This is a genomic window from Aeromonas sp. S41-2, assembly GCF_027705845.1.
GTDB classification, from domain to species: domain Bacteria; phylum Pseudomonadota; class Gammaproteobacteria; order Enterobacterales; family Aeromonadaceae; genus Aeromonas; species Aeromonas hydrophila.
Genome location: NZ_JAPDCG010000007.1, coordinates 1 through 198,768, shown reverse-complemented (window position 1 = coordinate 198,768; position 198,768 = coordinate 1). Strand labels below are relative to the sequence as shown.

The window sequence follows — 198,768 nt, the reverse complement described above, 5'->3', positions numbered from 1 at the left end:
GCGGTAGTTCAGTCGGTTAGAATACCGGCCTGTCACGCCGGGGGTCGCGGGTTCGAGTCCCGTCCGCTCCGCCACTACTTAAGAAGCCCAGTCTAACGACTGGGCTTTTTTTCGTTTCCGACACCGCACTCATTTTCCCTCACATCAACACCGCCATCATCCGATCATCGCCCCTGAGAGAGGTTGCCGCTATAATGGCCGCCCTCAAGCAAGGTGGTGGTATGAAAGCAGAGTATCTACAGCGATTCGGGGGCATTGCCCGTCTTTATGGTCAGAGTGCGCTGCATTCTTTTAGCCAGGCGAAAGTCTGTGTGGTCGGGATAGGTGGCGTCGGCTCCTGGGCGGCCGAGGCGCTGGCTCGGGCCGGCATCAACCAGATCACCCTGATCGACATGGACGATATCTGCATCACCAACACCAATCGCCAGATCCACGCCATGCAGGGCACGGTCGGCCGTCTCAAGACGGAGGTGATGGCCGAGCGCATCCGTGCCATCAATCCGGATTGCGAAGTGATCGAGGTGGATGATTTCGTCACCGCCGACAACCTGGCCGAGCACATCAAGCGGGAGTTTGACTATGTGGTGGATGCCATCGACTCGGTCAAGGCCAAGGTGGCGCTGATTGCCTTCTGCAAGCGCAACAAGATCCCGGTGATCGTGGCGGGTGGCGCCGGCGGGCAGATGGACCCGACCCAGATCACCGTGGCCGATCTGGCCAAGACCATTCAGGATCCGCTGGCCGCCAAGGTGCGCTCCGACCTGCGTCGGCTGCACAACTTCAGCAAGAATCCGGCACGCAAGTTCGGGGTTGAGTGCGTCTTTTCAACCGAGCAGCTGAGTTATCCGGATGGCAATGGCGGCACCTGTCAGGCCAAGGCGGCCAGCGACGGCAATATGAAGATGGATTGCGCCTCTGGCTTTGGCGCCGTGACGCCGGTGACGGCTACCTTTGGCTTGGTCGCGGCTTCCCGGGTATTGAAGAAGATTGCCGAGCGGGGAGCCCGTGCCGAGAAAGAGGCCGGGAATGAAGGCGCAGGGTCGATTGGCGAAGCCTAATCGACCACTGGGCAAGGCGGGTTAGACGGCCTGCTCCCGGATCGCCAACACGATAGCTCTGAGCCCGTTGCCCCGCGACGGGCTCAAGTGTTTCTCGAGTCCCAGTTCGCTGAAATAGCCCTCCATGTTGAAGGAGTGGATCGCCGCTGCGGGTTGGTGGTTGAGCGCCGCCAGCACGATGACGATAAGGCCCCGCACGATGCGGGCATCTGAATCGCAGGCAAAGTGCCAGTTACCATCCTCGCCTTTCTCCCCCTTCAGCCAGGCCTGGCTTTCACATCCCTTAAGGCGAAATGCCTCCTGCTGCCATTCGCCGGGTAGGGCTGGCAGCTGCTTGCCGAGCTGGATGATGAGCCGGTATTGGTTCTCCCAGCCGTGGGCTGCGGCAAATTGCTGACGGATGCTATTTGCGTCGGGCTCAACGCCTATCCGGGTATAGGTTGCGAGGCTGTTCATTGGATTGTCTGCCTTAGAAGAAGTCACTGAGTTTGTGCAGGGCGGCCAGCAGGGCGTCGACATCGTCCCGATTGTTGTAGCAGGCCAGCGAGGCGCGCAGGGTACCGCCGATACCGAGCGATTCCATCAGCGGCATGGCGCAGTGATGGCCGACCCGCAGCGCGATCCCCTGCATGTCGAGCAGGGTGGCGGCATCTTGCGGGTGGATATCCTCCAGCAGGAAGGAGACGGCGCCTGCGCGCTGGCCGGGTTCGCCGACCAGACGCAGCCCCGGCAACTGTTGCAGCCCGGCAACCAGATAGTCGGTCAGCGCCGCTTCATAACTGGCCAATGAGTCCCTGTCCTGCTCCATCACAAACTCGATAGCCACTGCGAGACCGATGGCACCGGCAATATGAGGGGTGCCGGCTTCAAACTTGAAGGGCAGGGTGTTGAAGGTGGTGCCCGAGAAGCTGACTCTGTCGATCATCTCGCCCCCCGCTTGCCAGGGCGGCATCCGCTCCAGCAGTTCGGTGCGGCCCCACAGCACGCCGATCCCGGTCGGGCCATAGAGCTTGTGACCGGAGAAGGCGTAGAAGTCGCAGCCGATGGCTTGTACATCCACCTCGAGATGAGCCACCGCCTGAGCGCCATCGATCAGGGTCAGGGCCCCGACCGCCTTGGCGGCAGCCACCATCTCTTTGACCGGATTGACGGTACCGAGGGCATTGGAGACGTGGGCCACGCTCACCAGCCGGGTGCGTGGCCCCAGCATGGCGTGATAGGCCGCCAGATCGAGATCGCCCCGCTCATCGAGGGGGATGACCCGGATCACGGCGCCGGTACGCTGGGCAATCAGCTGCCAGGGGACAATGTTGGCGTGGTGCTCCAGGGTGCTGAGCACTATCTCGTCCCCCGCCTTTAGTTCGCTCATGCCCCAGCTCTGGGCCACCAGGTTGATCGCCTCAGTAGTGCCACGGGTCCAGATCACCTCGCGACTGTGAGGCGCATTGATAAAGCGGGCAACCGTCTCGCGGGCGGCCTCGAAGGCACGGGTGGCGCGGCCGCTCAGGGCATGGGCGGCGCGGTGCACGTTGGCGTTGTCGGCCCGATAGTAGTGCGCAATGGCGTCCAGCACAGCCTGGGGTTTCTGGGTGGTGGCGGCATTGTCCAGATAGATCAGAGGGTGGCCGTTGACCTCTTGCGTCAAGGCCGGAAACTGGCTGCGCAGCCGGGCGTGCTGTTGCTGGTTCATGCTCCCCTCATATCATCTGGAAAAGTCGGCCATGATCCGGAAAATGGCGGTCAAACACAAGGCACAGTGGCGGGATATTGCCTGCGGTTTCGGCTGCCTGCGGGATCTCTGTTACAATGCCGCCCCTCATCATAAGCCAAGAGATCCGGCCCATGAAGCTCAACCCCAATCAGAACGAAGCGGTCAAGTTTGTCTCCGGCCCTTGCCTGGTGCTGGCGGGTGCCGGATCGGGCAAGACCCGCGTCATCACCAACAAGATTGCCTATCTGGTACAGCAGTGCGGCTACAACGCGCGCAACATCGCTGCCGTCACCTTCACCAACAAGGCCGCGCGGGAGATGAAAGAACGGGTCGGCCAGACCCTGGGTCGCAAGGAGGCGCGAGGACTGATGGTCTCCACCTTCCACACCCTGGGTCTCGAGATCATCCGCCGCGAGCACAAGAGCCTGAACCTCAAGGCCAATTTTTCCCTGTTCGACGACACCGACCAGCTGGCGCTGCTGAAAGAGCTGACCGAGGCGGAGCTCGACAACGACAAGGACAAGCTCTCGGCCCTCATCAGCCAGATCTCCAACTGGAAGAACGACCTCATCCTGCCGGCTCGCGCCATGCGCATCGCCCGCGGCCCGGAGGAAGTGTTGCTGGCCCAGCTCTATGAACGCTATCACCGCCAGATGGTGGCCTACAACGCGCTGGATTTCGACGATCTCATCGTGATGCCGACCCTGTTGCTCAAGAGCAACGAGGAGGTACGCACCCGCTGGCAGAACAAGATCCGTTATCTGCTGGTCGACGAATATCAGGACACCAACACCAGCCAGTACGAGCTGGTGAAGCAGATTGTCGGCGAGCGGGCCCGTTTTACCGTGGTGGGAGACGATGACCAGTCCATTTACTCCTGGCGTGGGGCCAAGCCGCAGAACCTGGTGCTGCTGAACGAGGATTTTCCCAGCCTCAAACTCATTAAGCTGGAGCAGAACTACCGTTCCAAGAAGCGCATCCTCAAGTGCGCCAACATCCTGATTGCCAACAACCCCCATGTCTATGACAAGGCGCTCTTCTCCGAGCTCGATGAAGGGGTGAAGCTCAAGGTGCTGTTTGCCAAGAATGAGGAGCACGAGGCGGAGCGTATTGCCGCCGAGCTGATGGGCCACAAGTTCATGAACCGCACCCGGTTCAAGGATTACGCCATCCTCTATCGGGGCAACCATCAGTCGCGCATCTTCGAGAAGGCGCTGATGACCAACCGCATTCCCTACCGTATCTCGGGTGGCACCTCGTTTTTCTCCCGCACCGAGATCAAGGACATCATGGCCTACCTCAAGCTGCTGGTGAACCCGGACGAGGACACTGCCTTCCTGCGGGTGGTCAACCTGCCGCGCCGTGAGATAGGCCCCACCACCCTCGAAAAACTGGGCCAGTATGCCAACCAGCGCGGCAAGAGCCTGTTTGCCGCCAGCTTCGAGCTGGGGCTGGAACAACACCTCTCCGGGCGCGGTCTATCCGCCCTGCAGGCCTTCACCAACTGGCTGGTTCGGCTCGGCGATCAGGCGCTGCGCGGCAATCCAGTGGAGGCGGTGCGGGACATGATCAAGGAGATCCACTACGAAGAGTGGCTCTACGAGACCTCTCCCAGCCCGAAGGCGGCAGAGATGCGGATGCAAAACGTCTCCACCCTTTACCGCTGGATCACCGAGATGCTGGAAGGGGATGAGCTGGAGGAAGCGATGACGCTGGCTCAGGTGGTAACCCGGCTCACCCTGCGTGACATGATGGAGCGCAACGAGGGAGAGGACGAGGCTGACCAGGTGCAGCTGATGACTCTGCACGCCTCCAAGGGGCTGGAGTTTCCCTACGTCTACATGGTGGGCATGGAGGAGGGCTTGCTGCCCCATCAGACCAGCATCGACGAGGATAACGTGGAGGAGGAGCGGCGCCTCGCCTATGTGGGCATCACCCGGGCCCAGACCGAACTGACTTTTACCCTCTGCAAGGAGCGGCGCCAGTACGGCGAGTCGGTGCGGCCGGAGCCGAGCCGCTTCCTGCTGGAGCTGCCGCAGGACGATCTGGAGTGGGAAAACCAGAAGAAGGTGACGGCCGAGGAGCGCCAACAGAAGGGGCAGGTCGGGGTCGCCAACCTGAGAGCGCTGTTCAAGAAGGATTGAGTGCTGGTTAGCCGCGCTCGTTCTTGGTCTGGGTGAGCAGGGGAGTGATATCGGCTCCGGGCATGGGGGGCGAAATATAGCGCCCCTGGCCCATCAGACAGCCGAGATCGATCAGTTTCTGCAGTTGTTGCTGGTTTTCGATGCCTTCCACCACCAGGGTGAAGTCCAGATCCTGGCAGATGTCGCGCATGGCACGAATGAGGGCGAGATCCTTGGGTGACTGCAGCATGCGATGGGTGAAGCTGTCATCCACCTTGATGTAGTCCACCGGGAAGTGGAACAGGGCATTGAGGGACGAAAACCCGGTCCCAAAGTCATCCAGACTGATCTGGATACCCTTGGCTCTCAATTCGTGCAACGAGGTGAGGGCATCGGAGTCCTGCCGTGACAGCTCCCGCTCGTTGAATTCGAAGATCAGATAGCCGGGGGCTATCCCCTCGGATTCGATGATTTCAACCAACTTCATGATCTGCTCATGGCTGACCAGATGCTTGCCGGACAAGTTGATGGCCACCTTGAACTTGCTCTGGCCTGACAGCGGCAGCCACTCCTTCAATTGTTGGCAGGTGTGGCTCAGGATCTGGTAGTCCAGCTCCTGAATCAGACCGCACTGCTCCGCCAGCGGGATAAAGTCGAACGCATCCTTGAGTACCCCCTCTTCGGTGATCCAGCGGGCCATCACCTCCAGCCCGGTCAGCCGGCTGTCCTTGAGCCGGATCACCGGCTGAAAATAGGGGACGATGCGCCCTTCGCGCAGCGCTCTTGCCAGCATCTCTTCCGGCGAGGCCCAGGTCTGGACCGAGCACTCTTCCGAATAGCTGACGATGCGACTGCGACCGTTGCGTTTGGCCTGATACATGGCCAAGTCGGCCTGATGGAGCAGCTGGCTGATGTCGGAGGTCTGTTCCGATACGCTGGCCACCCCCAGACTGACCGTGATGCCCAGCTCGTTGCCCATCAGTCGAAAAGGGTAGGAGAGGCGGCTGATGATGCGGTTGAGTACCGGGCTGATATCCTCCTCGGTCTTGCTGTTGTCCAGATAGATGACGAATTCATCCCCACCCAGCCTGGCCACCATGTCGTTCTGCCGAATGCAGGTCTGCAGGCGGCGGCTCATCTCCTTGAGCAGCTGGTCACCGGCGCTGTGGCCCAGAGTGTCGTTGACCTGCTTGAAGTGGTCTACATCGATGAAGATCAGCGAAAAACCCGGCGACTTGTAGCGGTGAAAGTGGGTCATGGCATGGTTGAGGTGATTCATCAGCAGGGCCCGGTTGGGCAGCTGGGTCAGCGGATCGTGCAGGGCGTCGAACTGCAGCCGCCGTTCCAGTTCCTGATGCTGCTTGAGCTGCTTTTGCAGTCGGAGGTTGGTCTGACGCAACTGCTGCAAGCGCTGGTTGATGGAATCTTCCGAGTTGATGTCGTGCAGCTGCTGGCGGATCCGCCTCAGCTCCAGCAGCAGGGTGAGTTGGCTGCGCAGGAAGTCGAGAAACAGCCGATCATCGGTTTCCAGCGGGTGCTGCAGGCTGATGAGAAAGTGGGCGAAGTACTGCTGCTGCAGGCGCAGCGGTTGGCTGTACCAGTAGAGCTGCTCCTTGTGCTGTTCCATGTTGTTGGTGCTGTGGCACAGCCCGGTGATGAACTCGTCGCTGTGGGGGGGCTGCTCCGGATAGATCTTCTCGAGTCGGTGGCTGTCGATGCGCACCAGCAGCATGTCCTGAATGGCCAGCATCTGGCGCAGGACTGCCTCGAGCTGGGAGAACAGCGCCTGACTGGGCAAGGTGTTGGCCAGCCGGATGATGCGGTTGATGCTCTCGATCTTCTTCTGCCAGTCAGGGTCTTTGCGGATCAGCGGTGAGGCCAGCTCCGACAGCTGGGAGCCTGCCTGGGTCTCGTTCAATCGCTTGGCCAGGCACTCCAGCAACAGGCGCAGGGTTGGCAGCTCCTTGGGCTGGCAGCAGGCCAGCAGCCACTGGACCTGACCATGCTCGACCGGCAGCGAGCACCAGCCATCGGCTTCATCGAGCTGGGTCAGTTGATCGGTGATACGCGACTCCTCCAGCCCCAGCTGCAACTTGAAGCTGTCGGAGATCTGGTATTCGCATACCCACTGCAGGCCGGCTTCCGACAAGCCGAGCATGCCGAAATGCTGCAGCGGGCAGAGCTGGTTCAGCTGCTGGATCAGGGTGTCGTAATCTTTGGAAGTGGCGGCGGAGGGGGCGGGGAAATCCATAATAGCGGAGACCAACGCCAGCAAGGGAGTCGAGTAATGGGGTGTTATTGGTTGCGCTGACATGAGTAACTCCCGGTTTGCCTACCCTACAAAGAGTAGCCGGAAGTCATCAGATTGAAAGGGCCGCAAATGCGGCCCTTTCAAACACTTAGAGCTTGTCGATCATGTAGTGAATGGCGTTTTCGATCTCTTCATCGCTACAGGTGGCGCAAGTTCCTCGTGGCGGCATCACACCGGTCTTGCCTGCGAAGCCGGCAATGGCGTGTTTCTTAAGCGTTTCAATACCTTGGGCGATACGTGGTTCCCAGGCAGCCTTGTCGCCACGCTTGGGGGCACCGGCGATGCCGGCATCGTGGCAGGCGAAGCAGGCGCCCTTGAACACGGCTTCGCCGTCGCGCGGACCAGATGCCGCTGCCGCCGCAGGGGCTGCGCCTGCGGTCGCAATCCCTTCCAGATCCTTGGCGGTATAGACTTGACCGACAGGCTTGATCCGCTCGGCAATTGCCTCCGGTGACATATCATCGGCAGCAAGCACTACGCCGGACAAACTGGCGGCCGTCATCCCGACCGCCAGCAAATAGCTCAGTTTTTTCAACACGCTCATGTACTCCCAGCAGGCTTTTATTATCCCTAGAAAACGACTGGATTATAACCGAATAGTTACAGCCATTTAAACGCTTGTGTGTGAAGTGTTAAGCACTCTGCGTGCAAAGTTTCTTCGTCAGATCACAAACTGGCGAGGCCGGCCCGAAAAAAAGAAACCCGGTTTTCACCGGGTTTCATCTCATGGGCGGGCCGAAAGGCTTATTTGTCCCAGCTGAGGATCACCTTGCCGGACTGGCCTGAGCGCATGGCATCGAACCCTTGCTGGAAGTCGTCGATGTGGAAGCGGTGGGTGATGATGGGGGAGAGATCCAGCCCGGACTGGATCAGGCTGGCCATCTTGTACCAGGTCTCGAACATTTCACGACCGTAGATCCCTTTGATAAACAGTCCTTTGAAGATCACCTTGCCCCAGTCGATGGCCATGGTAGCGGGGGGGATGCCGAGCATGGCGATTTTGCCGCCGTGGTTCATCTTGTCGATCATGTCCTGGAAGGCGCTGGGCACGCCGGACATCTCCAGCCCCACGTCGAACCCTTCGGTCATGCCGAGTTCGCTCATCACGTCGCTGAGCTGTTCCTTGGCCACGTTGACGGCGCGAGTAGCGCCCATCTTGCGGGCCAGCTCGAGCCGGTATTCGTTGACGTCGGTGATCACCACATGGCGGGCACCCACGTGGCGGCAGACGGCGGCGGCCATGATGCCGATGGGGCCGGCACCGGTGATCAGCACGTCTTCACCGACCAGGTCGAAGGAGAGGGCGGTGTGCACCGCGTTGCCGAACGGATCGAAGATGGCGGCCAGTTCATCGGGGACGTTGTCCGGCAGCTTGAAGGCGTTGAAGGCTGGGATCACCAGATACTCGGCGAAGGCGCCGGGGCGGTTGACGCCGACGCCTATGGTGTTGCGGCACAGGTGGGTGCGGCCAGCACGGCAGTTGCGGCAGTGGCCACAGGTAATGTGGCCTTCACCGGACACCCGGTCTCCGACCACGAAGCCGCGCACTTCCTGGCCAATGGCGACCACTTCCCCAACGTATTCGTGGCCGACCACCATGGGTACCGGGATGGTCTTTTGTGACCATTCGTCCCAGTTGTAGATGTGGATGTCGGTGCCACAGATGGCGGTCTTGCGGATCTTGATCAGCAGGTCGTTGTGGCCGAGTTCGGGGGCCGGTACGTCCGTCATCCAGATGCCGACTTCTTTGTGCAGTTTGGAGAGCGCTTTCATGGTTGTTCCTTCACGATGAATGCAGAAAGAAGGGGCGCCAGGCCCCTTGATTCAAATCAGATGATGTCGAGTTCGCGGCCGATGCGAATGAAGGCATCGATGGCCTTGTCCAGTTGCTCACGGGTATGGGCGGCGGACATCTGGGTGCGGATGCGAGCCTGGCCCTTGGGCACCACCGGGAAGGAGAAGCCCACCACGTAGATGCCGGCGGCCAGCATGCGGCTTGCCATCTCGGCGGCCAGTTTGGCGTCACCCAGCATCACCGGAATGATGGCGTGATCGGCCCCGGCCAGGGTGAAGCCGGCGGCGCTCATCCGTTCGCGGAAGTATTGGCTGTTCTCCTTGAGGCTGGAGCGCAGCGCATGCCCGTCGGCCAGCATGTCGATCACCTTGATGGTGGCGGCGACGATGGAGGGGGCCAGCGAGTTGGAGAAGAGATAGGGGCGGGAGCGCTGGCGCAACCAGTCGATCACCTCCTTTTTGCCGGAGGTGTAGCCACCGGAGGCGCCGCCAAGCGCCTTGCCCAGGGTACCGGTGATGATGTCGACCCTGTCCATCACGCCACAGTATTCGTGGGTGCCGCGGCCGTTCTCGCCGATGAAGCCGACGGCGTGGGAGTCGTCCACCATCACCAGGGCGTCGTATTTGTCGGCCAGATCGCAGATGGATTTGAGGTCGGCAATGACGCCATCCATGGAGAAGACGCCGTCGGTGGCGATCAGCTTGAAGCGGGCGCCGTCGGCGTCAGCCTGCTTGAGCTGGGCTTCCAGCTCGGCCATGTCGTTGTTGGCGTAGCGATAGCGCTTGGCCTTGCACAGCCGTACCCCGTCGATGATGGAGGCGTGGTTGAGAGCATCGGAGATGATGGCGTCTTCGGCACCGAACAGGGTTTCGAACAGACCGCCATTGGCATCGAAGCAGGAGGAGTAGAGGATGGTGTCTTCGGTGCCGAGGAAACCCGACAGTTTCTGCTCCAGCTCCTTGTGCTGATCCTGGGTGCCGCAGATGAAACGGACCGAGGCCATGCCGAAGCCGTGGCTGTCCAGCCCCTGATGAGCCGCTGCGATCAGGTCCGGGTGGTTGGCCAGCCCCAGATAGTTGTTGGCACAGAAGTTCAGCACCTGCTCGCCGCCCACCGCAATCCGGGCCTGCTGGGCCGAGGTGATGACGCGCTCCTGCTTGTACAACCCTTCAGCCTGCACCTGCTCAAGCTGCTCGGTCAGGTGACGATAGAATCCGTTAGACATCCTCGATCCTTATTGGCTATTTCAGCTGATTATCAACAATGGGCAGTATTTTACTGCAATCTGTTGCGGCGAATTCAAATGATTGTGCTGACATTCAACAATTGTGAAACAGATCTCACCCGGCTGGTTGGGCCAGTTGACGATAGTGCTGTTCCAGCTGTCGGATCTGGTCGGCCACCTGGGGCTGCACATAGGGGCGCAGCAGGAACAGTACCCGCAAGACGCCCTGATAGAGCAACGGTTTGGTGATGCGGGTGCTGGGGGCCTGGGCAATCTGGAACGGGATCCAGCAGGTGACCACCATCTTGATGGTCTGGCCCAGATCCGGCAGATCCTCGTCGCTGACATTTATGATGCCGCCCTCGCGCAGGCTTCTGAGCAGGGCCACCACGGCGGCGCGCAACTGCTCCTGGGCCTTGAGGTATTTCTGTTGCAGCGGCTCATCGCGGCTGAGGATGTCCGGCAGATTGGCGTAGAAGAAGCGAAACTGCCACATCAGATAGAAGATGGCATCCAGATAGCCCATCAGGTTTTCCAGCTTGATCTCGTCACTGCGCGCCGGCGTGAAGCTCTCGCTCAGATGGCGGGCGTACTGGTCGAAGATGGAGTGGATGATGTCTTCTTTATTGCGGAAGTGGTAATAGAGGTTGCCCGGGCTGATGCCCAGATGGGCGGCAATGTGGTTGGTGGTGATGTTACGCTCACCCTGATCGTTGAACAGCTCGGTGGCGCTGTGAATGATCCTGTCTCTGGTTTTCATCGCTGTTCCCTCTGCCGGGCCCCTGGCCGGTGAAATCGTCAAGGTCGAATCCCCTTGCGGCCCGTGATAAACTTTTCGGCAATTTCAAATTGGCTCACTATACACAGCTTTAACAGGCAGTCACACGTGGCCATCAACGTACGCGAGGCAAACTCCATGATCGTAGTAACTGGCGGTGCTGGCTTTATCGGCAGCAATCTGGTCAAGCAGCTGAACGCTCAAGGACGGACCGATGTGGTGGTCATCGATGACCTGACCGACGGCACCAAGTTCGTCAATCTGGTCGATCTGACCATTGCCGATTACATGGATAAGGATGAGTTCCAGGCGCGGATCGTCTCCGGCGACGAATTTGAAGAGTGGGATGGCGGCATCGAGGTGATCTTCCACGAAGGTGCCTGCTCCGCCACCACTGAGTGGAACGGCAAGTTCATCATGGAGGTCAACTACGAGTACTCCAAGGATCTGTTCCACTACTGCATCGAGCGGGAAATTCCGTTCATCTACGCCTCTTCTGCAGCAACCTATGGCGGGCGCAACGACAACTTCATCGAAGATCCGAAGTTCGAGCAGCCGCTCAACGTCTACGGCTACTCCAAGCAGCTGTTCGACCAGTACGTGCGTCGCTGGATGCCGGAGATCAACTCCCAGGTGGTCGGCCTCAAGTACTTCAACGTCTATGGCCCGCGCGAGCAGCACAAGGGCTCCATGGCCTCGGTTGCCTTCCACCTCAATACCCAGGTGAAGAAGGGCGAGAATCCCAAGCTGTTCGAAGGCTGCGACGGTTTCCCCAACGGCGGCCAGATGCGCGATTTCATCTATGTGGATGACGTCTGCAAGGTGAACCTCTGGTTCTGGCAGAATCCGCAGCACTCCGGCATCTTCAACTGCGGTACCGGCCGGGCCGAACCGTTCCAGAACGTGGCCGAAGCGGTGATCAAGCATCATCAGAAGGGTGCCATCGAGTACATTCCCTTCCCGGATCACCTCAAGGGTCGCTATCAGAGCTTTACCCAGGCGGATATGACCAAGCTGCGTGGCGTCGGTTATGACGCCGAGTTCAAAACCGTGGCCGAAGGGGTCGCGGATTATATGGCGTGGCTCAACCGCTAACGAGTGAGCTTTACACCGCCATATGCAGACAAGCCGGAAGCAGGCCATACCTGCTTCCGGCTCTGTTGTTTGTCACGGTTTTTCTCAGTTTCTACCGGGTAACCACGCAATGAACATATTGATGGCACTCTCCCAGCTCGAAGTGACGGGCGCTGAGGTCTATGCCACCACGGTCGGTAACGAACTGACCCGGCGTGGCCACCAGGTTTTCTATGTCTCGGACACCCTGACCAAGCCCACTCTGGGTGAGGTGTTCAAGCTGCGATTCAACAAGCGCAGCATTCTGCGCCGCTTCTGGCACGTGTTTTACCTCGTCTATCTGATCAAGAAGCATCATATCCAGCTGGTGCATGCCCACTCCCGCGCCTCTGGCTGGAGCAGCTATGTGGCCTGCAAGCTGACCGGCACCCCCATGATCACCACGGTGCACGGCCGCCAGCCGGTACATGCCTCCCGCAAGGCCTTCCATGCACTCGGCTTTCGAGCTGTGGCGGTGTGCGAGGATATCGCCCACCAGATCATCGACAATCTGGGGGTGGATCCGGCCATCGTGCAGGTACTGCGCAACGGCATCGAAACCGACAAGTTCCAGCCTGTGCATGCCCCGACCAATGCCAGGCCGGTGATCGCCATCGTAGGCCGGCTGAGCGGCCCCAAGGGTGAGCTCTGCTATCGGTTGCTGGATGAGGTGCTGGATCTGGACGCCTGCCAGGTGAAGGTGGTGAGCGGCAGCCAGCTGCCGGCGCGTTTCCAGCGTTTTCAGGAGCGGGTCGATTTCGTCGGCTACGTGGAGGATGTCCCTGCGCTGATGGCGCAATGCGATCTGGTGATCGGGGCAGGTCGGGTGGCGATGGAGGCCCTGCTGTGCGGTCGTCCCGCCTTTGCCATCGGTGAGGCCAAGGCCACCGGTCTGGTGACCGAGCACAATCTGGATGAGGCGCTGGCCAGCAACTTCGGCGATATCGGCCCCCAGGATCTGGCGATCGATTTTGCCGCACTGAAGGCGCAGATTGGCCCGGCGCTGGCCAGTGGCACCGTTTCAGACACAATTCGTCAGCGCATTCAGGCCGAATATGGCTTGGCGGGAGTCGTCTCCGGCCTGGAATCCATCTATCAGGATGCGGTGGTCGAGACCCTGCGCCGCGAGATGCCGGTCATCATGTATCACCGCTTCATCGAGCATGACAGCGAGAAGGGGGTACACGGCACCTGGATGCCGATCGCCATGTTCGAGAAGCACCTGCGCCTGCTGAAGTGGTTGGGTTATGAGACCCTGACGTTCCGCGATCTGGCGGATAAGGGCTTCATGCACCGGCTGCAGTACGGCAAGAAATACCTGATGATCACCGCCGACGATGGCTATCAGGACAACCTGACTCGCATGCTGCCGCTGCTGGAAAAATATGGTTACAAAGCCGTGGTATACGTGGTCACGGGGGAAGGGTATAACCGCTGGGATGTGGAGCATGCGAGCAACCCGGACACCCGGGTGGACCTGATGAATGGCGAGCAGCTCAAGGCGCTGACGGCCTCCGGTCATGTGGAGATCGGCGGGCATACCCTGACCCACCCCAGGTTGAGCAAGCTTGCACCCGAGCAGCAAGCTCATGAAATTCAAGAGAACAAACGACAGCTCGAAGCCCTGCTCGGCCACCCTCTGCTGTCATTCGCCTACCCTTATGGGGATATGGATGAAAGCGCAAAGGCGCAGGCGATGGCGGCGGGTTACCGTTTTGCCGTTGCCACCAACAGCGGGCCCAGAGCCATGCACCAGGACCCTTTCAGGATCCGCCGCATTGCCATTTTCCCGCGTACAGATGTTTTTGGCCTGTGGCGCAAAATCCGGGGTAACTATGTCTTCAGGAAGTCTTGATTGATGCTCAGCAGAAGCCTTGCCTTGCTCGATAGAACAACCACAGCCCTGTTTGCGCTGACCATCCTGTTCTCCTTTTGCGGCCTGTTTCTGGCCCCTTTCGGCCAGAGCATTCAATCCAATCTGCTGGCTGTGACCGGCATCTTCGGTTTGTTGAATTACTTTGTCGGCAAACAACGGGATGTGGGGCTCAAAGACCGTCGCATTCTCTGGGGGCTGCTGGTCTATGCCGCCATGATCTTCGTCAACCGGTTGATCCACGGTGATCAATACGGAGTCATGCGCGGGCTGTTTTATGTTGTCGTCTTTGCGCTGATGATGCCGCGCAAGCCGAGTCTGCTGGTGCTGGGTTATCTGGCCATCGTGCTGGGCGGGATGGGATTGGGCATTCTCAGCATCTGGCAATACCAGCACGGCATTGCCAGGGTGGAAGGGTTTACCAACGCGATCCTTTTCTCGCAGGCTGCGCTGACGCTGGCCATCCTCAACTGGTTTGTCTTCCAGCAAAAACAGTTGCCTGGATGGTTGAGGGGGGGGAGCCTGTTTGGCTTGATTGCGGCCCTGTTTGCACTTTATCTCTCCCAGAGCCGGGGGGTCTGGCTCGCCTTCGGGATTATTCTTGCCTACGTCATCTGCTACAAGGCCTACTTCAAACCGTGGAAATACATTGCGGTAGCCATATTGTGTACGGCCACAACGGGCGCCATTTATCAGACCAACCAGCTGGTTCAGGTTCGGGTCGCAGAGGCAGTCTCGGATCTCAACTCGGCAGAAAAAGGTTCGTACGACTCATCATGGGGCTTGCGCGTCATTGCCTGGCAGAGTGCTTGGCTGGGTTTTTTGGATTCACCGGTGGCAGGGGTGGGCACGGATGGCTTCGACGCATTGAAGATAAGCCAAGTTAGGAATGAATTAGTCCCTGCGTCAATTCTGAACCCAGTACTAACTCATGCCCATAATCAATATATGCAGAATCTGGTCGTGCGCGGCAGCATAGGATTTATTGCACTGGTGATCTTTCTTGGCCTGCCGCTCTATCTGGCGGCGAACAATATAAGCAGGATTTCTGCGGGTGTGCTGGTTCCCCTCGCGTTTGCCATTAACTCCCTAAGCGATGTGCCGTTTGAGCATCAAGGGGTGCTCTATCTGTACACGCTCAGCCTGGTTTTCATCTGGTTTTCCCATGAGTTTAAAAAGGATACCTGCACGTCATGATTCCGGTTTTTGTCATCAGTTTGGCTCGCAGCGTTGAGCGACGGGCGATGGTTGTTCAGCAGATGGCGCATTTGGGCATAGATTTCGAGTTTGTTGATGCTACCGACGGGAAGGCGCTGAGCAGTGCCGAGCTGGCCAAGGTGGATTTGGAACTGGCGAAAGAAGTGTGTGGCCATGAACTGAGTTTTGGCGAGATTGGCTGCGCCATGAGCCATATTCGAGTTTATGAGCGCATTGTCGCCGAGGGTATTGAACGCTGTGTGGTGCTTGAAGATGACATCTACCTGCACATGCACAGCAAGGCGATCATCGAGACGATAGTGCACTCCTGCCAGTCCGAGATCGTCTTCCTGCATCATGGCAAAGCTAAACGCTGGCCATTCCTGTCATCCCTGCCCGGTGGCTACCGGCTTGCTAGATACCTGACGCCCAGCAGCTCCTCCAAGCGAGGAGTGCTCTCTACCGCTGGGTATGTGCTGACCCTGGCCGGGGCGAAAAAATTATTGCAGTGTGCCTATCCGCTGCGGATGCCCTCCGACTATCTGACCGGCCGCTTGCAGCTCAATGGCCTGTCTGCCTCCGGGGTGGAACCCTGCTGTCTGGATGTAGATCTGTTCACCACCACCATCGATGACAGAGCTTACGGCCACTATCTGAAATAGCACTGGGCGTGCCGACGGTGGCTGTTGGTTGGCAGCCCAGTCAGCCTTGCCGACGCTGCCGGTCATACATGCTGGATAACCCATGAATCTCAAGAAGTTGCTTACCCACTCCATTGCCAGATGGCTGATCGGCAGAGCGCCTGACGCCGCCCCATGCCCTGCCGGAGCGGAGGTGAAGCGGGTGCTGGTGGTCGGTTATGACGCCATCGGCGATTTCATTCTCACCCTGCCCGCCATTGCCCGGCTCAGGGAGATCTACCCCGCTGCACGCCTCGAGCTGGTGTGCAGCCAGCGCAACCAGCTGCTGGCGGCGTCGGTCGCCGGGATCGATGAGTGTCACGTGATCACCCTGAACGACACCCTGTGGCCAGCGAGCATGTGGTGCAAGCTGCGTGAACTCAGGCAACGGCAGTATGACCTGGTGATCAATCTGTTTGACGAGCCCGACGATATCGCCATGGCCAAGTTGCTGTTGCTGGCCAACGGGCGCTTGCAGTCGTTGTCCCTGCGCTTCAAGAGCGAAGGGCAGCAGAAGTTGCTGCCGCTGTTCAACCAGAAGGCCACCATAGTGTCGTCACACCCAGTCCGGGATCACTTCGTCTATCGTATGCTCAGCGTGGCAGGTGATGCGGCTGGGGTGCCGGCCACAGTACCATCGCCTTGCAATGAGCAGCTCGATACCAGCGCGTATGGCCACTATCTGCTGGTCAACCTGACGGGTAGCCAGGTCGGCAACTCGATGACGGAGGCGCAGATCGAAGAGATCCTGGCTCAGTTGCCGGCCTATCAGGGGATCTCCTACCTGGTATTCTCCAGGCAGCCCGTGGCGTGCCCGCGGCAGGACATGAGAGTGCTGTTTCCCGACACCATTCTCGATGCCGCCAAGATCATCAAGGATGCGCGAGGGGTCATCTCGACCGATACCTCCATCATCCATATCTCCTCTTCCTTCGGGGTACCCACCCTGGTGCTGATGAACAACGAGCGCTGGCGCGATGCCTTCATTCCGCTGGCGGGTCGCAATATCATCCTGCGCTCGACCACGGACAAGCTGGCGGCCCTGTCACCGGCGGAGATCAGCCGCCAGGTCGATGCCCTGATGGCGCTCTAGTCGCGTCAGCCTGTTATCATCCTTTTTCCAACTCAACGGCCCTTCTGGTGGATTCATGTCATTAATCAACGATCTGCAACTCCAGCGTGACATTCTTCGCCGCAAGCTGGGGCAGCTGCTGTTCGATCGCAAACGGCCGGCCCCGCTGCATGAGCGTAAGGGGAAGATAGTGTTGCTGCGCTGGGATGCCAAGCTGGGCGATGCCATCGTCTCGTCCTGGGTGGCCCGTGAAATCAAGCGCGCCAGCCCGGAACGGGAAGTGTGGATCGTCACGACTGCGGCCATGGCTCCCCTGTTTCGCGATCATTTCGGCATGGACAAGGTGATAGAGGTGCCCAAGCGGCCGGGCTATAGCCAACTCAAGCGGCTGGCACACTCGCTGGGGGAGGTGGAGTGTCTGGTGCACTTTGGCAAGATGCTGAAAATGAAGGACATCTACTTCATCAGTCAGGTGAGGGCGGATTGGGTTGCCGGCATGGACGATGCCCTGCAGGCAGTCAACCTCAAGCTGGGCAAGGCCTCCAGCGGCATGCACTTCTCCGACAAGTTCGCCCTGCTGCTGCAGCGGCTCGGCGTGAGCAATCCGGACCAGCAGTACATAGTCCCGACCATGAGCCCGCCCGATGCGCTGGCCAGCTGGTGGCCGGCCGAGCCGGTCCTCTGTTTCAACCCGTACGGCAGTGGCAGCTCCCGCCGCCTGCGGCCTGAGCTTATCAGCCAGATGCTTGAGCAGATGCTGGCGGCCGGATCTTGCGCCATCTGCCTGCTCTATCCACCGGGTATGGAGGAGGAGGTGGCCGGGATCCGGGCCGGCTTGAGCCGACTGGAGCGCCTGCTGCTGTCACCGGATGCGCCCTCGCTGGCCGGGCTGTTCGCCCAGCTGCGCCAGTGTCAGGGGCTGATCTCGGTGGACACGGCGACGGTGCACATCGCCGCCGGGTTGCACAAGCCCATTCTTGGCCTCTACAACCCGGACATAGGTGGCGGCAACGAGAACTTCCTGGAGTGGCACCCCAACTCCCCATCAGCCACTGTGCTGTTCTCGACCAATACCCGGGAGCAGGATATCAACTCCCTCGATCTGGCCGAATTCGAGCGTACTTTCAGGGCGTGGCTGCTTGCCAACCAGGCAGCGCTGTCAGCCGTTCCATCACCAGCTCGGGCGTGATGGCGCGCAGCAGGGCTTCGTCGATGAAGTCCTTTTCCGCGTTCTGTGGCAACTGGAAGTCGGGTCCCTTGGCATCAAACACATCGATGGCCTGATAACGGGGGTGGTTGACCGGGTTGGCGATGATCTTGTCGCCACCGGGAGCCACTATGGTCAGCAGGGGCAGGTCGATGGCCTGTGCCATATGCCGGGGGCCGGTGTCATTGCCGACAAACAGCCGGCAGTGGGCGAACAATCCCACCAATTCCCGTACCGAGCGGGTCTTGATGTGGTCGAAGACGCTGGCTTGCAGGGCGGCGGGCAGCAGCGGTTTCAGGCCGCGGTTGTACTCCTCTTCCCCCGGTCCGCAGTAGATCAGGATCTGGGCATCGTGTTGCTCGATCAGCCACTGGGCGACCTTGGCGAAGCAGTCGATGGGCCAGCGCTTGTAGTGCCCGAGCGAGTTGACGCCCATGGCGATCAGCGGGCGGCTCAGGTCGACGCCGGCGGCCAGCAGGGCATCCTTGCCTTGTTGCTTCTCTTCTTCACTCAGCCAGAGGTAGTAGTTGCGATCCTCGCTGGCCAGCTTGAGCGGCTTGAGCAGCGAGAAGCGATCGTCAACCAGGGTGCTGTTGCCCTGGAATTCTGTGTCCTTGCGAAAACGCACGATGCGGTTGTGGCCGAGCCGCCAGGGGAAGGAGTCAAACCCGATGCGCAGGCGGGCACCGGAGAAGAGGCAGCTGAGCAGGCCGATCATCTGGCCCTGGCTGTTGACCACCACGTCGTAGCGTTCGCGGCGAATGGCCAGCAGTAGATCCTTCATGTAGCGCCACTGGTTGCGCCTGGCCTTCTCGATGATGATGAGCCGATCGATATTGGGATTGCCCTGCGCCATACCCGCGCAATAATCCATGACCAGATAGTGAACCTCTCCGCTTGGGTCATTCTGCTTGAGGTTGTTGCACAGCGCGGTGGAGATCAGCACATCCCCTATCTGTTTGGTTTGAACTACAAGGTATTTCATAAGGCAGGCCTCAACAGAGGTCATGGTTGATCGTCAGCGTGACAGCATACCGCACAAGTGAGTCAGATGCTGTCGGTGCAACGTGAAAATCCGATCTGGCGCAGGCCGTCAACCTGGCGCGTCGTCAAATGAAAGAAGCCCGTCGTTGACGGGCTTCTTGTATCGATTACTCGATGTTCTGAATTTGCTCGCGCATCTGCTCGATGAGCACCTTCAGCTCGACGGCGGACTGGGTCACCTCGGCGTTGATCGACTTGGAACCGAGGGTGTTCGACTCGCGGTTGAACTCCTGCATCATGAAGTCGAGACGACGGCCACAGGCGCCACCCTTCTTCATGATCTTGTTGGTCTCGCTGATGTGCATCTCCAGGCGATCCAGCTCTTCGGCCACGTCGATCTTCTGGGCCAGCAGCACGATCTCCTGCTCGATGCGGGCCGGGTCCAGCTCCACCTTGGCTTCGGCCAGCCGGTCGGTGAGCTTCTGGCGCTGCCACTCGATGATCTGCGGCAGGTGCACGCGCACCTTCTTCACTTCTACCTGAATGCCGGCCAGACGCTGCTCGATCAGTGCCTTGAGGTTGGCTCCTTCGCTGGCGCGGGAGGCGAGGAAGTCTTCCATGGTCAGGTCAAATCCGCCCAGCAGCTCGGTGGCGACCGCATCCATGTCCTGCTCGGCGGCAGCCATCACGCCCGGCCAGCGCAGCACGTCGACCGGGTTGAGCTGACCCTGACCCGCCTCTTTCATCACCCAGTTGGCGCTGTCGATGATGAGCTTGGCCAGCTCTTCATTGATATGCAGCTGGCTGGCAGCGGCTTGGGCGGCCTCGAACCGCAGGTTGCACTCCACCTTGCCGCGCTGCAGCTTGGCGCGGAAGCGCTCACGCAGAACCGGCTCCAGGCTGCGCAGTTGTTCCGGCAGGCGAATGTAGGTCTCCAGATAGCGCTGGTTGACCGAACGAATTTCCCAAACGGCTGTGCCCCAGTCGCCCTTGAGTTCCTTGCGGGCGTAGGCGGTCATGCTGTGAATCATTGATTGTTCCGGGCTTGATGAAGTGTGGGGCCAGTATACTCAGCCAGGCCTGCTCCGTCAGCCGACAGCGTGGTTTTAGCGGCTGATATTTGGGCTGGGATCACTTATACTCCTGCGCCAATTCAGCCAGCCCAGAGGTCCGTCCCATGTCACGTCCCAGCGATCGCACTGCCGCGCAGCTTCGTCCGGTCACCATTACCCGCCACTTCACCAAGCATGCTGAAGGGTCCGTGCTGGTGGAATTCGGCAACACCCGCGTGCTCTGCACCGCCAGCGTCGACACCAGCGTGCCGCGCTTCCTGAAAGGGAAGAATCAGGGCTGGGTGACCGCCGAATACGGCATGCTGCCGCGCTCCACCCACTCCCGGATGAACCGCGAAGCGGCCTCTGGCAAACAGAGTGGTCGCACCCTGGAGATCTCCCGTCTGATCGCCCGCTCCCTGCGCGCGGCGGTAGACCTGACCGCGCTGGGCGAGCACTCCATTACCGTTGACTGTGACGTGCTGCAGGCCGATGGCGGCACCCGCACCGCCTCCATCACCGGTGCCTGTGTGGCGCTGGTCGATGCGCTGAACTGGATGGTCGAGAAGGGCATGCTCAAGCAGAGCCCGCTCAAGCAGATGATTGCCGCCGTCTCCGTCGGCATGTATCAGGGCGAAGCCATCTGCGATCTGGAGTACATCGAAGACTCCGCCGCCGAGACCGACATGAACGTGGTGATGACCGAAGATGGTCGCATCATCGAGGTGCAGGGCACCGCGGAGGCCGAGCCCTTCACCCATGAAGAGTTGCTGGCGATGCTGGCGCTCGCCAAGGGCGGCATCGCCGACATCATCGCGCTGCAGAAGCAGTCGCTCTCCTGATTTTAAAAACGCGGCATTGACCGCGTTTTTTTATACCCCACGAAAGTAAACGACAAGCCAAGCAAGGAGCCAGAATGAAAGCCTACCAGCGTCAATTTATCGAGTTCGCCCTGGAGAAACAGGTCCTCAAATTCGGTGAATTTACCCTGAAATCCGGTCGTAAAAGCCCCTACTTCTTCAACGCCGGCCTGTTCAACAGCGGCCGCGATCTGGCCCGTCTCGGCCGCTTCTATGCCGCCGCGCTGATGGATGCCGGTATCGAGTTTGATGTGCTGTTTGGCCCGGCCTACAAGGGGATCCCCATTGCCTCCGCCACTGCGGTGCAGCTGGTTGAGCAGCACGACGTGGACGTGCCCTGGTGCTTCAACCGCAAGGAGGCCAAGGATCACGGCGAGGGCGGCAATCTGGTGGGCAGCCCGCTCAAGGGGCGCATCATGCTGGTGGACGATGTCATCACCGCCGGTACCGCCATCCGCGAATCCATGGATCTGATCCAGGCCAACGGCGCCTCGCTGGCGGGCGTGCTGATCGCGCTGGACCGTCAGGAGAAGGGCAAGGGCGAGCTCTCCGCCATTCAGGAAGTGGAGCGTGACTACGGCGCCCACATCATCGCCATCATCCAGATGAGCGATCTGATCCAGTATCTGGAAGAGAAGCAGGCCGAGCAGCCGGAGCTGGCGGCGCAACTTGTTGCCATGAAGGCTTACCGCGCCCAGTACGGTATCTGAGTCGCAGTTCACACCGCGCAATAGCTGAATGCGGCGCCCTTTTGCTCTCTGGCAGCAGACGGGCGCTGTTTTTTTCATCTGCAAAAAGTGGATCATGTGGCTTGAGCTTACCCTTACAGTAAAGGTTAGGGTTTGTTGGTCGGCGCACATTCTGGCCGACGGGTTCCGGGGAGGAACAACATGACCACTCATCTTCAATCACCGATTCATCTGCAGTTGCCGCTCAGCGGCATGAGCTGCGCCAACTGCGCCGGCCGCATCACGACCGCTCTCAACAAGCTCGACGGGGTGCAGGCCACCGTCAACTTCGCACTGGAGCAGGCCGCCATCGACCTTGCCAGCCCGGACCGTTTGCCGGCGGTGCTGGAGAGCATCAAGGCGCAGGGTTACGACTACGGCAGCGAGACTATCCTGTTTCAAATCACCGGCATGACCTGTGCCGGTTGCTCGGCCCGCCTGAACAAGATGCTGGCGGCGCTGCCCGGCGTCATCTCGGCCGACGTCAACTTCTCCATCGAGCAGGCCCGTATCGTGCTGGTACCCGGGATGCAGACGCCCGCAGGCCTGCGCGAGCAGATCGAGGCGCTCGGCTTTGGCGCCCAGCTGGCGCAGGGCTCGGCCAGTGGCCGCCGCCAGCAGTTGCTGGAGCGGGAAGCGCAGGAGGCCGCCAGCGCCCGTCAGGCGCAAACCAGGGTCATCGTCTCGGCCCTGCTGACCCTGCCGCTGCTGGCGGGCATGCTGGCCATGGCCGGTCTGCTGCCCTGGCATCTGCCCGCCTGGCTGGAGCTAGTGCTCGCCACCCCGGTGCAGTTCTGGATCGGGGCCCGCTTCTATCGCGGTGCCTGGCTCGCCATCAAGAACCGCTCCGCCAACATGGATGTGCTGGTGGCGACCGGTACCAGTGCGGCCTACTTCTACAGCCTCTATCTGCTGCTCAACCTAGGGATGGCCGCCAGCGGCCAGCTCTACTTCGAGGCGAGCGCCATCATCATCACCCTGATCTCCCTCGGCAAGTTGCTGGAGGCACGGGCCAGACGCAGCACCCAGTCCGCCATTCGCGAACTGATGGCGCTGCGGCCGGAAACCGCCACCGTCTGGCGTGGCGAGAGCTGGCAGAGCGTGGCCATCGACGAGGTGCTGCGCGGCGATCGACTGCGGGTGCTGGTGGGTGAGCGGGTGCCGGTGGACGGCAGAATCGTGAGCGGCGAGAGCGAGCTGGACGAGTCGATCCTCACCGGCGAGAGCCTGCCGGTGCCCCGTGGCGAGGGTGACAAGGTGCTGGGCGGAGCCATCAACCGCGCCGGCGTGCTGGAGATCGAGGCCACTACGGTGGGGGAGGACTCCAGCCTCAGCAAGATCATCGCACTGGTAGAGAATGCCCAGATGGGCAAGGCTCCGCTGCAGCAGCTGGTGGACAAGGTCTCCGCCGTGTTCGTGCCGGTGGTGATGGCCATCGCCCTGTTCACCCTGCTGGTGTGGTACGCCATCAGCAACGACTTCGGTCAGGCGCTGCTGGCGGCAGTGGCGGTGCTGGTGATCGCCTGTCCCTGTGCGCTGGGGCTGGCGACGCCGGCGGCCATCGTCACCGGTACCGGGGTAGCGGCGCGCCACGGCATTCTGATCAAAGATGTCGATACCCTGCAGAAGGCCCACGCCATCAAGGCGCTGATCTTCGACAAGACCGGTACCCTGACCCAGGGTCGGCCGGTGCTGGCCAGCTGGAGCGGCAACGATGAGCAACTGCGCCTCGCCGCCGCCCTGCAGCAGGCGAGCGAACACCCGCTGGCGCTGGCCATGCGCGAGGCGGTCGGCAAGGAGGCTGCGTTGCCCCAGCCGGAGGCGGTGGAGGTGCGGGTCGGGGCCGGTATTGTCGGTCAGGTCGCCGGCCACATGGTCGCCATCGGCAATGGATCTTTGCTGGCCCAGCTCGGTATTGAACCGCCACAACAGGATGAACAAGCCGCCGACGGCGCGACCCGGGTCTGGGTGGCCATCGACGGGGTGGTGGCCGGCATAGCCGCACTGGCCGATACCCTGCGCCCCGAGAGCCCGGATACCATCGCCACCCTGCGCCAGCGCGGCATCGCCAGCTGGCTGGTGAGCGGTGATGCGCCGGCGCCGGTGGCCCATATCGCCGCCAAGCTGGGGCTGGACGGGGCCTTCGACTCAGTCCTGCCGGCCGGCAAGGTGGAAAAAGTGGAGGCGCTGCGGGCGCAAACCAGCGGGCTGGTCGCCATGGTGGGGGACGGGGTGAACGACGCCCCGGCACTGGCGGCGGCGGATGTCGGCATCGCCATGGGCTCCGGCTCCGACGTGGCGATGGAGACCGCCTCCATCACCCTGATGCGGTCTGACCCGCGGCTGGTGGCCGATGCCATCGATATCTCGGCGGCCACCTGGCGCACCATCCAGCAGAACCTGTTCTGGGCCTTCGTGTTCAACATCATCGGCATTCCGCTGGCGGCGCTGGGTTACCTCAGCCCCGAGCTGGCGGGGGCGGCCATGGCCCTGAGCAGCATCACAGTATTGAGCAATTCCCTGTTATTGAAACGCTGGCAGCCGCGGGCTCTCGCCCAGGTCAGCCACAATCTCAGCACAGAATCGAACCGTTAAGGAGTCATCCATGAACATCAGCAAGGTAGCCAAGGCGACGGGACTGACCGCCAAGACCATTCGCTACTACGAGAGCATCGGCCTCATCTCGGCGCCGGTGCGCAGCGACAACGGCTACCGCAGTTACACCGAGGGGGCGCTGCGCGAGCTGCGCTTCGTCAAGCGGGCGCGGGAGACCGGCTTCAACCTGGAGGAGTGCCAGGAGCTGCTGGCGCTCTATCGGGACGAGCACAGAACCAGCGCCCAGGTGAAGAAGCTGGCGCAGGAGAAGATCGTCGATCTGCGCGCCCGCATCGCCGGCTTGCAGGCCATGCTCAGCTCCCTCGAGGGGCTGGTCGGCTGTTGCCACGGGGATGAAAACCCCGAGTGCCCGATCCTCGACGAGCTGGAGCGCGGCTGAGCCGTCTCTGCCGGCAGGCCGGGGCCTGGCATCATCGACTGACTAACCGCTTAATAACGGACGTTTTATTGTTGGCTCCGAAGGGGTAGTGGTAGACTGTGCGGCTCTTGTACAGGGAGTACGCAGTTGACCCAGAGTGTGACACGTCAGGTGAAGCAGGCCATCATGGCCCAGCTCTATACCCACGCCTCATTCAGCCTGCCTTGCCTGGGTCTGCTGGCGCTTGGCTGGAGCCTGCTGTTCCACGACTACCTGCCCGCCGCCGAAGCGCTCGGCTGGCTGGCCGGGGTGTTGCTGCTGCTGATCTGCCGAGGCTGGCACCTGCGCTGGCGTCAGCCCAGGCTGGCGCAGATCCCGCTGCCGGTGCTGGAGCGGGAGCTCTTCATCGGGGTGACCATCACCTCCATCATCTGGGCGCTGGGTGTGCTGCTCTACATGGACAAGCTGCCCGACACCTATCGCGCCGCCATGATGATGCTCTCCAGCCTGATCCTCACCGGCAGCGCCATCATGCTGTTTGGCAGCCGCCGCTCGCTTTACGGCGCCGTCTTGCCGCTCGGGCTGGCCATGCTGTTCGAGCTGGGGGCGGGCAACGAGCAGGAGCGGATCGTCTCCTGCATGCTGGCGGGCTATCTGTTTGTCTTCCTGCCGACCCTGCTGCGCCGCCTGCGGCGGGATCAGGTGGCCTCTCTCTACCACCGTTTCTCCAACGCCGATCTGGTGGCCGAGCTGAAGGCGGTCTCCGAGCACCTCAAGCTCACCTCCCGCTTGGACGGGCTGACCGGCATCGCCAACCGGGCCCACCTCGACTACTGCCTCGAGCGCGCCTGGCGTCGCTGTCACCGGGCCCGGGCGCCGCTGTCGCTGGTGCTGGTGGATGTGGACTACTTCAAGCAGTTCAACGACCTCTATGGCCATCAGCTGGGGGACGAGTGTCTGCAGCAGGTGGCGGGTCTGCTGGCCGAAGTACAGCGGCGCGAGGACGATCTCGCCGCCCGCTACGGCGGGGAGGAGTTCGCCCTGCTGCTGCCCTGTACCAGCATGCAGGGGGCGCTGCAGATCGCCGAGAACGTGCGGGTAGCGCTGAAGGATTTGAGCATTCCCCATCAGAAATCCCTGGTCTCCGGGCGGGTCAGTTGCAGCTTCGGGGTGGCAACCCTGGTGCCGGATCAGAGCCTCTCCATCAGCGAGCTGATTCAAAAAGCGGATGCGGCCCTCTACCAGGCCAAGCATAATGGGCGGGATCGTATCGAAGTAGCCTTGATGGGTAAGGTTGCCTGAGTTTCACAAGACAGATTAAAGAGGTCGTCTATGCAATGTCATCGTATCGAAGAGCTGCTGGAGTTGTTGCAGCCTGCCTGGATCAAGGAACAGGATCTCAGCCTGGTGCAGTTTGTTGCCAAACTGGCCGAGGAAGCGGGATTTGAAGGTCCTCTGTCCGAGCTGACCGACGACATGCTGATCTATCACCTCAAGATGCGGGAATCCGACAAGCAGGCGATGATCCCCGGCCTGGCCAAGGACCACGTGCCCGACTTCAAGGAAGCCCTGCTCAAGGCCCGCGGCATCAAGTAAAGATTGCTCCAGCTGGAGCCTTTATTGGTGTTCAAAAGAATCTCTCAAAAAGGCGTTTCGTCAACTGGCGATACGTCTTTTTTGTTGCTTGAAATTGCGACGCCACTCGAACATTAGATACATTTTACCCACACAATTAGCAGGCTGTTTAAGATATAATCCGCTCCATAACAATTAATGAGTGGAGCGAAGTGTTGCAATGGCCGACCAGGACAAGATCGATATCAAGGATGTCACCGGCGATGTAACGGGGACATACAACCCCAATACCTTCAAAGCGAGCGATGACAGGTTCAATCCCGGCAACCGCATCTACGTGAGGGCCCAGACCGGCTACTGGCAGCGGGTGCGCAAGGCCATGGGCTGGTTCTTCGTGGTGCTCTTCGTCGCCATTCCCTGGTTGCGTTATGACGGTCGCCAGGCCGTGCTGTTCGACATCGGTCACCAGCAGTTCCACATCTTCGGTGCCACCATCTGGCCGCAGGACCTGACCCTGCTGGCCTGGATCTTCATGATCGCCGCCTTCGGGCTCTTCTTCGTGACCACCTTCCTCGGCCGGGTCTGGTGTGGCTATCTCTGCCCGCAGACGGTGTGGACCTTCATGTTCATCTGGTTCGAAGAGAAGCTGGAAGGGGCGGCCAACAAGCGCCGCAAGCTGGATGCCTCGCCCTGGAACGCCGAGAAGCTGGCCCGCAAGGGGGCCAAGCATCTGGCCTGGATCCTGCTGTCGCTGGGTACCGGCCTCACCTTCGTCGCCTACTTCCAGGATGTGTTCCAGCTGGTGCCGGACTTCTTCACCCTGCAGGCCAGCGGCTGGGTCATCTTCTGGGTGGTGCTGTTCGCCGCCTGTACCTACGGCAACGCCGGCTGGATGCGCGCCATCATGTGCATTCACATGTGCCCGTATGCTCGCTTCCAGTCCGCTATGTTCGACAAGGACACCTTCATCGTCGGCTATGACGCCAAGCGCGGTGAAACCCGTGGCGCCCGGGCCCGCAAGGCCGATCCCAAGGCGCTGGGGCTGGGGGACTGCATCGACTGTGACCTCTGCGTGCAGGTCTGCCCGACCGGCATCGACATCCGCGACGGTCTGCAGTACGAGTGCATCAACTGCGGTGCCTGCGTCGATGCCTGCGATCAGACCATGGAGCGGATGGGCTATCCGAAGGGGCTCATCAGCTACACCACCGAGCACAAGCTGGCCAACGACTCCACCCACGTGGCGCGGCCCAAGCTGATTGGTTACGGCCTGGTGATGGCGGTGATGCTGGGGGTGTTCGTCTACAACGCCATGTCCATCATGCCGATGGGGCTCGATATCCTGCGGGATCGCAACCAGCTGTTCCGCGAGAACAGCGAGGGGCTCATCGAGAACACCTACACCCTCAAGATCCTCAACAAGACCCTGCATCCCCAGACCTATCAGCTGGATGTGGAGGGGCTGCCGGAGCACGAATGGTTTGGCCCGCGCGAGGTGACCTTGAAGGCGGGCGAGATCTTCACCCTGCCGGTGAGCGTGGCGGTCGACCCCTTCAATCTGAAGAAACCGACCCTGGACATCCGCTTCGTGCTCAAACGTGAAGGGGCGGCCGCGGACGACAGCAAGGGGATCCTGCGCCAGCCCAGCAAGTTCATCAGCCGGCTGTGACCGCCGCCACCATGGCCGGTTTTAGCCGGTCATCGGGCGCGGCAATGATAAGCAGTAGTGATAGAATGGGGCGCAACGGCGCCCCTTTCTCATGGTGGATGACATGCGTTTCAACTATTCCGACCTCAATCCCGATCTCATCATGGATGCGCTGGACCTCAGCGGCCTGCGTATCGACTCCGGTCTCATCGAACTCAACAGCTACGAAAACCGGGTCTACCAGTTTCAGGATGAAGATCGTCGCCGCTACGTGGTGAAGTTCTACCGTCCCGGTCGCTGGAGCCGGGCCCAGATCCTCGAAGAGCACGACTTTGCCGCCCGCCTCAATGAGGCGGAGATCCCGGTTGCCGCTCCCATCGCCTTTGCCGGCGAGACCCTGCTGGAGCATCAGGGCTACCCCTTCGCCATCTGGCAGAGCGTGGGGGGCCGCCAGTTCGAGGTGGACAACCTCGACCAGCTGGAGTGGGTGGGGCGCTATCTCGGCCGCATTCATCAGATTGGTGCCAGCCGCCCCTTCCATCACAGGGTCCGGCTCGATGTGGAGAGCATGCTGCACGAGCCGCGTCAGCTGCTGGCGTCTGGCGAGTGGCTGCCGAGCGGGCTGGCCAAGTCCTTCTTCGGGGTGCTGGACGAGCTGATCAAGCATGTCAGTGATGCCATGACCCTGGACGTGGCCCAGATCTCCCTGCATGGCGACTGCCATCCGGGCAACATCCTCTGGCGCGACGGCCCCCTGTTCGTCGATCTCGATGACTGTCGCAGCGGCCCCGCGATTCAGGATCTCTGGATGATGCTGAGCGGCGAGCGTCACGAGCAGCTGATCCAGCTCGATACCCTGCTGGCGGGCTATGAAGAGTTCATGGAGTTCGACCCGCGCGAGCTGGCGCTGATCGAGCCGCTGCGGGCCATGCGCATCGTCCACTACATGGCCTGGCTGGCCCGGCGCTGGGAAGACCCCGCCTTCCCGCGGCACTTCCCCTGGTTCAACACCGATCACTACTGGCGCCAGCAGATCGCGACCCTGCACGACCAGCTGGAAGCGCTCAAGGCACCGCCCCTGACGCTGACGCCTGGCTGGTAATGAGGGAAAGAGAGCGGGCGGCAGACGGGACTCGCGCACCCAGCTTGACCATTGACTGCGCAGTGGTGACGCAATAGGCTTGGCACTGCTTCGGTTCGCCGGGCGTGCCTCACAGTGATCCCTTAACAGGAAATGTCATGAAAAAAGTACTATTTTTCCTTGCTGCCATGCTGATGATCCCCATGGTTCACGCCGCCCCCGAATTCAAGGAAGGCGTCAACTACGATGTGGTCAAACAGACCGGTAGCGCCCAACCGGAAGTGCTGGAGTTCTTCTCCTACTACTGCCCCCACTGCGCCAAGTTCGAGCCGATTGCCGAGGATCTGAAGAAGAACCTGCCGGAAGGCGTGCCGATGAAGAAAAACCCGGTGGCCTTCCTGGGCCGCGAGATGGGTCCGGAGATGCAGCGTGCCTACGCCGTTGCCAGCCTGCTGAATGTTGAAGGCAAGCTGACCCCGGCCATCTTCGACAAGATCCACACCCAGCGTCAGTACCCGCAGAGCCGTGCCGACGTGAAGCAGATCTTCGTGGACAACGGCGTGCCGGCCGAGGAGTTCGACGGTGCCGTCGACAGCTTCGCCGTCTCCGGCATGGTCTCCCAGTTTGACCGCAACACCGAGAGCTACAACATCCGCGGTGTGCCGGCCTTCCTGGTCAACGGCAAGTACATGGTGAAGATCGAATCCATTACTTCCCAGGAACAGTTCAACCAGCTGGTGAAATTCCTGCTGGCCAAGAAAGACTGATCCCGCCAGACCCGATGAAAAAAGCCCGCCGGTGTAAACCGGCGGGCTTTTTGTTTGCCATCAGATTGGCACAAGTCAGACCCCGACGTGGAACGCCTGCTTGAGGTTGCGGATGAAGTCCGCATCCCGGCACAGGGTCTTGCCGGGGCTGTCGGAGATCTTGGCGACCGGGCCGCCGTTGCACTCCATCAGCTTGAACACGATGTTCATCGGGCTCACGCCGGGCAGATCGCAGGTGAGCTTGGTGCCGATGCCGAAGCTGGTGTTGATGCGGCCACGGAAGTGACGGAACAACTCGACCGCCTTGTCGAGGTTGAGGCCATCGGAGAACACCAGCGTCTTCTCGGTGGGGTCGATGCCGAGCCGCTGATAGTGGCTGATGGCCTTCTCGCCCCACACCACGGGATCGCCGGAGTCGTGGCGCAAGCCCTGATAGCGGCTGGCCAGCTCGAAGTCGAAGTCGCGCAGGAAGGCATCCATGGTGATGCAGTCGGTCAGCGCGATGCCGAGGTGATTGGTGAATTCATCCAGCCAGCTGGTGAGGGCGGCCCGCTGGCTGTGCTCGAGCGGGAAGCCGAGCTGCTGGTGGGCCTGGAACCACTCGTGGGCCTGGGTACCCACCGCCGGCAAGCCGTACTTCTGGGCCAGCAGGTAGTTGCTGGTGCCGCGAAACGCCGGCAGCCGCTCCTTGAGGCGACCCACCACCGCATCCTGCACCGCGAGGGAGAAACGGCGCCGGGTGCCGAAGTCGATGAGGTTGAACTCGCTCATCTCCTCCCGGCTCAGCTCCCGCTCCAGCTTGTCGATCTTCTGATCGAGCCGCTCCAGCGCCTGAGTGACGCCGAACTGGGGGTAGCGGAAGCGGTTGCGCATCTCGCTGATGATGGCGAGCACCGGGATCTCCCACAGGATCACGTCCTGCCAGGGGCCCTCGACCCGCACGTTGATGCGACCGTCCTGCTCGAACACCTTGAGCAGGGAGGCATCCAGCGGCTTGCGACGCAGGTGGTCGAGGTAATCGGCGGTAAAGAAGGGGCGCTCGGCCAGGAAGTTGAGCTCGGGCCTGGTCAGCCGCAGCGAGCCGGCGAGGTGCAGCTGCTCCTCGATCTGGCCCATCATGGGCAGCAGATCCTCTTCGTTGCGGCTGTGGAACTCGGCCACCACCTCGGCATCCGGATAGCGATGGAACACCGCCTGCTGCATGTGCAGCTTGTAAGCATCTGTATCGAGCAGGCTGTTGAGTATGGGTGGCATATCAGACTCCCCGCAGGCGGGTGAACGCAAGAGCGCTCCCCTGCCGCTTTTGTAGATTGCAGACGCCGGTATCGGGCAGGCTGATGAGAATGAGGGGCATATCAGGCGTCCAGCAGGCGTTGTACATCGATCAGGCTCTGGGCGAGTTCGGCGCCGGCCTCGATCATCTGGGTGTGGGCGCTGGCAACCGTCTCGGGAGCGATGCCACGACAGGCATCGAGATGGACGATCACCCGGAAGCCGGCGCGGCGCAGTTGCAGCACGCTGGTCTTGACGCAGTAGTCGGTGGCGAGGCCGCCGGCCAGCACGGTAGTGACGCCGCGGGCGTGCAGAAACTCGATGAGTCCTGTGCTGCGGCGCTCGGCCAGATCGTGGAAGCAGGTGCCGTAGGGGTGCAGATCCGGCTCGACCCCCTTCCAGACGAAGAAGTCGTAATCGACCGGGGCCGGCAGGCCGTCGAGCAGTTCGAAACCGCGGGTACCCGGCACGCAGTGCACCGGCCAGGTGAGGTCGGCGTTGGGCAAGTCCAGCGGCAGCAACATGCCGGCGGGATCGCTGACGGCCCAGGCGGCGTTGGCGGGATGCGAATCCTTGCTGCCGATCCGCAGGCTGGCGAGGGTGGCCTGAGCGTTGAGCGCAGCCACAATATCATCCCCGCCCGCGACGGGCAGTTCGTTCGGGCAGAGGGGGGTAAAGCCCTTCTGCGCATCAATATCCAGGCTGGCGACGGTTCCCATTGAGTGGCTCCTGCACATACTATTCGTGTGATATTATCTACCAAACATTAATCGAAGGCGAGCAGGGCGATCGGCATGTTGAGAATGAGTCTGGATATGGTGGTGCTGCGGTTGAACGAGGAGCGGCTCGAGCTGCTGCTTGAGACCCGTGATCGCCCACCCTTTGCCCACTGCTGGCAACTGCCGGCGCTGCGCATCGACGAGACCCGGGATCGGGATCTGGACGCGGCTCGCCATCGCCTGCTGACCGAGTGGGGGCTTGGCCACTGCTACAGCGAACAGGTCTGCACCCTCGGCAATCTGGAGCGGGATCCCCGTGGCTGGTCCACCACCCTGGTCTATCTCTGTCTGGTGGACTCCGAGGTCGAGGTCGTGCACGGTTGCTGGCATCCGCTCTGTGACCTGCCGGGGCTCAGCCTCGCCTTCGACCACACCCAGCTGATTGCCCGGGGGCTGGAGCGGCTGCGGATCAAGAGCCGTTACAGCACCTTGCCGCTGCAACTGCTGGGTGCCGAGTTCACCCTCTCCGAGGTGCAGCGGGCCTTCGAAATCATCCTGCAGACGCCGATGAACACGGCGGCATTTCGCAAGCGGATCCACCGTGCCGGCATCCTGCTGGATACCGGTCGCAAGCGTACCGGCAAGCAGCGCCCCGCCATTCTCTACCGGATGGAGAGCCCCTGCTGCGTGATGTTCGATCAGGTGATGAACGGAGCGGAAGCATGAGCTCATCCCCTGTTCGTGTGCTGGTCAGCGCTTGTCTGCTGGGTCCATGTTCGTTGCGCTACGAGGGACCAGGTTTTAGCCAGCGAGGGAGCAAAGCATGAGTGGGACCAGCGTACACAAGGTGCTGGTCAGCGCCTGCTTGCTGGGCCAGCCGGTGCGCTACGACGGCCAGAGCAAGGGCATTGTCAGCGACTGGCTGCGCGAGCTAGGGGCTGAAGGACGAGCGCTGGCGTTTTGCCCCGAGGTGGCGGGTGGCCTGCCGACCCCGCGCCCCCCTGCCGAACGGCAAGGCGAGCGGGTGGTGACCGAGAGTGGTGTGGATGTGACGGCAGAGTTCGCTCACGGCGCCCGGCTGGCGCTGCAACTCTGCCAGGCTCAGGGCATTCGCTTCGCCCTGCTGAAGGAGGGGAGCCCCTCCTGCGGCAGCGGCCGCATCTACAACGGCCGCTTCGAGGGTGTCTCTGTGGCGGGTGAGGGCATGACCACGGCCCTGCTGCGCCGCCACGGCATCCGGGTGTTCAGCGAGGCTCAGCTGCCCGAGCTGGCCTCGGCGCTCGCCTTGGCTGCCTGCGGCTCGGCCTGAGCCGCCGCATCGGCTGCCTGCCACTGCGCCAGCACGGCGTCTTTCTCCTGCCAGCGCTGGTTCAGCCACTGCTGGAAGCTGCGTTTGAACTGCTTGTCGTTGAAGTAATCCCCCACCAGCTGCTCATCCACCGGCAGCTCCTCGATCCGTACCCGGATGCGCTTCATCCGCCCCATCAGGAAATCCTTGAAGGGGGTTTCGGGGTTGTCCGGGTAGCTGATGGTGACGTTGATCAGGCTGTCGAACTGCTCTCCCATGGCCGCCAGGGTGAAGGCCAACCCGGCCGCCTTGGGCGACATCAGGTGCTGGTAACGGGAGCGGGAGGCGTCGCGCTTCGCCTCGGTGAAGCGGGTCCCCTCCACGAAGTTGATGACGGTGGTGGGGATGTGGCGAAACTTCTCGCAGGCGTTGCGGGTGGTCTCGATATCCTTGCCCCGCAGATGCGGGTTCCTCAGCAAAAACTCCCGTGAGTAGCGACGCATAAAGGGCATGTCGAGCCCCCAGCAGGCCAGTCCCAGCAGCGGGATGTAGATGAGCTCGTGCTTCATGAAGAACTTGGGCACCGGCAGCCGGTCGCGAAACAGATGACCCAGCACCACGATATCGGTCCAGCTCATGTGGTTGCTGACGATCAGATACCAGCCATCCTTGCGCAGCCGGGTGTCATCCTCCACCTGCCAGTCGATGCGGGTGGTGAGGCGGATCACCAGGGCGTTGCAGGCCAGCCACAGGCGCATGAAACGGTTGTTGAGGCGACTGCAGGCACGGCCAAAGGCCGGGATCGGCAGCAGCAGCTTGGCCAGTGACACCAGCAGGATCAGGCTGGCGCACAGGGCGGTAAACAGTATGGTCAGGCCGGCGCTGATGAGCAGCACCAGCGGACCCGGGAGCAGGGTTAGCATGGCGTCGTTGAGGGCGTCTTGTCCGCCAGCAGCTGATCCAGGGTTTGGTCCTTCTCGTGCCAGATCCCGTTCAGCCACTGTTGAAACTCTTGTTGGAACTCGGGGTCATTGAAGTAATCCCCCACCAGATTGCGTTCGATCGGCAAAAAGCGGACTCGAACCTTGATCTCCTTGACCCGACCGCACATGAAGTCCCAGTAACTGGGGATGCCGTCCGGATAGGCGATGGTCACATCCACCAGCTTGTGCAGCTGATCACCCATGGCCGCCAGGGTGAAGGCGATGCCGCCAGCCCGCGGGTGCAGCAGGTGGCGATAGGGTGCCGCCTGTTTGTCGTGTTTGCGGGCGGTGAAGCGGGTGCCCTCCACGAAGTTCATCACACTCACCGGAATATGGCGGAACTTGGCACAGGCCTGGCGCGTGGTCTCTATGTCTTTTCCCTTCAAATGCGGCTTCTTTTCCAGCAATTTGCGCGAATATCGCCGCATGAAGGGGAAATCCAGCGCCCACCAGGCCAGGCCGAGAAAAGGTACCCAAATCAGTTCTTTCTTGAGGAAAAACTTCAGGAAGGGGATTTTTTGATTAAAAATCCGCTGCAGTACCAGTATGTCGACCCAGGATTGATGGTTGGCAATCACCATATACCACTCATTCCGGCGCCCTTTGTCCACTCCGACCACATCGAAAGGGGTTCTGATGATGGTTTTCTGGATCAGGTTGTTGAAACCGATCCAGCAGCCGGCACTGCCATCCAGCAGCGCGTTGCAGAAGGTGCGCCAGCCCTTGAGGGGCAGCAACAACTTGAGCAGGCCCAGCGTGAGGATGGGGATAAACCAGAACAGGGTGTTGAGAAAATAGAGCAGGGTCGAGAGGCTGCCGCGCAGTCGCTCAATCAGCTTGTTGGGCATGGGTCGGGTCCGTCTTGCTGTCGATAAGGGGCCATCAAGTGGTCAGATCTGTGGCCATAATATCAGCCGATGGCCCGCGAGACCATGCGAGGGGCCATCGGGGTCGCTTCCTGCCCCGTATCAGCCGCTGCGCAGCCGTGACAGCAGCCGGTCCATGGCCCGGTAGCCGAGCGCCTCGATCAGGTGCTCCTTCTCGATGGCCTGTCGTCCTGCCAGATCGGCTATGGTGCGCGATACCCGCAGGATGCGGTGCCAGGCCCGGATGCTGAGCCCCAGCTTCTGGATGGCGTTCTCCAGAAACTCGGCATCCTGCGGCGACAAGCGGCAAATTTCTTCGATTTCACGGCTATCAAGCAGGTTGTTGAGTTTGCCGTTGCGGCTCAGCATGCGCTCCCGCGCCCCCAGCACCCGTTCGCGGATCTGCTGGCTCGACTCCCCCCGCTCCGACTTGCCGGTCAGGCTGCCCTTGGGCAGCAGTGGCACCTCCACCGTCAGGTCGAAGCGGTCGAGAAAGGGGCCGGAGAGCTTGCCGAGGTAGCGCAGGATCTGATCCGGGCTGGAGCGGGTCTGGCCATCGCCATAGTGGCCGCAAGGGCTGGGATTCATGGCGCCGACCAGCTGGAAGCGGGCGGGGAAATCGACCTGGCGGGCGGCCCGGCTGATGGTGATGTGGCCGGTCTCCAGCGGCTCGCGCAGGGAGTCGAGCACCTTGCGCTCGAACTCGGGCAGTTCATCCAGAAACAGCACCCCGTTGTGGGCCAGGGATATTTCACCGGGCCGCGGGTGGCTGCCACCCCCCACCAGCGCCACGGCCGAGGCGCTGTGGTGCGGCGTACGGTAGGGTCTGTGATGCCAGTGACCGGCGCGCGGGGTGAGGCCGCCGATGGAGTGAATGGCGGCGGTCTGCTGTGCCTCTTGTTCGCTCAGCGGCGGCAAGATGCCGGGCAAGCGGCTGGCCAGCATGCTCTTGCCAGTGCCGGGCGGGCCGATGAACAGCAGGTTGTGGCTGCCGGCGGCGGCGATCTCCAGCGCCCGTTTGGCCTGGGACTGGCCGATCACGTCCTGCAGGTCCGGCACATCGGGCAGGGTATCCGTGGTCTGGGGATCCGGCAGCGGCAGTTCGTACTGGCCCGCCAGCCAGGCGGTGACGGCCAGCAGCTGATGGGCGGTGCGCACCTCGGCATCCTGAATGAGGGAGGCCTCGGGGCCGTTTTCTCGCGGTACCAGCAGGGTGCGCCCCGCGTCGCGGCAGGCGAGCACGGCGGGCAGTACCCCGAGCACGGGGCGGATCTCGCCGGTCAGGGCCAGTTCGCCTAAAAATTCGTGATCGAGCAGGTATTTTGCGGGTATCTGCTTGGAAGCGGCGAGAATGCCGATGGCGATGGCCAGATCGAAACGGCCCCCCTCCTTGGGCAGATCGGCGGGGGCCAGATTGACCGTGATGTGTTTGCTCGGGAACTCGAAATTGCCGTTGAGCAGGGCGCTGCGCACCCGATCCCGCGACTCCTTCACCGAGGTTTCCGGCAGGCCCACCATGTTGAAGGCGGGCAAACCGTTGGAGAGGTGCACCTCCACCGTCACTTGCGGGGCCGCGACACCCAAGCTGGCACGGCTATAAACCACAGCTAATGACATAAATCCCGTCCTTGGTTTGATGTATGTGCTGGTTAACCGTTTTTTATTAGTTTTTTGTTCCAATCGACGCGTTCGGACTCAGTCAAAATCAGAGTCTTGTCAGGCAAAAAACGCTTGCCCAATAAAAATCACCGTGCTAGTTCTAATAGCCATTCGCGGTAAAAACCGCCCAATTTCACAGGATTTCCGGTTGTAACTATGAACATGGCCTCCCGTTTCGTCAGCATTATTGTGGTCCTAGTGGTGATTATTATCTCACCGCTCGGGGCTCGTTTAGCTGCACGGAACAAGGGATAGACCCACCACCGGACAGAACGAAACAAGCGACCCCCGAGCCTCACAGCTCGGGGGTTTTTTTTCGACCACAGGACAGGATTTTCCAGATGAACGGCGCGCAGTTTTTGGTACAGGCTCTCAAACAACAGGGTGTGACTCAGGTGTTTGGTTACCCGGGCGGGGCCATCATGCCGGTCTACGATGCCCTGTATGACGGTGGCCTGGCCCATCAGCTCTGCCGCCACGAGCAGGGTGCCGCCATGGCGGCGGTGGGTTATGCCCGCGCCTCCGGTCAGGTGGGGGTCTGTATCGCCACCTCTGGTCCCGGCGCCACCAATCTGGTGACTGGCCTCGCGGAGGCGCTGCTCGATTCGGTGCCGCTGGTGGCCATCAGTGGTCAGGTGCCCTGCGCCGCCGTCGGGACCGATGCGTTTCAGGAGGTCGACGTGCTCGGCATGTCTCTCTCCTGCACCAAGCACTCCTTCATGGTGACGGACGTGGCCGATCTGCCGCAGGTGATCGCCGAAGCCTTCGCCATCGCCAGTGAGGGGCGCCCGGGCCCTGTACTGATCGACCTGCCCAAGGATGTGCAACTGGCCAAGGTGCCAACCCAGAGCCCGCTGTTTGCGGTGGGAGAGCCCGAGCACCTGAGCCAGGCCGAACTGACTGCCGCCCGTACCCTGCTGGCCGCCGCCAAGCGCCCGGTGCTCTACGTCGGTGGCGGGGTAGGCATGGCCAATGCCGAGCAGCAACTGCGCGAGTTTGCCGCCGCCACCGGCATGCCTGCGGTCACCACCCTCAAGGGGATCGGTGCACTCGACCCCGACAGCCCCGTTTACCTTGGCATGCTCGGCATGCACGGTACCAAGGCTGCCAACTATGCGGTGCAGCAGTGCGACTTGCTGCTGGTGGTGGGTGCCCGTTTCGATGATCGGGTGACCGGCAAGCTGGAGGCGTTCGCCCCCGAAGCCAAGGTGATCCACCTGGATGTGGACGCCGCCGAGTTCGGCAAGCGCCGCGCCGCCGAGGTGGGCATCACCCAGGATCTCAAACAGGTGCTGCCGCGCCTCGCCATGTCCCTTGCCATCGACCCCTGGCGTGAGCACTGCGCGAACATGGCCCGCGAGTACGCCTTTCGCTACGACCATCCCGGCCAGCCCATCTATGCCCCGGCGCTGCTCAAGCAGCTCTCCGCCAGGTTGCCGGAGACCAGCGTGGTGGCCTGCGACGTGGGTCAGCACCAGATGTGGGTGGCCCAGCACATGCGCTTCACCAGTCCGCGCAACCACCTCTCCAGCGCCGGTCTCGGCACCATGGGCTTCGGCCTGCCGGCCGCCATCGGCGCCAAGATGTCGCGCCCGGAGGATGAAGTGGTGCTGGTGAGCGGTGACGGCTCTTTCATGATGAACGTGCAGGAGCTCGGCACCATCCGCCGGGCCCAGCTCAAGGTGAAGATGGTGCTGCTGGACAACCAGCGCCTCGGCATGGTGCGCCAGTGGCAGGAGCTGTTCTTCGACGGCCGCTACAGCGAGACCATCCTCTCCGACAACCCCGATTTCATCGCCCTGGCTGCCGCCTTCGGCATCCCCGGCGAAACCATCACATGCAAGGATCAGATAGCCGGTGCCCTCGATCGCCTGCTGGCCAGCGAGAGTGCCTACCTGCTGCATGTGGCCATTTCAGAGGAAGAAAACGTCTGGCCCCTGGTTCCGCCAGGAGTCGCCAACCACCAGATGATGGAGCAACGCCCATGAGTCAGTTCAATACCTTGCAAATCCATGCCCAGCCCAGACCCGAAGTGATGGAGCGGGTGCTGCGGGTGGTGCGTCACCGCGGTTTCAACCTCTGCGCCCTCAACATGGAGCAGGATTGCCAACAGCTGCGGATCACGGTTACTGTCGAGTCGGTGCGTCCCATCCAGCAGTTGTGGAGCCAGCTGGTGAAGCTGGTGGACGTTTCCCGGGTCGATGCACTGGAACAGCAACCCCGGATCAGAGCTTAAGGAGCCAAGCCAATGTCACAGCCTTCCCAATCCGCCACTCACCCGCAATACATCTGGTTCAACGGCAAACTGGTGCCCTGGCAGGATGCCCAGGTGCACGTGATGAGCCACGCCCTGCACTATGGATCCTCGGTGTTTGAAGGGGTGCGCGCCTACGATACCCCCAAGGGTACCTGCATCTTCCGCCTGCAGGAGCACACCCGCCGCCTGTTCGACTCCGCCAGGATCTACTGGATGGACGTTCCCTACAGCGAGGCCGATGTGAATGAAGCCTGCCGCACCGTGGTGCGCGAGAACGGCCTGAAGAGCGGCTATCTGCGCCCGCTGGCCTTTGTCGGCAACGTGGGGCTGGGGCTGCATCCGCCGCTGGATGCCAAGGCCGACCTGATGGTGGCCGCCCTGCCGTGGGGCGCCTATCTGGGGGAGGAGGGGCTGAAAAACGGGGTGGATGTCTGCGTCACCTCCTGGAACCGGCTCGCTCCCAACACCATTCCCACCGGTGCCAAGGCGGGCGGCAACTATCTCTCCTCCCAGCTGATCAGCCGCGAGGCCAAGCGCAACGGCTTCGCCGAGGGGCTGGCGCTGGACGTGAACGGCTACCTGAGCGAAGGGGCGGGGGAGAACCTGTTCCTGGTGAAGAACGGCGTGCTGTTCACCCCGCCCGCTACCGCCGCCATCCTGCCCGGCATCACCCGTGACACCATCATGACGCTGGCCCGCGATCTTGGTTACGAGGTGCGCGAGCAGGCGCTGCCCCGCGAGGCGCTCTATGTGGCAGACGAAATCTTCATGACCGGCACGGCGGCAGAGGTGACCCCGGTGCGCTCCGTCGATCGGATGAAGGTGGGCGCTGGTTGCCGCGGCCCGGTGACCGAACAGCTGCAGAACGCCTTCTTCGGCCTGTTCAATGGCCAGACCGAAGACAAGTGGGGCTGGCTGACGCCCGTCAACGACTGATGAGAGAGGGGAGGCGTCATGCCTCCCCGAGTCGCTTCCGGTCAGGGCACTGCGCTGTGTCCTCACCAGGATCGATTCCCGATCCGAGAGTCACTTTTTCATTTCCAAAGATAATGAGCCCGCTGGGCATTCAGGGAGTAGAGACATGCCGAAGTTGAGATCCGCCACCACCACCCACGGACGTAACATGGCCGGGGCCCGCGCCCTGTGGCGCGCCACCGGAATGACCGATCAGGATTTCGGCAAGCCCATCATCGCCGTGGTCAACTCCTTCACCCAGTTCGTGCCGGGCCACGTTCACCTCAAGGATCTGGGTCAGCTGGTGGCGCGCGAAATTGAAGCCGCTGGCGGCGTCGCCAAGGAGTTCAACACCATCGCCGTGGATGACGGCATCGCCATGGGCCACGGCGGCATGCTCTACTCCCTGCCGTCGCGCGAGCTGATTGCCGACTCGGTGGAGTACATGGTCAACGCCCACTGCGCCGACGCCATGGTCTGCATCTCCAACTGCGACAAGATCACCCCTGGGATGCTGATGGCCGCCCTGCGCATCAACATCCCGGTGATCTTCGTCTCCGGCGGCCCGATGGAAGCGGGCAAGACCAAGCTCTCCGACCAGATCATCAAGCTGGATCTGGTGGACGCCATGATCCAGGGCGCCGACCCCAAGGTTTCCGATGCCCAGAGCGATCAGGTGGAACGCAGCGCCTGCCCCACCTGCGGCTCCTGCTCCGGCATGTTCACCGCCAACTCCATGAACTGTCTGACCGAGGCGCTGGGTCTCTCCCAGCCGGGCAACGGTTCCCTGCTGGCAACCCACAGCGACCGCGAGCAGCTGTTCAAGCTGGCGGGCCAGCGCATCGTGACCCTGGCCAAGCGCTGGTATGAGCAGGACGATGCGTCGGCGCTGCCGCGCAACATCGCCACCAAGGCGGCGTTCGAGAACGCCATGGCGCTCGACATCGCCATGGGCGGCTCCACCAACACCGTGCTGCACCTGCTGGCGGCGGCCCAGGAGGCGGGCGTCGACTTCACCATGGCCGACATCGACCGCATGTCGCGCAAGGTGCCGCAGCTCTGCAAGGTGGCGCCCTCCACCCAGAAATACCACATGGAAGATGTGCACCGCGCCGGCGGCGTGGTGGCGATTCTGGGCCAGCTGGAGAAGGCGGGTCTGGTGCATGGGGATACCCGCAACGTGCTGGGCACTTCGCTGGTGGAGCTGCTGGCCGAATATGACGTCAGCCGCCAGCCGAGTCAGGAGGTGGTGGACTTCTACCGCGCCGGCCCGGCCGGGATCCGCACCACCAAGGCCTTCAGCCAGGATTGCCGCTGGCCCGAGCTGGATCTAGACAGAGCCGAAGGCTGCATCCGCTCGCTGGACAACGCCTACAGCCTGGAAGGGGGCCTGGCCGTGCTCGCCGGCAACCTGGCGCTGAACGGTGCCATCGTCAAGACCGCCGGGGTGGATGAGGAGAACCTCACCTTCCGTGGCCCGGCCCGGGTATTCGAGAGCCAGGACACGGCGGTTGCCGGCATTCTGGACGGCACCGTCAAGGCCGGTGAAGTGGTGGTGATCCGCTACGAAGGCCCGAAAGGGGGCCCAGGCATGCAGGAGATGCTCTATCCCACCACCTATCTGAAATCCATGGGGCTCGGCAAGGCGTGCGCCCTGATCACCGACGGTCGCTTCTCCGGCGGTACCTCTGGCCTCTCCATCGGCCACGTCTCGCCGGAGGCGGCCTCCGGCGGCACTATCGGTCTGGTGGAGGATGGCGACATCATCAACATCGACATTCCGGCTCGCAGCATGGTGCTGGAGGTGGCCGACAGCGTGCTGGCTGCCCGCCGCGTCGCCGTCGAAGCCCGTGGCTGGAAGCCGCTCGATCGCCAGCGTCCGGTCTCCTTTGCCCTGCGCGCCTACGCCATGTTCGCCACCAGTGCCGATAAAGGTGCGGTGCGCGATCGCTCGATGCTGGGGGAATAAACCATGGTCTCTGCGGCGGATTATCTACGCAAGGTGCTGCTTTCCCCCGTCTATGAGGCGGCGCGAGTCACCCCCCTGCAAACCCTGAAGAAACTCTCCGAGCGGCTCGGCAATCACGTCAGCCTGAAGCGGGAGGACCTGCAACCGGTCCACTCCTTCAAGCTGCGCGGCGCCTACCACAAGATCGCCACTCTGACCGAGGAGCAGAAGGCGCGCGGCGTCATCGCCGCCTCCGCCGGTAACCACGCGCAGGGGGTCGCCCTGTCGGCCGCCAAGCTCGGCATCAAGGCGATCATCGTGATGCCCAAGACCACGCCGGACATCAAGATTGACGCGGTGCGCCGGCAGGGTGGCAACGTCATGCTGTTTGGCAACAGCTTCGACGAGGCCTACGGCGAGAGCCGCCGCCTTGCCGAGTTGGAGGGCTACACCCTGATCCCGCCGTTTGACGACGTCGAGGTGATCGCCGGCCAGGGCACCATCGGCAAGGAGCTGCTGGAGCAGGATACCCACCTTACCCACGTCTTCGTGCCGGTGGGCGGCGGCGGCCTGGCTGCCGGGGTGGCGGTCTACATCAAGCAGCTGCTGCCGGATGTGAAGGTGATCGGGGTGGAGGCGGAGGGTTCCGCCTGTCTCAAGGCCGCGCTGGCGGCTGGCGAGCCAGTCAATCTGGAGCGAGTCTCGCTGTTTGCGGACGGGGTGGCGGTCAAGCGCATCGGCGAAGAGACCTTCCGCCTCTGCAACCAGTATCTGGACGAAGTGGTGACCGTCTCCAACGACCAGATCTGCGCCGCGCTGAAAGACATCTTCGACGACTGCCGTGCCATCGCCGAGCCGTCGGGGGCTCTCTCGCTGGCGGGCCTCAAGGCCTACAGCGAGCGGGAGCAGGTGAAAGGGGGGCGGATGGCGGCCATTTTGTCCGGTGCCAACGTCAACTTCCACAGCCTGCGCTACGTGTCAGAGCGCTGCGAGATCGGCGAGAAGCGCGAGGGCATGCTGGCGGTGACCATCCCCGAGCGCAAAGGGGCCTTCCTCGACTTCTGCCGTCAGCTGGGGCCCCGCATGGTGACCGAGTTCAACTATCGCTACGCCGATGCCGAGCAGGCGTCGCTGTTCGTCTCGGTGCGCCTCACCGGCGGTGACGAGGAGCTGGGCCAGATCATCGATCAGCTCGGTGGCAACGGCTATCCGGTGGTCAACATGACCGAGAGCGAGCTGGCCAAGAACCACGTGCGTTACATGATTGGCGGCCGCCCGGCCCGGCCCCTCGGTGAACGCCTCTACAGCTTCAAGTTTCCGGAGCAGCCGGGCGCTTTGATGCGCTTTCTGGAGACCCTCGGCTGCCGCTGGAACATCAGCCTGTTCCACTACCGCAACCACGGTGCCGACTATGGCCGGGTGCTCTGTGCCTTCGAGCTGCCGGACGAGGACGTGGCCGCCTTCCACGACTACCTGCACGAGATTGGCTACGGCTGGAAAGAGGTGAGTGACGACCCCGCCTACCGGCTGTTTCTGGCCAGCTAGGTGGGTTGCGAGCAACAAGAGGGAGGCCATCGGCCTCCCTTTTTCATGGCGCTGGCCAGCACATCCGCGGATACCCCCTGCATGGGGCGTTTTCCTGCCGGGAATGCCGGGCGCTTCACACTCTTGAGTCCCAAGTCATTTGAGGCTGGCAACAGATGGGATAACCTGATGGACGGGGCCGGGTTTGCCCCATCAGGGAAGAGAGGCGCAAGAGCGCCCATCACGACTCATTGCAGAGGCTTTCACCATGAACAAATCGATACTTGCCGTGCTGGTCAGCGGCCTGCTCGTCAGCGGGGCCGTGCAGGCTGCCGCTCAGGACAACACCTGGTACGCCGGCGGCAAGGCCGGCTGGTCCAAGTTCTTCGACGTGGATCAGAAGCAGGTCGTCTCCGACACCCTGGGGGCGCTGCAGAACACCAGCACCAGCAAGGATACGCTCGGGCTGGGCGCCTTTGCCGGCTATCAGCTCAACCCCAACCTGGGCTTCGAATTCGGCTATGACTGGTTCGGCAAGTACACCTCGTCCGGCGAATTGAGCGGGGTGAGGGTGGAAGGGGAAGCCAAGAGCCAGATGATCCAGACCACCATGAAGATAGGGTTCCCGGTCAACGATGTGCTGGATCTCTACGGCCGTATCGGCGGCGGTTACGCCTGGACCAACAGCGAACTGTCGGCCCAGACGGCCACCGACTTCATCAAGGATACCGGCAACAAGCATGGCGCCGTGTTCGTCGGGGCGCTGGGGGCCGAATACGCCATCGACCGTGACTGGGCCGCCCGCCTCGAATACCAGTACACCACCCCGCTCGGGGATACCTCCCTCGATCGTGCCGGCATCGAGATGGACAACGGCATGCTGGCGTTTGCCATGCTCTATCGCTTCGGCCAGCAGGGCGGCGAAGTGGCGGCGCCCGCACCGGCCCCGGCTGCGGCGCCTGCTCCCGCCGTGGTGGTGGTGCCCAAGACCTTCAGCCTGAGCTCGGACGTGTTGTTCGAGTTCAACAAGGCGACCCTGAAGCCGGCTGCCAGCCAGGCGCTCGACAACCTGTTCAGCCAGATAGTGGCGGCCAATCCGAAAGACGGGGTGGCGACCGTGATCGGCCACACCGATCGCATCGGCTCCGACGCCTACAACCAGGCGCTCTCCGAGCAGCGCGCCCGCAGCGTCGCCGACTACCTGATCGCCAAGGGACTGTTTGCCGACAAGGTGCGGGTTGAGGGGCGCGGCAAGTCCTCTCCGATCACCGGCAACAACTGCAGCAGCGGCTCCAAACCGGCGCTGATCGCCTGTCTGGCACCGGATCGGCGGGTGGAAGTGCGGCTGGAAGGGGTCTCCCAACCGGCGCAATGACCACGGTGGCAGCATGAACGACAAGGGAGGCCCATGCCTCCCTTTTCATTGCCGCCAGCGGGGGCGGTTATGTGCAGATGCCGATGCCGCAGCCCCCTGATATAGCCAATCGGTGTTAAGCCCCCCTCGGCAACTGGTCGATAACTGACCAGATGTATGGCGCCGAGGGCGAAGATATGCGCATCGATCACTACGACCTCCAGGGGGAGGTGCAATACCAGCAGCAACAGGCGCAGTCCCGCAAGGTGCGCCGGCTCGGCCCCGTGCCGGCTGCCAGCCAGGTGCAGTCCCCTGCCACGGTGCCGGCGGACTCGACGCCTGCGGCTGGCGGTGGCAGCCAGCTCACCTTCACCCGCAGCAGCCTGCTGACGCTGCAGATGGCCAGCCGTACTGCTGCCGGCCCGGTGCCAGCGGCCCCCACACCGGCACCCGCCAAGCCTGCCGAGACCGGCAAGGGCGAACAGGATGGCATTCCCAATGACGGGCTCGACAACCGCCAGCGGCTCATCAAGCTGATGATCGAAGCGATGCTGGGCCACGAGATAGAGTTGCCGGACCCGATCAAACCGGCCGAGCAGAGCGCGGAGGGAGTCCCCGCGCCGACGGGCGAGGGGACTCAGCCCGCCGCCGAGCCGGATCAGCTGGTGGAGGTGACCGACAGCCTGTTGCAAAAAGAGCAGCTCAACGTGGTAGCGGCGGCAAACGTGCAGACCCAGGATGGCCAGACCCTGCAGCTGGATCTCGGTTTTGTGCTGGACTGGCGCCAGCTCGACATCAGTCAGCGTCGCACCACCCTCAATGCCCTCAAGGATCCGCTGGTGCTCAGCCTGGACGGCAAGATAGCCGGCCTGACCGACGCCCGGGTCAATTTCGACATCGATCAGGATGGCAAGGCGGACAGCCTGCCCGGCCTGAGTGAAGGGAGCGGCTTCGTGGCGCTGGATCGCAACGGCAACGGCACCATAGATGACGGCGGCGAGCTGTTCGGGGCCCGCTCCGGCAATGGCTTCGGCGAGCTGGCGACCCTGGATGAGGATGGCAACGGGGTGCTGGACGAGCGGGACAGCCAGTTCTCGGCGCTGCAGTTCTGGCAGCCGGAGCAATCCCCCATCGCTCTGGTGGAGCTGGGGATCGGCGCCATCCTGCTGCATCCCCTCGACACCCCCTTCAACCATCTGGGGGAAAGCGGCAATCATGGGGTACTGCGCCAGTCCGGCCTCTATGTGACCGAACAGGGCAAGGGCGGCTGGGTGCAGCAGGTCGACCTGCGGGTCTGAAATCGGCACCCGCATGGCAAACCCGGTCGCTGACGCCGCGTGCCAGCGGGCGCTTCACCATCAGCGACCAGAGTCTGACTCAGTTCAGCTCGGTGGGGTCGATGTCGAGGCTCCAGCGTACCCGCTTGGTCTCGGGCCATCCCTCCAGCTCCTTCACCGCCCAATCCAGCAGCTGGGCCAGTGGCGCCCGGTTTGGCCCCTGCACCAGCAACTGCATTCGAAACTTGCCCGCCTTGCGCTCCATGAAGCCGCTGATGGGCCCCAGCACCTGAACATGGGGATAGCGGGCGCTGCGCAGGGTATCGGCGAGGCGGCTGAGGAACAGCTGCACCTCGTCACGGCCATTGGCCTCGGCCCGAAACAGCCCCTGATAGCTGAACGGCGGCAACCCCAGCAGGCGACGCTCTTTCAGCGCAGTGTCGGCGAAGTGGCCATAGCCGTTCTGGGTCAGATCCTGCAGCAGGGCGTGCTCGGGATGGTGGCTCTGCAACACCACCAGCCCGGGCTTGCTGGCGCGGCCGGCACGGCCCGCCACCTGGGTGTAGAGCTGGGCCAGCTTCTCGGCGGCGCGAAAATCGGCACTGAACAGGGCGCCATCCACATCCAGCAGCCCCACCAAGGTCACATCCGGGAAGTGGTGGCCCTTGGCCAGCATCTGGGTGCCGATCAGGATCTTGTACTTGCCCGCCTTGATGTCACCGAGGTGGGTCTCCAGCTCCCCCTTGCGACGGGTGTTGTCCCGATCGATACGTACCACCGGATATTGCGGGAACACGGTGCCGAGCAGCTGCTCCAGCTGTTCGGTGCCAACCCCGGAGCCGATGAGCTCGTTGCTGCCACACTCGGGGCAGTGGTGGGGCAGCGGGCGCACGCTGTCGCAGTGGTGGCAGTGCAGCCGTCGCCCGGCCTGATGCCAGGTGTACCAGGCATCGCAGCGTTCGCAGGCGGCGCTCCAGCCGCACTGGTGACAGATCAGGGCCGGAGCATAGCCACGGCGGTTGAGAAACAGCATCACCTGGTTGCCTGCCGCCAGATGCTCTGCCATCAGCTGCTCCAACTGGGGGGAGAGTCCGGCCTGCAGCCGCACATTCTTGATGTCCAGGATCACCTGACGAGCAGTCTGGGCGTTACCGGCGCGGCGAGTGAGCGTGAGGTGGTGATACTTGCCGCTGCGGGCGTTGTGCAATGTCTCCAGCGACGGGGTGGCCGAGCCGAGCAGGATGGGGATGCCGGCGCGATGGGCCCGCATCACCGCCAGATCCCGCGCATGGTAGCGAAAGCCGTCCTGCTGCTTGAAAGAGCCGTCGTGCTCCTCGTCGATGATGATGATGCCGAGGTTGTGAAAGGGGGTGAACACCGCGGAGCGGGTGCCGATCAGGATGGCGGCGCCGCCGTCGCGGCAGGCGAGCCAGGCATCGAGCCGCTCCCGATCGTTCATGGCCGAGTTCATCGCCACCACCGGCACGTTGAAGCGGCGACGGAAGCGGTTGATGGTCTGCGGGGTGAGACCGATCTCCGGCACCATCACCAGTGCCTGCTTGCCCGCCTTGAGCAGGGGCTCGAGGATGCTCAGGTACACCTCGGTCTTGCCGGAGCCGGTGATGCCATCCAGCAGGAAGGCACCAAACTGGTCGCTCTGGCTGGTGACGGCGGAGACCGCCAGCGCCTGTTCGCCGTTGAGGCGCAGCCCCTCACCCGGCTCGAAGCGGGCGACCCAGTCGCCGTCATGGCTCGGCTCCAGCGAACGCTTCTCCAGCAGCCCCTTCTTCTCCAGCGCGGTGAGCGCAGCGCTCGAAATCTCCTCCTGCTTGAGGGCGGAGGGGGTCTGCGGCCCCTTGCGCAGCAGGGCGAGCGCCTGCTGCTGCTTGGCCGCCCGCTTGAGCTCGTTGAGATCGACCGCCATGCCGGCCTCGGTGGCGAACCAGAACTCCAGCTCGCGATAGGCAGCGGGCTCCCCCTTGCGCACCAGCACCGGCAGGGCGTGGGGCAGCACTTCCCCCAGCGGGTGCTGGTAGTAGCTGGCGCTCCAGTTCATCAGCGCCAGAATGTCGGGCCCCAGCACGGGGGCGCCATCAAGCACGCGTTTGATCGGCTTGAGCTTGTTGCGCGGCACCTGGCTGTCGGCCGGGTGATCCACCACCAGCCCGACCAGGGTTTGCGGGCCGAACGGGATCTCGACCCGGCAGCCGGGAGCAGGCAAAGGTAGGGGGGAGAGATAGTCGAAGTGACGGCGTAACGGCACCGGCACAGCCACACGAACCAGATCCAGCGTTTGGGAAGAATTCACCAGAGATTGCCTATTTTTTCTGCGAAGCCACTTGCCTGAACTCAGGCATTTCCTATATTATTCGCAGCCTTTGAAACTGTGTTCAACAATCGTGTGGTGTCCGACAGAAGATCGGATAGCGACACGGCCTGATAATTGAGGTTGTCCATGAAAGCTGGTATCCATCCTGACTACGTAGCCATCACCGCCAAGTGCTCTTGCGGTAACGTCATCAACACCTTCTCTACCCTGGGTAAAGATCTGAACCTGGACGTGTGCTCCGAGTGCCACCCGTTCTATACCGGCAAGCAGAAAGAAGTTTCTAGCGGCGGCCGCGTAGACAAGTTCAACAAGCGTTTCGGTGCGATGACCACCAAGAAGTAATTCTACTTCTGAAGAATTCTGAAAAAGGCGCCCAATGGGCGCCTTTTTTATTGGTCGGCGTTCTGTAACGGCTCGCTTTGCCCTATGGTGGGACTCTCCTTTCTCCCTTCGCGGGAGCAGGGGCGAAGATGAGGGGCGGTAACATGGGCAAGACAGGGAGTGTGCAGATGCGTGATTGTCTGGTGATGGGGGCGGCGGGCTACATAGGTTCTTACCTGGTGCCCCATCTGCAAGAACTGGGTTATCGGGTGATTGCCGGGGCGCGGCGCCCCTGCCGTCTGCCACCCGGGGTGGAGTTTCGCCTTGCCGACAGCCTCAAGCCGATCACATTGCTGCCCGCCCTGGCCGGCATCGACACCGTCTTCTATCTGGTGCACGCCATGGGGGCGGGGGCCGATTTCCACCGGCTGGAGCAGCAGGGGGTGAAGAACTTCGCCGCCGCCGCCCGCGCCGCGGGGGTGCGTCGCATCATCTATCTGGGCGCCATCCAGCCGGCGCAGTGCAACAGCCGTCACCTCAACTCCCGCCGTTATTGCGGTGAGCTGTTTCGAGGCGCCGGTGTGCCGACGGTGGAGCTGCGCGCCGGCATCATAGTGGGGCCCGGCTCAGCGGCGTTTGAGGTGATGCGGGATCTGGTGTTCAACCTGCCGATGATGGTGACGCCCAAGTGGGTGCGCTCGCGTACGCCGCCCATTGCGCTCTCCAACCTGCTGCACTACTTGGGCGGGCTGGTGGAGGCCGACGGGGTGGACGGCCAGATCTTCAACGCCGCCGGCCCCGAGCTGCTCAGCTATCAGCAGCAGTTGCAGAAGTTCGCCGCCCACATCGGCAAGCGCTGCCCCATCATCCCGCTGCCGTTTCTCAGCCCGCGCCTCTCCGCCTGGTGGCTGCAGTTTGTCACCTCGGTGCCGCAGCCGGTGGCCAAGGCGCTGGTGGGTGGTCTCAAGCACGACATCCCGGCCGACGACGGCCCGCTGCGGGCCCTGCTGCCACAAACCCTGCTCAGCTTCGACGAGGCGCTGGCCGAGAGCCTCTCTCTGGAGCAGCAGCTGGGCGCCGAGCAGCAGGGGGAGGAGACCCCGCTCGGCCTGCGCTGGCGCCACCCCGAGTACGGCTTCTATGACCGCACCGCCAGCGGCGATGCCATCTGCCTCGCCTCGCCCGAGGTGGTGTGGCAGGTGCTGCAGCAGCTGGGGGGTGAGCAGCGCTACTTCTACATGAACCAGCTGTGGGTGGTGCGCGAATGGATGGATCACCTGATCGGCGGCCCGGCGCTGACCCGTGGTCGCACCAACCCTGATCGCTTCGTGAAGGGGGACATGCTGGACTCCTGGCAGATCCTCGGAGTGGACGAGGGGCGCAGGCTGGATCTGCTGTTCAACATGCGGGCCCCCGGCGTGGGCCGGCTGGAGTTCAACATACTGCCGGAGGAGTCGGGGCTGACCCGGCTCAAGGTGACGGCCCACTGGCATCCACAGGGGGCCTGGGGGCTGGCCTACTGGCTCGCCATGCTGCCGTTTCATCTCTTCATCTTCCAGGGGATGACGGAGGCCATCGCCAGGCAGGCGGAGGCGAAAGCGGGCATCCCTGTGATGGGGTGAAACCATATCTATAACTAAATGGGTATTCGTGGTTGGCATGACATGCTAATTACTGGCTTGTCAGTGGCTGGGTGACGATACTTTCCTCTGTGAAAGCCCGATGGTTTTCTTTATGATCCCCAGCCCTCGCCAGTGGGCGAGCCAATGCACCACTCAATTCACTACCGTATCGGGGTCCCCCATGTCCGATCAGCGTCACGATCTTCGTCAACAAGCACTCGATTACCACGCCCAGCCCGTGCCGGGCAAAATCGCCATCGCCCTCACCAAGCCGGCCGAGACCGCCCGCGATCTGGCGCTGGCCTACAGCCCGGGCGTTGCCGAGCCGGTGCGCGAGATCGCCGCCAACCCGGCCGATGCCTACCGCTACACCGGCAAGGGCAACCTGGTGGCCGTCATCTCCAACGGCACCGCCATTCTGGGACTGGGCAATCTGGGGCCGCTGGCCTCCAAGCCGGTGATGGAGGGCAAGGCCCTGCTGTTCAAGCGCTTTGCCGGCATCGACGCCATCGACATCGAAGTGAAGCACGAGACCAGCGCGCAGTTCATCGACACCGTTGCTGCCATCGCCGACACCTTCGGCGGCATCAACCTGGAAGACATCAAGGCCCCCGAGTGCTTCGAGATCGAGCAGGCACTGATCGAGCGCTGCGACATCCCGGTGTTCCACGATGATCAACACGGTACCGCCATCGTCACCGCCGCCGGCCTGCTCAACGCGCTGGAAGTGCAGGGCAAGCAGATTGGCGACAGCCGCATCGTCTGCATGGGCGCCGGGGCTGCCGCCACCGCCTGCATGGAGCTGCTGATCAAGTGTGGCGCCAAGCCCCACAACATCTTCATGCTGGATCGTCAGGGCGTCATCCACAGCGGTCGCACCGATCTGAACCAGTACAAGCAGCGCTTCGCCAACGACACTCCCCTGCGCACCCTGATGGAGGTGATCGACGGGGCGGATGTATTCGTCGGTGTCTCCGGCCCGGATGTGCTGCCCGCCGAGGCGGTGGCGCTGATGGCGCCCAACCCGGTGATCTTCGCCTGCTCCAACCCGGATCCCGAGATCAAGCCGGCGCTGGCTCACGCAGTGCGCGGTGACCTCATCATGGGCACAGGTCGTTCCGACTACCCGAACCAGATCAACAACGTGCTCTGCTTCCCCTTCATCTTCCGCGGCGCCCTCGACGCCCGTGCCAGCCGCATCAACGATGCCATGAAGATCGCGGCGGTCGAGGCGATCCGTGGTCTGGCCAAAGAGCCGGTACCGGCCGAGGTGCTGACCGCCGCCGGCGCCAGCGAGCTGGCCTTCGGCAAGGACTACGTCATTCCCAAGCCGATGGATGCCCGTCTGCTGCCGCGCGTCGCCCGTGCCGTGGCGCTGGCGGCGGTGGCCTCCGGGGTGGCCCGCATCGCCCTGCCGGCGGACTACATGCTGGGCTGAGCCAGGGCAAGCGCGCAGAAAACAGAAGGGGCCCCATGTCGGGGCCCCTTTTCATTACGGGAAGCTTGTTGGTCGATTACTTGGTCTTGGGAGCAACCTTGACGGCCGGCGCCTTGGCGTGGGTAGCCTTGTGGTGTTTTTTCACGACCTTGGTCTGGGTAGCCTGGGGAGCGGCAGCCTTGGTCGGGGTGGCAGCCATGGTGAAGCCGGAGGTCAGGGCGAAGACAGCAGCCAGGCTCAGGGGGATCAGCTTGTTCATATTCCAGTTCCTCATTCGGGTTGATGACATGGAGCGTTTCTCCATGACTTCATCCTAGGGCTGTTCGACCTGCGGTTCAGTGAGTGACTGGTGACGGTTTGTATCCAAATGTACAGGCAGCATCAGGCAGAAACGGGCACCGCTGCTGCTCGGTAGCAGTTGCACCTCGCCGCCGTGGTGGCGGGCGATGCTGCGTACGATGGCCAGCCCCAGCCCGGCGCCGCCGGTGCGTCGGTCGCGGCTCTGATCCAGCCGCACGAAGGGCTCGAAGATCTGCGGTGCCAGCGCGGGATCGATGCCGGCGCCGTCGTCGGCCACCTCCAGCAGATAGTGATCCTGCTGACGCGCCATGCTGAGGGTCACCCGGCCGGCGGCGTGGCGCAGGGCGTTGCCGATGAGGTTCTCCAGCGCTCGATCCAGCAGGCGAGTATCGCCGCGCCAGGGCAGGGCCATGGCCGGGCGCACGAAGTCGAGCCGCTTGTCCGGCCGCAGAGCCTGCCAGTCGGCGAGGCGGCTGCCGGCCCAGCTGCCGAGCTCCAGCTCGCTGCACTGCAGCGGCAGCTCGGGGCGATCGAGCCTGGCGTAGGTGAGCATCTCCTCGATGAGGGCGTCCAGCGCGCCGAGATCCCGCTCTAGCCCCTGTTGCTCCTCGGCCGAGGGCGCCGGATCCAGCATGGCGAGCCGGTAGCGAAGCCGCACCAGCGGGGTGCGCAGCTCGTGGGCGATGGCGTCGGTCAGCTGCTTGCGGCTGGCCAGCATGGCCTGCAGCTGCTCGGTCATCTGGTCGAAGGTGCGACCGACCCGGCCCAGGCTGCTGCCGGGTGGCAAACGGGTGCGGCAGGAGAGATCGCCGTCGCCGACCCGGCGGGCGGTCTGTTCGAGCTGTTGCAGGCCGCGCCAGTGCGGGCGTAGCCAGAGCAGGATCGGCAGCCCCAGCGAGAGACCGATGACCAGCAGCAGCCCCACGTCGACCCAGTGCAGCTCGTGCAGGTAGGAGAGATAGGGCACGGGGCCGACGATCAACACCTGATCGGTGCCCGGAATGCGCTGCAGGAAGGTGTCATCCTCCTCGACGATGACGATGTTGCCGGCCTCCAGGAAGGCCTGATCCTCGTTGGCCAGCGGCTGGTTGGCGAGGGCGCCGATCTGCAGCGGCAGGGTGAGCTGGCGGCTCTGCTCGGCCATGCGGGCGGGCCAGTGCTCCGGCGGCAAGCGGGCCAGCTCGCCGGTGAGTAGGCCGAGGGAGCCCTGCATCATCCGCTCCAGATAGCGATCTCCCGCCCGCTCGGCGGTGACCTGATAGACCATGCCGACCAGCAGGATGGCCAGGGTGAAACAGCCGATCAGCAGCAGATAGAACTGGATAAACAGGCGGCGCATGGGTGTGCTCTCCCGAGGTCAGTGGCGGATGGCCCTATTATTCCCAGGCGTGGGGCACCAGCAGGTAGCCTTTTTGGCGCACCGTCTTGATGCGGATCGGGTTGCTGGTGTCATTCCCGGGCTTCTGGTGTGCAGGCGTGTGAGACATCAGCTCATTCCCAAGCCTGAGGCACCAGCAGGTAGCCCTTCTGGCGTACTGTCTTGATGCGGGTCGGGTTGCTGGTGTCGTCCCCCAGCTTGCGGCGCAGGCGGGAGATGGCCACGTCCATGCTGCGATCCTGGCCGTCGTAGTCGCGACCGCGCAGGCTGCGAAACAGCGCCTCCCGCCCCAGGATCTGGCCGGCGTGGCAGGCCAGCTCCCACAGGAGATCGAAATCGGCGGTAGAGAGCGGAATGCTGTCGCCGTCGAGGCGCACGTCCCGGCCCGGGCCGTCGATCTGCAACCGGCCGAACTGCAGGCGCTGGGGCGGCGTGCTGGCGACCACGGGTTGTGGGACCTGTTGCCCCTGCTGGCGGAACTGGACCCGCAGCCGGGCCAGCAGCACGGGGGGTGGCGTGGTCTTGAGGATGTAGTCGTTGGCGCCCAGCTCCAGGCTCAGGATCTGGTTCATGTCGCTGTCCAGCGAGGTGAGCATGACGATAGGGCCGGCGAAGCGCGGGCGCAGATCCCGGCACAGGGAGAGACCATCCTGACCCGGCAGCATGATGTCGAGCAGCACCAGGTCCGGCTGCTCGGCCTCGACCCTGGCGAGCGCCAGATCGCCCCTCGGCTCCAGCAGCACTTCCATGTCGTGGCGGGCCAGCCAGCTGCTGATGAGCTGGCCTATCTCGGGATCATCTTCAACAAAAAGAATGCGTTGCATGGTGGCATGACACCCAGACTGTGGCGCGGATGCGCGTGCCGCCAGCATAGCGGCTCCGGCCGCCCCATGCACATGGTTAAATAATCAAACAGGGCCCGCGAGCCCTGTCTTGTTTTGCTGGTCTGGCTGGGAATTATGCCCCGGCGGCATCAACCCGTCTTGCGCTTGAGATAGACGCCGGCTTCCATATGGTGAGTCCAGGGGAATTGGTCGAACAGGGCGAAGCGGGCGATCTCGTGGGTGTCGCCGAGCACCGCCATGTTGGCCTGCAGGGTCTCTGGGTTGCAGGAGATGTAGAGAATGTTGTCGTAATCCTGCACCAGCTTGACGGTGGCGTCATCGAGGCCGGCCCGGGGCGGGTCGACGAAGATGGTGTTGCACTGGTAGGCGCCCAGATCCACCCCCTTGAGACGGTTGAACTCCCGCTCGCCGCGCATCGCCATGGTGAACTCCTCGGCCGACATGCGCAGGATGATCAGGTTGTCGACGCCGTTGGCGGCGATGTTGAACTGGGCGGAGTCCACGCTCGGCTTGGCGATCTCGGTGGCCAGCACCTTGCGGAAGTTCTGCGCCAGGGCGATGGAGAAGTTGCCGTTGCCGCAGTAGAGCTCCAGCAGGTCGCCCTCGCTCCCCTTGGTCACGTCCAGCGCCCAGCCCAGCATCTGTTCGTTGATGGCGGCGTTGGGCTGGGTGAAGCTGTTTTCCACCTGCTTGTAGACCAGCTCGCGGCCCTGCACATTCAACCGCTCGATGACGAACTCCTCCCCCAGGCAGATCTTCTGCTTGTGGGCACGGCCAATCAGCTGCAGCTCGAATCCCTTGGCCCGCAGGTCGGCCTGCAGCGCTTCGGCGGCCTGCTGCCACTCGCTCTCCAGCTTGCGATGGTAGAGCAGGCTGACGCAGATCTGGCCGGACTGGGTGGAGAGGTAGTCGATCTGGAACAGCTTGCGGCGCAGCACGGGGTGCGGGCGCAGCCCTTCCAGCAGCACCGGCATCAGCTGGTTGATGAGGCGGCTGGCAGTGGGGAACTGATCGACCCGGATGATCTCCTTGGTGGCCGGCGCATACATGCAGTGGTACAAGTCATCACCGTCGTGCCAGATGCGAAACTCGGCGCGCATCCGGTAGTGTTCGGCGGGGGAGGCGTGCACTTCCAGCGCAGGCAGGGTGAAGTCGGCAAACAACCCGCAGAGGCGCTCGCGCTTCTCGTCGAGCTGGGCCTGGTAATCGGCCGGGGTTCGAAGGGGCGCCGGGTCGGCGGAAACCTGCTGGGATTGGGTCATGATTTACCTCACATGCACACCGGTCTGGCCGGGTCGAAATCGGGGGAAGCCTGCAGCCACCCAAAGGGGCCCGATTTTAAAAGGCCGCCGCAGATTGTCCAGTATTTTGTGGTCAAGAAGTGTGCAGTCAGGCCGATAGCTGATCTACAGGCATGGTGGGAGGACACATTATGCAGATCGACGGAGTGGGCGCGGCCCAACCCAAGGGAGTGGGTGTTGCTCCCAAATCGCCCCAGCAGGCGGACTCGAAGCCGGTAAACAACGAGGACGAAGTCTCGTTGCACAAGGCGCCGAAATGGGCGCAGGTGCTGGTGCAGCAGGCGCTGCAGTTCGCGCTGGAGATCAATGGTCAGGGTTACAAGGCGCCCAAGGCGCAGGATCAGCCGGAGGCGGTGACCCCGGATACCCTGTTCGACTTTCAGTCGGTGGCCGACAACGTGCTGCAGTTCGTCACCGGCCGGCTGGGGGCTGCCCGGGCCGACGGCAAGTCGGATGACAGCCTGACCGGCATGATGGAGCAGGCTCGCAAGGGGGTGGACAAGGGCTTTGGCGACGCCAGGAAGCAGCTCGGCGACTGGGCGGACAATTCCGACATCAAGACCGGCATGGATCAGAGCTACAAGCTGATCCAGGAGGGGCTCGATCAGTTCGAGAAGGAGTTCTTCGGCAAGGTCTCCACCACCGACATGGGGCAGGCCGAAATGGCCAGTCGCCAGCAGGGTTCGCTGGAGATCCAGACCAAGGATGGCGACAAGGTGGTGCTGCGCTTCAACGACAGCTGGCAGACCAAGTCCCAGAAGGATGACAGCGGCAGCCAGTTCAGCCTCAAGTCGAGCCAGAGCTTCAGCTTCTCGCTGGAGGGCAACCTGAGCAGCGAGGAGATGGACTCCATCGGCAAGCTGGTCAAGGGGATCGACGATCTGGCCGGCAACTTCTTCTCCGGCAATTTCGACGACCTGTTGAAGAAGGCGGGCGAACTGAAGCTGGATGACAGCCAGCTGGCCTCCTATTCGCTCAAGCTCAAGCAGAGTCTCAAGCTGAGCCAGACCTATCAGGGGGCGCACTCCCTGCAGGAGATGCTCAAGCCGCTGGCCGACTACCTGCCCAAGCTGGATCAGGTGCAGCAGCAGGCGGATGCCCTGCTGCCGGCGTCCCAGCAGCAGGCGCTGACGCCGGCGGTGCTGGCGGCCCGTGGCCAGAGCGATCCGGCCCAGGTGGGCAGTTTCACCAGCTTCAACCAGCGGATGCTGGATGCGCTGCGGATGATCGGCCAGTTCCAGCCGGCGACGGATGCCAGCAGCAAGAGCGTCTGAACGGTTTCGAATCGAGGACCATGACCGGCCGTTTGCCAGCTCCTGCGGGGGCTGGCAAACTGGCCTTTTTCCCGATCCGGCCAGCCCATGAACCCGAAAAAGCCCAGAGACAAGCGCGAGCTTTGCTACCCCTTCATCTTCGAAACCCAGTTCCAGTGTGACTACGAGATCGCCACCGATGAGCTCTGCTGCCAGGTGGGCGCCGTGTTGTCACACCTGGCTCCGGATGCCGAGATTGCGCCCATGCTGGCGGATCTTGCGGCGTTGCAGCGGCTTATCTACAACCTCAACGGCTCGGTGCGCGGCAGGCTCGGCCTCTTCGAGGAGGATCTGGCATGGCTGAAGGGGCGTTACGATCACTACAACGAGGCGAGCCGCGGCCGGGTCACCGGTTTCGTGCTGCCGCAAGGGCCGCAGCCGATCCCGACCCTGCATCTGTGCCGCTGCGGCAGCAAGAAGGTAGTGCGGCTGCTGGTGCGACTGGAAGAGAGCGGGGTGCGCTTCGACCCCATCCTCTATCGGTTCGCCAACCTGCTGGCCAACTTCTTCTTCGTGCTGACCGTCTACCTCAAACAGCTGTGGCAGGTGGACGAGGTGCCCTACGTCAGCATCAACTACTGATGCTCAGCCGGGCTTGCTGGCGGTCTGCACAAGGCCACTGTAGGCCAGCTGTGGCGCATAAAATAATCGGAGCCTGTGGCTCCGGTTTTTTTATTGGCGAGATAACGTCAATCAGCTGGAGAGCAGCACTCTGGCCGAGTTGGCGGGGATGGTGAGCTGCACCTCGCCCTGTACCACTTCGAATTTGTCGCCGTTGAAGGCATCGGTGAAGCGGCTGGCGGGGCTCGCGGTCTGCCACAGGGGCAGGCTGATGGTGCGCGGCTCGCTGGGGTGACGGTTGCAGGCTACCACCACCTGATCGCTTTGCAGGGTGCGGGCAAACACATAGCTGTGCGGGCCGGCATAGAGGGTCTGGATGTCGCCGCGGCGCAGAGCCGGGCGCTGCCGGCGGATCTGGATCAACCGGCGGTAGTGGTCGTGCAGCACGTGATCCCAGGCGGTGGTCTCCCACGGGAAGCAGCGGCGGCAGTCCGGGTCATTGCCGCCAGAGAGCCCCACTTCATCGCCGTAGTAGATGGACGGCACGCCGATATAGGTGAGCAACAGGGTGGCCGCGAGCCGCATCCGCTGCTTGTCCTCCCCCAGCAGGTGAAGGAAGCGGGCAGTATCGTGGCTGTCCAGCAGGTTGAACTGGGCCAGCTGGTTCTTGAACGGAATGTGGGCCCGCGCCAGCTTGAGCCAGCGATCCAGCTCTTCGGCGCTGATCTTGATGGGGTGGTAGGCGATGTCCTGGCCCGCCAGGAAGGCGCGAATAGGGTGGGCGAAGCCGTAGTAGTTCATGGCGCCGTCCTCCTGATCCCCCTGCAGCCACTGGCTGGCCTCGAAGAAGTGCTCGCCCAGCACATAGGCGTCCGGGTTCTCCTGCTTCACCGCGCCGCGAATAGCGCGTACGTGGCCGCGGTTGCCCTCGGCAGTGCCACGCTCCCCCAGCATGTGGATGACGTCGAAGCGCCAGCCATCGATCTGGTAGGGGGCGCGCATCCAGTAGCGCAGAATGGCGTTGTCTGCCCGATAAACGGCGTCCTGCACCTGTTCGCTGGAGAAGTCGAGCTTGGGCAGGCTGCGGATGCCCTTCCAGCTGACGTAATCCCCGTCGTTGTCAAAGGTGTAGAAGCTGCGCCACGGTGAGTCCGGGTTGCGCTGGGCGCCCAGCGGCGGGCAGAACCAGGGGTGCTCGGTCGAGGTGTGGTTGACCACCGCATCCAGGATGATCTTCATGCCGCGCTGGTGCAGGTTGCGAGTCAGCTCGGCAAACTGGGCGTTGCTGCCGAGGTGCGCATCCACCTTGAAGTAGTCCTGAGTGTCGTACTTGTGGTTGCTCGGCGAGTCGAAGATGGGGTTGAGATAGAGCGCCGTCACCCCGAGGGATTGCAGGTAGTGCAGCTTGGCATCGATGCCCGCCAGGTCGCCACCGTAGAATTCACAGGCGCCATGGCCCTCTTCGTGGCGGCTGACCGGCTCGCCCCACGCCTTGCTGATCACCGCCTTGCCGCGGTACTCGTACTCGTGATGCTTGACGCTGAGCGACGGATCGCCGTTGCAGAAGCGATCGGGGAAAATCTGGTAGAACACCTGGTCCTGCACCCAGGCCGGTGGCTGGTGCAGGCTGTTGAAGCGAAAATGCTGTTCGCGCGGTGGCATGGCGGCACTGACGCCGGCCCCGTGCAGCCACCACTGCTCCTCATCGGTGATGCACTTGAAGCAGTAGAGGTGAATGTCCTGCCCCTTGATGAGCGGCAGGGTCGCCTGCCATACCTGCAGCCGGTCGCGGGTGGAGACCGCCGTCATCGGGATCAGGTACTCCTCGTTGTCCGGCTCGTGGCGCAGCCACACCTCGCGGATCGGGGCATCCAGCTCGCTGAACAGGGTCAGTTGCAGGGCATCGGCGCTCTCTTTGAACCAGGGCGCCACCTGGGGATGAAACAGAAATGGATGGGTCATGATGCTTATTGAGTCAGAAGATCGGCGAGGGCATTGCCCTGTTCATGCAAGGTTTCGAGCTGGCCGGCGAGCGACTTGGGATCCAGCCCCAGCTGGTCGGCCAGTGGCTTGGGGAAGCGGGCGATGATGGCCTGGGCAGGCACTCCCGCGTTCCAGGCGAAGGAGATGAAGACCGCCAGACGGATCAGCACCGCCTCCTTGCTGACCGGGTCGTGGGAGAGGGGATCCAGCTGCTGGGAGATTGCATCGACGAAGGCCTCGGAGAGGTTCCAGCGCCGTGCCAGCTCGGCGCCGAGCTGGGCGTAGTCGTAGCCCAGCATCTCGCGCTGGGCCTCGACCCGGCTGCTCCCCTTCTGGATCGCCAGACTGATGAGCTCCGCCTCTTCCGGCAAGGTGCTCTGGATCAGCAGCTCGCCAATGTTGTGGATGAGGGCGCAGGTAAAAGCGGTCTCGGGGTCGAGCACCTTGGCCTCCTGGGCCAGGGTCTTGGCGATGGTGGCGACCTGGAAGGTCTCGGTCCAGAACTTGTTCTTGTCGAAGCTGGGAGGCGCCTTGAAGCTGCCGATGATGCCGGAGGCGACCACCACAGAGCGCAGCCGGTTGAAACCGAGGCGGATGACCGCCTGTTCGATGGAGGTGACTTCGTTGCCACGACGCAGGGCGGCCGAGTTGGCCATTCGCAGCACCTTGACGCTGATCACCTGGTCCATGGCGATCTTGGCCGCGATCTCGTCGATGCGGGCATTTTCATCGCTGAAGCTCTGCATCAACTCATGCAGCAGTTGCGGGATAGTGGGGAGTTGTTTGATCTTGTCAAACAGACGGTCCATCGACATGGCTGAGGCAGCCTCCATTGCGAGCACTGCCTCATATTGTGCCACAGGCGGGGCACATGTTCCTGTTTGTGATGCCGGTTTGTGAGCCCTAGAGCACCCAGTCGCGCAGGGTGTATTCCAAACGATGCCGTTTGCCCTGCAGGATCAGGGTCTGGGTGGTGCCATCCAAGGTGGCACCTTCGGTGAGGGTGGTCAGCACCGCCTGCTCCACGGCATCGAGCGGGGCCAGACAGGCCATCTCGGTGCTGCCCAGACTGGTCACCCAGAACTTGTTCCCCTCGAGGTGGCCCTGCCCGAAGTAGCGGTTGCAACCGGCGATGCCGTTGACGGTGAAGTGCTCACCTATCTCGAAATCGGGCGGATTGTCTTGCGGCGCGGCAACGGGCTGGCCATCCAGCTTGTCGAGCACCCAGTGGTGGTGCTGCAGGTCTTGCGAGGCGAAGCGGGGAGTACTGCTGCAGGCGCTGAGCAGAAGCAGGGCGAGCAGCAGTAGCAAGAATCTGGGCATGAAAGGGCTCCGGTAGTGGGAGTGACAAGCATACCCTCTGTGCGCGCCCTCAGGCAGGGCGAGGGGGAGGGCCCCCGACTGCTTCTGTCGCCCTGTGGGTGGGGCCTGTGTCGTTAAATGGCAACACAGCCCCCATGCCTGGCTGCAGTTGGGTCAGATCGGGGTGGGTTGACCGCTGCCAAACAGCCGCTCGGCGTAACGGGCCAGACCGGAGGCGACCGAGCCGAAGTCATCACCCCCTTCCAGCGGCACCTGGGGCAGCTTCTGGCGGATGAAGGCCTGGATCAGCGGGGAGCGGGCGCTGCCGCCGGTGATGAAGACCCGATCCGGCTGCACGCCGGCGGCGGCGATGGCTTCATCCATCAGCTCGCCAATTTTCTCCAGCAGCAGGGCAGAGGCATTGGCCAGCTGTTCGCGGGTCAGCTCCGCCTCCAGCCCTTTTTCCAGCTCGCTCAGCGATTGGTGATTGGACTCCTGCGTCGAGAGGGCGATCTTGCCCTGCTCGGCACGCCACACCAGCTGGTGGCTCAGCTTGTGGGCGCGCAGGCTGGCGAGGCGGCCCAGCTTGCTGCCGGGCTGGCTGTCGAGCTGCAGATCCTGCAGCTGGCGGGCGGTATCCAGGCTGTAGAAGCGGCTCTGGGCGCTGACGTCGTTGATGGCGGCGGCGTCCCAGAACAGCGGGTGGGGCAGCGGTTTGCCGGTCTTGAGGGTCTCGTGCATGCCGAGTAGCGGCATCATGCCCTCCACCGTCAGCCGGATGTCGAAGTCGTTGCCGCCGATGCGCTGGCCGCTGTGGCCGAGCAGATCGCCGTCGCGATCGAGCCGGTCGCGGTGGCTTGGGCCCATCCGCAGCACCGAGCAGTCGGTGGTACCGCCGCCGATGTCCACCACCAGCACCACCGTATCTTCGGTCAAGCGGGCCTCGAATTCGAAGCCGGCCGCCACCGGCTCATAGAGAAATTCCACCTGTTCGAACCCGGCGAGGCGGGCCGCCTCGCTCAGGATGGCGATGGCCTGACGATTGCTCTCTTCCCCCGCCAGCCCCTGGAAGTTGACCGGGCGGCCGACCACGGCGCGGCGGATCGGCGCGCCGAGCTGCTGCTCTGCCTCGCGCCGCACGTGCAGCATCATGGCGCAGACGATGTCTTCGAACAGGGCGATATGCGGTGCCTTGAGGCCGTAGGCGCCGAGGAAGGATTTCGGCGACTTGAGGTAGTAGCCGTCGTCCGGCTCTTCCAGATAGCGCTCCAGCGCCGCGGCGCCAAAGCTGAGCTCGTCGATCAGCCCCTCTTCGCGCATCTGGCGGCGTACCGCCTGGGCCCGGGTCACCACGGGGCCGCGCAGTTTGAGGTACTCGCTCTGCTGGGCGGGGGCCAGCCCTTCGGCCAGCAGGCCGGCGATGGCATCCCGGTGAGGCGCGTGCAGGGTGGAGGGAAGGTAGTGGGCACCGCTCAGGTTCAGCAGCCTGGGGCTGCCTTGTTCCATCACGGCGACGGCACAGTTGGAGGTACCGTAATCAAATCCGATAAACATGGGCAGCCAGACTCCTGAGCAAAAAAGGGCTGGTAGCCTACCCGAAGGCGCCGGGTCTCACAACCCGGCGCCTCGCTTATTGCGCGGTGGTTTACTCCACCTCGTTGTCGCAGCGCCCCTGGCTGTCGATGGCGCGGATGTTGCTGAGGGTGGTGTCGGCGATGGCGTGCAGCGCCTCGCGGGTCAGGAAGGCCTGGTGACCGGTGAACAGCACGTTGTGGCAGGCCGACAGGCGGCGGAACACGTCATCGGTGATCACCTCGTTGGACTTGTCGGCGAAGAAGAGATCTTCTTCTTCCTCGTAGACGTCCAGCCCCAGCGCGCCGATGCGGGCGGTCTTGAGCGCCTCGATGGCGGCGTTGGAGTCAAGCAGGCCGCCCCGGCTGGTGTTGATGATCATCACCCCGTCCTTCATCTTGGCGAACGCCTCCTTGTTCAGCAGGTGGTAGTTCTCCTTGAACAGCGGGCAGTGCAGGCTGATGACGTCGGACTGGCGGAACAGGGTATCGAGATCCACGTACTCGGCACCGAGATCGATGGCCGCCTGGTTTGGATAGGGATCGCTCACCAGCAGGCGCATGCCGAAGCCCTTGAGGATGCGCAGGGTGGCGATGCCGATCTTGCCGGTACCGATGATGCCGGCGGTGCGACCGTGCATGTTGAAGCCGACCAGCCCCTCCAGCGAGAAGTTGGCGTCACGGGTGCGCTGATAGGCTTTGTGGATGCGACGGTTGAGGGTCATCATCAGGCCCACCGCGTGTTCGGCGACCGCTTCCGGGGAGTAGGCGGGCACTCGCACTACCTTCAGCCCCAGCTCCTTGGCGGCGGCCAGATCCACGTTGTTGTAGCCGGCGCAGCGCAGGGCGATCACCTTGGTGCCATTGGTGGCCAGCTCGGTCAGCACCTCGCGGTCGGCATCGTCGTTGACGAACAGGCACACCACGGGGAAGCCGTGGGCCAGCCGGGCAGTCTTGGCCTCCAGCCGCACGTCGAAGAACTCCAGTTCATAACCGTACTGGCTGTTGGCCTGATTGAAGTGCTCTTTGTCGTAGCTCTTGGTACTGAAAACGGCGACTCTCATGGTGCGCTCTCCGCAGATAATGATGTAGTTAAATTACAACAAATATGGGTCGTCATCACGGGATAAATGGTGGGGGGTCAGCCCCACGGCATGATGGGCACGGCGCTGACCGCACTCTTGTAAGAACCATCTACCAGCTTGGTGCTGTAAGTCAGATAGACCAGCGCGTTGCGCTTCTGATCGTAAAAGCGCACCACTTTCTGCTCCTTGAACACCAGCGAGGTGCTGACGTCGAACACCTCTTCCCCTGCCTTCAGCTTGGCGGGCAGGGTGATGGGGCCAATCTGGTAGCACGAGAGGGAGGCGTGGGAGGGATCTTCCGCCAGCCCGAGCCCGCCCTTGACGCCGCCGGTCTTGGGGCGCGCCAGGTAGCAGGCGACACCGTCGATGCGGGGATCGTCGAACGCCTCCACCAGGATCTTGTGGTTGGGGCCAAACAGCTTGAAGGCGGTGCTCACCTCGCCGACCGGGTCGGCCTTGTCGGCCTGCGCCGGGCCGGCAATCAGTGCGCCCAGCAGCAGCGGCAGGGCGCGAGCAAGGATCTGAGAATGTCTCATGGTCTCTCCTGTTGGCTTCCCTCAGTAGGGAATGCCCAAACGACGATAGAGGCTGGCCAGCACCCAGGCGGGGCCGATCAGCAAAAACTGCAGGTCGGCGAGGAAGGAGGGGCGCTTGCCCTCGATCTTGTGACCGACGAACTGGGCTATCCAGAGCAGCACGAACCCGGCCAGCGCCGGCCACAGCAAGGGGCCTTGCCAGCTGTGGCAAATGACCAGCCCCAGTGCGGTCAGCAGCGTCATGCCCACAAACAGCGCAAACGACAGCCGCAGGTAGAAGGCCAGCACCGGGATGGCGACCAGCGCGGCCCAGTTGAGCGACGGCGGCAGCGGCCCGGCCGGCAGGCACCAGAACAGGGCCAACGAGCAGAGATAGATACCGGGCACCGCCAGCTTGTGGATCGCCACATTGACCGGGTGCCGGTGGCTCTGGCCGTACAGTTCAAACCACTCCTCGATTCCCTTCATGGCACCTCCCTGGCGCGCTGTGGGTGCCACCCCGGTTGAGGTGGCCGACTCTTATCCCTGCGGGGGATACTCCCAATATTGGGCCGGAATGGATTTTAGCAACGGTGTCATGTCGGGATTGGGCAGGGAGATGGTGACCCGCCGTTCGAGATTGGCGCTGGCCAGGGCCTCGCGGATCTTGGGGTTCTCCCGGAAGAATTTCATGAAGCTGCCGTCGGCATAGGCCCGCTCAAGCCCGGTCTGGATCGCCTTGGCCAGCTTGGGGGATTCCGGGCTGACGAAGAAGAACTCGGCGAAGGGGTAGCGGATCAGCAGGTGCTGATCGATGACCAGGTTGGGATATTGCGCCACCAGCTCGCTGCGCTCGGCAAAGATCTCCACCAGATTGCGCGGGAAGAAGTCCAGCTTGTCGCCGTCGTTGATCAGCCGAAACAGGTTGCTGTAGCGCCCCGAATAGGTGGGGATGCCGGCGTTCTCGAGGATCTTGTTGTCGGCCCAGCCCACCCCTTGCGCCGCCTTCAGTTTCTTGAGGTCGGCCAGCGAGTTGATCTGGTTGAACTTCTCCTGGGCATCGGCGTGGATGAAGGAGAGCCGCAGCCCTTCCAGACCGCGAAACAGCGGGATTGGCACGGCGATGAGCGAGGATTCGAGGGCGCTGGAGGTACCCATCCAGAACACATTGATGGTTTGGCCCTTGCTCAGCTGTTGCTGCAGGCTGTACTGGTTGAGGTTGAGTTCGACCTGCTTGATGCGAAACGGCTGGCCGGCATGGGTCAGCGCCAGTTCCAGCAGCTTGAGTTGGTACTCTTTGTCGAGGTCGTTGATCGGCCGGCTGGGAACCTTGACCGTGAGGGTCTGTGCTTGTGCCAGCAACGGCAGACACAAGCACAGTTTGAGGAACCATTTCACTCTCTGCTCTCCTGTAGATTCCGGGCTTGCCCGGAGTCTAACAGAACTTGTCACTCTCTTGCTGCGTAGCCGTGATCCGCCAGGGTGAGCAGCCTGGTGTCCTCATTGTCACCTGCATGCCCACCCCGCTGGCGACGCTCGCCGAGCGAATGTGAGCAGGCAGCGAGGCGTCAGGCGACGCGACGATACACGTGGGTATCGTTGAACTCCTTGGTGCTCTGGCATTCAACGCAGAAGCGGGACTCGGGACGAGCCTGCAGCCGCTTGAGGGAGATCTCGTCACCGCAGGATTCGCAGTAACCGAAATCCCCTTCGCTGATGCGCTTGAGGGCACCACGCAGCTTGCGCAGATGCAGCTTGTCATGCTCGATGCGGTTCAGCTCCAGACGACGGGCTTCCTCGATGCTGGCACGGTCAATTTCATCAGCCATCTCGTTGGTATCGGTGGCGATGGCCTGGCTGGCCTGGGAGTTGAGGCGATCTTCGAGTTCGAGGATCTGGCGCTCGATCTGTCCCTTGTAAAAGGCCAGTTGGTCTTCAGTCATGAAATCACACATACGATTTACTACCAGTCAGTTTACTAACCCAATTATCCCTGTTTATGGGGGCTGTCTGCCTGCAGACCAAGCCCTGTGTCCTGAATTTGCACCAAATCCAAGCAGGAGAGTGCAAATCAGGGCGGGCCTTGTACCAAAAAAATGCAGGCATGCAAAGCAAAGAGGACAAGTATTGTGCGCCCTTGCAAAAAAATGACCCGATTCAGACAGGGTCTGACTGAGAACATGGGGGATCCTGCACGCTTGTTGGCACCGGGCTTGCAGTGAGTCGTTATCACGCCAGGGTGTTTAGTATTTGTCCCCGCGATGGTCATTATATGCGCCGTTATTTATAGTTTTTTAAACACCACCGCTTGACATTGCCCCTGATGGCGGGCTTTTATGGTGGTGTTGATTACAATTTGATAACAAGGGTGTTCCATATATTAGACACCCTTGCCAATGGCAACCGTAGAGTCGGGGTTTAACATGGACAGTATCAAGGGCTGGATGGAGAGCAATCGCATCACGGAAGTGGAGTGCCTGTTTCCGGATTTCACCGGCAATGCCCGAGGCAAGATCATTCCAGCCAACAAGTTTCTGCGCGAGGGGGGCATGCGGCTGCCCGAGGTCATCTTCACCCAGACGGTGACCGGCGAGTATCCGGATGACGACAGCATGATCGACCCGCTGGAGCGGGACATGCAGCTCTATCCCGATCCCAACACCATTCGTTTCGTCCCCTGGGCGCTGGAGCCGACCGCCCAGGTGATCCACGACTGTTTCGACATCAATGGCAAGCTGATCGACATCGCGCCGCGCTCCGTGCTGCGTCGGGTCCTGTCATTTTACGAGAAGCAGGGCTGGAAACCGGTGGTGGCCCCCGAGCTGGAATTCTATCTGGTCAAGCGCAACGAAGACCCCGACTATCCGCTGGTGCCGCCGGTGGGGCGCAACGGCCGCCCAGAGACGGCCCGCCAATCGTTCAGCATCGATGCGGTCAACGAATTCGACCCCATCTTTGAAGACATGTACGACTACTGCGAGGCGCAGGAGCTGGAGGTGGACACCCTGATCCACGAGTCCGGCGCCGCCCAGATGGAGATCAACTTCCTGCACGGCGACGCCGTCGATCTGGCGGATCAGGTGTTCCTGTTCAAGCGCACCATGCGGGAAGCGGCCCACCGCCACGGGATTTACGCCACCTTCATGGCCAAACCGATGAGCGACGAGCCCGGCTCCGCCATGCACATCCACCAGAGCCTGGAAGATGTGAACGGCCGCAACCTGTTCGGCACCGAGAACGGCGGCCACTCCGAGCTGTTCATGCACTTCATCGCCGGCCTGCAGAAATACACGCCGGCGGTGACCGCGCTGCTGGCCCCCAACGTCAACTCCTACCGCCGCCTCACCTTTGGCGAGAGCGCGCCACGCAACGTGCAGTGGGGGGTGGAGAACCGCACCTGCGGGCTGCGGGTGCCCTTCTCCGAGGCCAGTGCCCGCCGGGTGGAGAACCGCTTCGCCGGCGCCGATGCCAACCCTTATCTGGCGCTGGCCGCCACCCTGGCCTGCGGCTACCTCGGCATGATGGAGAAGCTGGAGCCGCTGCCGGAGATGAAGTCGAGCGCCTATGAGCTGCCCTACAGCCTGCCCCGCTCGCTGGAGGAGGCATTGAGCCACCTGGAGCAGTGCGACCCCATCAAGGAGATGCTGGGCGAGCGCTTTACCCGGGCCTTTGTGGCGGTCAAACGCAAGGAATATGAGACCTACTTCGGGGTGATCAGCCGCTGGGAACGGGAGTTCCTGCTGCTGAACGTGTGACCCAGATGCGCGCCGGTCGCGCATCACCCTGCCCGGAGGGGCCGCCGGCCCCTCCCGCATGAATCGAGACAGTTGGGGAGCAGGCACTGCACGACACTCGGTGCGTCACCGTGACCGGGGGAGTTGTCTGTACCTCCTCAACTGACCAACAAACATCGCTTAAATCGAAGGAACCGAGGAGCAAGCAATGCAGCATACCACCCGTGAGTGGCAGCAACTGGAAGCCAGCCATCACCTGCATCCGTTTACCGATTTTCAGGCACTGAACAAGAAAGGCAGCCGCATCATCACCCGGGCCGAAGGCGTCTATCTGGAAGACTCCGAAGGCAAGCGCATTCTGGACGGCATGGCCGGCCTGTGGTGCGTCAACCTGGGCTATGGCCGCCAGGAGCTGGTGGACGCCGCCACCCGCCAGATGCAGCAACTGCCCTACTACAACCTCTTCTTCCAGACCAGCCACCCGCCCGCTGCCGAGCTGGCGACCCTGCTGGCCGAGATCACGCCGCCGCACCTCAACCACGTCTTCTTCACCGGTTCGGGCTCCGAGTGCAACGATACCGTGCTTCGCATGGTGCGCCACTACTGGGCCAGCAAGGGGCAGCCGGACAAGCAGGTGATCATCAGCCGCCACAACGCCTACCACGGTTCCACCGTGGCGGGCGCCAGCCTGGGCGGCATGAAGGGGATGCACGCCCAGGGCGGATTGCCGATCCCCGGTATCGTGCACATCGACCAGCCCTATCACTTCGGCGAGGGGCAGGGGATGAGCGCCCACGAATTCGGGCTGGCCCGTGCCCGTCAGCTGGAGGAGAAGATTCTGGCGCTGGGGGTGGACCAGGTGGCCGCCTTTATCGGCGAGCCGATCCAGGGCGCCGGCGGCGTCATCATCCCGCCCGACAGCTACTGGCCCGAGATCCAGCGCATCTGCGACAAGTACGGCATCCTGCTGATCGCCGACGAGGTGATCTGCGGCTTTGGCCGCACCGGTCACTGGTTCGCCAGCGAAGGCTTCGGCATCAAGCCGGATCTCATGTGCCTGGCCAAGGGCATCACCTCCGGCTATCTGCCGATGGGGGCCGTGATGGTGGGGGACAGGGTCGCCAAGGTACTGGTGGAAGAGGGAGGCGAGTTCAACCACGGCTTCACCTATTCCGGCCATCCGGTGGCCTGCGCCGTGGCGATTGCCAACATTACGCTTATGCAAAACGAAAGCATAGTTAAGCGAGTTCATGATACCATCGGCCCCTATTTGCAGCGCCGCTGGGCGGAGCTGGCGGACCATCCGCTGGTGGGCGAAACCCGTGGCAAAGGCCTGGTGGCCGCGCTGGAAATAGTGCAGGACAAGCAGACCAACAGCCGCTTCCCGGCTGGGCTGCAGGCCGGTATGACCTGTCGGGAGTTCTGCTTTAACAATGGCTTGGTGATGAGGGCGGTCGGCGATACCATGATCATATCGCCCCCCTTGGTGATCACCGAGGAACAGGTGGATGAATTGGTCAATCTGGCCAGGCTCAGTCTCGATCTGACGGCGGCAAAGCTGCGGGGATAGGCGGGCGCCGGGCAGGTTGGCTTGCGCATACAATTTGCTTAGGAGACAAGGACGATGTCTTTCAAAACGGGAATGATTGCAGCCTCTGTGGCACTGGTCATGATGAGTACCGGGGCGATGGCCGAGGACAAGGTGTTGCACGTCTACAACTGGAGCGATTATATCGCGCCAAACACGCTGGAAGACTTCCAGAAAGAGACGGGCATCAAGGTGGTCTACGACGTGTTCGACAGCAACGAGGTGCTGGAAGCCAAGTTGCTGGCCGGCAGTTCGGGCTATGACATCGTCGTGCCGTCCAACCCCTTCCTGGCCAAGCAGATCAAGGCGGGCGTGTTCCAGAAGCTGGACAAGTCCAAGCTCTCCAACTGGCAAAACCTGGATACCTCGTTGCTCAAGGCGCTCGAACCGAGCGACCCGGGTAACCAGTACTCCATTCCTTACCTGTGGGGCACCATCGGTTATGCCTACAACCCGGAGAAGGTGAAAGCCGTGCTGGGTGACAAGGCGCCGGTGGATTCCTGGGATCTGGTGTTCAAACCGGAAAACATGGCCAAGTTGAAGGAGTGCGGTGTCTCCTTCCTCGACTCGCCGACCGAAATGCTGCCGGCCGCCCTGCAATACCTGGGCTTCAAGCCGGACAGCCAGAAGCCGGACGAGCTGAAGAAGGCGGAGGAGCTGTTCCTCTCCATCCGTCCCTATACCGCCTACTTCCACTCCTCCAAATACATTTCGGATCTGGCCAACGGCAACCTGTGCGTGGCGGTCGGTTACTCCGGTGACTTGCAGCAGTCCAAGTCACGGGCGATCGAGGCCAAGAACGGCGTCAACCTGACCTACGTGATCCCGAAAGAGGGGGCAGGCAGCTTCTTCGACATGCTGGCCATCCCGGCCGATGCCAAGAACGTGGAGGCGGCCCATGTGTTCCTGAACTACCTGATGAAGCCGGAGGTGATCGCCAAGATCTCCGACGCCGTCAGCTACCCGAGTGGCAACAAGGCTTCCGTGCCGCTGGTGTCCGAGAAGATCCGCAACGATCCGGGCATCTACCCGAGCGACGAGACGCTGGCCAAGATCTACACCTTCCCGGATCTGCCGGCCAAGGTGCAGCGTCTGATGACGCGTAGCTGGACCAAGATCAAGTCAGGCAAGTAAGTGACGAGTGCCCCTCCCGGTCCGCAGTTCGGCCGGGAGGGAGGTGACCCACCCGACAGGTTGGACGGCGCGTAAGGATGCGCGACTGGCAAATCACACATTAAGAGGACTGAGTAAGTGCACACAACCAAGATAGTGACGATGGCCCTGGCTCTGGGGTTGGCAAATGTGGCTCAGGCAGCCCCTGTAGTCCACTTTTACAACTGGTCCGACTATATCGGCGAGACCACCCTCAGCGACTTTCAGCGGGCGACCGGGATCCAGACCGTCTATGACGTGTTTGATTCCAACGAAACCCTCGAAGGCAAGCTGCTGACCGGACGCACCGGTTACGATCTGGTGGTGCCCTCCAACAATTTCCTGGCCAAACAGATCAAGGCGGGGGCCTTCCAGAAGCTGGATCCCGCCCTGCTGCCCAATCTGGCCAACCTGGATCCCGTGCTGCTCAAGCAGCTCGACAAGGTGGATCCGGGTCATCAGTACGCCGTGCCCTATCTGTGGGGCACCAATGGCATCGGTTACAACATCGACAAGGTCAAGGCTGTGCTGGGGGTCGACAAGATTGACTCCTGGGCCGTGATCTTCGAACCGGAAAACATGCAGAAACTGGCCCGTTGCGGGGTCGCCTTCCTCGACTCGGCAGACGAGATGATCCCGGCGGCGCTCAACTATCTGGGGCTCAACCCCAACAGCCAGGATCCGGCGGATCTCAAGCGCGCCGAGGAGCAGCTGCTCAAGGTGCGCCCCTACGTGGCCTATTTCCACTCCTCCAAGTACATCGGCGATCTCGCCAACGGCGACATCTGCGTGGCGGCCGGTTTCTCCGGCGACATCCTGCAGGCGGCGGCCCGTGCCGACGAAGCCGGCAAGGGGATCAAGATCGCCTACAGCATACCGAAGGAGGGGGGCAACCTCTGGTTCGACATGATGGCGATCCCGGCTGATGCCACCAATGTGAAAGAGGCGCACGCCCTCATCAACTACGTGCTGCAGCCAGAGGTGATTGCCCAGATCAGCAATCATGTGGGCTACGCGAACCCCAACGCCAAGGCGGGGGAGTTCATGGAGGAGCACGTGCGCAATGACGAGTCCGTCTATCCACCCCAGGCGGTGCTGGAGCGGCTGTATGTGCAGCAGGCACATCCCCGTGCGGTGCAGCGCCTGATCACCCGGAGTTGGACCAAGATCAAGTCCGGAACCTAACCTTGGCGCCCATCCCGGGGCGCCAGACTGTTTTATGGATCGGCCCCGGCCGGTATTACCTTTGGGAGTTTGGTAATGGCGATAGCCTCCAGTGCCTACAAGAAAGCCCTCGAGGGCAGCCAGCAACGCAAAGAAGTGCTGGTCAAGATAGACAGGGTAAGCAAGCAGTTCGATGAAACGCTGGCGGTCGACAACGTGTCCCTCAACATCCACAAGGGCGAGATCTTCGCCCTGCTGGGCGGGTCCGGCTCCGGCAAGTCGACCCTGCTGCGGATGCTGGCGGGGTTCGAGCGTCCCACCGAGGGGCGCTTGTTCCTCGACGGGGTCGACATCACCGACATGCCGCCCTATGAACGCCCCATCAACATGATGTTCCAGTCCTACGCCCTGTTCCCCCACATGACGGTGGCGCAGAACATCGCCTTCGGCCTCAAGCAGGATGGCCTGCCCAAGGCGGAGGTCGATGCCCGGGTGGAGGAGATGCTCAAGCTGGTGCAGATGACCCAGTATGCCCGTCGCAAGCCCCATCAGCTCTCCGGCGGCCAGCGCCAGCGGGTGGCGCTGGCGCGCTCGCTGGCCAAGCGCCCCAAGCTGCTGCTGCTGGATGAGCCCATGGGGGCGCTGGACAAGAAGCTGCGCTCCCAGATGCAGCTCGAGCTGGTCGAGATCATCGAACGGGTCGGGGTAACCTGCGTCATGGTGACCCACGATCAGGAAGAGGCGATGACCATGGCCGAACGGATCGCCATCATGCACCTGGGCTGCATCGAGCAGATCGGCAGCCCGATGGACATCTACGAAACCCCGGCCAGCCGGCTGGTGTGCGAGTTCATCGGCAACGTCAACCTGTTCGACGGCCTGCTGGTGGAGGATGAGCAGGACCACGCCACCATCGCCTGCGCCGATCTGGAGCAGCCCATCTATGTGGGCCACGGCATCAGCTCCCGCGCCGAGAACAAGAAGGTCACCTACGCCCTGCGGCCGGAAAAACTGCTGATGAGTCTGCAAAAGCCGGTGGAGATCGAGCATCCGGACTTCAACTGGACCAAGGGCGAAGTCTATGACATCGCCTATCTGGGCGGTCATTCGGTTTATCACATCCAGTTGCCTTCGGGCAAAATCGTTCAGGCTTTCATCGCCAATGCCGAACGCCACGGCAAGCGGCCGACCTGGGATGACCAGGTGTTCCTCTACTGGGAAGATGACAGCGGCGTGGTGCTGCAATCATGATGGCATTGAGACGACTGAAGGCACTGGGGGGGCGGCAGCTGGTGATCGGCATCCCGTTCTTCTGGCTGTTCCTGTTCTTCCTGCTGCCCTTCATCATAGTGGTGAAGATCAGCTTTGCCGAAGCGGACGTGGCGATCCCGCCCTACACCGACGTGGTGAGCTGGGCCGACGATCAGCTCACCATCTTGCTGCACATGGGCAACTACCTGCTGCTGCAGGAAGATGAGCTCTACATCGCGGCCTATCTCGGCTCCCTCAAGATGGCTTTCATCAGCACTGTGCTCTGTCTGCTGATCGGCTATCCGATGGCCTATTCCATCGCCCGGGCCAACAAGGAGACCCAGACCGTTCTGCTGTTGCTCATCATGATGCCGACCTGGACCGCGATCCTGATCCGGGTCTACGCCTGGATGGGCATTCTCAGCAACAACGGCCTGCTCAACAGCCTGTTGATGGGCATCGGCCTCATCAACGAGCCGCTGCAGATCCTCAACACCAACCTGGCGGTCTACATCGGCATCGTTTACTCCTACCTGCCGTTCATGGTGTTGCCGCTCTACGCCAACCTGGTCAAGCACGACCAGAGCCTGCTGGAGGCGGCCTCCGACCTCGGTGCCCGCAACCTGACCCGGTTCTGGCAGATCACGGTACCGCTCTCCAAGAACGGCATCATCGCTGGCTGCATGCTGGTGTTCATCCCGGTGGTGGGCGAGTTCGTCATTCCGGAGCTGCTGGGCGGCCCCGAGACCCTGATGATCGGCAAGGTGCTGTGGCAGGAGTTCTTCAACAACCGTGACTGGCCGGTGGCGTCCGCCCTGGCGGTGGTGATGCTGGCGGTGCTGATCATTCCGATCATCCTGTTCAACCGCAACCAGGCCAAAGAGCTGGAGGGGAAAGTATGAGGCGCTTTGGTTTTGCCAAGCTGATGCTGTGGCTGGGGCTGCTGTTCATCTACCTGCCGATGATCATCATGGTGATCTACTCCTTCAACGCCTCCAAGCTGGTGACGGTCTGGGGCGGCTGGTCGCTGAAGTGGTATTTCGGCCTGCTCGACAACAAGCAGTTGATAGGTTCGGTACTGCGTTCGCTGGAGATCGCCTTCTATACCGCCATCGCGGCGGTGGCGCTGGGGACGGTGGCGGCCTTCGTGCTGACCCGGATCCCGCACTTCCGTGGCCGGACCCTGTTCGGCGGCATGGTGACGGCGCCGCTGGTGATGCCCGAGGTGATCACTGGTCTCTCCTTGCTGCTGCTGTTCGTGGCCATGGCCCAGCTGGTGGGCTGGCCCGCCGAGCGGGGCATGGTGACCATCTGGATCGCCCACACCACCTTCTGTACTGCCTATGTGGCGATCGTGGTGTCGGCCCGCCTGCGGGAACTGGATCTCTCCATCGAGGAGGCGGCCATGGATCTGGGGGCCAAGCCTTGGAAGGTGTTCTTCCTGATCACCATCCCGATGATCGCCCCCTCGCTGGCGGCGGGCGGCATGATGTCGTTTGCCCTGTCGCTGGATGACCTGGTGCTGGCGAGCTTCGTCTCCGGCCCGGGCTCGACCACCCTGCCGATGGAGGTGTTCTCAGCGGTGCGGCTCGGGGTGAAACCCGAGATCAACGCGGTGGCCAGCCTGATCCTGCTGTCGGTATCGCTGTTCACCTTCGGCAGCTGGTATCTGATGGCCAAGGCGGAGAAACGTCGCCGCGCCGAGATCGCCATGACCACCCAGATGCAGGCAGTCGCCTGACCTCGTGTTAAGATCCGCATTCTCTCGTCAATCCGGAGGATGAGAATGCGGATCTCCATCTTTAGCGGCCAGGGTACCGAACTGGTTCCCGGCCTTGTCAGTGCCATCCACAAACAAGCCACCTCCATACCGCTCTGGTGCGGTCCCAATGGTCTGGCTGGCGACGAACAGTGCGACCAGCGCCACCATGGTGGCCCTGATCGGGCGCTGCACTACTATCCCGCCGATCACTACCCCTGGTGGCACAACTGGCAGACGGCGCTGGGCCTGCCGGCCCCGCGTACTCCCTGGCAACCGGCTGCCTTCGGCGAGAACCTCTCCGGGGTCGGGCTGACCGAGGCGCAGGCCTGCATCGGCGATGTCTATCGACTCGGCGAGGCGCTGATCCAGATAAGCCAGCCCAGATCCCCCTGCTTCAAGCTCAACCAGCGTTTCGGCTATGGCCAGATGTCGCAGGTGATGCAGCTCAGCGGCCGCTGCGGCTGGCTGTTGCGGGTGCTGGAGGAGGGAATGGTGATGCCGCAGGAGCGGCTGGAGCTGGTGGACAGGCCCTACCCTGAGCTGACGGTAAAGCGCACCGCCGACATCTTGTTCAACCAGCTGCGCAACGAGGCGGACCTGCTGTTGCTGCTGGAAAATCCGGCCCTCTCGCCCAACTGGCGCAAGCATGCGGCAGACTGGCTGGAGCATGGTGTGGTCGCTGACTGGCGTCGTCGCTTGCTCGGCCCGGCCGAATTCCAGCTCACTGTGTCATAAGCGTTGCCAGGCCATTTTTTGGCCGCTGACGGCTCAGGACGGATGGAACTGACGAATAGTTGAGCGAACAGCCATTTTTTTGCTTCCAAACGTAAAAAAGGCTTGTGTCGAGTCGGGGCTTTCGGTAAATTCCCGTCCCGCAGACATCGGTGTGTAGCGCAGCTTGGTAGCGCACTTCGTTCGGGACGAAGGGGTCGGAGGTTCGAATCCTCTCACACCGACCACATTAGAAAAGGCCGCTCAATAGAGCGGCCTTTTCGCATTTGGCGTTTGCGCAAGTGAAGGGAAATATTCAAGGCTGGCGGCTTGCTAGGGTAACTGCAATGCTCCTTTGTCTCTCTGGCCCTCTGTTTCATCCATCTCGTCAGTTCCGTTGCCCGGCGCTGGGCAATAAAAGGGCCACCGCTCGGTGGCCCAGGGTGGAGTCTGATCCTGACTCCGGCACTCTAGATTGTGGCAATCTCTGGTTGGGTTCTGTCTATGGTGCCCTCCTTGCGCGCTAGGCGCCTGTTAGATATGCCAGTGCTGATGCCGCAATGCCTTGAAGCCGTGCTGAGGTTGCAAGGCCGCGTGCTTGGGGTACTCACTAATGAAATGTTCGATTCCCTCCATCAGTTGTTCACGTAATGAAGACACGGGCTCATGCCAGGCTTGCAGGCATAGATGGCCGGGGATCAGCTGCTCCTGATAATCTTCCAGCAGCTGTTCTGGCCAGGGTTCAATACCGGAATTGCGTTGCAGCAAATAGTGGGCGGCGGGTTCACGGGCATAGATGAACTGAATTTGGGCCAGGTCGCGTTGGCTTAGCGTTTGACTGTTGATATGACAAGTCAGGTATTTTCCCGTCTTCAGGTCCAAGAAGTGACCGCGTTGCCGACAGGCTATGATGCGATACCAGGGCAGGGGCGAACAGAGAGAGTATCCCTCAAGCTCCTGTTCCAGCCAGTGGCGACACTCGGGTGTCTGCACCTCGTCGAGCATGGACTCGAGCTGCCTCAACAAGGCTCTGGATGGTTTGGTGGCCAGTTTCGCACTCATCGCCTGCAATCCTCCCTCTGCACACAATCCCGACTTTCAGTATGAACCTGGTGGCGGCAGAGGGGGTAAGGTTTCTAATGATTAAAATCAGATTAGCAGCGTGGTTTTTATGCAATAGGTTGGCTCAGCCTACCAGATAGGTGCCGGTACCGAAGGCGATATGAGTCCCTTCTTCGTTGTGCAGTTCCATGCGGGCAACCGCGACCTTGCTGCCGGCCCGGATGATGTGGGCGGTGGCGATGAACTCGTTGCCGCGCCCCGGCCGCAGGTAGTCCACCCGCAGATCGATGGTACCGAGGCGGGAGAAGCGCTCCTTGAGGTAGCTGGGGGAGAAGTCTTCCAGCTCGTCGATGCAGGAGGCGGCGACTATCATGCCGCCGGCCACATCGAGCAGGCTGGCGGTGACGCCGCCGTGCAGGATGTTGTGGAAGGGGTTGCCGATCAGCTTCTCCTCCATCTTGATGCGCAGCTCCACCTTGTCGAAGTCGTAGTGCGTTACCTGCATGCCAATCAGCTTGTTGAACGGCATCCTCTCGGCGAACAGGTTGGCAATGCCACTGAGCGCCATCTTCTTGAGCATCTGTTTCATTCCTTGAGTCCGATCCCTGGCAGTACGACCGAGTAAAAACTCCAGCCAGTCTGCAACACTTCCTTAACAGTCGCAATGGCAGGTTTATTGTGGGCGGCGGCTGCTTTAGAATGGCGACCCCAAAGGAGAGCCCATGACCGCCATTGCCGAAACCCTGCCTGACCCTCAGCCAGAGAATCCGCTTGCCCTGCTGCAGGCGGTGTTCGGCTATCAGCAATTCCGGCCGGGCCAGCTCGAAATCATCGAGCAGATTGTGGCGGGGCGCGATGCGCTGGTGCTCAAGCCCACCGGTGGCGGCAAGTCGCTCTGCTACCAGATCCCTGCATTGTTGCGCCCTGGGCTCGGGGTAGTGGTCTCTCCCCTCATTTCGCTGATGAAGGATCAGGTGGACAGCCTGCGCGCCAACGGCGTGGCGGCGGTCTACATCAACTCGGCCCTCAGCCGGGAGGAGATGATCCAGAATTTTGCCGCCATGCGGCGCGGCGAGATAAAAATCGTCTATGTCTCCCCCGAACGCCTGCTGCAGCACGAGTTTATGGATCGGCTGGCGGAGCTGCCGCTCGGCCTGTTTGCCATCGACGAGGCGCACTGCGTCTCCCAGTGGGGGCACGACTTTCGACCGGAATACGCGGCGCTGGGCCGGCTCAAGCAGTGGTTCCCGCAGGTGCCGGTAGTGGCGCTCACCGCCACTGCTGATGAGGCGACCCGCAGCGATATGCTACATCGGTTGGAACTCCACGACCCCTTTATCCACACCGCCAGCTTCGATCGACCCAACATACGCTACAGCCTGGTGGAGAAGTTCAAGGCGGCGGAGCAGTTGCTGCGCTACGTGCAGAGTCAGAAGGGCAACTGCGGCATCGTCTACTGCTCCAGCCGCAATCGGGTGGAGGAGGTGGCCGAGCGGCTCTCCCGCCACGGCTGCAAGGCGGCGCCCTATCACGCCGGCCTGCCGCTCGAGCTGCGCCAGCGCACGCAGGAGTCCTTCCTGAAGGACGACATCGAGATAGTGGTGGCGACGGTGGCGTTCGGCATGGGCATCGACAAGCCCAACGTGCGCTTCGTGGTGCACTACGACATTCCCAAGAACATTGAGTCCTACTATCAGGAAACCGGCCGGGCCGGCCGTGACGGTACCCCGGCCGAGGCGCTGCTGCTGTACGATCCCGCCGACATCGGCCGGGTGCGCCGGCTGCTCGACAACATCGAAAACCCCCAGCAGTTGCAGGTGGAGCAGTACAAGCTCAACGTGATGGCGGCCTTCGCCGAGGCGCAGACCTGCCGGCGCCAGGTGCTGCTCAACTACTTCGGCGAGTACAACGACAAGCCGTGCGGCAACTGCGACATCTGCCTCGACCCGCCCCAGAGCTATGACGGCACCGAAGATGCCCAGAAGGCGCTCTCCTGCGTCTGGCGGGTGGGGCAGAACTTCGGGGTGGGTTATGTGGTGGAGGTGCTGCGCGGGTCGCTGAACCAGCGCATCAAGGATCACGGCCACGACAAGCTGTCGACCTACGGCATCGGCAAGGATCAGAGCCACGAGTACTGGATGAGCGTCATCCGCCAGTTGATCCATAAGGGGCTGCTGACCCAAAACATCACCCGCAATCTGGTGCTGCAGTTGACCGAGGCGGCCCGTCCCGTGCTGCGCGGCGAGGTGAAGCTGGATCTGGCGGTGCCGCGCCTGCAGCCCATCTCCAGCCGCAAGGAGAAGCGCAACGGCCTGCTCGACAACGCCAACTACGACAAGCGGCTGTTCAAGGAGCTGCGCGCCCTGCGCAAGCAGATCGCCGAGGATGAAGAGGTGCCGCCCTACGTGGTATTCAACGACGCCACCCTGGTCGAGATGGCGCAGCTGATGCCGATGACCGAGGCGGAAATGCTGGCGGTCAACGGCGTGGGTCACCGCAAGCTGGAACGCTTCGGCGAAGCCTTTATGGACCTGATCATCGACTACTGCCGTCGGTAAAAGGTTGGTGAAGTAGAGCCGGGCAGAAGCTTCGCCAACTGGCGGCGCCCTTCTGCCGGGCGCGCCTGGTTATTTGAGACTGGCGTAATAGGCCGCTAGGTTCTCCATGTCCGCATCGGTGAGCGGCGCCATGAAGGGCACCATCAAAGGCTCCTTGCGGCTGCCATCCTTGAAGGCCTTCAACTGTTTCACCAGATAGGCGGCGTTTTGCCCAGCCAGATGGGGATAGTTGGGAATAAGAGCCTTGCCTTCGACCCCGTGACAGGTGGCGCAGACGGCGGCCTTGGCCTTGCCTGCCTCGATATCGGCCGCCTGGGCCGGCCCCCACAACAACAGCAACAGGGGCAGGGCGCCCAACCATCTTTGCATCTTCTTCTCCTTGAAATGAAATAGCGCATCGTCCGTTAGCCAGTGCTGGCCGACGGCGGTATAAAGAGTGACACGAGCATACGCAGGGACGAACCGCACCACCATGAAGCTGATCAACACTTTTGCCACCGAACTACCCTGGGCCTGCGAGCCTGTCGCACCCCAGCCACTGCATGCCCCCGGCCTGCTGCACCTCAACCGTGCGCTGCTCGGCGAGCTGGGGCTGGGGGCGGTGAGCGAGGCCGACTGGCTGGCCTGCTGTGGCCATGGGCAGCCCTTGCCCGGCATGCAGCCGGTGGCCCAGGTCTATGCGGGCCACCAGTTCGGCGGTTACAGCCCACGCCTTGGCGATGGCCGCGCCCTGCTGCTGGGGGAGCAGCTGGCGCCGGATGGCAGCCGCTGGGACCTGCACCTGAAAGGGGCGGGCAAGACCCCCTTCTCCCGTTTCGGCGATGGCCGCGCTGTGCTCCGCTCCAGTATTCGCGAGTATTTGGCCTCCGAGGCGCTGCATGCCCTCGGTATCCCCACCACCCGGGCACTGGTGCTGGTGGGCAGCCAGGAGCCGGTCTACCGCGAACAGGTGGAGACAGGTGCGACCGTGCTGCGTACCGCCCCGAGTCATCTGCGCTTCGGCCACGTCGAGTATTTCGCCTGGAGCGGGCAGGGGGAGCGGATCCCGGCCCTTATCGATTATCTGCTGCGCCACCATTTCCCCGAGCTGGCCGATGGTGCCGAGCTGTTTGCCGAAGTGGTGCGCCGCACCGCGCGGCTCATCGCCAAGTGGCAGGCAGCAGGCTTCTGCCACGGGGTGATGAACACCGACAACATGTCGCTGCTCGGGCTGACGCTGGATTACGGTCCCTACGGCTTCATCGATGCCTATGTGCCGGACTTTGTCTGCAACCACTCGGATCCGGGCGGCCGCTATGCGCTGGATCAGCAGCCGGCGGTGGGTTACTGGAATTTGCAAAAGCTGGCGCAGGCGCTGGCCGGCCACGTGGATGGGGACACGCTGGCAGCGGCCCTGGCCCAGTACGAACACCAGTTGATGCTGCACTACTCCGAACTGATGCGCGCCAAACTGGGGCTGGCGGTGTGGGAAGAGGACGATCCTGCGCTGTTTCGCGAGCTGTTCCGGCTGCTGGCGGCGCACGGGGTGGATTACCACCTGTTCCTGCGTCGTCTCGGTGAGGTGACGGGAGAGGGGGCATGGCCCGTCAGCCTGCTGGCCCTGCTGCCGGAGCCTGCCGCCTGGCAAGGGTGGCTTGAGGCCTATCGGGCGCGCCTGGCCCGGGAAGGGAGTGAGGATGGCGTGCGCAAGGGGCTGATGGATGCGGTCAACCCCAAGTATGTGCTGCGCAACGCGCTGGCCCAGCGGGTGATCGAGGCCGCCGAGCAGGGCGACATGGCACCGTTCGAGCGGCTGTTTGCGGCCCTGCAACGCCCCTATGATGAGCAACCCGAATACGAGGATCTCGCTACTCCGCAACCGGCATGGTATTGCGGTGGCGAGCTCTCTTGCAGCAGTTGAGGAGTCGCAGATGAACTGGCGTATCGCGCAGACAGACAGGGAAGCCGGGGTGGTGACGCTGGTGAACCCCGCGCTCGACTGGGACAGCTTTCCGACTCTGGCCGAGGCTCTGTTGCAGGAGTGGGAGCTGGTGGCGCTCGAGCGGGAGTGTGGTGCCGATCGTCACAGCTGGCTGCTGGAGTTCGAAGGGAGCCGCTTTCGGCTCGAATACGAACACTACAGCGGCTGCTGGCTGGCGGCGGAGCAGCCGGCCGATGCCGAGGTACTGCTCTGGCTGGCCCGCCAGCATCAGGGCTGAGCAGGGGCGGCAGCATCAAGCAACCGCATAAAGATTGAACTATCAGTGTGGGGGCGTATAATCTCGCCCCTCAATTATCGCCAATGGTGGCGGTATGGGTTCCCTAACCCCATTAACCAAAAAGGTCACAATATGAATCTGACCCCTGCTCAGCACCAGACGGCGCTGGTGCGCCTCTCGTTGTTCCACATCCTGATCATTGCCAGCAGCAACTACCTGGTGCAGCTGCCGATCACCATCTTCGGCTTCCACACCACCTGGGGTGCCTTCAGCTTCCCGTTCATCTTTCTGGCCACCGACTTGACGGTGCGGATCTTCGGGGCCGGTCTGGCGCGCAAGATCATCCAGACCGTGATGCTGCCGGCGCTGGCCATCTCCTATGCCCTGTCGGTGCTGTTCTTCGAGGGCAGCTTCCAGGGCGTCGGCAACCTGGCCGAATTCAATCTCTTTGTTGCCCGGATTGCGTTAGCCAGCTTTATGGCCTATCTGGTGGGCCAGTTCATGGACGTGGTGGTGTTCAACCGACTGCGGTTGTTGAAAGCCTGGTGGGTGGCACCGGCTGCCTCCACCCTGTTCGGCAACCTGGTGGACACCATCGCTTTCTTTACCATCGCCTTCTGGCGCAGCACGGATCCCTTCATGGCCGAGCACTGGGTCGAGATTGCCACCGTGGACTACGTGTTCAAGCTGCTGATAAGCCTGGGATTGTTTGTGCCGCTCTACGGCGTGCTGCTGCGTTATCTCAGCCGCAAGCTGGTGGGCGAGGCCGGATTGGCCAGCCTGCAAACGGCCACCCGGCAAGCCTGACGAGATTGACCACCCACTGCGGTGGTCAATTTTTTTGCATTTTTGGCAAATAAGAGTTGCCAAGTTAAATGAGAATGATTATTGTTACATTGTTTTCCGGGAAAGACTTCATTCGTTCCAACGTGATGGACTTCTTGTGAAGGCACGACATTGCTCACATTGCTTCCAGTTAAGGGGCCAGTTTTTACTGGCCCTCTTTTTTTGCATGTTTTCGGCCAGCGACGGGTATAAAAAATGGGAGCCTTGGCTCCCATTTTCACTCTGCTCTGCTTACTCGATGTCGAGTGCATCGGGGGAGAGGATCACCCCTGTGGTATCGGCGTAGAGGTGGTCGTCCGGCAGGAAGGTGACACCGCCGAAGTTGACCGGCAGATCGGTCTCGCCCACGTCCTTGCTGTCGGCACCCACCGGAATGGCTGCCAGCGCTTGAATGCCGATATCCAAGTCTTCCAGAATGTCGACCTCGCGCACGCAGCCGTAGCAGACGATCCCTTCCCACTCGTTTTCGGCCGCCGTGGTGGCGATCTCGCTGTCGATAAGGGCGCGGCGCATGGAGCCACCGCCATCGATCAGCAACACCCGACCGACGCCGTTCTCTTTGACGAGTTCACGGATCAGGCCGTTTGATTCGAAGCATTTAACTGTGGTGATGACGCCGCCGAACGAGGCGCGGCCGCCGAAGGAGCAGAGCATGGGTTCGAGCACATCCACCATGTCCTGATAGATGTCGCACAGTTCTGAAGTGTTGTATTCCATTGTGTCAAATCCACCGCTGGAAACAGGTGGGATCCAGTATAAGGAGTGGGACCGGCATTTCAATGAATATTCCTTGAACAACAACGGGGATAACGTTTTCCGCATAAGCTCAATGCAGTCCATCCCGTGCTTGTGAGAGGTTCATCGTGCTGATCCGTCATAAATTGATCCTGAATACCGCGCTGGTCGCCGTTGCCATGCTGGTATTGAGCGGCCTGTTTCTCTACTCCAACCAGGTGAGTCGCCATCTGACCGAGGCCCAGCGCAACGTGGACGGGCTCGAGATCGCCATGCTCAACCTACGACGGGCCGAGAAGGATTTCCTGATCCGCAAGGATCCGGCCTTCGTGACCCGCTTCAACGAGGTGCTGGCCAATTTTCACCAGCTCAACCAGACCCTGGGTCAGGATGACAACCTCAGCGCCGTGCAGGGCGAGCTGACCCGGCTGGATCAACAGATGGGGGCCTATGGCAAGGCCTTCAACGATCTGGTGGCCCAGCAGCAGATCATCGGGCTGGGGCCGGAAGACGGCCTCTATGGGCGTTTGAGAACCGCGGTGCATCAGGTGGAAGAGGGGCTCAAGCAGCTCGATGAGCAGGGGTTGCTCATCACCATGTTGCAGCTGCGGCGGGCGGAGAAAGACTTCATGCTGCGCTCGGACATCCAGTATCTGGAGCGCTTCCAGACCCTGCACAAGGACTTCCAGCAGCGGCTGGCAACCCTGCCGGAGGCTGATCGCGGCAAGCTGGAGCAGGCCAGCGAGCAGTACCGGCAGGACTTCGTCGCGCTGGTGCAGGGCATGCAAGTGCTCGGACTGAGTGAAGATGAGGGGCTGCGCAATGAGATGCGGGGCCTGGTGCATCAGACCGAGCAGGGCTTTACCGCCGTCGGCAAGCACATCGCCGACGAGCTGGTACGGCAGACCTCACGCCTCAATACCCTGATGCTGGTCTGCGGCGGCATCATCATAGTGCTGATCGGCATCATGAGCATGCTATTGGGCCGCAGCATCGACCGCCCCATCTCGCGGGTGAATGACACCGTCAACCGCATCCGGCAGGACAACGATCTGCGCCTCAAGATAGAGCTGCAGGGGGCGGACGAGATGGCCCAGCTGGCAGGCAATCTGGACGTGATGCTGGGGGGCTTTCGCCACCTCATCGGCGACGTGAAGCAGAGCGTACACACCCTGACCGAGGCGGCGGATCACCTCTCCGGCAACGTGCGCCGCACCAGCGAGGGGGCCGCTCGCCAGCTGCAGGAGACCGACATGGTGGCGACCGCCTCCACCGAGATGGGCTCCACCATAGAGGAGATCGCCCGTAACACCGAGCAGGCCGCCAACAATGCCCAGACCACCAACAACAAGGCGATGGAGGGACGCAGTGCGGTGGAGAACACCGTCAGCCAGATCCGCTCCCTGGCCGACAATCTGGAGAACTCCTCCCGCGAAGTGGCCCAGCTGCAGCAGGAGAGCGAAACCATCGGCTCTGTGCTGGACGTGATCCGCGGCATCGCCGAGCAGACCAACCTGCTGGCTCTCAACGCGGCCATCGAGGCGGCGCGGGCGGGGGATCAGGGGCGCGGCTTTGCGGTGGTGGCGGACGAGGTGCGTAGCCTCGCCATCCGCACCCAGAAGTCGACTCAGGAGATCGCCGGTATCATCAGCTCGCTGCAGAAGCAGACCGGCAACATAGTGGGCATGATGGCGACCTGCCGCGAGCAGGGCAACAGCAGCTCGGAGCAGGCCAGCATGGCGGGCGAACTGCTGGAGCAGATCACCCAGGACGTCACCCACATCATGGACATGAGCACCCAGATTGCCGCCGCCATCGAGCAGCAGAGCCTGGTGGCCAATGAGGTGAACCGCAACGTCAACAACATCCGCGACATCGCCCAGGAGTCGAGCCTGATGGCGGAGGAGAACGCCAAGTCGAGTCACGGCCTGACCGAGCAGGCCAAGCTGCTCAACCAGGCGGTGGCCAAATACCGGGTGTAGCGGCCGCGCCAAATGAACAAGGGAGCCATAAAGGCTCCCTTTTTATTGCTAAGCGGATTAAAGCAGGAACAGGGTGGCCAGCCCCAGGAAGATGAAGAAGCCGCCGGTGTCGGTGATGGCGGTGATCATCACGCTGGCCCCCACCGCCGGATCGCGGCCCAGCCGGCTCATGGTCATGGGGATGATGACCCCCATCAGCGCCGCCACCAGCAGGTTGAGCATCATGGCGAGCGTCATCACCGCGCCCAGCGCCGCATCCTGATAGAGGATGTAGGTGGCCACCCCCATGGTGCCGCCCCACACCAGGCCGTTGATCAGGGCCACCCCCAGCTCGCGCCACAGCAGGAAGGAGACGTTGCCGGTCTGGATATGCTGCAGCGCCAGCGCCCGCACTATCATGGTGATGGTCTGGTTGCCGGTGTTGCCGCCGATGCCGGCGACGATGGGCATCAGCGCGGCCAGCGCCACCAGCTGGGAGATGGTGTGCTCGAACAGACCGATCACCCGCGATGCCACGAAGGCGGTGCAGAGGTTGATGGCGAGCCAGGCCCAGCGGGTCTTGACCGCCTTGGAGACGGGCGCGAACACGTCCTCCTCTTCACTGATCCCCCCCATCCGGCGCAGGTCGGTGTCACTCTCCTCATAGACCAGATCCACCACCTCGGCGACGGTGAGCCGGCCCATCAGCTTGCCACGGCCGTCGATGACGGCGGCGGAGACCAGGTCGTCCCGCTCGAAGGTGCGGGCGGCGGCCTCATCGTTGTCTTCCGGATCGAAGGTGACCGGATCCTTCTCCATCACGTCGCGCACCAGGGTCTCGGGTCTGTGCAGCAGCACAGTGGTGAGCGGCAGCTCCCCCTGCAGCCGGTTGCGCCGGTCGGTGACGAACAGCTTGTCGGTGTTGGCGGGGATCTTGCCGCGCAGGCGCAGGTAGCGCTGCACCGTGGCCAGGCTCACCTCGGCCCGCACCGTGATGAGCTCGAAGTCCATCATGGCGCCGACCGTGTGCTTGCCGTAGCGGATCACCTCCCGCACCCGGTCGCGCTGGGCCGGGGCCATGGAGGTGAGCAGCCGCCCCATCAGGTTGCGGGGCAGGTACTGGCCCAGATAGATCTGATCGTCGATGTCGAGGGTGCGCAGGGCGTGCAGCAGCTCCTTGTCGCTCATGCCGCTGATGAGGCTGTCCCACACCGTCTCCGACGCCTCGACCAGGATCTGGCCGTGCTTCTCCTCGTCCACCTGCTGCCACAGCACGTGACGCTCGTCCGGCGGCAGGGATTCCAGCGCATCGGCGATATCGGCGGCGGGCAGGCTGTTGACCAGCCGGGTGAGCTCGCTGGTCTGATCCCGCAGAGTGGCATCCTGCACCCCTTGCGGGTCGAGCAGGCTGTCGGTGAGGGCATCATCGGCCAGCAGCAGGGTGAGAATGCGCGATCTGTCTTGTTCACGCTGTTTGGCGCTGTTCTTGGCGGGGAGGGACATGAAGCAGAATTCCTGAATTCGGTGGTCCGGCTGACACACCCCATAGGATACCAGACTCAAAACAAGAGGTTATGACAGTAAATGCAGAAAAAGAAACGCCACCCGAGGGTGGCGTTGGAATGGATGCCGCGATCAGGCCGAGGCGAGGGCCGCGTCGGCGGCGCATCCTTGCCCGAACCAGGCAAGCTGGTCCGCCAGGGTCACCACGGATCCCACCATGATGAGGGCCGGACTCTCGACCCCTACCGCCAGTTCGGGCAGCTGATCGAGGGTGCCGCGAATGACCCGCTGGCTTGGCTGGGTGCCGCGCTCGATCAGCGCCACCGGGGTGTCGCCCGCCTTGCCGTGGGTCAGCAGCTGCTCGCGGATGGTGGCACAGGAGGAGAGCCCCATGTAGAACACCAGGGTCTGCTTGTCTTTGGCCAGCAGCGGCCAGTCGAGATCCTGGGCGCCCCCTTTGCCGTGGGCGGTGACGAAGCGCACGCTCTGGGCGTGGTCGCGGTGAGTCAGCGGAATGCCGGCGTAGGCCGCGCAGCCGCTGGCCGCGGTGATCCCCGGCACCACCTGAAAGCCGATGCCGCTGCCGACCAGCGTCTCCAGCTCCTCGCCGCCTCGGCCGAAGATGAAGGGGTCGCCCCCCTTCAGCCGCACCACCCGCTGGCCCTTCTTCGCCTCCTCCAGCAACAGCTGGTTGATCCCCTCCTGCGGCACGCAGTGGTTGCCCGCCTGCTTGCCGACGAAGATACGCTTGGCATCCCGGCGCACCAGCGCCATCACCTCGTCGGAGACCAGCCGGTCATAGACCACCACGTCCGCCTGCTGCATCTGGCGCAGGGCGTGCAGGGTGAGCAGGCCCGGATCGCCGGGGCCTGCCCCCACCAGCACCACCTCGCCAGCGGTCTGGCTCTCGTCGGCAAACAGGCTGTCGGCCAGCTGATTGGCAGAGGCGCTATCGCCCCGTGCCAGCGCCTGCCCGAGCCGGTCCGCCCCGAGCAGCCGTTCCCAGAAGCGGCGCCGCTCGCCCATGCTGGCGAAGCGGGCCTTGACCCGCTCCCGCAGGCTGCCGGCGAAGGCCGCCACGGCGCCCAGATGCTGGGGCAGCAGGGCTTCGAGTTTTTCCCGCAGCAAGCGGGCCAGCACCGGGGCCTTGCCGCCGGAGGAGATGGCCACCATCAGCGGCGAGCGGTCGATGATCGACGGCATGATGAAGCTGGAGCGTTTCGGGTCATCCACCACGTTGGCAAAGATCCGTGCCTGATTGGCGCTCTGGTAGACCAGGGCGTTCACCTCGCGCCGATCGGTGGCGGCCACCACCAGCCACTTGCCCGTCAGTTGCTGCGGCGCGAATTCACCGGCCAGCCACTCGATGCTGCCGTTGGCAGCCAGTTCCGCCAGCTCGGGGTCGAGCTCGGGCGCTACGACTGTGAGCTGGGCACCGGCATCCAGCAGCAGGCGCGCCTTGCGCTCCGCTACCTCGCCGCCGCCGACCAGCAGCACGGGTTTGTTGTCGAGTCGGCAAAAGATGGGCAAGTAGTCCATGGGGCCTCCTGATCAGGCGGTTTGGGTCTGGCTGGCAGTGGTGGTGGTCTCGCTCACCGCGACCGGGCGCTCAGCCTTGGGGGTGGCATACCAGTAGCCGAGGCCCATGAAGAGGGCGCCGGAGACGGTGTTGCCCAGGGTTACCCACAGCAGGTTGTGGCCGATGCCGCCCAGGGTGTAGGCCTCGGAATGGGCACCGAACCAGGAGAGGGCGAACAGGGTCATGTTGGCGACCGAGTGCTCGTAGCCGGAGGCGATGAAGGCCAGCAGGCACCACCAGATGGCGATGAACTTGGCGGCACCCTCGGTGCGCAGCGCCATCCAGATGGCGAGGCAGACCAGCCAGTTGCACAGCACGCCCTTCATGAACAGGGTCAGCGCCGGTGCCTGGGTCTTGGCCAGCGCCACCTTGTGCGCCAGGCTGCCCGCGTCCGGCAGCAGGCTGCCGCCGTAGGAGTAGATCAGCGCCACCGCGATGGAGCCGAGCAGGTTGCCAGCCCAGGTCTGCGGCAGGATGCGCAGCAGATCGGCCATGGCGATCTTGCCGGTCTTCACCCCGAAGGTGAGGAGCATGGTGTGGCCGGTGAACAGCTCGGAGCCTGCGATGATGACCAGGGTCAGGGCGATGCCGAAGGTGGCTCCCATCACCAGCGGACGGATGCTCGGATCCACCAGGTTGCCCAGGGTGAAGATGAGGATGATGCCAAGGCCCACATAGGCCCCCGCCATGGCGGAGCTGAGCCAGAAGCCGAGCTTGTCGCTGCGCTCGAAGCGGTTGATGCGGGCCGCGTTGGCGGCGCACTTGTTGATGGTTTCGGTATACATCTTTGTTTCCTTCAAGAGGGCCGCCCGCGGGCAGCCCGAAAGAGAGTGAAATCGGCTTTAGACGGCGACCCAGACCTGCTGGTCGCGTACTTCAACGGGATAGCTTTGCACCGACATGGCGGCGTTCTCGAGGCAGTGGCCGTCGCGCAGACGGAAGTGCTGCTTCTTGAGCGGGCTGGCGACCCAGAGCTCACCCTCGTGTTCACCTACGATGCCGCGCGACAGTACGTTGGCGGCGAAGAAGGGATCCCGGTTGTCGATGGCGAACACCTCGGCCGCCGCGCTCGGGCGGAACAGGGCGATCTGGCGCCCTTCGAGCAGAGCACAGACGCCGGTGCCAGGGAGTATGTCGTTGAGTTGGCAGGCTAATTTCATCATTTGGTTTCCACCTCGATCTGGTAGACGGGGATGCGCTCGGCCGGGGTGGCCGGTCGGTGCTGGTCGCGCTCGCTGACGAACTGGACGTCCGGGTCGCGCTTGTCGCTGTTGATGAAGTGGCTGAAGCGCTGCAACGCTTGCTCTTCGTTGAGGGTGCGCGACCATTCGCACTCGTAGCTGTCGATAAGGCGCTGAATATCGCGCTCCAGGGTGTCGGCCAGCCCCAGCTTGTCGTCGACGATCACCTCGCGCAGGTAGTCGACGCCTCCTTCCAGATTGCCGAGCCAGACCGAGGTGCGCTGCAGTTTGTCGGCGCTGGTGACGTAGAACATCATGAAACGGTCGATCAGCTTGATCAGCGTCTCGCGGTTGAGGTCAGACGCCAGCAGGTCGGCGTGGCGTGGCTTCATGCCGCCGTTGCCGCCTACATAGAGGTTCCAGCCCGCGTCGGTGGCGATGATGCCGACGTCCTTGCCCTGGGCTTCCGCACATTCACGGGTACAGCCGGAGACACCGAACTTCATCTTGTGGGGGGTGCGAATACCCTTGTAGCGGTTCTCGAGGAAGACCCCGAGGCCGACGCTGTCCTGCACGCCGAAGCGGCACCAGGTGCTGCCGACGCAGGTCTTGGCCATGCGCAGCGCCTTGGCGTAGGCCTGACCGGTCTCGAAACCGGCCGCCAGCAGTTTGCGCCAGATGGCGGGCAGATCATCCTTCTGGGCTCCGAACAGACCGATGCGCTGGGCGCCGGTGATCTTGGTGTAGAGCTTGTAGTCGCGGGCCACTTCGGCCACCGCCAGCAGCCCTTCCGGGGTCACTTCACCGCCGGCCATGCGCGGGATGACGGAGTAGCTGCCGTCCTTTTGCATGTTGCCGAGGAAGATGTCGTTGGTGTCCTGCAGCTGGGTGTTGAGCGGGCTCAGCACATAGTCGTTCCAGCAGGAGGCGAGGATGGAGCCGACGGTCGGTTTGCACACCTCGCAGCCATGGCCGTGACCGTGCTTGGCCAGCAGCTCGTCGAAGCTCTTGATCCCCTCCACCTTGACCAGGTGGAACAGCTCTTGACGGGAGTAGGGGAAGTGGCCGCAGAGGTGGTTGTTGACCTCGATGCCCTGCTTCACCAGCTCGGCGTTGAGCACCTGGCTGATGAGCGGCACGCAGCCGCCGCAGCCGGTACCGGCCTTGGTGTGCTGCTTGATGGCGGCCAGGGTGGTGTGACCCTCGGCCACCGCCTTGGCGATGTCGCCCTTGGAGACGTCAAAGCAGGAGCAGATCTGGGCACTTTCCGGCAGGGCATCCACCCCCAGGGTCGGTTTGGCACCGGCGTAGGCGGGCAGGATCAGGGTGTCCGGGTGGCTCGGCAGCGGCAGGGCGTTGAGCATCATCTGCAGCAGGTTGCCGTAGTCATCCACGTCACCCACCAGCACGGCGCCGAGCAGGCGGCTGTTGTCTTCGCTCACCACGATCTTCTTGTAGACGCCGGCCTGGTCGTCCTGGAACACATAGCTGTGGCTGCCCGGGGTGCGGCCATGGGCATCACCGATGGAGCCGACGGAGACACCGAGCAGTTTGAGCTTGGCGCTCATGTCCGCCCCTTCGAAGCGGCTGTCGCCGCCGAGCAGATGGTCGACGGTGATCTGGGCCATTTTGTAGCCCGGTGCCACCAGGCCGAAGAAGCGGCCCTGCCAGGCGGCGCACTCGCCGATGGCGTAGATGTCGGGGTCGGAGGTGAGGCAGTGATCGTCGATCAGCACGCCGCCACGGTCGGCAATGGCCAGTTCGCAATAACGGCCCAGGGTATCCTGCGGGCGGATGCCGGTGGAGAAGACCACCACGTCCACTTCCAGCTGGCTGCCGTCGGCGAAGGCGAGGCGGTGCTGGGCGTCGCGGCCGCCGTGCATCAGGATCTCGCTGGTACTCTTGCTGGTGTGCACCTGCACGCCCATGGATTCAATCTTGCGGCGCAGCAGCTGGCCGCCCTGACCATCGAGCTGCTCTGCCATCAGCACAGGAGCAAACTCCACCACGTGGGTCTCGAGACCCAGTGCCTTGAGGGCGCCGGCGGCTTCGAGGCCAAGCAGACCGCCCCCGATCACCACCCCGCTCTTGCCGCTCTTGGCGGCGCTGCGGATGGCTTTCAGATCCTCGATGGTGCGATAGACGAAGCACTCGTGGTGCTGACTGCCCTGGATGGGCGGCACCCAGGGGTAGGAGCCGGTGGCCAGCACCAGCTTGTCGTACTCGACCACAGTGCCCTTGTTGGAGTGCACTTCGCGGTTGGCCCTGTCGATTTTTTTCACCGCTTCGCCGAGCAGCAGGCGGATGCCGTGCTTGTCGTAGAAACCGGGTTTGACGAGGGAGAGATCTTCGCTGGTGTGATGGGAGAAGTAGGAGGAGAGATGGACGCGATCGTAGGCGGGACGGGGTTCTGCACCGAAGACGGTGATCTCGTAGCGGCCCGGGTCGGCCCGCTCGATCAGCTCTTCGATGAAGCGGTGCCCCACCATGCCGTTGCCCACAACGACCAGTCTGACTTTGCTCATAGTTGCCTCAAGTTTGGAGTAATAAAACATCATTCTGAGGCTAGGCTACCCAGTCGGCAGGGGCAGACGATTGATGCAAATCAAGTGTCTATTTATATATCCCCTCAGGGGTAATTCCTGATAATTCAAAGCTATACATAAATAGGTATACCAGTGGTGCAATTGGTGGCGGAATGCGGATCGGGACCGCAGCAGCAGGGGCGGCCTGGCTGACCACGCAAAGCAAGGCCCGTACTGCCAAAAGGCGTGAAAGATTCCTTCATTGGCAGTTTGGCGAGGGGAGAGCCCTACGGCAGGGGGCGGTAGGGGTTCTGGGCGCAGATGTCGCGAATGAGGGTGCGCAGCCAGCGGTGGGCCGGATCCGCGTCCAGCCGGGGGTGCCAGAGCAGGGCGACCCGGATCCCGGGCAGGGTGAAGGGCAGGGGCCGCACAACCAGATCGCCCAGCAGGGCGGCGCAGTGGTGCTCCGGCACCGTGGCCACCAGGTCGCTGCCGCGCACCAGCGCCAGCGCGGTGGCAAAGCCAGGGACCAGAGTGGCGACGGTGCGGGTCAACCCCAGCTTGGTCAGCGCCTCATCGACCGGGCTGTGGGGCTGGCCGCGGCGGGACACCAGCACGTGACGCGCCTCGGCATAGTGGCTGGCGGTCAGCGGGCCATCGCACAGTGGATGGCCCGGCCGCACCACCGCGACGAAGTGGTCCTGAAACAGCGCCTGGGTACGCAGCTCGGGCGCCGTGGTGGCGCTGATCACCCCGGTCTCGAAATCCAGCTCGCCGCTGCGCAGGGGGCCGCTCTCCTTGTCGGGTTTGGCCAGAAAGTGGAGCCGCACCCCCGGCGCTTCGGCGGCGAGCCGGCTCAGCAGGGCGGCGCCGAACAGTTCCACCAGCCCCTCGCTGGCGCGCAGGGTGAAGGTGCGTTCCAGCCGCGCCGGGTCGACCTCCAGCCGGGGGCGCAGCACCTCCTCGGCTTCCTGCACCAGCCGGCCGACCTGTTCGCGCAGCAGCAACGCCCTGGGGGTGGGTACCAGGCCGCGGCCGGCCCGCACCAGCAGCGGGTCGCCGGTGGTCTCCCGCAGCCTGGCCAGGGCCCGGCTCATGGCGGAGGGGCTCAGGCCCAGTCGTCTGGCCGCGCCCGCCACGCTGCCTTCGTCCAGCAGGGCATCCAGGGTGATCAGCAGGTTGAGGTCGGGAGTGCTCATGTGCATGCCTTCATCGAGGTGGGTGCAAGGGGCCAGCTTCATCATACCCGAGAACGGGCCCCCTCATATGGCGTCCAGTGCATTGATAAGCTGCAACTGGTGTGTCTTCCGCCTGTTCACCGACCCCACTAGCCTTGTCGTCATCACCCCTTTGTGGAGCCCGGATCATGTCACCCTTCACCCGTGTTTTACCCCCCGCTGCGCGCCGCCTCGGTCTGCTGGCGCTTGGCCTCGCCACCCTGTTGCCCATGCTGGCGGGGAGCATGGCCAGCATGTTGCTGCCGGCACTGGGCGCGGACTTTGCCGTTCCCTTCGCCAGCTTGCAGTGGGTGCTGGTGGCCTATCTGCTTGGGCTCACCTGCCTGACGGTGGTGGCGGGCCGGCTGGGGGACAGGTTCGGCCGGCGCCGCCTGCTGCTGTGGGGCATGGGACTGTTTGTGCTGGCCAGCCTGCTTTGCGCGCTGGCGCCGACCATCGGCTGGCTGCTCGCTGCCCGGGTGCTGCAGGGGGCGGGAGCGGCCTGTATGCTGGTGCTCTCGCTGGCCATGGTGGGCCAGCTGGTGTCGCCGGCCCGGCGCGGCCGGGGCATGGGGCTGCTCGGTACCCTCTCGGCCTGCGGCACGGCGCTCGGCCCCTCGTTTGGCGGTCTGCTGCTGGATGTTGCCGGCTGGCAGCCAGCCTTTCTCGCGCTGCTGCCGATCGGCCTGCTGGCGCTGGTCTGCGGTCTGTTCGGTTTGCCTCGGGATGAGGCGTGCACAGAGGGAGAGGGGCTCAATCTGGCGAGTCTGTCGCTCTTGCTGGTGGCGCTGCTCTGCTATGGGCTGGCCCTCACTTCGACGAGGGCGCTGGCCCTCTGGCTGGGAGGCGGGGCGCTGCTGGCCACCGCCTGGCTGGTGCGCAGCGAACTGGGCGCTGCCGCCCCCCTGTTGCCGCTGGCGCTGCTGGGGACCCGTCGGCTGCGCGGTGGTCTGGCGGCCAGTGCACTGGTGGCCGGTATCATGGTGCTGACCCTGCTGATCGGCCCCTTCTATCTGCAGGGGGCATTCGGGCTCGACCCGCTCACCAGCGGCTTGCTCATCTCGGGCGGGCCCCTGCTGGCGGCACTGACTGGGCTGCCCGCCGGCTGGCTGGTGGACAGGGTCGGCGCCATCACAGTGGTGCGGCTGGGATTGCTGCTGATGAGCGGCGCCGCGGCCTTGCTGGCGATGCTCAGCCCAGCCCTTGGCCCGCTCGGCTATCTGCTGCCGATCCTGTTGCTGACCGCCGGCTACGCCCTGTTTCAGACCGCCAACAACAGCGCCGTGATGGGTGGCTGCGGCGGACATGCGCGGGGTGCCGTGGCCGGGCTGCTGACCCTGGCGCGCAATCTGGGTCAGCTGACGGGGGCGGCCGGGCTCGGCGCCCTGTTTGCCGGTCTGGCGGGAGGGGGCGATCCTGCCGTCGCCAGTGCCAGCGAGCTGCATTTTGCCATGCAGGCCAGCTTCGCCCTGAGCGGCGTGTTGCTGCTGGCCGCGCTCTGGCTGGCGGGAAGAGACCAGTGCAGTACGACTGACGATGCGACCCGGGCAGGCTGCGAGTCAGGAGGGGGCTGAAAACAAAGACGCCTCCACAGGGGAGGCGTCTTGTTATGAGATTGAGCGGTTCGCTTACAGGAGATTAAACCGCTCAGCTCCTCGTTCTCGATTTACAGGATAAAGCGGCTCAGATCCTCGTCTTCAATCAGCTTGCCGAGGTGGGCGTTGACGTAGTCGGTGTCGATGACGAAGGTCTCGCCGGACTTCTCGGAGGCGTCGTAGGAGATGTCTTCCATCAGGCGCTCCATCACGGTGTGCAGGCGGCGGGCGCCGATGTTCTCGGTGCGCTCGTTGACCTGCCAGGCCGCTTCGGCCAGACGGCGGATACCATCCTTGGTGAACTCGATCTTGACTCCTTCGGTAGCCATCAGCGCCTGGTACTGATCGGTCAGCGAGGCGTTCGGCTCAGTCAGGATCCGCTCGAAGTCATCGGTGGTCAGCGCGGTCAGCTCGACCCGGATCGGCAGGCGGCCCTGCAGCTCTGGGATGAGGTCAGACGGCTTGGCGATCTGGAAGGCGCCGGAGGCGACGAACAGGATGTGGTCAGTCTTGACCATGCCGTGCTTGGTGTTGACGGTGCAGCCCTCGACCAGCGGCAGCAGGTCGCGCTGTACCCCTTCACGGGAGACATCGGGGCCCGAGCTCTCGCCACGCTTGCAGATCTTGTCGATCTCGTCGAGGAAGACGATGCCATTGTTCTCGACCGCGGCGATGGCTTTCTGCTTCAGCTCTTCCGGATTGACCAGGCGGGCCGCTTCCTCTTCGATCAGCGCCTTCATGGCCTCTTTGACCTTGATCTTGCGCTTCTTCTTCTGGTTCTGGCCCAGGTTCTGGAACAGCCCCTGCAACTGGTTGGCCATCTCTTCCATGCCCGGCGGGGTCATGATTTCGACGCCCATCGGGGAGGCGGCGAGCTCCAGCTCGATCTCCTTGTCATCCAGCTGACCTTCCCGCAGTTTCTTGCGGAAGATCTGGCGGGTGTTGGAGTTGTCGGCTTTCTCTTCCTCGCCCCAGCTGTTGCGCGGGTTGGGCAGCAGGGCATCGAGGATGCGCTCTTCGGCGGCTTCCTCGGCGCGGTATTTCATCTTCTCCATCTCGGTTTCGCGCACCAGCTTGATGGCGGCATCGGTCAGATCGCGGATGATGCTGTCCACTTCCTTGCCGACATAGCCCACTTCGGTGAACTTGGTCGCTTCCACCTTGATGAAGGGAGCGTTGGCCAGCTTGGCCAGACGACGGGCAATCTCGGTTTTGCCGACGCCGGTCGGGCCTATCATCAGGATGTTTTTCGGGGTCACTTCATGGCGCATCTCTTCATCGAGCTGCATCCGGCGCCAGCGGTTGCGCAGGGCGACGGCGACTGCGCGCTTGGCGTCGGCCTGGCCGATGATGTGACGATCCAGCTCGTGGACGATTTCTCTCGGGGTCATCTCGGACATGATGGCGTTCCTGTATCCGGGGCGGGCAGGGCCCACCCCTTGGAAAATGGGGTTTGGCTGGCGGCCTTATTTGGCGGCCCTATTTCGCCGACTTATTTAGCTGAATAATCCAGCACTTCGATGGTGTGGTTGCCGTTGGTGAACACACAGATGTCGCCCGCAATCTTGAGGGACTTCTCGACGATGCTCTTGGCGTCGAGTTCGGTGTTTTCCAGCAGGGCGATGGCGGCGGACTGGGCAAAGTTGCCGCCGCTGCCGATGGCGATGAGATCGTGTTCCGGCTGCACCACGTCACCGTTGCCGGTGATGATGAAGGATTTGTGCTCGTCGGCGACGGCCAGCAGGGCCTCGAGGCGGCGCAGGGCGCGATCGGTACGCCAGTCCTTGGCCAGCGCCACGGCGGCGCGCTCTAGGTTGCCCTGATGGGCCTGCAGTTTGGCTTCGAAGCGCTCGAGCAGGGTGAAGGCATCGGCGGTGCCGCCGGCGAAACCAGCCAGTACCTTGCCGTTGTAGAGGCGATGAACCTTGCGGGCATTGCCCTTCATGACGGTGTTGCCAAGGGAAACCTGGCCATCGCCACCGATGACGACCTGACCGTTGCGGCGAACTGAAACTATGGTAGTCACTTTACTTACCTCGCTTGAGCCGAATGACGGCCTGACTGTGCATGGCAAGAAAGATGGGGATGGCAAACCGGCTTTTCAAGCCTGCGGTGTGGCGAGACAGACGGGACGGGAGAGGCGCGGTGGCAACTGGCACCAAAAGAAACAGGGCCGGGTGTTGCCACCCGGCCCTGTGGTATGCATGCGGCGATCAGCCCTTCTTGGGGATGCAGCCGCTGATGCCGGAGCCCTGCAGCTTGCGGTTGGCCGCATCGGCCGCCGCCTTGCCGCTGAAGGGACCGACCATCACCTTGTAGACGGCGCCACCGGCCCCGTTGACCACCTGCAGGCTGGAAGAGAGCCCGGCGGTGAAGGCGATGCGCGCCTTGAGCGATTCGGCGGAATCCTGCGAGCGCAGCGCGGCGCACTGCATCATGTAGCGTTCGTTGTCGGCCGTCGCGGGCGGGGTCGCCGCCTTGGCCTTGGCGGCCTCGGCCCGTTCCCGCTCCAGTTCGGCACGCAGCTCCCGCTCCATCCGATCCCGTTCGGCCTTGCGGTCGATCACCTGCTCCTGGGCACTGGCCACCGGTGCGCCGGTCGCCGGCTTGGCCGGTTGTACCGGTTGCGGCTTGTAGGGCTGTACCTGACCGATGGGGGTACCCGGCTGGGGAATGTCGGTCGGCACCGGTTGCGGCAGCTTCTCCGGCTGCAGGGTCATGGTTTCCGCCGGCGGTGGTGGCAGCACGCCCGGCTGGGGCGGCGGCTCGGTGATATCGACCTGCTTGTTCTCCAGCCGTTCGATATAGCTCCACTTCTCCTGCGGCAGACCGTTGTTCTGTGCCTTGGGCTTGTTGGCTTTCACCTGCTCTTCGATGGTCGGGGCATCATGACCCTTGCCACTGATGGTGTAGAGGAAGCCGCCGAACCCTGCCAGCAGCGCCCCGGCCAGCAGGGCCGGGATAACAGGAAAGCGGCGAGGTGCCGCTTTCTTGGTGTTGCGACCACCCGCCCGACGTCGCGGGCGGCTGCCGACATAATCCCGGGTCGCCATCTATTACATGCGCTCCAGGGTGTGGATGCCCAGTACGCCCAGACCCAGCTTGAGTACCTTGGCGGTGGCGGCGCACAGCAGCAGGCGGCTCTGACGGGTCGCTTCGTCGACGCCATCCTTGTTGATCGGGCAGGCTTCGTAGAAGGTCATGAAGTTGCCGGACAGCTCGTACAGATAGGTACAGAGCAGGTGCGGCATGCCCTTGTCCGCCACGCCGTTGACCGCGTCGGAGAACTGGATCAGCTTCTGGGCCAGCACCTCTTCCGCTTCCTCGTTCAGGATCACATGACCGCTCAGGGTGTCGGCATTGACGCCGGCCTTGCGGAAGATGGACTGGATACGGGTGTAGGCGTATTGCAGGTATGGCGCCGTGTTGCCTTCAAAGGAGAGCATCAGGTCCCAGTCGAAGATGTAGTCGGTGGTACGGTTCTTGGAGAGATCCGCATACTTGACCGCGCCCATAGCGATGGCGTGTACCACCTGGGCCTTCTCTTCGGCGGAGAGGTCGCTGTTGCGGCTCTCCAGCAGGGCGCTGGCGCGCTCTTCGGCTTCGTTCAGCAGTTCGACCAGCTTGACGGTGCCACCGGAACGGGTCTTGTAAGGACGGCCGTCCTTGCCCAGCATCATGCCGAAGGCGTGGTGCTCGAGCGGTACGGATTCCGGCACATAGCCCGCCTTGCGGGTGATGGTCCAGGCCTGCATCAGGTGCTGGTGCTGACGGGAGTCGATGAAGTACATCACCCGGTCGGCGCCCAGGGTTTCGTAACGGTATTTGGCACAGGCGATGTCGGTGGTGGTGTAGAGGAAGCCGCCATCGCTCTTCTGGATGATGACGCCCATGGGCTCGCCATCCTTGTTCTTGTACTCGTCCAGGAAGACGACGGTGGCGCCTTCGCTCTCGACTGCCAGGCCGCGCGCTTTCAGATCGGCGACGATCTCCGGCAGCATGTCGTTGTACATGGACTCGCCCATGATGTCCTTGTTGGTCAGGGAGACATTCAGGCGGTCGTAGTTGCGCTGGTTCTGCTCCATGGTCATGTCGACCAGCTTCTTCCACATGGTGCGGCAGTACTCATCGCCGCCCTGCAGCTTGACCACGTAGTTGCGCGCGCGCTCGGCGAAGGCTTCGTCTTCGTCGTAGTGACGCTTGGCCTGGGTGTAGAAGGCTTCCAGATCGCGCAGCTCCATGTCGGAGGCGTGCTCGTTGGCCATCTTCTCCAGATAGGCGATCAGCATGCCGAACTGGGTACCCCAGTCGCCGATGTGGTTGGCACGCACCACCTTGTGGCCGAGGAACTCCAGCGCGCGGGCGGCCACGTCACCGAGGACGGTGGAACGAATGTGGTGCACCGCCATCTCCTTGGCCACGTTGGGGGCGGAGTAGTCCACCACCACGGTCTGCGGCGCCGGCAGCTTCACGTTGGCGTTGGCAGAGGCGACCATGGCCTCCACCTGACCGGCCAGCCAGCTCGGGTCGAAGAAGAAGTTGATGAAGCCGGGGCCGGCGATCTCGACCTTGGCGATCAGATCGGAGGCGGGCAGGTGCTCGATGATGGCAGCGGCCAGCTCACGGGGATTCTTGCGGGCCGGTTTGGCCAGCAGCATGGCCAGGTTGGTGGCCAGGTCGCCGTGAGCCTTCTCCTTGCATCGGTCTACTTGCACGCGGGCTTCCAGGTCCGCCGGCAGGACGCCCGCTGACTTCAGATTGGCTACCGTTTGTTCAAGTAGATGATGAATATGCTCTTTCATAACTGACCACCAAGGTTGCGCGTCGAAAAATGACTGATATATAAGGGCGTGAATTTTACCCGCATCGGCCCGAGAAAACTATAGGGACGGCCCGCCGGAGTTGGACGGGCGGATATTTCACTGCATTTGGCACCGTAATCCAGAATATTGGACGGAAATTGTGGTGCTTATCCATTTCTACTGCATATCGAAGCGGCTTGTCCAGGCTATTTTCCCCTGATTGTTAAGGGGTTTTTTATTCCAACTCGTTCTGAATGATCTGCCCCGTCGGCACGGTCGTATCAACAGGGACCTTTTACCGAGGAATCTGTCGATGAAACTGGCGCTGTTTCCCCTCTCGGCCCATCTGCTGCCCGGCGGCATCATGCCGCTGCGCATCTTCGAGCCCAGATACCAGCGCATGATCGCCCAGGCGGGAGATCAGGGCTTCGCCCTCTGCATGCTCGATCCCCGCCAGCCCGATGCGCTGCGCAACATGTACCCCATCGCCACCCGGGTGCGGATCGTCGACTTCGATCAACTGCCGGACGGCCTGCTCGGCATCACGGTGCTCGGCATGGAGCGGGTCAGGATCACCGATCTGTGGCAGGAGGCAGACGGCTTGCGGCTTGGGGAGGTGGAGCAGTTGCCCCCTTGGCGCACCGGCCGGCTCAATGCCGATCAGCACTCGCTGGCCAGGGCGCTGCAGGAGGTGTTCGAGGACTATCCGGAATACGCGGCCCTCTATCGCAACCCCGACTGGGGCGATGCCAGCTGGGTGGCCCAGCGCTGGCTGGAGGTGCTGCCGATCCCGGTGGAGCAGAAGCAGTGGCTGGTGGCGGCGGAAGACAACCAGCCGGCGCTCTCCCTGCTGAGCGGGTTGCTGGTCGCCAGCCACTGAACCCTCTTTGATACGGCGCCGGTGATCCTTTTGCCGCGGCGCACGTATTGGCACTCATCACCCTCTTCAAGGTACGGCGCCATGGCATATACTGGCCAATCACAATCGACTCCGCACAGGATATCGCCCCCCATGGATGACCCCGTCGGCGATCTGAAATCCCTGCTGGTGCGGGTGGCCGAGCATGGCGACAAGGCCGCCTTCGCCACCCTGTTCCAGCACTTTGCCCCGCGTATCCGCAGCTACGGGCTGCGCCACCTCGGCAGCGAGGCCAACGCCATGGAACTGGTGCAGGAGACCATGCTGCTGGTGTGGCAGAAGGCCCGGCTCTATCACCCCGACAAGGGGGCTGCCACCACCTGGATCTACACCGTGATGCGCAATCAGGGCTTCGACATGCTGCGCCGACGCCGCGCCAGCAAAGAAGAGCTGTGTGCCGAGGAGCTGTGGCCCATGCTGGAGTTCAGGGCGGAAGAGGAGCACCTGAGCGGCGGCGAAGACGCCGTGCTGACCCGCCAGATGGCCCATTACGTCGGCACCCTGCCGGAACCGCAGCAGCAGGTGGTGCGCGGCATCTACCTGCAGGAGCTCTCCCAGCAGGAGCTGGCGGACCGGCTCGGCGTGCCGCTCGGCACCATCAAATCCCGCCTCAGACTGGCATTACAAAAATTGAAGGAACAAGTGGAGCAAGGCCATGATTAAAGCCCATCCCGTTCAGGCCATGTTGCGCGCCTTTGCCGCCGACGAACTGCCCCTGCCGCTGGCCGTCGGCGTTTCCGCTCACTGCGAGCTCTGCCCCGATTGCGCGGCCCGGCTGCGGGCCTGCGAAGAGGAGCTGGCCCGGCAATACCTGGCGCCGGCCGAAGAGTGCGAGCCGCTGCCGGCGGCGTTCGATGCCATGCTGGCCGGCATCCTGCAGCAGCCGGTGGCCAGTGCGGCCGCGTTGAGTCAGTCGGCGGCGGTCCAGCCCGAGCTGCAGGTGGCGGGCCAGTCGTACCGGTTGCCGCGGGTGCTGGCACGTCACCACGCCCCCAGCTGGCGCCACATCGGTGCCATCCGGCAGGTGAGCCTGCCGCTCGACGAGCAGGGGGCCCGCGCCAACCTGCTGCACATAGAGGCGGGTGGCCGCATCCCGGAGCATACCCACAAGGGCTATGAGCTGACCTTGCTGCTGGCTGGCACCATCGAAGATGGCGACACCCGCTATCAGGCGGGGGACTTCATCTGGCGTGATGCCAGCCACGCCCACAGTCCGCACACCCCGGACGGCTGCCTCTGCTACACGGTGCAGGATGCGCCGGTGCAGTTCACCAAGGGGCTGTCGCGGCTGCTCAACGGCATCAGCCATCGCCTCTACTGAGCCATGGCAGCAATAAAAAAGGGACCCTCGAGGTCCCTTTTTGCATGGTGTCGTGGCCGGATCAGGCGACGAACACCAGATAGACGGCGAAGGCCACCACGAAGCGGTAGATGGCGAACGGAATGAAGTCGAGGCGACGGATCAGCGCCAGGAAGGTCTTGATGGCGATCATGGCCACCACGAAGGCGGTGATGAAGCCCACCGCGAACATGGGGAAGTCGGCCATGGAGAGCAGATCCCGGCTCTTGTAGAGATCCAGTCCGCTGGCCGCCACCATCATGGGCACCGCCAGGATGAAGGAGAACTCGGCCGCCGCCTGGCGGCTGATCCCCATCAGCATGCCGCCGCTGATGGTGGCACCGGAGCGGGAGAAACCGGGCCAGAGCGCCAGACACTGGAACAGACCGATGCCGAGCGCCTGCTTGTAGCTGATGTCGTCCAGGGTTTCGGAGCGCACTGCCGGGCGGAACTTCTCGGCGATGATCAGCAGGATGCCGCCGGCCACCAGGGCGTACATCACGGTTTGCGGGCCGAACAGATGAGCCTTGATCCAGCTGTGGATGGCGAGGCCGATGATCACGGCGGGCAGCATGCCGAGGATGATGTGTACCAGCGAGAGAGTGGCGTGTCCCTGCGCCGGTTTCTGGCCGAAGTGGATGCCGATCAGGCCAAACAGGCGGCGCCAGAACACGGCGACCACCGCCAGGATGGAGCCCATCTGGATCACCACTTCGAAGGTGGCAGCCTTGGGGCCGTCGAAGCCAAGCAGGTGGCCGACGATGATCATGTGGCCGGTGGAGGAGACGGGGAGGAACTCGGTCAGGCCCTCCACTATGCCCAGCACGAAGGCGACAAACAGGGCGTAAGACTCTGTCATGTTTCAGATCTCTTGATTATTGGTCCGGATGAAGTCGGCCCCGAGCCGAGCCAGGGGCGACCAATGATGGAGGAAAATCGGGCGGGCAACCAGTGAATATTGTGTCGGCGCCAGACCCCGCCGGCGGGATCGACGGTGGGGCCATGGGTTTTCGTTCGGGTCAGGTCTGTTCGCTGTCGGCATCGGCCTCGATCAGGCGGTGTCCTGGCTGGCCAGGATCCCCTCGATTTGCTGCAGCAGCGCCGCATCCAGCGGGGGCTGGGCCTTGGCTTCCACCGCGCTGACAATCTGCTGCGGGCTGCTGGCACCGATCAGGGCGCAGCTCACCACAGAGTCGCGCAGCACCCACTGCAGCGCCAGTTGCGACAGCGGTTGGCCCCGCTGCTGCGCCAGCGCGTGCAGGGCCTGGATGGTGGCCAGCTTGCCGGCGGTGATCTGCTCGGGCTTGAGGAAGGGGCTGGCACTGGCGGCGCGCGAATCCGCTGGAATGCCGGCCATGTAGCGATCGCTCAGCAGCCCGCCGGCCAGCGGGGAGAAGGCGACCACCCCCATGCCGTGCTCGCGGCAGACCGGCAGGGTTTCGGCTTCAATATCGCGCTGGAACAGGGAGTATTTGAGCTGATTGACCAGACAGGGGGTGCCCAGTTCCGCCAGCCGGGCGGCGGCCTGCGCGGCGAGCGGGGCCGGGTAGTTGGAGAGGCCGATGTAGAGCGCCTTGCCCTGACGAACCATCAGGGCCAGCGCCTGACAGGTCTCTTCCAGCGGGGTGCGCGGATCCGGCCTGTGGTGATAGAAGATGTCCACGTAGTCGAGACCGAGCCGGCGCAGGCTCTGGTGCAGGCTGGCAAACAGGTATTTGGCGCTGCCGCCATCGCCGTAGGGGCCATCCCACATGATGTATCCCGCCTTGCTGGCGATGATGAGCTCGTCCCGATAGGGAGCCAGGCTCCCCTTGAGCAGCTTGCCGAAGGTGATCTCGGCCGACCCCGGCGGCGGCCCGTAGTTGTTGGCCAGATCGAAGTGGGTGATACCCAGATCGAACGCCTGGTGCACCATGGCTTTTGCGGTGGCGGGATCGCACTCGGCGCCGAAGTTGTGCCAGAGGCCGAGACCGATACCGGGCAGACGCAGGCCGTGGCGACCGGCGGGTCGATAGGGCTGGCGCTGGTAGCGGTCGGGGGCGGCGAGGTAGTGATCATCCATAACGACTCCTTGCGTGAACTTGTGTGCGAGCGGATGTGACGGGTGACCCCGCGCCCTCTTCATCCGCCATGTCGGCATGGAGCAGAGTGCACGGGGCCAGCGTGTAGCCAGAGTGCCGCGAAACGGTGACGCTGCCCCGGCCTCGCCTGGGGTGGTCAGCGCAGGTCTGGCGGAGGGCGCCGAGGTCAGCCGGCGGCGATAAAGCGATAACGGGTCTGGTGGCGATAGGTCTGCCCCGGCAACAGCCAGGGATCCCCCAGCTCGGGCCGGTTGGGACTGTCCGGCAGCTGCTGGGCCTCCAGACAGAAGCCGGCGTGATCCTGATGGAGTTGGCCATCGCGTGCTGGCGTATTGGCCAGCCAGTTGCCGGTGTAGAACTGCAGCGAGGGCTGGTTGGTGTAGACCTCCATCGCCAGCTGGCGATCCCCCGAGACCACCCGCGCCGCCCACTCGGCGCTCGGCCCGTTGAGCACGAAGGCGTGGTCATACCCCTTGGCCTGTTGCTGCTGGGGGTGGCTCAGCCACTCTTGTCCGATAAGGCGTTCGTGGCGCAGATCGAACGGCCCCTCCACCGGTGCGATCGCGAGCGGGAGCCCGCTCGGGTCGGTCGGCAGGAAACGGTCGGCATTGAGGCGGATGAGGTGATCGCGGACATCGCCATCGGCGGCTTGTCCATCGAGATTGAAGTAGGTGTGGCTGGTGAGGCTGACCGGGGTCGGGGCATCCGTGCTGGCGACGAAATCCACCACCAGATCGCACTGCTCCAGCCGGTACTCCAGCGTGACCCGCAGGTTACCGGGAAAGCCCTGATCCCCCGCCCGGGAGAGCAGGGTCAGCCTGACCCGGTCCGCCTCCCGCTCCTTGAGCTGCCAGTGCTGGCGATGAAACCCCGCCCGTCCGCCGTGCAGGCAGTGGGGTGACTGGTTGGCATCCAGCGGCCAGCGCTGGCCGTCGCGCAGCAGCTCGGCGTTGCCGATGCGGTTGGCAAAGCGCCCCGCCACCGCCCCCAGCCACACCTGCTGAGCAGGGTAGACCTCATCGGCGCAGCCCAGCAGCACTTCGCGGCGCCCGCCCGCCACCGGCAGGGTGAGGGAGGTGAGGGTGGCGCCAAAATCGAGGCCGCGCAGGCGCAGCCCCTCCTCGTTTTCCAGCTCGAACGGGATCATGGCGTCGCTCATAGTGTGCCTGCACCTGTGTTGCCGATCCGGCAGACATGGCCGTCGGTCTGCATCATAAATGGACTCATAGTTTGCCCGCCCCCGCGCTGGCGCGGCAGACGTAGCTGTCGGCCTTGAGGCCGAAGCGGGCCGGGTACTCGGCATCGACCGCGGCGATCACCTCGGCCACCTTGTCGGGGTGCAGCAGGGCGACCACGCAGCCACCGAAGCCGCCACCGGTCATCCGCACACCGCCCTCGGTGCCGATCCTGGCCTTGATGATCTCCACCAGACCGTCGATGGCGGGCACGGTAATTTCGAAGTCATCGCGCATGGCGGCGTGGGAGTCGGCCATCAGCTCGCCGAGGCGCACCAGATCCCCTTGCGCCAGCGCGTCGGCGGCGGCCAGGGTGCGGCTGTTGTCGCCCACCACGTGACGGGCACGGCGATAGCAGACCTCATCCAGCCCGGCCTTGCCCGCTTCCAGCGCCGCCAGATCCAGATCGCGCAGCGCCTTGACCCCGTAGTGACGGGCGGCTGCTTCGCACTGCTGGCGGCGGGTGTTGTATTCGCTGTCCACCAGGCCGCGGCGTACGTTGGAGTTGACGATCAGCACCGCCAGATCGGTGGGCATGGGGATGAGCCGGGTTTCCAGCGAGCGACAGTCGAGCAGCAGGGCATGATCCTGTTTGCCGCTGGCGGAGATCATCTGGTCCATGATGCCGCAGTTGCAGCCGACGAACTGGTTCTCCGCCTGCTGGCCGTTGAGGGCAATCTCGGCCTGCGTGATGGCGAGCCCCAGCGCCTCCTTGAAAGCCTGGCCGATGGCAACCTCCAGCGAGGCAGAAGAGGAGAGGCCGGCCCCCTGCGGCACGTTGCCGGAGACCACCAGATTGAGGCCGCGCAGCGGATAGCTCCGCTCCTGCAGGTACTTCACCACCCCGCGGATGTAGTCGCTCCAGCGCTGGTCGGCATGGTGGCCGATGGGTTGGTCGAGATCGAACAGGTCGCGCTGGTTGCCGTAGTCGGCGGCGATCACGTGCACCAGACTGTCATCGCGCAGGCCGATGGCGACGCAGGTCTCGTAGTCGATGGCGCAGGGCAGCACGAAGCCGTCGTTGTAGTCGGTGTGCTCGCCGATGAGGTTGACGCGGCCGGGGGCCCGCACCAGCAGGTCGGGTTGTTGCTCAAACTGCTCGGCAAACACGGCGCTGACGCGCTGGCTCGGGGTCATAGGGCCTCCTCGTTGGCCTGATTGGTCTGGTTGTAATGAATGGGGGAAAGCGCCCGTAGCCGTTCCGCGGCTTGCTCCGGGGTAAGGTCACGCTGGGTCTCGGCCAGCATCTCGAAGCCCACCATGAATTTGCGCACCGTGGCGGAGCGCAGCAGCGGCGGATAGAAGTGGGCGTGCAGTTGCCACGCTTCTGGGCAGTCGGAGCGGGGCGGGGCAAAGTGCCAGCCCATGGAGTAGGGGAAGCTGCACTCGAACAGATTGTCGTAGCGGCTGGTGAGTTCCTTGAGCGCGATGGCCAGATCCTGCTGCAGCTCGGGAGTGAGGTCGAGCAGGGAGGGAACGTGGCGCTTGGGCAGCAGCAGGGTCTCGAACGGCCAGGCCGCCCAGAAAGGAACTACCGCCAGCCAGTGGGCGGTCTCCACCACGATGCGGGAGCGATCCTGCAGCTCCCGCTCCACGTAGTCGACCAGCAGCGGGCGGCCGTGCTCCGCCAGCCAGTCGCGCTGGTGCTGCTCTTCGCGGGCAATTTCATTGGGCAGGAAGTCGCTGCCCCACAGCTGACCGTGGGGATGAGGGTTGGAGCAACCCATGACGGCGCCCTTGTTTTCAAACACCTGCACCCACTCCCACTGGGCCGACAGCTCGGCCACCTGCTCCATCCAGGTGGTGATCACCTGCTCGATGGCAGGCAGGGGCAGCTCGGGCAGGGTCTTGCCGTGATCCGGCGAGAAGCAGATGACCCGGCTGGTGCCACGGGCGGCTTCCAGCTTGAGCAGGGGATCCTGCTCGCCACTGGCGGCCGGGGTGTCCTGCATCAAGGCGGCGAAGTCGTTGGTAAAGACGAAGGTGTCCCGATAGTCGGGATTCTGGTCGCCGGTGACGCGCTTGTTGCCGGCACAGAGGAAGCAGTCGGGATCATGGGCCTGGCTCGGCGCCTGGCTCACCTTCTCGACCTGGCCCTGCCAGGGGCGCTTGGCTCTATGAGGGGATACCAGCACGTATTGGCCGGTCAGCGGGTTGAAACGACGGTGGGGGTGATCAACCGGGTTGAACATCATCACTCCTCAAGCTCAATAAAAGGAATTGCGGGCAGTGATGAGGGCGGGTGCGCCTCTCATCTGTGGCCCCTCTCCCGCGACGGGAGAAGGGAGCAAAACGGACATCACGCCTCGTACCCCTGGGGGTTGGCGGATTGCCAGCGCCAGCTGTCGGCACACATGGCGGCCAGATCCCGCCGGGCACGCCAGCCCAGCTCGCGTTCGGCCTTGGCGGGATCGGCCCAGCATTCGGCGATGTCGCCCGGGCGTCTTGGTTCGATGCGATAGGGCAAGGGGCGGCCGCTGGCCGTCTCGAACGCCGCGACCATCTGCAGCACGCTCTGGCCCTGGCCCGTGCCCAGGTTGTAGACGTGCACGCCGCCCTTGCTGGCGCAGTGCTGCAGCGCCTTGACGTGCCCTTCGGCGAGATCCATCACGTGGATGTAGTCGCGTACGCCGGTGCCGTCGACGGTGGGGTAATCGTTACCAAAGACGGAAAGGTAATCGCGCCGGCCAATGGCGACCTGGGTCAAAAACGGCATGAGGTTGTTGGGGATCCCCTGGGGATCTTCCCCCATGGTGCCCGACTCGTGGGCGCCGACCGGGTTGAAGTAGCGCAGCAGGGTCATGCTCCAGTGCGGCTCGGCCCGCTGCAGATCCTCGAGGATCTCTTCGATGATCAGCTTGGAACGGCCGTAGGGGTTGGTGGCGCTGCGCGGGAAATCCTCCCGGATGGGGGTGCTGGCCGGGTCGCCGTAGACGGTGGCCGACGAGCTGAACACCAGGTTATGGACGCCGGCCCGTTGCATTGCCTGCAGCAATACCAGGGTGCCGCTCAGGTTGTTCTCGTAGTATGCGAGGGGGAGGCGGGTGGACTCGCCGACCGCCTTGAGGGCGGCAAAGTGGATCACGGCGTCGATCCGTTGCTCGCTGAAGATGCGATCCAGCAGAGCCGGGTCACGGATGTCCCCCTGATAGAAGCGGGGCTCGCGCCCGCTGATGGCGGCGATGCGAGCCAGTACGCCCGCCTTGCTGTTGCAGAGGTTGTCCACCACCACGGGCTCCATGCCAGCCGCTTGCAGTGCTAGGCAGGTGTGGCTGCCGATGTAGCCGCAGCCGCCGGTGACCAGTACTTTCATCCTCATCTCCACGCTGAAAAAAGCCTGTGAAGGAGTCTAGCCGAGGGGCCGGCGGGCAAACTGTGAACTGGCTAACAAATATGTGTAAACGATTACACTTGTTTTGATGGTCATCATTTCAGCAATATGGTTTTCCCCCCTGTTATCAGTGACATTGCTCGGTATAATGGCGCCATCCCGAGCCGTGAAATAAGTGAAAACAGCATGAGTACCATCAAGGATGTCGCCCGTTTGGCCAACGTATCGGTGGCAACGGTTTCACGGGTGATGAACAACTCACCCAAGGCCAGTGCCGCCTCCCGCGAGGTGGTACAGAAGGCCATGGCCGAACTGGGCTACACCCCCAATGCCAACGCGAGGGCACTGGTCAGCCAGACCTGTGACACCATGGGGGTGCTGGTGGGCGACGTGGCGGATCCCTTCTTCGGCGCCCTGGTCAAGGGGGTGGCCGCGGTGGCGGTGGAACAGGGTCTGCACCTGTTGATGGGTAATGGTTTTCACAAGGCACGGCAGGAGCGCGAATCCATCGAACTGCTGATCGGCAAGCGCTGCGAGGCACTGGTGGTGCACAGCAAGGCGCTGAGCGACGAGGAGCTGATCGACTACGCGCTGCGGGTGCCCGGCATGGTGCTGATCAACCGCGACATCCCGGCACTCAAGGGGCGCTGCATCGCACTCAACAACCGGCAGGGGGCCGCCACGGCGACCCGCCATCTGCTGGAGCTGGGCCACCGCCACATTGCCTTCCTGAGTTCGGATCACGCCATCGAGGATGCCATCCTGCGGCTGCAGGGCTATCAGGATGCGCTGGCCGAGGCGGGGCTGCGCGCCGATCCCGAGCTGGTGGAGAGCGGCATGCCCAACGAGGAGGGCGGTGAGCGCGCCATGCTCAACCTGCTGGCCAAGGGGCTGCCCATCACGGCCGTGGTGGCCTACAACGATGCCATGGCGGCGGGGGCCATCTCGGTGCTGGCGGACAACGGCCTCAAGGTGCCGGAGGAGGTGTCGGTGGTGGGCTTCGATGACATCATCTATGCCAGATACCTGCGCCCCAAGCTCTCCACCATGCGCTATCCGGTTGAACTGATGGCAGCCCAGGCGGCCAAGCTGGCACTGCAGCTGGCGGCGGGGGAAAGCGAGGTGGTGCAGAGCCGCATTTACACCCCGACCCTGATCAACCGCCACTCGGTGGCTCCCGTTCGAAGCTGATCCCTTTCATTTACCTCCGTTTACCGCTCCGGATCGCCGTTTTTGCGGCGCTTGATCCGGAGCCTTCGCCTTTTACCTGCATTTAGCGCATTTTTACCCTGTTTTACTTAACAAATTCAGTGTAATCGTTTACATCTGTGTGAGCGAGATCGCCGATCACCGGGCAAAACTCCCCTACACTGCATACGTTTTCGGCGTTCATGCAGGGAGAGAGAAGAATGCTCAGGGAGATAGTGGCCCGTCAGGACTGGCAGACCCAGGCGATTACCGCAGTGAATCGGCTGTCTGCCCATACCCCCTTGTTCAGCTGGCGCAGCGAAGCCGCAGCGCGAGATGATCTCGCCTCGCCATCGCGCACCCTGCTGGACGGGGAGTGGCGTTTCTCCTTCTTCGCGGCGCCCGAGCTGGTGCCGGAGCACTGGCTGGTCAAGGATCTGCCGGATGCCTGCTCCATCAAGGTGCCGGGCAACTGGCAGCTGGATGCGGCCTACCCAGGGTTGCGGCCTGCGACAGATGTGCCCATCTACACCAACATCAAATATCCCTTCCCGTGCGATCCACCGCGGGTGCCGGCCGAGAATCCCACCGGTTGCTACTCCCGCAAGTTCAGCGTGCCGGCCGACTGGCTCGCCAGCGGTCAGACCCGGATCATCTTCGATGGGGTGGACAGCGCCTTTCACCTCTTCTGCAACGGTCGCTGGGTCGGTTACTCCCAGGACAGCCGGCTGCCTGCCGAGTTTGACCTGACCTCTTTCCTCTGCGGCGGTGACAACCGGCTAGCAGTGCTGGTGCTGCGCTGGTCCGACGGCTCCTATCTGGAAGATCAGGACATGTGGCGCATGAGCGGCATCTTCCGCTCCGTCAGCCTGCTGCACAAACCGGTCCGTCATCTGATGGATATTCGGGTCACCCCAGAGCTGGACGCCTGCTATCGGGATGGTCGTCTCAAAATTGCGTTGCAGGCAGCCAATGGGGCTGGTCTGTCGGTGGCGGCCAATCTCTATGACGGCGGTGAGCGGGTGGCGACCCTGCGCCAGCCGATCGGCACGCAAGCCATTGACGAGAAAGGGGCGTATGACGATCGCGCCGAGTGCTGGCTCGAGGTGGCGGCCCCGCGCAAGTGGAGCGCCGAGACCCCCCACATCTATCGCCTCACCCTGACCCTGCTGGACGAGCAGGGGGAACCCATCGAGAGCGAAGCCTATGACGTGGGCTTTCGGGCGGTGGAGATCCGTGGCGGCCTGCTGCGGGTCAACGGCCAGCCGCTGCTCATTCGCGGCGCCAACCGTCACGAACACGATGCGGCCAACGGCCATGTGGTGACCCCCGCCGCCATCGAGCAGGATCTGCTGTTGATGAAGTGGCACAACTTCAACGCGGTGCGCTGTTCTCACTATCCCAATCACCCCGAGCTTTATCGGCTGTGCGACCGGCTTGGCCTCTACGTGGTGGACGAGGCGAACCTGGAGACCCACGGCATGACCCCCATGGGGCGGCTGGCGCGGGATCCCGCCTGGAGCAACGCCTTCTTGGAGCGGGTGACCCGCATGGTGGCCCGCGACTTCAATCACCCCAGCATCATCATCTGGTCCCTTGGCAACGAGTCGGGTTACGGCCCGGCCCACGATGCCATGTATGGCTGGGTCAAGCGGGCGGATCCGAGCCGTCCGGTGCAATACGAAGGGGGTGGAGCCGATACGCCGGCCACCGACATCATCTGCCCCATGTATGCCCGCACCCATCAGGATCAGCCTTTCCCGGCGGTGCCCAAGTGGGCGCTGGCCAAGTGGATCGGCCTGCCAGGAGAAACCCGTCCGCTGATCCTGTGCGAATACGCCCACGCCATGGGCAACAGCCTGGGGGGCTATGCCCACTACTGGCAGGCATTTCGCGATCATCCGCGGCTGCAGGGTGGTTTCGTCTGGGATTGGGTCGATCAGGGACTGGACAAGCTGACCGATGACGGCCGCCATTTCTGGGCCTATGGCGGTGATTTCGGCGATACCCCGAATGATCGCCAGTTCTGCTGTAACGGCCTGGTGTTCCCCGATCGTACCCCCCATCCTGCCCTGTTTGAGGCAAAACGTGCCCAGCAGCCGTTCGGGTTGAGGCTGCTCGAGCGGCAACCGCTGACGGTCGAGATCCGCAGCGAATACCTGTTTCGCGATACGGACAACGAGCGGTTGCAGTGGCGGTTGTGCGAAGACGGCGTAGTGGTGGGCCAGGGTGAATGCCCACTCACCCTGGCACCGCAGGGAAGCGTGACGCTGACTCTGCTGGAGCGGTTGCCGGCCTTTGCGCCGGGAGCGCTCGCTTGGCTGGATCTCGCCATCGTGCAGCCTGCCACCACGCCCTGGTCTGCGGCCGGTCACGAGGTGGCGCGCCAGCAATGCATGTTGCCTGCGCCGCTGGCACTGCCCGCCACCCGCACGCCGGCTACCTTTATCGAGCTGGCGGATGGCTGGCAGATCCGGGCGGCCGCCAGCGAGTGGCGGCTGGACAAGGCCAGCGGCCGCATCCAAAGCTGGTGCAAGCTGGGCCGCGAGCAACTGAAAGAGGCCATCGCCGATCACTTCTATCGGGCACCGCTCGACAACGACATCGGTACCAGCGAGGCGGACCACGCCGATCCCAACGCCTGGATCGCTCGCTGGCAGGAGGCCGGGCTCAATGAGTTGCAGCATCGCTGCCTCGATATGGTAGTGAGCCCTGACCAAGGGGTTGTGACGGTGTGTCACGGCTACTTCGTCGGCGAGGCGCTCAAGCTGCTGACCCGCTGGCGCCACGAGTTCGATCAGGATGGCGCCATGCGCCTCGCCATCGAGGTGCAGGTGGCGGCCGAGATGCCCTCTCTGCCGCGCATCGGCGCCCGGCTCTGGCTGACCGACGAGGTGCTGGCGGCAGGGGAGGAAGTGAGCTGGCTGGGGCGCGGCCCGCATGAGAACTATCCGGATCGCCTGCTGGCTGCCGACCTCGGTCGTTGGCAGTCGTCGCTCGATGCGCTGCACACCGCGTATGTGTTCCCGACCGACAACGGGCTGCGCTGTGACACCCGCCAGCTGCAGCTGGGTACTGTCGAGGTCGAGGGGCTGTTCCATTTCAGCTTGAGCCGCTTCAGTCAGCAGCAGCTGGTACAGGCCCGCCACCAGACCGATCTGGTGGCCGAGGGAGGGCTGCATCTCTGTCTCGATGGCTTTCATATGGGGATTGGGGGCGATGACTCCTGGAGCCAGAGCGTGCGGCCGGAATATTGGTTGCAGCCGGGCGGCTACTATTGGAACTGTGTTCTACGCTGAATCTGAGCGATTGCTTAACAAGAAAGAGCCTCGTTCAGGGCTTTATCCTCAGCGATCAAATGTAACTGCATGATTTTTAATTGATTTGTTGCTATGTAACAGAGTGTAAACGTTTTCATTTTGTTGTCATGATCACAGATTGTCATACAACAAACTGATTACATTAGGCTGGCGCCAGTTCACTTGGTGTACAGCATTCCCTACAAAAACAGATAGAGAGATCGGAGCATAACAATGAAAAAGATCACGACCATTGCCGCCGTACTGATGAGCCTGATGGCTGGAGCCACCGCTCATGCCGAAACCCGCATCGGGGTGACCGTCTACAAATACGACGACAACTTCATGGCGGTAGTGCGCAAGGCAATCGAGAAGGAAGCGGCGGCCAACCCGGGGGTGGAGCTGCTGATGAATGACTCCCAGAATGACCAGTCCAAGCAGAACGATCAGGTCGACGTACTGCTGGCCAAAGGCGTGAAGGCGCTGGCCATCAACCTGGTTGACCCGGCGGCGGCCCCGGTCGTGATCGAGAAGGCCCGTGGCGAGGACGTGCCCGTGGTGTTCTACAATAAGGAGCCGAGCGCTGCCGATCTCGCCAGCTATGACAAGGCTTACTACGTGGGTACCGACTCCAAGGAGTCAGGCATCATCCAGGGTCAGCTGATCGCCAAGCACTGGAAAGCCAACCCGGCCTGGGATCTGAACAAGGATGGCGTCATCCAGTTCGTGCTGCTGAAAGGGGAGCCGGGTCACCCCGACGCCGAAGCCCGTACCACCTACGTCATCAAGACGCTGAACGACGGCGGCATCAAGACCGAGCAGCTGCACATGGATACCGGTATGTGGGATACCGCCATGGCCAAGGACAAGATGGACGCTTGGATCTCCGGCCCCAACGCCAACAAGATCGAAGTGGTCATCGCCAACAACGATGGCATGGCGATGGGTGCCGTCGAGTCGCTGAAGGCCCAGGGCAAGACCGCCATCCCGGTATTCGGGGTTGATGCCCTGCCGGAAGCGCTGGCACTGGTCAAGAGCGGTGCCATGGCCGGTACCGTGCTGAACGATGCCGCCAACCAGGCCAAGGCAACCTACGAGCTGACCAAGAACCTGGCGGAAGGCAAAGCGGCCGGTGAAGGCACCAAGTGGAACATCGTCAACAAGGTTGTGCGCGTTCCCTACGTTGGTGTCGATGCTGACAACCTGTCCAAATTCGAATAATTCCCTCCTCCCGGGCAAGGGGTCTCCCCTTGCCCTCAGTTTCAACCAGATGTGATGGCTGATATGACAACACAGCAACAATCAGAATGGCTGTTGGAGATGATTGACGTCAGTAAAAGCTTTCCCGGCGTCAAGGCACTCGATAATGTCAATTTACGGGTCCGTCCTCATTCTGTGCATGCGTTGATGGGCGAGAACGGGGCAGGAAAATCCACGTTGCTCAAGTGCCTGTTCGGCATTTACGAGAAGGATCAGGGCAAGATCTTCTTCAAGGGGCAGGAGATCAACTTCACCTCCTCCAAAGAGGCGCTGGAGAATGGCGTCTCCATGGTGCATCAGGAGTTGAACCTGGTGCTGCAGCGCTCGGTGATGGACAACATGTGGCTCGGCCGCTATCCCACCAAGGGGCTGTTCGTCGACCACGGCAAGATGTATCAGGACACCAAGCATATCTTCGACGAGCTGGACATCGACATCGACCCAAGGGTCAAGGTCGGTACCCTCTCCGTCTCCCAGATGCAGATGATCGAGATCGCCAAGGCGTTCTCCTATGACGCCAAGATCGTCATCATGGACGAGCCCACCTCCTCGCTGACCGAGAAAGAGGTGAGCCATCTCTTCAAGATCATCAACAAGCTCAAGGAGAAGGGCTGCGGCATCGTCTACATCTCCCACAAGATGGAAGAGATCTTCCAGCTGTGTGACGAGATCACCATATTGCGGGATGGCCAGTGGGTGGCGACCCAGCCGCTCAAGGGCATGACCATGGATCAGATCATCGGCATGATGGTCGGCCGTGAGTTGACCCAGCGCTTCCCGGAGAAGACCAACCAGCCGAAAGAGGTGATCCTCGAAGTCGAGCATCTGACGGCGAAGAACCAGCCCTCCATTCAGGACATCACCTTCAACCTGCACAAGGGGGAGATCCTCGGCATCGCCGGACTGGTGGGGGCCAAGCGCACCGACATCGTCGAGACCCTGTTCGGCATCCGCGATCGCAGTGAAGGGGTCATCAAGCTGCACGGTCAGCCGGTGGCGAACCACAATGCTCACGAGGCGATCCGCAACGGCTTTGCACTGGTGACCGAGGAGCGGCGCTCCACTGGCATCTATTCGCGCCTCGACATCGCCTTCAACTCCCTGATCGCCAACATGGACAACTACAAGGGTTCCATGGGGCTGCTCAGCGACAACAAGATGAAGAGCGATACCCAGTGGGTCATCGACTCCATGCGGGTCAAGACACCGACCCAGCAGACCCAGATCGGCTCCCTCTCGGGGGGCAACCAGCAGAAGGTGATCATCGGCCGCTGGCTGCTGACCCAGCCGGAGATCCTGATGCTGGATGAACCGACTCGCGGCATCGACGTGGGGGCCAAGTTCGAGATTTATCAGCTCATCCTGGAGCTGGCGAAGAAAGACAAGGGCATCATCATCATCTCGTCGGAAATGCCCGAACTGCTCGGCATCACGGATCGCATCATGGTCATGAGCAATGGCCGGGTCGCCGGGATCGTCAATACCAAAGAAACTGACCAGAGCGAGATACTGCGCCTGGCATCTCTGTACCTCTAGAGACAGGAAGACATTTATGGAGTCGGCTAAAAATTTCAATCTGATGCGGGCGCTCAAGGAGAACGGCATCTACGTGGTGCTGCTGGTGCTGCTCATGATCATCGTGATCAAGGAACCCTCCTTCCTGAGTCTCACCAACTTCAGCAACATCCTGACCCAGTCTTCGGTACGGGTCATCATAGCGCTGGGGGTGGCTGGCATCATCATCACCCAGGGGACGGATCTGTCGGCCGGTCGTCAGGTTGGCCTGGCGGCGCTCATCGCGGCGACCATGCTGCAGGCGCTGACCAACGTCAACAAGGTGTTTCCCAGCCTGGGCGAGGTGCCCATTCCGGCGGTGATCCTGCTGGTGTGCGTGGTGGGGGCCCTGATTGGTCTGGTCAACGGTCTCATCGTGGCTTATCTGAACGTCACCCCGTTCATTACCACCCTGGGGACCATGATCATCGTCTACGGCATCAACTCCCTCTACTTTGACTCGGTGGGCGCCTCGCCGGTAGCCGGTTTTGACCCCCGTTTCTCCAGCTTCGCGCAGGGGTTCATCAAGCTGGGCGGCTTCAAGCTATCCTATCTGACCTTCTACGCCGCCATCGCCAGCGTGTTCGTCTGGGTACTGTGGAACAAGACCCGCTTTGGCAAGAACATCTTCGCCATCGGCGGCAACCCGGAAGCCGCCAAGGTCTCCGGCGTCAACGTGGCGGTCAACCTGGTGATGATCTATGCGCTGGCTGGGGTGTTCTACGCCTTCGGCGGCATGCTGGAAGCGGGCCGGATCGGCAGTGCCACCAACAACCTCGGCTTCATGTATGAACTCGATGCCATCGCCGCCTGCGTGGTGGGCGGGGTGTCGTTTGCCGGCGGGGTGGGCACGGTCGCCGGGGTGATCACCGGGGTACTCATCTTTACATTGATCAACTATGGTTTGACCTATATCGGGGTCAGCCCTTACTGGCAGTTCATCATCAAGGGCGGCATCATCATTCTGGCGGTGGCGCTGGACTCCATGAAGTACGCCAAGAAGAAATAACGATTGGCAGAGAGGGTTGGCAGTGCCAGCCCTCTCTTCTGGAGGGATCCCATGCCATTCAAGGTCAAGATTTACGTCTTGCTGCTGCTGGCCATTCTGGTCACCATCGGCACTGCCTGGTTCAGCGTCAATCACTTCATCAGCGCCTACATCCGCACCCAGGCCACCCAGAACATCAACGAGCAGATCACCCTGGTCAAAGAGAAGCTGGCCAGCGACATCAATCAGAAAATCCTGCTGGCGGCCAACCTCAACTTCGGGGTGACCAACGTCAAGAAGACGCTGGAAGAGACCGGCTTTCACAATATCGTCAAGGTGATCGGCGACATGGCGTTCGACGTGAGCGGGGTCATCAACGATACGGCCAAGGTCGATGCGCTGCGCAAACTGATCCCCGCCGCCAACAACCAGATCACCGTCAGCCCGCTGCAGCAGGTGGATGGCAAGCCCGTCATCTCCATTCTGGTGCCGCGAGGGGCCGACTCTGCCTACCTTTATTACCTCGACATGAGCGAGTTCAAGAACCTGCTGGAGAAGGTGAGCGGCGAGGGGCGTTACTTCTCGCTGGCCGATGGCCAGGGCAATGTGCTCTACAGCAGCAAACCGCGGGGAGAGAACGAGGCTCGTCCCAATCCGCTGGATATCCGTGGCAGCAGCTGGACGCTGACCGGCTACATCGATCTCGACTACATCCGCACCATGACCCAGGCGCTCAACGGCCAGATCATCATGGCGTTGCTCGGGGTGGCGGTGGTGGTGATGGTGCTCGCCATACTGGCGCTCAATCTCGCCTACCGTCCCATCCTTTCGCTGCGGGATCTGGTGCTGGAGCTCTCCCGTGGCAGCGGCGACCTGACCCGTCGGCTGGCGGTAACCAGTACCGATGATCTGGGCCAGATTTCGGCCGGCATCAACCGCTTTATCGAGCGGCTGCAGGAGATGATGAACGAGGTACGGCAGGCCAGCGGCCAGCTCAACAGCGGTATCGAGGGGCTGGCCAGCCAGACCGGGGCCGCCCAGTCCCTGCTGGCAGATCATGTGCGGGAAACCGAACAGGTGGTGACCGCCATCAACGAGATGAGTCGCACCGCCGTCTCCGTCTCTGAGAGTGCGGCCAGCACAGCCCAGCTGACCGGCCAGAGCCAGCAGCTGGCGAGCCAGTCCCGTCAGGTGGTGGATCAGGCTATGGCCAGCGTGATGGCGCTGGTGGACGAGGTGGAGGCCACTGCCCGCTCCATCGAGGCGATGCAGCAGGATGTGCAGCAGATTGGCTCCGTGTTGGGGGTTATCGGCAGCATAGCCGAGCAGACCAACCTGCTGGCCCTCAACGCCGCCATCGAGGCGGCCCGCGCTGGCGAACAGGGGCGTGGTTTTGCGGTGGTGGCCGACGAGGTGCGCTCCCTTGCCGCTCGCACCCAGCAGAGCACGGCGGAGATCCAGACCATGCTGGCCAGTCTGCAGCGGGGTACCCAGACGGTGGTGGATGCCATGAGCAACACCAAGCAGAGTTGCCAGGGCGCCGCCGAGAACACCACCCGGGTCAATGAATCGCTGGATCTGATGGCAGGAGAGGTGGTGGAGATCAACGATCTTATCAGCCACATTGCCACGGCGGCGGAACAGCAGAGTGCGGTAGCTGAAGAGATCAATCGCAACATGAGTGCGATTGCCGAGGTGATCCGGCAGCTGACTCACAACGGGGAGGAGACGGTAGCCAGCTCAGCCGCGATGCAGCAGACCTACGACAGGTTACGGGAGATCGTGGGCCACTTCCGGCTCGAGTAGATACGGGAGGCTGGCCGCCGAAGAAAATGGCCAAAAAAGATGGGGGCGACTTGCGTCGCCCCCGATAGTCTTATCGCTCATGTCCTTGAACGAAGTTGCTCCCTGCAATCCCTGACTATACCTCTTCCTTTAGGTTTCCCCTTCCCAATCCTTTGGGGTGTCCTTTAGCCATCATGGCCTGACGAGTCATCCGTTCCCGTCGCACTTTCTCCGTCCTGGGAGGTGTCCTTTACCACATCCTGTGGTGAGTCCATTTGCCCAACCCTGGCAGCCAGTCTTCCTGACCGACTTCATTGCGTCCGTGCAGGAGTAACTATAAGGATTTCACGGGGCACGACAACGGTAGATTAAAAAACGTTTTTACGTATCTCGTTACGAAGGAAACTTGTTTCGATATATTTCATTTTAAATCAGTGGGTTGATTTATTTATGTTCAGGTTTCTTGATCCTATCTTCCGACTATCGCGAGAGCTTTTTCGGCGCTTTGCTCACGAGGTGAATGGCGAATGTCTCACAAGCTGTTTAACCGGGGTTCAGAAAAGGATAAGGGGAGCAGAGCGCGGGGAACTGGGGGCGATAATCAGTGTCATGATTGTCGTGTCAGTTGTGTTCCTGGAGCCGTTCATAGATGGTTTGGCGCTCTTCCGGGCTCAAGGAGGAGAAATAATGGGTAAACAGACGCAGCAACAGGGATTTGTTCATGCCATCCTGCTGGGTCAGGCTGCCAAGCTCGTCGATGGCCGTGGTACTCAGGGAAAAGGTCGCTTTTTTGTAGCTGGGTTTCAGGTGTTCACCGTTTTCGATGAAGGCGAGTGCAGTGAGGGCTTCCTCCCGATGCAGATTCAGCTCCAGGCTGACAACCTTGGGTTTGCCCTTGGCGTAGAAGTCAGCATCTTCGATGAACTCGTCAATGGTGAACTTCTTCTGATGATGCAGATTGTGTTTCTTCTTCAGGTCGGCAAGGCCCATCTCACACCCCCAGCTCCAGAAACTCCTTGGCGATGGCCCGGATCTCTTCGGCCGATTTGCCATCCGGTTCTATTTCCATCACCGACAACCCCTTCTCCTCGCTGTCATCGTAGACATTGCGGCCATAGGTAATGGAGCTGAGTACGTCGACACCGAAGGAAGAGCACACCTCCTTGGCCTCTAGGATCCGTTTCACCTGGTTGGGCAGGGCAGGGCACTGGGTCAGCACCACGGCTGCCCGCAGGCTGGGGTTGACCATCTTGCAGGTGGTGATGAGGTCTTCCATGTGCGGCAAGGTCTTGAGGTCGCGGCGCTTGGGGCGCAGCGGGATCAGGGCGTGGGTGGCAACTGCCATGGTAGAACGCAATGCCCGGTTGTCCTGGCCGCCGCAATCGACGATGAGATAGTCATAGCGGTTTTTCAGGCTGAGCAGGTCGTTGCGGATGTTGCCGTAGAGTTGAACACAATTTATCTGGGGCAGGTCCGGATTGTCATTGCGCTCCTGGATCCAGTCCGAGGTGGTGCGCTGTGGATCGCAATCGACCAGCAACACCTCGCCATGAAACTGGGTCCTGAGGTAAACCGCCAGATTCTGGGCCAGGCAACTCTTGCCGCTCCCCCCTTTTTCGCCACCGACCAGCAGGATCATGACCGTCTCCTATCCCTATGAAAAACAGCTGCATTGAGTATAGGAGGGGGTTGGGCCATGACAAGCCAAGAGGAGGTGGCCTCCTCTTGGGCTCTCACTCTCAGTAGTGCTGGCTGCCGCCATACCACTGACAGACATAGGCCGGCAGCAGCATCTGGGGAGCCTTATCGACCTGGCATACCACCAGCGGCATGGCCGGCGCCCCTTCTGCACTGACCAGTGCTGGGGTCATGGGCAGCAGCAGGCTTGCAAACAACAGCAGTGACTTGATCTTCATGGTTAGCTCCTTGGTGATAAAACGGGTGTGATCCTGATCACTTTCTGAGTTAAGCCGAGGTGGTTGGTGACGCAAGGTGCTGAAATAAATTCAACTAATGAAAAAAGTTTGAAAAGAGCCGATGGCAGGCGTCCTGAAAAATGAGCGACCAAGATGCGGGCTGGGTGCATATCCATATAAATGGTGAGCCGGCAGGTGCGCCGCAGCGGGCCTGCGCGAGCGGGTTGGGCGAGATGCCATGATCTGGGACAACAAACAGATTATTCAGTGAGCAGGCAGGCAATGACTATTTATTTCCCCGTATCACCGCTTTGAAATCTCATAAAATTCAATTTTTTGCATATTAAATTCAATGAATGTTGATTTTGTTTTTATCTCTATGAAATTGAAGGTTTTTTGTTTTTATATATATCCCTTAGTAGATATGGCGGATGAATGAAACAAGAAGAAATATGAAAAATTCACGATGAAAAGTGCGTATTTAAACGAAGGTGATGAATGGGGAATTGTCAGTTCTGTTATCCCTATCAAAGAATAAACCGTGATTTTATTCAGTTATAAGTGAATGTGATCAATGTCTAAGTTTGGTGTGATTCGCAGGTCTAACCTCGGTCTCGAAAGGCAAGGGCAGGATAGAACACAAGCCGATTACCCTACATAAAGAATATCCCGCCTTAGCCACGAGCATGAATAGAAGGAATCTATTCAATCACTCGCAGGGACCACTGCTAGACGGAATATAATCATGAGCAAATTTTATGTAGGTTCTGAAGTTGGCCAATTGCGCCGTGTCATGTTGCACCGCCCCAACCTCAGTCTGAAGCGTCTGACTCCTTCCAACTGCCAGGATCTGCTGTTTGATGACGTCCTGTCGGTTGAACGTGCCGGTCAGGAGCACGACAAATTCGCTCAGGTACTGCGCGATCAGAATGTCGAAGTTTTCCTGCTGACCAATCTGCTGGCCGAAACCCTGGACGTGCCGGAAGCCAAAACCTGGCTGCTGCAACATCAGGTCTCCGACTATCGCCTCGGCACCTCCTTTGCCAACGACGTGCGCTGCTTCCTGGCAGACATGCCGCACCGTGAACTGGCCCGCATTCTCTCCGGCGGCCTGACCTACTCCGAGATGCCTTACAGCGGCGTCAACATGGTCGTCGGCATGCACGCCCCGACCGACTTCATCATCGAGCCGCTGCCCAACCACCTCTTTACCCGTGACACCTCCTGCTGGGTCTATGGTGGCGTTTCCATCAACCCCATGGCCAAGGCCGCCCGCCGTCGCGAGACCAATCATGTGAAGGCCATCTACCGCTGGCACCCGCAGTTTGCCGGTCAGGACTTCATCAAGTACTTCGGTGATGAAGATCGCGACTACGACAACTCCACCATCGAGGGGGGCGACGTGCTGGTCATCGGCCGCGGTTCAGTGCTCATCGGCATGTCCGAGCGCACCACGCCGCAAGGGGTCGAACACCTGGCGCGCGGCCTGTTCAAGCACGGCCAGGCCAAACAGGTCATCGCCATGCAACTGCCGAAACACCGCAGCTGCATGCACCTCGATACCGTCATGACCCACATGGACATAGACACCTTCTCTGTTTATCCGGAAGTCATCCGCAAGGATGTGAACTGCTGGAGCCTGACTCCGGGCGGCGCCACCGGCATGAACATCAAGGAAGAGGGTTACTTCGTCACCGCCATCGAGAAGGCACTGGGTGTCGATCAGCTCAAGCTCATCACCACAGGTGGTGACACCTTCGAGGCTGAGCGCGAGCAGTGGAACGATGCCAACAACGTGCTGACCGTGCGCCCCGGCGTGGTGGTGGGTTACGAGCGCAATACCTACACCAACGAGAAGTACGACAAGGCAGGCATTACAGTGCTGCCCATCCCGGGTGAAGAGCTGGGACGTGGTCGCGGCGGCGCCCGCTGCATGAGCTGCCCGATGGAACGCGACGGCATCTAACAAGACGGCGTGGCGCCGGCAAGAGGCCGGCGCCACAGATACCAAGACTCGAGAGTAACACTCATGAAAAAACCAACTGTCGTCGTCGCCCTGGGTGGCAATGCTCTGCTCCGTCGTGGCGAGCCGCTCGAAGCTGACATCCAGCGCAAAAACATCGCCACCGCCGCCAAGACCATTGCCCTGATCGCTCAGGAGTACAACGTGGTGCTGGTGCATGGCAACGGCCCGCAAGTCGGTCTGCTGGCCCTGCAAAACAGCGCCTATACCAAGGTATCCCCCTATCCGCTGGATGTGCTGGGCGCCGAGTCTCAGGGCATGATCGGCTACATGCTGATCCAGGAGCTGAAGAACCTGATGCCGAGCCGCAACGTCACCGCGCTGCTGACCCAGGTGCAGGTCGATCCCAAGGATCCGGCGTTTGCCAATCCGACCAAATTTATCGGCCCCGTCTACGAAGAGGCTGAAGCCCGCACCCTGGCAGAAGAGAAGCACTGGGTGGTCAAGGCTGACGGCAAGTTCTTCCGTCGTGTGGTGCCGTCCCCGCTGCCCCAGCGCATCGTGGAAGGCGACGCCATCGAAACCCTGATCGCTCAGGGTCACCTCATCATCTGTACCGGTGGTGGTGGCATCCCGGTGACCTGGGATGGCCAAAGCCTGACCGGCATCGAAGCCGTCATCGACAAGGACATGTCTGCCGCCTACCTGGCCAAGCAGATCAAGGCCGACGCCCTGCTGATCCTGACCGATGCCGATGCCGTCTATCTGGACTGGGGCAAACCGACCCAGCGTCCGCTGCGGATCACCAGCCCGGATGAGCTGGCCGGGGTCAAGTTCGATGCCGGCTCCATGGGGCCGAAAGTCGAAGCCTCCTGTGAATTTGTCAAAGCGACCGGCGGCATGGTCGGCATCGGTTCGCTGGAAGATGGCCTGGCCATCCTCAAGGGCGAAGCCGGTACCAATATCGTCGCCACCCGTACCGTGAATGCGTAGTTACAAATCTGTACTGAAGAATGCGTAGTCAACACTACTGCCTAAATTGGTCTGAACAAATATAGAGAGAACTCATCATGGCTTTTAATCTGCGTAACCGTAACTTCCTGAAACTGCTGGACTTCACCCCGCGCGAAATCCAATACATGATCGATCTGGCCATCGACCTGAAGAAAGCCAAATACGGTGGCTATGAGCGTAAACACCTGACCGGCAAAAACATTGCCCTGATTTTCGAGAAGACCTCCACCCGCACCCGCTGTGCGTTTGAAGTGGCGGCCTTCGACCAGGGGGCGCAAGTCTCCTACCTCGGCCCAAGCGGTTCCCAGATCGGTCACAAGGAGTCCATGAAGGACACCGCCCGGGTACTGGGTCGCATGTATGACGGCATCGAATACCGTGGCTACGGTCAGGAGATCGTGGAAGAGCTGGGTGCCTACGCCGGCGTACCGGTCTGGAACGGCCTGACCAACGAATTCCACCCGACCCAGATCCTGGCCGACTTCATGACCATGCTGGAGCACGGCAAGGGCAAACGTCTGGATCAAATCAAGTTCGCCTACCTGGGTGATGCCCGCAACAACATGGGCAACTCCCTGATGGTCGGTGCCGCCAAAATGGGCATGGACATCCGTCTGGTCGCTCCGAAAGCCTTCTGGCCGGAAGAGGAGCTGGTTGCCAAGTGCCGTCTGATCGCCGAAGAGACCGGCGCACGCATCACCCTGACCGAAGACGTCAAAGAGGGTGTGCTGGGTACCGACTTCCTCTACACCGACGTCTGGGTTTCCATGGGTGAAGCGAAAGAAGCCTGGGATCAGCGCGTCAAACTGATGACCCCGTATCAGGTCAACATGGATGTCATCAACGCCACCAAGAACCCGGATGTGAAGTTCATGCACTGCCTGCCGGCGTTCCACAACGATGAGACCACCATGGGCAAGGAAGTGGCTGACAAATATGGCATGAAAGGCCTGGAAGTGACCGAGGACGTGTTCGAATCCGAGCACAGCATCGTGTTCGACGAGGCCGAAAACCGGATGCACACCATCAAGGCAGTGATGGTTGCTACGCTGGGCGACTAAGGTCGCAGTAGTGGTGCCGGGGGGTGACCCCCGGCTTTTCGACCATGTGACAGCGGCATAATACCTCTAACCCTACGACCCGCAGCCTGCATGGATACCACACCCACAGAAGGAAGCTGGACCATGACCAAATTCAAGTTCCCGTCAGCCTACACGATACTGTTCGTGCTGATCGCCCTGGTGGCCGCCCTGAGCTGGATAGTGCCGGCCGGCAAATATGAAATGACCATGAACGAGGCCCTCGGCAAGGAAGTGCCGGTGGCTGGTACCTACAAACTGGTGGAGGGCAATCCCCAGGGGATCGTCGATGTGCTGCTGGCACCTATCGACGGTCTTTATAACCATGACACCTATCAGGCAGGCGCCATCGACGTCTCCCTGTTCATCCTGATCATCGGTGGTTTTCTTGGCATTGTGACCAAGACCGGCGCCATCGATGCCGGTATCGAGCGTGTAACCGACCGTCTGCGCGGCCGGGAAGAGTGGATGATCCCGATCCTGATGGCGCTGTTCGCCGCGGGCGGTACCATCTACGGCATGGCGGAAGAGTCGCTGCCGTTCTACACCCTGCTGGTGCCGGTGATGATGGCCGCCCGCTTCGACCCGGTGGTGGCTGCCGCAACCGTATTGCTGGGGGCCGGTATCGGTACCCTGGGCTCTACCATCAACCCGTTCGCCACCGTGATTGCCGCCAACGCGGCCGGTATCTCCTTCACCGACGGCATCTGGTTGCGCGTCGCCATGCTGGTTGCCGGCTGGCTGCTGTGCGTGGCCTATGTGATGCGTTACGCCAAGATGGTGCGCAATGACCCGAGCAAATCCCTGGTGGCTGACAAGTGGGAAGAGAACCGTGCCCACTTCCTTGGCAACAAGAGCGACCAGATGCTGGAGTTCACCCTGACCCGTAAAATCGTGCTGGGTATCTTCGTCGCCGCCTTCGCCGTGATGATCTACGGGGTGGCCGTGCTGGGCTGGTGGATGGCGCAGATCTCTGGGGTGTTCCTGGCCGCCGCCATCATAGTCGGTGTCATCTCCCGCATGAGTGAAGAGGAGCTGACCTCCAACTTCATCGACGGTGCCCGCGACCTGCTCGGCGTTGCCCTCATCATCGGTATCGCCCGCGGTATCGTGGTAGTGATGGACAACGGCATGATCACTCACACCATCCTGCACAGCGCAGAAGGGATCGTGACCGGCCTCTCCACCGTGGTGTTCATCAACGTGATGTTCGTGCTGGAAGTGGTGCTCTCCTTCCTGGTGCCGTCCTCCTCCGGTCTGGCCGTGCTGACCATGCCGATCATGGCGCCGCTGGCCGACTTCGCCAACGTGGGTCGCGAGCTGGTGGTCACCGCCTATCAGTCCGCCTCCGGCCTGGTGAACCTGGTGACCCCGACTTCCGCCGTGGTCATGGGTGGCCTGGCGATTGCCAAGGTGCCCTATGTACGCTGGCTGAAATGGGTGGCCCCGCTGCTCGGCATCCTGACCGTGCTGATCGTGGTCTGCCTGAGCCTGGGTGCAGTGCTCTGATCCACAACGAAGAGAAAGCTGAAAACGGGAGCCACTGGCTCCCGTTTTTTATGGCTGATTCATGACGATTAAAGTCGTGGGGAGGGGAGAATGGGTGAGGATGAACCGCCTTGGCGCATATCAGCAGCAACAAAAAGGCGACCTTCTGGTCGCCTCGATCTCTTCGGGAGAGGGGGTTAGCGGGCTTGCGCCAGGGTGCGCACTACAGCGGCGTGGGCCTGACGGGTGCGGCTGATGTGGCGTGGGGCGACCAGCACCACGTCGTTGCCGGCGACGGCGCCCATGATCTCGGGATTGGCGTTGCGATCCAGCAGGCGGGCCACCACGGTGGCGGCACCCGGGGTGGTGTGGATCAGCACCATCTGCTGGTTGTGCACCACTTCGCGCACCATGTCGTGGATCGAGCGGGTACTGCCGGCGGGCTCCAGTTGCTCGTCCACCAGGGTGTAGACCTTCTTGCCGTTGGCGTTCTGGGCCTTGGCCACGCCGAGCCGGCGCAGCAGACGGGAGATGGTGGACTGGCTGATGTCGGCGAAACCGCGCTCCGACAGCTCGCGCCGGATCTCCTCCTGGGTGCTGTAGCAGTGCTGGCCGATGATCTGGCGACAGGCATCCAGCTGGGCCAGATCGGGCTCTTGTTCCACGGGACGACTGAGGGTTTTGACCACGGCGAATTCCTTTGATGATGACCGACGGTAAACGCTCGATATCTGCCGCATTCGCTGAATATCAGCAAAAAATACTGGCAATCAATGCACTGGCAGGAAATGAGCGGGAATAGCTCTGTTTGGATGGCAAATTATAACCAACTGGTTATTTGGTGATGTGACAGGGGTCAAAAATGGGCCCCTTGGGGCCCACCTGGATATCTTTTGAGTCTGGCTATCAGTAGCGTTCGCTGACGATGTCCTGGGTGAAGGACTTCTCGCAGTATTTGCACTTCATCCGCACCACGCCTTTCACCTCGCGCACCCGGAAGTAGCTGTCCACCGGCTCGTTGTGGGAGATGCAGTTGGAGTTGGGGCAGTGGAACACCCCGGCGATGAACTCCGGCAGCTCCAGCTGGTGTTTCTTCACCACGGCGAAGTCTTCGATGATGTTGACGGTCGCCTTGGGGGCGAACAGTGCCAGCTGGTTGGCCTGCTGTTCGGTCAGGCGGGTGTTCTCGATCTTGATGAGATCCTTCTTGCCCAGCGCGCCGGATTTCAGGTTGAAACCGACGGTGATGCGCTCCTGGGTCTCGATCAGCTGGAACAGCTTGAGGATCTTGATGCCCTGGCCGGCGGGGACGTGGTCGATGACGGAGCCGTGACGGATGGCTTCGACTTGCAGTTGGTTCTTCTCGGACATGATATACCCCTTTCCCTTAGACGGTTTCGTTCAGTACCAGAGCCAGCAGCGCCTGGCGTGCATAAACCCCGTTCTCCGCCTGCTGGAAGTAGTAGGCGTGGGGAGTCTTGTCGACCGCGACGTCGATCTCGTCGACGCGAGGCAGGGGGTGCAGGATCTTCATGGTGGGCTTGGCGCCTTCCAGGGTGGCCACTTCCAGCACGAACTTGGCGGCCATGTGCTTGTATTCGGTCTCGTCGAAGCGCTCTTTCTGAACCCGGGTCATGTAGAGGATGTCGAGCTCCGGCATCACCTCTTCCATGGTCTCGTGCACGCTGAACTGGATGCCTTTCTCTTCCAGCTCCTCGCAGAGGTAGTCCGGCATCGCCAGCGCTTCCGGCGAGATGAAGAAGAAGCGGCAGTTGAACAGGCTGAGGGCCTGGGCCAGCGAGTGTACGGTGCGGCCGTACTTGAGGTCGCCGACGAAGGCGACGTTGAGGCCGTCCAGCTTGCCTTGCGTCTCGTGGATGGAGAAGAGGTCGAGCAGGGTCTGGGTCGGATGCTGGTTGGAACCGTCACCGCCGTTGATGACCGGTACCCGGGAGAACTCGGAAGCGAGGCGGGCGGCGCCCTCTTTCGGGTGACGCATCACCACCGCATCGGTGTAGGAGCCGATGATCTTGATGGAGTCGGCCAGGGTCTCGCCCTTCTTGGCGCTGGTGTTGCCACCGTCGGCGAAGCCGATGATGTTGCCACCCAGGCGCTGGACCGCGGTCTCGAACGACAGGCGGGTACGGGTGGAGGCTTCGAAGAAGCAGCTGGCAACCAGCTTGTCTTTCAGCAAGCGGGTGTCGGGCTCGGCCTTCAACCGCTGTGCGGTTGCGACCACCAGTTCCATGTCGGGCCGGGTCAGGTCCGAAATGGAGATGACATGTTTCTTATAGAGTGGATTGGTCATCGTCTGCATTCCCTTTGACATCAATGAAGGTTTTTCGGGCACAAAAAAAAGCCCCTGAAACAGGGGCTTTTTTTAAAAACAATTGAGGATCTGTGGGTCGGGAACCGGAAACAACGGGGCCGCTCTGGTGCGTTCCACCCGTCTGCAAGGCTGTCTTTTTCAGCAAAAACTGCATCGTCCTGTCCTGACCTTTTTTCAAACCGGACAGATTATAGAGTCGCATTTTGAATTGTCAAAAATTTATTTCAAAGGCAAGATTTGCGCTGAAAAACGTTTAACTGTCGTGAACTGGCCGGCAAACCCACACCTGGTGTTCGGCCTGCAAGGGCTGCGCATCTTCGGCCATGCTGCGCAGATAGGCGAGCCTGTGGTGCCCCTCCAGCAGACAATAGGGTTGTGGCAGCGGGTGACCGTCCGGGTAGCTGCTGCCCGCCGCCGATGCCAGCACTATGATGGGTTCGGACCAGGTACCCTGACTCAGCATGTACTCCCCGAGCCAGGATCGACGGACGTAGCGGTTGTGTCTCAGCATCTCGCCCCAGCGTTCGACCACCTCCATATGGCGGGAGCCGGTCTGCTCGATGATCCTGGCGGTGGGCCAGCTTTCACACTCGAACTGGTGGCGGGCGAGATCGATAAAGCTCCAGTTGGATTCAAAACCGCGCCAATGGCGGTAAATCCACTGGGAGAGCACATTGTCGGGAATGAAGGGCACCAGCGGGGCGACCCGTGCCAGATAGTCCGGCAGAGCCTCGGTTTTGCTCTCATCCCGGAAGTTGAGCGGTGCAAGTTGTTGAAGTAACCGATAATTGAGCATGAGCAGCCTCCTCATTGCCTGGCCACCTCTTCACCCTACCCCCATTGCCGCTGCTTTCCTACCCAAACAAGGCTGTAAATACAGCGAGTTACCCCCTTTGGCTGCAAAAAGTGACCAGATCTGCTCGTCCTTTGTGCAATCGCACCGAAAGTGAGAAAAAAGCCTTTACCTTTGATCCCGGCTTTGTATAATTCGCCTCGTTTGTTGCAGGGGCGTAGTTCCAATTGGTAGAACAGCGGTCTCCAAAACCGATGGTTGCGGGTTCGAGTCCTGCCGCCCCTGCCATTTTTCAGAGAAGCCAGCTCATTGAGCTGGCTTTTCGCTTTTCCGGGCCTCCCATTTTTTCCCATCGTCCCTTGCCCCGACTGCTGTAGCAGGGCGCTTCCTCCCGTTGTACTCGTTCCTCCCGACCGCTAGTCGTTGTTGCGCCGGTTTGCCCTGTCGTTTCTGGCAATCGTCCCGCCGCGCTCCCTGTGCTACATAACAGGGTCGGTGCCCTGGCATGCCGTTGGCAGGCCGGCACTCAATGCTCAAGCCGTGGATTGTGGGCGTGAACATCAGCTGAGGAGAGCGAACCATGAACAAGGCAGTGGAAACCCGATTGAACAAGTCCCGTCCCGGTGGCTGGATCCCCCGCGATGGCGCCCATATCGAGCGCTGGATCCGGCGGATCAAGCACTACGTGACCCAGCAGCCGCGTGCGCTGGTGCCCCCCATCGCCGAACTGCGGGATCTGGTCCATGCCGACCCTGCGCTGCATGCCCAGGCCGAAGCCATGTTCAAGGAAGCCTGGCGCCACAAGCACCTGACCCCGCTCGGTCAGCCGGAGGTTCGCTCGTTCGAGGAGTTCCTGGGGCTGCTCAACGGCATCATGACCACGGCGCCCGAGGCGTATCAGGACATCCCCAGCCACGAGCCATCCGGTCTCATCGGCTTTCCCATCAATGCCCTGCTCGACTGGCCCATGGCCACCCAGGCCGGCTATCACTTCTTTGCCAACGCCCTGATCAACCAGCAGTTCAAGAAGATCCTCGACTACTGGGCCCAGTTCCTGCAAAGCCCGGCGTCCCGCTATGTGTTGAATGAACCGGTCAGCCGGCTGGATCAGGAGACCCTGGTGGTGCCCTGGCTCGGCAAGGTGGCCAAGGCCGAGATGGTCAAGGTGGCGAACGAGGCGGTCGGGGAGGGGCCCAACCCCACACCGGGCAGCTTCGAGCAGATCTTCGAGTGCGAGCCGGCGGCCGAGTACCACGGGTTCAGCTGCTGGGACGACTTCTTTACCCGACGTTTTCGGGTCGGGGTGCGGCCGGTATCTGCGCCGACGGATGACAGTGTCATCGTCAACGCCTGCGAGTCGGCGCCGCTGCAGGTGCGCAAGGAGGTGAGCCGCAGCGATCAGTTCTGGCTCAAGGGGCAGCCCTATTCGCTGGACAACATGCTCGATTTTGACGATCTGGCGCCCCGTTTCGAGGGGGGCACCGTCTACCAGGCCTTCCTCAGCGCGCTCAGCTACCACCGCTGGCACAGCCCGGTGAGCGGCACCATCCGCAAGGTGCGCATCGTCAACGGCACCTACTATCTGGAAAACCAGTTCGAAGGCTTTGCCGACCCGCAGGGGGCGGATCCCAGCGCCCCCAACAATTCCCAGCCGTTCCTCACCTCGGTGGCGACCCGGGCACTCATCTTCATCGAGGCCGACAACCCCAAAATCGGTCTGATGTGCGTGGTGCCGGTGGGGATGGCCGAGGTGTCGAGCTGCGAGATCACGGTGCAGGCGGGGGAGCGGGTGCAGAAGGGGGATCCGCTCGGCATGTTCCACTTCGGCGGCTCCACCCATTGCCTGCTGTTCCGCCCCGGCGTCAGGCTGGAGTTCGACTTCCATGGCCAGACCCCGGGGCTGGATGCGACCAATATGCGGCTCAATACCGCCATCGCCCGGGTCAGGTAATACCGTTCGGAGTGTATGGGAGGCCGCCTGCGGGCGGCCTTGTTGTTGTCATGGGGAGCTGCTTTTTGTCCCCTTCATGCAGGTTGTCAGCAGCATGGAATAGCGATCCAGCAATGACGAGTAGCGGGTTCTGTTGTTGATAGATGTAAAAATACTGGGATTCACTAAAGTCTGTTCAGCATGTGGCCGATAGCCTTGATTAAATAAGGGTCTCTCCCTGGCCCGTCACAACAACAAGGATCCGTAGTCATGACACTTTCGTTGCGCGGCAAGCTGCTGGCCACCAGTCTGGGGGTGGTGCTGCTGATGGCCTCACTGCTCGGCATCGTTGCCTTTCACACCCTCAAATCCCGCACCATGAGCGCCATCCAGAGCGAGGCGGTCAACTATGGTCACGCCTACTCGGTCGCCATCGGCGACTGGATGGCGGATCGCAAGAACACGGTGCACGCGCTGGTGAACCTGATCGCCGACAATCCGCAGGCCGAGCTGGTGCCGCACCTGAAGCAGGCCTACACCTCGGGCGGGTTCGGGCTTACCTACTTTGGCTCGACCCAGGGGGTGATGACCCGGCAGGATCCCTCCCTCAACACCGGCAACTATGACCCGCGCGAGCGCCCCTGGTATCAGGACGCGGTGAAGGCGGGGCAGCTCATCGTCACCGCTCCCTATGTCAGCGTCACCATGCAGAAGCTGGTGGTCACCCTCTCCGAGCCGGTGCTGCATCAGGGCGAGCTGGTCGGCGCCGTGGGGGCCAACCTGGCGCTCGACAAGCTGATCGACGAGGTGCTGGCGATGCAGGTACAGGGTGAGGGGTACGCCATGCTGCTCGACAGCAGCGGCCTCATCGTTGGCCACCCCAACAAGGAGCTGGCGCTCAAGCAGATAGCGGAGCTCTCCCCCGACCTGTCGGCGGCCACCTTCCAGCAGTGGGGCCGTGAGAACAACGAGCTGCACGCCGCCACCCTGAACGGGCGCGACGTGCTGCTGGCGGTGCAGCCGGTGGCGGGCACCGACTGGCTGCTGGCCATGGTGATGTATCGCGACGTGCTGGAGGCGCCGCTTGCCACCCTGCTGTGGCAACTGGTGGGGCTGACTCTGGTGCTGATGCTGGTGTTCAGCGCCCTGCTCACCGCCATGTTCAAGTATCTGTTTGCCGATCTGGGCCGGGTGGCCGGCGCGCTGCACGACATCGCCCACGGCGAGGGAGACCTCACGGTGCACATCAACACCCGCAGCAAGGATGAGGTGGGTCAGCTGGCGGAGAGCTTCAACCAGTTCGTGGCGCGGCTGCACGGCATTGTCAGCCGGCTGCGGGATGTTACCGTCGAGTTGGCGGCCCAGTCCCGCGCCCAGGCAGCCGGGGCCCAGTCCCGCAGCCAGCGGGTGCGCCAGCAGCAGGACGAGATCGTGATGGTGGCGACCGCGGTGACCGAGATGGCCTCCGCCACTCAGGAGATCGCCGGCAACGCCGAGTTTGCCGCCACCACCTCCGGCGATGCGGTCAAGCTGGCGGTCGCTGGTCAGTCACAGGTCGGTCAGAGCCAGCGCAGCATCACCGGGCTGGCGGACGAAGTTGCCGACGCCAGCCAGATCATTGTGGAGCTGGATGCCCACGCCCAGAAGATCAGCGGCATTCTGGCCACCATCAGCGGTATCGCCGAGCAGACCAACCTGCTGGCGCTCAACGCCGCCATCGAGGCAGCCCGAGCCGGCGAGCAGGGCCGCGGCTTTGCAGTGGTAGCGGACGAGGTGCGGGTGCTGTCGCGCCGCACCCACGACTCCACCGACGAGATCCAGCAGATGATCGAGACCCTGCAGCAGACCACCCGCCGGGCGGTGAGCGGCATGGAGACCAGCCGCCAGCTGGCGGGCACCAGCGTGGAGGACGCGGAGTCCGCCAACCTGAGCCTGGGGCAGATCAACGAGGCGATCGGCGCCATCAGCGACATGGCGACCCAGATTGCGGCGGCGGCCGAAGAGCAGACCTCGGTCACCAGCGAGATCAGCCGCAACACCGAGAATATCCGCCACGTCTCTCAGGAGCTGGCCGAGCAGGCCAATCAGGAGGCGGCGCAGGCGGCCGAGCTGAAGGGGCTGACCGAGCGGCTGGAGCAGGAGATAGGCCGCTTCCGGCTCTGATCATCACTCGAATGTCCATGAAAAAGGGCAGCCTGCGGGCTGCCCTTTCTTGTTTCACGACAGGCTCAGGGGGTCTGCTTGACCCAGATCAGCTGATCGGTGGCAAAACCCAGCGATGCAGCCTTGGCGATCAGGGCATCCACGTTGGCCTTGGGCGGATTGGGTGAGCGGGCGAGGATCCAGAGGTAGTCGTGGTTGTAGCTGGTCACCAGCGAGAGCTGGTAATCGGGGTCCAGCTCGATGACGTTGTAGCCGCCGTAGAAGGGGCCGAAGAAGCTCACCTTGAGCCGTGCCTCGTCCGGTTTGTCGACGAAGTAGGCCTTGCCCTCGGCTTCGCGCCAGCTGCCGTCACTCTGCTTGCCGCGGTTGAGCACCTTGACCCCGCCGTCGTCGCGCAGGCTGTAGGTGGCGCTCACCTGCTCCAGTCCGCGCTCGAAACCGTGGTCGAGGCGGGCGATCTCGTACCAGGTGCCGAGGTAGCGGTCGAGCTGGAAGCCGGTAACGGGGCGGATGCCGTCGGCGAGGCCGGTACAGGCCGTCAGCAGACAGGCGGTGAGCAGGCAAAGCAGTGCACGCATGAACAATTCCTCTCTGGTTATCCCTCTATGATGCGCAGCTGGCCTTCCCGAAAGCGGGAGGCCTGATCCGTCGGCGTACTGCCGAAGAAGCGCTTGTACTCCCGGCTGAACTGGGAGTTGCTCTCGTAGCCGACCCTGGTCGCCGCGGTGCCCGCCTTGATGCCGTCGTGCAGCATCATCATCCGCGCCTTGTGGAGGCGAAACGACTTGATGTACTGCAGCGGCGAGGTGGCGGTGACCGCCTTGAAGTGGTGGTGGAAGGCGGAGACGCTCATGTTCACCTCCCGCGCCAGCTCCTCCATGGTCAGGTTGTCGGCGTAACGCGACTCTATCATACGCAGCACCCGGGCAATCTGGCCCACATGGTTGTGGCGATTGGCGAGCGCCTGCAGCGCCGGGCCGCCCCCTTCGTGCAGGGCGTAGAACAGCATCTCCCGCACCGTCTGCGGCCCCAGCACCCGGGCGTGGTGGGGTTTGTCCATCAGGTCGATCAGCCGCTCGGCGGCGCAGAACATGGCTTCCGACAGGGGCACCGAGTGCACGCCGCTCTTTTGCGGGGTGGGGGCGGGCAGGGCATCCCCCAGCTCCAGCAGCAACTCCTGCAGGGTCACCAGGTTGATCTCGAGGGAGAAGCCGATGAGAGGCTGCTCGGGGGAGGCGAAGCACTCGCACTCGCAGGGCAGCGGCAGGGTCATCAGCAGGTAGTGGTTGGGGTCGTAGCGAAACACTTGGTCTGCCAGATAGCCCACCTTGTGCCCCTGCAGGATCACTATCATCCGCGGCTGATAGAGCACCGGGGTGCGGCCGTGGTATTCGGTGGTGTAGATGAGGCTCACCTGATCCACCGGCGAGGGGGTGATGCCGGGGGCGGTGACGTGGCGGGCCAGCTTGGCGGCGAGATCGGTGTAGCGGGTCTGCATGGGATACTCTTGGGTTCTGTTTTGGCTGCTTTGTAGGAATAGGCAAAAATAAAGCAGGATGTTGCCTTGATGGTATTGGTTGTCTGGAGAAAAATGCAATCACATTTTTGCGGCCAGGCCGCCAGATACTCACAAAGGCAATGTCGATGAACAACTTTACCCTGCATACCCCGACCAAGATCCTGTTCGGCAAGGGCCAGGTCGCCCAGCTGCGTGAACAGCTGCCGCGCGATGCCCGCATCCTCATCACCTACGGCGGCGGCAGCGTGGTGCGCAGCGGCCTGCTGGCCCAGATCCGCAGCGAGCTGGCCGGCATGACCCTGTTTGAATTCGGTGGCATCGAGCCCAACCCCACCTATGAAACCCTGATGGGAGCGGTCGAGCTGGCCCGCGCCGAGCAGGTCGACTTCCTGCTGGCCGTCGGCGGCGGCTCCGTGCTCGACGGCACCAAGTTCATCGCCGCGGCCGCTCACTATGATCCGGCCCGGGATCCCTGGCACATCCTCGAGACCGTGGGCAACGAAGTGCGCTCCGCCATCCCGCTTGGCGCCGTGCTGACCCTGCCGGCCACCGGTTCCGAGATGAACATGGGCGCCGTGGTGACCCGTCGCAGCAGCGGCGACAAGGTGCACTTCTTCTCGCCGTTCGTGATGCCGCGCTTCGCCGTGCTCGATCCGGTGCTGACCTACACCTTGCCGGCCCGTCAGGTGGCCAACGGGGTGGTGGATGCCTTCATCCACATTCTGGAGCAGTACCTCACCTATCCGGTCAACGCCAAGGTGCAGGATCGCTTCGCCGAAGGTTTGCTGCTGACCCTGCTGGAAGAGGGCCCCAAGGCGCTGGTGGAACCGGAAAACTACGAGGTGCGCGCCAACATCATGTGGAGCGCCACCCTGGCGCTGAACGGCCTGATCGGGGCCGGTGTACCGCAGGACTGGGCGACCCACATGCTGGGCCACGAGATCACCGCCTTGCACGGCCTCGACCACGCCCAGACCCTGGCAGTGGTGCTGCCGGCCCTGCTGCAGGCCAAGCGCCAGCAGAAACACGCCAAACTGCTGCAATACGCCGAGCGAGTGTGGGATCTGCGCAGCGGCAGTGAAGCGGAGCGCATCGATGGCGCCATCGCCGCCACCCGCGACTTCTTCGAGCGGATGGGGGTCAAGACCCGGCTGCGGGATTACGGCGTGGCGGACGCAGGAATTGATACCCTGCTCGGCAAGCTGGCGGAACACGGCATGACCGCCATCGGCGAGCACGGCGATATCGACCTGGTGCAGAGTCAGCATATTTATGAGGCGGCCTGGTAAACGGGGCGCACTGGTCCGCCACCATCGAAACGATTAAATAGCAGGGGCCGGATCCGCTTATTTGGCGGGTAGCCGGCCCCTTGTCTGTTACAAAACAGTTACTTTTTTCGTTTTCGGCCCGATATCTGTGATCGGTGCGGATTTCGTAAGAACAAAAAGCGCTAAGATAGAGGGCCGGTAAAACATTTTTTTTGACTGGTTGGATCACTTTTTCCAGCGCTTTTTACTGGTATAAGTCGCTAATTTGGTTTGTTTTTTTAAATCAGGGTCCGGGACGGGCTGAATTCTGTACGCGCCCCGCCGGGACTGCGGTTGTAATAAAACTCCAAAATTTGATACTAATCACCTTCGCGCCTGAAAAGCGGGGGCCTGGCCATGACAGGAGGTTGAGGTAAAGCCTACTGATTTTCATAACAAAGGGCCCGTGACCTGCACTTTGGTCATGTCTTGTTTCGCCAGAAATGCGACACTGGGCAGCGATTGTTTATTAACCATCAGGGAATAGTCATGCAGATTGGAATACCGAGAGAGAGTCTCGCCGGTGAGACCCGGGTCGCAGCGACCCCGGCCACCGTTGAGCAGCTGAAAAAGCTCGGCTTCGAGGTCGCCATCGAGGCCGGTGCCGGCCTGCTGGCCAGCTTCGATGATGCCGCCTTCGAGGCTGCCGGTGCCAGCGTGGTGCCGAGCGTCTGGCAAGCCGACCTCATCTTCAAGGTCAATGCGCCGACCGATGCCGAGATCGCACAAATTAAAGATGGTGCCACCCTGGTGAGCTTCATCTGGCCTGCCCAGAACCCTGAGCTGGTCAAGAAGCTGTCCGCGCGCAACATCAATGTGATGGCGATGGACATGGTGCCGCGGATCTCCCGTGCCCAGTCCCTCGATGCCCTCTCCTCCATGGCCAACATCGGTGGCTATCGCGCCGTGGTTGAGGCCGCGCACCAGTTTGGTCGCTTCTTCACCGGCCAAATCACCGCAGCCGGCAAGGTGCCGCCCGCCAAGGTACTGGTGATCGGTGCCGGCGTCGCCGGTCTGGCCGCCATCGGTACTGCCGGTTCCCTCGGTGCCATCGTGCGTGCGTTCGATACCCGTCTGGAAGTGGCCGAGCAGATCGAGTCCATGGGTGGCGAGTTCCTCAAGCTGGACTTCGGTGGCGAGGATGGCTCCTCCTCCGACGGTTACGCCAAGGTGATGAGCGAAGAGTTCATCGCGGCCGAGATGGCGCTGTTTGCCCAGCAAGCCAAGGAAGTGGACATCATCATCACTACCGCCCTGATCCCGGGCAAGCCGGCACCCAAGCTGATCACCAAAGAGATGGTGGACAGCATGAAGCCGGGCTCGGTGATCGTGGACATGGCTGCCCAGGCTGGCGGCAACTGCGAATACACTGTGCCGGGTGAACTGCATGTCACCGGCAACGGCGTCAAGGTGATCGGTTACACCGATCTGCCGGGCCGCCTGCCTGCCCAATCCTCCCAGCTCTACGGTACCAACCTGGTCAACCTGATGAAGCTGATGTGCAAGGAGAAGGACGGCAACGTCGCCATCAACTTCGAAGACGTGGTGCAGCGCAACATGACGGTGATCCAGGCCGGTGAAGTGACCTTCCCGCCGCCCGCCATCTCGGTCTCTGCCGCCCCGCAAAAACCGGCTGCCGCCAAACCGGCCGCCAAGAAGGAAGCGGCCAAGCCCTCCAACAAGAAGTTCGTGTTCGGTGCCCTCGGCATCGCCGCCTTCGGTTGGGTTGCTGCCGTGGCGCCTGCGGCGTTCCTCTCCCACTTCACCGTATTCATCCTGGCCTGTGTGGTCGGTTACTACGTGGTGTGGAACGTCTCTCACGCCCTGCACACGCCGCTGATGTCGGTCACCAATGCCATCTCCGGCATTATCGTGGTCGGTGCCCTGCTGCAGATTGGGCAAGGGTCGACCCTGGTCACCGCATTGGCCTTCATCGCCGTGCTGATTGCCAGTATCAACATCTTCGGTGGCTTCACCGTCACTCAGCGCATGCTGAAGATGTTCCGTAAGGATTAAGGGGGTTTAACGTGTCTCAAGGACTGGTAACAGCATCCTATATCGTTGCCGCCGTGCTCTTCATCCTCAGTCTCGCGGGACTGTCGAAGCAAGAGACGGCCAAGCATGGCAACCTGTTCGGTATCGCGGGGATGGCCATCGCCCTGCTCGCGACCGTGTTCAACCCGGAGACCAGTGGCGTGCACTGGATCATTCTGGCCATGGTGATCGGCGGTGCCATCGGCGTGCGTCTGGCGCTCAAGGTCGAGATGACCGAGATGCCCGAGCTGGTGGCCGTGCTGCACAGCTTCGTGGGTATGGCGGCCGTGCTGGTGGGCTTCAACAGCTTCATCGATCTGCACCCCTCCGCACCGGCTGAAGTGGTCGTGTCTGTTGGCTCGAACCTGGATGCCACCCTGGCAGCCGCCCGTGCGGCGTTCGAGCAGGCGGCCAGCGTCGCCCAGGTCGAGCACCTCTCCGGCGCCATGCTGAACATCCATCTGGTCGAGATCTTCCTCGGCGTCTTCATCGGTGCGGTGACCTTCACCGGTTCCGTGGTGGCGTTTGGCAAGCTGCGTGGTCTCATCTCCTCCAAGCCGCTGATGCTGCCGCATCGCCACAAGCTGAACCTGCTGGCCGTGGTCGCCTCGCTGGCGCTGATGGTCTACTTCGTCAACGCGGGCGGTTCTACCTTCGCCCTGCTGGTGATGACCCTGATCGCCTTCGCCTTCGGCTGGCACCTGGTGGCCTCCATCGGTGGCGCCGACATGCCGGTAGTGGTCTCCATGCTGAACTCCTACTCCGGTTGGGCGGCGGCGGCGGCGGGCTTCATGCTCTCCAATGACCTGCTGATCGTGGTGGGTGCGCTGGTGGGTTCCTCCGGTGCGATCCTCTCCTACATCATGTGCAAGGCGATGAACCGCTCCTTCATCTCGGTGATCGCCGGTGGCTTCGGCTCCGACGGCGTGGCCTCCACGGCCGACCAGGAGATGGGCGAATACCGCGAAACCAGCGCCGAAGACGTGGCTGACCTGCTGAAGAACTCCAGCTCCGTCATCATCACCCCGGGCTACGGCATGGCGGTGGCGCAGGCCCAGTACCCGGTGGCTGAAATCACCCAGAAGCTGCGTGATCGCGGCGTCAAGGTGCGCTTCGGTATCCACCCGGTGGCCGGTCGTCTGCCAGGCCACATGAACGTGCTGCTGGCGGAAGCGAAAGTCCCGTATGACATCGTGCTGGAAATGGACGAGATCAACGAAGACTTCAGCGATACCGACACCGTGCTGGTGATCGGTGCCAACGACACCGTCAACCCGGCCGCCATGGAAGATCCGGGCAGCCCCATCGCCGGCATGCCGGTGCTGGAAGTGTGGAAGGCGCAGAACGTCATCGGCTTCAAGCGCTCCATGAACACTGGCTATGCCGGCGTGCAGAACCCGCTGTTCTTCAAGGAGAACACCCAGATGCTGTTTGGCGATGCCAAGGCCAGCGTCGAGGCTATCCTGAAAGCGCTGTAAGCGCCGGAGAGGAAAGCAAAAAAGGAGGCTCCGGCCTCCTTTTTTATTACTCACTTTTTGGTATATCCTCAGCCAATACACAGAGGAGATCACTGCATGGTGTGGCGTAAAGGATGGATCCTGCTTTGCCTCTGGTGGGGGTGGGCGGCACAGGCGAGCGAGCCACCGACCCTGACCCTGCTGACCGAGCTGTGGCCGCCCTATGTGATGCGGCTCGATGATGGCAGCCTGGGCGGTGCCGATCTGGAGCTGGCCCGCACCGTGCTCAAACGGATGGGTTACCGGACCACGGTCAAGGTACTGCCCTGGAAGCGGGTGCTGCAGGAGGCCAGGCTCCAGCGTGGCGATGCCATCGTCGATGCCTTCTTCGAAGAGCGCCGGCTGGAGTGGTTGCACTATCCGGATGAACCCCTCTCCCAGAGCGGGGAGGTGCTCTTCTTCCCATTCGCCAGGCCCGTCGACTTCCAGGGGCTGGCCAGTCTCAAGGGGCTGCGTATCGGTACCCAGGCTGACTACGCCTACGGTGAGGAATTCCTCACCTCGGCCCTGTTTACCCGGGTGGCCATGACCGGGGAGAGCAACATGATCAAGCAGTTGCACCTGATGATGGCGGGGCGGCTCGATGGGGTCGTGATGAACCAGATGGTGGGCCGTTACCTGCTCAAGGGGCAGGGGCTGCAGGATCAGGTCGGCCATAGCGAAAAACTGGTGAGCGAGAGCAATCGAAATTTTCTCGCCTTTACCCACAGGCCCGGCAACGAGCGGCTGGCCTATCAGTTCTCCCTCGCCCTCAAGGCCTTCAAGCAGACCCCTGAATATCAATCCCTGCTGACCCGTTACGGGCTCTGACTCCTTCCGCTGCCGGCTGAACCAGGTCGGCAGCGACCTGCCGTGCGCTTGTTCACATTTTGTGGCACTTCACCGCCAGTTGGGCATAATGCCTGCGCAAAAAGCGAAGCGGCTCAAATTTATTTGAGTCCTATTGCTTTAGAGTTACCAAAAGTTGATCGGATTGCCCAACGACTCAGGCGGCCCCGATCATTGGCTCGGCCCTCGACCGGCTGCAGCCGACCCGGCATCTCCCGCCATACTGGTTATATGTCGCTCCGCCATTGTGGAGCGGACAGCACAATGACAAGCCCGCATCGGGCACCGTGAACATGAGACACATCGCAATGAAAGCACAATGGACCGACTTTATTACCCTGCTCAAGCGTGAAGTGGTGCCGGCCCTTGGCTGCACCGAACCCATGTCGGTGGCGCTGGCGGCGGCCAACTGCCGCAAGCTGCTGGGGCAGGTGCCGACTCGCGTCAGCGTCTGGGTCAGCGGCAATCTGTTCAAGAACGGCATGGGGGTCGGTGTGCCGGGTACCGGGATGATAGGTCTGCCGGTGGCGGCTGCCGTCGGCATCACCGGTGGCAACCCGGATGCCGGGCTGGAGGTGCTCAAGACTCTCACGCCGGAGCAGGTCGACGCCGCCAAGGCGCTGCTGCCTGCCATCAAGGTGGATGTGAAGGACGTGCCGGACGTGCTCTACGCCGAGGTGCTGGCAGAGGTAGAGGGACACAGTGCCCGGGTGGTGATCTGTACTGACCACACCCGCATCATCCTGATGGAGCGTGACGGCGAGGTACTGATGGCGCAGGACAGCGCCCCGGGCGTGCAGATCCAGGCCGCCCCTTCCAGCAAGCCAGCCATGACCCTGCGCGAGATTGTCGAGTTCGCCCTGCAGGTACCGCTGGCCGAGATCGACTTCATCCGCGAGGCGGCTACCATGAACCAGGCGCTGGCGGACGAAGGGCTGCAGGGCTATGGCCTGCGCATCGGCAAGATCCTCACCGAGCAGGTGGAGCGCAAGCTGCTCTCCGATGACCTGATGACCCTGGCCATGCGCTTGTCGTCTGCCGCCTCCGATGCGCGGATGGATGGCGCCATGCTGCCCGCCATGTCCAACTCGGGCTCCGGCAACCAGGGCATTGCCGCCACCATGCCGGTGGTGGCAGCCGCCCGTTTCCTTCAGGCGAGCGACGAGCAGCTGACCCGGGCGCTGGTGATGAGCCACCTGGTGGCCATCTACATCAAGACTTACCAGAACAAGCTGTCGGCCCTCTGTGCCGCCAGCACCGCCGCCATGGGGGCGGGGGCCGCCATCACCTGGCTGCTGGGCGGCCAGTTCGAGCAAATTAGTCACTGCATCAACAACATGATCGGCGACGTTTCCGGTATCATCTGCGACGGCGCGGGCAGCGCCTGTTCCATGAAGGTCTCTACCTCCACCTCGGCGGCGGTCAAATCGTCGCTGATGGCCATCAACAACCTGCACGTGCCCCAGAGCGAAGGCATCGTCTCCGACGATGTGGATCAGACCATCGCCAACCTGGGTCGCCTCTCCAAACAGGGGATGCTGGATACCGATATCGAGATCATCAACATCATGCGGGCCAAGCAACAAGGCAAGGCCGAGTGATGCAAGAGGGTGGCGCAGGCCACCCTCCGTTTTTCTGCCTGCTGACGCCACCCCGGCCACACCGGGGGGCGGGCCGCCACGATGCGGCGCGTTTCAGGGGAGAGTGCGCACTGGGCACTCGCCCGTACATCTCGGGCCCGGCCCGATCATTTGGGGAATATCGTCATGACTCTTAGCGTTATAGGTAATCTGGCCATCCTGGTCATGTTGCTGCTGTTTCTCTATCGGTTGCAGCAAACCCACGTCAGCTTCACCCGCCGGGTCTTCTCGGGGCTGGGGCTGGGCATCCTGTTCGGCGCCGCCCTGCAGCTGCTCTACGGCGCCGGCTCCGACGTGCTGGTACAGACCGGCGACTACCTGGACATCGTCGGCAGCGGCTACGTGAAGCTGCTGCAGATGATCATCACGCCGCTCATCATGGTCTCCATCATCGGCGCCATCCTCAAGCTCAACGGCGGCACCGCGCTCGGCAAGATCAGCGCCATGACCATAGGCGTGCTGATCTTCACCACCATGATTGCCGCCGGGGCGGGCATCCTGATGTCCAACCTGTTCGGCCTGACCGCCGAGGGGCTCACCGCCGGCGCCGCCGAGACCGCTCGTGGTGCGGCCCTGCAGACCACCCTCGGCAGCGTCGAGAGCATGTCCTTTGCCAAGATGGTGCTGGAGTTCATCCCGGCCAACCCCTTCCTCGACATGACGGGCGCGCGCAAGACCTCCACCATCGCCGTGGTGATCTTCTCCATCTTCATCGGTTTGTCGGCCACCGGCATCGCCCGCAAGAAGCCGGAGATCTTCGCGAGCTTCGGCCACTTCATGCAGGTTGCCCACGTCATCGTGATGCGGATGGTGACCCTGGTGCTGCGCCTCACCCCCTACGGCGTGCTGGCGCTGATGACCAAGGTGGTGTCCGGCTCCAACTACGCTGACATCCTCAATCTGCTCAGCTTCGTCATGGCTTCCTACGGCGCCATCGCCATCATGTTTGCGGTGCACCTGCTGCTGGTGAGTCTGGTGGGCATCAACCCGGCTCGCTTCCTGAAGAAGATCATGCCGGTACTGGCCTTTGCCTTCACCTCCCGCACCAGTGCGGGCTCGATCCCGATGAACGTGCAGACCCAGACCAAGGCGCTCGGCATTCCTGAGGGGATCGCCAACTTCGCCGCCTCGTTCGGTTCGACCATCGGCCAGAACGGCTGCGCCGGCATCTATCCGGCCATGTTGGCGGTCATGATTGCGCCGACTGTGGGGGTCAACCCCATGGATCCGGGCTTCATCATGACCCTGATCGCCATCATCACCGTCAGCTCGTTCGGGGTGGCCGGCATTGGTGGCGGTGCCACCTTTGCCGCCTTGATCGTGCTCTCCGCGCTGGACTTCCCGGTGGCGCTGGCCGGTCTGCTCATCTCCATCGAGCCGCTGATCGACATGGGCCGTACCGCCCTCAACGTCTCCGGCTCCATCACCGCCGGTACCGTCACCAGCCGTTTGCTGGGGGAGACCGACATGGCGGTGTTCAACAGCGAGCACGAGGTGTGTCTGGACGGCGAAGAGTCCACCATCTAATCCGTCTGTCCGGGGGAGTCGACTCTTGCCCCGGCGAGTGACCAATGAAGAGCGGGGAGGGCATGCCCTCCCCGTTGCATGGAAAGGAGCGAGTATGAGAATCGTGATCATCGGTGGCGAAGCCGCCGGCATGAGTGCGGCGGCCAAGGCGCGCCGGCTGGCCAAAGAGGCCGAGATAGTGGTGTATGAGGCGTCCGAGGTGATCTCCTTCGGTGCCTGCGGTCTGCCCTATTTCGTTGGCGACGAGTTTCAGGAGCCCGGCTACATGGCCGAGTTCACCCCGGAGCAGTTCGCCGCCAAGGGGGTCGAGGTCAAGACCGGCCATCGGGTGCTGGGCCTGGATGCTGCCGCGCAGACGCTGAAGGTCGAACATAACGGCGACACCTTCACCGATCGTTACGATCGGCTGATGATCGCCACCGGCGCCCGCGAAGTGATGCCCCCCATCCCCGGCCTTCAGCAGGAGGGGGTATTCGGCCTGCGCCGGATGGCCGACGGGTTGGCCCTCAAGGCCGCCGTGCAGGACAAGGCCAACAGCCGTGCCCTGGTGATCGGCTCCGGCTTTATCGGGCTGGAGGTGGTGGAGGCACTGGTGCATCAGGGTAAAGAGGTGCGCCTCATCGAGCTGGCGGAGCGGGTCATCCCCGACGCGTTTGATGGCGAGATCACCCAGCATATCGAGACTGAACTGCGCGAGCAGGGGGTCTCTCTCCATCTTGGCGAGCGAGTTGAAGCGCTACTGGGGGAGGGCCGGGTGACCGGCGTGCGTACCAGCCATGGCGAGTACGAGGCCGACATAGTGGTCGTCTGCACCGGGGTCAAACCCAACACCGAGTTTCTGGCCGATACCGGCATCGAGCGGCTCGGCAACGGCGCCATCAAGGTGGACCGGCAGGGGCGCAGTTCGCTGGCCAACGTCTGGTCGGCCGGTGACTGTGCCAGCGTCTGGCACGCCGTGAAGCAGCAGCAGGTCTATGTGCCGCTCGCCACCATCGCCAACAAGCTGGGCCGCATGGTGGGCGAGAACCTGGCGGGGGCCGAGCAGGAGTTCCCGGGCACCCTCGGCTCTGCCGCGCTCAAGGTGCTGGGGCTGGAGGCGGGCCGTACCGGCCTCTCCGAGCAGGAAGCCAAGGCGATGGGCATCGATTACCGCACCGTGGTGATCAAGGACAAGTGCCACACCAACTACTGCCCGGGCCAGTCCGACATTCACGTCAAGCTGGTCTACGAGGCGGGCAGCAAGCGGCTGCTGGGGGGCCAGATCCTCGGTCGCAAGGGGGCGGTACACCGCATCGATGCGCTGGCGGTCGCCATCACCATGGGGGTGACCACCGAGCAGCTCGGCATGCTGGACTTTGCCTATGCGCCGCCCTTCTCCCGCACCTGGGATGTGCTCAACGTGGCGGGCAACGTCGCCAAGTAACGCACGGCATGACGGCGTGGCTGATGTGCGCCGTCTCTCCCTATGCCGCCGGCACGGGGGGAAGGGGCTGATGGTCATGTCATCCATGAAAAGCGCCCATAAAAAAACCGGAGCCAGTGGCTCCGGTTTTTCATTGCGTTGCTGCGAGTCAGCCGCGGCCGAGACGATTGTCCGGGTAGTTCTTGGCCAGCACTTCGCGGGCATGCTGGGCCAGGGTCGGCATCTTCAGGCTGTCGTAGGAGTTGATCATGATCTCCAGCGCCTTCTCGGTTTCGGCCGTGTCGGGATAGGTCTCGACGATCAGCTTGGCGCGGTTGGCGGCGGCAATCAGCGCATCGCGCTTCACGTAGTACTCGGCCACGCTCAGGTCGTAACGGGCAAGCCGGTTCTTCAGACCGATCATGCGGGCACGGGCATCGGCGGCATAGACGCTGTTGGGATAGTTCTGCAACAGGGTCTTGAAGTCCTGGAAGGCCTGACGGGCATAGGAGGGGTCTTTGTCGTCCCGATTGATGCCCAGGAAGTCCTGGAAGAAGTTGTAATCGCCGGCCATGTTGGTCAGACCGCGCATGTAGAATACGTAGTCGATATTTTTATGCGCCGGATTGAGGCGGATAAAACGGTCGATATTGGCGATCGCCTGGGCAGTATCATCCTGCTTGTAGTAGGCGTAAATGAGGTCGAGCTGAACCTGATTGGAGTAGGCGCCGAAAGGATAGCGCGAGTCCAAAGCTTCCAGTAACTCGATAGCATTCAGGTAGTTACCGGCATCCAGCTTGAGGCGTGCTTTCTGGTACAGGGTCTCCGGCGGTTCGTCCGGTACCTTGGGTTTGGTGCTGGAACAGCCTGTGATCAAGGTAGCGACCAAGGCGAGCGACATCAGCAGGTGAGACTTCTTTCCCATCAACAACATCCGGTCCATTTCCACGAAATTGGCAAAGTATCCGTTATGCTTGGCTAAAAGAAAAGCTAGAATACCCGGATTATTTCGAATTGATACCCCCCGCTCAAGAGACCATACATGAGCCAGCATATTGAACTGACAGGCGAATTCCAGGATCACCAATTCGGGCAGCGACTCGACCAGGCCCTGGCCGAATTGTTTCCAGACTACTCCCGCACCCGCATCAAGGAGTGGATTTTACAGGACAGAGTGACCCTGGATGGTCAGGTTGCCAATACCCCGCGCGAGAAAGTGCTGGCCGGGCAGAAGGTACATGTGGATGTCGAGCTGGCGGATGATACCCGTTGGGATGCCCAGAACATCGAGCTCAACATCGTCTATGAAGATGAACACATTCTGGTGATCGACAAGCCGGCCGGTCTGGTGGTTCATCCGGGCGCCGGCACGCCGGATGGCACCATTCTCAACGCCCTGCTGCACCGCTACCCCGCCATCGCCGAGGTGCCTCGTGCCGGTATCGTGCACCGTCTGGATAAAGACACCACGGGGCTGATGGTGGTCGCCAAGACCATCCCGGCCCAGACCCACCTGGTGGAAGCGCTGCAGGCGCGCCAGATCACCCGTGAGTACGAAGCCATCGCCATCGGTCACATGACCGCCGGCGGCACCGTCGATGCCCCCATCGGCCGTCACCCGACCCAGCGTACCCACATGGCCGTGGTGCCCAATGGGCGCGAGTCCGTCACTCACTACCGAGTGCACGAGAAGTTCCGTGGCCACACCCGTCTGCGACTGCGACTGGAAACCGGTCGTACCCACCAGATCCGTGTCCACATGGCCCACATCAAGCACCCGCTGGTGGGGGATCCCGCTTACGGTGGCCGTCTGCGTCTGCTGCGCAACGCCACCCCCGAGCTGACCGAGGCTCTGCGTGGCTTCCATCGTCAGGCACTGCATGCCACCATGCTGAAGCTGGCGCACCCCATCATGGGTGAAGTGATGGAATGGCACTCCCCCACGCCGCAGGACATGCTGGACCTGATGGAAGTGCTGCGAGCCGATACCCTGGCCAATCCGGACGATCTGGTCTGGAACTGATGAAGAGGGCGGCTCTGCGACGATTCCTGCCGTAACCCGCCCTGCATGACCTGATATGGGGCCCCTTGACTGGTTGCAGCCAAGGGGCCCCGTTTTATATGAAGGAAAGGAGCCACAGATGAAATGGATCGAACCCGACTGGCCGGCACCGGCCAAGGTCAGCGCCCTGTCGACCACCCGTGACGGCGGTATCAGCGAGGGGGTCTTTGCCGGCCTCAACCTGGGGGCCCACGTGGGGGACGAGCCGGCACGGGTCGAGGCCAATCGGACCCGGCTGCAGCAGGCGGCGGGGATCCCCGGCACGCTCAACTGGCTCAATCAGGTGCACGGTACCGCGGTGCATCCCGTCAGCCGCGACTACGGCTGTGCGCCGGATGCGGATGCCGCCTGCGCCCGTGAGGCGGGTCAGGCCTGCATCGTGATGACCGCCGACTGCCTGCCGGTGTTGTTCTGCGATCGGGCCGGCACCGTGGTGGCCGCCGCTCACGCCGGCTGGCGCGGGCTGCAGGGTGGCGTGCTGGAGGCGAGTATCGCCGCCATGGGCTGCGAGCCGGGCGAGATCCTGGCCTGGCTTGGCCCGGCCATCGGCCCCACTGCGTTTGAAGTGGGTGGTGAGGTGCGCGAGGCCTTTATGGCCGAGCAGGCCGAGGCGGTGGCTGCCTTCATCCCTTCGCCCAACGAAGGGAAATGGCTGGCGGATATCTACCAGCTGGCCCGGCTGCGCCTAGCACGCGCCGGTGTCACCGCCGTCTATGGTGGCGAATACTGCACCTTCAGCGACAGCGAGCAGTTCTACTCTTATCGTCGCAACGGCCAGACCGGTCGGATGGCCTCGATTATCTGGCTGGCTGAGTAAGTGTCTGGGGAAGTTCCCTCATACAGCGAGCAGTGCTACTGCCCATGTCGTCGCAATGGCCAGACCGGTCGCATGGCCTCGATTATCTGGCTGGCGCCCTGACGACGCTCCCCGCCCTGCTTCTTGCCGGGCGGGGATCCTGCCGGCTTTCCGATTTGCAGAAAAAATAACCAGCTCCGCCCCTTGAAATAGTCCGTACGGGCCTCATCTTTCATCTCAGAAAGTTATGTTGTTTGCCGCGCAAGCGGCGTCTGTCTTGAAAGGGGGAGTGCAATGCGCCTCGATCGCCTGACCAGCAAATTCCAGATTGCTATTTCCGATGCCCAGTCTTTGGCACTGGGTCGTGACCACCAATTCATCGAACCCGTTCACCTGATGACCGCCCTGGTCAATCAGGATGGCGGCTCCATCCGTCCGCTGCTCACCCTGACCGGGATGGACATCAATTCCCTGCGCTCGCGTCTCGGCGAGGAGCTGGATCGCCTGCCGCGCGTCAGCGGCGTGGAAGGGGACGTGCAGCTCTCCAACGGCCTCGGCCGGCTGCTGAACGTCTGCGACAAGCTGGCTCAGCAGCGCAAGGATCAGTTCATCTCATCCGAACTGTTCGTGCTGGCGGCCCTCGACGAGAAGGGGACGCTGGGCGAGCTGCTGCGTGCCCAGGGGTTGACCAAGGAGAAACTAGAAGCGGCCATCGACAAGGTGCGTGGCGGCAAGAAGGTGGAAGATGCCAACGCCGAGGAGAATCGCCAGGCGCTGGAGAAATACACCATCGATCTGACCGAGCGGGCCGAGATCGGCAAGCTCGACCCGGTGATCGGCCGGGATGACGAGATCCGCCGCACCATCCAGGTGCTGCAACGCCGCACCAAGAACAACCCGGTGCTGATCGGTGCCCCCGGCGTCGGCAAGACCGCCATCGTCGAAGGGCTGGCCCAGCGCATCATCAATGGCGAGGTGCCGGAGGGGCTGAAGAACAAGCGGGTGCTGTCGCTCGACATGGGGGCGCTGGTGGCCGGTGCCAAGTATCGCGGCGAGTTCGAAGAGCGGCTCAAGGCCGTGCTCAACGATCTGGCCAAGGAGGAGGGCAACGTCATCCTCTTCATCGACGAACTGCACACCATGGTCGGCGCCGGCAAGGGTGAGGGCGCCATGGATGCGGGCAACATGCTCAAACCGGCGCTGGCTCGTGGCGACCTGCACTGCGTCGGTGCCACCACCCTGGATGAGTACCGCCAGTACATCGAGAAGGATGCCGCGCTGGAGCGCCGTTTCCAGAAGGTGCTGGTGGAGGAGCCGAGCGTGGAGGACACCATCGCCATCCTGCGCGGCCTGAAGGAGCGTTACGAACTGCACCACCACGTGCAGATCACCGACCCCGCCATTGTGGCTGCGGCCCAGCTGTCGCACCGCTACATCGCGGATCGCCAGCTGCCGGACAAGGCCATCGACCTCATCGACGAGGCGGCGGCCAGCATCCGGCTGCAGATCGACTCCAAGCCCGAGTCCCTCGACCGGCTCGAGCGGCGCATCATCCAGCTCAAGCTGGAGCAGCAGGCGCTGATGAAGGAGGATGATGACGCCAGCCGCAAACGGCTCGAGCTGATCAATCAGGAAATCAGCGAAAAAGATCGGGAATACAACGAGCTGGATGAGGTGTGGAAGGCCGAGAAGGCCGCCCTCGCCGGCACCCAGCACATCAAGGCGGCCCTCGAGCAGGCCCGTCAGGATCTCGACGTGGCGCGCCGCGCAGGCGACCTGGGCCGCATGTCCGAGCTGCAGTACGGCCGCATTCCGGAGCTGGAGAAACAGCTGGATCTCGCCACCCAGGCCGAGATGCAGGAGACCAGCCTGCTGCGCAACCGGGTCACCGATGTGGAGATCGCCGATGTCTTGGCCCGCTGGACCGGCATTCCGGTAGCCCGCATGCTGGAAGGGGAGCGCGACAAGCTGCTGCGGATGGAAGATCAGCTGCACAGCCGGGTGATCGGCCAGGAGGAGGCGGTCGAGGCGGTTTCCAACGCCATTCGCCGCTCCCGTGCCGGGCTGTCCGATCCGAACCGCCCCATCGGCTCCTTCCTGTTCCTGGGGCCCACCGGGGTGGGCAAGACCGAGCTGTGCAAGGCGCTGGCCGAGTTCCTGTTCGATACCCAGGACGCCATGGTGCGGATCGACATGTCGGAGTTCATGGAGAAACACAGCGTGGCCCGTCTGGTGGGGGCACCTCCGGGATACGTGGGTTACGAGGAGGGCGGTTATCTGACCGAGGCGGTACGCCGTCGCCCCTACTCGGTGATCCTGCTGGATGAAGTGGAGAAGGCACACCCTGACGTGTTCAACATCCTGCTGCAGGTGCTGGACGATGGCCGCCTGACCGATGGTCAGGGTCGTACCGTCGATTTTCGCAACTCGGTGGTGATCATGACCTCCAACCTCGGGTCGGATCTCATTCAGGAGCACCACTCCGAGAAGGATTACGACGAGATGAAGGGCATGCTGATGGAGGTGCTGACCCGCAGCTTCCGGCCGGAGTTCATCAACCGGATCGACGAGACCGTGGTGTTCCATCCGCTCGGCGAGGAGCACATCAAGTCCATCGCCCGCATCCAGCTCAAGAGCCTGATGGGTCGACTGGAGGCCCAGGGTTACGAGGTGGAGGTGAGCGAGGCGCTGCTCGAGAAGCTGGTGCACGCCGGGTTCGATCCCGTCTACGGGGCGCGTCCCCTCAAGCGGGCGATCCAGCACAAGGTGGAGAACCCGCTGGCGCAGGCGCTGCTCTCCGGCCGTATCGTGCCGGGCAAAAAACTGGTGCTGGGGGCCGACAGCAACGGCCTCACCATGACCCAGTAACGGGATTGTCGATGAAAAACGCAGGCCTCGTGCCTGCGTTTTGTTTTCAGGGGGAGCGAGATGCTGAAGTTTTCCGTGCTGGTGGATGACGACGTTCATCTGCCTGGCTGTCTGCCCGAGCGAGGGTTGGCGTTGCTGCTGGAGTGTGACGGCCTCAGGGTGCTGTTCGACAGCGGCCGTGGCCGGGCGCTGTGCCACAACGCCGCCGTGATGGGGATCGATCTCGCCTCGCTCACCCATGTGGTGCTCTCCCACGGTCATTACGACCACGTGGGCGGGGTCGGCTCGCTGCCTGCCTATCCAAGACCCATCCCGCTCATCGCCTGTCCGGATGTGTTCTGCGAGCGGGGCTACTTCCTGTCGCTGCCCTTCTGGCGGCGCAACCTCTATCGCCTGTCGGGGGAGCTGGCTCGGGAGGATCTGCCGGCCAAAGGCTTGCTCCCCCACTGCTCGGCCGAGCCGGTGTGGCTCTCGGATCGTCTGGTGTTCCTCGGCAGCATTGTGCGGCGCGACCGGGCAGCGCCTTCGCTGCTCGGCTACATAGTGCGGGGTGGGCGGGTGGAGAAAGACCTCATCAGCGACGACTCGGCGCTGGCCTACAAGAGCGAGCAGGGGCTTATCGTCTTTATCGGCTGCGGTCACGCCGGGGTCGAGAACATCATCGAGCGGGCCAAGGAGGTGTGTAGTGACGAGCGGATCCACGCCGTCATCGGTGGCCTGCACCTGAAGTTTTCCGGCCCACAGCGGGCGGTGGCGCTCGGTGCCTATCTGCAGGAAGAGGCGGTGGATCAGTTGTTTGCCTGCCACTGCACTGGCAGCAGAAAGGCGGGGTTGCCGCGCCAGTGCCAGATCGGGGCAGGTTTTGAGCACAGGTTTTCGGTGTAAAAAAACGGCAATCCGAAGATTGCCGGGAGGAATGTAGTGAAGCGACCTGACGTGGGTTGAGCGGGTCGCAGGGGCAAGCCCCCGATTGCGAAGCGCGGCCACTGCTGGCCTCGCCTCTTACAGCCTGCCGGGGATGCGCTCGCTCAACCCCGATGGCCACCTGCCTGTTGCCATGCCGGCGGCGATGACGCCGGCATGACCTTCATTCGTTACAGCATGCCTTGCACGGCGGCTTTCATCTCGGCCGGCCAGACGCCGACCTGGACCTGGCCGATGTGCTCTTTTTGCAGCAGCAGCATGGCCAGACGGGATTGGCCGATGCCGCCGCCGATGGTTTGCGGCATCCGTGCGGCCAGCAGATCCTGGTGCCAGTCGTACTGCAGGCGATCTTCGTCGCCGGTGATGGCCAGCTGACGGCGCAGCGCCTCGGCGTCGACCCGGATCCCCATGGAGGAGATCTCGAAGCTGTCTTGCAGTACCGGGTTCCACACCAGGATGTCACCGTTCAGACCGGCCAGTCCCAGCTCGCTGTGGCTGCTCCAGTCGTCGTAGTCCGGGGCACGCACGTCGTGGCGCTCGCCGTGGGAGAGGGCACCGCCGATACCGATCAGGAACACGGCACCCAGCTCCTTGGCGATGGCCCGCTCGCGCCCCTTGGCATCGAGGTCCGGGTAGCGGGTCAGCAGCTCTTCGCTGTGCAGGAACTGGATCTCGGCCGGCAGGAAGGGGGTCAGCTCGTGCTCGGCACAGACCGCGCGCTCGGTAGCCTTGATGGCGGCCCAGATGCCGCGCACGGTTTCCTGCAGGTAGGCCAGATCGCGGCGCTCGCTCGGCATCACCTTCTCCCAGTCCCACTGATCCACGTAGACGGAGTGGATGGGGGTGAGGCGATCCTCGTCCGGACGCAGCGCCTTCATGTGGGTGTAGATGCCTTCGCCCGGGCCGAAACCGAAGCGACCCAGGGTCTGGCGCTTCCATTTGGCCAGTGAATGGACCACTTCGTAGCTGTGCTCCGGCAGGGTCTTCACCTTGACCTGCACCGCATTCTCGTGGCCAGAGAGGTTGTCTTGAGTGCCATCACCGACCCGGCTCAGGATGGGGGCTTGCACCTCCATCAGACCCAGTTGCTGGGCGAGTTGGCGGGAGAACATCTCTTTGACGAAGCTGATCTGTTGCTGGCTGCGAATGTAGTGCTGTTTCATGCTGAATACCTGTCTTGAACCCGTTGGATGTGAGGATTCTTCAACAGATTGCCAACTAAATTCAATATTCGATAATAGAAATAGGTTTTGTGTGTTTTTTTCTTCAAAATACACCGGTAATTAATGATGAATCATCAAAGGGAGTGCAAAAAAGTGCCGGAAAATTATCGGATCGATAATCTCGATCAGGCCATCCTCACCGCCCTGATGGAGAATGCGCGCATTCCCTATGCCGAGCTTGCCAAACAACTGCTGGTCAGCCCGGGCACCATCCATGTGCGGGTGGAAAAGATGAAGCAGGCGGGCATCATCGAGGGAACGCGGGTGCAGGTGAACCCCAAGAAGCTGGGCTACGACGTCTGCTGCTTCATCGGCATCAATCTGAAGAGCGCCAAGGATTACCCCTCGGCGCTGGCCAAGCTGCAGGCGCTGGACGAAGTGGTGGAGGCCTACTACACCACGGGCCACTACAGCATCTTCATGAAGGTGATGACCCGCTCCATCGACGAGTTGCAGACGGTGCTGATCCACAAGATCCAGACCATCGACGAGATCCAGTCCACCGAGACGTTAATCTCGCTGCAAAACCCGATCTTGCGAGATGTGAAGCCTTAAGGACTGAGGGACGCGGGAGATCCATTTCACATGCGAAACCCGGATTTCACTGCAGTGCCGGATATTGCGAGGCGTTCAGCCCTGACGGTCGGGATCAGGGCTCGATATAGGGGATGCCGTACTGGTCGTAGATGGCCTTGAGCCGGCCGTCGCGCTTCATGCGCAGCAGCTCGGCGTCGTAGGCCGCCATCAGGGCCGGGGTAGTGGCATCGGCCCTGGCCTTGGTCCAGACGGTGTAGTAAGGGCTGGCCTTGAGCGGCTTGGGAAGGTAATCGAGTTTGCCCTCCAGCCCCTCCTCCTTGATCTGGGCGAAAGCGGTGACCAGCGGCATGGGCACCACGTCGATACGCCCGGCGATCAGCTTGCGCAGTTGCAGCTGGTTGATGGGGATCTCCTGGAAGTGATAGGCCGGGTCGGCGAGGGCGGCGGTCAGCTCCGGGGTATAGGAGAAATCCTTGGTGATGCCGATGCGCCAGGGTTTGAGGTCCGCCAGCGTGTCGTAGCGGATCTTCAGCAGGTCGGCCTTGCGCACGAAGAAGTGCCAGCTGTGGCGCAGGTGGGCCTGCTGCGGGTAGAGCAGATAGCGCTCCCGCTCCGGCTTGTAGGAGTGGGTCATCACCAGGTCGTACACCCCGGTTTCGGCGTTGCGGGTCAGCCGGGCGCCAGAGTCGGTCAGCTCGATGCGGATGGGAATGCGCAGCTTGCCGAAGATGGTGCTGACCACGTCCACGTCCAGACCATGGGGAACGCCCTGTGCATCCAGATACTTCAGCGGCGGCTCCAGGGTGCCACCGATGATCAACTCTTTGGCCTGCAGCCAGAGGGGGAACAACAGGCAGAGCAGAATGAATCTTCGCAAACCACATCTCCTGCACGGAATAGGGAATCGCTCGCGGGCATAATTCAAGTATATTGGCCCCTACCTGCAACAGAGGCGACCGCCGATGGCAAACCCTGAAATTGAAAGCGAGCTGGACGGCATCGACAGAGTGTCGGTCTGCCTCTATCGCCTTGGCTTGAGTCTGGCAGCCTTGCTGCTGCTGTGTCGAGGGGCAAGCCTGCTGCTCGGGCAGGATTTTTTGGCGCCGGCGAGCTGGCTGGTGGCGCTGGCCGTGGCCAGCGGGGTATGCGGGTTATGCCTGCATGTCTATGACAAGCGCATTCGCTTTGTGCTGCAGGGGCTGGGCTGGGGCGCCCTGCTGCTCAGTGCGAGCGGGGCGCCGGATGTGCTGGTGCTGGGGGCGGCGTTGGCCACGCTGGCGGGGCTGGCCTTCAAGGAGCAGTTCTGCTTCGCCATTCCGGGGATCAGGGCGGTCCCCTTGCTGCTGCCCCTGTTGTGGCTGCTGGAGCTGGCCGGCATCGGCTGGGCCGCCGCCCTGGTGGCGCTGGTGTGCGGGTTGCTGCTCTGTCTGCTCTCCCTGGCCAAGTGGCGCATGCCGCTGCACTTCGATATCGGCGACAAGGGGCGCTACCAGATCTAGGTGGGCAGGCAGCCCTTCATCTGGGCGTTGAGGGCCTGCATGACCTGTCGGCGGCTGATGATGCCGACAACCCGGTTCCCCTCCAGCACCGGATAGACCTTGGGCCTGGCCTCGGTCATCTGGCGAGCCAGATCCAGTATGCTGTCATCCGGGCTGACCGAGAGCGGTGTCCGGCTCATCAGGTCCTCGACCCGGGTGCGGGTGTCGCAGTGATAGCTGCCGGTGAGCAGGCTCGGGATGCAATCCTGCTCGGAGAGAAAACCGATCAGCCGCTGCTGCGGGTCCAGCACTGGCAGGCCGCTCAAGCCTGAGTCATGCAGCCGGTCCAGCGCCTCGGCCAGGCCGAGCTGCGGGGTGAGGGAGTGGTTCGAACGGCTCATGTGATCGCGGATCTGTAACATGGAAGTGGCTCCGTAAGGTGGCAATGGCGCCACTATGCCCGCCGGGTGGCGGTCACGGCCAATGGCTTGTGCCGTGGGGATCGATAGGTATCCCCCGGCCGGACAATCAAGGAGAGGGTATGCGTGCATTGGTGACAGGGTGTGGCCGCCGGCTTGGTTTCTATCTGTGCGAACAGCTGGTGGCGGCGGGTTGGCAGGTGACGGGCAGCTATCGCAGCGAACGACCCGAGTTGGCGCGACTGCGGGCGCTGGGGGTCGAGCTGGTGCAGGCGGATTTCGCGCGCGAGGAGGAGGTCGGCACGCTGATCGAGGCGCTGGCGGTCCATCAGGATCTGGCGCTGGTGATCCACAACGCCTCGGCGTTTGAGCCGCAGGCGGCGGATCCGGCGGCGCAGCTGGCCCAGTTTGATCAGTTCTATCGGGTGCACATGGCTGCCCCCTTCCAGCTAAACCGCGCGCTGGCGCCCCAGCTGGCGCACAACGCCAATGCCGGCATCATCCACATCACCGACATCTACATCCACGCGCCGGCGCCCCAGTTTGCCAGCTATGTGGCCACCAAGGCGGGAGCCCACTCGCTGGCCATGAGCTTTGCCCGCGAGCTGGCACCGGCCGTTCGGGTCAACACCATAGAGCCGGGCCCCATCCTGTTTCTCGACGAGCATGGCGAGGCATGGCGTCAGCAGGTGCTGGCGAAGACGCCGCTGGCGCGGGAAGGGGGGCTGGAGCCCATCTGGCAGGCGGTTCAGCTGTTGATGCAGAACGACTACATGACCGGGGCCAGCATCCGGGTGGATGGCGGCCGCAGTCTGGCCGTCATCTAGGGGTCAGCGCAGGAGCGCGGCCGGGGTCGCCATCTCCTGCTGCAGGGCGATGGGGGCGAGGCCGACCTGGCGCTCCTCGATCACCTTGCCCGCCATCAAGCGGGTGTGCAGCGGCAGGGTCACCTTGCGATCATGCACCTGGCCACGGCCATAGAGCTCCGCCAGCAGTTCGTCGAGATAGGCATCGACCCGGGCGGTGGAGAAGTCATCGCTCTGGCTGCTGGCCAGAATGTCGATGTCCAGCGGCCGGTCCAGCACCTTGCAGCGCGGATCGCTGCGATCCCGGCCGTGGGCCAGCTCCATGGCGACGAAGTGTGCCTTGAGCTGGTGCGGTGCCAGTTCGCTCTCGGCGACGAACAGGCAGTTGAGGAAATCATGGCTGGAGTGCATCCCGACCGGCTTGGTCTGGATCACCGAGCTCAGCTGCAGGCGGCCAAAGTGAACGAGCAGCTCGCCGACCGCCTGACTGACGTGCTGATGGGGGTCAAGATTCGATCCAATGCTACACAGATAGAACATGTCACCGGTCCTTGGATGGGGCTCATCTGAAATTCATACACAGCTCACGGTTATCGGGTTAACTATGCATTAACATCGGTTTGTCTGTTGTGATCAGGCTCTATCATCTTGGCAAGAAAGGAGGTTTGCATGAGCGTGGAACTGAAATGGGCACTGCTGACCGCATCTGGCGCGTTGGCCATGATCCTGATTATCTGTGTGGCATCCGTCGGTTTGGCGTGATGCCCAAGCTGCAGCATGAACCGGCCCTCTGGCCGGTTTTGCTTTTTGGGGGAGTGCAGATATGCTGACCCACCCCTGCTGAATTGAGATAGTCCAAGATGACCAAGGTACGCCCACGCTCCCTGCTGCAAGTGGTATTGATGGGGTTCGTTCTGGTGTTGATGCCTCTGGGCGGCATGATCTGGCACGACAGCCAGTCCCTCGAACACCTCAGCCAGTTGACCAGCGACGAGCTGGAACGGGCGGTGCGCGACACCCGTCGAGCGACGCTGCTGACCACCCAAGCCATTGATCTTGAACGTACTCTTCGTCGCTATGCGGTACTGGGGGATGAGCGCATCCTGGCTAGTTATCAGCAACAGCTGGCGAGTTATCGCAGCCTGCTGGCCGCTCACCAGAGTTCCATCCCGGATGCCGAGGCTTACACGGGCCTTGAGCAGGCGCTCGCCTGGCTCGACAGCCTGCAGGATCTCGCCCGTGCCAAGGCCGAGTCAAACAGCCCCAAATTTGATGAATTTAATCAGGTTAATCAGCAGCTTGAGATTATCACTCGCAGCCAGGTAGATGAGCATGTCAGCCGGGTGCGGGCGACCATTGCCGCCCTGATGACGGAGATCTGGTGGGTCAGCGGTTTCGTGGCGGTGCTCAGCCTGCTGCTGGTGCTGCTGTTTACCTATCTGATCATCCACCCGGTGCGTCAGATTGAGTCGCGGATCTTGAGTCTGGGTGCCGGCGTGGAACCGGACAAACGCCCGGTGGACGGGCCGGCCGAACTGGTATTGCTGGGGGAGCGGATCGTCTGGTTGCACGATAAATTGAAGGAGCTGGAGCAGCAGAAATACCAGTTCCTGCGCCACGTTTCCCACGAGCTGAAGACCCCGCTGGCGGTGCTGCGGGAAGGTGCGGATCTGCTCTCCGAGCAGCTTGTAGGGCCGCTCACCCCGGATCAGCAGGAGATCTGCCAGATGCTGGAGGAGAACAGCCGCCGGCTGCAGACCCTGATCGAACGGCTGCTCGACTTCAACCGGCTCAGCCAGCAGGAGGTGTTCACCCTGACCCCGGTGGCGCTGGCGCCCCTGCTGTCAGAATTGTCTGCAGAGTACCGGCTGGCGCTGGAATCCAAACAAATCAGTGTACACTTGCCGACCGATCCGATCACCCTGCAGGCCGAGCCATATCGCTTGCGGCTGATCCTCGATAATCTGTTCTCCAATGCGGTCAGCTACGGCGCCAGCGGCGGGCAGATATGGATCCGCGCCGGGCAGGATGGCAACGGCAGCTGGCTGGAGGTGGCCAACGAAGGGCCTGCGATTCCGCTGGCCGAGCGGGAGCGGATCTTCGAGCCCTTCGAGCAGGGCAGTATTGTGCGCCAGGGGCTGCTGAAAGGCTCCGGAATGGGGCTCTCCATCGCCCGGGAATCGGCGATGAGCCTTGGCGGCGAGTTGGTATTGGTTGAAGATGAACAGGCGGATGTCTGTTTCCGGTTGACGTTGAAGTGAAGCCCAAGATGAAACAATGTGTTGTTCCGGTATTGATGATGAGCCTGCTCACAGGCTGTTCCCTGCTGCCAGCGCGTGACCCGGCGGCGTCGCCGGATCTCGCCCTCGCCAAACGGATGGAGTTTGCCAACAAGGAGATGCAGGTGCGCCTGCAATACTCGGACTGGCTGCTGGCCAGCCATGCCCAGCAGCGGGCCCAGGAGCGCCAGCGCCTCAAGGGGGCGACCGATATCGAGAGCCGGGTCAGCCTGGCCATGGTCAACACCCACCCGTCCGAGTCGGTGGCCAGCCGGCGGGCTGGTCTGGACAAGCTCAAGAGCCTGCTGCCGGAGCTCGGGCTGGATGCTCAGGCTTTCCTGCGCAGCTGGATAGCCCTCGGCGAGGAGCTGCTGGCTCGCGACAGCCGGCGCGATGATCAGAGTCAGGAGGTGCAGCGTCTGCGCCGCCAGATCGAGCAACTCTCCGCCATCGATGATCAACTCAATCAGCGCAGGCTGAACGGCAATGGCGAGGCGCTGAAATGAGTCGCATCCTGCTGGTCGATGACGATGCCAGCCTGCTCAAGCTGATGAGCATGCGCCTGCGCAGCCAGGGCTATGAGGTGGATACCGCCGACAGTGCCGAAGGGGCGCTGGACCGGCTGCGCCAGCAACGGGCCGATCTGGTGTTGAGCGATCTGCGCATGGCCGGCATGGACGGGCTGGCGCTGTTCGAGCGGATCCAGTCCCAGTGGCTGGGGCTGCCGGTCATCATCATGACCGCCCACGGCACCATTCCCGATGCCATTCAGGCCACCCGCTCCGGGGTGTTCAGCTTTCTCACCAAGCCCATCGACAAGGATGAGCTGTTCGCCACCATAGAACACGCGTTGAGCCTGACGCGCCCAAAGCAGCGGCAGGATTGGCAGTCGCTGATCCTGACCCGCAACCCGCAGATGGAGCAGTTGCTGATCCAGGCTGGCAGCATCGCCGCCATGGAGGTGCCCGTGCTGATCATGGGTCCTTCCGGTTCCGGCAAGGGCGTCATGACCCAGGCGCTGCACCAGGCCAGCAGCCGGCGTGACAAGCCACTGCACGTCATCAACTGTGCCGCGCTGCCGTGGGCGGCGCTGGATCTGCAGCTGTTCGGCGAGGATGGCCAGTCCGGCCTGTTTGAGCAGGCCAAGGGAGCGACCCTGTTTCTCGACGAGATAGGGGACCTGTCGGAATCGCTGCAGGCCAAGCTGCTGCAGGTGCTGCAGGAGTACGGCCAGGGCACGCCCGAGGTGCGGGTGATCAGCTCCAGCCATCAGGATCTGGTGGCGGCGATGGAGGAGGGGCGCTTTCGGGAGGATCTCTTCTATCGGCTCAACGTGGCCAACATCACCTTGCCCCCCTTGAGCGCCCGCAGCGAAGACATTCCGCTGCTGGCCAGGCAGGCGCTGGATGACTATCGCAGCCGTCACGGCGACTGCGCCGCCCTCGGCTTCTCGCCGGAGGCGCTGGCCCTGCTGGCGGCGGCGGGTTGGCCCGGCAACGTGCGCCAGCTCTGCAGCGTGGTGGAGCAGCTGGCCAGCCTCTGCTGCAGCCCGGTGATCGGCGCCGCCATGGTGGAGTCGGCGCTGAGCGGCGGCAGTGGTGGCATCCCCTCGTTCAACGAGGCGCGGGCCGAGTTCGAGAAGGAGTATCTGATCCGGCTGCTGCGCACCACCGAGGGCAATGTCACCCTGGCGGCCAACATGGCGGGCAGAAACCGCACCGATTTCTACAAGCTGTTGAATCGGCACGGCATCGAAGCCGCGAACTTCAAGTCGAAGGGATAAATGACAGAGGGGCGGCCCGTCGATGACGGACCGCCCCTCTTGTTTCAGACCGGATCGGTCACATCGCCGGGATCAGGCCGGGTCGGTGACGCCAGCGGTGGCCTGGGTTTTCTGGGTTTTGTGGGAGAGCCAGAGGCCGCTCGCCTTCATCAGGTAGCCGAACAGCGCACCAATCACCAGCGACGGCAGGATCAGCCGCCACTCGCCCGCCGCGCCGAAGGTGGCGCAGCAGCCGGCGAAGGTGCCGGGAATGTAGCCGAGCCACTGCTGCTTGGCCTGCGCGCACATCAGGGTGGCCACCACCCCGGTCATCAGGTAGCCCGCCACGCCGGCGCCCCACCAGGCGTCGCCATGGATCAGCAGCAGGGCCCACAGCATGCCGCTGGCATTGCACAGCAGGGTCTGCAGCAGCGCCTTGTAGCCGCCGCTGGAGGCAAAATAGCTGGTGCAGCCGAGGAAGCCGACCCAGGAGATGAGGCCGAGGGTAACGGCGACCCAGCCCCAGACGGCGGAGAGGATCCCGGTCGTGATGGCGATGGCGATCAATGGGCTCATGGCGTGACTCTTCAGTAGTGAAATTCGGAAAAAAGGGAGCCTACCCCGCGCAAGAGGGGCGGCAAGCAGGGGCGGGATTGTGTGTGATCTGCATCACTCATTTCAACTCAGGAATACGCTTGCGCTCGCGAAAATATTTCATGGTGAGGCACTGGCCCCTGCTCCATAGTTAGAGGCCCTGTCCTGCTCATGGAGTGAGTCTGATGGTGCCAAATGTGATCGTTCCCCTGCTGGTGTTCGTAGTGCTGTTTCTGGTCGGAACCATGGCCAAGGCACTGCCCCTCTATCAATTCATGTAATTTTCCGTGAAATAAAACTCGACCGGGGCGGGTCTTATGATTGTTACCCTCATCGCCCCGGGAGTTTTTCCATGTTGCTCAAGCGCCGTTCTGCCCACCACCTCACCGAACAGGATGTCACGCCGGAAGCCGTCTATCAGGATCGCCGCCTGATCCTGAAAGGGCTGGGGCTCGGCGCCGCCACTCTGGCGTTTCCGACCCAGGCCGGGGTGCTCGATCTCTTCTCTGGCGACAAGCCGACGCCGGTCGCGACCCGGGCGCTCAACATCCACGCCGCCGCCCGACCGGAGGGGCTGATCCTCACGCCGGAGGAGAAGGCCACCACCCACAACAACTTCTACGAGCTCGGCACCGACAAGGGGGATCCGGCCCGCAACGGCCACTACCTCAAGCCCGAGCCCTGGACCCTGAAGGTGGAAGGGGAGGTGGCCAAGCCGTTTACCCTGGATGTGTGGGATCTCATCAACAAGAGCACGCTGGAGGAGCGCATCTACCGGCTGCGCTGCGTGGAGGCTTGGTCCATGGTGCTGCCCTGGAGCGGCATCGCGCTGGCGGATCTGATCCGCCGGGCCGAGCCTACCAGCCGCGCCAAGTTCGTGGCCTTCGAGACTCTCTATGATCCGGAGCAGCTGCCGGGACAGGCGTCGCGTTCCCTCGGTGGCGGCATCGACTACCCCTATGTCGAGGGGCTGCGCATCGACGAGGCGATGCACCCGCTCTCCTTCCTGGCGATGGGGCTCTACGGCAAGGCGCTGCCGGCCCAGAACGGCGCGCCGATCCGGCTGGTAGTGCCCTGGAAGTACGGCTTCAAGAGCATCAAGAGCATCGTCTCCATCCGGCTGGTGGAGGAGATGCCGCCCACCACCTGGAACCTGCTGGCCCCCAACGAATACGGCTTCTACGCCAACGTCAATCCGGCGGTGGATCACCCGCGCTGGAGTCAGGCCAGCGAGCGCTTCATCGGCGAGGGGGGCATCTTCGGGGCCAAGCGCCAGCCGACCCTGCTATTCAATGGCTATGCCGACGAGGTGGCGTCCCTCTATCAGGGCATGGATCTGCGCAAGTGGTATTGAGACGAGAGGAGCTGACACCATGACTCTGCGACTGACGGCGCGTCACATCACCCTGCTGCGGGCGCTGGTACACCTCGCCTCGCTGGGGTTTCTGCTCTGGCTGCTGGTGGCCGTGCCCGGCGGCCTGCTGGGAGGGGATCCGGTGCAGGGGCTGACTCACTATCTCGGCAAGGGGGCGCTCAACCTGCTGCTGCTCACCCTGCTGGTGTCGCCGCTGGCCAAACGCTGGCGGCAGGGGCAGCTCATCAAGCTGCGCCGCCCGCTCGGGCTCTGGTGCGCGGCCTGGGCTGGTCTGCACTTTATGGTCTGGCTGGGGCTGGATCTGCAGTTCGACTGGGGGCTGATTGGCGGCGAGCTGGTCAAGCGCAGCTACATAGTGGTGGGGATGGTGGCGTTGCTGTTGCTGCTGGCGCTCAGTCTCACCTCGATCCCGGCCCTGCTGCGGCGCATGGGGCCGGCCTGGCAGAAGCTGCACAACTGGATCTACGCGGTGGCCCTGCTGGTGCCGATGCACTACTGGTGGTCGCTCAAGAGCGGCTGGCAGGAGCCGCTCATCTATCTGCTGCTGGCCTGCGTCCTGCTGGTGCCGCGCCGCGACAAGCTGCTGCGTCCCTGGCACCGGCTTCGGCCGCAGAAACTGAGGGAGGCATGAGGCCGGTAGTGCGCCGCCCCGACAACCCGCAATAAAAAAGAGGCCTAGTCGGCCTCTTTTTTGATGTCACCCGTATGGGCGTCCACCAGGAGTCGTACCCGTTGTCCCTGGGCATCCAGGGTTTCCACCTCGAATTTGTCCCCTTCCAGCTCCACTTCCCGAATGTCGTGATACCCTTGGGCCACCAGCAGTTTGACCAGCCCGGCCATGTCGAGACGGCTCTCGGCCGCCCAGCCGAGGGTGGAGAAGAGGCAAAGGATCAGCAGGAAACTGCGTCGGATCATATTCATTCCGGATTCATGGCTGGCAGACTATAAACGGCATTATGTTAGGTTTTGGGAGATGAATCATCCATGAATAGAGCCCTGTCTCTGCTTGGGTTGCTGCTGCCGGCACTGGCACAGGCGGCCACGCCGAACGAGGCCTTGCTGCAGCAGGCGGTCAGCGAGGGACGGGTGCGCCCCTTTCATGAGGTGATGGAGGTGGCTTCCCGCCTGCCGGTACGGGTGCTGCGGGTCGATCTGGGGGAGGAGGACGGCATCTGGCTGTACGAACTCAAGCTGATCGACAGCGAGAACAGCGTCATCAAGGTGGGCTATCGGGCCGACAACCTGGAGATGGTGTGGCTCAAGGGCCATCATCTGGAGCGGCTGTTCGAACCGCGTCCGCCCCCGGAAGAGGAGTGATGGAGTGAGTCCGCGAACGCGCCGCCACCCGGTTCGTTCCCCAACCGCCGCCGGTACCGGCACAACCCTGCTTTGGATACCCATTTATGCGAATTCTGATAGTTGAAGATGAGAAGACCCTGGCGGGCCAGCTGGCGGAACAGCTGCGCCTGTCCGGTTTCGTGACCGACCTCTGCCACGACGGCAACGAGGCCGGTTTTCTCGGCGAGACCGAGCCCTACGACGCCATCATTCTGGATCTCGGTCTGCCGGGCCGCGACGGCCTGAGCGTGCTGAAGGAGTGGCGCAGCAAGGGGATCGACACCCCGGTACTGGTGCTGACCGCCCGTGGCCAGCTGCACGAGAAGATCGAGGGGCTCAACGCCGGGGCCGACGACTACCTCACCAAGCCGTTCCAGGTGGCCGAGCTGGTGGCCCGGGTCCATGCCCTGGTGCGCCGCGCGGCGGGCAACGCCAGCTCGATCCTGGAGATCGGCGGGGTGCGGCTCGATATGGCGGCGTCCCAGGTGTGGTACGAAGGTACCCCCATCAAGCTGACCGCCCACGAGTTCCGGGTGCTCGGCTATCTGATGCAGCACAGGGGCAAGGTGGTGTCGCGCAGCGAGCTGATAGACCACATCTACGCCCAGGATTTCGACCGCGACTCCAACACGGTAGAGGTGTTCATCGGCCGGATCCGCAAGAAGACCCACTCCGATCTCATCGAGACGGTGCGCGGCCTTGGCTACCGGATCAACGAATGAGCCGGTACTTGATGCCCTCTTGCGCCGGAGCGGCTGAATGAGGCTGGTGCGTACCCTGCGGGGGCGGCTGGTGGTCATCGCCATGGTCTGGTGTGGCCTGTTCCTGTTCGCCACCGGCTTCAGCCTGCAGACCATGATGCGCAACTACTGGCAGGAGGCGGAGGCCGACGGCCTGCGCCTGCAGCTCTACGATCTGCTCTCCCGCCTCGAGATCCAGCCGGATGGCCTGCCGGTGGTCACCGAACCCATGGCCGATCCCCGCTTTCGCCAGCCCTACTCCGGTTACTACTGGCAGCTGGAGCTGGGGGATAGCGTGGTCAGCCGCTCCCGCTCCCTGTGGGATGTGCACCTCGACGTGCACGGCCTGAAGTCGGCCTTCGGCGATCCGGATCTCTTCGTCGGCAAGGGGCCCAACAAGGAGCCGCTGCTGATCATGACCCGCACCGTGCTGCTGCCCGGTTCGGATCGGGTGTTCACCCTGGTGATGGCCAAGGACAGCAGCGCCCTGACCCAGACCCTGAAGAAGACCCGCATCAGCCTGTTCCTCGGCCTCGGCTTTGCCGCGACCGGGCTGGTGCTCGGCTTCATGTTCCAGATCGTCTACGGTCTGCGGCCGCTGCACCTGTTGCGCCGCGAGCTGAGCCGGGTCCATCAGGGCCATCAGGAGGGGTTCCGGCTGCGCTATCCGCTGGAGATCCAGCCGCTGGTGGAGGACATCAACCGGCTGCTGCACCACTATGGCGAGCTGTTGCAGCGGGCCCGCTCCCACACCGGCAACCTGGCCCACGCCCTCAAGACGCCGCTCAGCATCATGCGCAATCAGGTGGCCCAGCTGCCGGCGGAAGATCAGGCCGCTCTCGGCGAGCAGCTCGATCAGATCCAGCGCCACATCGATTACCACCTCGGCAAGGCGCGGGTGACCGGCGCCGCCAAGATCCTCGGGGTGTCGACCCCGGTGCGGGCGCGGGTGGAGTATATCTGTCGCGCCTTCTCCCGCCTCTATCCGCGCCGGGAAGTGGACCTGCAGGTGCCGGCCACCCTGGCGGTCGGGGTGGAGGAGCAGGACTTCGACGAGATGGTGGGCAACCTGCTGGAGAACGCCTTCAAGTGGTCGGCCGGCCGGCTGCGCATCTCCAGCGCCGAGCTGGGGGGCTGGATCACCCTGCGCATCGAGGATGACGGCCCCGGCATGAGCGAGGATCAGATCGCCAAGGCGGTGCTGCGCGGGGTGCGGCTCGACGAGAAGGTGCCGGGTTCGGGTCTGGGCCTCAACATCGTCTCCGATCTGGCGGAAGCCTATCGCGGCAGCCTCATCATGGGACGCGCCGAGCTGGGCGGGCTGGCGGCTTCTCTCTCGCTGCCCAAGGTGGCAAGAGTAGAGAGCTAGGCATAAGATATGGCACCTGTTTTAGCCTGAGGAAGAGAACCATGACTGATGATCCATGGGCACTGTGTCACCTCGACGATTCGTTCGATGCCTCCGTGCTGGGCACCAAGGGGGCCCAGATCCAGTGGTTTGAGGATCGCGACAGCCTGATTGCCTTCCTGCTGGAAGATTTCGTCGACCTGCTGGCCGACGTGGGCGAGCTGGATGAGGATCAGACCGAGCGGGCGCGCGAGCGCTTCACCCTGCTGGTGGAGCAGAGCTTCGACGATCGCGGCCTGATGGACGCCATCAACGATCTCGCCTCCGGCCTGCGCCGTATCGCCTGGCTGGGGCCGCTCTCCGAGCTGGCCGAGCTGAGCGATGACTTCGCCTCCGGCCTGCGCCGCTATTTCTGGAGCCAGTACGACGGGGATGAAGATGACCCGGATGCCTGGGTGCCGGAAGAACTCTGGCCTCAGCTGGTGGAGTGTGCGGAAGAGTACATGGTGGAAGGAGACTTCTAAGCCACCTTATCCGCGCTCTGGCTGCAAGGCGGTTGGAGTGTCCGGAAGAGTAGATGGTTGAGGGTGACTTCTGATTCTGAGCCACACCCCAAACCGAGATAAGAAAACGGCGCCTTGATGGCGCCGTTTTTGTTGCTCAGTCCTCTGCTCAGGCGTTGGCCGGCACCGCGTGGGCGGTGTTGACCGGGGCCGGGCCCTGATACTTCTCGATCTGCAGCTGGGCCATGTGACCGCAGTTGCCCTGCGCCAGGCTGGAGGTGCCTTCGTCGAAGGTGAGGCAGTTGACGTTGCCGTTCTTGCACAGGCTCCCCGCCTCGCCCGGTTTGGCCGGATCGAACCAGGCCCCTTCGCAGACCCGCACCACCCCCGGGCGGATGTCGGTCGAGAGCAGGGCCCCCACCAGGATCTGGCCACGGTCGTTGAAGGCCCGTACCAGATCGCCATCCTGGATGCCGCGCGCCTTGGCGTCGTCCGGGTGGATCAGGATCGCCTCGCGATCGGCGACGGCAAACTTGTCCCGCAGCGGGGTGTTGTCGAGCTGGGAGTGCAGCCGCTGGGTTGGGTGGGAGGTGTTGAGCGACAGCGGATAGCGGGTCGCCTCCTTGCTCTTGATCCACTCCTTGGGCTCATACCACTTGGGATGGCCGGCGCAGTCGGCATAACCCATGCTGGCCACTGTGCTAGAGAAGATCTCGATCTTGCCGGACGGGGTACCGAGCGGGTTGAGCAGCGGGTTCTCACGAAAATCGGCGTGACGGATCCACTGGCGGTTTGCCTCGGGCACCGGGAAGCGGATGTAGTTGTTGGACTCCCAGAACATGTTGAACGGCGGCAGCGCCACCCGGGCGCCACGGGCCTGGGCGGCCATGCCGTCGTACATCTGCTTGAGCCACAGCATCTCGTCCTTGCCTTCGGTGTACTGCTCCTGCAGGCCCAGCTTGGCGGCCACGTCGCGGAAGATGTCGAAGTCGTTGCGCGCCTCGAACTGGGGCGGCACGCACTGGTGCATCGGGAAGACGTAGCGCTGGGAGTAGTCGCCGCCCATCTCCAGATCGTTGCGCTCGTAGCTGGTGGTGGCCGGCAGGACGATGTCGGCGTGCTTGGCGGTGGCGGTCCAGTAGGGCTCGTGCACGATCACGGTCTGCGGCTTGCGCCATGCCTTGACCAGGTTGTTGGTGTCCTGGTGGTGGTGGAAGGGGTTGCCGCCCGCCACGTAGACCAGCTTGATGTCCGGGTAGGTCACCTTGCGGCCGTTGAAGTCGATGGTCTTGCCGGGGTTAGCCAGACAGTCGGCGATGCGGGCCACCGGGATCGGCGCCGGCCCGTTCTTCGGCGCATTGCCGGCGGAGATGCCCGCCAGGATGCCGCCCTTGGCGGTGGGGCTGCCACCGGAAGAGTAGTGGTAGCTGAAGCCGTAACCGCCACCCGGCAGGCCAATCTGGCCCAGCATGGCGGCCAGGGTGACCAGCATCCAGTTGGGCTGCTCACCGTGCTGCTGACGCTGCATGCCCCAGCCCGCCATGATCATAGTGCGCTTGGACGCCATGTCGAGGGCCAGCTGGCGGATCACCTTGGCATCGATGCCGCAGATGGTGCTCGCCCACTCGGCGCTCTTCGGCTGGCCGTCTTCCTGGCCGAGCAGATAAGCGAGGAACTTGTCGAAGCCGGTGGTGTAGCGGTCGAGGAAGGCCTGATCGTGCTTCTGCTCGCTGTAGAGGGTGTGGGCTACCCCCAGCATCATGGCCACGTCGGTATAGGCGTTCGGCGCAATCCACTCGGCCCCTGCCAGCTTGGCGGTTTCGTTGTAGACCGGGTCGATGCTGATGATGCGGGTGCCCTTCTCCTTGAGCGCCTTGAAACCAGCCTGACCCTCGTGATCCGGCATGTTCCAGCTGTTCTTCAGGGTGACCTGGGCGTTGACCCCCCACAGCACCACCAGTTCGGCGTGCTCGATGACGTTGGGCCAGGCGGTCTGCTGCTCATACACCTCGATGGAGCCCATCACGTGGGACATGATCACCTGGGCGGCGCCGGCGGAGTAGTCGCCGGCATAGCCGGTGAAGCCGCCCGCCAGGTTCATCAGGCGGTGCAGCAGGGTACGGCTGTTGTGGAACATGCCGACGCTCTTCCAGCCGTAGGAACCGGCGTGTATCGCCTGAGGGCCGAAGTCACTCTGCACCCGTCCTATCTCGCCGGCCACCAGGGCGATGGCCTTCTCCCAGCTCACTCGCACCCACTCGTCGGCGCCGCGCAGTTCGGGCTTGGCCCCCGGGCCATGTTCCAGCCAGCTCTTGCGCACCATGGGGTACTTGATGCGGTTCTTGGCGTGGACCTGGAACGGCGCCATGTCGATCAGATCGTTGGGGGCCGGATCATCGGCCACTGGCTGGACCCGTACCATGCGGCCCTCTTCGACGATGGCCTCGAAAGCCCCCCAGTGGGCGCCAGTCAGGATGCCTTTTTGGGCCGGCACCAAGGTCGGGAACTGTTCAAGCGCCGTGCTGATGGCCTGGGCCAGCGCGCTCTTCGGGAAGATGCCGGCCAGCAGCGGCAGGGCGGCGCAGGCGCCCAGCCCCTTGAGCAGGTTGCGGCGGGAGAGATTGGTTTGCTTATCGGTAAAAAAAGTCATGACGATTTCCTCTGTGCCAGCCTTAGTGCGCCGCGTTCATGTCACTGGCATGTTTCTGGACGTATTGGGTCAACATGCGTGCCTGTTCCGGGGTCAGGGAGGTGCGTGATTCCATCCCCTTGATGACGCCGATCCACTGGTTGGCGTTGAAGTGATCCAGTGCGGTGAGGCCGTGGCAGCCGGTACAGTTGTTGGACATCAGGGTGGAGGCGTACTGCCACAGCTTGCCCTGATCGCCGATGAGCTGGCTCTGATCCACCCAGGCGATCAGGCTGACCTGATGCCAGGTAAGGTTGGTGGCGCTGTCGGTTTCGCTCTTGCCGGTGGTGAGCTGCGCCTTGGCCTTGTCGCCGAGCAGGGTGCTCAGGATGCGCTTGCCGGGAGCGGCGTAGAACACCTCGCTCACCCCGTCCTGCTGCCAGCCGTCGATGCGCACCTGGGCGCGGCCGTTGTCGTTGGCCAGCACTTCCACCTGGGTGGAGGGCATCAGGGTGCCTTCGTCTGTCTTGGCGTTGGCATCCAGATAGAGCGGGGTGGTGGCGATGGCGTAACGGGTGGTGACCCTGGCCGGGGTCTGGGCGGCGGCCTGGGCCAGCTCGCTGGCACCGGCGGCGGCCAGGCCGCTCATGTCGGGCATGATGTGGGCGACGCCGCGATGGCAGTCGATGCAGGTCTGGCCCTCCTTGATGGCGACCGGATGCTCGGCGCGGGCGTTGGGGCGCTGGGCCAGGATGTCCATCGCCGCGTAGCTGTGGCAGCTGCGGCAGGTGGCGGAGTCGTTGGCCTTCAGCTCGTCCCACACCGACTGTGCCATGCGCAGCTTGTGGGCCTCGTATTTCTCAGGCGTGTCGAGGGTGCCGATAGCCTCGTGATAGATGTCTTTCACGGCGCGGATCTTGGTCCACAGATAGGAGGTGGGATCACCCGGAATGTGGCAGTCTGCGCACTCGGCGCGGATGCCCTTCACGTTCTGGAAGTGGACGCTGCCCTGATACTCGGCCAGCGGGGTCTGCATGGAGTGACAGGAGACGCAGAACTCGGTGGAGCTGGTCTTGTGCATGACGGTCACCGTGACCCCCAGCGCTGCAACGCCCAAGAGGGCTCCGAGCAGCAGTAGCCAGAACCAGGTTTTTCTCAACAATTTTCCAAGCATGACGGCGTTTTCCTACGATCAAATATTACCAATATAGTAGTATCCATGGAGAGGTAGTTGATTGACCTCTATCATGATTTATATTTTGTATTGTTATTTTAAATGCATTTATTATTTTGTAATTTATCATTTAATTGAATTTAATTTAACTTCCTGCGATTTTACCGTCTCTTTCGTCCTCGTTTGAAGCATGGCCAGCCTGGGCCTGCCATCCACGCCCCGGCGGTGCTGTGCACCCGCCCGCCACTCCCTCTCAATCGCTCCTGCCTCGGCAAGGGCCTGTCGCCTCGCGCCCGGGGAGGGCTTGGGCTTTGCCCGGGGCCCGTTATATACTGTTCACATATACAGTGTTCAGGTGTTTGCCATGCGACTCTTCATCGCCGAGAAGCCCAGTCTGGGACGTGCCATTGCCGACGTGCTGCCCAAGCCCCACAAGAAGGGGGACGGTTTTATCGAAACCGCGCAGGGTGATGTGGTGACCTGGTGCATCGGCCATCTGCTGGAGCAGGCCGAGCCCGATGCCTATGACGCCGCCTACAAGCAGTGGCGCATGGAGTCGCTGCCTATCGTCCCGAGCCAGTGGCAGCTGGTGGCCAAGCCGAAGACCAAGACCCAGCTCACCGTCATCAAGCGCCTGCTCAAGCAGGCCGACTGCGTGGTCAACGCCGGTGACCCGGACCGGGAGGGGCAGCTGCTGGTGGACGAGGTGATCGATTTCCTCGGCTATGGCAAAACCAGGCCGGTGCTGCGTTGTCTCATCAGCGATCTCAACCCGCCGGCGGTGCGGCGTGCCCTCGACAAGCTCAGGGACAACAAGGAGTTCGTGCCGCTGGCGGTGTCGGCGCTGGCCCGCAGCCGGGCCGACTGGCTCTACGGCATCAACATGACCCGCGCCTATACCCTGCTTGGCCGCAAGGGGGGTTGCAGCGAGCTGCTGTCGGTCGGCCGGGTGCAGACGCCGCTGCTGGGGCTGGTGGTACGGCGGGATCTCGAGATAGAAGCCTTCGTGCCCAAGCCCTTCTTCGAGGTGCTGGCCCATCTACAGACCGAAGGCAACGAGCGCTTCACTGCCAAGTGGTTGCCGTCCGAGGCCTGTCTGCCCTGGCAGGACGAGGAGGGGCGAGTGCTCAGCCGGGCGCTGGCCGCCAAGGTGGTGGAGCGGATCCAGGGTCAACCCGCACTGGTGGAAGAGGTGGAGGAGCAGGCCCGCAAGCAGGCGGCGCCGCTGCCCTACAACCTCTCCAGCCTGCAGATCGATGCCGCCAAGCGGTTCGGCATGGACGCCAAACGGGTGCTGGACGTCTGCCAGGGGCTCTACGAGCGCCACAAGCTGATTACCTACCCGCGATCCGACAGCCGTCATCTGCCGAGCGATCACTTCAACCGGGCCGGCCAGGTACGGGAGGCCATCGCCAGCACGGCGCCGGCGCTGGCCAAGGCGGTGAGCGAGGCGGACGGCAAGATCCGCAGCAAGGCGTGGAACGACAGCAAGGTGGACGCTCACCACGCCATCATCCCCACCGAGAAGCAGGGCAACCCGGCCACGCTGGGGGCTGACGAGGCGAAGCTTTACGGTCTGATTGCCCGTCAATACCTGCTGCAGTTCTACCCGCCGTTCGAGTACAACGACAGCAAGGTGCTGCTGCGTATCGCTGGCGGGCTGTTCCAGGCCAAGGCGCGGCGGATCCTCAAGGCGGGCTGGAAGGCGCTGCTCGGGGTGGAGGAAGATGATGAGGAGGAGGCGGGGACCCTGCCGGCCCTGCGCAAGGGCGAGCAGCTGCTGTGCGAGCGGGGGGAGCTGCAGGAAAAGATGACCCAGCCGCCCAAGTCGTTCACCGATGCCACTCTGCTGGCCGCCATGACCGGCATCGCCCGCTATGTGCAGGATCCCGAGATCCGCAAGACCCTGCGCGAGACCGACGGTCTCGGCACCGAGGCGACCCGGGCGGGCATCATCGATCTGCTGTTCAAGCGCCGTTTTCTGGTGCGCCAGGGCAAGAGTATCAAGGCGACCCCGACCGGGCGGGCTCTCATTCAGGCGCTGCCTGCCACGGCGACCACCCCTGACATGACGGCGTTGTGGGAACAGCATCTCGGCCGGATTGCCGAGCGGCAGACGAGCTATCAGCAATTCATGGGGCCGCTGACCGAGCAGTTGAACGGCCTGATCGACGGAGCCAGACAGGATTCGGGGGCCAGCTTCAGCGCCCTGCTCAAGGCGGCGCCCGGAGCCGACAAGCGCCGCTTCACCAAGCCCAAGAGTCCGGTTGCTGGTGGCGCTGCGCCTCGCAAGAGTTCAGGCAGAAGTGCAGGCAGGAGCACGGGCAAGCGGACGACCAAAGGCCAGGCGGCCTGACCATTGGGTGTCGGCAGGAAAAAAAGAGAGGGGCTATGATGGCCCCTCTCTTTTTATCGGCGTAACGACCAACGGTCATCAGCCGGTGTAGACGGCTTCTTCCGGATACTTGATGCGGGTCTCGCTCGGGCGGGCCAGCATGAAGGCCAAGGTCAGCGGACCGAGACGGCCGCAGATCATCACCAGCACCAGGATCAGCTTGCCCGGTTCACTCAGACCGGCGGTGATGCCGGTGGAGAGCCCCACGGTGGCAAACGCCGAGATGGTCTCGAACATGATCTTGTCGAAGGACTGCTGCTCGGTGAGCATCAGCAGGAACATGGCCAACATCAGCACCATGGTGCTGACGATGATGATGGCCAGCGATCGGGTCACTATCTGGGGTGACAGGGTGCGGCCGAAGGCGGTGACATGGGGGCGCTTGGTCAGAAACGCCTTGGTCGCCAGCAGCACTACCGCGAAGGTGGTCACCTTGATGCCGCCCCCGGTGGAGGTGGCGCCGGCCCCGACAAACATCAGCATCATCATGAACAGCAGGGAGGCGGGCACCATCTGGCCGATGTCGATGGAGTTGAAACCGGCGGTACGGGCGCTGGTGGACTGGAAGAAGGCTGCCAGCCACTGACCGCCGAAGGAGGCCTTGCCGAGGGTGCCCGGGTTGTTGTGCTCCAGCAGCCAGAACATCAGGGTGCCCAGCAGCAGCAGGCCCGGGGTCATGATCAGCATCAGCTTGCTGTGCAGCTTGAGCTTGCGCCAGCGACGGTTGCGCACCAGGTCGACGATGACGGTGAAGCCGATCCCCCCCAGAATGATCAGCGCGGCTATGGTCAGGCTGATGATGGGGTCGTCTCTGTAGTCCATGAGATTGTTGGCGAACAGCGAGAAGCCGGCGTTGTTGAAGGCCGAGACCGCGTGGAAGAAGCTGACGTAGAGGCCACGCTCCCAGCCGAGCTCGGGTACCCAGCGGATGGCCATCAGGCCGGTGCCGATGAGCTGGGCGATGAAGGCGAACAGCACGATCCGCTTCACCAGCTGGATGATGTTGACCGACCCCTCCTGGCCCAGCGCCTCCTTGGCCAGCACCTGCTGGCGCAGACCGACCCGCTTGCTGAACATGGCGATCAGCAGCAGGGTCATGGTCATCTGGCCGAGGCCGCCAATCTCCATCAGCATCAGCAAAAAAATCTGCCCCTGCAGGGTGAAGGCGGTGCCGGTATCCACCACCCCGAGCCCGGTCACGCTGATGGCCGAGGTGGCGGTGAACAGGGCATTGATGAAACTCACTTCGCCGTTGTGGCTGGAGGGCTGCACCAGAAACAGGGTGCCGACCAGCAGGATGATCAGGAAGCTGCCGAGGATCAGCTTGGCTTCGCTCCAGCGCGACTCGTCGTCCCGGTGCAGGGCGAAGGCGTAGTTGCTACGCCAGCGGGTCATAGGGTTTCCAGCCAGTGGTCGATGGCGTGCTTGTTGCCCGCCAGGATCAGGATGTCACCCAGTTGCAGCTCCATCTTGCCGGTCAGCACGTTGTGCAGCACCTGGCCGCGCTTGATAGCCAGCAGTTGCAGTTCGGTCTGTTGCAGCAGATGCAGGTCGGCGAGGGTGCGGCCATTTTGCGGCAAACCGATGACGAATTCGGTCAGCACCATGTCGTGGCCCAGTTCCAGATAGTCGAACAGCCGGTTGTCCAGCATGCTCTGGGCGACCCGGCGGCCCATGTCCCACTCCGGGTTGATCACCTTGTCGGCTCCCACCTTCTGCAGGATCTTGGCGTGGAACTTGTCGCGCGCCTTGACCCACACCTTCTTCACGCCGGCTTCCTTGAGGACGAGGGTGGTGAGGATGCTGGTCTCGAGGTTGTCACCGATGGCGACGAAGACGATGTCGAAGTCGGCCAGCCCCAGCTCGGCCACCGTGGCCTCGTCGGTGGCATCGGCGACGATGACGTGGTTGCAGAGAGTGGCTATCTGACGGGTCTTGCTCTCGTCGATGTCTATCGCCAGCACCTCGGCATCCTGCCGTTGCAGCTCTTCACACAGGGCGCTGCCAAACAGCCCCAGGCCGATGACGGCAAATTGGTTGTTCATGAGTACTTCCTCAAGCGTCGGAGCCGGATACTCTACTCCTGCGGCATGAGTCCGAAAAGGGGGGCGGATTTTTCGTCCGGCGGCAATATAAGGTAGACTGCCCGCTTGCCATTGTCGGGACACGCAGATGAAACTCACCCCTTACGCCTCCTTGTTGACGCTCAACACCCTCGCCCTCGATGCCCATTGCCGCTGGCTGGCCGAAGTGGAACGGATCGACGATCTGCCGCAACTGGTGGCCAACCCCGAGCTGGCCGGCTTGCCGCGGCTGGTGCTGGGCGGTGGCAGCAACGTGCTGTTTTGCGATGACTTCGCCGGTGTCGTAGTGCTCAACCGGCTCAAGGGGATAACGCTGCACGACGAGGGGGATCACTGGTTGCTGCACGTGGCGGCCGGCGAGAACTGGCATGAGCTGGTGTGCCATAGCCTGCAGCAGGGCTGGTTCGGGCTCGAGAACCTGGCGCTGATCCCGGGCACGGTCGGGGCCGCCCCGGTGCAGAATATCGGTGCCTACGGGGTCGAGCTGGCCAGTGTCTGCGCCTATGTGGAGGCGTTCAACTGGCAGAGTGGCCAGCTGGAGCGCATCGAGGCGGCCGCCTGCGGATTCGGCTATCGCGACAGCATCTTCAAGCACGCCTGTCAGGACAGCCACTTCATCACCGCCGTCGGGCTGCGCCTCGCCAAGGCCTGGCAGCCGGTGGCGGGTTATGGCCCGCTGGCCGCGCTCGGTGAGCAGCCCACGGCGCAGGCCATCTTCGACACCGTCTGCGCCACCCGCCTGGCCAAGCTGCCGGATCCGGCCGTGCTCGGCAATGCCGGCAGCTTCTTCAAGAACCCCGTGGTGACGACGGCGCAGGCCGACCAGCTCAAGCAGCAATATCCGCACATGCCCTGTTACCCGACCGCTGACGGGCAGGCCAAGCTGGCCGCGGGTTGGCTCATCGATCAGTGCGGCCTCAAGGGCTTTGCCATCGGCCGCGCCGCCGTGCATCAGGAGCAGGCCCTGGTGCTGGTCAACCTGGGCGGAGCCAGCGCCATGGAGCTGATCGCCCTGGCGGCTCACGTACGCGACAGCGTGGAGCAGAAATTCGGCGTGCTGCTGGAGCACGAGGTGCGCTTCATGGGGCGCAGCGGTGAAACCTGGCTCGACGAGATACTCTCATGACCCTGACCCCCATCAGACAGACCCTGATCACCCTGCTCAGCGACGGCCAGTTTCACTCCGGCGAACAACTGGGTGAGCAGCTCGGTATCAGCCGGGCGGCGGTCAGCAAGCACATGGCCGCGCTCAAGGAGCTGGGGCTGGACCTGTTCAGCCTGACCGGCAAGGGTTATCGGCTGGCGGTGCCGATGGCGCTCTATGACGAGGCGCAGTTGCAGGCGTTGGCGCCGATGGCGCCGGTACACTGCTTTCCGGTCATCGACTCCACCAACCAGTACCTGCTGGAGCGGGTCAATCAGCTGAGCTCCGGCGAGAGCTGCCTGGCCGAGTGCCAGACCGCCGGTCGTGGCCGCCGCGGCAAGCCCTGGGTCTCCCCCTTCGGATGCCAGCTGATCCTCAGCATGTACTGGCGGCTCGAGCAGGGCATGGCGGCCGCCATGGGGCTGAGTCTGGCGGTCGGCGTGGCCGTGGTGCAGGCGCTGGAATCCCTCGGTTATCCGGGGGTGGAGCTGAAATGGCCGAATGACCTCTATTATCAGGGCCGCAAACTGGCGGGCATTCTGGTGGAGATGAGCGGCAGTGCCGGTGCCAGCTGCCATCTGGTGATCGGGGTCGGCCTCAATCTGGCGATGCCGAGCCGGGAGGGGGAGCGGATCGATCAGGCCTGGTCCGAACTGCGCCACATCCAGCCGGAACTGGTGGACCGCAATCTGCTGGCCGGCCGGGTGCTCGACCACCTGCAGCAGGCCATGCTCACCTTCGAGCAGAGTGGTCTCGCCAGCTTTGTGGCGGACTGGAACCGGCTCGATCACTTCGCCGGCCGGCCGGTGCGGCTGCTGATGGGCGAGCAGGAGATCCGCGGCGTGGCGCGCGGCATCGATGATCGCGGCGCCCTGCGGCTGGAGACCGCAGAGGGGATCAAGTTCTACCTGGGCGGCGAGATCTCCCTGCGCCGGGGAGACTAAAGGCAGTGGCGATCGTCATGAATAGAAGAGGGGGCCTGCGGGCCCCCTCTTCATTGTGATTCGTGTTGGTAGCCGCTACTTGCGCAGCTTGATCTGCTCGATGGCGTGCTCGTTGCCCTTGGTCAGGATCAGGTTGGCCCGCTCCCTGGTCGGCAGTATGTTCTCTTTCAAATTCAGATAGTTGATATCTTGCCAGATGTTGTTGGCAATCTTGGTCGCTTCGCTCTCCGCCAGTTTGGCGTAGTGGTGGAAGTAGGAGTCGGGATCCGAGAAGGCGCCGCTGCGGAACTTGAGGAAGCGCTCGATATACCAGGTGCGCAGCAGCTCGGCCTCTGCATCCACATAGATGGAGAAGTCGACGAAATCGGAGACGAAGACCCGGTGAGGCTCCTGCGGATAATCCATGCCGCTCTGCAGTACATTGAGCCCTTCGAGGATCAGGATGTCCGGCTGCTCCACCACCTTCTTCTCGTCAGGGATGATGTCGTAGATAAGGTGGGAGTAGACGGGCGCCTCGACCTTTTCGTGGCCGGCGCGGATGTTGGCGACAAATTCCACCAGATGACGGATGTCGTAGGATTCCGGGAAGCCCTTGCGGCGCATCAGGCCGCGCTCTTCCAGCACCTTGTTGGGATAGAGAAAGCCGTCGGTGGTGACCAGCTCGACCCGCGGGTGTTCCGGCCAGCGCTCCAGCAACGCCTGCATGATGCGCGCCGTGGTGCTCTTGCCCCCCGCCACGCTGCCGGCGATGCTGATGATGTAGGTACCCTTGCCGCGGGACTGACCGAGAAACTGTTCCAGTACCCGGCTGCGGCGCTGCTTGGCCTTGACGTAGAGGTTGAGCAGGCGGGAGAGGGGCAGGTAGATCTCTTCCACCTCCTGCAATGACACCTTTTCATTGATCCCGCGCAGGGTCTGCAGATCGTGCTCGGTCAGGGTCAAAGGGACCGAGTCGCGCAATAACGCCCATTGTTCGCGGGTGAATTGCAGATAGGGGTTATGCTCTGTCGTCATGGTGTCATCACTGTTTCTTGGGCAGGGCGACCATACACCAAGGGGTGGGGAGCGACAAGAGAAGCGACGGTTTCGAGCGGAGAGTGAGTCCTTTTTTGCCTGGTTCCCGGCAATAATGCACATTTTGCAAGGCGCAATGGTTGCATCCCCAAAATGCTTACCATAAAATGCGCGACGCTTAGATGTCTGTCGTCTATTTGCCCAGCAAAAGCGATAAAACAACGGGTGCAAGCAGAATTACCGTTGTGGCATTTATGCAACTGGAGGGGTTCCCGAGCGGCCAAAGGGATCAGACTGTAAATCTGACGGCTCTGCCTTCGAAGGTTCGAATCCTTCTCCCTCCACCATATTTCTCTGCGGTTTGAGTTCTTTGGGTTAGAGAAATGCGGGCATCGTATAATGGCTATTACCTCAGCCTTCCAAGCTGATGATGCGGGTTCGATTCCCGCTGCCCGCTCCAAGATGCTGATACGGCTCAGGCGATAGCAGAGCCACACCTTAGGGTGAGTTCGGCAATCGAACCTGCCTGTCAGCACCCGCCTCTCTTCCCCACCAGATTCAAATCCATCATATAAACTGTTCTGTGGTTAGCTTGCCACCGCGTACTCAGCGTTAGTTTAGAGGGACGATCATGTCTAAAGAAAAATTTGAGCGTAATAAACCGCACGTTAACGTGGGTACCATCGGCCACGTTGACCACGGTAAAACCACCCTGACTGCCGCTATCACCAACGTGCTGGCCAAGCACTTCGGTGGTAAGGCTTTCGCCTTCGACCAGATCGACAAGGCACCGGAAGAGCGTGAGCGTGGTATCACCATCAACACCTCCCACGTAGAATACGACACCGCTACCCGCCACTACGCGCACGTAGACTGCCCGGGTCACGCCGACTACGTTAAAAACATGATCACCGGTGCTGCCCAGATGGACGGCGCGATCCTGGTAGTAGCAGCGACTGACGGCCCGATGCCGCAGACTCGTGAGCACATCCTGCTGGGTCGTCAGGTAGGCGTTCCGTACATCATCGTGTTCATGAACAAGTGTGACATGGTAGATGACGAAGAGCTGCTGGAACTGGTCGAGATGGAAGTTCGCGAACTGCTGTCCGAGTACGACTTCCCGGGTGATGATCTGCCGGTAGTACGTGGTTCCGCACTGAAAGCGCTGGAAGGCGAAGCTCAGTGGGAAGAGAAGATCCTGGAACTGGCTGGCCACCTGGACACCTACATTCCGGAGCCGGAGCGTGCCATCGACCTGCCGTTCCTGATGCCTATCGAAGACGTATTCTCCATCGCTGGCCGTGGTACCGTAGTAACCGGTCGTGTAGAGCGCGGTATCGTCAAAGTTGGTGAAGAAGTGGAAATCGTGGGTATCAAAGATACCACCAAGACCACCTGTACCGGCGTTGAAATGTTCCGCAAACTGCTGGACGAAGGTCGTGCAGGCGAGAACATCGGTGCACTGCTGCGTGGCGTGAAGCGTGAAGACGTAGAGCGTGGTCAGGTACTGGCCAAGCCGGGCACCATCAAGCCGCACACCAAGTTTGAATCTGAAGTGTACGTGCTGTCCAAAGAAGAAGGTGGTCGTCACACCCCGTTCTTCAAAGGCTACCGTCCGCAGTTCTACTTCCGTACTACTGACGTGACCGGTACCATCGAACTGCCGGAAGGCGTAGAGATGGTAATGCCGGGCGACAACATCAAGATGGTTGTTACCCTGATTGCGCCGATCGCGATGGACGACGGCCTGCGTTTCGCCATCCGTGAAGGTGGCCGTACCGTAGGTGCTGGTGTTGTAGCTAAAGTTATCGCTTAATCTTTGGCTTACATAAATAAAGCAAAGCCCCTATAATAGGGGCTTTCTTATGCAGGGGCGTAGTTCGAATTGGTAGAACAGCGGTCTCCAAAACCGATGGTTGCGGGTTCGAGTCCTGCCGCCCCTGCCATATACCTCGTCTCGTACGGGGCTTTTGTGTCTTTGGTTACGTCAGATACAGGTGGGTTGTATGAGTGTTAGTTCTGAGAGCCAGGGCGGAAGCAAGGATACCCTGCTTTGGGGCCTGGTTTTCATTATCCTGGCGGCCGCTGTAGTGGGTAATTACCTGCTCAACGATGTCGTCGCTGCCGTCCGCGCCCTGGGTGTGGTCGTTGTCATTGCTGCTGCCGGTGCAGTAGCCCTGCAAACCACCAAGGGAAAGGCGACACTGGCATTTGCCCGTGAGTCTCGCCTGGAAGTCCGCAAGGTCGTATGGCCGACCCGCCAGGAAGCCATTCAGACAACCCTGATTGTGCTGGCGGTGACTGCCGTGATGGGGCTGTTGCTGTTCATTCTGGACGGTGCCTTGGTCTGGTTGGTCAACCTGATTACCGGTGTGTAAGGATAAGCCATGACTGAACAACGTGAACAACGTATGAGATGGTATGTGGTGCAGGCGTTTTCCGGCTATGAAGGCCGTGTTGCCAAATCCCTGCGTGAACATATCAAGATGCATGGCATGGAAGACATGTTCGGTGAAGTGCTGGTCCCGACCGAAGAAGTGGTCGAGATGCGCGCTGGCCAGAAGCGCAAGAGTGAGCGCAAGTTTTTCCCGGGCTACGTCCTGGTTCAGATGATCATGGATGAGACCACATGGCACCTGGTACGCAACGTACCGCGCGTCATGGGCTTCATTGGTGGCACCTCTGATCGTCCTGCTCCTATCTCTGATAAAGAAGCGGATGCCATCCTCAATCGTCTGCAAGATGCCCACGACAAGCCGCGTCCGAAAACCCTGTTTGAACCGGGTGAAATGGTGCGGGTTGCCGATGGTCCGTTCGCTGATTTCAATGGTACTGTTGAAGAGGTGGACTACGAAAAGAGCCGCGTGAAGGTCTCCGTTTTGATCTTCGGTCGTTCTACACCGGTAGAGCTGGATTTTGGTCAGGTCGAAAAGGGCTGATTAAACTCTGTTCGTTAACGGTTGTCAGGGGCAGCGAATGTCATTATAATTCGCTGCCCCTTTATTAGTTGGGGAGCCGTTTGCAGGAGCATGTCTCCGAGGCGTTAGAACCCATTTCTGAGGTATTTTTGTAATGGCTAAGAAAGTCACAGCTTATATCAAGCTGCAAGTTAAGGCTGGCAGTGCTAACCCCAGCCCTCCCGTTGGTCCTGCTCTGGGTCAGCACGGTGTGAACATCATGGAATTCTGTAAGGCGTTCAACGCCCGTACAGAAAAGCTGGAAAAAGGCTCACCGACTCCGGTCGTGATCACCGTTTACAGCGACCGTTCCTTCACCTTCGAAACCAAGACTCCGCCCGCTTCCTTCCTGCTGAAGAAAGCTGCTGGTATCCAGTCTGGTTCTGCCAAGCCGAACAAAGACAAGGTTGGTAAGGTGACTGTGGCTCAGCTGCAAGAAATCGCCAAGACCAAAGAGCCGGATATGACCGGTGCCGATCTGGATGCAAAAGTACGTTGCATCGCCGGCTCCGCTCGTTCCATGGGCCTGGTAGTGGAGGATTAAGACAATGGCAAAACTTTCCAAGCGTATGCGCGTTATTCGCGAAAAAGTTGACGGTACCAAAGAGTACTCCATCAACGAAGCCATTGCCCTGCTGAAAGAACTGGCTACTGCCAAGTTCGTTGAAAGCGTTGACGTTGCCGTTAACCTGGGTATCGATGCTCGTAAATCCGACCAAAACGTACGTGGTGCAACGGTACTGCCGCACGGTACCGGTCGTGAAGTACGCGTAGCCGTATTCACCCAAGGTGCCAACGCCGAAGCTGCCAAAGCTGCCGGTGCTGAACTGGTTGGTATGGACGAGCTGGCCGATCTGGTCAAGAAAGGCGAGATGAACTTCGACGTAGTTATCGCATCCCCGGATGCCATGCGCGTTGTTGGTCAGCTGGGTCAAATCCTGGGCCCGCGCGGCCTGATGCCGAACCCGAAAGTTGGTACTGTAACTCCTAACGTTGCCGAAGCTGTCAAGAACGCCAAGGCTGGTCAGGTTCGTTACCGTAATGACAAGAACGGTATCATTCACACCACTCTGGGCAAGGTTTCTTTCAACGAAGTTCAGCTGAAAGAAAACTTGGAAGCTCTGCTGGTTGCCCTGAAAAAGGCCAAGCCGTCTTCTGCCAAGGGTGTATTCATCAAGAAAGTCAGCATCTCCACCACCATGGGTGCCGGTGTTGCCGTAGACCAAGCTTCTCTGGAAGCTCAGGCCTAATTGATGGATTTTACAAGGCGCAAAATTTAATCTATAATTTTGCGCCTTGATTGGTTGGGGGTTTCGACCTCCGTCCAAGACCGCAGGTGGCTGCAAGGCCTTAATCCTTCCTGCGTAGACGGTGCCGGAAACCCAGCGAGAAAGATTTCTTTCTCTTCTGGAATCCTGCTACCGCATCGTTCCCCTCTGTTTGTAAAGGTAGGGGGGATGTGTCAGTACTGGGTCAAACTAGACCCGGATTCAATCCAGGAGTTAAGCCAATGGCATTGGGACTCGAAGACAAAAAGGCAATTGTTGCTGAAGTCAACGAAGCTGCCAAAGGCGCTCTTTCTGCAGTTGTAGCCGATTCTCGCGGCGTGACTGTAGAGAAGATGACCAGCCTGCGTAAATCTGCTCGCGAAGCCGGTGTGTACATGCGCGTTGTGCGTAACACCCTGCTGCGTCGCGCAGTTGAAGGTACCGAATTCGGTTGCCTGAACGACGTATTGTCTGGTCCTACCTTGATTGCTTTCTCTAACGAACACCCGGGCGCTGCCGCTCGTCTGTTCAAAGAGTTTGCCAAAGCGAACCAAAAGTTCGAAATCAAGGCTGGCGCTTTTAACGGTGAGTTTATCGCCGCAGCACAAATTGATCGTCTGGCCACGCTGCCGACCTACGACGAAGCAATTGCGAAGTTGATGGCTACCATGAAGGAAGCCTCTGCTGGCAAGCTGGTTCGTACCATCGCTGCTGTGCGTGATCAGAAGCAAGCTGCTGCTTGATTCTCGCCTATTTAGGCTGTTTGAGTTTATTCAACATCAGGAATTTTTGTCATGTCTATCACTAAAGACCAAATTATCGAAGCCGTTGCTTCCATGTCCGTAATGGAAGTTGTTGAGCTGATCGAAGCTATGGAAGAGAAGTTCGGTGTTTCTGCCGCTGTTGCTGTTGCTGCCGGTCCGGCCGCTGAAGCAGTAGAAGAGAAGACCGAGTTCGACGTAGTTCTGACTGCTGCCGGTGCCAACAAAGTTGCCGTCATCAAAGCCGTTCGTGGCGCCACCGGTCTGGGCCTGAAAGAAGCCAAAGACCTGGTAGAAGCTGCTCCGGCTAACCTGAAAGAAGCCGTCTCCAAAGACGAAGCTGAAGCTCTGAAGAAAGAGCTGGAAGCTGCCGGTGCTTCTGTTGAGATCAAATAATCTGCATTTATGTAGATTAGCCTGATAAAACAGGCTAGGGCTGGTGAATTTTTGTTCACCAGCCTTTTTGCGCTGTAGACTGAGAGCATTTCACACCGTTTACGACTCTCGGTGCACCAGCAATCCGGACTGTTTTCATTCGTCCGGGCCAACACAAAACGGTGTTGAGACAGAGCTGTCCCGTGGGACAGAGTGGGTCACTTATCAGCGAGCTGAGGAACCCTATGGTTTACTCTTATACCGAAAAAAAACGCATTCGTAAGGACTTCGGTAAGCGAGACCAGGTACTGGACACGCCTTATCTGTTGTCCATTCAGCTGGACTCCTTCAAGCAGTTCATCGAGGCTGACCCGGAAGGTGAATATGGCCTAGAGGCCGCTTTCCGTAGCGTTTTCCCGATCACCAGTTACTCCGGTAGTGCTGAGCTTCAGTATGTCAGCTATCGCCTGGGTGAGCCGGTATTTGACGTAAAAGAATGCCAGATCCGTGGAGTGACCTACTCCGCGCCGCTGCGTGTCAAGCTTCGTATGGTTCTGTACGACCGTGAAGCAGCTGCCGGCACCGTCAAAGACATCAAGGAACAAGAAGTATACATGGGCGAAATTCCGCTCATGACCGAGAACGGCACCTTTGTTATCAATGGTACCGAGCGGGTAATCGTCTCCCAGCTGCATCGTAGCCCGGGCGTCTTCTTCGACCACGATAAAGGCAAAACACATTCATCCGGTAAGGTGCTGTATAACGCGCGCGTTATTCCCTACCGTGGCTCCTGGCTGGACTTCGAGTTCGATGCGAAAGACAACCTGTTTGTCCGTATCGACCGTCGTCGTAAACTGCCGGCATCCATTATTCTGCGTGCCCTGGATTTCAGTTCCGAACAGATTCTGGCCACCTTCTTCGAAACCATCGGTTTCGAAGTCAAAGATGGCAAGTTGATGATGGATCTGGTGCCGGAGCGCCTGCGTGGTGAAACTGCGACCTTTGACATCGTGGCCAATGGCGCCGTGGTGGTTGAGACCGGTCGTCGAGTGACTGCGCGTCACATCCGTCAGTTGGAAAAAGATTCCGTTACCCAGATTGAGGTACCGGTTGAGTATGTTGTTGGCAAAGTTGCTGCCAAGGACTACGCACATCCGCAAACTGGCGAGATGGTAGTGACTGCCAACCAGGCGCTGAGCCTGGAAGCGGTAGCCAACCTCTCCCAAGCCGGCTTCAAGCACTTCGAGGTTCTGTTCACCAATGAACTGGATCACGGTGCCTACATGTCCGAGACCCTGCGTATCGACTCCAGCTCCAGCCGCCTGGAAGCGCTGGTCGAAATCTATCGCATGATGCGTCCGGGTGAGCCGCCGACTCGCGAAGCCGCAGAGCAGCTGTTCGAGAACCTGTTCTTCTCTTCCGAGCGTTACGACCTGTCTACCGTAGGTCGGATGAAGTTCAACCGCCGTCTGGCTCGTGAAGACGAGACTGGCGTGGGTACTCTGACCAAAGACGACATCGTCGATGTGATGAAGCGCCTGATCGACATCCGTAACGGCAATGACGAGGTGGACGATATCGACCACCTGGGCAACCGTCGTATCCGTTCTGTCGGTGAAATGGCTGAAAACCAGTTCCGCGTCGGTCTGGTGCGTGTCGAGCGTGCGGTCAAGGAGCGTCTCTCCCTGGGCGACCTGGACACCCTGATGCCGCAGGATCTGATCAACGCCAAGCCGATCTCCGCCGCAGTCAAAGAGTTCTTTGGTTCCAGCCAGCTGTCCCAGTTCATGGACCAGAACAACCCGCTGTCCGAAGTGACCCACAAGCGCCGTATTTCCGCGCTGGGCCCGGGCGGTTTGACTCGTGAGCGTGCCGGCTTTGAAGTTCGAGACGTACACCCGACCCACTACGGTCGTCTGTGCCCCATCGAAACGCCTGAAGGTCCGAACATCGGTCTGATCAACTCGCTGTCCGTGTACTCTCGTACCAACGAGTACGGTTTCCTTGAGACCCCGTACCGTAAGGTCATTGACGGTGTGATCACCGACGAAGTGGACTATCTGTCTGCTATTGAAGAAGGCAAGTACGTGATCGCACAGGCTAACGCCGCGACCACCGAAGATGGCCGTCTGAAAGATGAATTGATCCCGTGCCGTCACAAAGGTGAATCCACCTTTATGAACGCCGACCAGATCCAGTATATGGACGTGAGCCCGCAGCAGATCGTATCTGTGGCAGCGGCCCTGATCCCGTTCCTGGAACACGATGACGCGAACCGCGCATTGATGGGTTCAAACATGCAACGTCAGGCTGTACCGACTCTGCGCGCTGACAAGCCGCTGGTTGGTACCGGTATGGAACGCGCTGTGGCCGTTGACTCCGGTGTTACCGTAGTGGCCAAGCGTGGCGGTATGATCGACTACGTCGATGCCTCCCGTATCGTTATTAAGGTCAACGAAGATGAGCTGCTGCCTGGCGAAGCCGGCATCGACATCTACAGCCTGACCAAATACACCCGTTCCAACCAGAACACCTGTATCAACCAGCGTCCGTGCGTGATGTTGGGCGAGCCGGTGATGGCGGGCGATGTGCTGGCTGACGGCCCGTCTACCGACCTGGGTGAACTGGCGCTGGGTCAGAACCTGCGCGTCGCGTTCATGCCGTGGAACGGTTACAACTTCGAAGACTCGATCCTGGTGAACGAGCGTGTTGTTCAGGAAGATCGCCTGACCACCATTCACATCCAGGAACTGGCCTGTATCTCCCGTGACACCAAGCTGGGTCCGGAAGAGATCACTGCTGACATCCCGAACGTGGGTGAAGCCGCTCTGTCCAAGCTGGACGAGTCCGGTATCGTCTACGTGGGTGCCGAAGTGAAGGGCGGCGACATTCTGGTCGGTAAGGTAACGCCGAAAGGTGAAACCCAGCTGACGCCGGAAGAGAAGCTGCTGCGCGCCATCTTCGGTGAGAAGGCGTCCGACGTGAAGGACTCCTCCCTGCGTGTGCCGAACGGTGTGTACGGTACCGTGGTTGACGTGCAGGTCTTTACCCGCGATGGCGTGGAAAAAGACAAGCGCGCCAAAGAAATTGAAGAGATGCAGCTGAAGGAAGCGAAGAAGGACTTGACCGAAGAGTTCAAGATCCTGGAAGACGGCATTTTCGGCCGCTCCCGCAACCTGCTGCTGGCCGCCGGTTACAGCGAAGACCGTCTGAACAAGCTCGATCGCTCCAAGTGGTTTGAACTGGCCATCGAAGATGAAGCCAAGCAAATCGAGCTGGAACAGATCGCTGAACAGCACGTTGAGCTGAAGGCCGAGTTCGACAAGAAATTCGAGAACAAGCGTCGCAAGATCATCCAGGGCGATGACCTGGCGCCGGGCGTACTGAAGATCGTCAAGGTCTATCTGGCCGTCAAGCGTCGCATCCAGCCGGGTGACAAGATGGCGGGTCGTCACGGTAACAAGGGTGTTATCTCCAAGATCTGTCCGGTCGAGGATATGCCCCATGACGAGTACGGCCGTCCGGTCGACATCGTTCTGAACCCGTTGGGCGTACCGTCCCGTATGAACATCGGTCAGATCCTCGAAGTGCACTTGGGCCTCGCGGCCAAGGGTATCGGCGAGAAGATCGACCGCATGGTCAAGGAACAGCGCGAACTGCACGAGATGCGTGACTTCCTGCAACAGGTCTATGACCTGGGCGAGAAAGACACCCAGCAAGTGAACGTGGCCGAGCTGTCCGACGACGACGTACGTACCCTGGTCGGTAACCTGCGCAAGGGTCTGCCGGTAGCAACGCCGGTCTTTGATGGCGCCAAAGAGCGTGAAATCAAGGCCCTGCTGAAGCTGGCCGACCTGCCGGAATCCGGTCAGATCGCCCTGTTCGACGGTCGTACCGGTAACGCCTTCGAGCGTAAGGTCACCGTGGGTTACATGTACATGCTGAAGCTGAACCACCTGGTAGACGACAAGATGCACGCGCGTTCTACCGGTTCTTACAGCCTGGTTACCCAGCAGCCGCTGGGTGGTAAGGCACAGTTCGGTGGTCAGCGTTTCGGTGAGATGGAAGTGTGGGCCCTGGAGGCTTACGGTGCGGCATATACCCTGCAGGAGATGCTGACCGTCAAGTCTGACGATGTGAACGGCCGTACCAAGATGTACAAGAACATCGTGGATGGCGACCACCGTATGGAGCCGGGCATGCCCGAATCCTTCAACGTATTGCTGAAGGAAATCCGCTCTCTGGGTATCAACATCGAGCTGGACGAAGAGTAAGAGCTCGCTCTTATTGTTCGAGAATTGACGTGGGCGCCCCGCTGTTTCGGCAGTAGGGGCGCCGAGGTTAGACTCCTGACAGGGGAAACACGTGAAAGACTTACTCAAGTTTTTGAAGGCTCAGACCAAGACCGAAGAGTTTGACAGTATCAAGATCGGTCTGGCCTCTCCTGACATGATCCGCTCCTGGTCATTCGGTGAGGTCAAAAAGCCTGAGACCATCAACTACCGGACTTTCAAGCCGGAACGTGATGGTCTGTTCTGCGCCCGTATCTTCGGACCGGTGAAGGACTACGAGTGTCTGTGCGGCAAGTACAAGCGCCTGAAACACCGTGGTGTGATCTGTGAGAAGTGCGGCGTAGAAGTGACCCAGACCAAGGTCCGTCGTGAGCGTATGGGCCACATCGAGCTGGCCAGCCCGACTGCCCACATCTGGTTCCTGAAGTCCCTGCCGTCCCGTATCGGTCTGCTGCTGGACATGACCCTGCGTGACATCGAGCGCGTGCTGTATTTCGAATCCTATGTAGTGATCGAACCCGGCATGACCAACCTCGAGCGCAGCCAGATGCTGTCCGAAGAGCAGTACCTGGACGCACTGGAAGAGTGGGGCGACGAATTCGACGCCAAGATGGGTGCCGAAGCAATCCTGGCATTGCTGCGCGCCATCGATCTGGAAGGCGAAGTGCGCACCATGCGCGAAGAGCTGGATCAGACCAACTCCGAGACCAAGCGCAAGAAGACCACCAAGCGCCTGAAGCTGATGGAAGCCTTCCTGCAGTCCGGCAACAAGCCGGAGTGGATGATCATGACAGTGCTGCCCGTGCTGCCGCCGGACCTGCGTCCGCTGGTACCGCTGGACGGCGGCCGTTTCGCGACTTCCGATCTGAACGATCTGTATCGTCGCGTGATCAACCGTAACAACCGCTTGAAGCGCCTGCTGGACCTGGCTGCTCCGGACATCATCGTGCGCAACGAAAAGCGCATGCTGCAAGAGTCCGTCGATGCCCTGCTGGACAACGGCCGTCGTGGCCGTGCCATCACCGGCTCCAACAAGCGCCCGCTGAAATCCTTGGCCGACATGATCAAGGGTAAGCAAGGTCGTTTCCGTCAGAACCTGCTCGGTAAGCGTGTCGACTACTCCGGTCGTTCCGTTATCACCGTAGGTCCGACTCTGCGTCTGCATCAGTGCGGTCTGCCGAAGAAGATGGCGCTGGAGCTGTTCAAGCCCTTCATCTATGGCAAGCTGGAATCCCGTGGTCTGGCGACCACCATCAAGGCCGCCAAGAAGATGGTGGAGCGCGAAGAAGCTGTCGTTTGGGACATCCTGGACGAAGTGATCCGCGAACACCCTGTTCTGCTGAACCGTGCACCGACCCTGCACCGTCTGGGTATCCAGGCGTTTGAACCGACCCTGATCGAAGGCAAGGCCATCCAGCTGCACCCGCTCGTCTGTGCCGCCTATAACGCGGACTTCGACGGTGACCAGATGGCGGTCCACGTACCGCTGACCCTGGAAGCCCAGCTGGAAGCGCGCGCACTGATGATGTCCACCAACAACATCCTGTCGCCTGCCTCCGGTGAGCCGATCATCGTTCCGTCTCAGGACGTGGTCTTGGGTCTGTACTACATGACCCGCGCCCGTATCAACGCCAAGGGCGAAGGTATGGTGCTGTCCGGCCCGAAAGAAGCCGAGAAGGTATACCGCGCCGGTCTGGCCGATCTGCATGCTCGCGTGAAAGTTCGCATCACCGAATACCTGCGTCAGGAAGACGGTTCACTGCGTGCTCACACCGAGATGAAGAACACCACCGTTGGTCGTGCGATCCTGAGCCTGATCCTGCCGAAAGGCATGGAATACGCCCTGATCGACGAGCCGAAGGTGCTGACTGCTGCAGAGCAGGCTGACCTGGATGCCAACCCGCAGAACTGGATCAAATCCGTATCCAACAAGGCGCTGGGCAAAAAGCTCATCTCCCGTCTGCTGAACACCTGCTATCGCAAGCAGGGCCTGAAGGACACCGTCATCTTCGCTGACCAGCTGATGTATACCGGTTTCCACTATGCGGCCCTGTCCGGTGCTTCCGTTGGTATCGATGACATGGTCATCCCGGATGCCAAGAAAGACATCATCGCCGCGGCAGAAGCCGAAGTCGCCGAGATCCAGGACCAGTTCCTGTCCGGTCTGGTGACCGCGGGCGAGCGCTACAACAAGGTTATCGATATCTGGGCCAGCGCCAACGAGCGCGTCTCCAAGGCCATGATGGAGAACTTGTCCAAAGAGCGTAACGTCAACTCGCTGGGTGAAGAAGAAGAGCAAGCCTCGTTCAACAGCATCTTCATGATGGCCGACTCTGGTGCGCGGGGTTCCGCAGCCCAGATCCGTCAGCTGGCCGGTATGCGTGGCCTGATGGCCAAGCCGGATGGCTCCATCATCGAGACCCCGATCGTCGCGAACTTCCGCGAAGGTCTGAACGTACTGCAGTACTTCATCTCCACTCACGGTGCTCGTAAGGGTCTGGCGGATACCGCACTGAAGACTGCGAACTCCGGTTACCTGACTCGTCGTCTGGTTGACGTGGCACAGGACATGGTGATTACCGAGGACGATTGCGGCACTACCGAAGGTCTGTGGATGACTCCGCTGATCGAAGGTGGCGACGTGGTCGAACCGCTGCGTGAGCGCGTGCTGGGCCGTGTGGTTGCCGATGACGTGATCAAGCCGGGTACTGAAGACGAAGTGCTGGTAGCACGCAACACCCTGCTCGACGAGCAGCTGTGTGACCTGCTGGAGCGCAACTCCGTTGACCGCGTGAAGGTACGTTCTGCCATCACCTGTGAGACCGACTTCGGTAACTGTGCTCACTGCTACGGCCGTGATCTGGCCCGTGGTCACCTGGTTAACAAGGGTGAGGCTGTCGGTGTTATCGCCGCCCAGTCCATCGGTGAACCAGGTACCCAGCTGACGATGCGTACCTTCCACATCGGTGGTGCCGCATCCCGTGCCGCTGCCGAGAGCAGCATTCAGGTCAAGAATACCGGTAGCATCAAGCTGCAGAACGCCAAGTTCGTTCACAACAGTGACGACAAACTGGTTATCACCTCCCGTTCTACCGAACTGACCATCATGGACGAGATGGGCCGTACCAAGGAAAGCCACAAGCTGCCTTACGGTTCCGTGCTGGAAGTGAAAGATGGCCAGGCCGTGAACGCTGGTGAAACCGTCGCCAACTGGGATCCGCACACTCACCCGATCATCACCGAAGTGGCAGGTCGTCTGCACTTCGAACACATGATCGATGGCGTGACCATTACTCGTCAGACCGACGAGCTGACCGGTCTCTCCTCCATCGTCGTGCTGGATGTCAACGAGCGTCCGAGCGCCGGTAAAGAGATGCGTCCGACCGTTAAACTGGTCGACCTGAACGGCAAGGACGTGATGATCCCGGGTACCGATGTAGCCGCCCAGTACTTCCTGCCGGGCAAGGCAATCGTGAACCTGGAAGATGGTGCCAACGTGGGCGTGGGTGACGCGGTAGCGCGTATCCCGCAAGAGTCCGGCGGTACCAAGGACATCACCGGTGGTCTGCCGCGCGTTGCGGATCTGTTCGAAGCACGTCAACCGAAGGAACCGGCAATTCTGGCCGAGATCTCCGGTACCATCTCCTTCGGGAAAGAGACCAAGGGCAAACGCCGTCTGGTCATCACCCCGACCGATGGTGGCGATGTCTACGAGGAGATGATTCCGAAGTGGCGTAACCTGAACGTGTTCGAAGGTGAAAAAGTTGAGAAGGGTGAAGTGCTGGCGGACGGTCCTGAGTCTGCTCACGACATTCTGCGTCTGCGCGGTATCAGCCCGGTCGCCAACTACATCGCCAACGAAGTGCAGGACGTTTACCGTCTGCAAGGCGTTAAGATCAACGACAAGCACATCGAAGTCATCGTGCGTCAGATGCTGCGCAAGTGCGAGATCCTGAGCGCCGGCGACACCGACCTGATCGAAGGCGAACAGGTTGAAGTGGCTCGCGTGAAGATTGCCAACCGTAAGCTGGTTGCTGAGGGCAAGACCCCGGCCACCTTCCGTCACATCCTGATGGGTATTACCAAGGCATCTCTGAGCACCGAGTCCTTCATCTCCGCGGCTTCCTTCCAGGAAACCACCCGTGTTCTGACCGAAGCGGCCGTTGGCGGCAAGCGTGACGAACTGCGTGGCCTGAAAGAGAACGTGATCGTGGGTCGTCTGATCCCGGCTGGTACCGGCTTTGCCTACCACCACGGCCGGATCAACCAGCGTGCCGCCGCAGCCCGTGCTGTTGGTGTGCCGCAGGTGACTGCCGATGAAGCTCAGCAAAACCTGGCGGATCTGCTCAACGCAGCCGGCAGTTTTGACGAAGAGTAATCTTCCGCTGTAGCGAATGAAAAGGGCCCCTTCATGGGGCCCTTTTTTATTGTCGATTTTCTCGTCAAAGCCAGACGCCACGCGGATATTCGGATGATCCAGAGCAAGGTTGCAGAGTAAAAAATCAAAAAAAGTTGACATTGCCCCCTCGCAACTGAAAACTCGGGAAAGTTGAATGGGTATTACAGGGGTAGAACATGACTGTCGGTATCGAGGAAGTGATGCTTCCCGAAGAGCAGCTGATCGGTCGCACTTTTACAGACGAAGACAGGGAATTGTTGCGCTCATACGATGGGCTGATCGATGGCTTGGCCGAGTTGTTCGGCAAGCACTGTGAAGTGGTGCTTCACTCCCTGGAAAATCTGCACGAGTCCGTGATCAAGATTGCCAACGGGTTCAATACGGGACGGAATGAGGGAGCCCCCATTACCGACCTCGCGCTGCGTATGCTCAAGGACATCGAGAATACCGGCCAGGATTACACCCAGAGCTATTTTGCTCGCAGCCGTACCGGTGCCCTGATGAAGTCGAGTACCATCGCCATCAGGAACAGCGACAAGCAGGTGATCGGCCTCATCTGTATCAACCTGCACATCAACGCGCCTTTTCACGAGTTCGTCGCCGAATTTTTCCCGACGCCGCAACAAGTCGAGCGTCAGTCGCCGGAGACCTTTGCCAACAGTGTGGAAGAGCTGGTTGCCCAGACGGTGGACAACACCATCGACGAGATCAACCGCGATCCGACCGTTGCCAACAATGCTAAAAACAGGTTTATCGTGACCCAGCTGTTCGAGAAGGGCATATTTGATATCAAGGACTCGATCAACCTGGTCGCCGACAAGCTGAACATTTCCAAACATACCGTTTATCTGTACATCCGACAGCGCAAGCAGGGTGAAGACGAAAACGAGTAAGCGCCATAGAAGGGGATAGACAAGAATGGCTAAAGAAGTTATTGCAACCGACAAGGCTCCTGCCGCAATTGGCCCGTATGTTCAGGCCACCAAACTGGGCGAGCTGGTCTTCACCTCCGGGCAGATCCCGCTCGATCCGACCACCATGGAGATAGTGGCTGGCGGTATCGAAGCGCAGGCCGAGCAGGTGATGAAGAACCTGGTTGCAGTATTGAAGGAAGCGGGAGCCGATACCGGCAAGGTACTGAAGACCACCTGCTTCCTCAGCGACATGAACAACTTTGTTGCCTTCAACCAGGTTTATGCTCGTTACTTCGGTGACGCCGCTCCTGCCCGCTCCTGCGTGGAAGTGGCGCGTCTGCCGAAGGATGTGCTGGTTGAAGTCGAAGCCATCGCTTACGTTTGATCCAAGGCTGCACGAAGAGCCCCTCCCAGGAGGGGCTTTTTTGTGTTTGGCGTAGAATGGACGAACACATGCGCAGGAGTCCGGATATGAGTCTGAATTTTGCCCTGCTGGTAACGGGGCCCGCCTATGGCACCCAGTCGGCCAGCACCGCCTATCGTTTTGCCTTGAGCCTCATCGAGCAGGGCCATCGCTTGTCTCACCTGTTCTTCTACCAGGATGGGGTCTGCAACGGCAACGGGCTGCATGCTCCCGCCACCGATGAGAGCAACCTGGTCGCCCTGTGGCGTGAACTGGCCAACCAGCAAGGGATCCGTATCGATGTGTGCGTCGCTGCCGCCATGCGGCGCGGTGTGCTGGATGAGCAGGAGGCCAAGGGATTGGGCAGGGCACACTTCAACCTGGAGCCGCCATTTTGCCTGAGCGGGCTGGGTCAGCTGGCGGAGGCCAGCCTGACCGCCGATCGATTCGTCCAGTTTTAGGAGGCTGCCATGCACAAGATAGCGTTTATTTGCCGGCGCGGGCCGCACGGTACCGCCGCCGGGCGGGAAGGTCTGGACGCCCTGCTGGCCACTTCGGCCATGACCGAGTCGCTGGCCCTGTTCCTCATCGGAGATGGCGTGCTGCAACTGCTCAGGGAGCAGCAGCCGCAGGCCATCTTGCAGCGTCACTATGCGCCGACCTTCAAGCTGCTCGAGCTCTACGACATCGAGGAGATCTATGTGTGCACCGACTCGCTGGCAGAGCGTGGCCTGACGGTGGCTGATCTGCTGATCCCCGTGACCGGCCTGTCCCGCACCGACATCCGGCACCAGTGGGATGCCTGTGCGACCCACATCTGCTTTTGAGGTGACCATGATACAGCTGATATTGACCTCTCCCTTCCAGAGCCAGGACCTGGAGCAGGCGCTGACCTACCGCCAGCCGAAGGATGTGCTGGTGCTGATGCAGGATGCCGTCGTCGCTGCCACGGCCCCTCAGTGGTGTGCACGGTTGGCTGGAGTGCCGCTCTATGTCATGCGGGAAGACCTGCAGGCGAGGGGGTTGCAACAACGGATCGGGTTGGATCTGGACATGGCCGGCTTGGTGGCTCTGATCGCGGAAAAAGGCTCGCCGCAGACCTGGGCTGGCTGACCGCCAGTTTTATATAATTATTTCAGGCTGTTAGCGATATTTTCCAAGGCATTCTCACTGCCTTTCCTGGCTCGGATTGTATAAATCTTGACTCCCTTGACAACAGGGCATAAAATTTCGCGTCCCCGTATCTGCGGGGAGGATTTTTCACATGTTTATGAAGTCATTATCAGGAGCCTTTTGATGGCAACTATTAACCAGTTGGTTCGCAAGCCACGCATCAAGCTCGTTGTGAAAAGCAACGTGCCGGCGCTGGAAGCGTGCCCTCAGAAGCGTGGCGTGTGCACCCGTGTATACACCACCACCCCGAAGAAGCCTAACTCTGCACTGCGTAAAGTATGCCGTGTACGTCTGACCAACGGCTTCGAAGTCACCTCCTACATCGGCGGTGAAGGTCACAACCTGCAAGAGCACTCTGTTGTTCTGATCCGTGGCGGTCGTGTAAAAGACTTGCCAGGTGTTCGTTATCACACCGTTCGTGGTGCGTTGGACTGTGCCGGTGTTAAAGACCGTAAGCAGGCTCGCTCCAAGTATGGCGTGAAGCGTCCGAAAGCTTAATGGTTCTCCGTTAAGTAAGGCCAAACGTTAATTCGTTTCTAGTTAGATAACTTTCTAGTTTTGGGTAACCCCTGAAGTTACGGAGAATTTGAAATGCCAAGACGTCGTGTTGTTGGTCAGCGTAAAATCCTGCCGGATCCCAAGTTCGGATCAGAGCTGCTGGCTAAATTTGTCAACGTAGTAATGGTTGACGGTAAGAAATCTGTTTCCGAAGCCATCGTATATGGCGCGCTGGACATCATTGCCACCAAGACTGGCAAAGAGCACCTGGCCGTATTCGAAGAAGCCCTGGACAACATTCGTCCGGCCGTCGAGGTTAAATCTCGTCGTGTCGGTGGTGCAACCTATCAGGTACCGGTAGAAGTTCGTCCGGTTCGCCGCAATGCCCTGGCAATGCGCTGGTTGGTTGATGCCGCTCGTAAACGTGGTGAAAAATCAATGGCTCAGCGTTTGGCTGGCGAGCTGCTGGATGCCGCTGACAATAAGGGTTCGTCTGTCAAGAAACGTGAAGACGTACACCGTATGGCTGAAGCGAACAAGGCTTTCGCTCACTTCCGCTGGTAATCCGCTTGCGCAGGGTCTTTTGGCTCTGCGCACCTTTAATTATCTGGGGACAAGTGCCCTAGTAAGAGGATGACAATGGCTCGTACAACCCCCATTGAGCGTTATCGTAATATCGGTATTTCCGCTCACATTGACGCCGGTAAGACTACTACTACTGAGCGCGTTCTGTTTTATACCGGTGTAAGTCACAAAATCGGTGAAGTTCACGATGGCGCCGCCACCATGGACTGGATGGAACAGGAACAAGAGCGTGGTATCACCATCACCTCCGCCGCGACCACCGCTTTCTGGTCCGGTATGGGCAAACAGTTCCAACCGCACCGTATCAACATCATCGATACCCCGGGCCACGTTGACTTTACTATCGAAGTAGAGCGTTCCATGCGTGTTCTGGACGGCGCCGTGATGGTGTACTGTGCCGTAGGTGGCGTACAGCCACAGTCTGAAACCGTATGGCGTCAGGCTAACAAGTACAAGGTTCCCCGTATCGCGTTCGTCAACAAGATGGACCGTACCGGTGCCAACTTCCTGCGCTGCGTTGAGCACATCAAGACCCGTCTGAAAGGTAACCCGGTTCCGCTGCAACTGAACATCGGTTCAGAAGAGAACTTCAAGGGCGTTATCGACCTGGTCAAGATGAAAGCCATCAACTGGAGCGAAGCTGACCAGGGCGTATCCTTCGATTACGAAGACGTCCCGGCTGAGCTGCTGGAAAAAGCGCAAGAAATGCGCATGACCCTGGTTGAAGCCGCTGCTGAAGCGTCTGAAGACCTGATGGAAAAATACCTGGGTGGTGAAGAACTGACCGAGGAAGAGATCAAGAAAGCTCTTCGTCAGCGTGTTCTGAACAACGAAATCATCCTGGTTACCTGTGGCTCCGCGTTCAAGAACAAGGGCGTACAGGCCATGCTGGATGCCGTGGTTGACTATCTGCCGGCTCCGACCGACGTAGCAGCCATCGACGGTCTGAAGCTGGATGGCGAGACCAAAGACGAGCGTCATGCTTCTGATGACGAGCCGTTTGCTGCTCTGGCATTCAAGATTGCTACCGACCCGTTCGTAGGCAACCTGACCTTCTTCCGCGTTTACTCCGGTGTGGTTAACTCCGGTGACTCCGTGCTGAACTCCGTTAAAGAGAAGCGCGAGCGTTTTGGCCGTATCGTTCAGATGCACGCCAACAAGCGTGAAGAGATCAAAGAAGTTCGCGCAGGCGACATCGCTGCCGCCATCGGTCTGAAAGACGTGACCACCGGTGACACCCTGTGTGACGAAAAAGCGCCGATCATCCTCGAGCGTATGGAATTCCCGGAACCGGTAATCTCCATCGCGGTTGAGCCGAAAACCAAAGCTGACCAAGAGAAGATGGGCCTGGCTCTGGGCCGCCTGGCTCAGGAAGACCCGTCCTTCCGCGTATGGACTGACGAAGAGTCTGGCCAAACCATCATCGCCGGTATGGGTGAGCTGCACCTGGACATCATCGTTGACCGTATGCGTCGCGAGTTCAAGGTAGAAGCGAACGTAGGTAAGCCGCAGGTTGCCTACCGTGAAACCATTCGTAACACCGTCAAGGATATCGAAGGTAAGCACGCCAAGCAGTCCGGTGGTCGTGGTCAGTACGGTCACGTTGTGATCGACATGTACCCGCTGGAAGAAGGCAAAGCCTACGAATTCGTCAACGACATCAAGGGCGGCGTCATTCCTGGTGAGTTCATCCCGGGTGTTGACAAGGGTATCCGTGAGCAGCTGAAGTCCGGCCCGCTGGCAGGTTATCCGGTAATGGATCTGGGCGTGCGTCTGCACTTCGGTTCCTACCACGATGTCGACTCTTCCGAACTGGCGTTCAAGATCGCTGCTTCCATGGCCTTTAAGGCTGGCTTCATGAAGGCCAACCCGGTTCTGCTCGAACCGATCATGAAAGTAGAAGTCGAGACTCCGGAAGACTACATGGGCGACGTGATCGGTGACCTGAACCGTCGTCGTGGCCTGATCGAAGGTATGGAAGATGGCCCGTCCGGCAAGATCGTTCGTGCCCTGGTGCCGCTGGCCGAGATGTTCGGTTACGCTACCGCCCTGCGTTCTGCTACCCAGGGTCGTGCTTCCTACGCCATGGAATTCGCCAAGTATCACGATGCCCCGACCAACGTCGCCCAGGCCGTGATCGAAGAGCGCAAATCCAAGTAATTTAAGATTCCCCGCCTACGACGGTAGGCGGGTTTAACCTAGAAGGACTACGTCGTGTCTAAAGAAAAATTTGAGCGTAATAAACCGCACGTAAACGTCGGCACCATCGGCCACGTTGACCACGGTAAAACCACCCTGACTGCCGCTATCACCAACGTGCTGGCCAAGCACTTCGGTGGTAAGGCTTTCGCCTTCGACCAGATCGACAAGGCACCGGAAGAGCGTGAGCGTGGTATCACCATCAACACCTCCCACGTAGAATACGACACCGCTACCCGCCACTACGCGCACGTAGACTGCCCGGGTCACGCCGACTACGTTAAAAACATGATCACCGGTGCTGCCCAGATGGACGGCGCGATCCTGGTAGTAGCAGCGACTGACGGCCCGATGCCGCAGACTCGTGAGCACATCCTGCTGGGTCGTCAGGTAGGCGTTCCGTACATCATCGTGTTCATGAACAAGTGTGACATGGTAGATGACGAAGAGCTGCTGGAACTGGTCGAGATGGAAGTTCGCGAACTGCTGTCCGAGTACGACTTCCCGGGTGATGATCTGCCGGTAGTACGTGGTTCCGCACTGAAAGCGCTGGAAGGCGAAGCTCAGTGGGAAGAGAAGATCCTGGAACTGGCTGGCCACCTGGACACCTACATTCCGGAGCCGGAGCGTGCCATCGACCTGCCGTTCCTGATGCCTATCGAAGACGTATTCTCCATCGCTGGCCGTGGTACCGTAGTAACCGGTCGTGTAGAGCGCGGTATCGTCAAAGTTGGTGAAGAAGTGGAAATCGTGGGTATCAAAGATACCACCAAGACCACCTGTACCGGCGTTGAAATGTTCCGCAAACTGCTGGACGAAGGTCGTGCAGGCGAGAACATCGGTGCACTGCTGCGTGGCGTGAAGCGTGAAGACGTAGAGCGTGGTCAGGTACTGGCCAAGCCGGGCACCATCAAGCCGCACACCAAGTTTGAATCTGAAGTGTACGTGCTGTCCAAAGAAGAAGGTGGTCGTCACACCCCGTTCTTCAAAGGCTACCGTCCGCAGTTCTACTTCCGTACTACTGACGTGACCGGTACCATCGAACTGCCGGAAGGCGTAGAGATGGTAATGCCGGGCGACAACATCAAGATGGTTGTTACCCTGATTGCGCCGATCGCGATGGACGACGGCCTGCGTTTCGCTATCCGTGAAGGTGGCCGTACCGTAGGTGCTGGTGTTGTAGCTAAAGTTATCGCTTAATCGATACTTTAAATACGCACATGAAAGGGGTGGCTTCGGCCACCCCTTTTACTTTTGGGGCTTTAAATGGCCTGTGAGATACTTTGCGAAATCATTGATAGAGGTCGTTTCTGTGAGCAAACCAGCCATTTTTCTGGATCGTGATGGTGTCATCAACGAAGACACCGGTTATGTCAGCAAGGTAGATGATTTCCACTTTTTGCCCGGGGTCATCGAAGCCCTGCAGCTGATGAAGAAGAAAGGGTATCTGCTGGTCGTTGTCACCAACCAGTCTGGTATCGCCCGCGGTTATTTCAGCGAAGATGATTTCATGAACCTGACCGAGTGGATGGATTGGTCATTGGCCGATCGCGACGTGGACCTCGATGGTATCTACTTCTGCCCGCATCATCCGGAGCATGGCGCTCCCTGTGACTGCCGCAAACCAGAACCGGGAATGTTGCTGCTTGCCAAGCAAGAGCTGAACATCGATATGAACCGTTCTTATATGGTGGGTGACAAGCCTTCCGATCTGAAAGCCGCCATCAATGCCGGGGTTGGTCACAAGATCATGGTCAGAACGGGCAAACCGATAACGGATGCCGGTGTCGAGCTGGCCGATGCCATCTATGACAATCTGCATGATTTTGCCGTAGCAGCCCCCACCGTGGCCTGATTTTGCTGGTTTTAAATGCTTTTTGGTGGCTTTGTGAGCGATTGAACGATGAAAGCCATCTTTTTGCAATTATCTGCTTGCCAGAAAGTTTCAGCTCCCTATAATGCGCCCCTACCAGCACGGCGGAACACGCCAACCTGATGAGCCAGCTTCCTTGCGAAGTGGGCGCCGAAAGAAAAGCGAAAACAGTCGCTTGACTTTCGAAGTGAGAAGCGTAATATGCGCCTCCTCAACGCGACAAGCGTAACGCTCTTTAACAATTTGAATCAAGCAATCTGTGTGGGCACTCACAGCATCGAGCATCAAAAACAATTTTTGATATCA

At 61.8% G+C, this 198,768-nt stretch carries 176 protein-coding genes, 5 tRNA genes and 1 pseudogene; 111 read left to right on the top strand and 71 right to left on the bottom strand.

Annotated elements, in window-relative coordinates:
- Positions 1-221: 221 nt before the first annotated feature.
- Entirely contained in the window at positions 222-1,058 is an 837-nt protein-coding gene (gene tcdA / locus OKC44_RS17010; protein WP_139392385.1) for a tRNA cyclic N6-threonylcarbamoyladenosine(37) synthase TcdA, read from the top strand.
- A gap of 21 nt (positions 1,059-1,079) precedes the next feature.
- Here tcdA and OKC44_RS17005 read toward each other — a convergent pair whose 3' ends face one another.
- Both OKC44_RS17005 and OKC44_RS17000 read right to left on the bottom strand, forming a co-directional pair.
- Complete coding sequence (locus OKC44_RS17005) at positions 1,080-1,514, bottom strand: SufE family protein (protein WP_016352382.1); 435 nt, start codon at positions 1,512-1,514, stop codon at positions 1,080-1,082.
- A gap of 13 nt (positions 1,515-1,527) precedes the next feature.
- Entirely contained in the window at positions 1,528-2,748 is a 1,221-nt protein-coding gene (locus tag OKC44_RS17000; protein WP_139392383.1) for an aminotransferase class V-fold PLP-dependent enzyme, read from the bottom strand.
- Between the two features lie 152 nt (positions 2,749-2,900).
- Here OKC44_RS17000 and rep point away from each other — a divergent pair, with 152 nt between their 5' ends.
- Positions 2,901-4,913: a DNA helicase Rep gene (gene rep / locus OKC44_RS16995; RefSeq protein WP_016352380.1), complete on the top strand. Its 2,013-nt coding sequence runs from the start codon at positions 2,901-2,903 to the stop codon at positions 4,911-4,913.
- 7 nt (positions 4,914-4,920) lie between these two features.
- Here the strand turns inward: rep and OKC44_RS16990 are convergent, their stop codons facing one another.
- The 5 genes from OKC44_RS16990 to OKC44_RS16970 form a co-directional block, all read right to left on the bottom strand.
- Positions 4,921-7,206: a putative bifunctional diguanylate cyclase/phosphodiesterase gene (locus OKC44_RS16990; RefSeq protein ID WP_270814248.1), complete on the bottom strand. Its 2,286-nt coding sequence runs from the start codon at positions 7,204-7,206 to the stop codon at positions 4,921-4,923.
- Positions 7,207-7,291: 85 nt separating this feature from the next.
- Positions 7,292-7,747 (bottom strand): c-type cytochrome, encoded by a 456-nt coding sequence (locus OKC44_RS16985; protein WP_024945508.1) that lies wholly within the window; start codon positions 7,745-7,747, stop codon positions 7,292-7,294.
- A 200-nt stretch (positions 7,748-7,947) separates the two neighbouring features.
- A complete protein-coding gene (tdh, locus tag OKC44_RS16980) occupies positions 7,948-8,976 on the bottom strand; it encodes an L-threonine 3-dehydrogenase (protein WP_270814246.1) in 1,029 nt (342 codons plus the stop codon).
- Between the two features lie 56 nt (positions 8,977-9,032).
- On the bottom strand, positions 9,033-10,223 hold the full coding sequence (locus tag OKC44_RS16975; RefSeq protein ID WP_042067218.1) for a glycine C-acetyltransferase: 1,191 nt from the start codon (positions 10,221-10,223) through the stop codon (positions 9,033-9,035).
- Positions 10,224-10,338: 115 nt separating this feature from the next.
- Positions 10,339-10,983, bottom strand: a complete 645-nt coding sequence (locus tag OKC44_RS16970) for a TetR/AcrR family transcriptional regulator (RefSeq protein WP_073352202.1) — start codon at positions 10,981-10,983, stop codon at positions 10,339-10,341.
- Between the two features lie 156 nt (positions 10,984-11,139).
- Between OKC44_RS16970 and rfaD the strand changes: the two genes are divergently transcribed.
- The 6 genes from rfaD (at position 11,140) to OKC44_RS16940 (ending at position 18,125) form a co-directional block, all read left to right on the top strand.
- Positions 11,140-12,096 carry an ADP-glyceromanno-heptose 6-epimerase gene (rfaD, locus tag OKC44_RS16965; protein WP_024945510.1) on the top strand — a complete coding sequence of 319 codons (957 nt, stop codon included), beginning with the start codon at positions 11,140-11,142 and terminating at the stop codon, positions 12,094-12,096.
- 109 nt (positions 12,097-12,205) lie between these two features.
- Positions 12,206-13,969, top strand: a complete 1,764-nt coding sequence (locus OKC44_RS16960; RefSeq protein ID WP_270814243.1) for a polysaccharide deacetylase family protein — start codon at positions 12,206-12,208, stop codon at positions 13,967-13,969.
- Positions 13,970-15,184 carry an O-antigen ligase family protein gene (locus OKC44_RS16955; RefSeq protein WP_101614495.1) on the top strand — a complete coding sequence of 405 codons (1,215 nt, stop codon included), beginning with the start codon at positions 13,970-13,972 and terminating at the stop codon, positions 15,182-15,184.
- Entirely contained in the window at positions 15,181-15,846 is a 666-nt protein-coding gene (locus tag OKC44_RS16950; RefSeq protein WP_270814240.1) for a glycosyltransferase family 25 protein, read from the top strand. The genes OKC44_RS16955 and OKC44_RS16950 overlap by 4 nt, the downstream gene beginning before the upstream one ends.
- Positions 15,847-15,928: 82 nt before the next feature.
- Positions 15,929-16,957 (top strand): glycosyltransferase family 9 protein, encoded by a 1,029-nt coding sequence (locus tag OKC44_RS16945; RefSeq protein WP_270814238.1) that lies wholly within the window; start codon positions 15,929-15,931, stop codon positions 16,955-16,957.
- Between the two features lie 55 nt (positions 16,958-17,012).
- Entirely contained in the window at positions 17,013-18,125 is a 1,113-nt protein-coding gene (locus OKC44_RS16940) for a glycosyltransferase family 9 protein (RefSeq protein WP_270814236.1), read from the top strand.
- Here the strand turns inward: OKC44_RS16940 and OKC44_RS16935 are convergent.
- Positions 18,061-19,128 carry a glycosyltransferase family 9 protein gene (locus tag OKC44_RS16935; RefSeq protein ID WP_118880111.1) on the bottom strand — a complete coding sequence of 356 codons (1,068 nt, stop codon included), beginning with the start codon at positions 19,126-19,128 and terminating at the stop codon, positions 18,061-18,063. The genes OKC44_RS16940 and OKC44_RS16935 overlap by 65 nt on opposite strands.
- Before the next feature lie 166 nt (positions 19,129-19,294).
- Positions 19,295-20,158 (bottom strand): YicC/YloC family endoribonuclease, encoded by an 864-nt coding sequence (locus tag OKC44_RS16930; protein WP_011707879.1) that lies wholly within the window; start codon positions 20,156-20,158, stop codon positions 19,295-19,297.
- A 146-nt stretch (positions 20,159-20,304) separates the two neighbouring features.
- On the opposite strand from OKC44_RS16930, the gene rph reads away from it, so the two are divergent.
- The 9 genes from rph to OKC44_RS16885 all read left to right on the top strand — a co-directional run bounded on the left by rph (position 20,305) and on the right by OKC44_RS16885 (position 29,812).
- Positions 20,305-21,021, top strand: coding sequence for a ribonuclease PH (gene rph / locus OKC44_RS16925; protein ID WP_270814234.1), 717 nt, complete (start codon positions 20,305-20,307; stop codon positions 21,019-21,021).
- Positions 21,022-21,095: 74 nt separating this feature from the next.
- Positions 21,096-21,749: an orotate phosphoribosyltransferase gene (pyrE, locus tag OKC44_RS16920; RefSeq protein WP_042018051.1), complete on the top strand. Its 654-nt coding sequence runs from the start codon at positions 21,096-21,098 to the stop codon at positions 21,747-21,749.
- 180 nt (positions 21,750-21,929) lie between these two features.
- Complete coding sequence (locus OKC44_RS16915; RefSeq protein WP_270814231.1) at positions 21,930-24,362, top strand: heavy metal translocating P-type ATPase; 2,433 nt, start codon at positions 21,930-21,932, stop codon at positions 24,360-24,362.
- A gap of 10 nt (positions 24,363-24,372) precedes the next feature.
- Positions 24,373-24,762: a Cu(I)-responsive transcriptional regulator gene (cueR, locus tag OKC44_RS16910; RefSeq protein WP_010635698.1), complete on the top strand. Its 390-nt coding sequence runs from the start codon at positions 24,373-24,375 to the stop codon at positions 24,760-24,762.
- Between the two features lie 126 nt (positions 24,763-24,888).
- Positions 24,889-26,043: a GGDEF domain-containing protein gene (locus OKC44_RS16905; RefSeq protein ID WP_017409683.1), complete on the top strand. Its 1,155-nt coding sequence runs from the start codon at positions 24,889-24,891 to the stop codon at positions 26,041-26,043.
- 30 nt (positions 26,044-26,073) lie between these two features.
- Positions 26,074-26,337, top strand: coding sequence for a YihD family protein (locus tag OKC44_RS16900; RefSeq protein WP_005306857.1), 264 nt, complete (start codon positions 26,074-26,076; stop codon positions 26,335-26,337).
- 199 nt (positions 26,338-26,536) lie between these two features.
- Positions 26,537-27,985 (top strand): cytochrome c oxidase accessory protein CcoG, encoded by a 1,449-nt coding sequence (gene ccoG / locus OKC44_RS16895; protein WP_016352365.1) that lies wholly within the window; start codon positions 26,537-26,539, stop codon positions 27,983-27,985.
- Between the two features lie 91 nt (positions 27,986-28,076).
- Positions 28,077-29,066, top strand: coding sequence for a serine/threonine protein kinase (locus tag OKC44_RS16890; protein WP_073352190.1), 990 nt, complete (start codon positions 28,077-28,079; stop codon positions 29,064-29,066).
- A 137-nt stretch (positions 29,067-29,203) separates the two neighbouring features.
- Positions 29,204-29,812 (top strand): thiol:disulfide interchange protein DsbA/DsbL, encoded by a 609-nt coding sequence (locus OKC44_RS16885; RefSeq protein WP_011707872.1) that lies wholly within the window; start codon positions 29,204-29,206, stop codon positions 29,810-29,812.
- Between the two features lie 75 nt (positions 29,813-29,887).
- On the opposite strand, the gene pncB is transcribed toward OKC44_RS16885, so the two are convergent.
- Together pncB and OKC44_RS16875 are read right to left on the bottom strand one after the other, a co-directional pair.
- Positions 29,888-31,066 (bottom strand): nicotinate phosphoribosyltransferase, encoded by a 1,179-nt coding sequence (gene pncB / locus OKC44_RS16880; RefSeq protein ID WP_024945521.1) that lies wholly within the window; start codon positions 31,064-31,066, stop codon positions 29,888-29,890.
- A gap of 101 nt (positions 31,067-31,167) precedes the next feature.
- On the bottom strand, positions 31,168-31,803 hold the full coding sequence (locus tag OKC44_RS16875; protein ID WP_011707867.1) for a nicotinamidase: 636 nt from the start codon (positions 31,801-31,803) through the stop codon (positions 31,168-31,170).
- Positions 31,804-31,878: 75 nt separating this feature from the next.
- On the opposite strand from OKC44_RS16875, the gene OKC44_RS16870 reads away from it, so the two are divergent.
- The gene (locus OKC44_RS16870) at positions 31,879-32,529 is read left to right on the top strand and encodes an NUDIX hydrolase (RefSeq protein ID WP_043164002.1); all 651 of its coding nucleotides are present in this window, start codon (positions 31,879-31,881) and stop codon (positions 32,527-32,529) included.
- 97 nt (positions 32,530-32,626) lie between these two features.
- Entirely contained in the window at positions 32,627-33,112 is a 486-nt protein-coding gene (locus OKC44_RS16865) for a DUF523 domain-containing protein (RefSeq protein ID WP_270814228.1), read from the top strand.
- Here OKC44_RS16865 and OKC44_RS16860 read toward each other — a convergent pair.
- From OKC44_RS16860 to OKC44_RS16850, 3 genes are all read right to left on the bottom strand, one after another.
- Positions 33,058-34,014: an acyltransferase gene (locus OKC44_RS16860; protein ID WP_065475039.1), complete on the bottom strand. Its 957-nt coding sequence runs from the start codon at positions 34,012-34,014 to the stop codon at positions 33,058-33,060. The two genes, OKC44_RS16865 and OKC44_RS16860, sit on opposite strands and share 55 nt — an antisense overlap.
- Entirely contained in the window at positions 34,008-34,922 is a 915-nt protein-coding gene (locus OKC44_RS16855) for an acyltransferase (RefSeq protein WP_060391012.1), read from the bottom strand. Before OKC44_RS16855 ends, OKC44_RS16860 begins: the two co-directional genes overlap by 7 nt.
- A 120-nt stretch (positions 34,923-35,042) precedes the next feature.
- Positions 35,043-36,557 (bottom strand): YifB family Mg chelatase-like AAA ATPase, encoded by a 1,515-nt coding sequence (locus tag OKC44_RS16850; protein WP_106551468.1) that lies wholly within the window; start codon positions 36,555-36,557, stop codon positions 35,043-35,045.
- 383 nt (positions 36,558-36,940) lie between these two features.
- Here OKC44_RS16850 and ilvG point away from each other — a divergent pair, with 383 nt between their 5' ends.
- From ilvG to OKC44_RS16815, 7 genes are all read left to right on the top strand, one after another.
- Positions 36,941-38,587 (top strand): acetolactate synthase 2 catalytic subunit, encoded by a 1,647-nt coding sequence (gene ilvG, locus OKC44_RS16845; RefSeq protein ID WP_270814226.1) that lies wholly within the window; start codon positions 36,941-36,943, stop codon positions 38,585-38,587.
- The gene (gene ilvM / locus OKC44_RS16840) at positions 38,584-38,835 is read left to right on the top strand and encodes an acetolactate synthase 2 small subunit (RefSeq protein WP_005306810.1); all 252 of its coding nucleotides are present in this window, start codon (positions 38,584-38,586) and stop codon (positions 38,833-38,835) included. Before ilvG ends, ilvM begins: the two co-directional genes overlap by 4 nt.
- A gap of 12 nt (positions 38,836-38,847) precedes the next feature.
- Complete coding sequence (locus OKC44_RS16835; RefSeq protein WP_045525910.1) at positions 38,848-39,792, top strand: branched-chain amino acid transaminase; 945 nt, start codon at positions 38,848-38,850, stop codon at positions 39,790-39,792.
- 145 nt (positions 39,793-39,937) lie between these two features.
- Positions 39,938-41,779, top strand: coding sequence for a dihydroxy-acid dehydratase (ilvD, locus tag OKC44_RS16830; RefSeq protein WP_270814225.1), 1,842 nt, complete (start codon positions 39,938-39,940; stop codon positions 41,777-41,779).
- Positions 41,780-41,782: 3 nt separating this feature from the next.
- A complete protein-coding gene (ilvA, locus tag OKC44_RS16825) occupies positions 41,783-43,303 on the top strand; it encodes a threonine ammonia-lyase, biosynthetic (RefSeq protein ID WP_011707857.1) in 1,521 nt (506 codons plus the stop codon).
- Positions 43,304-43,550: 247 nt separating this feature from the next.
- Positions 43,551-44,657, top strand: a complete 1,107-nt coding sequence (ompA, locus tag OKC44_RS16820; protein ID WP_270814224.1) for a porin OmpA — start codon at positions 43,551-43,553, stop codon at positions 44,655-44,657.
- Positions 44,658-44,809: 152 nt separating this feature from the next.
- Positions 44,810-45,934, top strand: coding sequence for a hypothetical protein (locus OKC44_RS16815; RefSeq protein WP_270814219.1), 1,125 nt, complete (start codon positions 44,810-44,812; stop codon positions 45,932-45,934).
- Between the two features lie 79 nt (positions 45,935-46,013).
- Here OKC44_RS16815 and priA read toward each other — a convergent pair whose 3' ends face one another.
- On the bottom strand, positions 46,014-48,221 hold the full coding sequence (gene priA / locus OKC44_RS16810; RefSeq protein WP_270814217.1) for a primosomal protein N': 2,208 nt from the start codon (positions 48,219-48,221) through the stop codon (positions 46,014-46,016).
- Between the two features lie 147 nt (positions 48,222-48,368).
- Between priA and rpmE the strand changes: the two genes are divergently transcribed.
- The 3 genes from rpmE (at position 48,369) to OKC44_RS16795 (ending at position 51,623) form a co-directional block, all read left to right on the top strand.
- Positions 48,369-48,584, top strand: coding sequence for a 50S ribosomal protein L31 (gene rpmE / locus OKC44_RS16805; RefSeq protein ID WP_016352348.1), 216 nt, complete (start codon positions 48,369-48,371; stop codon positions 48,582-48,584).
- A gap of 167 nt (positions 48,585-48,751) precedes the next feature.
- Complete coding sequence (locus OKC44_RS16800; protein WP_043126011.1) at positions 48,752-50,185, top strand: DUF2867 domain-containing protein; 1,434 nt, start codon at positions 48,752-48,754, stop codon at positions 50,183-50,185.
- 181 nt (positions 50,186-50,366) lie between these two features.
- Positions 50,367-51,623, top strand: coding sequence for a malic enzyme-like NAD(P)-binding protein (locus tag OKC44_RS16795; protein ID WP_270814213.1), 1,257 nt, complete (start codon positions 50,367-50,369; stop codon positions 51,621-51,623).
- A gap of 76 nt (positions 51,624-51,699) precedes the next feature.
- Here OKC44_RS16795 and OKC44_RS16790 read toward each other — a convergent pair whose 3' ends face one another.
- From OKC44_RS16790 to trmA, 5 genes and pseudogenes are all read right to left on the bottom strand, one after another.
- Positions 51,700-51,882: a hypothetical protein gene (locus OKC44_RS16790; RefSeq protein ID WP_021138483.1), complete on the bottom strand. Its 183-nt coding sequence runs from the start codon at positions 51,880-51,882 to the stop codon at positions 51,700-51,702.
- A gap of 54 nt (positions 51,883-51,936) precedes the next feature.
- Positions 51,937-53,262, bottom strand: coding sequence for a two-component system sensor histidine kinase RstB (gene rstB, locus OKC44_RS16785; protein ID WP_113994441.1), 1,326 nt, complete (start codon positions 53,260-53,262; stop codon positions 51,937-51,939).
- 37 nt (positions 53,263-53,299) lie between these two features.
- A pseudogene (locus OKC44_RS16780) lies at positions 53,300-53,389 on the bottom strand (two-component system response regulator RstA); the annotation flags it as partial.
- Between the two features lie 25 nt (positions 53,390-53,414).
- Positions 53,415-54,125, bottom strand: coding sequence for a two-component system response regulator RstA (rstA, locus tag OKC44_RS16775; protein ID WP_044801253.1), 711 nt, complete (start codon positions 54,123-54,125; stop codon positions 53,415-53,417).
- 149 nt (positions 54,126-54,274) lie between these two features.
- The gene (gene trmA / locus OKC44_RS16770; protein WP_270814209.1) at positions 54,275-55,408 is read right to left on the bottom strand and encodes a tRNA (uridine(54)-C5)-methyltransferase TrmA; all 1,134 of its coding nucleotides are present in this window, start codon (positions 55,406-55,408) and stop codon (positions 54,275-54,277) included.
- A gap of 170 nt (positions 55,409-55,578) precedes the next feature.
- On the opposite strand from trmA, the gene OKC44_RS16765 reads away from it, so the two are divergent.
- Positions 55,579-56,721 carry a DUF5610 domain-containing protein gene (locus OKC44_RS16765; RefSeq protein WP_045525903.1) on the top strand — a complete coding sequence of 381 codons (1,143 nt, stop codon included), beginning with the start codon at positions 55,579-55,581 and terminating at the stop codon, positions 56,719-56,721.
- An 87-nt stretch (positions 56,722-56,808) separates the two neighbouring features.
- A complete protein-coding gene (locus OKC44_RS16760) occupies positions 56,809-57,342 on the top strand; it encodes an ATP--cob(I)alamin adenosyltransferase (protein WP_270814206.1) in 534 nt (177 codons plus the stop codon).
- A gap of 111 nt (positions 57,343-57,453) precedes the next feature.
- Here OKC44_RS16760 and malZ read toward each other — a convergent pair whose 3' ends face one another.
- The 9 genes from malZ to OKC44_RS16715 form a co-directional block, all read right to left on the bottom strand.
- On the bottom strand, positions 57,454-59,283 hold the full coding sequence (gene malZ / locus OKC44_RS16755; RefSeq protein ID WP_270814204.1) for a maltodextrin glucosidase: 1,830 nt from the start codon (positions 59,281-59,283) through the stop codon (positions 57,454-57,456).
- Positions 59,284-59,288: 5 nt separating this feature from the next.
- The gene (locus tag OKC44_RS16750) at positions 59,289-60,137 is read right to left on the bottom strand and encodes an HDOD domain-containing protein (protein ID WP_017409738.1); all 849 of its coding nucleotides are present in this window, start codon (positions 60,135-60,137) and stop codon (positions 59,289-59,291) included.
- A gap of 70 nt (positions 60,138-60,207) precedes the next feature.
- A complete protein-coding gene (locus OKC44_RS16745) occupies positions 60,208-60,627 on the bottom strand; it encodes an META domain-containing protein (RefSeq protein ID WP_043160193.1) in 420 nt (139 codons plus the stop codon).
- Between the two features lie 153 nt (positions 60,628-60,780).
- A complete protein-coding gene (gene yegD, locus OKC44_RS16740; RefSeq protein ID WP_270814200.1) occupies positions 60,781-62,160 on the bottom strand; it encodes a molecular chaperone in 1,380 nt (459 codons plus the stop codon).
- A 91-nt stretch (positions 62,161-62,251) separates the two neighbouring features.
- Complete coding sequence (locus OKC44_RS16735) at positions 62,252-63,241, bottom strand: 2-hydroxyacid dehydrogenase (protein WP_024945568.1); 990 nt, start codon at positions 63,239-63,241, stop codon at positions 62,252-62,254.
- 77 nt (positions 63,242-63,318) lie between these two features.
- The gene (locus OKC44_RS16730) at positions 63,319-63,798 is read right to left on the bottom strand and encodes a CreA family protein (RefSeq protein WP_270814197.1); all 480 of its coding nucleotides are present in this window, start codon (positions 63,796-63,798) and stop codon (positions 63,319-63,321) included.
- 21 nt (positions 63,799-63,819) lie between these two features.
- Positions 63,820-64,266, bottom strand: a complete 447-nt coding sequence (locus tag OKC44_RS16725) for an Mpo1 family 2-hydroxy fatty acid dioxygenase (protein ID WP_252476504.1) — start codon at positions 64,264-64,266, stop codon at positions 63,820-63,822.
- Between the two features lie 51 nt (positions 64,267-64,317).
- The gene (locus OKC44_RS16720; protein ID WP_011707800.1) at positions 64,318-65,175 is read right to left on the bottom strand and encodes a hypothetical protein; all 858 of its coding nucleotides are present in this window, start codon (positions 65,173-65,175) and stop codon (positions 64,318-64,320) included.
- 170 nt (positions 65,176-65,345) lie between these two features.
- The gene (locus OKC44_RS16715) at positions 65,346-65,732 is read right to left on the bottom strand and encodes a TraR/DksA family transcriptional regulator (protein WP_010635769.1); all 387 of its coding nucleotides are present in this window, start codon (positions 65,730-65,732) and stop codon (positions 65,346-65,348) included.
- Positions 65,733-66,200: 468 nt separating this feature from the next.
- Between OKC44_RS16715 and OKC44_RS16710 the strand changes: the two genes are divergently transcribed.
- The 9 genes from OKC44_RS16710 (at position 66,201) to OKC44_RS16670 (ending at position 75,387) form a co-directional block, all read left to right on the top strand.
- On the top strand, positions 66,201-67,532 hold the full coding sequence (locus tag OKC44_RS16710; RefSeq protein WP_011707799.1) for a glutamine synthetase family protein: 1,332 nt from the start codon (positions 66,201-66,203) through the stop codon (positions 67,530-67,532).
- Between the two features lie 187 nt (positions 67,533-67,719).
- Positions 67,720-69,081, top strand: a complete 1,362-nt coding sequence (locus tag OKC44_RS16705; RefSeq protein ID WP_011707798.1) for an aspartate aminotransferase family protein — start codon at positions 67,720-67,722, stop codon at positions 69,079-69,081.
- Positions 69,082-69,135: 54 nt separating this feature from the next.
- On the top strand, positions 69,136-70,233 hold the full coding sequence (locus tag OKC44_RS16700) for a polyamine ABC transporter substrate-binding protein (protein WP_016352333.1): 1,098 nt from the start codon (positions 69,136-69,138) through the stop codon (positions 70,231-70,233).
- Positions 70,234-70,374: 141 nt separating this feature from the next.
- Positions 70,375-71,436 carry a polyamine ABC transporter substrate-binding protein gene (locus OKC44_RS16695; protein ID WP_219255756.1) on the top strand — a complete coding sequence of 354 codons (1,062 nt, stop codon included), beginning with the start codon at positions 70,375-70,377 and terminating at the stop codon, positions 71,434-71,436.
- A 75-nt stretch (positions 71,437-71,511) separates the two neighbouring features.
- A complete protein-coding gene (gene potA / locus OKC44_RS16690) occupies positions 71,512-72,666 on the top strand; it encodes a polyamine ABC transporter ATP-binding protein (RefSeq protein WP_011707795.1) in 1,155 nt (384 codons plus the stop codon).
- Positions 72,663-73,568: an ABC transporter permease subunit gene (locus tag OKC44_RS16685; protein WP_017409743.1), complete on the top strand. Its 906-nt coding sequence runs from the start codon at positions 72,663-72,665 to the stop codon at positions 73,566-73,568. Before potA ends, OKC44_RS16685 begins: the two co-directional genes overlap by 4 nt.
- Entirely contained in the window at positions 73,565-74,407 is an 843-nt protein-coding gene (locus OKC44_RS16680) for an ABC transporter permease subunit (RefSeq protein ID WP_011707793.1), read from the top strand. Before OKC44_RS16685 ends, OKC44_RS16680 begins: the two co-directional genes overlap by 4 nt.
- A 45-nt stretch (positions 74,408-74,452) precedes the next feature.
- Positions 74,453-75,163, top strand: coding sequence for an MOSC domain-containing protein (locus OKC44_RS16675; protein WP_130631463.1), 711 nt, complete (start codon positions 74,453-74,455; stop codon positions 75,161-75,163).
- Between the two features lie 147 nt (positions 75,164-75,310).
- A tRNA-Pro gene (locus OKC44_RS16670) sits at positions 75,311-75,387 on the top strand.
- Positions 75,388-75,673: 286 nt separating this feature from the next.
- Here OKC44_RS16670 and OKC44_RS16665 read toward each other — a convergent pair.
- Together OKC44_RS16665 and OKC44_RS16660 are read right to left on the bottom strand one after the other, a co-directional pair.
- On the bottom strand, positions 75,674-76,201 hold the full coding sequence (locus OKC44_RS16665; RefSeq protein ID WP_011707791.1) for an AbiTii domain-containing protein: 528 nt from the start codon (positions 76,199-76,201) through the stop codon (positions 75,674-75,676).
- Between the two features lie 124 nt (positions 76,202-76,325).
- Positions 76,326-76,790, bottom strand: coding sequence for a thioesterase family protein (locus OKC44_RS16660; RefSeq protein WP_029306122.1), 465 nt, complete (start codon positions 76,788-76,790; stop codon positions 76,326-76,328).
- Between the two features lie 133 nt (positions 76,791-76,923).
- On the opposite strand from OKC44_RS16660, the gene recQ reads away from it, so the two are divergent.
- Positions 76,924-78,759: an ATP-dependent DNA helicase RecQ gene (recQ, locus tag OKC44_RS16655; RefSeq protein WP_011707789.1), complete on the top strand. Its 1,836-nt coding sequence runs from the start codon at positions 76,924-76,926 to the stop codon at positions 78,757-78,759.
- A 69-nt stretch (positions 78,760-78,828) separates the two neighbouring features.
- Here the strand turns inward: recQ and OKC44_RS16650 are convergent, their stop codons facing one another.
- Entirely contained in the window at positions 78,829-79,128 is a 300-nt protein-coding gene (locus OKC44_RS16650; protein ID WP_270814190.1) for a c-type cytochrome, read from the bottom strand.
- Between the two features lie 103 nt (positions 79,129-79,231).
- Between OKC44_RS16650 and OKC44_RS16645 the strand changes: the two genes are divergently transcribed.
- The 3 genes from OKC44_RS16645 (at position 79,232) to OKC44_RS16635 (ending at position 81,764) form a co-directional block, all read left to right on the top strand.
- Complete coding sequence (locus OKC44_RS16645) at positions 79,232-80,659, top strand: protein adenylyltransferase SelO (RefSeq protein WP_270814187.1); 1,428 nt, start codon at positions 79,232-79,234, stop codon at positions 80,657-80,659.
- A 10-nt stretch (positions 80,660-80,669) separates the two neighbouring features.
- A complete protein-coding gene (locus OKC44_RS16640; RefSeq protein WP_162901770.1) occupies positions 80,670-80,957 on the top strand; it encodes a DUF3630 family protein in 288 nt (95 codons plus the stop codon).
- A 132-nt stretch (positions 80,958-81,089) separates the two neighbouring features.
- The gene (locus OKC44_RS16635) at positions 81,090-81,764 is read left to right on the top strand and encodes a 7-cyano-7-deazaguanine/7-aminomethyl-7-deazaguanine transporter (protein WP_118880163.1); all 675 of its coding nucleotides are present in this window, start codon (positions 81,090-81,092) and stop codon (positions 81,762-81,764) included.
- Positions 81,765-82,034: 270 nt separating this feature from the next.
- Here OKC44_RS16635 and rraA read toward each other — a convergent pair whose 3' ends face one another.
- Positions 82,035-82,520, bottom strand: a complete 486-nt coding sequence (rraA, locus tag OKC44_RS16630) for a ribonuclease E activity regulator RraA (RefSeq protein WP_005306574.1) — start codon at positions 82,518-82,520, stop codon at positions 82,035-82,037.
- Between the two features lie 146 nt (positions 82,521-82,666).
- Here rraA and OKC44_RS16625 point away from each other — a divergent pair, with 146 nt between their 5' ends.
- Complete coding sequence (locus OKC44_RS16625; protein WP_017409750.1) at positions 82,667-84,520, top strand: methyl-accepting chemotaxis protein; 1,854 nt, start codon at positions 82,667-82,669, stop codon at positions 84,518-84,520.
- 57 nt (positions 84,521-84,577) lie between these two features.
- Here the strand turns inward: OKC44_RS16625 and mgtE are convergent, their stop codons facing one another.
- From mgtE to OKC44_RS16595, 6 genes are all read right to left on the bottom strand, one after another.
- Positions 84,578-86,002: a magnesium transporter gene (gene mgtE, locus OKC44_RS16620; RefSeq protein ID WP_039213006.1), complete on the bottom strand. Its 1,425-nt coding sequence runs from the start codon at positions 86,000-86,002 to the stop codon at positions 84,578-84,580.
- A 132-nt stretch (positions 86,003-86,134) separates the two neighbouring features.
- Positions 86,135-87,541, bottom strand: coding sequence for a siroheme synthase CysG (gene cysG / locus OKC44_RS16615; protein WP_270814183.1), 1,407 nt, complete (start codon positions 87,539-87,541; stop codon positions 86,135-86,137).
- A gap of 12 nt (positions 87,542-87,553) precedes the next feature.
- Positions 87,554-88,366, bottom strand: a complete 813-nt coding sequence (gene nirC / locus OKC44_RS16610; RefSeq protein ID WP_270814181.1) for a nitrite transporter NirC — start codon at positions 88,364-88,366, stop codon at positions 87,554-87,556.
- Between the two features lie 57 nt (positions 88,367-88,423).
- A complete protein-coding gene (gene nirD, locus OKC44_RS16605; RefSeq protein ID WP_016352322.1) occupies positions 88,424-88,741 on the bottom strand; it encodes a nitrite reductase small subunit NirD in 318 nt (105 codons plus the stop codon).
- Positions 88,741-91,287, bottom strand: a complete 2,547-nt coding sequence (gene nirB, locus OKC44_RS16600) for a nitrite reductase large subunit NirB (protein ID WP_270814180.1) — start codon at positions 91,285-91,287, stop codon at positions 88,741-88,743. Before nirB ends, nirD begins: the two co-directional genes overlap by 1 nt.
- Positions 91,288-91,574: 287 nt before the next feature.
- Positions 91,575-92,486 (bottom strand): LysR family transcriptional regulator, encoded by a 912-nt coding sequence (locus tag OKC44_RS16595; RefSeq protein ID WP_270814178.1) that lies wholly within the window; start codon positions 92,484-92,486, stop codon positions 91,575-91,577.
- Between the two features lie 167 nt (positions 92,487-92,653).
- Between OKC44_RS16595 and OKC44_RS16590 the strand changes: the two genes are divergently transcribed.
- Positions 92,654-94,078: an MFS transporter gene (locus OKC44_RS16590; protein WP_270814173.1), complete on the top strand. Its 1,425-nt coding sequence runs from the start codon at positions 92,654-92,656 to the stop codon at positions 94,076-94,078.
- Between the two features lie 92 nt (positions 94,079-94,170).
- Here OKC44_RS16590 and hslU read toward each other — a convergent pair whose 3' ends face one another.
- The 4 genes from hslU to argS form a co-directional block, all read right to left on the bottom strand.
- Positions 94,171-95,499: an HslU--HslV peptidase ATPase subunit gene (gene hslU / locus OKC44_RS16585; protein ID WP_011707776.1), complete on the bottom strand. Its 1,329-nt coding sequence runs from the start codon at positions 95,497-95,499 to the stop codon at positions 94,171-94,173.
- Positions 95,500-95,591: 92 nt separating this feature from the next.
- Positions 95,592-96,125, bottom strand: a complete 534-nt coding sequence (gene hslV / locus OKC44_RS16580) for an ATP-dependent protease subunit HslV (protein WP_005306539.1) — start codon at positions 96,123-96,125, stop codon at positions 95,592-95,594.
- A 187-nt stretch (positions 96,126-96,312) separates the two neighbouring features.
- Positions 96,313-97,152, bottom strand: a complete 840-nt coding sequence (locus tag OKC44_RS16575) for an SPOR domain-containing protein (protein WP_011707775.1) — start codon at positions 97,150-97,152, stop codon at positions 96,313-96,315.
- A gap of 3 nt (positions 97,153-97,155) precedes the next feature.
- The gene (gene argS / locus OKC44_RS16570) at positions 97,156-98,901 is read right to left on the bottom strand and encodes an arginine--tRNA ligase (protein ID WP_166464314.1); all 1,746 of its coding nucleotides are present in this window, start codon (positions 98,899-98,901) and stop codon (positions 97,156-97,158) included.
- A 313-nt stretch (positions 98,902-99,214) separates the two neighbouring features.
- On the opposite strand from argS, the gene OKC44_RS16565 reads away from it, so the two are divergent.
- The 3 genes from OKC44_RS16565 to OKC44_RS16555 all read left to right on the top strand — a co-directional run bounded on the left by OKC44_RS16565 (position 99,215) and on the right by OKC44_RS16555 (position 101,141).
- Positions 99,215-99,781 (top strand): LON peptidase substrate-binding domain-containing protein, encoded by a 567-nt coding sequence (locus OKC44_RS16565; protein WP_043164119.1) that lies wholly within the window; start codon positions 99,215-99,217, stop codon positions 99,779-99,781.
- A gap of 132 nt (positions 99,782-99,913) precedes the next feature.
- Entirely contained in the window at positions 99,914-100,483 is a 570-nt protein-coding gene (locus tag OKC44_RS16560; RefSeq protein ID WP_270814169.1) for a sigma-70 family RNA polymerase sigma factor, read from the top strand.
- Positions 100,476-101,141, top strand: coding sequence for a ChrR family anti-sigma-E factor (locus tag OKC44_RS16555; RefSeq protein WP_270814167.1), 666 nt, complete (start codon positions 100,476-100,478; stop codon positions 101,139-101,141). The genes OKC44_RS16560 and OKC44_RS16555 overlap by 8 nt, the downstream gene beginning before the upstream one ends.
- 61 nt (positions 101,142-101,202) lie before the next feature.
- On the opposite strand, the gene bacA is transcribed toward OKC44_RS16555, so the two are convergent.
- The 6 genes from bacA to galE all read right to left on the bottom strand — a co-directional run bounded on the left by bacA (position 101,203) and on the right by galE (position 107,788).
- Complete coding sequence (gene bacA / locus OKC44_RS16550; protein ID WP_011707770.1) at positions 101,203-102,018, bottom strand: undecaprenyl-diphosphate phosphatase; 816 nt, start codon at positions 102,016-102,018, stop codon at positions 101,203-101,205.
- Between the two features lie 192 nt (positions 102,019-102,210).
- Positions 102,211-103,221 (bottom strand): aldo/keto reductase, encoded by a 1,011-nt coding sequence (locus OKC44_RS16545; RefSeq protein WP_270814165.1) that lies wholly within the window; start codon positions 103,219-103,221, stop codon positions 102,211-102,213.
- Between the two features lie 185 nt (positions 103,222-103,406).
- Complete coding sequence (gene galM / locus OKC44_RS16540; RefSeq protein WP_270814162.1) at positions 103,407-104,399, bottom strand: galactose-1-epimerase; 993 nt, start codon at positions 104,397-104,399, stop codon at positions 103,407-103,409.
- Between the two features lie 64 nt (positions 104,400-104,463).
- On the bottom strand, positions 104,464-105,612 hold the full coding sequence (galK, locus tag OKC44_RS16535; RefSeq protein WP_270814160.1) for a galactokinase: 1,149 nt from the start codon (positions 105,610-105,612) through the stop codon (positions 104,464-104,466).
- A complete protein-coding gene (locus tag OKC44_RS16530) occupies positions 105,609-106,667 on the bottom strand; it encodes a UDP-glucose--hexose-1-phosphate uridylyltransferase (RefSeq protein ID WP_042862890.1) in 1,059 nt (352 codons plus the stop codon). The genes galK and OKC44_RS16530 overlap by 4 nt, the downstream gene beginning before the upstream one ends.
- 107 nt (positions 106,668-106,774) lie before the next feature.
- Positions 106,775-107,788 carry a UDP-glucose 4-epimerase GalE gene (galE, locus tag OKC44_RS16525; RefSeq protein ID WP_270814158.1) on the bottom strand — a complete coding sequence of 338 codons (1,014 nt, stop codon included), beginning with the start codon at positions 107,786-107,788 and terminating at the stop codon, positions 106,775-106,777.
- A gap of 204 nt (positions 107,789-107,992) precedes the next feature.
- Between galE and OKC44_RS16520 the strand changes: the two genes are divergently transcribed.
- From OKC44_RS16520 to OKC44_RS16495, 6 genes are all read left to right on the top strand, one after another.
- Positions 107,993-108,997 carry a substrate-binding domain-containing protein gene (locus OKC44_RS16520; protein WP_268037682.1) on the top strand — a complete coding sequence of 335 codons (1,005 nt, stop codon included), beginning with the start codon at positions 107,993-107,995 and terminating at the stop codon, positions 108,995-108,997.
- A 218-nt stretch (positions 108,998-109,215) separates the two neighbouring features.
- On the top strand, positions 109,216-112,293 hold the full coding sequence (locus OKC44_RS16515; protein ID WP_270814153.1) for a beta-galactosidase: 3,078 nt from the start codon (positions 109,216-109,218) through the stop codon (positions 112,291-112,293).
- Between the two features lie 234 nt (positions 112,294-112,527).
- Entirely contained in the window at positions 112,528-113,514 is a 987-nt protein-coding gene (mglB, locus tag OKC44_RS16510) for a galactose/glucose ABC transporter substrate-binding protein MglB (RefSeq protein ID WP_011707762.1), read from the top strand.
- A 54-nt stretch (positions 113,515-113,568) separates the two neighbouring features.
- Entirely contained in the window at positions 113,569-115,089 is a 1,521-nt protein-coding gene (gene mglA / locus OKC44_RS16505) for a galactose/methyl galactoside ABC transporter ATP-binding protein MglA (RefSeq protein ID WP_029302302.1), read from the top strand.
- Between the two features lie 16 nt (positions 115,090-115,105).
- On the top strand, positions 115,106-116,116 hold the full coding sequence (gene mglC, locus OKC44_RS16500; protein ID WP_011707760.1) for a galactose/methyl galactoside ABC transporter permease MglC: 1,011 nt from the start codon (positions 115,106-115,108) through the stop codon (positions 116,114-116,116).
- Between the two features lie 51 nt (positions 116,117-116,167).
- Positions 116,168-117,901: a methyl-accepting chemotaxis protein gene (locus OKC44_RS16495; protein ID WP_270814151.1), complete on the top strand. Its 1,734-nt coding sequence runs from the start codon at positions 116,168-116,170 to the stop codon at positions 117,899-117,901.
- A gap of 600 nt (positions 117,902-118,501) precedes the next feature.
- Here the strand turns inward: OKC44_RS16495 and OKC44_RS16490 are convergent.
- The 3 genes from OKC44_RS16490 to OKC44_RS16480 form a co-directional block, all read right to left on the bottom strand.
- The gene (locus OKC44_RS16490) at positions 118,502-118,870 is read right to left on the bottom strand and encodes a CopG family transcriptional regulator (protein WP_011707758.1); all 369 of its coding nucleotides are present in this window, start codon (positions 118,868-118,870) and stop codon (positions 118,502-118,504) included.
- 1 nt (position 118,871) lies between these two features.
- The gene (locus OKC44_RS16485) at positions 118,872-119,519 is read right to left on the bottom strand and encodes an AAA family ATPase (protein WP_270814149.1); all 648 of its coding nucleotides are present in this window, start codon (positions 119,517-119,519) and stop codon (positions 118,872-118,874) included.
- A gap of 100 nt (positions 119,520-119,619) precedes the next feature.
- Entirely contained in the window at positions 119,620-119,796 is a 177-nt protein-coding gene (locus tag OKC44_RS16480; protein ID WP_175393763.1) for a hypothetical protein, read from the bottom strand.
- A 745-nt stretch (positions 119,797-120,541) separates the two neighbouring features.
- On the opposite strand from OKC44_RS16480, the gene arcA reads away from it, so the two are divergent.
- From arcA to OKC44_RS16460, 4 genes are all read left to right on the top strand, one after another.
- Positions 120,542-121,762 carry an arginine deiminase gene (gene arcA / locus OKC44_RS16475; RefSeq protein ID WP_011707755.1) on the top strand — a complete coding sequence of 407 codons (1,221 nt, stop codon included), beginning with the start codon at positions 120,542-120,544 and terminating at the stop codon, positions 121,760-121,762.
- 63 nt (positions 121,763-121,825) lie between these two features.
- Positions 121,826-122,752, top strand: coding sequence for a carbamate kinase (arcC, locus tag OKC44_RS16470; RefSeq protein ID WP_011707754.1), 927 nt, complete (start codon positions 121,826-121,828; stop codon positions 122,750-122,752).
- 77 nt (positions 122,753-122,829) lie between these two features.
- Positions 122,830-123,834 (top strand): ornithine carbamoyltransferase, encoded by a 1,005-nt coding sequence (argF, locus tag OKC44_RS16465; RefSeq protein ID WP_017409770.1) that lies wholly within the window; start codon positions 122,830-122,832, stop codon positions 123,832-123,834.
- Positions 123,835-123,957: 123 nt separating this feature from the next.
- Positions 123,958-125,361, top strand: coding sequence for a YfcC family protein (locus OKC44_RS16460; protein ID WP_017409771.1), 1,404 nt, complete (start codon positions 123,958-123,960; stop codon positions 125,359-125,361).
- Between the two features lie 176 nt (positions 125,362-125,537).
- Here OKC44_RS16460 and OKC44_RS16455 read toward each other — a convergent pair whose 3' ends face one another.
- The 5 genes from OKC44_RS16455 to OKC44_RS16435 all read right to left on the bottom strand — a co-directional run bounded on the left by OKC44_RS16455 (position 125,538) and on the right by OKC44_RS16435 (position 128,465).
- Positions 125,538-126,029, bottom strand: coding sequence for an arginine repressor (locus OKC44_RS16455; protein WP_016352302.1), 492 nt, complete (start codon positions 126,027-126,029; stop codon positions 125,538-125,540).
- Positions 126,030-126,246: 217 nt separating this feature from the next.
- Positions 126,247-126,711, bottom strand: coding sequence for an aspartate carbamoyltransferase regulatory subunit (gene pyrI, locus OKC44_RS16450; RefSeq protein WP_011707750.1), 465 nt, complete (start codon positions 126,709-126,711; stop codon positions 126,247-126,249).
- A 16-nt stretch (positions 126,712-126,727) separates the two neighbouring features.
- Positions 126,728-127,648 carry an aspartate carbamoyltransferase gene (pyrB, locus tag OKC44_RS16445; protein WP_043164137.1) on the bottom strand — a complete coding sequence of 307 codons (921 nt, stop codon included), beginning with the start codon at positions 127,646-127,648 and terminating at the stop codon, positions 126,728-126,730.
- Positions 127,629-127,823 (bottom strand): hypothetical protein, encoded by a 195-nt coding sequence (locus tag OKC44_RS16440; RefSeq protein ID WP_155270350.1) that lies wholly within the window; start codon positions 127,821-127,823, stop codon positions 127,629-127,631. Before OKC44_RS16440 ends, pyrB begins: the two co-directional genes overlap by 20 nt.
- Positions 127,824-127,922: 99 nt before the next feature.
- On the bottom strand, positions 127,923-128,465 hold the full coding sequence (locus OKC44_RS16435) for a hypothetical protein (RefSeq protein WP_016352300.1): 543 nt from the start codon (positions 128,463-128,465) through the stop codon (positions 127,923-127,925).
- Positions 128,466-128,673: 208 nt separating this feature from the next.
- On the opposite strand from OKC44_RS16435, the gene OKC44_RS16430 reads away from it, so the two are divergent.
- The 3 genes from OKC44_RS16430 to OKC44_RS16420 all read left to right on the top strand — a co-directional run bounded on the left by OKC44_RS16430 (position 128,674) and on the right by OKC44_RS16420 (position 132,555).
- A tRNA-Trp gene (locus OKC44_RS16430) sits at positions 128,674-128,750 on the top strand.
- A gap of 292 nt (positions 128,751-129,042) precedes the next feature.
- Positions 129,043-130,413: a phosphatidylserine decarboxylase family protein gene (locus OKC44_RS16425; RefSeq protein WP_270814141.1), complete on the top strand. Its 1,371-nt coding sequence runs from the start codon at positions 129,043-129,045 to the stop codon at positions 130,411-130,413.
- Between the two features lie 249 nt (positions 130,414-130,662).
- On the top strand, positions 130,663-132,555 hold the full coding sequence (locus tag OKC44_RS16420) for a methyl-accepting chemotaxis protein (RefSeq protein ID WP_203092281.1): 1,893 nt from the start codon (positions 130,663-130,665) through the stop codon (positions 132,553-132,555).
- 65 nt (positions 132,556-132,620) lie between these two features.
- Here OKC44_RS16420 and OKC44_RS16415 read toward each other — a convergent pair whose 3' ends face one another.
- A complete protein-coding gene (locus tag OKC44_RS16415) occupies positions 132,621-133,133 on the bottom strand; it encodes a lipocalin family protein (RefSeq protein WP_029304924.1) in 513 nt (170 codons plus the stop codon).
- Positions 133,134-133,150: 17 nt separating this feature from the next.
- Entirely contained in the window at positions 133,151-134,053 is a 903-nt protein-coding gene (locus OKC44_RS16410; RefSeq protein WP_011707745.1) for an AraC family transcriptional regulator, read from the bottom strand.
- A 146-nt stretch (positions 134,054-134,199) separates the two neighbouring features.
- Between OKC44_RS16410 and yqhD the strand changes: the two genes are divergently transcribed.
- From yqhD to OKC44_RS16375, 7 genes are all read left to right on the top strand, one after another.
- On the top strand, positions 134,200-135,363 hold the full coding sequence (yqhD, locus tag OKC44_RS16405; protein ID WP_257685816.1) for an alcohol dehydrogenase: 1,164 nt from the start codon (positions 134,200-134,202) through the stop codon (positions 135,361-135,363).
- Positions 135,364-135,870: 507 nt separating this feature from the next.
- Positions 135,871-137,397 (top strand): Re/Si-specific NAD(P)(+) transhydrogenase subunit alpha, encoded by a 1,527-nt coding sequence (pntA, locus tag OKC44_RS16400; RefSeq protein WP_270814133.1) that lies wholly within the window; start codon positions 135,871-135,873, stop codon positions 137,395-137,397.
- Between the two features lie 11 nt (positions 137,398-137,408).
- Positions 137,409-138,893 carry a Re/Si-specific NAD(P)(+) transhydrogenase subunit beta gene (gene pntB / locus OKC44_RS16395; protein ID WP_011707742.1) on the top strand — a complete coding sequence of 495 codons (1,485 nt, stop codon included), beginning with the start codon at positions 137,409-137,411 and terminating at the stop codon, positions 138,891-138,893.
- A gap of 96 nt (positions 138,894-138,989) precedes the next feature.
- Positions 138,990-139,742: a substrate-binding periplasmic protein gene (locus tag OKC44_RS16390; RefSeq protein WP_029304922.1), complete on the top strand. Its 753-nt coding sequence runs from the start codon at positions 138,990-138,992 to the stop codon at positions 139,740-139,742.
- Between the two features lie 311 nt (positions 139,743-140,053).
- Entirely contained in the window at positions 140,054-141,361 is a 1,308-nt protein-coding gene (locus tag OKC44_RS16385; RefSeq protein WP_270814131.1) for an L-cysteine desulfidase family protein, read from the top strand.
- A 165-nt stretch (positions 141,362-141,526) separates the two neighbouring features.
- Positions 141,527-142,927, top strand: coding sequence for an L-cystine transporter (locus tag OKC44_RS16380; protein ID WP_029304921.1), 1,401 nt, complete (start codon positions 141,527-141,529; stop codon positions 142,925-142,927).
- Between the two features lie 94 nt (positions 142,928-143,021).
- Positions 143,022-144,350, top strand: a complete 1,329-nt coding sequence (locus tag OKC44_RS16375) for a CoA-disulfide reductase (RefSeq protein WP_270814127.1) — start codon at positions 143,022-143,024, stop codon at positions 144,348-144,350.
- A 148-nt stretch (positions 144,351-144,498) separates the two neighbouring features.
- Here the strand turns inward: OKC44_RS16375 and OKC44_RS16370 are convergent, their stop codons facing one another.
- The gene (locus OKC44_RS16370) at positions 144,499-145,254 is read right to left on the bottom strand and encodes an outer membrane protein assembly factor BamD (RefSeq protein ID WP_017409782.1); all 756 of its coding nucleotides are present in this window, start codon (positions 145,252-145,254) and stop codon (positions 144,499-144,501) included.
- A gap of 117 nt (positions 145,255-145,371) precedes the next feature.
- On the opposite strand from OKC44_RS16370, the gene rluD reads away from it, so the two are divergent.
- The 4 genes from rluD to OKC44_RS16350 all read left to right on the top strand — a co-directional run bounded on the left by rluD (position 145,372) and on the right by OKC44_RS16350 (position 150,940).
- Positions 145,372-146,352 carry a 23S rRNA pseudouridine(1911/1915/1917) synthase RluD gene (gene rluD / locus OKC44_RS16365; protein ID WP_270814126.1) on the top strand — a complete coding sequence of 327 codons (981 nt, stop codon included), beginning with the start codon at positions 145,372-145,374 and terminating at the stop codon, positions 146,350-146,352.
- 118 nt (positions 146,353-146,470) lie between these two features.
- The gene (pgeF, locus tag OKC44_RS16360; RefSeq protein WP_270814123.1) at positions 146,471-147,208 is read left to right on the top strand and encodes a peptidoglycan editing factor PgeF; all 738 of its coding nucleotides are present in this window, start codon (positions 146,471-146,473) and stop codon (positions 147,206-147,208) included.
- Positions 147,209-147,481: 273 nt separating this feature from the next.
- Entirely contained in the window at positions 147,482-150,055 is a 2,574-nt protein-coding gene (gene clpB, locus OKC44_RS16355; RefSeq protein ID WP_024945187.1) for an ATP-dependent chaperone ClpB, read from the top strand.
- A gap of 60 nt (positions 150,056-150,115) precedes the next feature.
- Positions 150,116-150,940 (top strand): MBL fold metallo-hydrolase, encoded by an 825-nt coding sequence (locus tag OKC44_RS16350; RefSeq protein WP_270814118.1) that lies wholly within the window; start codon positions 150,116-150,118, stop codon positions 150,938-150,940.
- A 209-nt stretch (positions 150,941-151,149) separates the two neighbouring features.
- Here OKC44_RS16350 and asnA read toward each other — a convergent pair whose 3' ends face one another.
- On the bottom strand, positions 151,150-152,142 hold the full coding sequence (asnA, locus tag OKC44_RS16345; protein ID WP_016352287.1) for an aspartate--ammonia ligase: 993 nt from the start codon (positions 152,140-152,142) through the stop codon (positions 151,150-151,152).
- Between the two features lie 153 nt (positions 152,143-152,295).
- Between asnA and asnC the strand changes: the two genes are divergently transcribed.
- The gene (gene asnC, locus OKC44_RS16340; protein ID WP_011707730.1) at positions 152,296-152,757 is read left to right on the top strand and encodes a transcriptional regulator AsnC; all 462 of its coding nucleotides are present in this window, start codon (positions 152,296-152,298) and stop codon (positions 152,755-152,757) included.
- Between the two features lie 94 nt (positions 152,758-152,851).
- Here the strand turns inward: asnC and OKC44_RS16335 are convergent, their stop codons facing one another.
- Positions 152,852-153,616: a substrate-binding periplasmic protein gene (locus tag OKC44_RS16335; protein WP_118880195.1), complete on the bottom strand. Its 765-nt coding sequence runs from the start codon at positions 153,614-153,616 to the stop codon at positions 152,852-152,854.
- A gap of 85 nt (positions 153,617-153,701) precedes the next feature.
- Here OKC44_RS16335 and OKC44_RS16330 point away from each other — a divergent pair, with 85 nt between their 5' ends.
- Positions 153,702-154,238 carry a DUF2301 domain-containing membrane protein gene (locus tag OKC44_RS16330; RefSeq protein ID WP_041216795.1) on the top strand — a complete coding sequence of 179 codons (537 nt, stop codon included), beginning with the start codon at positions 153,702-153,704 and terminating at the stop codon, positions 154,236-154,238.
- Here OKC44_RS16330 and OKC44_RS16325 read toward each other — a convergent pair.
- Entirely contained in the window at positions 154,235-154,639 is a 405-nt protein-coding gene (locus tag OKC44_RS16325) for a CBS domain-containing protein (RefSeq protein ID WP_017409789.1), read from the bottom strand. The two genes, OKC44_RS16330 and OKC44_RS16325, sit on opposite strands and share 4 nt — an antisense overlap.
- Before the next feature lie 119 nt (positions 154,640-154,758).
- Here OKC44_RS16325 and OKC44_RS16320 point away from each other — a divergent pair, with 119 nt between their 5' ends.
- Positions 154,759-155,463, top strand: coding sequence for an SDR family oxidoreductase (locus tag OKC44_RS16320; protein WP_227290517.1), 705 nt, complete (start codon positions 154,759-154,761; stop codon positions 155,461-155,463).
- 3 nt (positions 155,464-155,466) lie between these two features.
- On the opposite strand, the gene OKC44_RS16315 is transcribed toward OKC44_RS16320, so the two are convergent.
- Positions 155,467-155,982, bottom strand: coding sequence for a 2-amino-4-hydroxy-6-hydroxymethyldihydropteridine diphosphokinase (locus OKC44_RS16315; protein ID WP_011707725.1), 516 nt, complete (start codon positions 155,980-155,982; stop codon positions 155,467-155,469).
- 129 nt (positions 155,983-156,111) lie between these two features.
- On the opposite strand from OKC44_RS16315, the gene cydH reads away from it, so the two are divergent.
- The 4 genes from cydH to OKC44_RS16295 all read left to right on the top strand — a co-directional run bounded on the left by cydH (position 156,112) and on the right by OKC44_RS16295 (position 159,504).
- The gene (gene cydH / locus OKC44_RS16310; RefSeq protein ID WP_017409791.1) at positions 156,112-156,204 is read left to right on the top strand and encodes a cytochrome bd-I oxidase subunit CydH; all 93 of its coding nucleotides are present in this window, start codon (positions 156,112-156,114) and stop codon (positions 156,202-156,204) included.
- Positions 156,205-156,302: 98 nt separating this feature from the next.
- Positions 156,303-157,703, top strand: a complete 1,401-nt coding sequence (locus tag OKC44_RS16305) for a sensor histidine kinase (RefSeq protein ID WP_011707724.1) — start codon at positions 156,303-156,305, stop codon at positions 157,701-157,703.
- Between the two features lie 8 nt (positions 157,704-157,711).
- A complete protein-coding gene (locus OKC44_RS16300) occupies positions 157,712-158,227 on the top strand; it encodes a hypothetical protein (protein WP_270814113.1) in 516 nt (171 codons plus the stop codon).
- Positions 158,224-159,504 (top strand): sigma 54-interacting transcriptional regulator, encoded by a 1,281-nt coding sequence (locus tag OKC44_RS16295; protein WP_011707722.1) that lies wholly within the window; start codon positions 158,224-158,226, stop codon positions 159,502-159,504. The genes OKC44_RS16300 and OKC44_RS16295 overlap by 4 nt, the downstream gene beginning before the upstream one ends.
- Positions 159,505-159,576: 72 nt before the next feature.
- On the opposite strand, the gene OKC44_RS16290 is transcribed toward OKC44_RS16295, so the two are convergent.
- Positions 159,577-160,059, bottom strand: a complete 483-nt coding sequence (locus OKC44_RS16290) for a DUF1097 domain-containing protein (protein WP_270814111.1) — start codon at positions 160,057-160,059, stop codon at positions 159,577-159,579.
- Positions 160,060-160,429: 370 nt separating this feature from the next.
- Between OKC44_RS16290 and msrP the strand changes: the two genes are divergently transcribed.
- Together msrP and msrQ are read left to right on the top strand one after the other, a co-directional pair.
- The gene (msrP, locus tag OKC44_RS16285; RefSeq protein WP_270814109.1) at positions 160,430-161,431 is read left to right on the top strand and encodes a protein-methionine-sulfoxide reductase catalytic subunit MsrP; all 1,002 of its coding nucleotides are present in this window, start codon (positions 160,430-160,432) and stop codon (positions 161,429-161,431) included.
- A gap of 19 nt (positions 161,432-161,450) precedes the next feature.
- On the top strand, positions 161,451-162,083 hold the full coding sequence (gene msrQ / locus OKC44_RS16280) for a protein-methionine-sulfoxide reductase heme-binding subunit MsrQ (protein WP_270814107.1): 633 nt from the start codon (positions 161,451-161,453) through the stop codon (positions 162,081-162,083).
- Positions 162,084-162,127: 44 nt separating this feature from the next.
- Here msrQ and OKC44_RS16275 read toward each other — a convergent pair whose 3' ends face one another.
- Positions 162,128-162,373 carry a PepSY domain-containing protein gene (locus tag OKC44_RS16275; protein WP_010635834.1) on the bottom strand — a complete coding sequence of 82 codons (246 nt, stop codon included), beginning with the start codon at positions 162,371-162,373 and terminating at the stop codon, positions 162,128-162,130.
- Between the two features lie 63 nt (positions 162,374-162,436).
- Between OKC44_RS16275 and OKC44_RS16270 the strand changes: the two genes are divergently transcribed.
- From OKC44_RS16270 to OKC44_RS16255, 4 genes are all read left to right on the top strand, one after another.
- On the top strand, positions 162,437-162,769 hold the full coding sequence (locus OKC44_RS16270; RefSeq protein WP_011707718.1) for a PepSY domain-containing protein: 333 nt from the start codon (positions 162,437-162,439) through the stop codon (positions 162,767-162,769).
- 86 nt (positions 162,770-162,855) lie between these two features.
- The gene (locus tag OKC44_RS16265; protein ID WP_011707717.1) at positions 162,856-163,512 is read left to right on the top strand and encodes a response regulator transcription factor; all 657 of its coding nucleotides are present in this window, start codon (positions 162,856-162,858) and stop codon (positions 163,510-163,512) included.
- 37 nt (positions 163,513-163,549) lie between these two features.
- The gene (locus OKC44_RS16260; RefSeq protein ID WP_270814106.1) at positions 163,550-164,899 is read left to right on the top strand and encodes a sensor histidine kinase; all 1,350 of its coding nucleotides are present in this window, start codon (positions 163,550-163,552) and stop codon (positions 164,897-164,899) included.
- A gap of 41 nt (positions 164,900-164,940) precedes the next feature.
- On the top strand, positions 164,941-165,402 hold the full coding sequence (locus tag OKC44_RS16255; RefSeq protein ID WP_010635837.1) for a hypothetical protein: 462 nt from the start codon (positions 164,941-164,943) through the stop codon (positions 165,400-165,402).
- Positions 165,403-165,550: 148 nt separating this feature from the next.
- Here the strand turns inward: OKC44_RS16255 and torA are convergent, their stop codons facing one another.
- Positions 165,551-168,031, bottom strand: a complete 2,481-nt coding sequence (gene torA / locus OKC44_RS16250; RefSeq protein WP_270814104.1) for a trimethylamine-N-oxide reductase TorA — start codon at positions 168,029-168,031, stop codon at positions 165,551-165,553.
- 22 nt (positions 168,032-168,053) lie between these two features.
- The gene (locus tag OKC44_RS16245; RefSeq protein ID WP_270814101.1) at positions 168,054-169,184 is read right to left on the bottom strand and encodes a NapC/NirT family cytochrome c; all 1,131 of its coding nucleotides are present in this window, start codon (positions 169,182-169,184) and stop codon (positions 168,054-168,056) included.
- Positions 169,185-169,548: 364 nt separating this feature from the next.
- Between OKC44_RS16245 and OKC44_RS16240 the strand changes: the two genes are divergently transcribed.
- Positions 169,549-171,540 carry a DNA topoisomerase III gene (locus tag OKC44_RS16240; protein ID WP_270814098.1) on the top strand — a complete coding sequence of 664 codons (1,992 nt, stop codon included), beginning with the start codon at positions 169,549-169,551 and terminating at the stop codon, positions 171,538-171,540.
- 78 nt (positions 171,541-171,618) lie between these two features.
- Here OKC44_RS16240 and OKC44_RS16235 read toward each other — a convergent pair whose 3' ends face one another.
- Positions 171,619-172,974: a TrkH family potassium uptake protein gene (locus tag OKC44_RS16235; protein WP_011707710.1), complete on the bottom strand. Its 1,356-nt coding sequence runs from the start codon at positions 172,972-172,974 to the stop codon at positions 171,619-171,621.
- On the bottom strand, positions 172,971-173,624 hold the full coding sequence (locus tag OKC44_RS16230) for a potassium channel family protein (RefSeq protein WP_011707709.1): 654 nt from the start codon (positions 173,622-173,624) through the stop codon (positions 172,971-172,973). The genes OKC44_RS16235 and OKC44_RS16230 overlap by 4 nt, the downstream gene beginning before the upstream one ends.
- A gap of 127 nt (positions 173,625-173,751) precedes the next feature.
- On the opposite strand from OKC44_RS16230, the gene murB reads away from it, so the two are divergent.
- Together murB and birA are read left to right on the top strand one after the other, a co-directional pair.
- On the top strand, positions 173,752-174,789 hold the full coding sequence (murB, locus tag OKC44_RS16225) for a UDP-N-acetylmuramate dehydrogenase (protein WP_270814096.1): 1,038 nt from the start codon (positions 173,752-173,754) through the stop codon (positions 174,787-174,789).
- On the top strand, positions 174,786-175,751 hold the full coding sequence (birA, locus tag OKC44_RS16220) for a bifunctional biotin--[acetyl-CoA-carboxylase] ligase/biotin operon repressor BirA (protein WP_024945204.1): 966 nt from the start codon (positions 174,786-174,788) through the stop codon (positions 175,749-175,751). Before murB ends, birA begins: the two co-directional genes overlap by 4 nt.
- A gap of 75 nt (positions 175,752-175,826) precedes the next feature.
- Here birA and coaA read toward each other — a convergent pair whose 3' ends face one another.
- Complete coding sequence (gene coaA, locus OKC44_RS16215) at positions 175,827-176,765, bottom strand: type I pantothenate kinase (RefSeq protein ID WP_011707706.1); 939 nt, start codon at positions 176,763-176,765, stop codon at positions 175,827-175,829.
- Between the two features lie 262 nt (positions 176,766-177,027).
- Here coaA and OKC44_RS16210 point away from each other — a divergent pair.
- From OKC44_RS16210 to gmhB, 22 genes are all read left to right on the top strand, one after another.
- Positions 177,028-177,112, top strand: a tRNA-Tyr gene (locus OKC44_RS16210).
- A 38-nt stretch (positions 177,113-177,150) separates the two neighbouring features.
- Positions 177,151-177,225, top strand: a tRNA-Gly gene (locus OKC44_RS16205).
- Positions 177,226-177,396: 171 nt separating this feature from the next.
- Positions 177,397-178,581, top strand: a complete 1,185-nt coding sequence (gene tuf, locus OKC44_RS16200; protein WP_011707694.1) for an elongation factor Tu — start codon at positions 177,397-177,399, stop codon at positions 178,579-178,581.
- 53 nt (positions 178,582-178,634) lie between these two features.
- Positions 178,635-178,711: transfer RNA gene (locus OKC44_RS16195), tRNA-Trp, on the top strand.
- 60 nt (positions 178,712-178,771) lie between these two features.
- A complete protein-coding gene (gene secE / locus OKC44_RS16190; RefSeq protein WP_011707705.1) occupies positions 178,772-179,143 on the top strand; it encodes a preprotein translocase subunit SecE in 372 nt (123 codons plus the stop codon).
- A gap of 9 nt (positions 179,144-179,152) precedes the next feature.
- Positions 179,153-179,704 (top strand): transcription termination/antitermination protein NusG, encoded by a 552-nt coding sequence (gene nusG / locus OKC44_RS16185; protein WP_005306318.1) that lies wholly within the window; start codon positions 179,153-179,155, stop codon positions 179,702-179,704.
- Between the two features lie 133 nt (positions 179,705-179,837).
- Complete coding sequence (gene rplK, locus OKC44_RS16180) at positions 179,838-180,266, top strand: 50S ribosomal protein L11 (RefSeq protein ID WP_016352267.1); 429 nt, start codon at positions 179,838-179,840, stop codon at positions 180,264-180,266.
- Between the two features lie 4 nt (positions 180,267-180,270).
- Positions 180,271-180,972 (top strand): 50S ribosomal protein L1, encoded by a 702-nt coding sequence (gene rplA, locus OKC44_RS16175; protein WP_016352266.1) that lies wholly within the window; start codon positions 180,271-180,273, stop codon positions 180,970-180,972.
- A 260-nt stretch (positions 180,973-181,232) separates the two neighbouring features.
- Positions 181,233-181,733, top strand: coding sequence for a 50S ribosomal protein L10 (gene rplJ, locus OKC44_RS16170; protein ID WP_016352265.1), 501 nt, complete (start codon positions 181,233-181,235; stop codon positions 181,731-181,733).
- Positions 181,734-181,784: 51 nt separating this feature from the next.
- Complete coding sequence (gene rplL / locus OKC44_RS16165; RefSeq protein WP_005341840.1) at positions 181,785-182,147, top strand: 50S ribosomal protein L7/L12; 363 nt, start codon at positions 181,785-181,787, stop codon at positions 182,145-182,147.
- 224 nt (positions 182,148-182,371) lie between these two features.
- Positions 182,372-186,400, top strand: a complete 4,029-nt coding sequence (gene rpoB / locus OKC44_RS16160) for a DNA-directed RNA polymerase subunit beta (protein WP_010635847.1) — start codon at positions 182,372-182,374, stop codon at positions 186,398-186,400.
- A gap of 91 nt (positions 186,401-186,491) precedes the next feature.
- Complete coding sequence (rpoC, locus tag OKC44_RS16155; protein ID WP_011707700.1) at positions 186,492-190,796, top strand: DNA-directed RNA polymerase subunit beta'; 4,305 nt, start codon at positions 186,492-186,494, stop codon at positions 190,794-190,796.
- 197 nt (positions 190,797-190,993) lie between these two features.
- Complete coding sequence (locus tag OKC44_RS16150) at positions 190,994-191,710, top strand: helix-turn-helix transcriptional regulator (RefSeq protein ID WP_005306294.1); 717 nt, start codon at positions 190,994-190,996, stop codon at positions 191,708-191,710.
- Positions 191,711-191,735: 25 nt separating this feature from the next.
- Positions 191,736-192,116 carry a RidA family protein gene (locus OKC44_RS16145; RefSeq protein WP_270814093.1) on the top strand — a complete coding sequence of 127 codons (381 nt, stop codon included), beginning with the start codon at positions 191,736-191,738 and terminating at the stop codon, positions 192,114-192,116.
- Between the two features lie 86 nt (positions 192,117-192,202).
- Positions 192,203-192,595, top strand: a complete 393-nt coding sequence (tusD, locus tag OKC44_RS16140; RefSeq protein WP_270814091.1) for a sulfurtransferase complex subunit TusD — start codon at positions 192,203-192,205, stop codon at positions 192,593-192,595.
- 9 nt (positions 192,596-192,604) lie between these two features.
- Complete coding sequence (tusC, locus tag OKC44_RS16135; RefSeq protein ID WP_270814088.1) at positions 192,605-192,961, top strand: sulfurtransferase complex subunit TusC; 357 nt, start codon at positions 192,605-192,607, stop codon at positions 192,959-192,961.
- A 7-nt stretch (positions 192,962-192,968) separates the two neighbouring features.
- Complete coding sequence (gene tusB, locus OKC44_RS16130) at positions 192,969-193,247, top strand: sulfurtransferase complex subunit TusB (protein ID WP_270814085.1); 279 nt, start codon at positions 192,969-192,971, stop codon at positions 193,245-193,247.
- Positions 193,248-193,430: 183 nt separating this feature from the next.
- The gene (gene rpsL / locus OKC44_RS16125) at positions 193,431-193,805 is read left to right on the top strand and encodes a 30S ribosomal protein S12 (RefSeq protein ID WP_005306278.1); all 375 of its coding nucleotides are present in this window, start codon (positions 193,431-193,433) and stop codon (positions 193,803-193,805) included.
- 93 nt (positions 193,806-193,898) lie between these two features.
- Positions 193,899-194,369, top strand: coding sequence for a 30S ribosomal protein S7 (rpsG, locus tag OKC44_RS16120; protein ID WP_005306266.1), 471 nt, complete (start codon positions 193,899-193,901; stop codon positions 194,367-194,369).
- Positions 194,370-194,444: 75 nt separating this feature from the next.
- Positions 194,445-196,550, top strand: coding sequence for an elongation factor G (gene fusA / locus OKC44_RS16115; protein ID WP_011707695.1), 2,106 nt, complete (start codon positions 194,445-194,447; stop codon positions 196,548-196,550).
- A gap of 54 nt (positions 196,551-196,604) precedes the next feature.
- Positions 196,605-197,789: an elongation factor Tu gene (gene tuf / locus OKC44_RS16110; RefSeq protein WP_011707694.1), complete on the top strand. Its 1,185-nt coding sequence runs from the start codon at positions 196,605-196,607 to the stop codon at positions 197,787-197,789.
- 112 nt (positions 197,790-197,901) lie between these two features.
- Positions 197,902-198,444 carry a D-glycero-beta-D-manno-heptose 1,7-bisphosphate 7-phosphatase gene (gene gmhB, locus OKC44_RS16105; protein WP_270814255.1) on the top strand — a complete coding sequence of 181 codons (543 nt, stop codon included), beginning with the start codon at positions 197,902-197,904 and terminating at the stop codon, positions 198,442-198,444.
- The last annotated feature ends 324 nt before the right edge of the window (positions 198,445-198,768 follow it).

Coding starts and splice junctions, on each gene's coding strand:
- galE (WP_270814158.1), bottom strand. CDS start 107,788: ATGAAAGTACTGGTCACCGGCGGCTGCGGCTACATCGGCAGCCACACC.
- OKC44_RS16765 (WP_045525903.1), top strand. CDS start 55,579: ATGCAGATCGACGGAGTGGGCGCGGCCCAACCCAAGGGAGTGGGTGTT.
- OKC44_RS16950 (WP_270814240.1), top strand. CDS start 15,181: ATGATTCCGGTTTTTGTCATCAGTTTGGCTCGCAGCGTTGAGCGACGG.
- OKC44_RS16145 (WP_270814093.1), top strand. CDS start 191,736: ATGGCTAAAGAAGTTATTGCAACCGACAAGGCTCCTGCCGCAATTGGC.
- potA (WP_011707795.1), top strand. CDS start 71,512: ATGGCGATAGCCTCCAGTGCCTACAAGAAAGCCCTCGAGGGCAGCCAG.
- OKC44_RS16290 (WP_270814111.1), bottom strand. CDS start 160,059: ATGAGCCCATTGATCGCCATCGCCATCACGACCGGGATCCTCTCCGCC.
- OKC44_RS16440 (WP_155270350.1), bottom strand. CDS start 127,823: ATGCAGTTTTTGCTGAAAAAGACAGCCTTGCAGACGGGTGGAACGCAC.
- mglA (WP_029302302.1), top strand. CDS start 113,569: ATGGCTGATATGACAACACAGCAACAATCAGAATGGCTGTTGGAGATG.
- OKC44_RS16745 (WP_043160193.1), bottom strand. CDS start 60,627: ATGCCCAGATTCTTGCTACTGCTGCTCGCCCTGCTTCTGCTCAGCGCC.
- OKC44_RS16375 (WP_270814127.1), top strand. CDS start 143,022: ATGAGAATCGTGATCATCGGTGGCGAAGCCGCCGGCATGAGTGCGGCG.
- argF (WP_017409770.1), top strand. CDS start 122,830: ATGGCTTTTAATCTGCGTAACCGTAACTTCCTGAAACTGCTGGACTTC.
- rep (WP_016352380.1), top strand. CDS start 2,901: ATGAAGCTCAACCCCAATCAGAACGAAGCGGTCAAGTTTGTCTCCGGC.
- OKC44_RS16790 (WP_021138483.1), bottom strand. CDS start 51,882: ATGAACAAGCTGATCCCCCTGAGCCTGGCTGCTGTCTTCGCCCTGACC.
- malZ (WP_270814204.1), bottom strand. CDS start 59,283: ATGACCCATCCATTTCTGTTTCATCCCCAGGTGGCGCCCTGGTTCAAA.
- pyrB (WP_043164137.1), bottom strand. CDS start 127,648: ATGACCAATCCACTCTATAAGAAACATGTCATCTCCATTTCGGACCTG.
- yqhD (WP_257685816.1), top strand. CDS start 134,200: ATGAACAACTTTACCCTGCATACCCCGACCAAGATCCTGTTCGGCAAG.
- OKC44_RS16945 (WP_270814238.1), top strand. CDS start 15,929: ATGAATCTCAAGAAGTTGCTTACCCACTCCATTGCCAGATGGCTGATC.
- OKC44_RS16515 (WP_270814153.1), top strand. CDS start 109,216: ATGCTCAGGGAGATAGTGGCCCGTCAGGACTGGCAGACCCAGGCGATT.
- OKC44_RS16705 (WP_011707798.1), top strand. CDS start 67,720: ATGCAGCATACCACCCGTGAGTGGCAGCAACTGGAAGCCAGCCATCAC.
- mglB (WP_011707762.1), top strand. CDS start 112,528: ATGAAAAAGATCACGACCATTGCCGCCGTACTGATGAGCCTGATGGCT.
- nirD (WP_016352322.1), bottom strand. CDS start 88,741: ATGAAATTAGCCTGCCAACTCAACGACATACTCCCTGGCACCGGCGTC.
- OKC44_RS16870 (WP_043164002.1), top strand. CDS start 31,879: ATGTTGAGAATGAGTCTGGATATGGTGGTGCTGCGGTTGAACGAGGAG.
- OKC44_RS16350 (WP_270814118.1), top strand. CDS start 150,116: ATGCTGAAGTTTTCCGTGCTGGTGGATGACGACGTTCATCTGCCTGGC.
- OKC44_RS16490 (WP_011707758.1), bottom strand. CDS start 118,870: ATGGGCCTTGCCGACCTGAAGAAGAAACACAATCTGCATCATCAGAAG.
- OKC44_RS16795 (WP_270814213.1), top strand. CDS start 50,367: ATGTCCGATCAGCGTCACGATCTTCGTCAACAAGCACTCGATTACCAC.
- OKC44_RS16520 (WP_268037682.1), top strand. CDS start 107,993: ATGAGTACCATCAAGGATGTCGCCCGTTTGGCCAACGTATCGGTGGCA.
- OKC44_RS16990 (WP_270814248.1), bottom strand. CDS start 7,206: ATGTCAGCGCAACCAATAACACCCCATTACTCGACTCCCTTGCTGGCG.
- cysG (WP_270814183.1), bottom strand. CDS start 87,541: ATGGACTACTTGCCCATCTTTTGCCGACTCGACAACAAACCCGTGCTG.
- galK (WP_270814160.1), bottom strand. CDS start 105,612: ATGACCCCGAGCCAGCGCGTCAGCGCCGTGTTTGCCGAGCAGTTTGAG.
- msrP (WP_270814109.1), top strand. CDS start 160,430: ATGTTGCTCAAGCGCCGTTCTGCCCACCACCTCACCGAACAGGATGTC.
- OKC44_RS16590 (WP_270814173.1), top strand. CDS start 92,654: ATGTCACCCTTCACCCGTGTTTTACCCCCCGCTGCGCGCCGCCTCGGT.
- tusB (WP_270814085.1), top strand. CDS start 192,969: ATGATACAGCTGATATTGACCTCTCCCTTCCAGAGCCAGGACCTGGAG.
- asnA (WP_016352287.1), bottom strand. CDS start 152,142: ATGAAACAGCACTACATTCGCAGCCAGCAACAGATCAGCTTCGTCAAA.
- OKC44_RS16680 (WP_011707793.1), top strand. CDS start 73,565: ATGAGGCGCTTTGGTTTTGCCAAGCTGATGCTGTGGCTGGGGCTGCTG.
- OKC44_RS16560 (WP_270814169.1), top strand. CDS start 99,914: ATGGATGACCCCGTCGGCGATCTGAAATCCCTGCTGGTGCGGGTGGCC.
- hslU (WP_011707776.1), bottom strand. CDS start 95,499: ATGTCCGAGATGACCCCGAGAGAAATCGTCCACGAGCTGGATCGTCAC.
- OKC44_RS16645 (WP_270814187.1), top strand. CDS start 79,232: ATGAAGCTGATCAACACTTTTGCCACCGAACTACCCTGGGCCTGCGAG.
- rplA (WP_016352266.1), top strand. CDS start 180,271: ATGGCAAAACTTTCCAAGCGTATGCGCGTTATTCGCGAAAAAGTTGAC.
- arcC (WP_011707754.1), top strand. CDS start 121,826: ATGAAAAAACCAACTGTCGTCGTCGCCCTGGGTGGCAATGCTCTGCTC.
- OKC44_RS16700 (WP_016352333.1), top strand. CDS start 69,136: ATGTCTTTCAAAACGGGAATGATTGCAGCCTCTGTGGCACTGGTCATG.
- OKC44_RS17000 (WP_139392383.1), bottom strand. CDS start 2,748: ATGAACCAGCAACAGCACGCCCGGCTGCGCAGCCAGTTTCCGGCCTTG.
- OKC44_RS16875 (WP_011707867.1), bottom strand. CDS start 31,803: ATGGGAACCGTCGCCAGCCTGGATATTGATGCGCAGAAGGGCTTTACC.
- trmA (WP_270814209.1), bottom strand. CDS start 55,408: ATGACCCAATCCCAGCAGGTTTCCGCCGACCCGGCGCCCCTTCGAACC.
- OKC44_RS16860 (WP_065475039.1), bottom strand. CDS start 34,014: ATGCTAACCCTGCTCCCGGGTCCGCTGGTGCTGCTCATCAGCGCCGGC.
- fusA (WP_011707695.1), top strand. CDS start 194,445: ATGGCTCGTACAACCCCCATTGAGCGTTATCGTAATATCGGTATTTCC.
- mglC (WP_011707760.1), top strand. CDS start 115,106: ATGGAGTCGGCTAAAAATTTCAATCTGATGCGGGCGCTCAAGGAGAAC.
- OKC44_RS16915 (WP_270814231.1), top strand. CDS start 21,930: ATGACCACTCATCTTCAATCACCGATTCATCTGCAGTTGCCGCTCAGC.
- OKC44_RS16295 (WP_011707722.1), top strand. CDS start 158,224: ATGAGTCGCATCCTGCTGGTCGATGACGATGCCAGCCTGCTCAAGCTG.
- OKC44_RS16900 (WP_005306857.1), top strand. CDS start 26,074: ATGCAATGTCATCGTATCGAAGAGCTGCTGGAGTTGTTGCAGCCTGCC.
- rstB (WP_113994441.1), bottom strand. CDS start 53,262: ATGCGCCGCCTGTTTATCCAGTTCTATCTGCTGCTGATCGGCTGTTTC.
- OKC44_RS16480 (WP_175393763.1), bottom strand. CDS start 119,796: ATGAAGATCAAGTCACTGCTGTTGTTTGCAAGCCTGCTGCTGCCCATG.
- OKC44_RS16235 (WP_011707710.1), bottom strand. CDS start 172,974: ATGACCCGCTGGCGTAGCAACTACGCCTTCGCCCTGCACCGGGACGAC.
- pncB (WP_024945521.1), bottom strand. CDS start 31,066: ATGCCACCCATACTCAACAGCCTGCTCGATACAGATGCTTACAAGCTG.
- OKC44_RS16325 (WP_017409789.1), bottom strand. CDS start 154,639: ATGTTACAGATCCGCGATCACATGAGCCGTTCGAACCACTCCCTCACC.
- OKC44_RS16315 (WP_011707725.1), bottom strand. CDS start 155,982: ATGTTCTATCTGTGTAGCATTGGATCGAATCTTGACCCCCATCAGCAC.
- OKC44_RS16865 (WP_270814228.1), top strand. CDS start 32,627: ATGAGTGGGACCAGCGTACACAAGGTGCTGGTCAGCGCCTGCTTGCTG.
- OKC44_RS16320 (WP_227290517.1), top strand. CDS start 154,759: ATGCGTGCATTGGTGACAGGGTGTGGCCGCCGGCTTGGTTTCTATCTG.
- OKC44_RS16760 (WP_270814206.1), top strand. CDS start 56,809: ATGAACCCGAAAAAGCCCAGAGACAAGCGCGAGCTTTGCTACCCCTTC.
- ompA (WP_270814224.1), top strand. CDS start 43,551: ATGAACAAATCGATACTTGCCGTGCTGGTCAGCGGCCTGCTCGTCAGC.
- msrQ (WP_270814107.1), top strand. CDS start 161,451: ATGACTCTGCGACTGACGGCGCGTCACATCACCCTGCTGCGGGCGCTG.
- OKC44_RS16385 (WP_270814131.1), top strand. CDS start 140,054: ATGAGACACATCGCAATGAAAGCACAATGGACCGACTTTATTACCCTG.
- OKC44_RS16485 (WP_270814149.1), bottom strand. CDS start 119,519: ATGATCCTGCTGGTCGGTGGCGAAAAAGGGGGGAGCGGCAAGAGTTGC.
- OKC44_RS16275 (WP_010635834.1), bottom strand. CDS start 162,373: ATGAATATGATCCGACGCAGTTTCCTGCTGATCCTTTGCCTCTTCTCC.
- OKC44_RS16240 (WP_270814098.1), top strand. CDS start 169,549: ATGCGACTCTTCATCGCCGAGAAGCCCAGTCTGGGACGTGCCATTGCC.
- OKC44_RS16885 (WP_011707872.1), top strand. CDS start 29,204: ATGAAAAAAGTACTATTTTTCCTTGCTGCCATGCTGATGATCCCCATG.
- OKC44_RS16390 (WP_029304922.1), top strand. CDS start 138,990: ATGGTGTGGCGTAAAGGATGGATCCTGCTTTGCCTCTGGTGGGGGTGG.
- tusC (WP_270814088.1), top strand. CDS start 192,605: ATGCACAAGATAGCGTTTATTTGCCGGCGCGGGCCGCACGGTACCGCC.
- OKC44_RS16940 (WP_270814236.1), top strand. CDS start 17,013: ATGTCATTAATCAACGATCTGCAACTCCAGCGTGACATTCTTCGCCGC.
- OKC44_RS16575 (WP_011707775.1), bottom strand. CDS start 97,152: ATGGCGACCCGGGATTATGTCGGCAGCCGCCCGCGACGTCGGGCGGGT.
- nusG (WP_005306318.1), top strand. CDS start 179,153: ATGACTGAACAACGTGAACAACGTATGAGATGGTATGTGGTGCAGGCG.
- rluD (WP_270814126.1), top strand. CDS start 145,372: ATGAGCCAGCATATTGAACTGACAGGCGAATTCCAGGATCACCAATTC.
- OKC44_RS16855 (WP_060391012.1), bottom strand. CDS start 34,922: ATGCCCAACAAGCTGATTGAGCGACTGCGCGGCAGCCTCTCGACCCTG.
- OKC44_RS16695 (WP_219255756.1), top strand. CDS start 70,375: ATGGCCCTGGCTCTGGGGTTGGCAAATGTGGCTCAGGCAGCCCCTGTA.
- OKC44_RS16725 (WP_252476504.1), bottom strand. CDS start 64,266: ATGAAGGGAATCGAGGAGTGGTTTGAACTGTACGGCCAGAGCCACCGG.
- torA (WP_270814104.1), bottom strand. CDS start 168,031: ATGACTTTTTTTACCGATAAGCAAACCAATCTCTCCCGCCGCAACCTG.
- OKC44_RS16415 (WP_029304924.1), bottom strand. CDS start 133,133: ATGCGTGCACTGCTTTGCCTGCTCACCGCCTGTCTGCTGACGGCCTGT.
- OKC44_RS16735 (WP_024945568.1), bottom strand. CDS start 63,241: ATGAGAGTCGCCGTTTTCAGTACCAAGAGCTACGACAAAGAGCACTTC.
- OKC44_RS16890 (WP_073352190.1), top strand. CDS start 28,077: ATGGTGGATGACATGCGTTTCAACTATTCCGACCTCAATCCCGATCTC.
- galM (WP_270814162.1), bottom strand. CDS start 104,399: ATGAGCGACGCCATGATCCCGTTCGAGCTGGAAAACGAGGAGGGGCTG.
- rplL (WP_005341840.1), top strand. CDS start 181,785: ATGTCTATCACTAAAGACCAAATTATCGAAGCCGTTGCTTCCATGTCC.
- tcdA (WP_139392385.1), top strand. CDS start 222: ATGAAAGCAGAGTATCTACAGCGATTCGGGGGCATTGCCCGTCTTTAT.
- secE (WP_011707705.1), top strand. CDS start 178,772: ATGAGTGTTAGTTCTGAGAGCCAGGGCGGAAGCAAGGATACCCTGCTT.
- ilvA (WP_011707857.1), top strand. CDS start 41,783: ATGGTCTCTGCGGCGGATTATCTACGCAAGGTGCTGCTTTCCCCCGTC.
- OKC44_RS16595 (WP_270814178.1), bottom strand. CDS start 92,486: ATGAGCACTCCCGACCTCAACCTGCTGATCACCCTGGATGCCCTGCTG.
- OKC44_RS17005 (WP_016352382.1), bottom strand. CDS start 1,514: ATGAACAGCCTCGCAACCTATACCCGGATAGGCGTTGAGCCCGACGCA.
- rpmE (WP_016352348.1), top strand. CDS start 48,369: ATGAAAGCTGGTATCCATCCTGACTACGTAGCCATCACCGCCAAGTGC.
- OKC44_RS16330 (WP_041216795.1), top strand. CDS start 153,702: ATGGCAAACCCTGAAATTGAAAGCGAGCTGGACGGCATCGACAGAGTG.
- OKC44_RS16255 (WP_010635837.1), top strand. CDS start 164,941: ATGACTGATGATCCATGGGCACTGTGTCACCTCGACGATTCGTTCGAT.
- OKC44_RS16685 (WP_017409743.1), top strand. CDS start 72,663: ATGATGGCATTGAGACGACTGAAGGCACTGGGGGGGCGGCAGCTGGTG.
- rplK (WP_016352267.1), top strand. CDS start 179,838: ATGGCTAAGAAAGTCACAGCTTATATCAAGCTGCAAGTTAAGGCTGGC.
- rpsL (WP_005306278.1), top strand. CDS start 193,431: ATGGCAACTATTAACCAGTTGGTTCGCAAGCCACGCATCAAGCTCGTT.
- OKC44_RS16835 (WP_045525910.1), top strand. CDS start 38,848: ATGTCACAGCCTTCCCAATCCGCCACTCACCCGCAATACATCTGGTTC.
- OKC44_RS16460 (WP_017409771.1), top strand. CDS start 123,958: ATGACCAAATTCAAGTTCCCGTCAGCCTACACGATACTGTTCGTGCTG.
- cydH (WP_017409791.1), top strand. CDS start 156,112: ATGAGCGTGGAACTGAAATGGGCACTGCTGACCGCATCTGGCGCGTTG.
- OKC44_RS16750 (WP_017409738.1), bottom strand. CDS start 60,137: ATGGAGGCTGCCTCAGCCATGTCGATGGACCGTCTGTTTGACAAGATC.
- OKC44_RS16635 (WP_118880163.1), top strand. CDS start 81,090: ATGAATCTGACCCCTGCTCAGCACCAGACGGCGCTGGTGCGCCTCTCG.
- OKC44_RS16930 (WP_011707879.1), bottom strand. CDS start 20,158: ATGATTCACAGCATGACCGCCTACGCCCGCAAGGAACTCAAGGGCGAC.
- OKC44_RS16650 (WP_270814190.1), bottom strand. CDS start 79,128: ATGCAAAGATGGTTGGGCGCCCTGCCCCTGTTGCTGTTGTTGTGGGGG.
- OKC44_RS16270 (WP_011707718.1), top strand. CDS start 162,437: ATGAATAGAGCCCTGTCTCTGCTTGGGTTGCTGCTGCCGGCACTGGCA.
- clpB (WP_024945187.1), top strand. CDS start 147,482: ATGCGCCTCGATCGCCTGACCAGCAAATTCCAGATTGCTATTTCCGAT.
- rpsG (WP_005306266.1), top strand. CDS start 193,899: ATGCCAAGACGTCGTGTTGTTGGTCAGCGTAAAATCCTGCCGGATCCC.
- pyrI (WP_011707750.1), bottom strand. CDS start 126,711: ATGTCCGAGAAGAACCAACTGCAAGTCGAAGCCATCCGTCACGGCTCC.
- coaA (WP_011707706.1), bottom strand. CDS start 176,765: ATGACGACAGAGCATAACCCCTATCTGCAATTCACCCGCGAACAATGG.
- ilvG (WP_270814226.1), top strand. CDS start 36,941: ATGAACGGCGCGCAGTTTTTGGTACAGGCTCTCAAACAACAGGGTGTG.
- pgeF (WP_270814123.1), top strand. CDS start 146,471: ATGAAATGGATCGAACCCGACTGGCCGGCACCGGCCAAGGTCAGCGCC.
- OKC44_RS16495 (WP_270814151.1), top strand. CDS start 116,168: ATGCCATTCAAGGTCAAGATTTACGTCTTGCTGCTGCTGGCCATTCTG.
- ilvD (WP_270814225.1), top strand. CDS start 39,938: ATGCCGAAGTTGAGATCCGCCACCACCACCCACGGACGTAACATGGCC.
- OKC44_RS16970 (WP_073352202.1), bottom strand. CDS start 10,983: ATGAAAACCAGAGACAGGATCATTCACAGCGCCACCGAGCTGTTCAAC.
- OKC44_RS16230 (WP_011707709.1), bottom strand. CDS start 173,624: ATGAACAACCAATTTGCCGTCATCGGCCTGGGGCTGTTTGGCAGCGCC.
- rstA (WP_044801253.1), bottom strand. CDS start 54,125: ATGCAACGCATTCTTTTTGTTGAAGATGATCCCGAGATAGGCCAGCTC.
- birA (WP_024945204.1), top strand. CDS start 174,786: ATGACCCTGACCCCCATCAGACAGACCCTGATCACCCTGCTCAGCGAC.
- OKC44_RS16305 (WP_011707724.1), top strand. CDS start 156,303: ATGACCAAGGTACGCCCACGCTCCCTGCTGCAAGTGGTATTGATGGGG.
- murB (WP_270814096.1), top strand. CDS start 173,752: ATGAAACTCACCCCTTACGCCTCCTTGTTGACGCTCAACACCCTCGCC.
- OKC44_RS16245 (WP_270814101.1), bottom strand. CDS start 169,184: ATGCTTGGAAAATTGTTGAGAAAAACCTGGTTCTGGCTACTGCTGCTC.
- OKC44_RS16640 (WP_162901770.1), top strand. CDS start 80,670: ATGAACTGGCGTATCGCGCAGACAGACAGGGAAGCCGGGGTGGTGACG.
- OKC44_RS16530 (WP_042862890.1), bottom strand. CDS start 106,667: ATGTTCAACCCGGTTGATCACCCCCACCGTCGTTTCAACCCGCTGACC.
- OKC44_RS16435 (WP_016352300.1), bottom strand. CDS start 128,465: ATGCTCAATTATCGGTTACTTCAACAACTTGCACCGCTCAACTTCCGG.
- OKC44_RS16715 (WP_010635769.1), bottom strand. CDS start 65,732: ATGTGTGATTTCATGACTGAAGACCAACTGGCCTTTTACAAGGGACAG.
- OKC44_RS16300 (WP_270814113.1), top strand. CDS start 157,712: ATGAAACAATGTGTTGTTCCGGTATTGATGATGAGCCTGCTCACAGGC.
- OKC44_RS16815 (WP_270814219.1), top strand. CDS start 44,810: ATGTATGGCGCCGAGGGCGAAGATATGCGCATCGATCACTACGACCTC.
- rph (WP_270814234.1), top strand. CDS start 20,305: ATGTCACGTCCCAGCGATCGCACTGCCGCGCAGCTTCGTCCGGTCACC.
- bacA (WP_011707770.1), bottom strand. CDS start 102,018: ATGACAGAGTCTTACGCCCTGTTTGTCGCCTTCGTGCTGGGCATAGTG.
- OKC44_RS16545 (WP_270814165.1), bottom strand. CDS start 103,221: ATGGATGATCACTACCTCGCCGCCCCCGACCGCTACCAGCGCCAGCCC.
- OKC44_RS16265 (WP_011707717.1), top strand. CDS start 162,856: ATGCGAATTCTGATAGTTGAAGATGAGAAGACCCTGGCGGGCCAGCTG.
- OKC44_RS16850 (WP_106551468.1), bottom strand. CDS start 36,557: ATGTCATTAGCTGTGGTTTATAGCCGTGCCAGCTTGGGTGTCGCGGCC.
- OKC44_RS16960 (WP_270814243.1), top strand. CDS start 12,206: ATGAACATATTGATGGCACTCTCCCAGCTCGAAGTGACGGGCGCTGAG.
- rfaD (WP_024945510.1), top strand. CDS start 11,140: ATGATCGTAGTAACTGGCGGTGCTGGCTTTATCGGCAGCAATCTGGTC.
- OKC44_RS16370 (WP_017409782.1), bottom strand. CDS start 145,254: ATGGGAAAGAAGTCTCACCTGCTGATGTCGCTCGCCTTGGTCGCTACC.
- rplJ (WP_016352265.1), top strand. CDS start 181,233: ATGGCATTGGGACTCGAAGACAAAAAGGCAATTGTTGCTGAAGTCAAC.
- pyrE (WP_042018051.1), top strand. CDS start 21,096: ATGAAAGCCTACCAGCGTCAATTTATCGAGTTCGCCCTGGAGAAACAG.
- rraA (WP_005306574.1), bottom strand. CDS start 82,520: ATGGAATACAACACTTCAGAACTGTGCGACATCTATCAGGACATGGTG.
- OKC44_RS16260 (WP_270814106.1), top strand. CDS start 163,550: ATGAGGCTGGTGCGTACCCTGCGGGGGCGGCTGGTGGTCATCGCCATG.
- OKC44_RS16380 (WP_029304921.1), top strand. CDS start 141,527: ATGACTCTTAGCGTTATAGGTAATCTGGCCATCCTGGTCATGTTGCTG.
- OKC44_RS16565 (WP_043164119.1), top strand. CDS start 99,215: ATGAAACTGGCGCTGTTTCCCCTCTCGGCCCATCTGCTGCCCGGCGGC.
- tusD (WP_270814091.1), top strand. CDS start 192,203: ATGAGTCTGAATTTTGCCCTGCTGGTAACGGGGCCCGCCTATGGCACC.
- pntA (WP_270814133.1), top strand. CDS start 135,871: ATGCAGATTGGAATACCGAGAGAGAGTCTCGCCGGTGAGACCCGGGTC.
- OKC44_RS16150 (WP_005306294.1), top strand. CDS start 190,994: ATGACTGTCGGTATCGAGGAAGTGATGCTTCCCGAAGAGCAGCTGATC.
- OKC44_RS16975 (WP_042067218.1), bottom strand. CDS start 10,223: ATGTCTAACGGATTCTATCGTCACCTGACCGAGCAGCTTGAGCAGGTG.
- nirC (WP_270814181.1), bottom strand. CDS start 88,366: ATGTATACCGAAACCATCAACAAGTGCGCCGCCAACGCGGCCCGCATC.
- ccoG (WP_016352365.1), top strand. CDS start 26,537: ATGGCCGACCAGGACAAGATCGATATCAAGGATGTCACCGGCGATGTA.
- OKC44_RS16410 (WP_011707745.1), bottom strand. CDS start 134,053: ATGCAGACCCGCTACACCGATCTCGCCGCCAAGCTGGCCCGCCACGTC.
- rpoB (WP_010635847.1), top strand. CDS start 182,372: ATGGTTTACTCTTATACCGAAAAAAAACGCATTCGTAAGGACTTCGGT.
- OKC44_RS16425 (WP_270814141.1), top strand. CDS start 129,043: ATGAACAAGGCAGTGGAAACCCGATTGAACAAGTCCCGTCCCGGTGGC.
- ilvM (WP_005306810.1), top strand. CDS start 38,584: ATGAGTCAGTTCAATACCTTGCAAATCCATGCCCAGCCCAGACCCGAA.
- arcA (WP_011707755.1), top strand. CDS start 120,542: ATGAGCAAATTTTATGTAGGTTCTGAAGTTGGCCAATTGCGCCGTGTC.
- OKC44_RS16660 (WP_029306122.1), bottom strand. CDS start 76,790: ATGAAACAGATGCTCAAGAAGATGGCGCTCAGTGGCATTGCCAACCTG.
- OKC44_RS16935 (WP_118880111.1), bottom strand. CDS start 19,128: ATGAAATACCTTGTAGTTCAAACCAAACAGATAGGGGATGTGCTGATC.
- OKC44_RS16730 (WP_270814197.1), bottom strand. CDS start 63,798: ATGAGACATTCTCAGATCCTTGCTCGCGCCCTGCCGCTGCTGCTGGGC.
- mgtE (WP_039213006.1), bottom strand. CDS start 86,002: ATGTCCCTCCCCGCCAAGAACAGCGCCAAACAGCGTGAACAAGACAGA.
- yegD (WP_270814200.1), bottom strand. CDS start 62,160: ATGTTTATCGGATTTGATTACGGTACCTCCAACTGTGCCGTCGCCGTG.
- argS (WP_166464314.1), bottom strand. CDS start 98,901: ATGAAAGAGCATATTCATCATCTACTTGAACAAACGGTAGCCAATCTG.
- recQ (WP_011707789.1), top strand. CDS start 76,924: ATGACCGCCATTGCCGAAACCCTGCCTGACCCTCAGCCAGAGAATCCG.
- tuf (WP_011707694.1), top strand. CDS start 177,397: ATGTCTAAAGAAAAATTTGAGCGTAATAAACCGCACGTTAACGTGGGT.
- tdh (WP_270814246.1), bottom strand. CDS start 8,976: ATGAAAGCGCTCTCCAAACTGCACAAAGAAGTCGGCATCTGGATGACG.
- OKC44_RS16665 (WP_011707791.1), bottom strand. CDS start 76,201: ATGAGTGCGAAACTGGCCACCAAACCATCCAGAGCCTTGTTGAGGCAG.
- OKC44_RS16675 (WP_130631463.1), top strand. CDS start 74,453: ATGCGGATCTCCATCTTTAGCGGCCAGGGTACCGAACTGGTTCCCGGC.
- OKC44_RS16800 (WP_043126011.1), top strand. CDS start 48,752: ATGCGTGATTGTCTGGTGATGGGGGCGGCGGGCTACATAGGTTCTTAC.
- nirB (WP_270814180.1), bottom strand. CDS start 91,287: ATGAGCAAAGTCAGACTGGTCGTTGTGGGCAACGGCATGGTGGGGCAC.
- OKC44_RS16985 (WP_024945508.1), bottom strand. CDS start 7,747: ATGAGCGTGTTGAAAAAACTGAGCTATTTGCTGGCGGTCGGGATGACG.
- cueR (WP_010635698.1), top strand. CDS start 24,373: ATGAACATCAGCAAGGTAGCCAAGGCGACGGGACTGACCGCCAAGACC.
- OKC44_RS16710 (WP_011707799.1), top strand. CDS start 66,201: ATGGACAGTATCAAGGGCTGGATGGAGAGCAATCGCATCACGGAAGTG.
- OKC44_RS16420 (WP_203092281.1), top strand. CDS start 130,663: ATGACACTTTCGTTGCGCGGCAAGCTGCTGGCCACCAGTCTGGGGGTG.
- OKC44_RS16555 (WP_270814167.1), top strand. CDS start 100,476: ATGATTAAAGCCCATCCCGTTCAGGCCATGTTGCGCGCCTTTGCCGCC.